We start from the raw sequence: 228,978 nt of genomic DNA, 5'->3' as shown, positions 1-228,978 counted from the left end.
TCGTGATCTGCGCACCGACCGGGGTCGCCGCGCTGAACGTCGGCGGGCAGACGATCCACTCGCTCTTCCGCCTACCCATCGGACTCATCGCCGACGCCGAGCTCCGCCAGGGACCCGAGACCCGCAAGCTCCTCAACACCATCGACACGCTCGTGATCGACGAGGTCTCGATGGTGAACGCCGACCTCCTCGACGCCATGGACCGCTCGCTGCGCAAGGCCCGCGGACGGCAGTTCGAGGCCTTCGGCGGCGTCCAGGTCGTGATGTTCGGTGATCCCTACCAGCTGCCGCCGGTCCCGGGCGACGGGGACGAGCGCGCCTACTTCACCGACCACTACCGGTCGATGTGGTTCTTCGACGCGAAGGTGTGGCTCGAGGCCGAGCTGCACATCGTCGAACTCGCGAAGGTGCACCGGCAGCGTGACGACGCCTTCGCGGCCATGCTCACCGCGGTGCGGCACGGGCGCGTCACCGCCGACGTCGCCGGGCAGCTCAACGCCGCGGGGGCACGGCCGGCACCCGACGACGCGATCACGCTCGCGACCCGGAACGACACCGTGGCCCGGATCAACAAGGCGGCGCTCGACCGGCTCCCCGGCAAGGTCAAGACCGCCAGGGCCGACGTCAACGGCGACTTCGGCGGTCGGAACTTCCCGGCCGACGAAGCGCTCGAGCTCAAGCCCGGCGCGCACGTGATGTTCCTGCGCAACGACCCCGACCAGCGCTGGGTGAACGGCACGCTCGGCGTCGTGACGACCATCCGTGACACCGTGTGGGTCGACGTCGACGGGGAGTCGTTCGAGGTCCAGCCGTCCGTGTGGGAGAAGTTCAAGTACTCCTACGACCCGGACAAGAAGGAACTCAAGAAGGACACCGTGGGGGAGTTCCAGCAGTTCCCGCTCCGCCTGGCCTGGGCGGTGACGATCCACAAGTCGCAGGGCTCGACGTACGACCGCGCCGTGGTGGACCTCGGCAACCGGGTGTTCAGCGCCGGGCAGACCTACGTCGCGCTGTCCCGGCTGACCTCGCTCGAAGGGCTGTACCTGACGCGCCCACTCCGGCCGCAGGACATCATCGTCGACCTGGACGTCCGACGCTTCATGTCCGAGGCTCCCCGGATCGTGGCGACCGAGCTCGAGGCCGCCCGCCAGCCCGACGCCGACGCCTGAGGTCCACCGCGTCCGCCGCTCGTCCGACGCGCCCGCAACCCGACGATCGTCGTCCGCCGAGTGGCCCAGATCTGGCGCGATCGAGCGTCACCGCCGACGGATCGCGCACGCTCGGCGGACGACGCGCGGCGTGTCCTGCCCGCTCGCGCGCCAGCACTCGCCCCCCCCCGACGCGACGACGCCCCGCCCACCGGGGTGGACGGGGCGTCGGGGGAGCGGTCGATCAGACGGTGACGTCCATGCGGCGCGAACCGCGGATGGCGCGGATGTTCTCACGGTCGGCGCCGAACGCCGTCAGCAGCAGCACCACACCGACGATCGCGTGGAACAGGTTGTCCGCGAAGGTCAGGGCGAAGACGTTGGCCGAGGTGTTGCCGAGCGCGAAGCCGTACACCGCCATGACGACGAGCACGATGCCGACGAGCAGGTTGCCGTTCCGCGACCCGATGGTGGTGCCGAGGCCCGTGATGAGCAGCACCACGGCGAGGAGCACCCAGAGCAGCGACATCGCCGGGTTCACGCCGAACGCGTTCCAGAGCATCCCGCCCTGGCGGCTGAAGAAGCCGGGGTCGCCGTCGGCGGCGAGGAAGAAGCCCAGGAAGCCCCAGAGCGCGAGGAGGGCACCTGCCGTCAGGGCCAGGCCGCGGTTCGGCGAGGCGGTGATGCTCGGTTCCTTGATGGCCACTTCGGTCTCCTCCTGGTACAGGGTGGTGGCGGTGGGCCCGCCGGCGTACGGAGCCGGTGCGTCCGCCCGTGTGCCGCGTGCGGTGCGGCCGTCGCTCCCGGAGGGGGTGCTCCCCTCGTTCACAGGCGCAGACCGGCGGACCAACGGTATCGTGACCGGCCCCGACCGTCCGAATCGCACCCGAGGAACCAGGCGCACGAGGAGGCCGATGACCGCCACACCGAGGAGGACCAGTCCGGTGACCCGAACGCCCGACCGCACGGCACCCGAGTCGCGGGGACCGAGCGTCTCGCGACGGCTCCGGTGGGGGCTGCTTGCGGCTCTGGGGTTCGTGATCGTTCCTTCCGTCTACGCGGCCGCCGTGCTGACGTCCGTCGGGCAGCGGGTCGAGGACGCCGCGCTGGGCGGGGTCCGCGAGTCCGACCTGTTCGGTTCGGACACTGCGCTGAACGTCATCTCGGTGCCGGTCATCCTGTTGCTGGTCGTCGTCATCGCGGCCGTGGCGTTCGCCCGACGCCGGCTCGCGGTGGGGCTCGGAGCAGGTGTCGTGGTGCTCGCGTCGGCAGCGACCTCGACGCTCGTGAAGCGTATCGCCGAGCGCCCGGAGATCGCCCAGTCGACGACCCCCAACTCGTTCCCCTCCGGCCACGCCACCATCGCGCTGGCCGCCCTGTTTGCCGTGCTCATGGTGACGCCGAGGCGCTTCCGCGGGGTCGTCACCCTCCTCGGCACCGCGTACGCCGTGTTCGTCGCGAACCAGACCGTGGTCTACGGCTGGCACCGGGTGAGCGACATCGTCGGTGCCTGCGCCATCGCCCTGTTCTGGGTGGGCGTCGTCCGCGCGGTCGGCCCCCGGGTGGACCGCGGTGAGCGCGGGGACCGTGACGGCAGCCGGGGTCCGCGGCGCGTGGTGACCGCGATCCTGCTGATCGGTACCGCTGTCACGTTCCTGGTCGGCGTCGTCGCGCTCGTCGTCGGGCTGGCCGGGGGCTCGCACGACCACGGCGCGATCCTGGTCGCCGGGCGCATGGCGTCGAGCGCGAGCGTGCTCGCCGTGGTCTCCGTGGTGTGGCTCGCGGACCGTCAGCACCACGCGGACCGGACCGACACCGCCGCACTGCCCGCCCAGCGCTGACGCCCGCCCGTCCGAGCCCGTCCGCCCACGCCGCCCACGCGCGCCGACCCTGTCGATGGAGCAGACGACGTCGGGCAGCGGCGCAGGACCCGACATCGTCTGCTCCATCACAAGCCAGCGACGGGCGAGGGCCGGTGTCGGGCGGACGCCGGATCCTCCGGCCAGAGTCGCCCGGAGCCGGGAGATGGCGGGAATGCCGCCGCCTGCGCTACGTTGTACCCATCAAGTCGATGCAAACGCATCGATTGGGCGCTGGCGAACAGACCGGCGCGAGCGAGCAAGCCAGGAGGCGTGCACCATGCAGTTCGGCATCTTCACCGTCAGCGACGTCACGACGGACCCCACCACCGGCCGGACGCCGGACGACACCCAGCGCGTCAAGGACATCCTGACGATCGCCGAGCACGCCGACCAAGCCGGCCTCGACGTCTTCGCCACGGGTGAGCACCACAACCCGCCGTTCGTCGCCTCGAGCCCGACGACGATGCTCGGCTACCTCGCCGGTCGGACGAAGCACATCACCCTGTCGACCAGCACGACGCTGATCACCACGAACGACCCGGTGCGCATCGCCGAGGAGTACGCGATGCTCCAGGTGATCTCCGACGGCCGCATGGACCTCATGATGGGCCGCGGCAACACCGGCCCCGTGTACCCCTGGTTCGGCCAGGACATCCGCCAGGGCGTGAACCTGGCGATCGAGCACTACGCGCTCGTCCGCCAGCTCTGGGAGAACGACGTCGTGGACTGGCAGGGCAAGTTCCGCACCCCGCTGCAGGGCTTCACGTCGACCCCGCGTCCGCTCGACGGCGTCCCGCCGTTCGTCTGGCACGGTTCGATCCGCACGCCCGAGATCGCCGAGCAGGCGGCCTACTACGGCGACGGCTTCCTGCACAACAACATCTTCTGGCCGATCCAGCACACCGAGCAGATGGTCGGTCTGTACCGCCAGCGCTTCGAGCACTACGGGCACGGCACCGCCGACCAGGCGATCGTCGGTCTCGGTGGGCAGTTCTTCGCCCGGAAGAACTCGCAGGACGCGTGGAACGAGTTCCGCCCGTACTTCGACAACGCCCCGGTCTACGGTCACGGCCCCTCGATGGAGGACTTCACCGCCCAGACCCCGCTCACGGTCGGCTCCCCGCAGCAGGTCATCGACCGGTACGCGACGATGAAGGACCACGTCGGGCACTACCAGCGCCAGCTGTTCCTCATCGACCACGCCGGGCTGCCGCTCAAGACGGTGCTCGAGCAGATCGACATCCTGGCCGAGGACATCGTCCCCGAGCTCCGTCGCATCAACGACGCGGACCGTCCGGCGCACGTGCCGTCGGACCCGCCGTCGCACGCGGACCGCGTGGCCGCGGCGCTCGCCGCCGGCACCGTCGGCAGCGACCACGTCGCGGCCGAGGATGCGTGGACGGGCGCGTCCGTCTGACCGCAGACGTGACCACCTGACGGACGGGAGGCACGGTGCCAGCTGGCACCGTGCCTCCCGTCCGTCACGCCGGTGACGTTCCGTCCCATCGCGACCGACCTGGGATGCCGATCCGCGCATCGGAAGCCGGATCTCCGGTCCTCCCATGCGCGGATCGGCCTCCTGTGCGCGGATCAGTCTCCGACGCGCGGATCGGAGTGCGAGGTGCGGGCGGGGGCTGGGCGGGCGGGGGCCGGGCGGGCGGGGACGAGCTTCAGGCCGACGACGCAGCCGACGATCCCGGCGATGAACAGCAGGCGCAGGACCGTGACGGGCTCCACTCCGGTTGCCATGCCCCACAGCACGGTGAGCGCGGCGCCGGTGCCCGTCCACACGGCGTACGCGGTGCTGATCGGGATGTGCCGGAGCACGTAGCCGAACGCCACGAGGCTGACGACGATCGTGACGGCGAAGACGGCCGTCGGACCCGGCTGGCTGAAGCCGTCGCTCGCGCCGAGGGCGGTCGCCCAGACGGTCTCGAGCGCGGCGCTGACGAACAGGACGAGCCACGCCACCTCAGCTCACCACCTTGAGGCCGACCACGCAGGCGACCAGACCGAGCACGAGGGCGACCCGGGCCAGCGACGCGGCCTCCTGACGGCGCAGGATCGCGACGACCACGGTCAGCGAGGCGCCGATCCCGACCCAGACGGCGTAGGCCGTACCGACCGGGATCGCCTGCATCGCGAACGCCAGGCCGACCATGCTCAGCGCCATGCCGGCGACGAACACGATCGTCGGGACCACCTTCTTGAATCCGTTCGACGCACTCAGCGCGGTGGCCCACACCGCTTCGAGCACGCCGGACGCCACCAGGACCAGCCAGGCCATGGGAGGCTCCTCTCCTCGTTCCGGCGTGAGTCGCACGAGTGTGCGACTCTTACCGGACCGACGGTAGCACGACTCGCACGACCGTGCGAGTATGGACGGATGACCACGCGCGAAGACCTCGAGCAGCGCCGCGTCGACGTGTCCGACGCCGCGTGCCGCGTGCTCGCCCGGGACGGCCTCGGCGCGCTGAGCGTCCGGGGCGTCGCGGCCGAGGCCGGGCTGCCGCCGAGCACCGTCCGGTACGTCTTCCCGACCCAGGCCGCGATGCGCGAGCACGCCATCACGCTCGTGTTCGACCGCACGCGGGAGCGCATCGACGCGATCCCCGCCGGGCTGCCGGACGACGAGACCGCGCGGCGGATCCTGGTCGAGCTCCTGCCGCTCGACGACGAACGCATCGTCGAGCTCGACGTCTACCTGGCGCTCGGGAACGCGGCGCTGACGGACGACGCGCTCCGGCCGGCCCTCGACCGGGTGGTCGCCGAGATGCGCGCCTGGTGCGACCGGATCGTCGCGCTGGTCGGGGTGCCCGAGGACGACCGCGTCGACGAGGCCTGTCGGCTGCACGCCCTCGTGGACGGGCTCTGCGTGCACGTCACACGCCTGGCCCCGGGGGAGTCCGGCGAGTGGGCGATCGCGCTGCTCGACCGGCACCTGACGGGCCTGCCCACCGCCTGAGACCCGGCACCGCGCGGCTCGGCGGGAGCGGACGTGCTCCTCGCCTATCCTGTCCCGGTGACGAGCGCCCCCACTCGCCCCACCCCGACCCGCACGCTCACCGGCCCCGGCCTGGTGCTCGGTGCCGTCGTGGTGCTGCTCGCCGTGCGCGTCGTGTCGCCGAGCGTCGGGACGACCGGGCTGCCGGACGTCGTGCAGGACCTCCTGACCCTGGCGATCAGCGTCGTGGTCGAGTCGCTGCCGTTCGTCGTGCTCGGCATCGTGCTGTCGATCGTCGTCGAGGTGTGGGTGCCCGTCGGCGTGCTCGAGAAGCTGCTGCCCGAGCGCCCGCTGCCCCGGCGCGCGGTGATCTCGCTCATCGGCATGCTCTTCCCGGTGTGCGAGTGCGGCAACGTCCCGCTGGCCCGCGGGCTCATGCTGCGCGGCTTCACCCCGGCGGAGGCGGTCACGTTCCTGGTCGCGGCACCGATCCTCAACCCCCTCGTCATCATCAGCACCGCGCAGGCGTTCGGGTGGTCCGGCTGGATCCTGGTCGTGCGCATCGTCGGCGGGTTCGTGCTCGCGAACCTGGTCGGGTGGATCGTCGCCGCGCACCGCCGCCCGGCCGAGCTGCTGCTGCCCGCGTTCGAGGCCCGGTGCCGCGCGGCCGTCGGCGCACCGCGGGCCCGGAACCGCTGGCGGGAGAGCGCGGCGCAGTTCGGCGGCGAGACCGCGACGATGATGCCGGCGCTGTTCGTCGGCGCCGGACTCGCCGCGGCGATCCAGGTCGCGGTGCCCCGGTCCACCCTCGTCGCGATCGGGGCGAACCCGGTGCTGTCCGTCGCGGCGATGATGCTCCTCGCCATGACGGTGTCGCTCTGCTCGAACGTCGACGCGTTCTTCGCCCTGTCCTTCGCCTCGACCTTCCTGCCGGGGTCGATCACGGCGTTCCTGCTCATCGGGCCGATCATCGACGTGAAGATGATCGCCCTGCTCCGGACGACCTTCCGGGCGCGCTTCCTGGTGCTGCTCGCCGTCGTCTGCACCCTGTTCACGGCAGCGGTCGGGTTGGTGATGAATGTCCTCGTCTGACAAGGGCCCCGCGTACCTGGGGCTCGGATCGGTGCTCGCGGTCGCACTGTGCACGCTGTGGCTCGCCGCCGTCGGGCACCTCGACCTGTACATCAACCCGCGGTACGACGTCTTCACGATCGTGCTCGCGGCGGTGGCGGTCCCGGCCGCGGTCGCGGGGCTCGTGGTGGTCGCGCGCGGCCACGGGCACCGGCACGACGTCGGGGCCGACGACGACCACGGCGACCACCACGACGGGCACGGCGGCCACGGCGCGTCCACCGCGCCGACCCGCCGCCGGGTCCTCGGCCGGGTGCTCGGCGGTGCGGCGGCACTCGTCACCGTCGGGGTCACGGTCGCGATGCTCGTGCTGCCGCCGGCGACCCTGTCGGCCCGGACGGCGCAGCAGCGGAGCGTGGACACCCCGACGCTGTCGAACGCCACCGGGACACAGGACGTCGCGCTCCTCGGCAGCGCCGGCGTCGACACCTCGCAGTACGGCGTGAAGGACTGGGCCGCGGTGATCCGCCAGACCACGGACACCTCGTCGCTCGTCGGCAAACCCGTGCGGCTCACCGGGTTCGTGGTCCCCGGCGCCGACGGCACGTTCACCCTCACGCGCTTCGTGATCAGCTGCTGCGCCGTCGATGCCCAGCCCGTCGGACTCGGGGTCGTCACCGACGGCACCATGCCGGACGCCGACCAGTGGGTCCGGGTCGAGGGCAAGCTCGCGGCGAACCCCGACCCGTCGGCCGACGCACGGATCGTCATCCGGGCCGCGAGCGTCACCCGGATCGCCCAGCCGTCGGACCCGTATGAGTACTGACCGCCCCCCGCAGCTGCGCCGCCGGCCGCGGGACCGGTTCCGCCGCCGGCTCGTCGCGTCGCTGACGGTCTTCGTGCTCGTCGGCGCCGTGGCCGCGGTGATCGGCGCGCAGCAGGGCCCGCGGCTGCGCGACGTCACGTACGACCCGAGCGGGCTGGTGTCCCGGCCGGCGCAACGGGTGATCCTGACCGCGAACCAGGCGCTGCAGCGCGTGTCCGCCGGGGACGTGACGGTGACCCCGGCGGCCGCACACACGGTGACGTCGAGCGGCAACACCATCGCCGTCGAGTTCGCCGGACCCCTCGCCTACGACCGGTCGTACGAGATCGCGGTGGCCGGCGTGCGGGCACCCGGACAGCCAGCGACGTCGGAGCTCCGGACGACGATCCGGACGGGCAGCACCGACGTGCTCGCGCTCGTCCCGGCGGCGAGCCGCACGAGCGGCACGAGCGGCACGAGCGGGACGAGCGGGACGAGCGGCACCGCGGGGAGCGCCGGCAAGGACCGGATCGTCCGCCGGTCCCTCGACGCCGGCGGTGCGACGACCGTCTACCAGGCCGCAGACATCACCGAGTACGCCCGGCTCGGCCGCTCCCTGGTGGTCGTGAGCGGCACCGACGGCCGGTCCGCCGTCGACATCGTCTCGCTCGCGGGCGGCGTGCAGGACCCCTCCGCGCCCGTCGAGCACCTCACGCTGCCCACAGCCGAGGGCCGCGTCACCGCCCTGCACGTCGCCGACGACGGCGCGTCCTTCGGGTTCGAGTACGCGGACACCACGACCGGGCAGTCCCGGGACGTCGGCCTGTACGTCGTGGACATGACCGGCACGCACCTGCCGACCGCCGTCGCCGCGGACGGCAAGCCCACCGCCGGCGCCGTCCCGATGACCGTCGCGCAGTGGGCGTACGTCCCGCGGACCGAGCGGGCCCTCGTCCGGACCGGTTCGGACGACCTCGTGCTCGTCGACGTCAGCGGGCAGACCGACCCCGTGCGGCTCGGGAGCGCCACCTACCTGCACGGCTTCGTGGGCACCGGGACGACGGCCGTGGTCGAGACGGGCACCGGGGTCGTCCGCCTCGACCTCACGGACGGGAAGCGCACGCCCCTGGCCGCCCCGCCGGGGAGCACCGACGCCGCCTACCTCGGGCGGATCGCCCAGCTCGACGAGGACACCTACGTGCGGGTGGTGGGCGACGTGCGTCCGGACGGGACCCTCGCCCAGCGGATCCTGCGCGTGGACGCGAGCCGTGCCTCCCGGCTGCCCGTCGTCGTGCCCGCGGACGCGAGCATCACGGCGGTCTGCCCGTCGCCGAACGGGCAGTTCCTCGCCGTCGCGACGAAGTCGGCGACGAGCGACCTGGTGAGCATCGTCGACGCGTCCTCCGGGGCGCTCGAGGCGAGCATCGACGCGGCCTCGGTCGACTGGTGCGGCGCGCTGCCCTCCGGCGACGAGATCAGCTGACACGCGGTGCGCGCAGCACCAGCAGCGCCGCGCAACACCGGCAGCCCGCAGCGCAGCAGCCAGCGCGTCAGCGCCGCAGGGTCTGCTTCGGGTACTCCCCGAACCGCCGCAGGTACTCACCCGAGAACCGGCCCATGTGCGTGAACCCCCACCGCACCGCGACGTCCGCGACCGACACCGTGCCCGGCTCGGACCGCAGCAGGTCGTCGTGGGCGCGGCGCAGCCGGACCTCGCGCAGGTACTCCATCGGCGTGCGCTCGAGCACCCGCTGGAAGGACTCCTGCAGCCCGCGGACGCTCAGGTCCGCCGCCCGTGCGATGTCCGACACCGTGAGCGGCTCGTGCGCGCGGGAGTGGATCGTCTCGACGGCCGCGCGGACACGGACGTTCCGGTGCTCGCCCCAGCCGACCGGGGCCGTCTCGCCGTGGAAGCGGTACAGGTCGAGCAGGGCGCGGACGACGTCGCGCTGCGCCTCGTGCCAGGCGAGCGACTCGGCACCCTCGTCGCGCAGCGCCCGCACCGAACCGCCGACGGCCGTCCGCCAGCGGTCCACCGAGGCGGCGTCCGGCGGGGTGAAGCGGTCGAACGCGAGCGTGCCGTCGACCAGGTACCGCTCCGACGCGACGTCGAGCACCAGGTCGCGGTCCAGGTGCACGAGCCGCTGGTCCCAGTCGCGGTACTCCATGTCGAAGCGCTGCTCGATCGGGAAGAGCGTCGGGACACCCGGCTGCATGCGGACCGCGTTGCGCCCCACGTCGACGGTCGCGGACCCCGAGTCGATCCACTGCACGACGACCTGCCCCTCGACGGCGACGTCGCCGCGCAGGGAGCCGTGCATCTGGGAGCGCCGGATGCTCATCCGGTCGTCGCCGATCGCCACGTAGCGGTACCAGTAGTCGTCGTCGACGTGCGACGAGTGCCAGGACTTGCCGGCGTACATGCCCGCGAGGTCGGCGACCGCCGCGTCGGTGTCCGTGCCGGACACCGAGACCAGGGACCGGGGTCCCTCGTTCGCCGTGGAGGTCATCGGCCCAGCCTCCCCCCGCGTGCCCGGACCGCGCAGCGTGTCGCGTGGGTCGGACTCGTCGGTCGCGTTCCGCGGACAAGGGCCGCGCGCGCCGGACAGGCGGGATGACGAACGGGAGGCGCGGTGCCAGCCGGCACCGCGCCTCCCGTCCGTCGACTGGTCGCGTCGCGGACGCGACCCGTCGTGCTGACTAGGCCAGCGTCGCGGTGTCGATCACGAAGCGGTACCGGACGTCCGAGGAGAGCACGCGCTCGTAGGCCTCGTTGATCTGGTCCGCCGAGATGAGCTCGGTCTCCGGCAGGATGCCGTGCTCGGCGCAGAAGTCGAGCATCTCCTGGGTCTCGCGGATGCCGCCGATGGCCGAGCCCGCCCAGCTGAGGCGACGCGGGATCAGGGCGAAGGCGGGGACCTCGAGCGGCTCGGACGGGGCACCGACGTTGACCATCGTGCCGTCGACCTTGAGCAGGCTCAGGTACGCGCCGACCGGGATCTTCGCCGAGACCGTGTTGATGATGAGGTCGAACGAGCCGCGGAGCTCCTCGAACGTCTTCGGGTCCTTCGTCGCGAAGTGGGCGACCGCGCCGAAGCGGAGCGAGTCCTCCTGCTTCGAGGTGGTCTGCGACAGGACGGTGACCTCGGCGCCGAGGGCCGACGCGATCTTCACGCCCATGTGGCCGAGCCCGCCGAGGCCGACGATCGCGACCTTCTTGCCGGGGCCGGCACCCCAGTGGTGCAGCGGCGAGTACAGGGTGATGCCCGCGCACAGCAGCGGGGCGACGCGCTCGATGTCGAGCGACTCCGGGACGCGGAGGACGAAGTCCTCGTTCACGACGACGGCCTCGGAGTAGCCGCCCTGGGTGATCGATCCGTCGGCGGGGTCGACGCCCGCGTAGGTCTGGATGTTGCCCTTCAGGCAGTACTGCTCCTCGCCGGCGACGCAGTTCTCGCACTCGCCGCAGGAGTTCACCATGCAGCCGACGCCGACACGGTCGCCGACCTGGTGCTTCGTGACGTCGCTGCCGACGGCGGAGACGTGGCCGACGATCTCGTGGCCGACGACCTGCGGGTACTGGATCTCGCCCCACTCGCCGCGGACGGTGTGGATGTCCGAGTGGCAGATGCCGGCGTAGGCGATGTCGATCTCGACATCGTTCGGGCCGAGGTCACGGCGGGTGATGGTGGTCTTGACGAGCGGCTCGGTGGCCGACGGTGCCGCGTACGCGTTGACGGTGCGCATTGGTCTCCTCGTGGTGGTGCTTCGCGGGCCGGGTGCGGCCCGCCGACCAGTGTGGTCCCGCGTCCTGGGGACAGGGGGGTTGCGATGGGGTCCCCCTGCCGGGAGCGGGCGGGCGTGTCCCAGGGGTGCGGGGCGGGCGCCGAGTCGCTCGGCGCTTCGCGCTCAGCGCTCTGCGCTTCGTGCTCAGCCGACGAGCCGCGCGAGCCGCTGGCCCGCCACCGTCGCGAACCGCAGCGGGTCCCGCAGGGCGTCGTCCGGCTCGCCGGTCGTCTGCGTCGCGAGCACCACGAGTGAGGCCGCGGCCGTGAAGGCGTCGAGCGGAGCGTCCACCTCGCCGGCCACGAGCAGCGCCGAGGCGGCGGGAGCGTGCGCGTCCCGGAGCGACAGCACGACCGACGGCACCTTGCCCGCCGCGCTCTGCTCGTCGAAGCGGCCCTCGCCGGTGACCACCACGTCGGCCCCGCCGAGCAGTCCGGGCAACCCGAGCAGGTCTGCGACCGCACGGGCTCCGGGGACGAGCGTCGCACCCCAGGCGAGCAGCCCGAAGCCGACTCCGCCCGCGGCTCCGGCCCCGGGGGTCGTCGGGTCGACCGCGGGGAACCGGGCGGCCCACTCGGCCAGCCGGGCGTCCACCGCGCCGATCCGGTCGACCGCCAGGCCCTTCTGCGGGCCGAAGACGGCGGCGGCGCCGGTGGGTCCGAGCAGCGGTGAGACGACGTCGGTGAGCACGACGACCCCACCAGGGGGCAGCGGCCGGAGGCCGCCGGCGGCGGCGCTCGCCGCGCCGCCCGCGCCGCCCGCGCCGCCCGCGCCGCCCGCGCCGCCCGCGCCGCCCGCGTCCAGCCCCAGCGCCTCGAGCACCGGTCGCCCGCCGTCGGTCGAGGCGCTCCCGCCGATCCCGAGCACGAGCCCCGTCGCACCGGCGTCGAGTGCCGCGGCGATCGCCTCGCCGAAGCCGCGGCTCGTCGCCGTCTCCGGCCGCAGCACGCCGCCGAGGAGCGGCAGTCCGCTCGTCGCCGCGAGCTCGACGACAGCCCGGCCGTCCGGCAGCCGCAGCCAGTGCGTGTCGACCGGCTCGCCGTCCGGCCCGGTCACCCGGACCGGCACCCGTTCGGCGCCCGGGTACGCGACGGGGAACGCGTCGAGCGTGCCCTCGCCCCCGTCGGCCATCGGCACGAGCACCAGGTCGTCGTCGGGACGCTCGGTCAGCCAGCCGTCCCGCACCGCCCCCGCGACGTCGACCGCGGTCGCGGTGCCCTTCAGGGAGTCCGGAGCGATGACGACGCGCACCCGACCACGCTAGCGGGATCCGAGCGCGAAGCGGGGGTGCGGCGCCCCACCGGTCGCCAGGTCCGCCACCAGCTCGCCGAGCAGCGGCGCGAACTTGAACCCGTGCCCGGAGAACCCGGTCGCGACCGTCAGGGGGCCGCGTCGGTCGATCACGAAGTCCTCGTCGGGGGTGGTGTCGTACAGGCAGCTGATGAAGGTCGGCCGGCTCGCGTCGACCCCGGGGACGTACCGCGCCACGTAGGCCTGTAGGCGCGCGGCTTCGTCCGGTCGAGGGGCGAAGTCCCGGTCGTCCGGGTCGACGACCGGTCCCGTCCCGTGGAACCCGACCTTGACGCCCTCGCCCGGGGTGAGCAGGCCGTACACGTCGTCGCCGTCGGCCCAGTGCACGAAGCTCGGCCATGCCTCGTCCGGCAGGTGGCTGGGGAAGTGGGCGGGCTGCTCCTGGGTGACGCGGACGGCCGGGAGGCGCGCCCCACGTCCGGCGAACACCCCACCGACCAGCGTGGGGGCCCACGACCCGGCGGCCGCGACCACGGACTGGGTGCGGACCGTCCGTGGTGCGTGGGAACCCTGTTCGTCGCTGTCCAGGGTCAGGGTGAGCTCGCCGTCGTGGTCCTCGACCTGGGTGACCCGCGTGCCGAACCGGAGCTCGGCGAGGCCGGTCCGCTCGGCGAGCCGCAGGAAGGTCTCGATCGCGACCGCCGACCGGATCCGGCCCGCCGTCGCGTGGGCGAGGACGTGCCCCTCGAACGCGATCCCCGGCCAGCGTGCCGCGGCGTCGGCGGGGGAGAGGCGCTCGTGCGGGATGCCTCCGTCCGCCAGCGCGGCGGCGATCGCGTCGACGACCTCGGGACGCCCGTGGTCGACCGCACCGGTCCGGTCGAGCAGCGTCTCGCCCGACTCCCGCTCCAGCGCGTCCCAGAGCGCGAGCGCCCGGGTCGTCAGCGCGACGTACTCCGGGTCGGCGTAGCCCTGCCGGAAGATCCGGGTCGCCCCGTGCGACGATCCCCGGTCGTGGCCGCGGGCGTGCTGCTCGATGAGCAGGACCCGCTCGCCACGGGCCGTCAGCGCCCACGCCGTCGCGGCGCCGACGACCCCACCGCCGATCACGACGTGCGTGGTGGAGGTCGAGGGCGCGGTGCTCATGCGCCGAGGGTAGCCGTGCTCAGTAGGCGATGCGGCCGTTCCGGTCGTGGAACTCGCCCGTGGGGCCGTCGGGACCGACCGTCGCGAGCGCGACCGTCGCGTCGGTGCCCTCGGTGACGGTCTGGTGGCCGCCGTACCCGTTGAACGCCGTCGCCGTGTACCCGGGGTCGCTCGCGTTCACGCGGAACTCCGGCAGGTTCTTGGCGTACTGCACCGTGAGCGCGATGAGGGCCGCCTTCGACGCCGCGTACGGAACGGCAGCGACCGGGTACTCGTCGTGCCCGGGGGTCGTCAGCCACCGCGTGAACCCGACGCCCGACGCGACGTTGACGATCACCGGGGCGTCCGACCGCCGGAGCAGCGGGAGCGCGGCCTGTGTCACCCGGACGACCTCGGTGACGTTCGTGTCGAGCACCTCGGCCATCGCGGCGGCGTCCAGGTCGTCCACCCCGGACACGGTGCCGAGCACACCGGCGTTGTTCACGAGGACGTCGAGCTCGGGGACCTCGGCGAGTGCCCGGTCGACGCTCGCCTGGTCGGTCACGTCGAGCTGGACGACGTGCGCGCCGAGCGCCCGGACGTCGTCGGCGCGGTCGGGGTCGCGCACCCCGGCGTACACGGTGTGGCCGGCTTCGAGCAGGCGGCGGGTGGTCTCGAGACCGAGGCTGCGGTTCGCCCCGGTGATCAGTGTCGTGGTCATGCCCCGAGCCTGCTCCTCGGTCCTCGCGCGTCCCAGGCCCTGCGCGACGGTGGGACCAGCGGTACCAGGACCACGGTCGGGATCGGCGGCATGATCGTCCCGTGGACGAGTTCGCGAACGTGCTGCGTGCCTGGCGGGACCGGGTCCGACCGGAGGAGGTCGGACTCCCCGCGGGGTCGGGCCGACGGACGCCGGGACTCCGACGCGAGGAGCTCGCGGCGCTCGCCGGGGTGAGCGTCGACTACGTCGTCCGCCTCGAGCAGGGCCGTGCGACGAACCCGTCGCCGCAGCTGCTCGGTGCCCTGGCCACCGCCCTCCGCCTGAGCCGCGAGGAGCGCGATCACCTGCACCGTGTCGCGGGCGCCGCCACACCGTCGCGCGGAGTCGTCCCGCGGCACGTCACCCCCGGGGTGCAGCGGATCGTAGACCGGCTCGGCGACGTGCCGCTCGCGGTCTTCACGGCGGCGCACGACATCGTCCTGTGGAACCCGCTCTGGGCCGCGATCGACGGCGACCCGACCCGGCGGACCGGTCCGGAGCAGAACCTCGTGTGGCGGCACTTCACCCGGGGACACGAGGGCGTGGAGTGGGACGCCGAGCACGAGGAGGCGTTCTCGAGCGATCTCGTCGCCGACCTGCGGCAGGCCCTCGGCCGCTACCCCGCCGACCGCGGTCTCGCCGACCTCGTCGCGGCCCTGCGCCGGACCTCGCCGGAGTTCGAGCGCCGCTGGGACACCGGCCGGGTCGCGCAGCACCGGACGAGCCGCAAGGTGGTGCACACCCCGGTCGGCCCGGTCACCGTGGACTGCGACGTGCTCACCGTGCCGGACAGCGACCTGCGCATCGTCGTGTACACCGCGGTGCCCGGATCGCCGGACGCCGCCGCGCTCGACCTGCTCGCCGTGACCGGGCTCCAGGACTTCCCGGACAGGAACGCCCGCACGGTGTAGGCGAACACACATCTGCGCGACCTACGGTTCCGGGAAGCGCGAACGCGTGTACTCCCGGACCGGTCGAAGGACCGCTCACCTCGAAGAGATCGGTCCGATGACGACGATCCCGCTCGCCCCCGGCTTCACCCGCACCCGTCCCGGGAACGGCGGCCGCTCCGGCACCTCCACCTACTCCGCACTCCTCGCGCAGGTCAAGGACCACGGTCTCCTGCGCCGCCGCACCGGTTTCTACTGGTCGCTGTTCGGCGGCCTCGTCGCCACCCTCGCGCTGGCCTGGGTCGTGTTCTCGTTCCTCGGTGACTCGTGGTTCCAGCTGATCGTCGCGGGGGTGCTCGGTGTGCTGTTCACGCAGTTCGCGTTCCTGTCGCACGAGGCCGCGCACCGCCAGGTGTTCGCGTCGCAGAAGTGGAACGACCATGCCGGCCGCTGGGTCGGCACGTTCCTGGTGGGCTTGAGCTACTCGTGGTGGATGAACAAGCACACCCGCCACCACGGCAACCCGAACACCGTCGGCAAGGACCCGGACATCGCCCCCGACGGCATCCGGTTCCTGCCCGAGGACGCCGCCGCGGCGAAGGGACCGTTCATGCGGACCTTCCTGCGGTTCCAGGGGTGGCTGTTCTTCCCGCTGCTCACGCTCGAGGGCGTGAACCTGCACCGGCACGCGGTGGTCTCCGTGGTCCGTGGTGCCGGTGGCCGTCCGGACACCAAGGGTCGGGTGTTCGAGGGCACGCTGCTGGTGGCGCGCTTCGCGATCTACCTGACGGTGGTGTTCTGGTTCCTGCCGTTCGGGATGGCGTGCGCGTTCCTGGGTGTGCAGCTGGCGGTGTTCGGGGTGATGATGGGCGCCTCGTTCGCGCCGAACCACAAGGGCATGCCCACCATCGCGCACGACGCGAAGGTCGACTTCTTCTCCCGGCAGGTCCGGACCTCCCGCAACATCCGTGGCGGCTGGTGGGTGTCGTTCCTGATGGGTGGTCTGAACTTCCAGGTCGAGCACCACCTGTTCCCCTCGATGCCCCGGCCGGCGCTGAAGCAGGCCCGCCTGCTGGTCCGCGACCACTGCGAGACGCTCGACGTGCCCTACACCGAGACGACGCTGCTGCGCTCGTACGGCATCGTCGTCCGGTACCTCAACCGGGTAGGACTCGCCGCACGCGACCCCTTCGCCTGCCCGATGGTCGCGCAGATGCGGATCCACTGACGTGAGCGGGGAGCGGATCTCACCGTTGCACTGGAGCTCAGATGACACCGAGCTATGGACTGCGACGGACGATGCCGGAGCGGTCGTCGGCTCCGTCATCGCTGCAGGCGACTACACAGCGGTGACCTTCGATGGCTCAGTTCACGGCACACACCACTCGCTCGAAGCCGCACAAGACCAAATCGACGCCTGGCACCGCTGGACCACCAGCACCTGACCGGCAGCCATCCACATCAAGGCGACAACCGGCTCGGACCGGGGGGCGGCAGAGCCGCTACAGCTCTTCGCGGCACCTCTGGTGTGCCTACTCATCTGCGGTGCCGAGCACCGGGACCGGTTGGGGGAAGGGCGCTGATTCTCCATCGCGCATCCGTGAGAAAGTCTTGCGCGGCAAGGTCGCCTGCGTCCTCGAGGGCGTCCTCCGGCGCGGGCTCCAACAGGACCGGGATCGCCGGAGCGAGCATGAGCTGCACCGTCACCGGTAGTCCAGCATCATCAACGGTCGGCACTGTAATGGTGTCAGCGACCGCGGCTTGCGCCAACGAGGCGCTGTAGGCCAGCACCACTTTGCCGACCATGTCGCTGACGAGGATACGGGTATGCCCGTAATGGAGGTACTGCACGATCAACCGCTCTCGCCGCGGGACAAAGCGGATTGAGAAGACGGCGACCGTGAAAATCATCCCCGACGCGCCCAGTCCAACGACGCTCCTGAACCGTACGCGCCGCTCCCGGAGGCACACCCAACGGTGTCCCTCATGCGCGGGTCGAGGAGACGCACCGGTGGCTGGAACGGTCATTGCGGTGCTCAGACGCGCCGGGCGATGTCGGCTCCTCAGCGCGTTGTCGACACGCGAACGCTCAACTCGCAGAAGGTCCTTTGGCCATGACCTCGCAGCGATCGGCCTGAAGCCGCTGGTGACGAGGACAAGCGCGGAGCCGGCCATGCCGATCGTGCTTGACCTCTGTTCAGTCTCGAGTCACGTTCATCGCAGCGGACGATCGGATCAGGGCGTCCGCTGACGGCCTGACGCACCCCAGCTTCACCGCCTGTCGACGGACGCCCGGTCCGGGTTAGCCAGGCGACGCGAAGGAGTGTGCCGGCACACCTCAGATCAGTCAGATCCATCAGACGGATACCTCGACCGCGTCACGGGCGCCTTCACGATCAACACCGTGATCCCGCTTGACCAGCGAGGCGTCCGGTGGTCCATCGGCGATCCGGACCCTGTATCCGCAGAGAGCGGGCTTGAGCCAGATACTGATGTGATGGCATCACCGCTCGTCTCCGATGTTGCTCACTCCGGCCTCAGCGTGGCCGACCTTGATGACGCGTCGGCACTGTGGTGCTCCGGTCTTGGGTTCACGCTCGAGCGCACCTTCACGCTCGACGTGGACGTCACGGCGGCGACCACCGGCGTCCACGAAGCGGTGATCCGCGCAGCGACGGTGACCTTCGGGCCTCACCGGATTGAGTTGCTGCAGTACGACCCAACCCGCACACCTGGGGCCGCTGGTTCGCCCGCATTTCTCGGCACGGTGCACATAGCGCTCACGGTCACGGACCTCGATCGTGCGCTCAAGCTCTGCGTGCGACACGGCTGGCAACCGGTCGGGACACCTCACCGGATGGCTGGTGGCACCCGCGCCGGCACAGCGAAGATGGTCTTGAGCCGTTCCGAGGGTTGAGTGCCGACCGAGAGATCTCGCGACGGGCAGCTGAAGTTGGAGTGGCGCCAGGTGTGGCCGTGCATCAGATGCATCGCAAGCGGTGGCCTCCTTGTGACTCCGGAAACCACTTGTTCGTGGAACTGAGCGGCACGTTCAATGCCTGACGACCCTCAGTAGCCGGTCCTCGACACGCGGCCGTCCACCCAGCGCCGCGTTGCCGCTACCGCCACCAGGCATCCGGGATCGGCTGTCGCACATAGGTGGTCCGCAAGCGATCGCGGTGAAGGGACGCCATCCGGACGGGCATCGCCCCCCCCGAGAGCGCCGCAGGCTTCCTCCTGAGAGGCATCGGCCGAGGGCGACCCGACGAGGCTGGAGCGCGATCGCTCCGATGCCCGATCGTCTCCGGGGCGCCGCCGAGAACAGGCCGCCGACGACCGATGGGCAGAAGTCGCTTCCAGGGGAGAGAAGGAGCGGAGATGCCGGGAGACGCCCGAGAAGCGCCAGATCCCACAGAGAGCGAGTGACGGGAATCGAACCCGCGCTACCAGCTTGGGAAGCTGGAGTTCTACCATTGAACTACACTCGCGCATCCCGCCGAGCGGGACGCAGCAAGCCTAGCGGATTCCAGCCTGGATGCCAGCCGTGCATCCGGCCGCGCGTCGCGCGGCGGACCCGCCCCGTGCCTCCAGGCCGTTCGTTGGGTCTCCCCTGTGAGGTGCCCCACCTGACGGACATGTGTCGTCGCCGTGTGTACCGTCCAGGTGGATCGAGCCCCCGACGCGAGGAGGACCCGGATGGTCAGGCATCCCCTCATCGACGACGTGGTCGGCCCCGCCATCGTGGTCCGGTCCGCCTCGCCGGTGGTCTGGTTGACCGAGTCGCTGGCCGCCCTCCTGCGTCGCGCCGCCGAGTCCGGACGCACGGTCGTGCTCCGCACCGGCCGGGAGGCAGCACTCACTCCCGCCCTGCGGCACGCGCTGGGCGCGCACCACGCCGCGTGGGCCGTGGACGAGGCCGACGGATCGCTGCGGGACGGGCGGACGGGGGTCGCCGCCTCCGGCGTCGAGGCCTTCGCCGAACACGGACCCGAGCTGGTCGGCCCGCCGTCGCCGGCGCACCCCGAGGTCGCGGACTCGGTCCGGCAGATCAGCATCGACCTGACGCTCCGCCACCACGCGGACCGCGCCGTCGACATCGGCACTGCGATCGAGGCGCTCTGCGACACCGTCGGCACGTGTCCGACGCACTGGGGCACGAGCGAACCGCTCACGGTGCCGTGGGACCGATGGGTCGTGACGCAGTACGCCAAGCACGAGGCACCCGGCGTGTCGACGTCGTACGCGGTGGGCAACGGGTTCTCGGCGACGATGACCGCGCACCTGGTGGACGGCGTGGTCGTGGAGACGATGTCGGCGGTGCTGACGATCCCGGAGGACGGCGCGGACCCGGCGCTCGCGTCGAAGCTCCTGGACGCGGTGCACCGGGTTGCGGACGAGGTCGAGCCGGTGTTCGGCGTCGTGATGCAGCGACGCGGGGACGCGGACCACCTGGTCCGGGCGGCCTCGCACGGCGAACCGTCGCCCCTCGCGGTCGTGGTGGGTGCCGAGGCCACGGCGTTCCTGGACCGCGACGGTGTCTGGCCGCCCGCGCGCACGACGACGTCGGTGTTCGGCGGCGGGGGACTGGTCGTGCGGTTCGACGACGGGTGGGAGGCGCTCGAGGCGTTCCTGGACCGGATCGACGAGGACCGTTTCCTGCAGCTCGTCGGCGGTGCGCCGCTCGACCCCGCGCACGACGACGGCGCCCTCGACGGACACGACCGAGGCGAGCACGCCGGGTCGCAGCGCACCGGTGGACAGCGGGGCGGTCAGGGTGCCGCGTGACGTGACGCTCCTCTGCCGCGGGCCGGTGGAGACCCGTGACGTGGCCGAGGCGTTGCTCCTGCACGACGAGACCTGGGGGGTGCGGGCGCTCGACGACGGTCCCGTGCTGCAGGTCTGCCGGGACGCGGCGACGCCGGTGATCACGGTGCTCGGGGTCCGGCGGGTGGACTCCATGGACGAGGTGCGACGGATCCTGCCGGACGCCCCGTCGCTGTCGACGCCGCTGTGGTGGGTCGACACGGTGACGCCGATCGGCGCCGCGGGGGAGCAGGGTGTCGCGGCCGCACTCGAGGCGTCGATGGACCTCGACGCGTTCTGCATCGTCCACGGCGACTAGCGCCGCGCGGCTGCTGCCGGGACGGTTCCGGGCCGGTCAGTCGCGGTCGTGCATGGCGGCGAGCCGCTCGTTGTACGCCTTGAGGTCGGCGTCGCCGTCGCGGTCGGCCTTGCGGTCGAGGCGCTTGGCGTCCCGCTTGTCCGTGCGCACCCAGTTCCGCACGACGAGCAGGGCGACGAACACCATCGGCAGCTCGGAGGCGCCCCACGCGATCCCGCCCCCCGTGTGCTGGTCGGCGAGCAGTGCGGCGTCGTCCGTCTGTCCCAGCGCGTGGAACCAGTCGATCGCGAACACGGACTGCGAGGTCATGACGGCGACGCCGAAGAACGCGTGGAAGGCCAGCGTCGCGAGCAGCGCGATGATGAGGATCGGGTAGGCCGGACGCTTCGGGCCGGGGTCGACGCCGACGAAGACCCAGAAGAACAGGTAGCCGCTGAACACGAAGTGCACGACCATCGCGACGTGCCACTCGTGGGACTGCATGGCGTACTGGTACGCCGGCGTGAAGTAGAACACGACGAGGGACCCGGCGAAGATCACCCCGGCGACGGCGGGCTTCGCGAGGAACTGCATGTACCGCGAGTGCGTGAAGAGCATGAGCCACTCGCGGGCGCCGCGGGAGCCGTCGTTCCGGACCGGGAGCGTGCGGAGGGCGAGCAGCACCGGACCGCCGAGCACGAGCGGCAGCGGCACGAACATCATCAGCAGCATGTGCTGGACCATGTGCGACGAGAAGTGGATCATCCCGTAGACCGCGGGGCCCGCCGAGGTGGTCCAGATGAACAGCGCGCAGCCGAGCAGCCATGCGATGGTCCGGCCGACGGGCCAGGAGTCGCCGCGCTGCTTGAGCTTCCGGACGGCGAGCAGGTACCAGCCGGCCCCGACGACGGCGAGCGCGAGCCACACCCAGTCGATGTGCCACTGCGTCAGGTACGTGTGCAGGGTCTGCGCCGGCGGGTACGGGAACCCGATGAGTCCGGAGCGGGTGTCCTCGCCGGTCTCCGGCGTCTGCGGGATCGGCGGCTGCGAGCGGGAGACGGCGACCGAGACGCCGATGGCGACGGCCATGAAGACGATCTCGGCCAGGGCGAATCGGACGAACAGCCGACGGTCGAGGGGGTCGCGGAGGAGCCCCGGCACGAGCTTCCGGCGCTGCACGACACCGGCGAGCCCGAGCAGCACGAGCACGGTGACCTTCACGGTGATGAGCCAGCCGTACGTCGTCGTGACGAGGTCGAGCGGGCCGGTCAGCCGGAGCGAGGCGTTCACGATGCCCGAGAACGCGACGGCCGCGAACGCCCAGCCCGCGAGTGTGGAGTACCGGGCGACGACGCGTCCGGTGGCGCCCTTGGTCCGGGAGCGCAGGACGACCACGGCGACGAGCCCGCCGGCCCAGACGCACACGGCGACCAGGTGCACCGCGAGCGAGTTCACGGCGTTCGCGTGCTCGAGCGACCCGGCCGCGTGACCGGACAGGGCGAGCGGCAGGAGCGCGAAGAGCCCGAGGACCGTGGCGACGGCGAGCGTCGTGGCCCGGGTCGCGAACGCCGCGACGACCGTGGCGGCCAGGACGGCGACGGCCGACACCACGAGGGCCTGGCCGATCTCGACCTGGAACGCGAACAGCAGGAAGTTCCGCGCGAACACCGGGCTGGTGAGCGGCACGCCGAGGGTGTTCGCACCGGTGAGCACGATCCCGACCACGGCGGCGAGGAACCACACGGCCCCGGCCGACGCCGCCCAGCGCGCGGCGCGGTGCTGCACGCTCGACATCGCGCCGTGGTCCTGCTTCTTGGCGGGGAGCGCGAACGCTGCCACGACGAGCAGACCGATCGTCAGGGCGGCCGTGGTGTCGTGCACCACGCGGGCGACCGGCAGGCCGTACTCGACGAGCTCACCCGCCGAGACGAGCTGCTGCCCGGCGGTGAACGCACCGGTGACGGTCATGCCGAGCACGGCGCACGCGACGGCGAGCGGGATCGCGATGACGAGGACCGTCGCGACGGTGGAGTTCCGGCTGGCGACGGGGGCGGGGTCCGGTGCCGTGTCCCCGGGCTGCGTGGCGGCTGACGTGACGGTCATGACCGTCCAATGGTAGGTCGCCCACCTGACACCCGGCTCCCGTCAGTCCCGCTGCTCCCAGATGCCCTCGCTGCCCACCCCGACAAACCCGACCGCCTCGTTGACGTCGAGCATCGGCCGGTTCTCCTCGGCGTTGAACGTGATGATCGACGGCCGCCCCGGGAAGTCCCGTTCGACGGTCTCGATCCCGACCACCTTGAGGAGCCACCCGAGCCGGTGCCCCCGGTGCTCCCGCAGCACGAGCGTGTCCCACTGCATCACGGCGCGGGAGGCGTCGTGCGGCACCTTCAGCTGGCTGAAACCGGCCAGGGTGGTGCTCGGCACGTGCTCGACGGCCACGGTGAGCATGGTGTGCGGGCCGTCGGCGAGCTGCTCCTCGGACTGCCGAACACGGTCGGCGGTCCACACGTCCTCGGGCTCCGCCATGTCGCCGGACGGGGCGTCGGTGCTCATCCGGGTGTGCAGCAGCGCGACCCCGTCGAGCCAGACGTCCGGCGTGCGGTCGGTCCACGTGTGGACGCGGTACTCCGGCCCGGCGGCCGAGGCTGCGCGTTCGTGCAGGGCCCGGACGACCGACGCGTCGGCCGGCAGCCCGAGCCGGCTGATCCGGTTCACCTGACCGAAGTGCCACCCGCGGCCGGTCAGGAAGCGCACGCCGGCCTCGTCCTCGGGGACCGCGCCGGAGCCGGTCGGCGCCGGGACGAACCCCGGGCCGGTGGCGGGGCCGACCTGCCGCGACACCGCGTAGGTCTTGCGCTGCGTGCGGCCCTCGGCGCGGGCGAGCCCCTCCAGGTGGTCGGCGAGCAGCGTCCCGATCCCGCGGCGCTGCCGGTCCGGCCGGACCCCGACCGCGAGCCAGCAGTTCGTGGTCCCGGGCTCGGTCTTCGTGTCGTACGACCCCGCTCCGACGACCGAGCCGTTCGGGTCCCGCACGACGAACAGGCGGCTCGGCGACCCGGGTTCGTGGCACATCGGCAGGTACTCGGCCGGCTTCCACGACAGCTCGGTGAGTCCGTGCACGGCGACCTCGGCGGCGTCGGAGACCGCCAGCCAGTCGCAGAACGCGCGGACCCGCTCGGGATCGTCGTCCATCGTCGCCGGCACGACGAGTTCCTCGACGGTGTACGTGCTCATGGTCGGTCCCCCACTCGGCCGGTCGGACGGCCGTCGTCCGCCGCCCGGAGGGCAGCCGAGCAGCATACCGACGGCGGACCGCCTGCCGCTAGGCTTCCCACCGTGCTGCTCTCCGACCGCGACATCACCGCCCAGCTCGCCGAGGGCCGGATCGGGCTCGACCCGTACGACGCCTCGCTCGTCCAGCCGTCGAGCATCGACGTCCGGCTCGACAAGTACTTCCGGCTGTTCGACAACCACAAGTACCCGCACATCGACCCGGCCGAGGACCAGCCCGAGCTCACCCGCCTGGTCGAGACCGACCCGGACGAGGCGTTCGTGCTGCACCCGGGGGAGTTCGTCCTCGGCTCGACGTTCGAGGTCGTCACGCTCCCCGACGACATCGCGGCCCGGCTCGAGGGCAAGAGCTCGCTCGGTCGCCTGGGGCTCCTCACGCACTCCACCGCCGGCTTCATCGACCCGGGCTTCTCCGGACACGTGACGCTCGAGCTGTCGAACGTGGCGACCCTGCCGATCAAGCTCTGGCCGGGCATGAAGATCGGCCAGCTCTGCTTCTTCCAGCTGTCCAGCCCCGCCGAGAAGCCCTACGGCTCCGCCGAGTACCAGTCGCGCTACCAGGGGCAGCGTGGCCCGACGCCGTCCCGCTCGGCGCTGAACTTCCACCGCGCGGACGTCTCGCAGCGCGACGCCTGACCCGGATCCCGCGTGCACATCGGCACGCGGGAAATGTTGCATGCTGTGTATCGTGGCGGCATGGTCGCTCCACCCCCAGACGCGGCGCCGCCGGTGGCGGCGTCCGACATCCTCCGTGAGGCCCGGATGCGGGCTGGGCTCACCCAGGTGCAGCTCGCCACCCGCGCGGGCGTCACGCAGAGTGTGATCAGCACGTACGAGAACCGCCGCCGCGAACCGTCGTTGGCCGCCCTGCAGCGGCTCGTCCGTGCCGCCGGGTTCGAGACGGTCCTCGACCTGCGTCCGGTGCCGGACCCGCCGTCGCTGCGCGAGCGGGTCGCCGCGCTCCGCGAGGAGCTGGTCGAGGTCGTCGAGTCCTTCGGGGCCGCGAACCCGCGCCTGTTCGGCAGCGTCGCCCGCGGGGACGACGGGCCACGCAGCGACGTCGACCTGATGGTCGACCTGGAACCGGGCACGGGGCTCTTCAGCCTGCTCCGCATCCAGGACGCCGCCGAGCAACTGCTCGGGGTGCGCGTGGACGTCACCGACGCGGCCGGGATGGGCGAGGACGCCCGCCGCGATGCGGTGCCGCTGTGAACCGCGACCTGCGGCACCGGCTCGACGACCTGGTGCACGCGTGCGGGCTCATCCAGGAGTACGTCGCCGACGACGCTCTGCCCGAGACCCTGGTCTACGACGCCGTGCGCATGCGCCTGGTCGAGATCGGTGAGGCGGTCCGCGCGCTCCCCGTCGCGGTGACCGCGTCCGAACCGGGCATCCCGTGGTCGCGGGTCTCGTTGCTGGGGGAGCGGCTCACCCGCCGGTACTTCGACACGACGCCGTCGGTCGTGTTCGGCACCGCCCGGACCGACGTCCCGACCCTGTGCGCGGCGGTCCGTCGGATGCGCGACACGCACTGCGGTCCGGTCCGGCCTGACGAGTGACCGGCTGACGCGCGATCGGTCGCGACGCGACCGGGAGCCGGACGGGAGGCACGTGGCGGGCCCGCCACGTGCCTCCCGTCCGTCTCGTCCGCACCCTGCGGACGCGGGACGGCCCCGTCTCGCCGGAGCGAGACGGGGCCGTCGGTGCTGGTGCTGCTGTGGTGCTGTTGCGGAAGGGGATCAGCCCTGCTTCGCGAGGTCCTCGAGGGTGCTGTTGCCCTTGTAGGCCTCGACCGCGTTCTCCTTGGTGACCAGGACCGGGGTCAGCTCGACGGCCGGCACGATCTTCTTGCCGTTGTCGTTGTTCTTGTCCTCGGTGGTCTTCGGGGTCTTGCCGTCGGCCAGGTCGGACACCAGGTCGATGGCGGCCTGCGCCTCCTCCGTGGTGTTCTTGTAGATGGTCGAGTACTGCTCGCCCTTCATGATGAGCGGGATCGAGGCGGTCTCGGAGTCCTGACCGGTGACGACCGGGTTCGGCTTGCCGGCGGCCTTGGTGGCCGTCAGGATCGCGCGGGCCAGGGTGTCGTTCGGCGACAGGACGCCGTCGAGCTCGGCGCTCGTGTACGACTTCGTCAGGATGTCGGTCATGCGCGACTGGGCGTTCTGCGCGAGCCAGCCCTGCGTGTTGGTCTGCGAGAACGAGGTCTGACCCGACAGGACCTTGAGGGTGCCGTCGTCGATCTTCGGCTGGAGCACGTCCATGGCGCCGTTGAAGAAGACCTTCGCGTTGGCGTCGTCGGGCGAGCCGGAGAAGAGCTCGATGTTGTAGGGGCCGCTCGACTTCTTGGCCTTGAGGCCGTCGAGCAGGGCCTGCGCCTGCAGCTGGCCGACCTTGAAGTTGTTGAACGCGACGTAGTAGTCGACGTTCTCGGTGTTCAGGATGTTGCGGTCCCAGGCGATGACGACGGCGCCGGACTTCTTGGCGGCGGACACCTGCGTGCCGAGCTGCGAGCCGTCCGCCGCACCGATGATGATGGCCTTCGCACCCTTGGTGACCATCGACTGGATCTGGCCCTGCTGGTCCGGGACCGGGTTGCCGGCGTTCGCGTACTGGATGTCGGCCTTGAAGCCGGCGTCCTCGATCGACTTCTCGAACGCGGCACCTGCGAGGACCCAGTTCTGCGAGGTCTTGGCGGGCAGGGCGACACCGATCAGGTCGCCCTTCTTGATCTGGACGTTCGAGGCGCCGGAGGTCGACGAGCCGGAACCGGTGTCGTTGCCACGGGCCGAGCAGCCGCTGAGGGCGAGGCCCGCGACCAGTGCCAGACCGATGCCGGCGATGAGCTTCTTGCGCATGAGATTGCTTTCTCTTCGTTGAGGAGTGGAGCGGTGTTGGTGAGGGGATCGTGCGGGCGGCCACCGGAGCGGCCGCCCGCCACGCGTTACTGGATGTTGACCTTCTCCGGCTGGTCCTCGATGGACCGCGGCTGCTGGGCGGCCACCGTGTTCTGCTCGGTGTCCTTGCGTTGGAACTGCTTCAACATCCCGCCGATCAGGGACGGACGACCCTGCGACTTCGAGTACACGTCGAAGGCGACGGCGACGAGGAGGACGAGACCGCGGATGATCTGCACCTTGTTGGACTCGAGGCCCACCAGGGAGAGACCGTTCGACAGCAGGGCCATGACGAGACCACCGATGATCGAACCCGAGATCGTGCCGATGCCACCGGCGACCGCGGCGCCACCGACGAACACGGCGGCGATCGCGTCGAGCTCCCAGCCGGTGCCGTCAGCGGGGCCCGAGGCACCGGAGTAGCCGACGAACACCATGCCGGCGACGGCGGCCAGGACCGACATGTTCATCATCACGAAGAAGTTGACCTTGCGGGCGCTCACGCCGGACAGGACCGCGGCGTTCGCGTTGCCACCGACGGCGTAGACCTGACGGCCGAAGATCGTGTTCTTGGTGAGGAAGCCGTACAGGATGGTCAGGACGCCGAGGATGATCGCGACGATCGGGATCGAGGTGCCCGCCGGGCCGTGCCCGAACAGGTACGTGGCGACCAGGGTGACGGCGACCAGGATGCCCGTGCGGACGATCGAGACCCACAGCGGGACGAGCTCGGCCTGCATCTTCTTGCGACGCTGGCGGCCGCGGAACTCGAGGAAGACGAGCACGAGGCAGGTGATGATGCCGAGGATGACCGTGCCGTTCGAGAACCCGAAGTCCGGGCCGAAGTCGTGCAGGAAGCCGTTGCCGATGGTGTTGTAGTCGTTCGGCGTCGGGACCGACGTCGAGTTGCCGATGATCTGGTTCGCACCGCGGAAGATGAGCTGACCGGCCAGCGTCACGATGAAGGCCGGGACCTTCACGAACGCCACCCAGAAGCCCTGCCAGGCACCGACCGCCGCGCCGACCGCCAGGCCGAGCAGGATCGCGGCCCATGCCGGGAAGTGCCACTGCGACATCGACTGCGCCACGATGATGCCCGTGAACGCGGCGACCGAGCCGACCGACAGGTCGATGTGCCCGGCGATGATCACCATGACCATCCCCAGCGCGAGGATGAGGATGTAGGAGTACTGCAGGAACACGTTGATGATGTTCGTCGGCTGGAGGATGAGGCCGTCGGTCCAGATCGAGAAGATGATCAGGATCGCGATGAGGGCGATGATCATGCCGTACTGGCCGATGCTGTTGCCCTTGCCGAAGAGCAGTTTCAGGTTCTTCATGAGACGGTGGCGCCCTTCCGCGCGGAGGTCATGCTGCGCATGAGCGTTTCTGGATCGGCCTGGTCGGCGGGGACGTCAGCCGTGATCTGGCCCTCGAAGATCGTGTAGATCCGGTCGGAGAGGCCGAGGAGTTCGGGGAGCTCGGAGGAGATGAGGATGATGCCCTTCCCCTGCGCCGCGAGCTGCTGGATGATGCCGTAGATCTCGAACTTCGCGCCCACGTCGATGCCGCGGGTCGGCTCGTCGAGGATCAGCAGGTCCGGGTCGGTGAACATCCACTTGGACAGGACGACCTTCTGCTGGTTCCCGCCGGAGAGCTTGCCGACGTTGTCCTCGACCGAGGGCACCTTCGTGCGGAGCATCTTGCGGTACTTCTCGGCGACGTCGTACTCCTGGAGGGAGTCGACGACACCGCCCTTCGAGATCTTCGGCAGGTCGGCCGAGACCGTGGAGCGCTTGACCGTGTCGAGCAGGTTCAGTCCGAGCGCCTTGCGGTCCTCGGAGACGTAGCCCAGGCCGTTCGCGATCGCCTGCTGGACGTTCGCGATCTTGACCTCGTGACCGTCCTTGATGATCTGGCCGTCGACGAAGTTCCCGTACGAGCGCCCGAAGATGCTCATCGCGAGTTCGGTGCGGCCGGCGCCCATCAGGCCCGCGAAGCCGACGATCTCGCCGCGGCGGACGTGGAAGTTCGAGCCCTTGGCGACCAGGCGCGAGGGGTCCTGCGGGTGCTGCACGGTCCAGTTCTTGACCTCGAAGAACACCTCGCCGATCTTCGGCGTGCGGTCCGGGAAGCGGCTCTCGAGCGACCGACCGACCATCCCGCGGATGATGCGGTCCTCGTTGACGCCGTCGCCCTTGACGTTCAGGGTCTCGATCGCCTTGCCGTCACGGATGATCGTGATCTCGTCGGCGATCTGCTCGATCTCGTTCAGCTTGTGGCTGATGATGATGCTCGCGATGCCCTTGCCCTTGAGGCCGACGATCAGGTCGAGCAGGTGCTGCGAGTCGTTCTCGTTGAGCGCGGCGGTCGGCTCGTCGAGGATGAGGAGCTTGACGTCCTTGTGCAGTGCCTTCGCGATCTCGACGAGCTGCTGCTTGCCGACGCCGAGGTTCTTGATCTGCGTGTCGGGGTCCTCGTCGAGGCCGACGCGGGCGAGCAGGTCCTGGGCGCGCAGCTGGGCGCTGGTCCAGTCGATGACGCCGAAGCGGCCGGGCTCGTTGCCGAGGAACAGGTTCTCGGTGATCGACAGCTCGGGGATGAGCGCGAGCTCCTGGTGGATGATGACGATGCCGGCCTGCTCGGACTGCTTGATGTCCTTGAAGCGGACCTCTTCGCCCTCGTAGACGATCTCGCCGCTGTAGGTGCCGTACGGGTAGACGCCCGACAGCACCTTCATGAGCGTGGACTTGCCGGCGCCGTTCTCGCCGCAGATCGCGTGGATCTCGCCGGCGCGGACGCTGAGCGACACGTCCGAGAGCGCCTTCACACCAGGGAACTCCTTGGTGATCGAACGCATCTCGAGGATCGTCTCGGCGCTGGTGACGGACCTGGTGGCCAGGTCCGGTCCCTGTGGGGTTGACGCCACGGTGCATCTCCTTCTGCCGCTGCAGTGCGGCAGTCCTTCGGGTGGTGAAGCTGCGGCAACGGGGGCACAGGAGTCCTGTGTGGACCTCGTTGTCGCGTCCGGTGTCCTCGTCGTGTGACGGTCATGTGACCGTTCACATCGGCGGAACGGAGGTAATTTACGCACAGCCCCGACGCGGCTGTCAATTCGGATTGGTCGCGTTTGTGTAACGGCCCGTGTGATCTGGCGCATCACGGTCGCGCACCACCCCCGAGGTGGGGTGGTGGACCTCCGGTCCGCGCGCGCCGGGTGGGCGCGACGGGCATCTGTGGAGCAGCAACTGTCGGGCCCGGTGGCGGCACCCGACGTCTGCTGCTCCACGGACGGACGGACGGACGGGAGGCGCGGGGCGGGCCCGCCCCGATCCTCCAGGCCGGTGGTGGGTCGCGTCAGCGACGCCGGGGCGCGCCCGTCGAGCCGCGCACGACCAGCTGGGGGACCAGGTCCACCGGGCGGAGCGCCTGCTCCGCGGCGGGCAGCAGCAGTTCCACGCACCGGCGGCCGAGCTCGGGGAAGTCCACCTGCACGGTGGTGAGCGGCGGCCAGAGGTGCTTCGCCTCGGGGATGTCGTCGTAGCCCACCACGGACAGGTCACCCGGCACGTCGAGCCCGTAGGAGCGCGCCGCGTGCATGACCCCGAGCGCCATCGCGTCGTTCGAGCAGAAGATCGCCGTGCAGTCCCGGTACCGCAGGAGCTCCCGACCGGCGTGGTAGCCGAAGTCGGCGGTCCAGTCGCCCAGGATCGGCGGGACGACGGGCATGTCCCGGTCGCTCATCTCGCGCAGGAAACCCTGCATCCGGGCCTCGGCCTCGATCCAGTCCCGCGGCCCCGCGATGTGCCGGACGTACTCGTGACCCAGGTCGAGCAGGTGCGCGGTCGCGAGCCGGGCGCCCTCCATCTGGTCCACGAACAGGGTCGAGGGGCCGTCCCCGACGCTCGTGCGCAGTGCCACGTAGGGCGTCCGCATGCCGAGTTCCTCGATGAGGTCGAACACGCGCTGCTGCGGCGCGATCACGATGATCCCCTCGACGTCCTGGTCGAGCAGGTGCCCGAGGCCGTCGCGCACGGCGGTGTCCGTCGCGTCGGCGATGTTCGACGTCGTGACCGAGTAGCCGCGGGTGACGGCGGCGTCCTCGATCGCCTGCATCGTGGCTGCCGGACCGTAGTGCGACCGCTGCGCCGTGAGGACGCCGATCGTGTGCGTCCGGCTCGTCACCAGCGCCCGCGCGGCCCGGTTCGGCCGGTACTGCAGCTGCTCCATCGCGGCGAGCACCTTGTCGCGGGTCTCGGCACGGATCGCGTCGGAGTTGTTGAGCACCCGCGACACGGTCTGGTGCGAGACGCCGGCGACCCGCGCGACGTCGCGGATGCTGGGCGAGCGCGGTTGCTGTGTCCGCGGTGACGCCATCGTTGCTCTCTCCCGCCCGGGGCCGTGGCACCTCGATGTGCACGTTCACATTCCGAGCCAGATCATTATGCACGTCCGGGGACTGCACGCCAGCCGACTTGTCGAAGTCGCGGGTCGTGCGCTACGGTTCACGGCGTATCCGGTATGTCACCACCGGGTCGCACAACTGCAGATCGGCCGTCCGCCCGAGGACGGCAGTCGCTCCAGACCTCAGAGAACAGCGGCACCCGCAGCACACCACGTGCTGGGGGTGCCGCTTTTTCGTTGCCCGTTCACCCCCCCCGATCCACCACGAAGGAGTGGTCGTGACCCGTGCCCGCACCCTGACGAGCTTCGTCGTCCTGTCGATGACCGGAGGCGTCATCTTCCAGGTCGCCTACATCCGGTTCGTGTTCCTCGCCGACACCGCGCATGCGCTCGGGCTGTCGGTCCAGCGCTACGGCGAGGTGACGTCGGTGTTCGGCGCCGTCGCCGTGGTGATGTACTTCTGCGGCGGCTGGTTCGCCGACCGGTTCCCACCGAAGGTGCTCATCGTCGTGGCACTCGCCGGCATGGGCGCCGTCGACCTGTACCTCGCATCGGTCCCCGGCGAGACCGGGGTCGTGGTCGCGCACGTGCTGATGGCGGTGCTCGGCATGGGGCTCTACTGGTCGTCGCTCGTCAAGCATCGTGTCGATGCTCGGGTCCGCGGACCAGCAGGGCACGCTGTTCGGCTGGCTCGAGGGGGTCCGCGGGATCACGTCGACGATCGTCGGGTTCGTCGGCGCCGGGATCGTCGCCGCCGCGATCGCCGAGACCGTCGGGGTGCTCTGGGTGATGCGGATCTACGGCGTGCTCTGCCTGCTGTCCGCGGTGCTCGTGCTGGTCGTCGTCCGGACCGATCGCAGTGCCCTCGCGCAGGTCGACCGGCAGGCGGTGTCCCTCCGGGAGCTCGCCGCCGCGGTCCGGAACAAGTACACCTGGCTCATCGGCGGCTCGATCATGCTGATGTACTGCTTCTACACGCTGCTCGGATACCTCACACCGCTGCTGCAGGACGGCTTCGCGGTGCCCGTCGTGCTCCTCGGGGCGATCGGGGTCGTCCGGACCTACGTGTTCCAGATCGTCGGGGGACCGGTCGGCGGTGTGCTCGTCGACCGGTGGACGCGGTCCTCGCCCGCGTTCCTCCGATGGGCCTTCGTCGTCGCAGCGGTCAGCGCCGTCGGGTTCCTCGTCCTGCCGCACGACCCGGCGCTCGTCGGGGTCGCCGTCGCGCTCATGGTCGTGATGTGCCTGGCGGTCTTCACCTCGCGCGGCGTCTACTGGGCGCAGGTCGGCGAGGTCGAGGTCCCGCTCGCCCAGCGCGGCGGTGTGATCGGCCTGGCCTCCGGCATCGCGTACCTGCCCGACGCCTTCCTGCCCGCACTCGGTGCCTGGTGGGTCGGCGACCCCGCGAACGGCGTGCCGCAGCAGGGCGGCGGCTACACGGCCATGTTCGCCGTGCTCGTCGTCGCCGCCGTGCTCGGCGTCCTGCTCACCACCGTCACGATGCGCGTCCGCGCGCGTGACCTCCGCAGCCGTCCGGCGGACGACGTCGTCGTCGCCGCCTGAACCCCCACGAAAGGACCCCCATTGGACATCCGCGACTTCTCGCTGGACCTGTTCTCGCTCGCCGGCAAGCGGGCGATCGTCACCGGCGGCAACTCCGGGCTCGGACAGGCGTTCTCGCTCGCGCTCGCCAAGGCCGGCGCCGACGTCTTCGTCCCCAGCGTCGTCGACGACGACGGCACCACGCGCGCCCTGGTCGAGGCCGAGGGCCGTCGCTACGCGTTCCTCGAGGTCGACCTCACCGCCGCAGACGCCCCGGAGCGGATCGTCACCGCGTGCGAGGAACAGCTCGGCGGGATCGACGTGCTCGTCAACTCCGCCGGGATCTGCCTGCTCGACGAGGTCGACGCCTTCGACCGCGAGAAGTGGGACCCGATGGTGGCCGTGAACCTGACCGCACCGTTCGCGCTCGGGCACGCGGTCGGGAAGCGCTTCGTCGCGCAGGGTTCTGGGAAGATCATCAACATCGCGTCGCTCTTCGCGTTCCTCGGCGGGCAGTGGTCCCCGGCGTACGCGGCCACCAAGCACGGGATCGTCGGCTTCACGAAGGCGTACTGCGACGAGCTCGCGCAGCACGGCGTCCAGGTCAACGCGATCGCGCCCGGGTACTTCGCCACGAAGATCACTGAGCGCACGCGGTCGGACCCGGAGACGAACCAGCGCGTGCTCGACCACGTCCCGGCCGGCCGCTGGGGCGACGTCGCCGACCTGATGGGCGCGACCGTCTTCCTCGCCTCCCGCGCATCCGACTACGTCAACGGCCACACGCTCACCGTCGACGGCGGCTACCTCGTCCGCTGATGCGACCACCCGCGTCGCCCATCGACGGGACCAGGCGCGGCCGGGAAGCCTGTGGCGGGCCCGCCCCGCGCCTCCCGTCCGCGCTCCCGACGACCAGACCCACCGCACGCCACCAACGAAAGGTGCACCCCATGATCGACTCGATCGCCACCCTCGACCGCGCTGAGATCCTCGCGCACCTGGCCACCGTCGTCCGGCCCGACCAGCTCGAGACCGACCCGCAGCACCTCGCCGAGGCCAGCGTCGACCGGTTCAAGAAGTACCAGGCGGTGCACGGCATCCACGACGCCCCCACGCCGGTGGCGATCGTCAACGCCGAGTCCACGGCGGACGTCGCCGCAGTCCTGGCCTTCGCCGACGAGCACGTCGTGAACGTCGTCCCCCGCACCGGTCGAACCGGCACCGAGGGCGGCCTCGAGACGAGCGTCGTCGACACGATCGTGCTCGACTGCTCACGGATGGACGCCGTCCTGCGCGTCGACGAGGAGAACATGCAGGTCACGGTGCAGGCGGGCGTTCCGCTGCAGCGCCTCGAGGACGAGCTCCGTGCACGCGGCCTGACCACCGGGCACTCGCCGCAGTCGAAGCCCCTCGCGCAGTACGGCGGGCTCGTCGCCACCCGCTCGATCGGGCAGTTCTCGACCCTCTACGGCGCGATCGAGGACATGGTCGTCGGGCTCGAGGCGGTGTTCCCCGGCGGTGCCGTCCGTCGGATCAAGGCCGTCCCGCGCCGCTCGGCCGGCCCGGACATCCGCCACGTCGTGATCGGCAACGAGGGTGCGCTCTGCGTCATCACCGAGGTCACCGTCAAGGTCTTCCGGTACCAGCCCGAGAACAACGAGTTCCACGGCGCACTCGTCGACGACATGCGGACCGGCATCGCGATCCTCCGCGAGGTCGTCGTGAACGGCTTCCACCCGTCTGTCGTCCGGCTCTACTCGCCCGAGGACGCGAACCAGCACTTCGCGGACTTCTCGCAGGGCAAGTGCGTGGTCGTCTTCGTCGCCGAGGGGCCGAAGGGCATCGTCCGCGCGACGAGCGAGGAGATCCAGCGTGTGCTCGACCAGCACCCGCACACCAAGGTGGACCCGGCCCGGATCGAGCAGTGGTTCGACCAGCTCAACTGGGGGCAGGACAAGATCGACGCCGAGAAGGCCACGATGCTCCGTGACCGGCACCTCGGCTACACGACGGAGATCTCCGCCGACTGGTCCGCCGTCGGCGACGTGTACGACGCCGTCATGCGCCGCATCCGGACCGAGTACCCGCACGCCGACGACCTGACGATGCTCGGCGGGCACTCGTCGCACAGCTACCAGACCGGCACGAACATGTACTTCGTGTACGACTACCGCATCGACTGCTCCCCGGAGGAGGAGATCGAGAAGTACCACATCCCCCTCAACGCGATCATCGTCGAGGAAGCCCTGCGCCACGGCGGCTCGATGGTCCACCACCACGGCGTCGGCAAGTACCGCACGCCGTGGGTCGAGGAGGAGCACGGCTCGGCGTTCGCGATCATGCACGGCCTCAAGGCGCAGTTCGACCCGAAGGGCATCATGAACAAGGGCACGATCTTCCCCGCACCCGGGGCGATCCAGCCGGCAGCCGCCGACCCGGTGACCGACTTCGGGGCGACCCGCGCATGACCCGGTACCTCGTCGGCATCGACAACGGCTCGCAGTCGTCGAAGGTCACGGTCTTCGACGAGCGGGGCGGGGTCGTCGCCGAGGGGCGGGTCCCGCTACGACCGAACCACACCCCGGCGCCCGGGGTGGTCGAGCACCCGGACGACGACCTGTGGGACTCGATCGCGGCCGCGTGCCGGATCGCGATGGCGGCGTTCTCCGGGGACCCCGCCGAGATCGTCGGCGTCGGTCTCTGCACCATCCGGTTCTGCCGTGCCGTGCTCCGCGCCGACGGGTCCCTCGCGCAACCGGTGCAGTCGTGGATGGACGCGCGGGTGTCCGGGCCGTTCGCCGCCGAGCGCGACGACGTCGCCTTCGTCACGTCGTCCTCCGGGTACGTCACGCACCGCCTGACCGGTCGCTTCCGGGACGCCGCGGCGAACCACCAGGGCGTCTGGCCGATCGACACCGACACCTGGCGCTGGTCCGACGACCCGCGGGCGTACACCGCCACCGGGATGCGCCGCGACCAGCTGTTCGAGCTCGTCGATCCCGGCGAGGTCCTCGGGCACGTCACCCCTGCCGCGGCCGCCGCGACCGGGCTCCCCGCGGGACTGCCGGTCGTCGCGACCGCGAACGACAAGGCCGTCGAGGCGCTCGGTTGCGGCCTGCTCGACCCGACCACGCTGCTCGTCTCGCTCGGCACCTACATCGCCGGCATGTCGGTCGGGGCGCGGAACCGCACTGGGACCGACTGCTGGACGAACTTCGGGTCCGAGCCGGGTCGCTACCTGTACGAGTCCGGTGGTATCCGCCGCGGCATGTGGACGGTGAGCTGGTTCCGCGACCTGCTCGGCCCCGAGGCCGCGGCCGCCGCCGAGGCCGCGGGCGAGCGCGTCGAGGAACGCCTGAACCGTGAGGCCGCCGCCGTCCCGGCCGGCTCCGACGGACTCCTGGCGGTGCTCGACTGGCTCGCGCCGTCGGACGCGACGTTCCGGAAGGGGTCGCTGCTCGGCTTCGACGGGCGGCAGGGCCGGGCGCACGTGTACCGGTCGATCCTCGAGGGCATCGCGATGACGATGCGGGAGCGCACCGACGCGATGGCCGCCGAGCTCGACACGACGTACGAGCGCGTGGTCGTGTCCGGCGGCGGGTCGTCGTCCGACCTGATGATGCAGATCACCGCGGACGTGTTCCAGCGGGAGGCGATCCGCATGGTCGGCGACGGTGCGGCCGGTCGGGGTGCGGCGATCTGCGCGGCCGTCGCGACCGGGGTGCACCCCTCGTTCGCCGAGGCGGTGCACGCGATGGTCGTCGAGCGCGACCGCTTCCGGCCCGACCCGGGGAACGCCGCGGTCTACGACGCACTCCGCGCGGTGCACGCGGACGCGGCGGCGCACACCGACCCGCTCTACCGGCGGACGGCCGCGATCGTCGGCTGACGGTCGCCGATGCGACCGGACGGCGGGCGGGAGGATCGTGGCGGGCCCGCCACGATCCTCCCGCCCGCCACCCGCGAGCGGGTCAGAGCCAGTTCCGCTTCCGGAACACCACCCACAGGATGCCGGCGAGCGCGAGCATCGCGACGATGGCGGCGGGGTAGCCGTAGCGCCAGTGCAGCTCGGGCATGTGGTCGAAGTTCATGCCGTAGACGCCGGCGATCAGCCCGGGGGCGAACAGGATGGCCGCCCACGACGAGATCTTCTTGACCTCCTCGCCCTGCTTGTGCGCGGCGCGGGCGAGCTGCCGGCTCTCCTCGCCCTGCGCCAGGCTCGCGCTCGTCATCCGGCGCATGGCCTCGTTCTGCTCCTGGCTGACGAGGGTCGCGTGCAGCGTCAGTGCGTTCTCGAGGAGGGCCCGGAACGAGTCCACGCGCTCCGTGACGCGCAGCGCGTGGTCGAGCACGTTCCGCAGGCGGTGCTGCACCTCGTCGTCGACGCCGTACTTGTCCGCGCCGCGCAGGAGCCCCTGGACCATCGCGGGCACCGGGGTCGTGGCGCGCTGGAAGGCGAGGACCTCGCTGAGCAGCTGGTAGATCCGCTTCGAGACACCCGGGTCGACCTGGCCGGCGAACAGCTGGTCCTCGATGGCGTCGACCTGGTCCTGCAGGACCTCGACGACCGGCGCGTAGCCGTCGACGACCTCGTCGAGCACCGCCGCGGTGACGGCCTCGGAGCCCTTCGCCAGGAACTCCGGGTCGGCCTCGACGCGGCAGCGCAGGGCCGCCAGGTCGGGCTTCGCCGCATGCCGGACGCTGATCACGAAGCGGTCGCCGACGAACAGATGCACCTCCCCGAACTCGACCTCGTTCGTGTCGGTGCGGTGCCAGGCCGGTCGGAGCACCAGGAAGAGCGTGTCGCCGTACCGCTCGAGCTTGGCGCGCTGGTGGCCCTTCCGGGCGTCCTCGACGGCGTTCTCGTGCAGGTCGAACTCACTCGCGACGGCGGCGAGCTCGGCATCGTCCGGACGGAGCAGTCCGATCCAGGCGAGGTCGCCCCGGGTGTCGGGCGACAGGGTCGACGGACTGCCGACGCGACGTCCAGCGACGTAGACGGCGTTGTCGATGAGTGCCATGTCGTGCTCCTCGAGTGTCGGGAGCAGGCCGGCGCGAGACCCGGGCGGGCCGGGACGGGTGTGCACGCGCCCGGGCGTCCCGGGGGAGAGGGGGCGTACGTCAGCGAACGGGCAGGGCGACGACCGCGGCGGTCGTCCGGCCCGATCGAGGATGGTCACCCGACATCGCGCCTCACCTGCCCTTCCGGTTCGTCGTGCTGGTCCGTCCGTGCTGGACGGACCGAGGCCACCCGTCGTGACCGAGGGGCAACGCTACCCCGGTCCGGGCGGGACCACCAGCGCGGGGTGGTCACATGCCCCAGACGTCCCGGTTCGACGAGGCGACCGCGACGGCACCGGCACCGAGGGCCGCGACCACGTCGGCCTTGTCGCACACGAGACCGCCGGCGACGATCGGCACGTCGACGTCGTCGCGCAACCAGGTGAGCACGCGGGGCACGCACCCCGGCAGGATCTCCACCGCGTCCGGCTGCGACTGCGCCACGACCCGGGCGAGCTGGTGGTACGAGAACGAGTCGACGAGGAAGAACCGGTGCACGGCGACCAGCCCGGCCCGCTTCGCCGCCCGCACCAGGTTCGCCTTCGTCGACAGCACCCCGTCGGCGCGGGTGTTCGCCGCGAGCCAGGTGACCACGACCTCCCTGGCGGCGAACCCGTCGAGCAGGTCCACGTCGACGAGCACGGTCTTGCCGGTGGCCTTGCAGCGCTCGACGGTGTCGGCGACGTCGAGCACGCTGCCGTAGAGCAGGAAGACGACGCCGCGGTCCGACGCGAGCACGGCGTCGAGCGAGCCCGGGTCCTTGACACTCGCGACCACCGGGTCGTCGGCGAGCAGGTCGAACAGCACCGCGGCGCTCGTCGGCGTGTGGGCGGTCGTCATGCGCCCATTGTGCGCACATGCTCCTCGACGTCTTCGGGGAGCAGGTCGCAGCAGCCCGTTGCTGGCATCGTCCCGGACCCGGACCCGGACCCGGGCCTCTGTGCCGCGGTCCGCGCTCTCGGCGGACTGTGCAGCAGCGCAGGCGTTCCGGTTCGGTTCGGTTCGGCGACGGTCGTCTCCGTGCCGCTCGTCGGGACGGACGTGCCGGAGATGACGAAGGTCGCGTTCACGACGTCCGCCGGGCAGACGAGCGTCACGGAGATGGTCGCGGCGATGACGTCGATCACGTCGGTGCACTTCGCGCAGTGGCAGGACGGTGCGCTCGTGCAGAACGTTGAACTGCACCGGAGAGAGCAGGGTGCGTCCGCTTCGCCGACCGGGACGCGAGGGCTCGACTGGAACCGGCTGAACACCTGTCTCAACAGCATCGGGGTGAGTTGGGCGGTGATCGCGGTCCTCGGCCTCGCGTGCGGCGCCGCGTGCGCCACCGCCGTGCTGTGTACGCGGTGCCTGGCCGCCGCAGCGGGCTTCACCACCGGGACCATCGCGAAGTGCGTGTCCGTCGCCTGGGCGTAGCGATCCGGTCGGAACGGCGCGCTGCAGGTCGCAGCGCGCCGTTCCGCTGCGGGCGCTGTCCCGCTGCGGGCGCCGGGCTCCGGGCACAGGGGGTGCCGGGCGCGCGCCGGGTCAGCGCGTGACGCGCAGCCCCTGTCGCTCGAGCTCCGTCAACTGCCAGCCGAGCCACGGGCTCCACGCGAAGGGTGCTCCGGCGACGGACTCCCGGAGCGCGTCCTCGGAGACCCATGCCCACTCGGCGACCTCGTCGTCCGCGGGCGCCGGGACGTCGTCGGTCACGGCGCGGAACACCGGGCAGACCTCGTTCTCGACGATGCCCGAGGCGTCCACCGCGCGGTACCGGAAGTCGGGCAGCACGAGCTCGACGTCGCGGACGGTGATGCCCAGCTCGCGCGACGCTCGGCGGGCGACGCCGTCCTCGAACGCCTCGTCCGGGCCGGGGTGGCCGCAGAACGTGTTGGTCCACACCCCGGGCCAGGTCTTCTTCGTGAGCGCACGACGGGTGACGAGGACGTCGCCGTCGGTGTTCCGCACGTGGCACGAGAACGCCAGGTGGAGGGGAGTGTCGGTCGTGTGCACCGCGAACTTGTCCGCCGTGCCGACCGGGGTACGGTCCTCGGCCAGCAGGACGACGGTTTCCGGGAAAGTGTTCATCTGCCCCGATAGGTTAGGCCAATGAGCGAGGAAGCGGCCACCGTGGCGCAGATCGACCTGGGGTTGGTCGACGACTGCATCGAACGCTTCTTCGCCGTGTCCTCGGCCCGGGCCCGTCGCTTCGGCCGCCCGTCGGAGGAACTCTGGCGGGTGCTCCGCAAGGCGAGCATGGGCGGCAAGCGCTTCCGTCCCCGCATGGTCCTCACCGCCTACGGCTTCCTCGGCGGCACCGACCACCACGCGGCCGCGAACGTCGCCGCCGCCTACGAGCTCCTGCACACCGCCCTGGTCGTGCACGACGACGTCATCGATCGCGACTGGTCCCGCCGCGGTGAGCCGAACGTCGCCGGGTCGTTCCGCGACACCGGCACGACGGGCGGCCTCGCACTGCCGACCGCCGAGCACCGTGGCGTGAGCGCGGCCGTCATCGCCGGTGACCTGGCGCTGGTCGCCGCGGCCCGGTTCATCGAGGCCTCGGGCGTCACCGGCGAGCGACGCTCCCGGCTGCTCGAGATCCTCGACGACGCGGTCTTCGCGAGCGCGGCCGGCGAGATGACCGACGTCGACCTGGCGCACGGCGTGATGCCCTCGGTGGACGAGGTCCTCGCGATGGAACGGGCGAAGACGAGCGTCTACTCGTTCGAGGCGCCGCTGCAGTCCGGCGCGGTCCTGGCCGGCGCTCCGGAGTTCGTGGTCGAGGCGCTCGGGGCCTTCGGCCGCGAGATCGGGATCGCCTACCAGATCGTGGACGACCTGCTCGGGGTGTACGGCGACGAGGCCGCGACCGGCAAGTCCGTCCTCGGCGACCTCCGCGAGGGCAAGCGCACCATGCTCGTCGCCTACGCGGCCACCACGGACTGCTGGGACGACATCGCGCCGTACCTCGGCGACCCCGACCTGACCGAGGAGCGTGCCGCCGAACTCCGTGCGACCCTGGAGACCTGCGGCGCCCGCTCGGCTGCCGAGTCCCGGATCGCCGAGCACGCCGCACTCGCCCGAGCCGAGCTCGCGGCGCTGCCGTACGACCTCGCCGACCGACTGGAGGGCCTCGTGACCGAACTGCTGGAGCGCGTGCGGTGACCCAGACCGCACCCCCGCGTCTGCCCCTGTACGACGCGACGGCCGAGGCTGCGTCCGGGGTGGTCATCGAGCGCTACTCGACGTCCTTCGGACTCGCCAGCCGGCTGCTCACGAAGGACACCCGCGAGCACATCCGGAACGTCTACGCCCTGGTCCGCGTCGCCGACGAGGTCGTCGACGGTCCCGCGACCGAGGCCGGGCTCGACCACGACCTCGCCCGCACGGTCCTCGACGAGCTCGAGGCGGACACCGAGCGGGCGATGGCGCTCGGCTTCTCGGTGAACCCCGTCGTGCACGCCTTCGCCCGCACCGCCCGCGTCACCGGGTTCGGCCCGGAGCTCACGAAGCCGTTCTTCGCGTCGATGCGCATGGACCTCGAGCAGACCGAGCACGACCAGGAGTCCTTCGACCGCTACGTGTACGGCTCCGCCGAGGTCGTCGGGCTCATGTGCCTGCGTGCCTTCGTGCACCGCGCGGGCCGGCCGACGTTCGACGACACCGTGCTCGTGGACGGCGCGCGGGCCCTGGGCGCCGCGTTCCAGAAGGTCAACTTCCTCCGCGACCTGCACGCCGACTTCGAGGTCCTCGGCCGCTCGTACTTCCCGGGCGTCGACATCCGCTCGTTCGACGAGACGACGAAACGCCGCCTGGTCGCCGACGTGCAGGCCGACCTCGACCGTGCCGCGCTGACGGTGCCGCTGCTCCCCGCCGACGCGCGCAAGGCCGTCGGACTCGCGCACGCGCTGTTCCAGGAGCTCAACGACCGCATCGCGGCGACCCCGGCGGACCGGCTGGTCACCAGCCGGGTGCGCGTCCCGAACCCGGTCAAGGCCCGGCTCGCCGCGCAGGTGCTCGCCGGTCGCGCGCCGCTCGCGTCCCGGGCCGCGCACCATCGGACGGGAGGCTCGCGGTGACCCCGCCACGCGCCTCCGGTCAGAAGGCGGTCCCGACCACCCCGGGACGCACGGTGCCCGCCCGTCGTGTCGTCGTCGTCGGCGGTGGCATCAGCGGACTCGCGTCCGCCGCACTGCTCGCGCGGGAGGGCTACGCCGTCACGGTGCTCGAGCAGCGCGACCAGCTCGGTGGCCGCGCCGGTTCGTGGGAGCGCGACGGCTTCCGGTTCGACACCGGGCCGTCGTGGTACCTCATGCCCGAGGTGTTCGACCACTTCTTCCAGCTGCTCGGTACCTCCGCGGACGCCGAGATGGAGCTGATCAAGCTCGACCCGGGCTACCGCGTGTACTCCGAGGGGCACGACGAACCGATCGACCTGCTCGCCGACAGAGAGGCCAACATCGCGCTCTTCGAGTCGATCGAGCCCGGTGCCGGCGACCGCATGCGGAAGTACCTCGACTCGGCGGCCGACACGTACGCGATGGCCGTCCGCCGGTTCCTGTACACGACCTTCGAGGACCTCACGAAGCTCGCGGCGCCCGACGTGCTCCGTCGTCTGCCGAAGCTCGCGCGCCTGCTGCTCCAGCCGCTGTCGACCTTCGCGTCGAAGGCCGTCCGGGACCGCCGGCTGTGGCAGGTCCTCGGCTACCCGGCGGTGTTCCTCGGCACGAGCCCGTACGCGGCGCCGAGCATGTACCACCTGATGAGCCACCTCGACCTGGCCGACGGAGTGCTCTACCCGAAGGGCGGCATCACCGAGGTCATCGCCGCCGTCGAGCGCGTGGCCCGGCGCGAGGGCGTCACCATCGCCACCGAGTCGCCGGTCGAGCAGATCCTCGTCGAGGACGGCCACGTCACGGGTGTCGTCCACCGCGACGCGACCGGTGCCCGGCACACCCTGCCGGCCGACCTCGTCGTGAGCGCGTCGGACCTGCACCACACCGAGCTGCACCTGCTGGGCCCCGAGCACCGCACCTACCCCGAGGCGCACTGGCGGAAGCGCGATCCGGGTCCGAGCGCCGTGCTCGCGTACCTCGGCGTCGACGGCCCCGTCCCCGGGCTGCTGCACCACACCCTCGTGTTCACCGAGGACTGGCAGGCGAACTTCGGCGCGATCTTCGGCAAGGACCGGCACGTGCCGGACCCCGCGTCGATCTACGTGTGCGCGCCCTCGCTCACCGACGACTCCGTCGCGCCCGAGGGCACGAGCAACCTGTTCGTCCTCGTACCGCTGCCGGCCGACCTGTCCATCGGCAAGGGCGGCATCGACGGTGCCGGCGACGCCGAGGTCGAGCGGATCGCCGACCGGGCGATCGACGTCATCGCCGAGCGCGCCGGTGTCCCCGACCTGCGGGACCGGATCCGGGTGCGCCGGACGATCGGCCCGCAGGACTTCGCCGACGACTACAACGCCTGGAGCGGCTCGATGCTCGGGCCGGCGCACACGCTGGCGCAGAGCGCGTTCTTCCGCGAGAAGAACGTCTCGGGCAGGGTCCAGGGGCTCTACTACGCGGGCGCCTCGACGACCCCGGGCATCGGGTTGCCGATGTGCCTGATCAGCGCCGAGGTCCTGCTCAAGCGCATCCACGGCGACACGAGCACCGAACCGCTGCCGACCCCGCTGCCCTCGCCCGTGGGTTCGTCGCGGACCGCTGGCTGATGCCGGGGCTGTACCTCGCCGGACTGCTCGTGTCGATCACCGGCGTCGCGGTGCTCGACGCCCGCTACCGCCTGTTCTTCTGGCGGGCACCGTGGCGGGCGGCGACCGTGATGGCCGTCGGCCTCGTGTTCTTCATGGTGTGGGACGTCGCCGGGGTCGCCCTCGGCATCTTCTTCATCGGTCCGCAGGACCTGCTGACGGGCATCCTGCTCGCACCGGACGTCCCGCTCGAGGAGCTCTTCTTCCTGGTGCTGCTCTGCTGGACGACGATGGACCTGGTCGGGTTCGTCCGACCCGTGCTCGAACGCCGGGCATCGGCCGCGGGACGGTCACGGTCGTGAACGCCACCTACGCGCTCCTCGCGCTGCCGTTCTTCGCCGTGGTCGCCGTCGTCGCGGTCGTGGCGGGGGTCGTCGCGCGGCGTCGGGGACGCGGCGGTGCCGCCGCTCGGGGTTCCCGCCGGGTCGCTGTCGCCACCTCGGTCGTCGCGGGCATCGCCCTGCTCGTCATGACGATCGTGTTCGACAACGTGATCGTCGGCACGGGCGTCGTCGCGTACGACGCATCGCTGATCAGCGGGCTGAAGATCGGTGTGATCCCGGTCGAGGACCTGGCGTACTCGATCGCGGCCGTCGTGCTGCTGCCCAGCCTGTGGGTCCTGTTCGACCGCTCCACCCCCGTACCGGAGGAGACCCCGTGAACGCCACCACTGCCTCCAGGCCGTCGACCCTGCGCGCGCTGTTCGTGTCGTCGCGGCCGATCAGCTGGGTGAACACCGCCTACCCGTTCGGGGCGGCCTACCTGCTCGGCAGCGGGGTCGGCGTCGAGGGCGGCGGCGGGTTCTCGCTCGTCGCGTTCCTCGTCGGCGTCGTGTACTTCCTCGTGCCCTACAACCTGGCGATGTACGGGATCAACGACGTCTTCGACTACGAGTCCGACCTGCGGAACCCGCGGAAGGGCGGCGTCGAGGGCGCCCTGCTCGACAAGAGCGTGCACCGCACGACGCTCTGGGCCGTGGTCGTGACGAACGTCCCGTTCCTCGTGGCGCTCGTCGTGCTCGGGGCGCTGTCCGGCAACGGCCCGTGGTCGTGGCTGGTGCTCGCCATCAGCGTGTTCGCGGTGATCGCGTACTCGGCGCCGGGACTGCGCTTCAAGGAGAAGCCGTTCCTCGACTCGCTCACGTCGTCGACGCACTTCGTGTCGCCGGCGGTCTACGGCCTGGCGCTCGCGGGGCCCGTGTGGACCGGGCAGCTCGTCGCGGTGTGCGTGGCGTTCTTCCTGTGGGGCGTGGCCTCGCACGCGTTCGGAGCGGTGCAGGACGTGCTCGCGGACCGGGCGGGCGGGATCGGCTCCGTGGCGACGGTGATCGGCGCGCGGGCGACTGTGCGCCTGGCGTTCGTGGCGTACCTCGTCGCGGGCGTCGCGCTGCTGTTCTCGGACTTCCCGGGGCCGATCGCGGCGATCGTCGTCGTGCCGTACGCGCTCAACGTCCTGCCGTGGTGGAACGTCACGGACGCCGGGGCCGAGTCGGCGAACGCGGGGTGGAAGCGGTTCCTCTGGATCAACTACCTCGCCGGTTTCATCGTCACGATGGCGCTCATCGCCTACGCGTTCACGCACTGACCGGACCGGCCCGCCCGCCGTTCCGCCGCCGGGCGGTCCGTCGTTCCGACCGTCGATGGAGCAGCAGACGTCGAGTCGGCCCGCGGACACCCGACGTCTTCTGCTCCACCGACGAGACGCAGACGATCCCGCCCGCCTGCGCGCCCCCGCCGCAGCCCCTGACAGACTGGACGCACGCGCCGCGGGAGTCGTGGGGCGCCGGTCACGAAGGAGTGCACGCATGACGGTCCGCATCATCCACGTCGGTCTCGGAGGGTGGGGCGGCAACTGGGCCCGCACCGCCATCCCGCAGGTCACCGAAGTGGAGGTGGTCGGGCTCGTCGACCCGAGTGCGGCCACGCTCGAGGCCGTCCGCACCGACCTCGGCATGCCGGAGAGCAGCGCGTTCGCGTCCCTCACCGAGGCCCTCGCCGCGGTCGAGGCCGACGCCGTCGTCATCACCGCTCCGGCCGTCACCCACGTGCCGCTCGCGCTCGAGGCGCTCGAGGCCGGTAAGCACGTGCTCGTCGAGAAGCCGTTCGCGAACTCCACGGACGAGGCGCTGCAGGCCGTCCGCCGGGCCGAGGAGCTCGGCCTCGTGCTGCAGGTCAGCCAGAACTACCGCTGGTACCCGGCGCCCCGCGTCGTGCAGGAGCTGCTCGAGGCGGACGCCGTCGGGGAGCTCTCGGCGATCGACATCGACTTCCGGCAGTGGGACAACGACGAGCCCGTCGAGACCTACCCGCACTACCGGTTCCCGCACCCGATGATCAACGACATGGCGATCCACCACTTCGACCTGCTCCGGATGGTCACCGGTCGCGAGGCCGTCCGGGTGTACGCCCGCGCCTCGTACCCGTCGTACAGCAAGTACCAGGACGAGGCGATCACCTCGATGGTCATCGAGCTCGAGGGCGGCCTCGTCGTGAGCTACCGCGGCAGCTGGCTGAGCCGGGCGCCGCGCACCGCCTGGGCCGGCGAGTGGAGCATCCAGGGCGAGGACGGCGAGCTCTGGTTCACGAGCCGCGACGGCTCGCCGAGCGAGGTCGCCGGTGACCGCGTCACGCTCCGGAAGGACCAGGACGCGGCGGCAGAACCCGTCGAGCTGCCCTCGATGCAGCACGCCGACCGGCAGGGCGGGCTGCAGGCCTTCGCCCGGTCGGTCGAGGGCGGTCCGGCTCCCGAGACGAGCGGCCGCGACAACCTACGGAGCCTCGCGGTCATGGAGGCGGCGGGGCGCTCGGCGGTCTCCGGCGTCCCCGAGGACGTCGTCCTCCCGGACTGACCCGCGCCGCTCGGCGCAGCAGCGCGCGCCGCACCGGACGGGAGGCACGTGGCGGGCCCGCCACGTGCCTCCCGTCCGCTGTCCGGCTGCGCCGGGCGGCTCCGCTGAGACCACGCCGGTCCCGCACTGGTAGGCACGATGCATGGCCAAGGACAGTCTCCCCGAGCTGGAGCTCGCGAACGTACGCACGCGTGAGCGGCTCACCGACAGCGTCGCCGAGATCCGGCGGCGCTCGGACGTGCCTGCGCGCACCCGGCTCGCCGTCGCGAAGGCGCGCCAGCGCTGGCACCGCGACCCCACCCCGCTCGTGGCGATGGGCATCACGGCCGTCACCGGCATCGCGGCGATCGTCCTCGGGGCGCGCATCGGCCGGACCGACGCCGGGCACCTCGACCGACCGCCGGCGTCGACGGCGTTCACCGCCCTGCTGCCGTTCGGCGCCCGCGGCGAGCCGGACCCGGACCAGGCGAAGGGCGGACGCAAGGGGCGGAAGGCCCGTCGGAAGGCGGCCGAGGATTCGCTCGAACGCGACCCGGTGCACCGGAACCGCGTGAAGCAGCGGGCCGGCATCTCGGCCGTGCAGCGTCGGGCGACGGCGAACCGGAAGCAGGCCGCGAAGCGGTCGAAGGCGGCGGCGAAGGCCCTCGCGAAGACGAAGGGCTGAGCCGATGGCGCGCAAGCAGCACGACCTGGACGACCTGCAGCACAAGCCCGCGCCGGACGACCCCCGGAAGCCGGACAGCCCGGCGGACCTCACGAAGCCGTCCTTCACCTACACGCTCAAGAAGACCCTCCGGGAGTTCTCGAGCGACCAGTGCACGGACCTCGCCGCGAGCCTGACCTACTACACGGTGCTCGCGCTCTTCCCGGGCCTGCTGGCCATCGTGTCGATCCTCGGCCTGGTGTCGAACCCGAAGGACACGATCGAGACCCTGCTCGACGTCGTGCGGAACGTCGGCGGCGGACAGGTCGCCGACCTGCTGCAGAGCCCGATCGAGGGGCTCGTCCGTTCGCCCGCGGCCCCGATCACGTTCATCGTCGGTGTGCTCGGCGCGCTCTGGTCGGCGTCCGGGTTCGTCGGGGCGTTCGGCCGCGCGATGAACCGGATCTACAACGTCCGCGAGGGCCGCCCGATCTGGAAGCTCCGCCCGACCATGCTCGGCGTCACGGTCTTCACCGTCGTGCTGCTCGTCGTCGGCCTGCTCGTGCTCGTCTCCGGGCCGCTCGCGCGCACGTTCGGAGACGTCGTCGGCCTCGGTGACGCGGCCGCGCTCGTCGTCTCCATCGTGCAGTGGCCGATCCTGCTCGCGATCATGATCGTGATCGTCGCGGTCCTGTACTACTGGGCGCCGAACATCCGGCAGTCGAAGTTCAAGTGGGTCAGCGGCGGAGCCTTGCTCGCGATCACGATCTGGATCGTGGCGAGCGTCGGGTTCGGCTTCTACGTCGGCAACTTCTCGAACTACAACGCCACGTACGGATCCCTCGGAGGCGTGATCGTCTTCCTGCTGTGGATCTGGATCACGAACAACGCGCTGCTGTTCGGTGCGGAGTTCGACGCCGAGCTCGAGCGCGGCCGGCAGCTGCAGGCGGGCATCCGGGCGGAGGAGGACATCCAGCTCCCGGAGCGGGACACCCGGCAGATCGAGAAGCAGGACGAGCAGCACGCGAAGGACGTGCTCGAGGGCATCCGGATCCGGGAGAGCGCGGGACGCACCAAGGACTGACCGCGTCCGGTCCACGGCCTGGAGGCACGGTGCGGGTCCGCCGCGCACCGTCCGTAGGGTGGTGGGCATGACCGACACCGCACCTGCCGCCACCCGTCCCGTCGCCCTCGTCACGGGCGCGACCCGGGGGATCGGCCGCGCGATCGCGCTCGACCTCGGGCGGACGCACCGCGTCCTCGTCGGTGGACGCACGGCCGCCGCGGTCGACGCCCTGGTCGCGGAGCTGCCGAGCGCGGCGCCGTTCGTCGGGGACCTCGGCGCCGGTGACCTACCCCCGCTGCCCGACCGGCTCGACGTGCTCGTGCACTCCGCCGGGGTCGAGCAGGGCACCCGGATCGCGGACACCCCGCGCGACGTGTGGGAGTCCGTGTTCGCCACGAACGTCTTCGCGGTCGCCGAGCTGACGCGGGCGGCGCTCCCGGCACTCCGGGCGGCGCGGGGCATCGTCGTGCCGGTGAACAGCGGCTCCGGGTTCGTCGCCGGACCGGGCGGGGGCGTGTACGCGGCGTCGAAGTTCGCCCTGCGTGCGTTCGCCGACGCCCTGCGTGAAGAGGAACGGGCGAACGGCGTCCGGGTGTCGAGCGTGCACCCCGGTCGCACGGACTCCGACATGCAGCGGGCGCTGACCGAGAAGCTCGGCGAGGACTACGACACCGCGTACTACCTCGCCCCGGAGGACGTCGCCGCCGCGGTCCGCACCGTGGTCGACCTGCCGGTGCGCGGGACGATCGAGTCGCTCGCGATCCGGCCGACCCGGCGGCGCTGACCAGCCCGGGCAGGCCGCACCGGCCGCGGCCCCGGGGCGGTCGTCCCGCGCTCGCCGCGGCCTACCGCAGCTCGATCCTCGTCGTCAGGTCGAGCCGCTCCAGGAACGTCTCGTCGTGGCTCACCACCACGAGGGCGCCTCGGTAGGCCCGCAGGGCGTCCACGAGCTGGTCGACGCTCGTCAGGTCGAGGTCGTTCGTCGGCTCGTCGAGCACGAGCACCTGCGGCGGCGGGTCCGCGAGCACGAGCGCGGCGAGCGCCACCCGGAAGCGCTCCCCGCCGGACAGGGCCCCGGCCGGGCGGTCGACGGTGTCGCCGCGGACCAGGAACCGGGCCAGGCGGTTCCGGACCTCGGCGACCGGGACGTGCGGGGCGTCCCGCCGGACGTTGTCGAGCACCGAAGCGGTGTCGTCGAGCGTGTCCTTCCGCTGCGGCAGGTACGCCACCCGGTCGACGTGCGGGACGGCCGAGGTCTCCGGCAGCGGGTGCTCCCGCGCGTCCGGCACCCCGACGAGCTGGTCGAGGAGCGTGCTCTTGCCGACCCCGTTGTCCCCGACCACGGCGACCCGCTCGGGCCCCTGCACGATCGTCTCCCGGCCCCGCACCGTCACGGTCGCGATGCGCCGCGACGCCGGGACGTCCGGGTCGGGCAGGGTCACGTGCAGGGACTCGTCGTCGCGCAGGCGGGACTCGGCCTCGTGCTTCGCGGACAGGGCCGCGGCCTCGTCCTCGGCGTACCCGGTGCGGAGCTTCCCCGCGGTCTGCTCGCCGCGCTTCCGCATCTCGTTCGCGAAGATCTTCGGCATGCCCTCGGCGGCCTTCCGGCCCGAACGGGCGCGGCGGGCGATCTTCGTCTCGGCCTCGATGCGCTGTCGCTGTTCGGCGCGGTGCCGCTGCTCGGCGACCCGGACCTCGCGCTCGACAGCCGCCTGCTGCACGGCGACGTGCGCCTCGTACTGCGCGTACGTCCCGCCGTACACGGTCGCCGAGCCCTGCCGCAGCTCGACGGTCTCGTCGACGTGCTCCAGGAGCTCGCGGTCGTGGCTGACGACCACGAGGGTCCCGCGCCAGTCGTCGACCAGGTCGAGCAGCAGGCCGCGGGCACGCCGGTCGAGGTTGTTCGTCGGCTCGTCGAGGAACGCCACCGGTCGGCCGCGCAGCCGGATGCCGGCGACCGCGGCCAGCACGGCCTGCCCGCCGGACAGCGTCGCGACCGGCCGGTCCAGGACGGCGGCACCCGTCCGGATCCCGGCGAGACCGATCGCGCCCAGCCCGATCCCGTCGAGGGCGGCGGCGGCTCGCTCCTCGAGGTCCCAGTCGTCCCCGACGGCCTCGAAGTGCTCCGGGGCCGCGTCCCCGTCGAGGATCGCGCGGAGTGCCGTCAGCGCCGGGCGGATGCCGAGCAGGTCCGCGACCGTGTCCTCGGGGCGCGTGGCGAGCCGCTGCGGCAGCAGGTCCACGGAACCCGACGTGCGGACGGTGCCCGACGTGGGGTTGAGCTGCCCCGTGACGAGCCGGACCAGCGTGGACTTGCCGGCCCCGTTCCTCCCGACCAGGCCGGTGCGGCCGGACCCGAAGGCGGTGAACAGGTGGTCGAGCGCGACGGTGCCGTCGGGCCAGGTGAAGGTGACGTCGTGCAGGACGACGGAGGGTGTTGCGGGCATGGGGGTGCCTCCCGGATCGTGAGCTGGGCGCACGACACCGGACCCGCGGCGACCCGGAGGGGTCGACGGCGCGGACACGCCCGACGGGGCGCGACGATCACGGTGTCAGCGCGAGGACTGCGCGGTACCGGTGATCGACTGCAAGGCGGCTCTTCCGTCGGGGACCCCCGTGTCCGCCACCCGTGCCGCCGGTCGGTCTCCCGCCCCGGCAGCCCCGCGGTGACGACGAGGTGTCACCCACCGTACGGCTGGACCCGGCCCCAGGCAAGAGATGACAGGCAAGAGGTGACAGGCTGGACGCATGCCGGAGAACCTGCTGCCGAACCCGACCGCGAACCCCGCGACCCTGCTGCCCGAGGAGCCGGAGGTGACCGCCGCGCTCGCCGCCGACGCCCCCGTGTCGAGCGTCGTCGTGTCGCACCCGTCCTCGAGCCTGGCGTGGGCGCTCCTCGCCGACGAGGCCTGGGAGCGCGGCGCGACCCTGGAGTCCTACGCCTACGCCCGCGTCGGGTACCACCGCGGCCTCGACGCCCTGCGGAAGGCGGGCTGGCGTGGCGCCGGACCCGTGCCGTGGTCGCACGAGCCGAACCGCGGGGTGCTCCGGGCGCTGTTCGCCCTGCGGCGCGCGGCCGAGGCGATCGAGGAGCCCGGCGAGCCCGAGCGGCTGACGGACTTCCTCGACCAGAGCGACCCGGAGGCGCTCCGCGCGCTCACCGCGGGCCAGTAGCGCCGGGCTTCGCGCCGGGACGCTGCGCGCCGCTGGAGGCCCGCGTCGCGTCCCGCACAACGGAAAGCACTCCGCACCACGCAATCGCGTGGCACGGAGTGCTTTCCCTTGTGCGCAGGTGCACCGCACCACGCAGGTGCACCGCACCACGCAGGTGCACCGCACCACGCAGGTGCACCGCACCACGCAGGTGCACCGCACCACGCAGGTGCCGCCATCGGCGGCCCGGCGCCCTACCCGAGCACCACGCTCCACGAGAACGCCTGCGGCCACAGCTGGTGCTCCGGCAGCACGTCGAGCCCGCACGCCCGCGACCCCAGCCCGTGCTGCGCCGCGTCGAGGTACAGGTACGTGTGGTCCGGCGTCGGCAGCTCGTACGGGTGCATCGCCTTCCCGATCTGCTGCGCGGTCCACGGCGACAGCGTGAAGCCCGCCCGGTGCGCCCCCACCGTCGTCACCGTGAACGGACCCACCGACAGTGCACGCAGCTCCGGCCGGTGCCCCGTCTCCTGCGGCATCGAGTACTCGACACCGAGCGAGTGCACCGGAGCGCTGAACCGTCCGACGCGTGCTGCGTGCGACGAGTCCGCGTAGGACTCCAGCGGCCCCGTCCCGAACCAGTCGGCGGACCCGTCGAGCAGTCCGGCGGGCAGGTCGAACCGGACGCCGATCCGGGGCCACGTGACGTCCCAGGCGCCGAAGGGCACCGCGTCCGTCTGCAGCAGCAGTCCCGCGTCGGTCAGGGTCCAGCGGTGTGTCACGTCGACGCCCCATCCGCTGTTCGCCGCCGCCACGCGCACGCGCTGCTCCAGCCCGTGGTCGGTCCGGGTCACCGCGACGAGCCGGTGCGTCAGCCGGTCGAGCCCGCGGTCCCGCCAGCGCTCTGCCGAAGCCGGGGCGTCCGGGTCACCGACGCCCGCGGTGAGCACCGGGTCGGCCGTCTCGTACCCGCCCTGCGACGACAGGCTGTCGTTGTCGGTCGGTGCGCGCCACAGCTCCAGGCGTGGCCCCGCCACCTCGTGCCCCTTCCAGGACACCAGGTCGCCTCGGGCGCTGAACGTCCCCTCGCCGAGACGGTCGCCCTCCCACCCCGTCCTGGAGGCCCGTGGCACGTCCGTCGGTCGGCTCGCGACGAGCCGCTGGGCGCGTGCCACGACGTGGCCGGTGTCCGCCCACGCGGTCGGGCCCGCCAGCTCTGCGGTGACGTCGAACCACAGCTCCTCGCCCGCGGCCGGTGCGGCCGTCGCGGCGGCGAGCACCTCGTCCGGCACCGGCACCGTGGCGGACTCCCGCGCGGCGACGACGCCGGGGGCGAAGCGTCCGGAGGCCTCGACGACACCGTTCCGGCTCAACGTCCAGCAGAACCGCAGTCCCGCGGTCGAGGCCGAGTGGTACCGGTTCTCGACCAGCACGGTCCGCTCGCCGAGCGAGAACCGGATCGGGGCGACCACGGCGGCGAACTCCGCCAGTCCCGGGGTGGGGCTGTCGTCGGGCAGCACGAGACCGTCCATCACGAAGTTGCCGTCGTGCACGACCTCGCCGAAGTCGCCGCCGTACGCGTAGTAGTCCGTGCCGTCGGCGGTCCGGGCGAGCAGCCCGTGGTCCCGCCACTCCCACACGAAGCCGCCGTGCAGCCGGGGGAAGCGGTCGACCAGGGCCTCGTACTCGGCGATCTGCCCGGGGCCGTTCCCCATCGCGTGTACGTACTCGCAGTGCAGGAACGGCTTCGAGCGCTGCCGTGCCGCCTCGGCCGGACCGCACTCCATGAGCGGCGTCGGGGTCCCTCCGCCGATCGACTCGGTCTCCTGCAGCGTCGGGTACATCCGCGAGTAGACGTCGGTGTACTCACCCGTGTAGTCGCCCTCGTAGTGCACGGGCCGCTCGTCGTCGCGGTCGTGCACCCACTGCGACATCGCGGCGAGGTTCCGTCCGGTGCCGGACTCGTTGCCGAGGGACCACATCACGATCGACGCGTGGTTCTTGTCGCGTTCGACCGTCCGGGCGATGCGGTCCAGGAACGCGTCGCGCCAGGCCGGGTCGTCCGAGGGGTTCCCGACCCAGTCGGTGAACAGGAAGCCGTGCGTCTCGAGGTCGCACTCCAGCACGACCCAGAACCCGAGCTCGTCGGCCAGGTCGAGCACGCGGGGGTGCGGCGGGTAGTGCGAGGTGCGGATCGCGTTGACGTTGTTCCGCTTCATCAGCGCCATGTCGGCGCGGGCGTGCTCCTCGTCGAAGACCCGCCCGCGCACCGGGTGGGTCTCGTGCCGGTTCACACCGTGGAAGACCACGCGCTCGCCGTTCACCAGGAAGCGGTCGCCGACGATCTGCACGGTGCGGAAGCCCAGCCGGAGCGCGACCGTCTCACCGCCAGCACGTCCGCCGGCGGCCGTCCCGGTGGACACCGTCGCGTCGTACAGCCGGGGGAGCTCGGCGCTCCACGGCTCGACACCCTCGACCGTGATCGGTGCGACGTCCTCCGGGGTGCCCCAGGTGACGTCCACGTCGAGCGACGGCACCGTGAACCGGACGGGGAACGCGGCGTCGAGCGTCGGGAACGTGATGGTCCCCGTCCCGGTCGACGGGCGTCCCGAGGCGGCGGTGCCCGCGGTCGCGGCGTCGCCGAGCGTGGCGGTCCAGCCGACTCGGACGAACACGTCGTCGACGGGCGCGGTCGGGCGGGCGAGCAGCGTGACGGAACGGAAGATCCCGGGCAGCCACCACTGGTCCTGGTCCTCGAGGTACGAGCCGGCGCTCCACTGGTGCACGCGGACGAGCAGCTCGTTGTCACCCGCGCGGAGCAGCGGGGTCACGTCGAACTCGGTCGCCAGTCGCGACCCGGTCGACCATCCGACGAGTTCGCCGTTCAGCCACACCCGGAAGTGCGACTCGACGCCGTCGAACCGGAGCAGCACGCGGGCCGCCGCGTCGAACGACGACGGCAGCGAGAACGTGCGTCGGTGGTCGCCGGTGGGGTTCTCCTCCGGCGGGTGCGGCGGGTCGATCGGGAACGGGTACTGCAGGTTCGTGTAGCTCGGCGCACCGTGCCCGTGCAGGACCCAGTGCGACGGGACGGGCAGGCTGCCCCACCCGTCCTCCACCCCCGGGAGCGGGACGTCCGCGACCGGCGACCACCGGAAGTCCCAGTCCCCGTCGAGCGACAGGGAGGGGGCGTCGGTGTGCAACCAGGCCCGCGGCGCGAGCCGGGTGTCCGAGCCCGGTGCCGTCGAGGCGAGCGCGTCGAGTGCGTCGAGCGCATCGGGCGTGGTGCTGGTGGTGATGGAGGACGAGTGAACAGCGTTGGTCAACCCTTGACCGATCCTTCCGTGAGGCCCCCGCGCCAGAAGCGCTGCAGGACGATGATCGCGATCACGAGCGGGATGACCGAGACGAGCACCCCGCCGGTGGTGAGCTGGTAGAACTCTGGCAGACGATCGACCTGCGCACGCCAGTTGTTGAGCCCGAGCGTGATCGGGTACAGCTTCTGGTCCGCCAGCATGATGAGCGGCAGGAAGAAGTTGTTCCAGATGCCGACGACCTGGAACAGGAACACCGTCACGAGCGCCGGCGTCATCTGGCGCAGCACGATCGTGTGGAAGATCCGCAGCTCCCCGGCCCCGTCGATGCGCGCCTGCTCGAGGAGCGCCGTGTCCACCGACGCCGCCGCGTACACCCGGCACAGGAACAGGCCGAACGGCGAGACGAGGCTCGGGATGAGCACGCTCCAGTACGTGTCGGTCAGGCCCATCGTCGAGAACAGCAGGAACAGCGGCAGCGCGGTCGCGGTGCCCGGGACGAGCACGCCGCCGAGGATCGTGCCGAACACGAGCTGTCGGCCGCGGAACTCGTACTTCGCGAGCGCGTACCCACCCGCGGCCGCGAAGTACGTCGCGAGGACCGCACCCACGCCCGAGTACAGGACGCTGTTCGCGATCCAGCGGACGAAGATCCCGCCGTCGTACGAGAACACCTGCTGGATGTTGCTGAACAGGGCGAACTCGCCGCCGAACCAGAACCCGTTCGTCGCGAACAGCGCGCCCGTCGTCTTGGTCGCCGCGATGACGACCCAGTACAGCGGCACCAGGAAGTAGACCGCGACGACGACGAGGATCCCCGTCACGACGATCTGCGACTTCCCGGTCCGGTCCAGCTTGCGACGCTGGTGCGCCGTGATCGACGTGGTGTCGACCGGCTCGGCGGCTCGGTCGGTCACGGGCGCGCTGGAGCTCAGGGCGACGCGCCAGCGGCGCCGCGACGCCAGCGCCGCAGGAGCCTGCGACTGCGGTCCGTCAATGCGTTCACTGGTCATGCTTCCGCCCCCTTGCGGTCAGCCGGGAGGCCCGTGGCGGCTCCGGTGGTCGTGCTGCGGTTCGCGACGCCGGTCGCGGTGCGCGACCCGTCGCCGGTGGTGACACGCGTCTGGAGCGCACGCCGTGCCTCCAGGCCGTCCCGCTTCGCCCGCTTCCGCTGGTCGCGCTCGTGCTTCGGCGGACGGTTCGTCAGCGCCAGGAACGCGAACGACAGGACGAACGCGGCCAACGCGATGATCACGGCCTGCGCGCTCGCGACGCCGTACTCGTTGAACGCGAACGCGTTCGTGTAGGCGGCGTAGTTCGGCGTGTACTCCGTGTCGATCGCCGGGGCGACCGTGGACAGGATCTGCGGCTCCGCGAAGAGCTGCAGCGTGCCGATGATCGAGAAGACCGTCGTCAGGACGAGCGCCGGGGCGATCAGCGGGACCTGGATCCGCCAGGCGACCTGGAAGGGTCCCGCGCCGTCCATCTTCGCGGCCTCGTAGACCTCGCCGGGGATCGACTTCAGCTGCGCCACGATGATGAGCATGTTGTAGCCGGTGTACGTCCACGTGACGATGTTCGCGATCGACCACAGCACGCTGTTCGCACCGAGGAAGTCCGGCTGCAGCCCGACGGACTGCAGCAGGTCGACGATCGGCGACAGGCCCGGGACGTACAGGAACGACCACAGGATCGTCGCGATGACGCCGGGGACGCCGTACGGCATGAAGTAGACCGCGCGGAAGAACGCGGGCCAGCGGGCGCTCGCCGACTCCAGGAGCAGCGCGAGGATCGTGCACGCGATGATCATGATCGGCACCTGCACGATGCCGAACAGGAGCATGCGGCCGATCGACGCGACGAACCCGGAGTCCTGCAGTGCGATCGCGTAGTTGTCGAAGCCGGCGAAGCGGCCGGTGACGCCGTCCTCGCCGAACAGGCCCTCGCGGTCGACGGTCGTGAAGCTCTGGAAGAGGGCGCTGATGATCGGGATGATGAACGTCAGCAGGAACAGGGCGAGGAACGGGGCGAGCAGGATCCACGGGGCACGCTTCTGCGCGCTCGTGGCCTTCGTGCTCGTGCGGTAGCCGGTTCCCGGCTGGGTGGCGGTCATCGGGCGGTCCTCACGCTCAGGCCCTTGTCCTTGAAGGACTGGACGATCTCCCGCTGGGCGAGCTCGACGGCGTCGGTCAGCTTGAGGCCGCCGGTGAGCTTGCGACGGAACTGGTTCTGCAGGCTGGTGAACGCCGACTGGGTCACGGGCGACCACGACCACTCGATGTTCTGCTCCTTCGCCGCGGGGACGAAGACCTCCTCGTTGTAGTTCTGCCCGGAGAACCACTCGCTCGGCTGCTCACGCTGCGCCCCGATGTAGTCGCGGGCGGGCGACCACCCGATGCCGCAGTACTTGATCATCGCGTCGATGCCCTCCTTCGAGGTGGTCATCCACGTGATGAACTCGAGCGCCTCGGCCGGGTGCTTCGCGTTGGCGAGGACCGCGGCGCTCGAGCCGCCGATCGCGCTCGAGCCGAAGCCGGACGCGTCCCACTTCTGCATCGGCGCGACCTTCCACTTGCCCTCGCCGCCCTGGATGGACTCGATGAGGGCGTCGCCCCAGCTCGCGCTCGTGACCGCAGCGATCCGGCCGTTCGCGCACGCTGCGTACCAGCCGGGGGAGTAGGCGCCGGCGGACGTGTCGACGAGTCCGTCGTCGATGCAGCCGTCGAAGAACTCCGCGACCCGCAGCGTGGCGTCGTCGGTCATGTCGACCACCCACTCGTCGCCGTCGGTCGTGAACCAGCGGGCGCCGGCCTGCTGCGCGTACGCCGCGAACGGCGAGGCGTCGGCGACCGGGAAGACCTCGAGGTAGTTCTGCTTGCCGGTCTTCCGGACCTTGTCGGCGAGCACCTTCCACTCGTCCCACGTCGCCGGGGGTTCGCCGCCGGCCTGCTCCAGGATCGCGGTCTGGTAGTAGAAGCCCATCGGGCCGGTGTCCTGCGGGATGCCGTAGACGCCGTCGACGAACTCGACCTGGGCCCATGCGGCCTCGTCGTACTTCGACTGGTACTGCTCGGCGCCGTAGCGTGCGAGGTCGACCAGGCCGTTCGCGAGCATGAACTCGGGGATCTGCCGGAGCTCGACCTGCCCGATGTCCGGACCGCCGCCGGCCGCGAGCGCGGAGTACATCTTCTGGTACCCGCCGCTGTTGCCGCCCGGGATCCAGTTCGCGGTGACCTGGATGCGGGGGTTCTTCGCGTTCCAGACGTCGCAGACCTTCTGCAGGTCCTTCAACCACGCCCAGTACGTGATCTGCACGGTGTCACCGCCGGCCGCGGGGATCACCGCCGCCTTGTTCACGTTCGTCGAGCCCGGGACCGCGCAGCCGGCGAGCAGGCCCGCCGCGGCTGTCCCGAGCCCGAGGCTCAGCAGGTTTCGTCTCGACAGCTGTCGTCCAGATGGTGATGGCGTCATTGCCTGGTCTCCGGTTCGTCGGCGGATCGGGTCCGCTGCAAGTAGAGCACGAAACTGAGCGCTGCTGTGTTTCCACGAAGCCGTTCACGGTTCTTCACGGCTGCTCGTCACCTGACCCGATGGTGCACCGCGGCCGGGGCGGCTGGGTGTCGGCTCCGAGCCGTGGACGCGTCCGGGCCACCGGGGGGATCGTGGGGCGCACACGACACGTCGGGGTTCGTGACGCCCCGGCGCACCGCCGAGAGGAGCTGTCATGACGACGACGAACGCGACGAGTGAGCTGCGCAGGGTCCTGGGGGAGCGGCTCGAGGGCGGGGGCACGTGGGCGTGGGCCTACGCCGACGTGTCCGGCAACGTCGAGGACCCGCGACGGCAGGCCGCGCTGAAGCTCCGCGCCGTCGAGGGGTCCCTCCGCGCCCAGGGCGCGAGCGCCGAGGTCGTCGACACGATCGCCGGCGAGTTCGAGCAGGAGCCGGGGATGCCGTCCCCGGTCGCCCGGTACGTGCTCGTCCACGACGGCGAGCTCGTGCTCAGCGAGGTGCTCCCCGGCCACCTGCACGGTGCCGAGGCGATCGGCGTCGGGGCCGTGCCCGACCTCGTGCCCCTCGTCGCCCACCGTCCGATCGACCTGCCGTTCCTGGTCGTGCAGGTCGGCAAGGACGGCGGCGGCTACCGCGCGTTCCGGCTCGGCCACCCCGCCACGGCCGACGACGAGGAGCGCATCAGCGGCGAGACCTTCGACCAGCACAAGGTCAAGGGCGGCTTCGGTGATTGGAAGCAGCCGCGCTGGCAGCGTCGCACGGAAGAGGTCTGGCGGCAGAACACGGCCGAGGTCGCTGCGGCCGTCGACAGGGCCGTCACCCGACTCGACCCGGCGCTCGTCGTCGTGGCCGGCGACTCGCAGACCCGGCCGATGCTCCTGGAGAAGCTGTCCTCGAAGGCCCGGGGGATCGTCAGCGAGGTGCCCGGGGGCGGCTTCGACGAGACCGTCCTGGGTGGCCACACCCGCGTCGCCCTGGCCCGGGTGCTCGCCACGCACCGGCACGACCTGGAGGACCTGGTCCGGACCCACGTCGGGCGCGGGGACGACCAGGCCGTCACCGGACTCGGGCCCGTCGTCGAGGCCCTGCAGCAGGCACAGGGTGCGACCGTCGCCCTCGACGCCGTGGCGATCGGTGACCGGACGCTGCTCGCACTCGGGGCGGCACCCTGGATCGCGACCACGCCGGATCGGGCGGCCGGGGCGCCCGTGATCGGTCCCGTGCCGGCGGTGTGTGCGCTCGTCCGGGCGGCCGTGCTCACCGAAGCCGAGCTCGTGCTGGTGAACGCGGCTTCCCTGCCGGGTGGGGCACCGGCGGCGGCGCTCCTCCGCTGGCCGGTCGGGCCGTCCGTGCCGGCCTGAGCCGCGCCGGTACGCCGCCACCGCACGGTGGTCGGTCCACCGACGAACGGGTTCCGTCCGGGCAGGTGGTGCCTGCCCGGACGGAACCCGTCGCGTGTCCGGGGCTGGAAGCCCTCAGGGCGTGGTCGTCACCGGTGCTGGGTGACCGGGACGGTCTGCCAGGCGCCACCGAACGGCGCCCTGACGCTGATCGTGGTGAACTTCCCCTTGCGGCTGTCCGAGAACGTCCCGTCCTGAGCGGTCCGGACGATGCTGCCGATCCACCCCGGCCAGCGGATCGACGCCGACGAGTCGGCCACCGTCGTCCCGGTCACGGTGGTGGTGTCGGTCCGGGCGTCGTAGACCGCTCGAGCGTCGCGCACGGTCGGAGCCTGCGGTGCGCCCGGGGCGGTGAAGCCCGGGTCCACCGCGCCCTGACCCGGCTGCGCGACCACGGGTGCGGTGAAACCGGGATCGGTCTGGCCGGGGTTCGGCTCGGCGACCACCGGCGACGTCGGTTCGCCCTCGACGACGGCGACCGGCTGCCACGACTCCGAGACCGTCGACCGAACGGAGACCGTGGCGTCGATGGGCAGCCCGGCCTTGCGGGTGTCGGAGAACGACCCGTCAGAGCCGGTCATCGCGATGAAGTTGGCGCCACTCGCCCACCGGATCAGGACGGCCGAGTCAGCGCGACCGATGCCGGTCACCGTCGTGTCGCCCGTGCTGGCGTCGCGGACGGCGACCAGGTCCTTGACCGTGGGCGCCGGCGATTGCGCGCTCGCCGCGTGCGGACCGTCCAGGGTGAGCGCCGACGCGGGGCCGGCTCCGGTGAGCAGGCAACCGGCTGCGACCGCTGCGGTCAGGAGCGTCGCGCCGGTGGTCTTGATGTGCTTTCGCATGGAACCTCTTTCGTCTGGGGCTCTGGTCGGAGCCGGACGAATCCTGGCGTGATCGGTCGAAGACATCCTGTATGCAATATGTGAATCTGGTTCATCGCTTGAGGGTGACGCGGCACGGCCCGCCCTGCGCATCCCGCCCGCCCTGCGCATTCCGCCCACCCTGTGCATCCCGCCCGCCCTGGGCTACCCCGCCCGACTCGATCCATCTCGGTCGATTTTTGTCACATGCGATATATTGGTCAGATGCGTCGAACAGTCAGAGGGATCAGCTCGGTCGCAGCGCGAGCCTGTGCCGCCGGTACGACCGTGCTCCGCCGCGCCGACGACCGCACCAGGACACGAGCGCTCCGGGCGGGAGAGCGTCGGCGTGCACCGGCGTCGGTGCACGCGTACGACGGACTGACCGACCGCAGTCTCGTCCTCGCTGGCATCTCCGCGGACGGCCCCGGGCGGCAGGTCGTCCTCGTGCTCGAGGAGATCGGCCCCGGCGCGGCGTTCGCGGGTGTGCGGACGGCGCTCGCCGTGGCGGCCGGCCTCGCCGCTCGGACCGGCCGGACGCTCCGGATCGTGACGACGGGCACCTCTCCACGCCGAGCATCGACCCGGACGACCGAGCGGTTCCTCGCACAGCGCTTCGCGTCGGTCGTCCCGTCCGGGCTTCCGGCGGTGCGGGTCGTCCGACGCGAGGACCTGGGCGACGCGACGTTCGCCGCCGACACGGTCTGGATCGCGACCTACTGGCGCACGGCGCACGCGCTGGACGTCGCGGCGCGGGCCGGTGTGCTCCACCGCGACCGAGTGGTCTACCTGGTGCAGGACCACGAGCCCGGCTTCCTGCCGTGGTCCACCGCGTCCGCGGTGGCCTCGGCGACCTACCGCGCAGGCTTCGTGCACTGTGTCAACACGACCCCGGTCGCCGAGGCGCTCGAGCGCCACGAGGGGATCGAGGTCGATCCCCGGTTCGTGTTCGCACCGGAGCTCGATCGTGCCGGGATCGACCGCGCCGATGCTGTGCGCGGCGCGCGAGACCCCGGAGGCGTCACCCGAGTCCTGTTCTACGGTAGGCCCGGCAAGCCGCGGAACATGTTCCCGCTCGGGGTGGCCGCGCTCCGGGTCGCGGCGCGCGAACTCGCGGGCGACCGTGTCGACCTCGAGTTCCTCTCGGCGGGTGAGCCGCACGCGGACGTCGATCTCGGTGACGGGCACCTCCTCCACTCGGTCGGCACCCTGAGTTGGGACGGGTGGTTCGACCTCCTGGGGACTGCGGACGTGGTGCTCTCCCTGCAGCAGAGCCCGCACCCGAGCCATCCGCCGCTCGACGCGGCGCGTTCAGGGGCCGCCGTGGTGACGAACGAACTCGGCGGCCTGCGGTCCGGGCTGCACCCGGCGCTCGCTGCTGTCGACGCGGACCCGGCGGCTCTCGGGGCCGCCGTCGCCGACGCCGTCCGTACTCGGGTGCGGCGCGCTCCGGGGGGAGCGGTCCCGGGCGCATCCCTCGGCCGGTCGCTCGCGACGGTGCTCGACGAGCTGGCGCGGCGCTGCTGACCGCTCGCTCCCCGACGGATCGTCCGCGGCCGGTGTGCTGGACCCTGCCGTCGCCCGCGTTCAGGCCTGCACGCGGCGTCTGCTCGGCAGGCGGAAGGCGAACGCGACCGGCGTGTTCCGGAGCGGCACGAACGCGACGAGACCGAAGGTCGTCCCCAGGATCGTCAGGCCCGCGACAGTGAGGGTCGGGTGTGCGACGAGCAGCGGCATCGCCCCGGACCACAGCGCCGCGGCGAGGGTCACGGCGATGATCGCCGTGTGCGTCAGGTAGGGCACCACGGACCAGCGACCGAGTGCACTGATCGGCGTCGCCCATGCGTACCGTGTCGCGGTCCTGGCGGCGAGCAGGACGGCGACGGTACCGACCATCGTCTGGACGACCCCCACCGCGGGCTGGGCCACGCCGCCGAGGCGTGCGTGCAGCTCGCCGAGGACGGCCCAGAGGACCAGCGCGCACACGGATGTGGTCGGCCCGGTGCGTTCGACACGGGCGACGATCGGGGACGCCGCCCGGGCGCCCACGACCGTGAAGAACAGGTAGAGCGGCAGCCCCTGCAGTCCGGGTCCGAGGACGTGCCACGTGTCGTCACCGAGTGCGGTGCGGCCCCAGCCGATCAGAGCCGCGCACATCACGAAGGTCGGGATGAGGACCGCGGCGGTCGGGAGGCGTCTGGTGGCCCAGATGACGACGAGGTGCAGCGCGAGTGCCCACAGGTACCAGATCTCTCCGTTCGGACGGATCGGTGATGCGGCCACGCGGAGGAGTTCACCGACGAGGTCGACCGACGTCCCCGCCGTCACGTCGCGGAGGACGCGGTACCCGAGGACCACGGGCTGCCACAGCGTGTAGAGGTAGCAGAGCGGGAGCACTCGGGCCGCCAGTGTCCGGACCGTCGCGGCCGGATCGGTGAGGGAGCGACCGGAAACGATCCCGGAGACGAGGAAGAACACGGGGAGGGAAGCGAGGAAGCGCTGCAGGAGCCAGGTCGCCTCGGGCGAGGGCGAGGGGCTCCAGGACGTCGCGTGGATCAGCACGATCCCGGCGATCGCCAGGCCCTTCGCCGTGTCCAACCATCCAACGCGCATGCTGCTGATGTTACATATGTAGGATGTCAGATCGGTGTGAATCTGCTGCAGTCGGCCTCAGTCGTGCGAGCGGTCCGTCCGTGGCACGAGCGGCAGCGCCAGCAGGGGCAGCACCGCCACGAGTCCGAACGACGCCGCGAAGCCGAGCGTCCCGACGAGCGCCCCGACCCCGGGGCCGACGGCGCTCGCCGCGAGGAACTGCCCGGTGTTCTGCGTGCCGAGTGCCCGGCCGGACCAGGACGGTCCCGCGGCCTCGGCCACCGACGTGTACGCCAGCCCGTTGTCCGCGACCGTGACGCTCGTCGCGACGAGGAGGAACACCGCTGCTGCCGCCCAGTGCGACACGTCGACGAGCGCCATCACGCCCATCACCGCCGCGGCCGACACCGCCACCACGCGCAGCGGCCCCACGCGGGACCGGGCACGGTCGCTCCATGCCCCGACGAGGATCCGTCCGACGGCGCCGACGAACTGGGGCACCCCGACGAGCAGGCCGGCGGCCGGGGTCGACCAGCCGAGCCCCTCGAGCCACACCAGTCCGTAGGTCGACAGCGTGAACTGCGGCACCACGAGCAGCACCGACACCGCGTGCACCCGCCACAGGAAGCCGGACGAGCGGTACGGGTTCGCGGCCGTCGTCGAGGCAGCGCCCGGGGCCGGAGCCGTCCGGGCCGGTCGCGGCGGATCGACGATGCCGGCGGCGCACAGCACGGTGAGCACGGCGCACAGGACGAACGGCAGCACCAGGGCGGCGCGGATGCCGGACCCCTCGGCCAGCTGCGGGACCGTGACCGCCGCGAGCGTCACGCCGAGCGGCTGCGACATCTGCCGGATGCCCATCGCCAGGCCGCGCCGCTCCTTCGGGAACCACCCGACCACGACCCGCCCGCTCGCGGCGTTGGTCGACGCGCTCGTCATGCCCGCCGCCAGGAACGCCACGCCGAGCAGCACCGGGTTCCCCGCGGACAGCCACGCCGCGACGACCGTCACCGTGGTGAGCGCCAGCCCGCCCGCGATCACCACGCGCTCGCCGACCCGGTCGGTCACCGCACCCCAGGCGATGAGCGTGAGGACGAGACCGATCGTGGGTGCGGCGGCGAACAACCCGGCCGACGCGAGCGGCATGCCCTGCGCGACCAGGTGCGGGATGAGCAGGGCCGGCGCGGAGACCACCAGGGTGCCGGCGGCTTGGGCGGCGACGCCGAGGGCGAGCATCGTCCACGCGCGGCGGGGTGTGGTCATCGGTGCAGCCTGTCGTTCCGGATCGGTACCAATTGGTATACCATCACGGTATACCAACCGGGGCCGATCCGCACTAGGCTGGTCCGCCGTGACCGGAACGACGACCGACGACGCGACGACCGACGCCGCCCCGGTGTCGCAGACGAGCCAGCTATACAACAACCTGCGCGAGGCGATCCTGACCCTCGACATCGCGCCGGGCGAGCGCATCTCGGAGCGCGGACTCGAGAGTCGCTTCCACGCCTCGCGGACGCCCGTGCGCGCGGCGCTGTCCCGCCTCGAGCGCGAGGGCCTCATCCTGCACGAGGGGCGCTCGTGGACGGTCACGCCCATCGACCTCGACGAGATCGCGTCGCTCGCCGAACTGCGCGGGGTCCTCGAGCCCGCTGCTGCTCGGCTCGCCGTCGGCCGGGCCTCCGTCGAACAGCTCGACGAGGTCCGGGCGCACCTGGACGACCTCCGGGGCGCTCCCGACCGCGAAGCCGGCATCCGGATGGGATCGACCTTCCACCTCGACCTCGCCGCGCTCGGCGGCAACCGGTTCATCACCGACACCGTGGCCGACGCCCTCACCCGGCTCGAGCGCACGCGCTGGATCGAGGTGCGCACCGCCGAGGCGCGCGACGCCGCGTGGGCCGAGCACAGTGCCATCCTTGACGCGGTCCGCGACGGCGACGCCGACCGAGCAGCTGACCTGCTCGCCGCGCACGTCGCGGGGACGAACGACCGGCTGCTCAGCTGGATCGCGCAGGAGCGTCGTCGGCTCCGCGGTGCGGGCGTGACGATCGTCGGCTCGGCGGCCGTCCTCGACGAGACCGAGTACCAGCACGCTGACGTCCAGGCCGACGCGAGCTGACCTCACGCGCCAGCCCGACGTGACCCCACGGCAGACCTGCCCGACGTGTCCACCCGGTGGAGGTGACGGCCGCGGACGACCCGCATCGTGCCTCCTGTCCGGGCGTCGCCGCGGCGAACGTCTCGAGTCGCTGGCCCGAGCCTGCCGGGCCCCGCGTCAGGGACGCGCTGCGTCCTCCGACCCCTCGAGCGGATCGGTGACCGATGAGGCGCCGTGCTCGGTGCGGTCGAGCAGCGCGTCGCGCACCTCGGCCTCGTCGGTGGTGAGTCGGATGGCGTGCTTGCTGCCGGACCGGGTCGACTGTGACATGGCGTTCCTCCTGTGTGCGTGGGCATCGGGTGGTGCAGGCCCCCGGCCTGCGGATGCGCTTCCTCACGGGACGTACTGAGGTCGGATCAGTGTGCCGCCGCCTGTCCGCGGAGCGCAAGCGATTCCGGCAACCTGTGGAGAAGTCGCGTCGTGCGCCGTGCCTAGGATGGTCCGGCCGCGCCGAGCGCGGCACCGACACGGACACCGGACGGGAGGCACGGCGTGGGTCCGCAGCGCACCGCACCCCCCACGGTCTACGACGTCGCGTCCGAGGCCGGCGTCTCCATCGCGACGGTCTCGCGCGTGCTCCGCACGCCCGACGCGGTCCGCGAGGGAACCCGCCACAGGGTGCAGGCGGCGATCCGGAGCCTCGGCTACGTGCCCTCGGGCACCGCGCGCGCACTGGCCGGACGCCGGACCGGCGTGGTCGGGCTCCTGCTGCCCGGGTTCGACGTCGTACCGGACGAGCGTCCCGACCTCGTCACCGACGGCGGCGTCCGGGTGGTCGACGACCGACGGCACGTGACACAGCCGTTCTCGTCGAACCTGTACTTCGACGAGGTCCTGCGCGGCGCCGAGACCGAGGCGTGGCAGCGCGGCCTGGCGCTCATGGTGGCGGCGGGGCGGGGGTCCTCCCGGGACGTGCTCGTCAACGACGTCGCCGGCCGGGTCGACGGGCTCGCGGTCCTCGCCCAGACCGTGCCGGACGACCTGCTCGAGCACGTCGCCCGCCGTGTCCCGGTGGTGGTGCTCGCGGACGACCGGCGGTCGCACGGGTTCGACTCGGTGAGCGTGGACAACGCGGCGGGGATGCGGACCCTCGCGTCGCACGTGATCGGCCGGCTCGGGATCCGGTCGCTCGTGTACCTGGCCGGGCCGATCGACTCCCCGGACGACATGGAGCGCTCGGCGGGGTTCCGGCAGGCGCTCGACGACCACGACGTGCCGGCCCGGTCCGTGCGGGTCGTGCACGGTGACTTCGGCCGGGCCCGAGCGCGGGAGCTCGCGGCGGGGCTGCTCGACGGTGCCGAGGTGCCGCGGGCGATCGTCTGCTCGAACGACCAGTCCGCGCTCGGGGTGCTCGACGCGGCGGGGGCCCGCGGGCTCCGGGTGCCGGACGACCTGGTGGTGACGGGGTTCGACGGCATCGACGCCGGACGGTTCTCGAGCCCGCGGTTGACGACCGTGCACCAGCCGATGGGGGAGCTCGGGCGTGCCGCGGTCCGGGCGATCGTCGACCGGCTCGAGCGGCGGGAGGGGCCGCCGCGGGCGTTGCGCCTGCCGGTCGAGGTGCTGCTGCGCGAGAGCTGCCCGCCCGCGCTGTAGCGGCGGAGTGCCCCGGGCACCCGCCCCCTCCTCTCCGCCGCGACCAGCCCCGGCCCTCGAGGTGCCGAGATCCTGGACTCTCGATGCTCCGGGCGGCATCGAGTGGCACCCCGACGAGCAGCACGCGGCGAGTCGTGGCACCTCGGTGGGGTGTTGATGCGCGTGTCGGGAGATGAGCGCGCCACATCCGGCGCGCTCGACCCTCGCCGCCGACGATCTGTACCCGCGCCGCGAACGTGAGCGGCACGTCGTGCACACTCGGCGGCCGACGATCGATGAGTCGGGTGGTGTGACGAGCGCGCCACATCCGGCGCGCTCGACCCTCTCCGCCGACGATCTGTGCACCCGCCGCGCACGCGAGCGGCACGTCGTGCACACTCGGCGCCATTCGCCGCGCACGCGAGCGGCACGTCGTGCAGGCTCGAGGCCCCGCGTTCGAACGGCGTCCCATCTCGGGAAACAACACGGCCGGTTGCATCCCGTGATGTAAGCGCATACATTGTCCGGGTACCCACTCGACACGGAGGTCGACCGAGCAATGACGCTTCCCCCACAGCGCACGCCGGAGCGCGCCGCGCCGCGCACCCGCTCCCCCGAGCGGCCGCGGCGCCGCGGCCGCCCCGGCCGCCTCGCCGCCGCACTCGCCGGCATCGCCGTCGTGGCCCTCGCCGCCACCGGCTGCAGCATCCAGGTCCGCTCCCAGCCGGACCCGAGCATCGGCAAGGACACGATGCTCATCAACGCGGACCGCGGCAACCCGCTGTTCGACCGCAACTTCAACCCGTACATCTCGAACGCCCGCACCGCGAGCAAGTGGATGTACGAGCCCCTCATCGAGATCAACCCCCTCGACGGCAAGGGCACCCCGTGGCTGGCGAGCTCGTGGAGCCAGCCGGACGCGAAGACCATCGACATGACGATCCGGAAGGGCGTCGAGTGGTCCGACGGCAGGCAGTTCAGTGCGGAGGACGTCGTCTTCACGTTCGACCTGCTCCAGAAGTTCCCCGCGATGGACATCAAGGGCGCCTGGCAGCACATCGACCGCATCGAGCGGGACGGTGACCACGTCGTCTTCCACCTGAAGAGCGACGACGTGCCGAGCCTCAACATCATCGGTGCGACGTACATCCTCCCCGAGCACCACTACGGCAAGATCAAGGACCCCACCACCTGGCGTGACCCGGACCCCGTCGGCACCGGCCCGTTCGTGCTCGGCAACTACTCCGACCAGCAGTACTCGATGGACAAGAACCCGCGGTACTGGCAGGCGGACAAGATCGCCATCGAGCACCTGATCCTGCCGGCGACGAACACGCAGCTCGACACCGTCACGCGCGGCTACGACTGGGCGTACTCGTTCATCTCCGACGTCGAGGGCACCTGGGGTGCGGCGTCCCCCGACAACAAGTGGTGGTTCCCGGCCGGCGGTGTGATCGGCCTCATCCCGAACCTCACGAAGGCGCCGTACAGCGACGTCAACGTCCGCAAGGGCATCTCGTACGCGCTGAACCGCGACGACATCGCCGAGACCGCGTCCGAGGGCAACCTCAGCGCCGCGGGACAGACCGGCCTGATCCTGCCGAACCAGGAGCAGTACCTCGACCCGTCGATCCCCGACAAGGGCATGATCACGCAGGACACCGACCGGGCCCTCGCTGAGTTCGCCAAGTCCGGGTACACCCAGCAGGGCGGCAAGCTCGTCAAGGACGGCAAGCAGCTCGAGATCAGGCTCATGACCGCGAACGGCTACTCGGACTGGCTCCGCGCCGCGCAGCAGGTCCAGCGCGACCTCGGGAAGATCGGCATCAAGGTCGACATCCAGGCGCCGCAGCCCGCGGGGTACCAGCAGAACATCAACAACGGCCAGTTCGACATGGCGATGGGCGGCATGGGGAACGGCGACGTCTTCCAGGCCTACAACTCGCTGCTGTCGAGCGACTTCTACCAGCCGGTCGGCAAGTCGACCGTGAACAACTTCGAGCGGTACCGGAACGCCGACACGCAGCAGCTCCTCGACGCGTACAAGGCGACGACGGACCGGGCCGAGCAGCAGCGGATCCTGAACCAGCTGCAGGGGATCGTGTACGACGACCTGCCCGTGATCGGCATGTACTACGGCGGGCTCTGGGGCCTGTTCAACACCGGCAAGTTCGTCGGCTGGCCGAGCGCGGAGGACCCGTACATGGCACCGCAGAACTACGACTCGGCACCGCTGCTCATCTTCACGAAGCTGCGACTCAGAGACAGTGAAGCGGGCCGGAAGATCATGGAGGAGCAGGCCAAGTGAAGTACATCCTGCAGAAACTCGTCCTCTTCGTCCTCACCCTCTGGGCCGCGGTCACGCTGAACTTCGTGCTCCCGCGCCTCATGCCCGGCAGCCCGTCCGACGCGGCGCTGGCGAAGCTCAGCCAGAACGGCCCCGTCACGGACGCGACCAAGAAGGCCATCGAGGCGCAGCTCGGCGTCCCCTCCGGCAACCTGTGGGACCAGTACGTCAGCTACCTGCACCAGGTCGTCACCCTCGACTTCGGCACGAGCTACACGTTCTACCCGCAGCCCGTCGGTGACCTGGTCGGCCGGGCCTTGCCCTACACGCTCGTGCTCGTCGGCACGGTCACGGTCCTCGCGTTCGTGATCGGCACGCTCATCGGCGTCGCGGCGGCGTGGAAGCGCGGCACCTGGCTCGACTCGCTCCCGACCCTGTCCGGCAGCTTCATGTCGACGTTCCCGTACTTCTGGACGGCGCTCCTGCTGCTGTTCTTCCTCGGCTACGTCCTGCACTGGTTCCCGACCACCGGGGCGTCCTCGGCGACGAGCGTCCCCGGCTGGAACGGCGAGTACGTCGGCGACGTGCTCCTGCACGCGATCCTGCCGGCGGTCACGATCCTCGTGACGAGTCTGGGCGGCTGGATCATCGGCATGCGGAACGCCATGATCAACACCCTCGGCGACGACTACGTCACCTTCGCCGAGGCGAACGGCCTCCGCGGCCGCACGGTCGCCGTCCGGTACGCCGCACGCAACGCGATCCTGCCGAACCTGACCGGCTTCGGCCTGGCCCTCGGCGGTGTCGTCGGCGGCTCGGTCCTGGTCGAGCAGGTGTTCGGCTACCCGGGCATCGGCTACCTGCTGTTCAACGCCGTGATCGGGCAGGACTACCCGCTCATGCAGGCCCTCTTCCTGATGATCACCGTGTCGGTGCTCATCGCCAACTTCATCGTGGACGTCCTCTACGGCGTCCTGGACCCGAGGACGCGCCGATGACGACCAACTCGCGATGGGCGGCGTGCTCTGCCCACAACCACCACCCGAGGACGCGCCGATGACGACCAACTCGCGATGGGCGGCGTGCTCTGCCCACAACCACCACCCGAGGACGCGCCGATGACGAACATCAAGGCACCCGACGCAACCGTCGCAGTACGAACGCAAGACACGCAGCACGACCAGCAGGCCCCCTCCAAGCTCCGGTCAGCAGGACGACAGTTCGGTGTCGTCTGGAGCAACACCAAGGCCCGCGTCGGCATCTGCATCCTCGCGTTCTTCGTCCTCGTGGCGATCGCCGCCCCGCTCCTCGCCCCGTACGGCGCCAGCCAAAACGGCTTCGCGCGGAACGCCGACGCCACCTGGGCGCACTGGATGGGCACCACCGCCGCCGGCGAGGACGTCCTCTCCCAACTGATCTACGGCGCCCGGGTCTCCGTGCTCGTCGGCGCGGTCGCGGGCTTCCTGTCCACGCTCGTCGCCGTCGCGATCGGTCTGAGCTGGGGCTACATCCGCGGCTGGGTCGCCGAGGTCATCGGGTTCATCGTCAACCTGTTCCTCGTCATCCCGGGTCTGCCGCTCATGATCGTCATCGCGGCCTACCTGCAGAACGGCGGCATCGCGGTCATCATCGCCGTGATCGTCGTGACCGGTTGGGCCTGGGGCGCGCGCGTGCTCCGCTCCCAGACGCAGTCCCTCCGGAGCCGCGACTTCGTCACGGCGGCGCAGTTCTCCGGTGACGGTGCGACCCGCATCGTGTTCCGCGAGATCCTGCCGAACATGACGAGCCTCATCGTCGGCAGCTTCTTCGGTGCGGCGACGAGCGCGATCCTCGCCGAGGCGGGCCTGGAGTTCCTGGGGCTCGGCGACTCGTCGATCGTCAGCTGGGGCACGATCCTCTACTGGGCGCAGAACTCGAACGCGCTGCTCACCGGCCAGTGGATCCTGCTGTTCGCCCCCGGTCTCTGCATCGCCCTCCTGGCGATGAGCCTCACCCTCATCAACTTCGGCGTCGACGCCGTGTCCAACCCGCGGCTGCGCGAGGGCGCGCGCCGCAAGAAGGAGGCAGCAGCATGAGCGGCCAGACACCCGACGTGACCAGCGACGGCCTGGAGGCCCGTGGCGGCGCTGCCACGCGCCTCCCGTCCGACGCCACGCACGCGACGCAGGACGTCCTGCTCGACGTCCGCGACCTGTCGGTCGTCTACGAGTCGGCCGGCCAGACGGCCGTCCAGGCCGTCGACCACGTGTCGTTCAGCCTGCGCAAGGGCGAGTTCGTCGGCCTGGTCGGCGAGTCCGGCTCGGGCAAGTCGACCCTCGGCTACGCGCTCACCCGGCTGCAGAAGCCGCCGGCGCGGACCAACGGCGGCAGCATCGTCTTCGCCGGGAGCGACATCCGCGACCTCGACGACGAGGCGCTGCGCCAGCAGCGGCAGGGCGGATTCGCGATGGTGCTGCAGTCCGGCATGAACGCGCTCAACCCGGTGCGGACCGTCCGCAACCACTTCGTCGACGTGTTCAAGGCCCACGGCCACGTGCCGCGCGAGCGCTGGGACGCGCGGATGCGGGAGCTCGTCAGCAAGGTGAAGCTGCCCGAGACGATGCTCGCGCGGTACCCCGGGGAGCTCTCCGGCGGCATGCGCCAGCGCGTCTCGATCGCCCTCGCGCTGTCGCTCGAGCCGCAGCTCATGGTGTTCGACGAGCCGACCACGGCCCTCGACGTGCTCGTGCAGCACGCCGTGATGGACACGATCATCGAGCTGCAGCGCTCCGAGGGCTTCACGGCGATCCTGATCAGCCACGACCTCGGCATCGTGCTCGAAGCGACCGAGCGCGTGCTCGTCATGCACGAGGGGCGGATCGTCGAGGACGGTCGCTCGCTCGAGGTCCTCCGCGACCCGCAGGACGACTACACGAAGATGCTGCTGTCGCACTACGCGGACCCGCGCGCCGCGGTGGTCTCGCTGCCCGGCTTCCCCGACCGGTCGCTCCGTTCGTCCGAGGGGGCGACGCGGCAACAGACGACCTCGTCGTTCAGCACCGTCGGGTCCCGCGAACGCAGCGCCGCCCGCAACCCGATCGTCGTCGACCACCTCGTGAAGACGTACCCGGCGCCCCGCCGCGGCGAACAGCCCGTGCAGGCCGTCCGCGACGTGTCGTTCACGCTCGAGCCCGGGCAGTCGCTCGCCCTCGTCGGCCAGTCCGGCTCGGGCAAGTCGACGATCGCGAAGATGCTCACCGGTGTCGAGCAGCCGACGAGCGGCACGGTGCGCTTCGGCGACACGGACGTGGCTCGTCTGGGCAGGAGGGGCCTGAAGGACCTGCGCTCCGAGGTGCAGATGGTGTTCCAGGACCCCTACGCGGCGCTCAACCCGCTGCACACCGTCGAGTACATCCTGTCCCGGCCGATCGCGAACTACACGAGACTCCGCGGCCGCGATGCCCGTCGCCGGATGCTCGAGATCCTCGAGACCGTGGGCCTGGCGCCCGTCGAGCAGTTCGCGCAGAAGCTCCCGCACCAGCTCTCCGGCGGGCAGCGGCAGCGCGTGGTGATCGCTCGGGCGCTCGCGAGCGACCCGCAGGTGATCATCGCCGACGAGCCCGTCTCGATGCTCGACGTGACGCTGCGCGCGGGCGTGCTCGCGCTGCTCGAGGACCTGCGCGAGCAGTGGGGCGTCTCGCTCCTCTACATCACGCACGACCTGCTCAGCGCGCGGCTCATCACCGACGACATCATGGTGCTGCACGACGGCGCCGTGGTGGAGCGGGGTCGCACGGCCGAGGTGCTGCAGCACCCGCAGGACGACTACACGGTCGCGCTGCTGGACGCGGTGCCGAACCCGCGGCGGACACTGCTCGCATGAGCACCCTCCACGCGTTCCCCGTCGTCGCGCCGTTCGGCCACCTGCCCACCCCCGAGGGAGTCGACACCGTCGGCATCGACCTGCCCGTCGGGCGGCTCACCGCCTACCGCGTGGTCCCGGACGGGCCGTCGAAGGGCGTCGTGCTCGTCGTCCCCGGGTACACCGGCTCGAAGGAGGACTGGCGCACCTTCATGCCGCTCCTGCGCGAGGCCGGCTGGACCGCGGTCGCGATCAGCCGCCGCGGCCAGGCCGACTCCGCGGCGCCGACGAGCCCGTCGGACTACTCGCTCGAGGAAGAAGCGGCCGACGTCATCCGGGTCGCCGCCCTGCTCGACGACGGCGCCCCCGTGCACCTGATCGGCCACTCGCTCGGGGGTGTGATCGCACGCGCCGCGGTCATCGCGTCCCCGCAGTCGTTCCGGAGCGTCGTGCAGTTCTGCTCCGGGCCGTACGGCTGGCCCTACCGCAAGGTCGCCGAGCTGACGATCCTGCACGACACCGGCGGGAACCTCCGTCAGCTGTTCGACTCGACGAACCCGCTGTGGGCCGGGCGTCCGGACGAGGAGCTCCCCGACGACGCCCGGATGGTCCGCGACCGCTTCGACGCGACGAGCCCCCTGAGCGTCGTCGCCGGCGGGCACATCCTCGAGGACCACACCGACTCCTCCGCCGAGCTCCGCGCGACCGGGCTGTCGGTCCTCGTGGCGCACGGCGAGTGGGACGGTGCCTGGCCGATCCCGTGGCAGCGGCAGATGGCGGAGGACACCGGCGCCCGGTACGAGGTCGTCCCCACGAGCTACCACGGCCCCCACGTCGAGAACCCCGGCGCGACCATCGCGCTGTTCGACGACTTCCTGTCGGCGCACTGACGCCGGCGCACTGAAAGGACCCATCATCACCACGCTGCAGTTCCCCGACGGCTTCCTCTGGGGTGCCGCCACCGCCGCCCACCAGATCGAGGGCAACAACGTGAACTCGAACTGGTGGGTGCACGAGCACGAACCGGACACCACCATCGTCGAGCCCTCCGGCGACGCCGCGGACAGCTACCACCGCTACCGCGAGGACATCCGCATCGCCGCCGACCTCGGCCTGAACTCCTACCGGTTCAGCATCGAGTGGGCGCGCATCGAGCCCGAGCGCGGGTTCGTCTCCCGCGCCGAGGTCGACCACTACCGCCGGATGGTCGAGGCCTGCCACGACGCCGGCATCGAACCGATCGTCACCCTCATGCACTTCACCGTGCCGCGCTGGTTCGAGCGCGACGGCTTCTGGCGCGCCGACGACGCCGCGGACCTGTTCGCCCGCTACACCGAGGCCGCGCTGCCCGTCGTGCAGGACGGGGTCCGCTTCGTCTGCACGATCAACGAGCCGAACATCGCCGCGATGCTCGCCGGCGGCGAGGACGCCGCGAACCTCGTCGCGTACGGGCTGCCGAACCCCGACCTGCACGTGGCGGACCAGCTGCTCGCGTCGCACCGGCGCTCCCGCGAGGTCCTGTCGCAGGTCCCCGGCATCCAGTCCGGCTGGACCATCGCCACGCAGGCGTTCCGCGCGAACGGCGAGCCCGGGTCCGAGGAGATGCTCCGCGAGTACGGGTACCCGCGCGACGACTGGTACCTCGAGCAGGCCGCCGGCGACGACTTCCTCGGTGTGCAGGCCTACACCCGCACCTTCATCGGTGCCTCGGGCCCGGTGCCGGTCGCGGACGACGTCGAGACGACCCTGACCGGGTGGGAGTTCTACCCCGAGGCCTCGGCCGACGGACTCCGCAGCGCGTGGGAGCTCTCCGGTCACGTCCCGCTGATGATCACCGAGAACGGGATCGCCACGGCCGACGACTCCCGCCGGGTCGCCTACACGCAGGGCGCCCTCGAGGGCATCCACCGCTGCATCGAGGACGGCATCCAGGTGCTCGGCTACCAGCACTGGTCCCTGCTCGACAACTACGAGTGGGCCTCCGGCTACCGGCCGACCTTCGGGCTCGTGGCGTGGGACCGGGAGACGTTCGCGCGGACGCCGAAGGACTCGGCGCGCTGGTACGGCCGGGTCGCGCAGGCGAACGCGCTCGAGACGCGTCGCTGACGCGGCCCCACGACGGACTGGAGGCGCGGTGCCAGCTGGCACCGCGCCTCCAGCTCATCAGGTGGTCGCGTCCGGAGCGGGCCGGTCGAACCAGGCGAGCAGCGCCTCCTCGGCCTTGCGCGAGCCGCGCTCGCGCGCGATGTCCAGGGCGGTCCGGCCCGCTGCATCCGGCAGCGTGACGTCCGCACCGCGCTCGAGGAGCGCCTCCGTCGTGCCGCGACGGTCGAACCAGGCCGCGGCGTGCAGCGGGGCGAAGCCCCATCGGGTGTCGACCTCGTCGATGTCGGCCGGGTCCGCCCCGAAGCCGTCGAGTTCGAGTGACAGCCCGCCGACGTCTCCGTGGCCCGCAGCCCGCACCGCGGGGGCGGCCCACTCGAGCCAGCCGTCCGGCACCGGGCCGTGCCAGCCGTGGACCGGACGCTCCTCGAGGGCGGCCCACTCGAACTCCGCGACCGGCCGGACCTCGATCACCACGTCGCGGAAGTGCACCGCGAGCTCGCCGGTGGGGGAGAGCAACAGCCGGAGCTCCCACACGTCGGCGTCCACGTGCGCGATCTCGCCTCGGGACACCTGCACGTCCCCCGCGAGGACCGCCAGCGCTGTCGTGTCCGCCGGCTCGAGGACCGCACGGTGGAACTCGAGCGTCACGTGGGCGTGGTTCCACCGGCGCCACAGGCCGTCCGGGGTGTCGAGGACCTCGTCGGTCCGGACCACGACGGCCGCGCGCACGGAGCTCGTGGGGGCCTCGTCGATGCCCGCGGTGTCGCCGCCCGGTGTCTCGGTCACCTGCCATTCGGCGATCCTGGACTCGTTCCAGGAGACCGAGGCGAGTGCGGCGACGGACGGCGGGGCATCGGTGACCAGGCGCGCGAGGTGTTCGGCGTAGCCCTCGACGTCTTCGAGGGACACGTACCCTACCCCGGGCCAGCCCACTCGACTCCATCGCACGGTCTCGACGTTACCGGTCTTCCTGCGGCACCGGGCGTGCGTACTCGCGGACCGGCCGGCCCGACCACGCTGCCACGACCCCGATCCCGCGGAGCAGGGTGCGCAGCGCCGCGGCACCGCGCTGCTGGCGGTTGACCAGCGGCGCAGTGACCAGCCGGCCGGAGCCGACGACGATGCGCGCGAGACCGCCGAGCAGGACCGCGAAGCGCGCCGGGGCGCTGGTCGCGAGCGCGAGTGCCACGAGGGCTTCGGTGTTGCCGCTGCGGACGGCCCGCCGGAGGATCCACCTCGGGCGACAGCGCGCCGCCGGGACGGTCTCGTGGACGACGGCACCCTCGCACCAGACGATCCGTCCGCCCCTGCTGGTGAGCTGCCGGGTCAGCATGATGTCCGACCCGCCGGTCGTCCCCAGGCGGAGGTCGAACCGGAGGTCGCGAGCACGCAACGCGTCGACGGACAGCAGCAGGTTGTTCGTCGCCGCAGTCGGGCACGGAGCGCCGTCGGCGAAGTCCGGACGGATGAAGAAGTTGCCGAGGAGCGCCCACCGTGGCGGGTCCACCGCGAACGAGAACTCGACGGGTCCGGTCACACCGTCGGCGTCGGAGCGCCGCCGCACGTCCGTCAACCGCAGCAACCAGCCCGGATCGACTTCCTCGTCGTCGTCGACGAAGCAGACCCAGCGGTACGTGTCGGCAGCGCGGAGCGCAGCGTTGCGCGCGGCGGCGATGCCCGGCGCGGGTTCCGCGACGAGCCGCACCGGGAAGCCCAGCTCGCCGCGGACACCGTCGACCGCAGGTGTGGCACTGTGCCGCGGGTCGTTGTCCACGACGAGCACGTCGAACGGCGGAGCGTCCACCATCCGCTCGAGCGACCGGAGGAGTGCGACGAGACCGTCCGGCCGCCGGAAGGTCGCGACGGTGACCAGGATCCCGGCGCGCTGCACGGCGGTCACCGGGCGCCCCACTTGGCCGGTGCTGCGACGGCGGCGAACAGCCTCCGGTAGGTCAACGCTCGCGACACGTCGAGTGGGGCGATCGCCCGCAGCCGATGCAGGTCCGCGATGCGACGACCAGCGTTCCCCGGCGCGCGGAGCCAGGCTGCGAGCCGTCGAGCCGCAGCGCCCCGCCCCGCCCCGGTGGCGCCGACGGCCTGGTCGACGTGCAGCCGGTACTCGATCACGGGGCCGTCGTCGAGCACCAGCGCACCCGCCGCCGCGGCACACAGCGAGTACCAGCGGTCGTGCAACCACCCGGTCGGGACGGACGGTGCCGTCCGGACCAGCGCTCCGCTGACCGCCATCGCCGCGCCGGTCGCGACCGGTGTCCGGATCACGGCGTGCAGCTGCGCGTCACGGGTGCGGTCCGCGAAGCGGTCCGGCCGCGGGTAGAGGTCGCTGAGCAATCCGGGCAGCGGGTCGCCGGAACCATCGATGAGTCGCGCGTCCGAGGCCACTGCCAGGGCATCGTTGCGGACGACCTGCGCAACCTGTCGCTCGATGCGGTCAGGGAGCCACACGTCGTCCTGGTCCGCGAAGAGCACGACGTCGGACGCGCCGATCCGTGCGTGCCGAAGGGCTGCGGCGAAGTTCTGTCCGATCCGGGCGAGCAGGGCGTCTCCCGGGACGCCGGGGGTGCTCGCGGCGACGACCCGGACGGGGAGACGGTCCGCGGCGGCCGCGATGACCTGCCGCGTGGCGGCCGAGGAACCGTCGTCGAGGACGACCAGCTCGTCCAGCGACACGGTCTGTTCCGCCATCGACTCGAGCTGACGGCGCAGGAGATCACCACCGTCGCGGGTCGCGAGGACGCACACCACGCGGCGGGTGTCGTGGGAGAGGTCAGCGTGCACGGACGGTCCTCCTGGATCGGTGGCGGACGGGGCGGTCGTCGGCGAGGGCGGCCGGCGCGGTGGCGTCCGGCGCGGTGGGAGCCGTGGTCGTCGGTGCCCCGGGGGTCAGCAGGGAGAGCATCAGGACGAGCGGCACCGTGGCGCGGAACGCGTCGAACGAGCAGAAGACGACGACGACGATGACGCTCAGCGCGCGGACGGTCCGGTCGCCGTTCCGGAACCAGGTCGCCAGGAGTGCGACGAGGGCGACGAGCCCGAGCACACCCTGTGTGGCGAGCGTCGTCACGTACTGGTTGTCGACGGTCTCGAAGCCGTTCTGGTTGAGGTGGCCCAGCTCACGGAGTGCGAGCTCGGAGCCGTACCCCGAACCGAACAGTGACTGGACGACCGGGCGGCCGAGGAGTGCCGGCGCGGAGTCGATCGACTCCGCGCGGTTCGTGTAGGAACCCGAGTCCAGCAGGACGGCGACGGCCTGGGCGATGTCATCGCTGCCGACCGCGGCCACCACCGCGGCGACCACGGCGAGCAGGAGCACCCGTTCGGTGCGGCTGCGCTGGGCCGTCATCGTGAGCCACACCACCGCGGCGCTGAGCGCGAGGACCACGCTCCGCGAACCGGTGACGACCAGGGTGAGGAGCAGGAGCGCCAGGACGAGGGCCTTCGTCCAACCCGAGAGCCGCTCGTCCATCAGCACGAGGACGGCGCCGAACGCGATGAGGAGTCCGAGCAGGAGCGGGTGCACCACCGAGCCGGCGGCGCGCAGGAACTCGCCCCCGAGCAGGAAGTTCGGGGACGGCGTCTCGGCGCCGTACTCCCAGACGCCAGGTCTTCCGAGCACGAACACGAAGAAGAGCGCGAGGACCGACTCGATCACCGCGAACCACACCACTGCACGCCGGACGAACCGGACGTCGCGTGGCGTGCAGCGAGCGGCCGCGAGCACGGTGCTCAGGGCGACGCCGGCGAACTGCGGGATCTCGGCAGCGGCGCTCGGGCGGAGTCCGCCCAGGAAGACGAGCGCCAGGGTGATCGTCACGTGGGCGACCCACAGACCGATCGTCAAGCTCGTCGGGACAGAGGGTCGGAACGACCCGGGGACGAGTGCGGCCGCCGTCGAGAGGACGACCGCAGCTGCGATCACCGGACCGGTGATCTCGACCGGGATGCCGAACCCGCCGGCGGCGAGGACGAGCCCGATCGCAACACTGATCAGGAACCCGCGCACGACCTGCGGCGGGCACAACTGCCGGATGAACACGGCGGCGACCGCTGCGGCGAAGGCTGCGAGGGCGATGGTCATCGGGTTCCTCCACGCGGCCAGCGGCGTGCGCAGCGGGCGAACTGCACGCCGCCCGCCGCCGCTTCGGCCACCACCAGGGCCGCCATGGTGCCGACGGCCCCGGAGGACGGTGTCAGGAACGCGATGCTCGGTAGGGCGACCGCGGCCGCGACCACGGCGGCGATCGCGATCCAGCTGGCCTCTCCCAGTGCGACGAGCGTCAGCCCCCCGCCCCGGTTGCAGCAGACGAGCAGCGCCAGCGCTGCCGCCCACCCGACGACCGCGCTGTCGGCGATGACTTCCCCGCTGAAGAGCACCGGCACCGCCACCGGCATGGCGACGAGCACGGCGGCGGCACTGGCCACCCCGAGCGTGACGTTGACCAGGAGCGCGGAACGGAGACGAGCAGACCGCTGCGACTCCAGCGCAGCACCCACCCAACTCTGCAGCCGCGTCGGCACCGCGGTCGCGACCCCCAGCCCCATGCGCAGGGGGCGGTCGACCGCGGCGTAGACCGGGACCGCGCCCGGGGCGACCAGGCCGAGCAGGATCGTCGGAACGGTCGTGGTGCACACGGTGACGGCGCGACCGGCCACCAGGACGCGCTGGTCGAGGACGACTCGCAGGGATGCGCGGAAGTCGGCACCGCTCGGCCAGTGGGGGAGCCCCGGAACGGTGCCGGCGAGGACGACCGTGGTCACCGCCGCGATGAACAGGCCACAGCCGTAGGCCTCGAGCGGTCCACCACCGGCGACGAGCAGTGCGCCGCCGAGCACGCAGACGGCGCGGGGGAGGCTGTCGACCAACAGGATCAGCTCCGGTCGGTTCACGCCGACGAGGTACCAGCTCGGCGTGAGGGTCGCGAGCACGAGTGCCACCGCGCACAGTGACGCCGCGACGGGCGCAGTCTGCGCGAGCACCGCGGCCGCGAGGGCCGCGAGCGGGGCGATCACGGCCACGGCCACCAGGCGAGACGCCAGCGACCGGCTGTACAGCGTGCGACGACCAGCGGGATCGCCCGCGACGCGTTGCGGACCGATGACGCCCCAGCCGAGCTCTGCGAAGACGGCACCGGTCCCGCCGGCTGCCAGGCCGATCGCGACGTCACTCCACCCCGCGGCACCGTACTGGTCCGCGATCGCGGGGAGCGCCACGAGCGGGGAGACCGCGGACACGACCGGCACGAGGACGAAGCTCGCAGAGCGCGAGATCTCACGGAGAGCAGCGTTCGAAGGCACGACCAAAACCTAGCATGTGAAATACTATTAGGTCAATCTGGCCCAGAACTCGTCGAAGCGCCGCTCGACGTACGCCTCGAGGCGGTCGTCCACGGGGACCTCGTCCGGCGTCGGGTGGACCGTTTCGATGGCCTCGGCCAGTCGTACCGGGTCGCCAGCGGGGACCTCGACGAGGCGGGCACCGACGATGTCGCGGATCTCCGCGAGTGCCGTCGATCGGCGGGTGATCACGACGCGACCGGATGCGAGACCCTGCCACACCTTGTTCGGGATCACGGAAGCGGCCTTCGACGACGTGCCGAAGACACCGAGGACGACGTCGTGCCGCGCGATCTCGGTCGCGAGGAGGTCGGTCGACACCGGGTCGACGAAGCGCACGCGGTCCTGCAGACCAGCGTCGACGACCGCCCGCTCCGTCGCCGGACGGGCGGCACCGGCGCCGACGAAGGTGGCGACGACGTCGCGCCGCGACACGGCCCGCCCCAGGGCGCGGACGATGACCGGGACTCCGTGCAACGGGATGTAGTTGCCGTAGTACAGGACCCGCAACGGCTCGGCGGCGGTCCGCGGTGGCGTGTGCGCAGCCCAGCGCGGTGCGCCGACCGGCAGGGTCGCGACGGTCGTCCGGGGTGCTGTGCGGCGGACCGCCGTGGCTCGGACGTCGGTGTCGACGAGGTAGACGTCGGCGACCCGACGGGCGAAGGCGTCCTGCAGTCGGTACCGCAGCGCGCGCGGCGACCCGGGGGCCGTGACCTGCCAGTCCTCGACGTGGGTCTCGTGCAGACCGATGAAGCCGTCCACCACGAGCCGGGCCCCGCGGATCCGAGCGACGGCTGCGGTCACCGGCGTGAACTTGAGCTGCATCTCGGCGAGCAGCAGGACGTCCCCACGACGCGTTGCCCGCACGAGGCGGACGGCGTCGACGAGCGCCTGTCGCAGGACGCCACCAGTCGTCGACGGCGGGACCACCTCGACGTCTGCTCCGCGCCGACGGAGGTCCGCGATGATCCGCTGCGAACGGGGGTACTGCGGGTCGACCGCTCGGTGCACGACGATGCGCGGCCGGATGCTCCTCGGGCCGTGGGCCGCGTCTCGGCGACGGGTCATGCGGGCGACGGTCCCGATGTCTCCGACCGCGACCGGCGAGCGGTCGGGCGGTTCGGGAGCGGCGCGGCGCTCGCGGTGGTCCCGTAGTACGCGGCGTAGGCGCCGTAGCTGCCGTAGCCCTGCACTTCTTGTGACGGCACGAGGGTCGCCACGAGCCCGAGGACACGGCTCCCGATCGTCTCGAGGAGCTCGATCGCCTCGGCGAACTGAGCGCGCGTGGCCCGCTTCGATCCACTGACGACGATGACGCCTCGGGTCGAGCGACTGATCACGGCGGCGTCGGTCACCGGGAGCAGCGGCGGTGCATCCACGAGGACGACGTCGAAGCGCCCGGTGAGCTCGGCGAGGAGCGCCTGCATGCCGACGGAGCCGAGGAGCTCGCTCGGGTTGGGCGGGATGGCGCCGGCGGGCAGTACCTGGAGTCCGTTGTTCCCCCACGGCTGGAGCAGGTCGTCGAGTTCTGCGGCACCGATGAGGACGTCGGTCAGCCCCGCTGCTCCCTCGATCCCCATGAGTTCCGCGACCCGCGGTCGCCGCAGATCGCCGTCCACGAGCACGACGGACGCGCCGGTCTCGGCGATCGCGACGGCGAGGTTGGCCGCCGTCGTGGACTTGCCCTCGCTGGGGACGGCGCTCGTGATGACGAAGCTCCGCTCGCTCGCGCCGATGTCGACGAACTGCAGGTTCGTGCGGAGCGTCCGGAAGGACTCGGCGATCGGGCCCTTCGGCTTGCTGTGCACGACGAGCGGGTGCCGGTCGATGTCCGGTGCGAGACCGATCGTGCCGATGACCGGCACGTCGGTGATCGCCTCGAGGTCGGCCTTCGAGTGGATCCGCGTGTCGAGCGCGCGTCGAGCGAGCAGCAGGCCGAGCCCCGCCGCGGAGCCGAGCACGACCGAGAGCCCGAGGGTGACCGCGAGCTTCGGGTCCGACGGGGCGGTGGGGACGGTGGCCGGCTCGAGGACGTCGATCGACACGGGGCTCGAGCCCCCCGTGGTCGGGGCCTCGATGCCGTTCGAGATCACCGAGGCGAAGTTCTTCGAGATGGAGTTCGCGATCTGCGCGGCACGGCTCGGATCGGTGTCGGCGACCACGAGGTCGATCAGGACGGTGTTCGTCGGTGTGGATGCCTTGACGTGACCTGCCAGGGCCGCGGGCGAGGTCTTCAGGTCGAGGTCGTCGATCACGGGCGTGAGGACACGCGAACTCGTGATGACCCCGACGTAGGACTTGACCTTGAGTTGCGCGGCGCTGCTGCCCTGCACGACCTCGACCGCGCTGCCCTCGTCGACGGACTTCACGGCGACGAACAACTGCGCCTTCGCCTCGTACACCGGGGTGGTGGTGAGGAAGGCGACTGCCCCGACCGCGACGCCGACGAGGGTCGTCGCGAGGAGCGTGACCCAACCCCGGCGAACGAGGCGGAGGAGTTCGGGGAACTGCATGGTGATCGGTCCTGTCGGTCGGTGGAGCGAGCGCGGTCGGGTCGCGGTGCGGGTCAGCGCGCGGTGTACGTGGTCGTGTCGGATCCGTTGACCTTCTCCGGCGCTGAGCCGCGGAACTCGACGGTGTTGCCGCTGTTGGTGGCGAGGCTCTTGCCGACGGTCTTCGCCCGGATGGTGTTGTCAGCGCCCTCGATGATCAGCATGTCGACGTCGAAGTCGATCGTGACCTGAGCGCCGTTGGTCAGCAGGGCGACGGTGTCGCACGGATCGTCGAGTGTCAGGGCGTTGTCCGTGAGGTCCTCGGCGATCACGGTCAGCTGCCCGTTGTCGCAGACGCCGGTCTTCGGGGGAGCCGATCCCTCGGAGAGCGCCGCGGGCGCTTCGGACTTCGTGGGCGTCGGGCTGGAGCCGTCGGTGTGATCGGCGCCGGAACACCCGGTGAGGGTACCGAGCAGGGCGATTGCAGCGATGGTGGTGATGATGGAACGAGTACGGATCATGGTTTCCTCCTGTACACAGGATATCAGTATTTCATCGCAGTTGCGAGTCGAAATGCCGGAGGGCCCTCGCTGGGAGCGAGGGCCCTCCGGGTGGGGTGGGACGAGCGTCAGGCGGGGTCGGTCGTGAAGTTGTAGTCGGTGACCTCTTCCTTGGTGGGGGTCGTCTGGTAGATCTTGGTCATGTAGGCGTTGCCGGGCGCGAGGTAGGTACCGTCGATCGCGACCTTGCCGAGGTCGTCAGCGGTGCCGGAGCCGATCTTGCGAGCCCAGGTGGCGGTCTTCGGGCCGGTCCAGATCTCGACGGTCGCGCCGGGGGTCGCACGGAGGGTCCAGTCCGTGACGGAGCCGTTCTGGTCGCGTTCGATCTGGTCGACGGCGTGGAAGCTCTCGGTCTGCAGGTCGCCGAGTTCGGTGACGGTGGTCTTGCCGTTCAGGGCGATCTGTTCGGCCTTGAGCTTGTAGGTCGTGTCGGCGGCGAGGGAGCCGGGCTTGGTCTTCCAGTTGCCGAAGCCGTCGGCCTTGGCCGTGGCGACCAGGCGACCTCGGGGGTTGATCCAGGTCCAGATCTCGACGGTCGCGCCGGGGGTGGCGGTCCCGGCGAAGACCACGCCGGGGTCCGTGCCGCCGAGGATCACGTCCTGGGCGGTGGGGCTGGTGATGACGGTGTCCTGGAACGCGACGGTCGAGAAGGCGAACATGCGGATGTCGTCGACGTAGCCGCCGATCGCGGTCTCCTTGCCGGCGAGTTCGTAGTAGCTCGAGGCGAGCTCGCCGGTGGCGGACCAGTTGCCGTTCTCGTCAGCGTAGGTGGTGAACAGGATGCGGCCGATCTCGGGCCAGGTGCGCAGCTGGACGGTGGAGAACGGCGTCGCGGTGCCGGTGAAGGTGACCTTTCCTGCGGTGATCCGGTCGGCCTTCGCGTCGTCCTGGGTGGGGCTGGTGATCACGAGGGGCCGGTTGCTGACATTGATGTCGAGCTCAGCTGCGACGGTGGTCTCCAGGGCACCCTTCGACTGCGCGGTGACCGTGACCCGGTTGGTGTCGGGGCGGAAGTTGCCCTGGATGCTCCAGTTGCCGTCTGCATCGGTGGTGGTCGTGTGGGTCGTGCCGGTGTCGTCCCGCAGGGTGATCGTCGCGCCGGGCTCGCCGCGGCCGGTGACCGTCGCGAGGGTGGAGTCGACGGTGGCGGTGGGGGCGTTGGCGGTGACGGCGGCACCGAAGTCGGCCGTCGCGCTCGTGGTCTGGGTGCCCTCGATGCCGGTCTGCTCGATCGTCAGCTCGTGGGAGCCAGGTCCGATCGGGTCGATCTGGGTGGACCAGGTGCCGTCATCGCCGACCGTCGCGCTGGCGATGGGGTCGGTGCCGTTCTTGATCGTGATCACGGCACCCTTCGCCCCGGTGCCCGAGACGGTGGCCTTCTTCGTCACGTCCTGGTCGAACGTCACGGTCGCCGTCGGAGTCGTGACGGCCGGCGCCTCGATCGTGGTCGCGGTGAACGAGTTCAGCGACACCGGCCCGAGGCTCGTGGAGCCGTTGATGGAGTAGTTCATGGAGCCGTTGCCTGCAGCCGCATCGCTGTCAGCGATCACCTTCGCGATCCAGCGGAGACCCATGCCGGCGTTCTGACCGAACCCGCTGGAGTTCGCGCTGTCGAAGGTTCCCGTCAGGCTCTTCCCATCCGATGACACGCTGACATCGGTCAGGTTCAGGCTCGACGCGCCCTGCCAGTCCTCATCGACGTAGTGGAACTGGCCGGCAACCGTCTGGTCCGCCGCGAAGGTGCTGTGGCTGGGAGCCGCCAGGGTCACCTCGAACTTGGCTGCGCTGTACTGGTTGGTGGACTTCACTGCGAACGGGACGTCGGTCGCAGTGCCTCGCTCGAGTCGGACGCCGCTGGACACATCGCTCACGACGCCGCCACCGGCGAGACCGGGAACGGTCGTCGGGCTCGTGCTGTCGACCGACACGGTGCCAGCAGCGGTGCTGCCGGTGATCTTGTACCCCATCGAGCCTTCGCCGGCGAGGGTGTCGTTCGATGCGATCACCTTCGGCAGCCATCGCATCCCGTAGCCGTCGAACTGCGCGAAGTCGGGCACGTTCTTGAACGTGCCCGTCAACGTCTTGCCATCGGTCGACACGGTCACGTCGGACAACGTCAAGCCGACTGAGTCCAGCCACGTGGTGCTGCCGCTGCGATGGTACTGACCGGGAACCGTCTGATTCGCGTCGAACCTCGTCCCTGCCGGGGCGGTCAGTCGGATGTTGAGGTTGGCTGTGTTGTACCAGGCAACGGACCGGACCGCGAACGGCACCGGTGTCGGCTGGTTGCGCACGAGCGACGTCGTGGGGGAGGAATCGGCTTGGATGCCGCCGTTCGCCGCAGGGGGAACCGGCGACGCCGGATCGATCGGCATGGTGTCGAAGCGGTAGGCGCTCGTGTCCCGGAGCCAGAACTGCGTGCGATGGCCCTGGTCCTCGCGGTCCCAGGACATGTACTTGTTGAACTTCGGGCTGTAGAAGTTGTTGTCCTTGAAGGTCCAGGCGAAGACGCCTGACGGGGAATCGAGGCAGCTGTCACCCTGGCTGCTGTAGAGCGACGGGGTCGGGGCGAGGTTGTTGGCCAGCAGGCAGGTGTTCCCGGCACCGCGAATGGCGAACGTCCCGCTGGCGTACTTGTACGCCGTCCACGTCCCTGCGCCGGACTTGGCGGCCGCTTCGGACGAGAACGACCCGTACTGCCCGTTCTGCTTGACGGCCACCCACTGGCTCGCGCTCATCTTGTGGATGAGCTGGAACGTGGCTCCCGTCTGGGGGGCCGTGGTGGCCGAAGCGGAAGCGGCCCCGAACGAGAGTCCGGAGGCGAGCGTCGCGATGGCGAGCGCCGAGGCGCTGACCGCCCGCCCGACCCGTGACTTCTTGCTGGTCATGCGTCATGCCCTTTCGGTAGTGGTCCCGTGCATGGCACCAGCACGGGACGGAGAGATATAAACATATCAAATGTACAGTGATGGTGGCGAAGTCGGCGGCGCTCGCGTGCCCCGTCGCCCTCGTCGAGCGTCCGGGGTTGCCCTGCTCGCGGTCCCGTCGCGGCCTTCGTGATGTGCGTCCCCGGTGCTCCCTCCTGCTCGGGACATCGCCATGACTGCGAGGGGGACGGGCTCGACGGAAGTGTCGCTGCTCGGCCTTGCGTCCACAGGACTCAGGTGTAGAGTTGAGTCCATCGGACGCAAGTCCGCAGACTTCCGCAACCACGCACCCGACAGAAGGAGCACCACACCATGGGACGTGCAGTAGGCATCGACCTCGGAACCACCAACTCGGTCGTCAGCGTGCTCGAGGGCGGTGAGCCCACGGTCATCGCGAACGCCGAGGGGCTCCGCACCACGCCGTCGATCGTCGCCTTCACCAAGGACGGCGAGGTGCTGGTCGGCGAGACCGCCAAGCGTCAGGCCGTCACGAACGTCGACCGCACCATCGCGAGCGTCAAGCGCCACATCGGTACCGACTGGAAGGTCGACATCGACGGCAAGAGCTACACGCCGCAGGAGATCTCGGCCCGCACGCTCGGCAAGCTCAAGCGCGACGCCGAGCAGTACCTCGGTGAAGACGTCACGGACGCGGTGATCACCGTCCCGGCGTACTTCAACGACGCCGAGCGTCAGGCCACGAAGGACGCCGGTGAGATCGCCGGGCTCAACGTCCTGCGCATCATCAACGAGCCGACCGCGGCCGCGCTGGCCTACGGCCTCGACAAGGGCAAGGAAGACGAGCTCATCCTGGTCTTCGACCTCGGTGGCGGCACGTTCGACGTCTCCCTGCTCGAGGTGGGCAAGGACGACGACTTCTCCACGATCCAGGTCCGCGCGACCTCGGGCGACAACCGCCTGGGCGGTGACGACTGGGACCAGCGCATCGTCGACCACCTGGTCAAGAAGTTCAAGGACGAGCACGGCGTCGACCTGTCCACGGACAAGATCGCCAAGCAGCGTCTGAAGGAAGCCGCCGAGCAGGCGAAGAAGGAACTGTCGTCGCAGATGTCGGCGAACATCCAGCTCCCGTACCTGACGCTGACGGCCGACGGCCCGCTCAACCTCGACGAGACCATCTCGCGCGCCCAGTTCGAGCAGATGACCTCCGACCTGCTCGACCGCACGAAGAAGCCCTTCAACGACGTCATCAAGGAAGCGGGCGTGTCGGTCAACGACATCGCGCACGTGGTGCTGGTCGGCGGCTCGACCCGCATGCCCGCCGTGGCCGAGGTCGTCAAGTCGCTGACCGGTGGCAAGCAGCCGAACCAGGGCGTCAACCCGGACGAGGTGGTCGCCGTCGGCGCCGCACTGCAGGCCGGTGTGCTGAAGGGTGAGCGCAAGGACGTCCTGCTCATCGACGTCACGCCGCTGTCGCTCGGCATCGAGACCAAGGGCGGCCTGATGACGAAGCTCATCGACCGCAACACCGCGATCCCGACCAAGCGCAGCGAGACCTTCACGACCGCTGACGACAACCAGCCCTCCGTCGCGATCCAGGTCTTCCAGGGCGAGCGCGAGTTCACCCGGGACAACAAGCCGCTCGGCACGTTCGAACTGACCGGCATCGCGCCGGCTCCCCGTGGCGTCCCGCAGGTCGAGGTCACGTTCGACATCGACGCCAACGGCATCGTGCACGTGTCCGCGAAGGACAAGGGCACCGGCAAGGAGCAGTCGATGGTCATCTCCGGCGGCTCGTCGCTGCCGAAGGAGGACATCGAGCGCATGGTCCGCGAGGCCGAGGAGCACGCGGCCGAGGACAAGGCCCGCCGTGAGGCCAACGAGCGTCGCAACCAGGCGGAGCAGCTCGTCTACTCGATCGAGAAGCTCATCAAGGAGAACGACGAGAAGCTCCCCGCGGACGTCAAGTCCGAGGTGCAGGCCGACGTCGACGCGCTGAAGTCCGCCCTCGCGGGTGAGGACGACGACGCGGTCAAGACCGCCTACGACAAGCTCAACGAGTCGCAGGGCAAGCTCGGCCAGGCCATCTACAGCCAGCAGGACGCGGGTGCCGCGGCCGGTGGCGAGCAGCCGACCGCCGACGGCCAGGCGCAGCAGGACGACGAGGACATCGTCGACGCCGAGGTCGTGGACGACGAGGACGACAAGGACAAGAAGTAACGATGACGGATCCCAAGGACAACGTGCCCGAGGACGCCGAGCCCCAGGTCGAGGGCGACGCCACCAACGCGCAGGAGCCCGAGGACCTCATCGAGGCGGAGGGGCCGGACGTGGAAGTGCCCACCGACGGCCCCGCCGCTGGCGGCCCCCAGTCGGACCTCTCCCCGGAGGACCAGGCGCTCCTGGACGACGCCGCGCGCGGCATCGAAGAGGACAAGCTCTCCCAGGCGGACCGCGACCTCGTCGCCGACATGCGTGCCGACATGCTCCGCGCACAGGCCGAGCTGGTGAACTTCCGGAAGCGCGTCGAGCGCGACCGCGAGGCGAACCGCGACGCCGTCATCGCCGAGGTCGTCCGCGCCCTGCTCCCGGCCCTGGACGACCTGACCCGTGCCGAGGCGCACGGGGACCTCGCGGACGGTCCGATGCAGGTCATCGGGCAGAAGATCCGCGGCGGTTTCGACAAGTTCGGGCTCGTGCAGATCGGCGAGAAGGGCGAGACCTTCGACCCGAAGGTGCACGAGGCGATCGTGCAGCTGCCCACGCCGGGTGCGACCGACCAGACCGTCGCGGACGTCGTGGAGCCGGGCTACAAGCTCGGCGACCGCGTCCTGCGTGCGGCCAAGGTCGCCGTCGCGGTCCCGGCCTGAGCAGGCTCGTCACGACCAGGAACGGAAGGTAGGGCTCGATGGCCAGTCAGGACTGGTTCGACAAGGACTTCTACAAGGTCCTCGGCGTCGACAAGACGGCGAGCGACGCTGAGCTGAAGAAGACCTACCGCAAGCTCGCCCGGCAGTACCACCCGGACTCCAACCCGGGGGACGCCGCGGCCGAGTCCCGCTTCAAGGAGATCAGCGAGGCGTACTCGGTGCTCTCCGACAAGGAACAGCGCGCCGAGTACGACCAGGTCCGCGCCATGGGCTCGGGCGCCCGCTTCACGGCGGGTGGCCCGGGCGCCCAGGGCGGGTTCGAGGACGTCTTCGGCGGCATGTTCGGCCAACAGGGCGGGCAGCGCGTGCGCTTCGGTCAGGGCGGAGGTCGCGGTGGTGCCGGTGGCTTCGAGGACATCCTCGGTGGGATGTTCGGCGGCGGCGGCGGCGGGGGCTTCGGGCAGTCGTCCGGCGGCTTCCGCGGCTTCGGCGGTCCGACCAAGGGCCGGGACGTCACCGCGTCGACGACGCTCGACTTCACCACTGCGATCGCCGGTGACACCGTCAAGCTCTCGCAGGGCAACGGCAAGCCGGTGAACGTCCGGATCCCCGCCGGCGTCGCCGACGGACAGAAGATCCGCCTGCGCGGCCGCGGCGAGCCGAGTCCGGACGGGGGTGACGACGGCGACCTGGTCGTCAGCGTCTCCGTCCGGAAGCACCCGGTCTTCGAGCGCGACGGGCTCAACCTGCGGGTCGACGTGCCGGTGACGTTCGCCGAGGCGGCGCTCGGCGCGACGATCCAGGTCCCGACGCTCGGCGGCGAGCCCGTCAAGCTCCGCGTCGCGCCCGGCACGCCCTCTGGTCGTGTCCTGCGCGTCAAGGGACGCGGGGTCGCGACGAAGAGCGGGACCGGTGACCTGCTCGCGACCGTGCAGGTCGCGGTGCCGTCGCACCTGTCGGACAAGCAGCGCGAGGCCGTCGAGGCCCTCCGCGCGGCACTACCCGACGAGGACCCTCGCGAGGACCTCCTCGCCAAGGCGCGCAGCTGACGCTGCGCGACCACAGCAACGAACCGGCCGGGGCCCACGCTGCCGGTGCCGGCCCGTCGCGAAGCGGCGGGTCGGCCGTGCCGGTGGGGAGAGGCCCGGTGCGGCTCCGTCAGGAAGCCGCACCGGGCCTCCAGGCTGGTCCTGCACCACGCGGACGACGGAAAGGAAGAGGCCGTGACCGACATGGACGAGAACTCGCCCGTCTTCGCGATCGCGACGGCGGCGGAACTCGCCGAGATGCACCCGCAGACGCTGCGGCAGTACGACCGGCTCGGCCTGGTCGTGCCCGGCCGGACCCGCGGCGGATCGCGCCGCTACTCGATGCGGGACGTCGTGCAGCTGCGGGAGATCGCACGCCTGGGGTCCGAGGGCGTCTCGCTCGAGGGCATCCGCCGCGTGCTCGAGTTGGAGAACGAGAACAAGGCGCTGCGGGAGCGCGTCCGTGAGCTCGAGACGGCCCTCGCGGATCAGCTCATCAACCGCCCGGGCGCGCGCGTGTTCGCCGCGACGACCACGGGGGCCGCGGTGTCACTCCGCGCCGGGGCGCGACCGCAGCGGAACACGCAGATCGTGCTCTGGCGCCCGATGTCGTGATCTTCCGTACGGAGAGTATCAGTGTGAGCGATCTGTTCACGCTGATCGGAACGGAGGCCATCCGCTTGCACGGACGTGGTTCGGTGGTTCGGGAAGGGATCGCGCTCGTCGCGGCATCGATGGTCGTCCTCGGGGTGGGCGGCTGCGCGGTGTCGACTGCTCGGACCGGACCGGTCCTCACGGCACTGGTCGGGACGTGGTCCTACGACGTGAGTGGGACGGGTGGGAAGCGCGTCGGCTCGGTCGACGACGGCGTGGACCCCGCACTGTCCTACTACGGCGGTGACCGGTACCGCATCGAGATCGAACGCGGCGCCTGGAGGCTGAGCGGTGAGCGTCAGGGGACGGCTGTGTCGGCATCTGGACGATGGGGGAAGGAGCCGCTCCTGTGGGCTCCAGCCGGGCAGTCGATCGAGTACCAGTTCACTGCGGACAGCGGCCCGGCGGTGTCCTTCTCGCCCGGCACGCGCCTGGCGCAGCGACCCGAGCGCATCGAGGCGGATGCCTACGGGGACGAGCCGGAGTTCCTGAACCACAGCGCTGACGTGAGGGTGAGCTCGACGACCATCACCGCGACGATCGAGGACGCGGACTTCCCGACGCACACGGCCACCAGCACGCGATGACCCTGGTGCCCATGTCGGTGCAGGCGCTGAGTGCGTGGACATGGCGGTGACGTCCGGCGCGAGCGCGTCCTCACCCAGGCGCGTGGTCGAGATCGGGGCGCAGGGGCATCGACCGGAGCGCTCGCTCCGCAAGTCGACCGTCGCCGCCCTCGACCGCGAGCTGCAGTGCGACGATCCGTTCCCACGGCAGTGCGATCGGCAAGTCCTCGTGGCGGAGTCGGAAGGTCAGGGCGTCGACGGACCCTCGGAGCCGTGAGCAGAGCACGGGGTTCGTGCACGACGCGATGGAACTGCGGTGGACCGGGGCAGCCGCATCGGTCACGGCATCCCACTCCCCGAGCCGGACGGTGTCGAGCAGTGCTCCGACGCGACTCCCGAGCGCGGACCGCACGGTGTCGTCGAGCGGGGTGCCGGGCGCGATCGCGCGGGCGGGGGGCGAGGGCCAGCCGTGGACATCTCAGGTACGAAAGCGTCGGCGTGCCGGTCGCAGGCGTGCTCAGTACGCTGACCGGATGCGCGTGTCTGACTTCGCCGACCAGTTCCGGCGAGACCCCGACGACGGGGCTCCGGACCTGGTGACGATCGACGGCACCGACCGGTTCCTGCTCGACGAGGCGCCGCACGTGCACGGCGACGCGGTCCGGCAGCCCGGCGAGGTCGCCGTCGTGGACGACCGGGCCGGGGTGCTCACCCTCGGGCTGATCACACTGCACGGCGCCTCGGACGTCCGGGTCGTGCAGGACTCCCTCGTCGGGGTCCGGGCGCTCCAGGCCGCCGCCGGCACGTTCGGGCTGCGCGGCTTCCGGCACGCCGAGACCGCCGAGCAGGCCTTCCGTGACGTCCGGCTCGTGCTGCTCCGGCTCTCGAAGTCGAACGACCGACTGGACGAGCTCGCCCGTGCCGTCGCACGCTGGGCCGCCCCGGACGTGGTGCTGCTGTGCGGCGGGGTCACGAAGCACATGACGCTGTCCCAGAACGACGTCCTCCGCCGGTACTTCGGCGAGGTCACCCCGTCACGTGGGCGGGGGAAGTCCCGGCTCCTCGTCGCACAGGATCCCCTGCGCGCCGCCGCCGTGCGGGCGGACACGACGAACCCGTGGCCGCGCGCGGTGCACGTGGACGAGCTCGGCATGACGCTCGTCGCACACGGCGGGGTCTTCGCGGGCACGTCGCTCGACCAGGGCACCCGGGTGCTGCTCGACGTCGCCGACCAGGCGGTCCCGACGGCGCGGACGGTGGTCGACCTGGGCTGCGGCAACGGCGTCATCGCGACCGCGATCGCGCGGCGCCGGCCGCGGGTCCGCGTGGTCGCGACGGACGTCTCGTCGATCGCGGTCGCGTCGACGCGGGCGACGGCGGCGGCGAACGGCGTGGCCGACCGGGTCGCGGTCGTGCGGTCGGATGCGGGCGACGAGCTCGACGAGGGCGCGGCGCAGCTCGTGCTCTGCAACCCGCCCTTCCACGAGGGCACGACGGTGAGCACCGACGCGGCCGAGGCGATGTTCCGGAACGCGGCCACGATCCTCCAGTCCGGCGGTGAACTGTGGTGCGTCTGGAACTCGCACCTGCGGTACCGGCCGCTCCTGGAGCGGTCGGTCGGGCCGACGCGGCAGGTCGTGCGGACCGCCAAGTTCACGGTCACCGCCTCACGGCGGTCCTGACGCGCGACGGGAGGCCCGTGGCTGCGTGCGCCACGGGCCTCCCGTCGTCGTGTGGGTCGCCCTGGGCGACCGGCGGCCGTCAGGCCGGGACGTAGTCGAACGTGTCCGGGTCCGGCCCGGTGCGGTGTCCCTTGTCGAGCGAGGTGATCGCCGTCATGTCGTCGTCGGAGAGCTCGAAGTCGAAGATCGCGAAGTTCTCCTCGACGCGCGAGCGGGTGACCGACTTCGGGAAGACGATGTCACCGCGCTGGATGTGCCAGCGGAGGACGACCTGGGCCGGGGTCTTGCCGGTGTTGCCGGCGATCCGGGTGATGGTCTCGTCGTCGAGCACGAGGCCCTGCGCGATCGGGGACCAGGCCTCGGTCGCGATGCCGTGCTCGCGGCCGTAGGCGCGGAGCTCGTCCTGGACGAGGTACGGGTGCACCTCGATCTGGTTCACGGCCGGGGTGATCGTGGTCTCGGAGGCGAGACGGTTGAGGTGGTGGGTCTGGAAGTTCGAGACACCGATCGAGCGGGCGGTGCCGCCGCGGTAGAGCTCCTCCATCGCCTGCCAGGTCGGCACGAAGTCCGACACCGTGGGCAGCGGCCAGTGGATGAGGAACAGGTCGGTGTAGCCGCCGAGCAGGTCGGCCGACTTCTTGCCGTTCTCGAGCGCCGCATCCGGGTCGTGGAACCCGTTGTTGAGCTTCGAGGTGACGAAGATCTCCGAGCGGTCGATGCCGGATTCGGCGATCGCCTCGCCGACCTCCTTCTCGTTGCCGTACATCTCGGCGGTGTCGATGTGGCGGTAGCCGACCTCGAGGGCGGTGAGGGTGGCTTCCTTGGTGTTCTCCGGCTCGATCTGGAACACCCCGAAGCCGAGCTGGGGGATGGTCTTGCCGTCGTTGAGCGTGATGTTCGGAACGGTCATGACGACATGCAACCAAACGGCCCCCAGCGCGCTTCCCGGGAACGTCCAGCCGGGCGCGTCCCCCGCAGGAACCGGACGGACGGCGCCTGCGCTACGCGAGCGACGCCGTGATGTAGGCGAGCAGCGCCTCCGCGTAGGCCCGTGCCGCGTCCGGAGCGGGGAACTCCCGGTCGGCGCCGTCGATCGTCGCCGTCACCGCGAAGCCCGCGCTGAGCGAGACGAAGGCCGGGCCGAGGAGCTCGCGGAGCTGGTCCTCGCGCGGCAGCCAGAGCGACTCGGACGCCTCGACCGAGTCGAGCGCCCACTCGGTCGTGCCGTTGAAGCCGAGCACGGTGCCGCTCGGGTAGTCGTGCCGCTCGACGGTCATCTCGGACACCGTGTAGACGTCGTCGTCGACGCCCGGCTTGTCGATGACGAAGCGGTCTCCGGTGGTCGGGTGCCAGCGGAGTCCGGCGTCGCGGAGGGACCGGGCGAGCTCGACGGTGATCACCGGTCCACCCTGCCACGGAGCCGGTGTCACGCGCCCGGCGTCGCGGAATCCGTCCCCACCCCTGGGGCGCACCGAGTCGGGCGTACTAGCATCGCGGAGCACCCCTGCGCACGCGGTCGTCACGACGCCCGCGTGCGCAGATGCGACGACGCCTGGGCGACCGGTGTCGTGCCTTCCGTCCGGTCCCACCGGCCACGGGCACGACCGCCGGCCGGTGTCAGGACCACCGTGGCGGCACGAGCCGCGCCCGGTCCCGTCAGCCCCGACCCAGTCCGCCCAGAGAAGGACCCGCATGACCCTCGAGCGCGAGGAACTCCGTGACGACTGGACCGTGGCGATCGCGGGGGACCAGGTGCCGAGCGGGGCACCCGCCGACCTCGTCGGTCGCACGCTCCCGGCGACCGTCCCCGGGCAGGTGCACACCGACCTCGAGCGCGAGGGCGTGATCGCCGACCCGACGTTCGACCGCAACGAGGACGCCTCCGCCTGGGTCGGCCGCGCCGACTGGGCCTACCGGCGGCACGTCGACGTCGACCCGCGTGGGTTCGAGCGCGTCGACCTGGTGTGCGACGGCCTGGACACCGTCGCCGAGCTGAGCCTGGACGGTGTCGTCCTCGGCACCACGCGGAACATGCACCGGCGCTACCGCTTCGACCTCAAGGACGTCCCCGGTCCGACGGGGCGGCGCGAGCTCGAGCTGCTGTTCGAGTCGGCCTACCGCGAGGCCGGCCGCGTCGCCGCGCGCGCCGGTGCGATGCCCGGCCCGTACGACGAGCCGTTCCCGTACGTCCGCAAGCAGGCGTCGAACTTCGGCTGGGACTGGGGGCTCACCGCCGTCACGAGCGGGCCGTGGCGCCCGGTCGCGATCGAGCGGTGGTCGACGGCCCGACTGGCCGAGGTCCAGCCCCTCGTCGACGTCGAGGCGGGGGAGGGGGTCCTCGACGCGCACGTCCGGGTCGAGCGCTCGGGGATGAACGACCTCGACCAGGACGGCGAGGACGACGACCTGGTGCTCGTGGTCACGGTCGCCGGCCCCACGGTCGACGGCGGGACGACCCGACAGCGGTCCCGGGCGCAGCTGACCCCGAAGGACGACGAGACCGTGGTGACCGTGCGGGTGCCGGACGCGCTCCGCTGGTGGCCGAGGGGGTACGGCGCGCAACCGCGGTACGACGTCACCGTCGAGCTGCAGACGGTCGACGGCGAGGTCCTGGACCGGCACACGGCGAAGACCGGCTTCCGTTCGGCGCGCATCGACACCACCGACGACGCCGTGGGCAAGCCGTTCGACGTGGTCGTGAACGGCGCCGTGGTCGACGTCCGCGGCGTGAACTGGATCCCCGACGACGTGATCGTGTCGCGGGTCGACCGTGTCCGGGTGTCCGAGCGGCTGCGCGTCGCGGCGGACCTCGGCGTGAACCTCGTCCGCGTCTGGGGCGGCGGGGTCTACGAGTCCGACGAGTTCTACGACGTGTGCGACGAACTCGGGCTGCTCGTGTGGCAGGACTTCGCGTTCGCCTGCGCGGCGTACCCGGAGATCGAGCCGATCCGCAGCGAGGTCGTCGCCGAGGCACGGGACAACGTCGCGCGGCTCTCCGGTCACCCGTCGCTCGTGCTCTGGAACGGCAACAACGAGAACATCTGGCTGCACGACGTCGACGGCTGGGCCGACGTACTCGGCGACCGCGGCTGGGGGCTCGACTACTACCTCGACCTGCTGCCGACGATCGTCGACGCGGTCGACCCGTCGCGCTTCTACACGGTCGCGTCGCCGTGGTCCGGGTCCGAGAGCCTGTTCGCGAACGACGTCGACCACGAGACCCACCACTCGTGGGACGTCTGGAACCGGCTGTCCGACGAGCACTACCGCGACTCGGTGCCGCGCTTCGTGTCGGAGTTCGGCTGGCAGGCGCCGCCCGCGTGGCGCACCCTGCGGGACGCCGTCACCGACGAGCCGCTCCGCGTCGACGCGCCGGGCGTCGTGCACCACCAGAAGGCCGACGACGGGATGGCGAAGCTCGCCCGCGGGATCGCGCCGCGGTTCGGCTCGGTGGACCCGTCGGAGTTCGACCGCTGGCACTACCTGACGCAGCTGCAACAGGCGCGGGCGGTCGCGACGGGCGTCGAGCACTGGCGCACGCACTGGCCGCGCAACACAGGTGTCGTGCTGTGGCAGCTCAACGACCTGTGGCCGGTGTCGTCGTGGTCGGCGGTCGACTCGGCGGGGCGGCTGAAGCCGCTCGCGCACGAGCTGCGTCGCCTGTACGACGACGTCCTGCTGACGATCCGGCCGGTGACCCGCGGGTCCGCGGCGGCTGGTGCCGCTGCGCCCGGCGACGTCGGGGTCGTGGGCGGGCCCGATCAGGCCGACGGGTCTGATCAGGCCGACGCGTCGGGTCCGACCGACGGGTCACGTCCGGCTCCTGACGACCAGCCTGGAGGCGCGGAACACGACGTCCCGTCGGCTGCCGCCGGTGGGACGGCCGAGTTGGTCACCCTGTCCGACACGCTGTCCCTCGGGGTGTCACCAGGCGCCTTCGGGCAGTCGCCCGTCGAGGTCGCCGTGCGGTCGGCACGCGCCGGCCGGGACAGCGTCGTGCGCGTCCGCCGGGTGACGGTCGCGGGCACGATCCTCGCCGAGGTGACGCTCCCCGTCCGCCTGTCCGAGGCCGGCGTCGCGGTCGTCGCCCTGCCCGAGTCGGTCGGTGTCCTCGACGACCCGACGCGCGAGCTCGTCGTGGCGGACATGGACTGGCGGCGCGCGGTGTGGACGGCCACCCCGGACAAGGACGTGCGCTGGGAGCCGGCGCGGTACCGGACCACGGTGACGCCGGCGGCGGACGGGGACGGCCACGACCTGGTCGTCGAGGCGGACTCCCTCGTGCGGGACCTGCTCGTCCAGCCCGACCGGCTCGCCCCGACCGGCACCGTCGACCGCGGGTTCATGACGCTGCTGCCGGGGGAGCGGGTCGACTTCCGGCTCCGCGGGCTGAGCGACGCCGACGTCCGGCGGCTCGGCGAGCCATTCGTGCTGAGCTCACTCGACGACCACCTCTGAAATACTGCACACTGCTCTGATATACTGATCCCGCGTTCCGTCGGCCGACGGGCGCGGGATCGGCTCCCGACCGGTCCCTCCCCGGAACCGGAAGGCCGTCGATGTCGCTCGCAGTGCGCCAGATCCACTCGACGGAGGCCGCGTCTCCCGCGCCTCGACGCCCTGCGGCCGGCCTCTCGGTCGTGCTCGCGACACTCGACCTCGTCCTGCTCACCGTCGCCTTCACGACGGCGCACCTGCTCCGCTTCCCCTGGGAGGTGCCACCGGTGCACACCGCGCCGGGGTGGACCGAGTTCCTCGTCGCGCCCTGCATCGTCGTGCTCTGGATGACGATGCTGTCGGTCTTCCGCACGCGGCACCCGCGGATCGTCGGGGTCGGCGGTGACGAGTACCGCCGGCTCCTCACGGCGAGCCTGCTCACCGGCGCCGCGGTCGCGATCGTCGCGTACGCCGTCCGACTCGACCTCGCCCGCGGCTACGTCGCGATCGCGTTCCCCCTCGGTCTCGTGCTGCTCGCACTCGGACGGAAGGCCGTCCGCACCGTGCTCGCGGGGCAGCGTGCCCGGGGTCGGCGGCTGCAGGACGTCCTGCTCGTCGGCGACCTGGACGACGTCCGCTACGTCGGGCGACGGATCGTCGTGACGCCGGCAGCCGGGTACCGCGTCGGTGGGGTCGTCACGGACTGCCCGGCCCCGGACGGCCTCGTCGACCTCGACGGGGTCCGGCTGCCCGTGCTCGGCGGGCTCGACCGGGTGCTCGACCTCGCGGCGTCGACCGGCGTCGCGGCCGTGGTCGTCGCGGGTGCCGTGCGGGGTGGTCACGAGCGGCTCCGGCGGCTCGGGTGGGAGCTCGAGGAGCGCGGGGTCGAGCTCGTGGTGTCGTCGCCGCTCGCGGACATCGCCGCCGGCCGGGTGCACGAGCGCCCCGTGGACGGTCTGCCGCTCATGCACGTCGAACTCCCGGACTACCGGCGCCGCGCGGGCAAGCGGGTCCTCGACGTCGTCGCGGCGACGCTCGGACTCGTGCTCCTCGCGCCGGTGTTCGCCGTCGTCGCGGCGGCGATCCGGCTCGACGACGGCGGGCCGGTGCTGTTCCGGCAGGCGCGCGTGGGCCGCGGCGGGCAGGAGTTCCCGATCCTGAAGTTCCGGACGATGTGCGTCGACGCCGAATCGCGCGTCGCCGACCTCGCGCAGTACAACCAGGGCGCAGGTCCCCTGTTCAAGATGCAGGCCGACCCGCGGGTGACCCGCGTCGGCGCGTTCCTCCGCCGGACGTCGCTCGACGAGCTCCCGCAGCTCTGGAACGTCCTGACCGGCACGATGAGCCTGGTGGGGCCACGTCCGGCGCTCCCGCGCGAGGTCGCCGTCTACCGGGACTTCGCGGATCGCCGCCTGCTCGTGACCCCGGGCATCACCGGGCTCTGGCAGGTCAGCGGTCGCTCCGACCTGGACTGGGCCGAGGGCGTCCGGCTCGACCTGCACTACGTCGAGAACTGGTCGTTCCTGCACGACGTCGTCATCCTCGCGCGGACGATCCCGTCCGTGCTGCGTTCCCGCGGCGCCTACTAGCCGCCCACCGACCCCGGCCGTGCCTTGACCCGCGACCGGAACGGCGCACCCCCGGAGAGCAACGGCCTCCGGGGGTGCTGCCGTGCGGCGTCTGCCTGTGCGAACGGTGACGGTTCCGGCGCTCGCCTGTGCTTCCGGGAGCGTGCGGGTTAGCATGGACGCACCACGGACTTCCGCCCGACGTGTCGACGGCGACTCGGAACCAGCGGCGACCAGAACTCGATCCAAGGAGTCACCATGTTGCAAGGCCTCGGCGGGGTGCACCTGCTGATCATCCTCGGCATCATCATCCTGCTGTTCGGTGCGACCAAGCTCCCGGCACTCGCCAAGGGCCTCGGTCAGTCGATCAACATCTTCAAGAAGGAGATGGGTGACGACAAGAAGGGCAAGGACGACACGACGGTCACCACCGTCGCGCCGGACACCACCACGGGCACGGCGCAGTCGGCCGCTCCCGCACAGCCAGTGGTCAACCCCGGCCCCTCGGTGCAGCCGAACTCGGACAGCCGGCAGTAACGCACCGCCGGTTCCCCCACGGATCCAGGACCCAGCCCCGTCCTGTCGGCAGCCCCCGCGACCACCGGTCGCGGGGGCTTCGGCGTTGCCGGGGTCCGTCCGGCTGCGGCGCGGGACAGCTCGCGTCGCGCGCCTTGGAGCCGGTCGGAGCGCCCGCATCGCCGGCGGAGGATGATGGGCCGATGAGCGCCCCGGCCGCCACGGCACCCCTGCGGGACGACCGGCGCACCGTGCTCGTCGTCGCGATCCTCGCCTCGTTCGTGGTGGGTCTCGACACGAGCGTCGTGAACGTGGCGCTCCCCGTGATCCGCCAGGACCTCGGCGGCGGGCTCGTCGTGCAGCAGTGGGTCGTCGACGCCTACTTGGTGACGCTCGGGTCGTTGATCCTCGTCGCGGGGTCGCTCTCCGACGCGTTCGGACGGGTCCGCATCGTCAGGTGGGGACTCGTCGTCTTCGGGGTCGCATCGGTGGTGTGCGCCGTCGCCCCCACCGGGGCGGTGCTCATCGTCGCCCGCGCGCTGCAGGGCGTCGGCGGCGCCCTCGTCACCCCGAGCTCGCTCGCGCTCATCGTCGCGGCGTTCCGGGGGTCGGCGCAGACGAAGGCGATCGGGACGTGGACCGGCTGGTCGAGCGCGGCGATGATCCTCGGTCCGCTGGTCGGCGGGCTCATCGTCGACGGGATCGGCTGGCGGTGGATCTTCGTGCTCACAACGGCGCCGATCGTCGTCACGATCGTGCTCGTGACCCGGATCACCGGCGACGTGCACCCGGCACACCGGCCGCGGATCGACGTCACGGGTGCGGTGCTCGCGGTGCTCGGCGTCGGCGGGGCGGTGCTCGGGCTGATCGAGCAGGAGCGCCTCGGCTGGACCGCCCCCGTGGTCGTCGTGGCCCTGGTGGTCGGTGCCGCGTCCCTGCTGGCGTTCGTCCCGTGGGAGCGACACGTCACCCGGGCCGGTCGGGTGCCGCTCGTGCCGCTCGAACTCTTCCGGGCGCGGAACTTCTCGGTCGGCAACGCGGCGACGCTGTCCGTCTACGGCGCGCTCGGCATGGTCGGCTTCGTCGTGACGCTCTTCGTCCAGGAGGTCTGGGGCTTCCCGGCCTGGCTCGCCGGCCTCGCGACGCTGCCCCCGACCCTGCTGCTCCTGCTGCTGTCCTCCACCGTCGGAGTCCTGGCCGGACGCTACGGCCCGCGGTGGTTCATGGCGGCCGGCCCCGCGGTCGCCGCCGTCGGTGCGCTCCTCATGATCGCCGCCGGTCAGGACCCGCGGGCGTACTGGTGGTCGGTGCTCCCGGGCCTGGTGCTCGTGGGGGTCGGGATCGCCACGATGGTGACGCCCCTGACCAGTGCGGTGCTCGGGTCGGTCCCGGAGTCCGGGGCCGGCGTCGGGTCGGCCGTGAACAACGCCCTCGCGCGGATCGCCAGCCTGGTGACGGTGGCGCTCGCCGGGGTCGTCCTCGGTGGTGGGATGAACACCGCCGGGTTCCACCGCGCCGCGGTCGTGATGGCGTGCCTGCTCGCCGCCGGCGCCGTCGTCAGCGCGGTCGGGATCCGGAATGATCCCGCGCGCACATGAGTTGAGTCGAGTAGGCTCAAGTACAACTCCACGGCACGGAAAGGACGGACCGCATGGCGAACCTCCAGGGCGCTCCCGACTCGCAGGAACGGCAGAAGACCGCCCTCGAGCAGTACGGCGTCGACCTCACCGCGATCGCCCGGAGCGGCAAGCTCGACCCGGTCGTCGGCCGGGACGCCGAGATCCGCCGGGTGTCGCAGGTGCTCACCCGCCGCACGAAGAACAACCCGGTGCTCATCGGTGAGCCCGGTGTCGGCAAGACCGCCGTCGTCGAGGGGCTCGCACAGCGCATCGTCGCCGGGGACGTCGCCGACTCGCTCAAGGACAAGCGCCTCGTCTCGCTCGACATGTCCGCGCTCATCGCCGGTGCCAAGTACCGGGGTGAGTTCGAGGAGCGGCTCAAGGCCGTCCTCAAGGAGATCGACGAGTCGGACGGGCAGGTCATCACCTTCATCGACGAGCTGCACACCCTGATGGGCGCCGGCGGCGGTGAGGGATCGGTCGCGGCGTCGAACATGCTCAAGCCGATGCTCGCGCGCGGTGAGCTCCGGCTCATCGGCGCGACGACGCTCGACGAGTACCGCGAGTACATCGAGAAGGACGCCGCGCTCGAGCGCCGCTTCCAGCAGGTCTTCGTGGGGGAGCCCACGGTCGAGGACACCGTTGCGATCCTGCGCGGACTCAAGGAGCGGTACGAGGCGCACCACAAGGTGACGATCAACGACTCCGCGCTGGTGGCCGCGGCGAGCTTGTCGAACCGGTACATCTCCGGCCGTCAGCTGCCCGACAAGGCCATCGACCTGATCGACGAGGCCGCGAGCCGACTCCGCATGGAGATCGACTCCAGCCCGGTCGAGATCGACGAGCTCAAGCGCACCGTCGACCGGCTGCGCGTCGAGGAGTTCGCGCTGAAGCAGGAGAAGGACGACGCCTCGAAGGCGCGCCTCGAGACGCTGCGCGCCGAGCTCGCCGGACGGCAGACGCTGCTCGACGAGCTCGAGCAGCGCTGGCAGGCCGAGCGGGCCAGCCTGAACCGGATCGGTGAGCTGAAGCAGCAGCTCGACGAGCTGAACATGCGCAGCCAGCGGGCGCAGCGCGAGGCCGACTACGAGACGGTGTCCCGGCTCGAGTACGGCGAGAAGCCGCGCATCGAGGCCGAGCTCGCCGCCGCCGAGCAGGCCGAGAGTGCCGAGCGCATGGTCAACGACAGCGTCACCGACGAGGACATCGCCGCCGTGATCGCGCAGTGGACGGGCATCCCGATGGGGCGTCTGCTGCAGGGCGAGACCGAGAAGCTGCTGCACCTGGAGACCGAGCTCGGCCGCCGGATCATCGGGCAGCGGAGCGCGGTCGGCACCGTGTCCGAGGCCGTCCGGCGGACCCGCGCAGGCATCTCCGACCCGGACCGTCCGACGGGCTCGTTCCTGTTCCTCGGTCCCACCGGTGTCGGCAAGACCGAGCTCGCGAAGGCGCTCGCCGAGTTCCTGTTCGACGACGAGAAGGCCCTCGTCCGGATCGACATGAGCGAGTACGGCGAGAAGCACTCGGTCGCGCGGCTCATCGGCGCCCCGCCCGGGTACGTCGGCTACGAGGCCGGCGGGCAGCTCACCGAGACCGTCCGGCGTCGGCCCTACTCCGTCGTGCTGCTCGACGAGGTCGAGAAGGCGCACCCGGAGGTCTTCGACGTCCTGCTCCAGGTGCTCGACGACGGACGACTGACCGACGGGCAGGGTCGGACGGTCGACTTCCGGAACACGATCCTCATCCTGACGTCGAACCTCGGCTCGCAGTTCATGACGGATCTGTCCCTGTCGGACGCGCAGCGCGAGGAGGCGGTCCGCGAGCTCGTGCAGCAGGCGTTCCGTCCCGAGTTCGTGAACCGGCTCGACGACATCGTCGTGTTCCAGGCGCTCACGAGCGACGACCTCGGTCAGATCGTCTCGCTGTACGTCGACCGGCTCGCCCGCCGCCTGTCCGACCGGCGGCTCGAGCTCGCGGTCACGCCGCAGGCACGTGGCTGGCTCGCCGAGCGCGGGTACGACCCGGTGTACGGGGCGCGCCCGCTCCGCCGGTTGATGCAGCGGCAGATCGACGACCAGCTCGCGCGCGGCATCCTGTCGGGGGCCGTGCGCGACGGCGACACGGTGCGGGTCGACGTCGCCGACGGCGGCGACGCGCTCGTCGTCGAACCGTTCGAACTGGCGGAGATCGTCGAGGAGTGATGCGGCGGGTGCACGGCATCCGGCCTGGAGGCGCGGTGCCGGTCCCTGGGGCCGGCACCGCGCCTCCAGGCCTACCGTGCAACGCATGCCTGAGCTGCGCGTGTTCCGTCGCCTGACCGAGACCATCGAGGGGGCCGGCGTCCTCGACAAGGCCGTCGACCTCGACCGCGCGGTGGTCCGCGCCACGGCGCGTCCCCGAGCCCTGCGGCAGCTGCTGCACGGCGTCCCGTTCGGGCACCCCGTCCACCCGCTGATGGTGCAGGTCCCGCTCGGCGCCTGGATCTCGGCGGCGGTGCTCGACCTGCTGGGCGGTCGTGGCAACGCCCGGGCCGCGAAGACCCTGGTCGGTGTCGGACTGGTCTCCGCGAGCAGCGCGAGCGTCGCCGGGTACATGGACTGGGCGGAGCTCGACCGCGAGCAGCTGCGCACCGGCTGGGTGCACCAGGCCGTCAACTGGATCGGCATCTCGCTGTACGGCCTGTCGTGGGTGCAGCGCCGGGCCGGGAACCACGGGGCCGGCAAGGTGCTCGGGTTCGCGGGGCTGCTCGTCGTGAGCGTCGGCGGCTACCTCGGAGGGCACCTGGCGTACCGCCAGCGTGCCGGTGTGAGCGACCACGGCGAGGTACCGTTCGACCGCTGAGTTCCCAGCCGGTCCACTGGAACATCAGATGTGATCGCTACATGCGCATCCTGGTGGTGGACGACGAGACAGCACTGGCCGACCTGATCGCCAGGGGCCTCGCGCGGCAGGGCATGGTGGCGGACGTCGCGTACCGCGGGGACGACGCTGACGAGCTCCTCGCCGTGAACGACTACGACGTGGTCGTGCTCGACCGTGACGTGCCGGGTCTGCACGGCGACGTGGTGGCCCGCCGACTCGCGGCGCGTGGCGTGCTCACCCGTATCCTGATGCTCACCGCGGCGACGACCCTCGCCGACCGGGTGCACGGCCTGGAACTCGGCGCGGACGACTACCTGGCGAAGCCGTTCGAGTACCCGGAACTGGTGGCCAGGGTTCGGGCGCTCGGCCGACGCAGTGTCGCGCCGGTCGCTCCGGTGCTCGATCGCGCGGGGTTCGTGCTCGACTCGAACCGCCGCACGGTGACCCGGGACGGGCGTCCGCTCGACCTGACGTCGAAGGAGCTCGGCGTCCTCGAGGTGCTGCTGCGGGCGGACGGTCGGTACGTCTCGGCCGAGGAGCTGCTCGAGAAGGTCTGGGACGTGCACACCGACCCGTTCACGTCGGCGGTGCGGGTGACGATGTCGAAGCTGCGCAGGAAGCTCGGCGCCCCCGACCCGATCCGCACGGTGCCGGGTCAGGGGTACGCACTGTGAGCAGGCGACCGCGACCACGTGCCGGATCGCGGTCGCGGTCGCGGTCGCGGTGGCGCTGGCGGTCGCTGAGTCTCCGGGCGCGGACGGCTCTGACGTTCGCGCTGGCGGCGATGGCGCTCGTCGCGGCGTCACTCGCGTTCGTCAACCTGGCGTCCCAGTGGTCCCTCGCAGCCATCGAGGGGGTGGTGTCCACGGAAGCGTCGCAGCGCGGACGGGCTGAGCTCCTGCCGGACGATCGTGGTCCGCAGGGCGCCGACGTGGCCGACGCGGACCGCGAGGTGGCGCTGATCGCGGTCGTCGCCGAGCAGCAGTGGCAGTGGTCCACGTCGGCGGTCGTGGTGGCCGGCGGCCTGGCGGGTGGGATCGGCTGGTTCGTCAGTCGACGGATGCTCTCGCCGATCGACCGGATCACCGCCACCGCGAACCGGATCTCGGCGACGACGCTCGACGAACGGATCGCGCTCGACGGTCCGGACGACGAACTCCGCCGCCTCTCCCGCACCATCGACGCGCTGCTCGACCGGCTCGAGGCCGCGTTCGAGGCCCAGCGCCGGTTCGTGTCGCACGCGGCGCACGAGCTGCGGACGCCGCTGGCCGTCCAGCGTGCGACGCTCCAGATCGGACTGCCGGACGACGCCACACCGCCCGACGTGGTCGCTGCGCGGACGGAGATGCTCGAGCAGAACCGGCGGACCGAGCACCTGGTCGAGTCGCTCCTGGTCCTCGCCGAGGCCGAACGCGGTCTGGAGGGCAGCTCGGTCCTGGTCGACCTCGGATCGTGCGTCGCGGCTGCGGTGGGCGGTGTCCGCGCCGCTGCTGCGGTGACGGGAGTCTCCCTGTCGGTCGAGGGGACCGCGCCCGACGGGGTGGTCGGAGAACCCGTCCTCGTCCAGCAGCTGCTGGGCAACCTGCTCGACAACGCCGTCGAGTACAACGTCCCCGGCGGCGTCGTCCGGGTCGAGCTGCACGCGGGCGGCTTCGTCGTCGAGAACAGCGGACCGGACGTCCCCGCGACGGAGATCGCCGCGCTGTCGCAGCCCTTCCGTCGTGGCGCACAGACCGGCTCGCACCGGCACAGCGGTCTCGGGCTGTCGATCATCACCGCGATCGTCACCGCGCACGGCTGGAGCCTCGTCCTGGCGCCCGGCGAGCGAGGCGGCCTCCGGGTCGCGGTCGGTGTTTCGTCGGTGTGACCCGCCGGGTGACGCTGGCGCAACACGGTACCTGCTGAACTCGGAACATGACACACACGACATGGCAGAAGATGGTCCGCTGCACCGTGGTCGCAGCCCTCATCGTCGCAGCGCCGCTGTCGCTCGCTGCATGCACGTCCTCACCGGCGTCGTCCGACTCCACGTCCTCCGCCAGCGGAGTCGGCGCTCGGTGGGGTGCGTGCATGCGGGACGCCGGACTGGACGTCGAGGACCCGGACGACGAGTCGGTCCGCACCGGTACCTACCCGGCACCGGACGGCGGTGACGGACAGGCGTTCACCCGACAGGCCCAGGAGTGCTCGGAGCAGGTCGGTGTCGAACGCGCCGATGCCGCGCAGCAGCAGCAGTGGGAGCGGCAGTACGCCAAGGTCGCCGACTGCATCCGCGACCGCGGCTTCGACGACCTGCCCGAACAACAGCCGGGCGTCCTCGACTTCAACGACTACCCCCGCGCGGACGAACCCGGGTTCGCCGACGCCGCATCGGCGTGCCTGGCCGAGTTCGCGCCCGACACCCAGGCGGTCGACCGCTGATGCGTCCGTCCACGTCCGCCCCTCACCAGAACCCCACCAGGAAGACCCCCGTGATCACCAGGAAGACCGTCCTCGGCGTCGTCGCCGCCGCACTGCTCGCACCCGCGCTCCTGGCCGGGTGCTCGTCGAGCGGGACCACCACGAAGCCGAGCAGTCAGAGCTCGGCGAACAGCAAGGCTGCCGAGGACGCCGCGTTCGGCGACTGCATCCGATCGAAGGGCTTCGAGTGGGACGACAGCGGGGACACGGGTGACAGCACGACCGCGACCCTGCCGGACGGCGCTTCGCCAGAGGCGTTCGACGAGGCGATCACGGCGTGCTCGAAGCAGGTCAGCCCGGACGGACAGGCAGGCGCCGCCGAACTCCCGCATGACCCGAAGGCGGACCGCGCGCTGGGCGAGTGCGTCCGACGGCAGGGCTTCGAGGACTACCCCGACGACGCCCAGGGACAGGCTGCGTACGAGCCGGAGGACGCCACGGCGTTCGGTCCGGTCGAGAAGGCGTGTCTGGCCGAGGCCTACGACGTCGAGGTGAACTGATGGCGGCATCGCGCGCACGTCACGTCGTGGTGTCGACGTGCTTCGTGGCCGCGGTCCTGGGCGCCGGGGTCGCCGCCTGGAGCGTCGTCACACCGGCGGACTCCGCGCCGGCGTCGGCACGGCAGACCCCCGCACCCGCGACGACGACCATCACCAAGGGCGACCTGACCGACACGAAGGTGTTCTCCGGCAGCCTCGGCTTCGACCGACCGGTGCCGTTGCCGGGGAGCACGACGGGCACGGTCACGTGGTTGCCCGAACCGGGAAAGGTGATCGCCCGGGACCGGCCGCTGTACGCCGTGGACGAGCATCCCGTCCGGGCCATGTACGGCAGTGTCCCGCTCTGGCGCGACCTGACACGCGGCGCGGAGGGCGCCGACGTGCACCAGCTGAACGAGAACCTCGCCGCGCTCGGCTACGGCGTCTCGGTGGACGACGTCTTCGGGCCTCGGACCGAGCGAGCCGTCCGGCAGTGGCAGGAGCACCACGGCCTGACCGTCGACGGCACCCTGGGCGCCGACGACATCGCGTTCGTCCCGGGCGAGGTCCGGGTCGCGTCGCGGACGGCGCAGCTCGGCGCACCGGTCAACGGCGACGTCCTGCAGCTCACGGGGACCACCCCGGTGGCACTCGTCACCGTTCAGCCCGCCGACGAGCAGCGGCTCGCGGTCGGGACGACGGTCAGCATGCGGATCGGTGGTGTCGGCGACCCGGTCGAGGGGACGGTCGTCGACACCCGGCAGGACGAGGACCAGGGTGACGGCACCGTCGAGGTCACGATCGCGTTCGACCCGGGCGACCGGGACGTCCCACAGAGCGGCTCGGTGCAGGTGACGGCGTCCGGGCAGTCCGCACACGACGTGCTCTCCGTCCCGGTCGCGGCCCTCGTCGCCGGCGACGGGAAGGCGTTCGCGCTCGACGTCGTCCGGTCGTCCGGGGCGACCGAGCGGGTCCCGGTGACCGTGTCGTTCGTTGCCGAGGGCCGTGCCGCCATAGACGGCGCCGTGCGCCAGGGCGATCGCGTGGTGGTGCCCTCGTGAGCAGGGACGACGGCGCCCGCACGGCCGAGGGCGGCGCTGCGCCGGTCCTCGCACTCCGGGACGTCAGCAAGGTCTACGGCGACGTCCGCGCGCTCGACCGCGTGTCGTTGGACGTCGCCACCGGCGAACTCGTCGGGGTCGTCGGGCCGTCGGGGTCGGGCAAGTCGACGATGCTCAACATCGTCGGCACGCTCGACCGGCCGACCTCGGGCACCCTGCACATCGCGGGGAACGACGTCGGCGCGATGCGGGACGACGACCTGTCGGCGCTGCGTGCCGAGCACATCGGCTTCGTCTTCCAACACTTCCACCTGCAGTCCGGGGCGACCGCTTGCGAGAACGTCGCGGACGGCCTGCTCTACACCGGCACCCCGCGTCGCGAACGTCTCCGCCGTGCCGTCCGTGCGCTCGGTCAGGTCGGACTGGGACACCGGGTCGACCACCGTCCGAACGAGCTGTCCGGCGGGGAGAAGCAGCGGGTCGCGATCGCCCGTGCGATCGTCGGCTCGCCCACGATCCTGCTCGCGGACGAGCCGACGGGGGCACTCGACAGCGCCTCGGGCAGCGCGATCGTCGAGTTGCTCCGCGAGCTCAACGCGGGCGGCACCACCGTGCTCGTCATCACCCACGACCTGGACCTGGCGGCATCGCTGCCCCGGGCCGTCCGGATGCGTGACGGGCGGGTCCAGGCCGATTCGGGCACCGACGTGTCCGCGGTCCGCGGCATCGCCGACGGCGTCCGGGCGACGGCGGGTGCCGCATGAGCCGCCGAGCTGCGCTGGCCCCCGTCGACCTGCTCCGACTCGGGGTCTTCGGGCTCCGGACACGTCCCGGGCGGGTGGTCCTGTCGGCGCTCGGCATCGCCATCGGCATCGCGGCGATGATCGCCGTCGTCGGGATCTCGTCCTCGAGCAAGGCGGCCCTCGACCAGGTCCTGGACCGGCTCGGCACGAACGTGTTGACCGTGACCGAGGCGCAGGGGTTCGGTGAGACCCCACCGCTGCCGTCCGCGGCGGTCGACTCGATCGCCCGGCAGGACGCGGTCGAGCTCGTCTCGGGTGTCGGGACCGTTCCCGACGCCCGGGTGTACCGCAACAGCCTGGTGCCGGCCGCGCAGTCCAAGGGCCTGGGTGTCATGGCGGCGTGGGGCGACCTGCCGCGGGTGCTGGGCGGCGAGGTGGCCTCGGGACGATGGCTCGACCCCCACGCCGACGCACCCGCCCAGGTGGTGCTCGGATCGTTCGCCGCCGAGGCCCTGGGCATCCAGGAGGTGCGCCCCGACAGCCGCGTCTGGATCGGCGGGCAGTGGGTCCAGGTCGTCGGGGTGCTGGCACCGATGGAGCTCGCACCGGACCTCGACGGTCAGGTCTACGTGCCGCGCGGGTTCGCAGCGGATGCCGGGTTCGACGGGCACCCGACCGCCGTGTACACGCGTGTCGACGGCGAGCGGGTGGCCGAGGTGCGCTCCCGGCTCGCCCGTGCGATCAGTCCGCTGAGCCCGCAGGACGTCGCCGTCACCCGGCCGTCCGACGCGCTCGCCGCGAAGAACGCCACCGACGACTCCTTCACTGGGCTGCTCATCGGCATCGGCGGTGTCGCACTGCTGGTCGGGGGCATCGGTGTCGCGAACACCATGGTGATCACCGTGCTGGAACGCCGTGCCGAGGTCGGTGTGCGACGGGCGCTCGGTGCCCGGCGTCGCACCATCCGCGACCAGTTCCTGGTCGAGTCGTTGCTGCTGTCCTTCATCGGTGGGCTCGCCGGTGTCGTGATCGGACTCGGGGTGACGGTCGTCTTTGCGCTCGTTCAGGGCTGGCCGATCGCGGTACCCCTCTGGGCCGTCGGCGGTGGGCTGGGCGCCACCGTGGTGATCGGCGGCGTCTCCGGGATCTACCCGGCGGCACGAGCAGCGCGGATACCCCCGACTTCGGCGCTCGCAGCGGTCTGAGGGCGGTCGCGTCGGAGCGTCATCGGGTCCGCCCGGTGTCGCTCCGACGCGGGCCGGGACGGGACCCCGCACCCGCGGCGCCGGTACGCCGCACAGGCAGCCGAACCGGGCACATCCACCCGCCTGTTTGTTCTGCGTTGGAACAGTTGCGTTCCTGTGGTTCAGCGTCGTATCGTTCTCGAAACCAACGGGAACGAAGGAGTTCGGACATGTACGCAACGGAGCGCCACGACGCGATCGCCGCGCAGCTGCAGCGTGCCGGCCGGGTCTCCGTCGCCGACCTCGCCGACCACTTCGACGTCACCACCGAGACCGTCCGCCGCGACCTGGACCTGCTCGAGACCGCGGGCGTCCTGCGCCGGGTGCACGGGGGAGCGGTCCCGGTCGGACGCTCCAGTGTGGTCGAGCTCACCGTCGCCGAGCGCGAGGGGCAGCACGGCCCCGCCAAGTCGGCGATCGCCCGCGCCGCGATGCGCCTGGTGCCCGCGACGTTCACCGGCTCGATCGCCCTCGACGCGGGGACGACCTGTGCAGCCGTCGCGTCCGAACTCGCCCGGTGGGAGCCCGCGACCCCCGGCGCCACGCTGACGGTCGTCACGAACTCCGTCCCGATCGCCGCCACCCTGCAGCACAGCCCGCACGTCGAGCTGCACCTGCTCGGCGGCCGGGTCCGCGGGGTCACGAGCGCTGCCGTCGGCACCGCCACCGTCGAGCAGATCGCCGGCCTGCGCCCCGACGTCGCCTTCGTCGGCACGAACGGCCTGTCCGCCGGCTTCGGCCTGAGCACGCCCGACGAGTACGAGGCCGGCGTCAAGGGCGCCTACGTGCTCGCCGCCCGCCGGAGCGTCGTCCTCGCCGACGCCGCCAAGCACGGCGTCGAGGCGCTCATGCGCTTCGCCCGCCTCGACGAGATCGACACGCTCGTCACCGACCAGGAGCCCCCGGCCGACCTCGCCGGTGCGCTCGCCGACGCCGACGTGGAGGTCGTGGTCGCATGAACGGCACCGCCAGCACCCGCATCGTCACCGTGACGCCCAACCCGTCCCTCGACCGGACCATCGAGCTCGCCGGCGAGCTGCACCGCGGCGCCGTCCAGCGCGCCGTGCACACGACGGCCGAGCCCGGCGGCAAGGGCGTCAACGTCTCGCGGGTCGTCGTCGCCAGCGGCGGGGACACCCTGGCCGTCCTGCCCGGCGACGAGCTCGACCCCGTCCTGCTCGGCCTCGCGACCCGCGGCATCCCGACCGCGGCGCTCCCGATCGGCGCCCCGCTGCGCTCGAACGTCACCGTGACCGAGCCGACCGGCACGACGACGAAGCTCAACGAACCCGGCCCCTCGCTCGCCGGCCGCCTGGACGACCTCGCCGCGCTCGTGGCCGACGCCGCCGGACCGACCGCGACCGGGCCCGCCGCTCGCTGGGTCGTGTTCGCCGGCTCCCTGCCGCCCGGGCTGCCCGACGACGCGCTCGCCGTGCTCGTCCGCGCCGTGCGCCAGCGCCACGGGGACACCGTCCGGATCGCCGTCGACTCGTCCGGTCTGCCCTTCACCGCGCTGCTGCAGTCCGGTGAGCGCATCGACCTGGTGAAGCCGAACGCCGAGGAGCTCGCCGAGGTCGTCGGCGGGGAGCCGGACGCGTACGAGCAGGACCCGGACGCCGCCGCGGTGGCCGCCCAGCGCCTGCGCGACAAGCACGTCGACGCCGTCCTGCTCACGCTCGGCAGCGCCGGAGCCGTGCTCGTCTCGGACGAGGGCGCCTTCGCCGCCGCCGCACCGCGCATCGTCGCGCGCTCGACGGTCGGCGCGGGGGACTCCTCGCTCGCCGGCTACCTGCTCGCCGAGGTCGCCGGTGCGACCCCCGCCGAGCGGCTCGCCCAGGCCGTCGCCACGGGGGCTGCCGCCGCGGCGCTCCCCGGCAGCGACGTGCCGGCCCTCGACCACACCGACCCCGGCAGCGTGACCGTCCGGACCCTGCACCCGACGCAGGTCCCGGCACCGATCGCCTGACCGACCCCCACCGCACCACCACTTCGCAGCACCACCCCCGAACAGCAATGCCCGCGCCTCGGCGCCACTGCAAAGGAGCAACCCCATGTCCGCAGACACGACGCAGCGCCTCATCAGCGCGGAGCTCGTCGGCCTCGACGAGGACCTCGGCGGAACGTCCTCCGACGTCATCCGCGTGCTCGCCGACCGCGTCGCCGCCACCGGCCGTGCCGCCGACGGCAGCGCCCTCGCCGAGGACGCGATCAAGCGCGAGGCGAGCGTCGGCACCGGTGTGCCCGGCGGCATCGCGATCCCGCACGCGCGGTCCGCCTCGGTCTCGAGCCCGACGCTCGCGTTCTCCCGCCTGGCGCGGAAGGTGCCGTTCGGTGCGCCGGACGGCGACGCGGACATCGTCTTCATGATCGCGGTGCCCGAGGGTGCGGACAAGGACCACCTGACGGTCCTGTCGACCCTGGCGCGTGCCCTCATCCGCGACGACTTCACCGCGGCGCTCCGCGCGGCCGCGACCCCGCAGGACGTCGTGGACCTGGTGCAGCGCGAGGTCGGCGGCGAGGTCGCCGAGGCCGGTGTCGGCGCCCCGGCGCCCGCTGCCGCCGCCCCGGCCCCCACCACCACGGGCTCGGGTGCCCGCAAGGTCATCGTCGGCGTCACCGCGTGCCCGACCGGCATCGCGCACACCTACATGGCCGCCGACGCCCTGGTCGCCGCCGCCGAGCGCGCCGGTGCCGAGATGCACGTCGAGACGCAGGGCTCCTCGCAGGTCGAGCCGCTCGACCCCGCCCTGATCGCCCGCGCCGACGCCGTCGTGTTCGCGGTCGACGTGGACGTCCGCGACCGCAACCGCTTCGCCGGCAAGCCGCTGGTGTCCGGACCGGTCAAGCGCGGTGTCGACGAGCCGGACAAGATGATCGCCGAGGCCCTCCGCGCCGCGGACGACCCGCACGCCGCACGCGTGCAGGGCGGGGCTGCGACGACCGCCGAGTCGAACAAGGCCGACGAGCACTTCGGGCAGGCGCTCAAGCGCTGGCTGCTCACCGGCGTCAGCTACATGATCCCGTTCGTCGCGGGCGGCGGTCTGCTCATCGCGCTCGGCTTCCTGCTCGCGGGCTACGCCATCGCGCTGCCGCACGGGAACTCCGGGCAGAACAACGCGGTGTACACGCTGACGAACTACACGCTGCTCAACCTGCCGCCGGAGGGCCTCGGCTACTACCTCGGCGCCGCCGCGTTCCAGATCGGCGGGGTGTCCCTCGGGTTCCTCGTCGCCGCACTCGCCGGGTACATCGCCTACGCGATCGCCGACCGCCCCGGCATCGCGCCGGGCTTCGTCGCCGGGTCGATCGCCGTCTTCATGAACGCCGGCTTCCTCGGCGGGCTCGTCGGTGGTCTCATCGCCGGTGCCGCCGCGTACTGGATCGGGCGCATCCCGACTTGGCGCTGGCTCCGCGGCCTGATGCCCGTCGTGATCATCCCGCTCTTCGCGTCGATCATCGCCTCCGGCCTGATGCTCCTCGTGCTCGGCGGCCCGATCGCCTGGCTCATGACGCAGCTGACGAACTGGCTCAACTCGCTCAACGGCGCCTCGGCGATCCTGCTCGGCGTGATCCTCGGCCTGATGATGGCGTTCGACCTCGGTGGCCCGGTCAACAAGGTCGCGTACTCGTTCGCCGTCGCCGGGCTCGGTGCCGGGACCGCCACGAACGTCGTCCCGTTCGAGATCATGGCCGCCGTCATGGCCGCGGGCATGGTCCCGCCGCTGGCCCTGGCGCTCGCCTCGACCGTCCTGTACCGCAAGGGCTTCACGAAGCCGGAGCGCGAGAACGGCAAGGCCGCGTGGCTGCTCGGTGCGTCGTTCATCTCCGAGGGCGCGATCCCGTTCGCCGCAGCCGACCCGCTGCGCGTCATCCCGGCGTCGATGATCGGTGCCGCGGTCACGGGTGCGATCTCGATGGCGGCCGGGGTGACCTCTCGCGCACCCCACGGCGGCATCTTCGTGTTCTTCGCCATCGGGGACGTCGCGATGTTCATCGTCGCGATCGTGGCCGGCACGGTCGTGTCCGCGCTGGTCCTGGTGGGCCTGAAGAAGTGGGTGCGCAAGGCACCCGCCGCCGAGGCGGCGGCCGCCGACCAGGCGGCCGTGGCCGGCGAGACGATCGGCCAGCGCGCGCCCGCCGCGGTCTGACGCAACACCCTGACGGACGGGAGGCACGGTGCCAGCTGGCACCGTGCCTCCCGTCCGTCTGCCGCACCCCCGTTCCCGCCCTGCCCGCCCTGTGCGTCGAGGTGCCGGAATTCCGGTACCTCGCGGTCCGGAGCGGCCGTCCGTCGCACCCGGGCGCCCACGCAGCGGCGAGTCGTGGCACCTCGGCGACACGTCGCCGAGCGCGTCGGCACCACGCCCACTCGGCTCGCGCTCAGGTGGCGTGCTGACTCCTGGCAGGACGCTCAGACAGAGTGGACCCATGACGACCGCCCTCACGCTGCCGCCGACCCTGCCCGCCTCGACCAGGAGTGCGGGTCAGGAGGCGGGCACCGAGGACCTCGGTGGCCTCTCCGGCTTCGTGCTGCAGGTCATCGACGCGCTCGGCGAGTGGGGCGTCGCGATCATGCTCTTCGTCGAGACGGTGTTCCCGCCCATCCCGTCCGAGGTGATCCTGCCGCTCGCGGGGTTCCTGGCGGGAGCCGGGCGGATGAACCTCGTGCTCGTGCTGCTGCTCGCGACGCTCGGGTCGTACCTCGGCGCGCTCGTGCTCTACTGGCTCGGCGCGGTGATCGGGTTCGAACGGACCGTGCGCTGGCTCGGGAAGCTGCCGCTCGTCGACGAGGACGACTTCCGCAAGGCCGCGGACTGGTTCCACCGGCACGGCAGGAGCGCGGTGTTCTTCGGCCGGTTCGTGCCGATCGTGCGGAGCCTGATCTCGCTGCCGGCGGGCGCCGACCGGATGCACCTCGGCACGTTCTCGGTGTTCACGATCATCGCGAGCGGCATCTGGAACAGCGGCCTGGTGCTGCTCGGAGCGGCGTTCGGGACCCAGTACGACAAGGTCGAGCAGTACACCGAGTGGATCGACCGGGTGCTCTACGTCGCGATCGCCGTCGTCGTGGTGACGTTCGTGGTGCGACGGGTCCGGCGTGCCCGGGCGGAACGCGCCGATCGCGGGCGCCGACGTGCGGCACCCGCGAACGACTGAGCGGTCACTTCTTCGTGAGGGCCGACTCCTTGTGCGCGGCCTTGTTGCCGGACTTCTCCGACTCGACGATCCAGTACGGGTCGTCGTCCGTCGGCTTGAAGTCCTGCCCGTCGAACGTGAAGTCCTTCGTCTTCTTCTCGACCAGCTTGCCGGTCGTCTTGCCCTGCGAGGTGTTCCAGTGCACCTCGTCGCCCTTCGACAGCGCCACGATGTCCTCCTTGCGTAGTCCCGGGCTCTCCGGGAACCCGGACGCTACCCCCGCAGTTCCGCGGATCCACGGGGATCTGTCCCCCATCACGATGTCGTAACGGCACCGCGGATCCGAGGTGGGACGCGTACCGTTGACCGTGAGTCACCTTGCCGGCGTCTGCCGCGGAATCCGATGGCTCTCGATGGATCGAAGTGCAGCATGACCCTGGTCGACAGCGCGCGGGCCGACACGGTCCTGGCGGGCCGCTACCGGCTCGTCAAGCTCATCGGCACGGGCGGCATGGGGTCGGTCTACGAAGCTCGCGACGAACACACGTACCGTGCGGTCGCGGTCAAGCTCTTCGCGACGCCGGACTCGATGACGACGGCCGACCGGGTCCGCCAGGAGCGCGAGATCCGGCTGCTGAGCATGCTGTCGCACCCGGGTCTCGTGCCGCTGTACGACGCCGGCACCCACGAGTTCGGGGACGGCCCGCACCGCTTCATCGTGATGGAGCTCATCGCCGACACGACGCTCCTCCGCCGGCTCGCGGGCGGCCCGCTGCACAACTACGAGGTCGCCGACCTCGGGGCGCAGCTCGCCGACGCCCTGGCGTACGTGCACTCGCGCGGCATCGTGCACCGCGACGTGAAGCCGGCGAACATCCTCATCAACGACGAGGGCGCCTCCGGCTTCGCCCGCGCCGTGAAGCTCACCGACTTCGGCGTCGCGCACTTCGTCGACGGCTCCCGGCTGACGAACGACGGCACGATCATCGGCACCGCGGCGTACCTCAGCCCGGAGCAGGTCGCCGGGGAGCCGATCGGCTTCGCGACGGACGTGTACTCGCTCGGCCTGGTGCTCCTCGAGTCGCTGACCGGCAAGCAGGAGTACTCGGGCACCCTGATCGAGGCGGCCCTCGCCCGGCTGCGGCACGACCCCGAGGTCCCGGACTCGGTCGGCCCGGACTGGCACGACCTGCTCGCGAAGATGACCCACCGCGACCCGGCCCGCCGACCGACCGCGGTCGCCGTCGCGAGCGCGCTCCGTGGCGGGTCGACGCAGATCACCGGCCCGGTGCCCCTCGGCCCTGAGCGGACGAAGCACAAGCGCGACCACAAGCTGCACCGCGCCGCCCACCGGCACGCACGGCGCGGCACCTTCGCGGCGGTCCGTCGCTGGCGTCGCCGGAACGTCCTGGTCGGGTCGTTCGCGGCCTTCGGGGTGCTCGCCGCGTGCACCGCGGCGTACATCGCGGGCACCCTGCACTGACCCGGCCTCCGACGGGCCGGGTCCCTGGCAGGATGGATCCATGAGCGACCAGCGCTGGATCAAGATCTGCGGTCTGTCGACGCCCGAGACCGTCGACGCCGCCGTGGACGCGGGTGCCGACGCGGTCGGGTTCGTCTTCGCCGCCGGCAGCCCCCGCACCGTGACGGCGGACCTCGCGAAGGAGCTCGTCGAGCGGGTGCCGGAGGGCATCGACGCCGTCGGGGTGTTCCGTGACCAGCAGATCGACGAGATCGTCGGTATCGCGTCCGAGGTCGGGCTCACCACGCTCCAGCTGCACGGGGGCGAGTCGGCGAGTGACTTCGCGCGTGCGCGGGACGCCGGGTTCTTCACCATCCGTGCCGTCGCCGCCGACGACTTCCTGCGCGAGACGCCCGAGCAGCGCGCGGCCTTCGACCACGACCTGCTGCTGCTCGACGCCGCCGTGCCGGGCAGCGGGCGGCTCGTCGACCCCGCGACGATCGCGGGGAAGGTGGACGAGGCGTGGATCCTCGCCGGGGGGCTCACCCCGGCGAACGTGGTCGCCGCGGTCGAGGCCCTGGACCCCGACGGCGTGGACGTGTCGAGTGGTGTGGAGTCGGAGCGCGGGGTCAAGGACGTCGCGCGGATCCGCTCCTTCGTCGAGGCGGTCCGCAGCATCCCCTGAGCCGACCCGGCCGGGCCGGGCCTGGCCTGGCGTGGTCGGGTCGCGTCGCGGACGTGACCGGACGACGGACGGGAGGCACGTGGCGAGCCCGACACGTGCCTCCCGTCCGTCCGGTGCGCGTCAGCGCTGTCTCAGCGCAGCGTCGGGATCAGCTCCGTCAGGAACGCGTCGGTGTCCTCCCAGCCCTCCACCGCGTGGCAGGGGACGCCGAGTGCCTTGACCGGGTAGTCGTTGCCCTCGGGGTCGAGGCGGTCCCCGACGAACAGCACGTCGTCGAGGGCGATGCCGGTGAGCTCGGCGAGGCGTCGCATGCCGTAGGCCTTGTCGATGCCCTTCCGGGTGATGTCCACGCTCGTCGAGCCGCCGGAGCGGACCTCGAGGTCGGGCAGCTCGGCCTGCACGAGCCGGCGGAGGTGGTCCTTCTTCTCGCCGGTCGGGTCCCACCGCTTCTTCACGTCCACCGGCGCCGACTGGCCGAGGGCCGAGAACGTGATCTGTGACCCGCGGTCCTCGAGGATCGGGCCCCAGGTCTCCGACTCCCAGAGCCCGGCTGCCTTCGCCTGGGCCTCGACCGCGGCGAGGGCGCGGGACTTCTCGTCGTCGGTGAGGTCCTCGGCGTACTGCAGTGCCCAGTCGGACCCGGACCAGCGGTAGTAGGCGGTGCCGCAGGTCGGGAGCAGGTGGAGGTCGTCGAGGACGAGTCCGTCGCGGGCGCTCAGGGGCGTCACGAGCTGCTGCTCGAACTGCTGGAAGTTCCCGCCGGAGATGACCGCGACCGGGACCGTGGCGAGCAGCGACGCGAAGGTCTCGAGCATGCGCGGGTCGAGCGGGGACTTCGACGGCGCGAGGGTGTCGTCGAGGTCGAAGGCGACGAGGCGGGGCGTGGTCATGCCCTCGATCCTGCCAGATCCGTCGTGCTCCGCCGGTGCGGGCGGTCGTCAGGCCCGGTGCGTCGCGGGGACCCGGTCGCGCGCGTAGGTGATGTCGGTGTACCCGTGCGAGGCGGGCTTGCCGTCCTCGCCGATGTTCACGAAGACGACCTCGTCGATGGTGAGGATGCTCCGGTGCGTGAAGAGGTTCCGGGCCTCGGCGCGCATCGTGAGCGAGGTGCGGCCGAACCGGGTCGCGACGAGGCCGATCTCGACGATGTCGCCCTCGCGTGCGGAGGACACGAAGACGATCTCCGACATGTACTTGGTGACGACCTTGCCGTTGCCGAGCTGGATGATCGCGTACACCGCGGCCTCTTCGTCGATCCAGCGCAGCAGGCTGCCGCCGAACAGGGTGCCGTTGGCGTTGAGGTCCTCGGGGCGGACCCACTTGCGGGTGTAGAAGTTCATCTCCGGGGCCGGCCCGGCGGGGTCCTGGCCGGGGTCCGGTGTCGTGTCCTGCGCGGGGTCCGGTGTCGTGTGCTGATCCATGTCCGGACATGGTACGCCCCCGTGGTGCTGGAGCGCTCCACGGGGGCGGGCCGGACCGATGCTCGTCGACTACTCCTTGACGAGCACGACCTCGTCGAGGGGGAGCCGCGTGCGCGGGGCCACCTCGCGCTCAGCGGCCTGGTCGCCGAGCTGCGCGGGGTCCGTCACGGTGCCGATCGCCGTCACGGTGTACGGCCGGAAGCGCTCCGGCAGGTCGAACGCGGCCCGGAGACCCTCGGCGTCGATGCCCGCCATCTGGTGGACGTGCAGGCCCTCGGCGTGCGCCTGGACCGTGAGCGCGGCGAGGGACTGGCCGAGGTCGTACTGCGCGAACGGACGCTCGTCGCCGTCCTCGGTCACGGTCTCGAGGACACCGACGACGAGGGCGCTCGCGCGGAACGCCCACGCGGCGTTGAAGCCGAGCAGGTTGTCGTTGATCTTCCGGAACGTGTCCGTGCCACGGCGGCCGGCGACGAAGCGGCGCGGCTGGTGGTTCATCGCGGACGGGGCCCAGCGGGCGGCCTCGAGCAGCGCGTCGAGCTGCGCGTCGGTGACGGTGGCGGTCTCGTCGTAGGAGCGGGGGCTCCAACGCTCCTCGAGGAGCGACACGAGCGGCTGGCTGGAGTCGGTCGAACGGGTGAGCGTGTCGGGCGTCGAGGTCATGGTGCGTGCAACGGTACCGATGCGTCGCGCATTTCCCGTCCGAGCGCGTCTGTGAGCAGTCACATGGTCGTCCGTCCGGGACCGGGCTGACAGGATGGAGGCGATGGGTGGCGTCTTGACCGGGTTCGCGATCATCGGCGCGATCATCGCCGCCGGGTACGTCGTCGGCCGCGCCGAGCTGCTCGGCCCGCACGCCCAGTTCGTGATGAGCCGGCTGGCCTTCTTCGTCCTGATGCCCTGCCTGCTCTTCCACACCATCGCGACGGCACACATCGAGACGCTGGTGTCGCCGATGCTCTGGGTCTCGCTGATCAGCGCCGTCACCGTGGCGCTCGTCGCCGTGCTGGTCTTCCGCCTGGTGCTGCGGCGCTCGGTCGCGACGACGACGGTGGGGGCGCTGGCCTCCGGCTACGTGAACGCGAACAACATCGGGCTGCCGGTCGCCGTCTACGTCCTGGGCCAGGCCACCGCGGTCGTCCCGGTGATCCTGCTGCAGCTCGTCGTGCTCGCACCCCTGGCGCTCACCGTCCTGGACGCGGCGACGGCCACCGGGGGCACCTGGCGGAGCCGGGTCGCCGGACCCTTCCGCAACCCGATCATCATCGCGTCGCTGCTCGGCCTGGTGTGCTCCGCACTCCGGATCGAGATCCCGACGCCGGTCCTCGAGCCGTTCGCCCTCGTCGGGGCCGCCGCGGTGCCCGTGGTGCTCCTGTCCTTCGGCATGAGCCTGCACGGGGCGACCCCGCTGCGGGACCCCGCGATCCGGGCGGACGTGCTCGTGGCCGCCGGGCTGAAGCTCGTGGTGATGCCGCTCGTGGCGTTCGTGGTCGCCCGGTTCATGTTCCGGCTCGACGAGCAGGACGTGTTCATGCTCACGACGCTCGGGGCCCTGCCGGCGGCGCAGAACGTCTTCAACTACGCGCAGCGGTACCAGGCGGCGGTCCCGGTCGCGCGGGACGTCGTGCTCGTCTCGACGATCGGTGCGGTGCCGGTGCTCGTCGTGGTCGCGGCGGTGCTGCACCCGTAGCGGGCGCGCCCGGGCGGCGGCGCCGAGCGGGCCACATGTGGGCCGCTCGGCGGGCGGTGGCGGCGTGTTGCGCCCGCGGGGCGCGACGCGGGCGGCGTGTCCTGCCCGCTCGCGGTGGCGGGTGGGGACTGTCGGACTGGAGGCGCGGGGCGGGCTGGCACCGTGCCTCCCGTCCGTCGCGAGGCCGCGGGGTCGCGAGTGGGCCACATGTGGGCCGCTCGGCGGCCCGTGGCGGCGTGTTGCGCCCGCGGGGCGCGACGCGGGCGGCGTGTCCTGCCCGCTCGCGGTGGGAGCAGGTGGGCGAGAGGGGACGCGTCAGAAGATCATCGGGCGGTCGTCGTCGAGCGAGGTCTCCAGGTCCAGGTCGACCGACACGGGGACGTGGTCGCTCGGAGCGTCGCCCTTCCGCTCGTCGCGGTGGATGGTCGCGCCGACCGTGACGTCCGCGAAGGCCTGGGACCCGAGCACGAAGTCGATGCGCATGCCCTCGTTGCGGGGGAACCGGAGCGACTTGTAGTCCCAGTACGTGTAGCCCTCGGGGACGATCGGGCGGACGACGTCCTGCAGGCCGCGGGACTCGAACGCGCGGAACGCCGCACGCTCCGGTTCGCTGACGTGCGTCGCGCCCTCGAACACGGCCACGTCCCAGACGTCCCGGTCGAGCGGCGCGACGTTCCAGTCGCCCATCAGCGCGAGGGGTGTCTCCGGCTCGGCCTCGAGCCACTCGGACGTCCGGTCGGCCAGCTGCTCGAGCCAGTCGAGCTTGTACGTGTAGTGCGGGTCGCCGAGCTCGCGGCCGTTCGGGACGTAGAGGCTCCACAGCCGGACGCCGTCGACGGTGACGCCCATCGCGCGGGCCTCGACGGGCAGGTCCGGTCCCTCGTGGCCCTTCAGGAACCCGGGCTGGCCGGGGAAGTCACGGGTGACGTCCTCCATCGGCAGCCGGCTGGCGAACGCGACGCCGTTCCACTGGTTCAGGCCGTGCGCCTCGACCTGGTAGCCGGCGGCCTCGAACGCCTCCACCGGGAACTGCTCGGGCTTGCACTTGATCTCCTGCATGCCGAGGACGTCGACGTCCTCGCGGACCAGCCAGTCGACGATCCGGCCCACTCGGGTGCGGACGGAGTTGACGTTCCAGGTCGCGACGCGCATGGGATCGAACCTACCGGTGCCGCCGGAGCGCGGGCCGATCGACCGCGTGCTCGAAGCCGACGAACCGCGGGCTAGAAGCCGACGCCCCGTGCCGCCATGAACGGCGCGGGGTCGGTCGTGGCGCCGTTGATGTGGACCTCGTAGTGCAGGTGGCACCCGGTCGAGTTGCCGGTCGAGCCGACGAGGGCGATGAGCTGCCCGGCCGAGACCTGCTGGCCAGGCGAGACCCGGAAGCCGCCGTTGACGATGTGCCCGTACGCGGTCTTCACGCCACCGCCGTGGTTGATCCGGACGTAGTTGCCGTACCCGCCGTACCAGCCGACGTAGTCCACGGTGCCGGCCGACGCCGCGACGATCGCCGTCGAGCAGCCGCTCGTCAGGTCGAGCCCGTCGTGCTTGGTGACCCGTCCGGTGATCGGGTGCACGCGGTAGCCGTAGGGGCTGATGACGTAGCCGCCGGCGGGACGGACCCAACCGGTGCCGGAGCCGGAACCCACACTGCCGCCGCCGCCACCGCTCGGCGCGGGCGCACCGCCACCGCCGCCACCGCCGCCGCTGTTCGCGGCAGCTGCCGCGGCTGCTGCTTCGCGCGCGCGGGCCGCTGCTGCCTCGCGCGCGGCCTTCTCGATCGCGGCCTTGCGCTCGGCCTCGCCCTTGGCGAACTCGGCCTCGGTCCGGACCCGCCCCGAGGTCAGCGTCGCGAGCTGGGCGTCGAGCCGGGCCTTGTTGTCCTGCTGCTCGGTGTAGGCCGACTGGACCTTGTCGGCCGCGGCCTGGGCGGCGTCCATCCGCTCCTGCGCGGCGGCGGCGAGCCGGTCGAGCTCCGCCGAGGCCCGGTCGGCCTGCGCAGTGAGGGAGCGGGCGACGGCGGCGTCCGCGGTCGCTGCGGCCTCGACCCGCTCGGACTGCTCGGAGAGCTTGCTCAGCGCACCGAGGTCGTAGAGGAGGTCGCGCGCGGACTCGCCGCCGGACAGCACGGAGGCCGTGACGTCGGCGCCACCGTGTCGGGCCATCTGCGCGGCGAGCTGCCCGGCCTGGGCGGCACTCTGCTCGGCGACCTTCGCGTGCTCCTCGGCGTCGGCACGGAGCTTCTGTTCCTTCTCGGCGGCGTCCTGCGCGTCGCTCTGCGCGGCGTAGAACTCGTCGCCGAGCCGCTGTGCCTCGGCCTCGGCTTCCTGCACCTGGGTCGCGAGGCCGTCGATGATGCCCCGGATCGTGGTGATCTGCTCCTGCTTCGCGGACTCCTGCCCGCGGGCGGCCATCACGTCGTCCCACGAGGGGTACTTCGCGGCACTCGCACTCGGCGCGTCCAGCAGGACCGTCCCGAGCAGGCCGGCGAGCGCCAGTCCGGTCGCGGCGAGGCGGAACCGGAGGGACGTGCGGGGGATGCGGCCGTTGGTGGGACGAGTCACGGAGTCGAGCCTATACATCCGCTCAGGCATCCCGGCCCGACGGCGCGCCGCTGTGGACAAGTCCGATGGGCGAACGACACACGACGGACGGCACGCGCGGCACGGCACGCGCCGCGCGGCACGCGCCGCACGCCGACGCGCGGACGCCAGCCGCCCGCTCAGAACCCCCGCTCGCGCCGGATCACGTCGGCGCTCCCCACCACGTCCCGCCGCAGCACCGCCGCGCCGGCGGTCCCGGCGTAGTCGTACACGTCGTACCCGGTGCAGTGGATGATCGACGCGGGGGAGCCGAGCGAGTCCTCGACCGCGGTGGTCCAGACGTCGTTCGCCCCGATCACGACGAACGTCGGCCGGGCGTCCCGGTAGGCCCCGAGGTCGACGAGCCACGGGTAGGCGTCGAACGTGTCCCGCACCTGCAGGAGCTGCACGTCGGACGCGGCGTAGGCGGCGAGCGGTCGGACGGTCCAGAACTGCCCGACGCCGGTGACCTGCCGACCGTCCGCCCACCGGTCCAGGCACGAGACCGAGCCGTACCGGGCGTGCGCGACGGCCGAGACGGTGCCGGGCGCGGTCGCGACCCCGGCGAGGAGCACCGCGGCGGCCGCGACCGCCAGGGTCAGCCGGAGCCCGCGGCGGGGCCGGTGCACGCGGGTCGTCCGGACGGCGGTGCGGGTGAGCTCGGCGACCGCCACGAGCGCGAGGAGCGGGGCCGTGACGATCGGCTCGAGGTACCGCGGGGTGTCCGACCCGGCGACGACCACCCCGACCGACACCGCGACGACCGTGACGAGCGGCAGCGCGGTCGCGACGAGCACGGTGCGCGACGTCCGGACCCGCCAGGCCCAGACCGTCCCACCCGCGGCGAGCAGCACGCCCGCGAACAGGAGCAGCAGACCCGCGTCCCCGGCGGCCGACCCCGCACGGTCGTCGGTGAGCGCGGCGAAGAACGACAGCGTCCCGCCTGCGTGCTCGGGGTGCACGTACGTCGACGGGTCCAGGGAGACGAACGGCCGGAGCGGGATCCGCAGCAGGTACCCGACCACCGACCCCGCGACGAGCGCCCCGGACAGCCGGGCGACCGGGCGCCACGGCAGCCGTCGTGCAACGGCGAGCAGCACGAGCGTGACGACGACCGGCGCCGCGGACCACGGCACGTACAGCGGGTTCGACGCCGTCGTGCACGCCGCGACGAGCGCGAGGACCACGAGCACGGTCACGGACGCCCGACCGGTCCGGACGGCACGGAGCACGAGCACCGCGGTGCCGAGCATCGCGAGCAGGGCGCCGTAGTAGTAGGTCGTCGTGAGGAGCAGCGACGCGAGCTCGAGCGACGTGGCGGTCGCCGACGACTCGGTGAGCACCAGCAGCGTGACGAACCCGAGCGCCACCGCCGCGGTCGCGATCCGCGCCGAGCGCCGGGCGGACGGCATGAGCTCGTTCGCAGCCGCCCGCACCAGGGCGTACACGGCGAGCAGCACCAGGACCCCGTTGAGCGCCAGGGCCTGCTGCGCCGTCGCCGTCACGAGCGAACAGAGCAGGTAGACCGGCAGCTCCGGGAAGAAGAACAGCGCCGGGGACATCGCCCACTCGAACGCCTGCCCGGAACGGATCGAGCGCTCCACGAGCGGCAGCAGCACGGAGTCCGCGTCGTACCAGAGCAGGGCGACCCGCTCGGTCGCGACGACGTGACGCAACGCGATGACGGACAGGGCCAGCGCGACGACCGCGCCCAGTGCCTCCCGGCCGACCGTCGCCACCCACCGGCGGTGGGCCGCCGAAGCGGGTCCGGACGCGACCGAGGCGCGCGGCTCCGGTGCGTCGTGGGACATGAGGCGGAGCGTACCGAGCCGTCCGGAGCGCCGCCTGCGGGTGGCGGGGAACGGCCGACGGGTGCGATCCCGGGGTGACCGACTACCCTGGTGCGCTGTGACCGACGCGCGCGAACAGCTGATCCAGCACATCTCGGACGAGGCCGTGTTCCACGGCGACTTCACGCTGACCAGCGGGAAGCAGGCCTCGTACTACATCGACCTGCGCAAGGTGAGCCTCGACCACCGCGTCGCACCCCTGATCGGACAGGTCATGACGGACCTGCTGCAGCAGGTCCCGGACGTCGACGCGGTCGGTGGCCTGACCATGGGTGCGGACCCCATCGCGAGCGCCGTGCTGCACCAGTCGGTCGCGCGCGGCCTGACCTACGACGCGTTCGTCGTGCGCAAGGAGCCGAAGGACCACGGTCGCGGCAAGCAGGTCGAGGGCCCCGACGTCCGCGGCAAGCGCGTCGTCGTGCTCGAGGACACCTCCACGACCGGCGGATCGCCGCTCAAGGCGGCGGAGGCGCTCGAACGCGAGGGTGCGATCATCGCGGCCGTCGCCGTCGTCGTCGACCGCGACACCGGCGCGAAGGAGCGCATCGAGGCGGCCGGGTACCCCTACTTCGCTGCGATCGGGCTGGCCGACCTGGGGCTGAGCGCGTGACCGGGGAGCGTCCGGACGACGCGCGCGAGCCCGAGGACACCGCCGGCCCGGCAGACGGGGACGACGGCCTGGAGGCTCAGCGCGCGTCCGCCTCGGACGCTCCGTTCCGCGGGCTCCGCAGCGCCGCGGACATCTTCGGTGCGCCCCGGTCGGCGGACGAGTGGCCCTCGCGGCGCGAGCGCCGCGAGGCGGAGCGGGCCGCCCGGGAGACGGGCGCGCCGCTGCCGGAGCCGTTCACGTCGGACGTGCCGACCGCGCCGGCCTCGGCCGCCGAGTCTGCAGAGCCTGCCGACGGCCGTCCCGCGCCGCTGGCCGAGCGTCCGGTGCCGCCGGCGGTGACGCCTTCGGTGCCGGCCGCGCGCGAGCCGGACGACGCCGGGGCCACGCAGGCCATCCGGATGGACGACGAGCTGCAGGCGCCCTCGGTCAACCCGCAGGCGAGCGCCGAGCACGAGCGGGAGACGCTCGGGGAGCGCATCCCGCCGGCCGCACCGGTGCCGCCGACGAGCACGACGCAGCACCCCTCCTCCATCACGCTGCCGACGGCGCTCACGCACCGGGACGAGCGCGCGGCCGAGAACCGTGCCGTCGACGAGGAACGCCGTCGCACCGACCCGTTCGGCCAGGGGCGCAGCGACGTCGACTGGCTCGGTCGGGCGACCGGTGCGCAGATACCTCCGCCGCCGGTGACCCCGACGGGCCCGGTGGCGCAGCCCCTCGGCGTGCACGGGGTGCTCCCGCCGACGCCGGCTCCCTCGACCGGGGAGCCGCCGAGCTTCACCGAGCTGCTGCGGCTGCAGGGCGTCGGGGACGACGAGCGCGGCGCCACCGAGCGCCCGTTCGACTGGGCGATCCGGGACGACGAGACCGGCGAGGTCCCGACGACCCTGACGACCGACTCGTTCGACACCACGGCGTTCGGCGCCGGCTCGTGGTCGCTCGCGGACGAGGCGGACGACGACGTCGTCTCGGGCGAGGTCGACACCCCCGCGGACGGGACGACGGTGCTGCCGATCGCGCCGCCGCCCGCTGCGCCGGTCGCCTCGGTGGCTGCGCCGGTGTCCGCGCCGGAGCCGTCGTCAGCTGCTGCGTCCTCCGAGCCGCCGACCGGGGCCACCCCGTGGTGGGCTGCGCCCGACGCGACCGCCGCACCCGTCCCGCCCCTGGTCGAGCCGGCACCGCGTCCGGCGTCCGACGCGGCGACGACCCGACTGCCGTTCCCGATCGACGACCGGCAGGACGTCGGCCACGGAGCCGACCGCGACGACGACGTCACGCCGGGCCCCCGCCGGTCGGGCGCCCCCGGGGTCGGGGAAGGCGACGAGATCGACCAGTCCGAGTGGGACGGCCGCGAGACCAGCGACACGAGCGCGATCAAGGACCTGTTCGGCACCGCCGCCGTCGGGCAGCTCGGCGCCACCGGGTACGACCCGCACGAGACCGGCACGCGGATGATGCCCGCGGTCCCCTCGGCCGACCGGGCCGCGGCACCGCGCGCCACGGCCGAGCCCGCGCAGCCCAACCGCGCCGCGGTCCTGCTCGACGAGGGCGTCTCGCGCCTGAAGAACGAGGGCAAGCGCGGGAAGCAGCTGCTCATCGGCGGCGCCGTCGTGCTCATCGTCGTGCTGCTCGTCGCCGTGTTCGCCCTGACCCGCTGGATCCTCGGCGGGTCGATCGAGGAGTCGACGCCGGCACCGAGCTCGACCGCCGCCGCCTCGGCCCCCGCGACGCCCGAGGCCACCCCCGAGTCCGGCACGGCCCAGGGCTCCACCCCGCAGCAGCCGGCCGCGACCCTGCAGTTCGCCACGACGCAGGCCGCCCCCGGTGTGCACCCGTGGACGGACCTGGCGGGCGGGGAGTGCCTGTCGCCGTTCACGAACGCGTGGGACCAGAGCTACACGGTGATCGACTGCTCCTCGCCGCACACTGCGCAGCTCACCGCCCGCGTGCAGGTGTCCGCGAGCCAGTGGCCCGGCCCCGAGGCCCTCGCCGAGCAGGCGTCGAAGACGTGCCAGAGCTCCGAGGCGATCGACACCGCGGCGGCCGCGAAGATCGGCGACGTGCAGGTGCAGGGTTCCTACGCTCCCGACCAGGCCACCTGGGACCAGGGCAACACGTTCATCTCGTGCTTCGCGACCCGCGCGCAGGGGCAGATGCTGACCGGGTCGCTGGCGCCGGACGGCAAGTAGTCCGGCACCAGCGCCCGCGGCTCAGTCCCGTGGATCAGGCCTCGGTCGGCACCGCGGCTGATGCGTCGTCGAGCGTCCGGACCTCGTCCGTGGTGAGCTCGAGCTCGGCGGACGCCAGGAGCGCCGGCAGCTGCTCGGTGTTCCGGGCACTGGCGATCGGCGCGACGACGTCCGGGCGGCCCTGCAGCCACGCGAGCGCCACCGAGGCGATCTCCACGCCGTGCGCCTGTGCGATCGTGTCGAGGGCGTCGACCACCGCGAGTCCCTGGTCCGAGAAGTACCCGGACACCTGGCCCTCGCGGTCCCGCCCGGCGAAGTCGTCCTTCGTCCGGTACTTGCCCGTCAGGAACCCGGCGGCCAGAGCGAAGTACGGCACGACGCCCAGGCCCTCGGCGGCGGCGAGCGGCGCGATCTCCGACTCGTACGGCTCGCGGGTGACCAGGTTGTAGTGCGGCTGGATCGCGACCGGCAGCGCCAGTCCGTCGGCCTTCGCGATGCGGATCCACTCCTCGGCGCGTGCGCGGGAGTAGTTCGAGATCGCCGTGTACCGCACCAGGCCCTCGCGGACGAGCTGGTCGAACGCGCGGACGGTCTCCTCGAGCGGGGTGTCCTGGTCGTCGAAGTGCGCGTAGTACAGGTCGATCCGGTCGGTGCCGAGCCGCTCGAGGCTCGCGCGGGCGGCCGCGGCGACGTTCGACGCCGACAGCCCCGGGAACTGCGGGTGCTGCGACACCTTCGTGGCGATCACCACGTCGTCGCGCTTGCCCGAGGCTCGGAGCCACGAGCCGATGACGCGCTCGGACTCGCCGCCCTCGTTGCCGTCGCCCCAGGCGGAGTAGACGTCCGCCGAGTCGATGAAGTCGCCGCCGGCACCGGTGTAGGCGTCGAGCACCCGGTGCGAGGTCTGCTCGTCGGCGGTCCAGCCGAAGACGTTGCCGCCGAGGGCGAGGGGGAACACGTGGAGGTCGCTGGTTCCGATGCGGGGCATGCGGAGGTCCTTTCCTGGTCGTGCGGATCGGTCGTACGGGTCGCCCGTACGGGTCCGGAGCGTGCCCGGACCGCCCCACGCTATGCCCGTCGTCTGACTCCCCGATCCGCCGGTGGCAGCGCGCTGTCCCGTCGGTGGCAGGGTGTTCCATGAGGGGATGACCACCACCGCCGACGCCCTCACCGACCCCCGCTCCTCCGTGCGCCTGCGCGCCGTGATGGCCCTCGGGACCGCGGCGGACCCGGCCGACCTCGAGTTGCTGCTCGAGCGCTGCGCTGTCGACCCGGACCTGCAGGTGCGCGAGGCGCTGACGTGGTCGCTGGTCCGGTTGCCGGCCGAGCTGACCGTGCCGCGGCTCGTCGAGCAGCTGCACCGACCGGAGGCGCAGGCCCGGTCACAGGCGCTCCACACCCTCTCGAAGATCCGCGATCCCTCGGTGTACCCGGCCGTGGCCGATGCCCTCGGCGACCCGGACCCCGGCGTCGCCCGGACCGCCTGGCGCGCGGCCGCGCTGCTCGCACCGGAGAGCGAGCGCCCGGCGCTGGCCCGTCGGCTCGCCCGGGAGCTCGGCTCCGGCGACCGCGAGCGTCGGCTCGCGTTGAGCCGCGCGCTCGCCTCCCTCGGTCCGGAGGTCGCGGGACCCGTCCTCACCGAGGCGGCCGAGCGTCGCGGGGACGCCGTGCGCGAGCACGTCGCGGACACCGAGCGCCTCCTCGCCGACCCGGACGCCGGGTCGGCGCTCGCCGTCGAGCGCGCACGACGCGAGATGGCGCTGGGACGCGGCAAGCGCGCGTCCGGCTGACCACCTGACGGACGGGAGGCACGGGGCGGGCCCGCCCCGTGCCTCCCGTCCGTCCCTGGGGCCCCTGTGTCGGGCCGCACTCGTCGGGCCGCACTCGTCGGGCCGCGCGTGTCGTGCGGTGCGGGTCGCCGCGACCGGTTCCCGGGGTTCCGGGGCGGGCCGGGGAACACCCGGATTCGGGTCGCCGAACAGGCCCGATCGGCTTGCACGTGCGGATCGGGACGGGCAGGGTGGTGGGCGAAGGGGAGTAGCTCCCAGCGCGTGCGTCGACACACTGGCCATCACGACGATCGGCCCGGTGCACCACCCGTCCGGTCCCACCCGGCGGGCGAGCGAGACCTTCGGCCGTTCTGTCGTGCCGAAGCGCTCCCACCCCTGTGCTCCGGTGCGGCCCGACCAAGGGACCACCCCGTGATCGACACCTCCACGCCCACCGCCACCGAGCGGGCACACGCACCCCGGATGGGCCGCAGCGCCTGGGGCCGCATCGCGATCTGCATCGTGCTCGCCCTGCCCGCTGTCGTCTTCCGTGTGACGGGCTTCGCGCCGAACGCCGTCGTCGACCTGCTCGTCTTCGGCGGGGCGGTCGTCGCTGCCTCGTTCCTGCTCGCCTGGGCCGCCGAGGCCGCGCAGAAGGACATCTCCGGTGCGCTCGCCATCGCGATCCTGGCGCTCATCGCCGTGCTGCCCGAGTACGCCGTCGACCTGTACTACGCGTTCCGCTCCGGGTACGATCCCGCCTACGAGCAGTTCGCCGCCGCGAACATGACCGGCTCGAACCGGTTGCTGCTCGGGTTCGGCTGGCCGCTCGTCGTGATCCTCTCGCTGCTCGTCGCCCGTCGCTCCGTCAAGGCCGGCTCGCTGCCCGCCTCGGCGACGAAGGTGCTGCAGCTCGAGACGTCCTCGCGGCTCGACATCGGCTTCCTGGCGCTCCTGGCGGTCGTCGCGTTCCTCATCCCGCTGATGGGCTCCATCCCGATGTGGTTCGGGTTCGTGCTGCTCGCCGCGTTCGTCGCCTACCTGTGGCGCGCGTCGAAGGTGTCCGACGGGGACGACGAGGACGAGGAGATGGTCGGGATGGCCGGCAACATCGCCTCGATGCCGACGCGGGCCCGTCGCTGGACGATCGTCGCGCTGTTCGTCGTCGCCGCCGCGGTCATCCTGTCGTCGGCGGAGCCCTTCGCCGAGGCCCTGGTCGCCTCGGGCAGCGCGCTCGGCATCGACAGCTACTTCCTGGTGCAGTGGCTCGCGCCGCTCGCCACCGAGGCGCCCGAGTTCATCGTCGCCGCGCTGTTCGCCCTGCGCGGGATGGGTGGCGCCGCGATCGGGACGCTCATCGCGTCGAAGGTCAACCAGTGGTCGCTGCTCGTCGGGTCGCTGCCGATCGCGCACGTGCTCGGCGGTGGGACCACGGGCGGGCTGCCGCTCGACGGCCGGCAGGTCGAGGAGTTCATGCTCACCGCGTCGCAGACCGTGCTCGGGGTCGCGATCATCATCGCGCTGCGCTTCCACCGGTGGTCGGCGATCGCCCTCGTGGCGCTGTTCGCGGTGCAGTTCGTCGTCACGGACACGAGCGGGCGGTGGGTGTTGAGCGTGGTGCACCTCGTCGCGGCCCTCGTGGTGTTCTGGGTGCACCGGTCGTCGATCCTGCCGACGCTCGCGGCGCCGTTCCGGCGGGCGGGGGCCGCGGCGGTCCGCACCTGACGGGTGTTGCTCGGGGCTGCGGGTGCGGCACTTCCCGGCACGAGTGCGCCGCTTCCCGGGGCCGCGAGCGGGCGGAACACGCCGCGTGCGTTCCGTCGAGCGAGCAGAAGTCGTCGGGTTGCTCCGCCGAGCGTGCCAGATGTGGGGCGCTCGGCGGGCAGGGGACCGGGACCGGGGACCGGGGACCGGCCCGAGCGTGAGCGCCGAGGTGCCGAGACTCGCCCTCGGCGGGACGCCGAGGTTCCACGGGCGGCCGCGTGACGCGTCGAGATGCCGGAATCTCGGCACCTCGACGGAGAGTGCGGCGCGTGTCGTCGTCTCCGGCAGCACGAGCGGGCGGGACACGCCGCGTGCGTTCCGTCGAGCCTGCAGAGGTCGTCGGGCCGCGCCGGCGAGGGTGACCGATGTGGGGCACTCGGCGGCGCCCGCGCTGATCAGTGCGGGTCGGGCGTCAGCCAGATGGCGCTCGCCGCGGCCGCCGGCAGGTCGACGAGGGACTCCGCGCCGTCGGCGGACCGACGGGTGACGGCGATCACGCCCGCGTAGTCCCGGACCCGCTCCACGCGCAGGTGCGTCCCGAGCCCGACCCCGAGCTCGTCGAAGTACCGCAGCAGGGACGGGTCGTCGTCGGACACCCGGTCGACGACCCCGCACGAGCCGGGCTCCACGGACCCGAGCAGCGTGCCCGGTGACGCCGGGACGGTGCCGTCCGCGGCAGGGATCGGGTCGCCGTGCGGGTCGTGCGTCGGGTGTCCGAGGTCGGCGTCGACCCGCTCGAGGAACGTCTCCGACACGGCGTGCTCCAGGGCCTCGGCCTCGGTGTGCACCTCGTCCCACGAGTACCCGAGCCGCTGCACCAGGAACGTCTCGATCAGCCGGTGCCGCCGGACCATCGCCACGGCGACCTGCTGCCCGAGCGGGGTGAGCACGACGCCGTAGTAGGGGGTGTGCTCGATCAGACCGTCGCGGTCGAGCTTCCGGAGGTTCCCCGACACCGTCGATGCCGAGACCCCGAGCGACGCGGCGATGTCCCGGGTCGCGAGCCCCTGCCCGCCGCGCTCCCCGGCCTTCCACACGAGTTTCACGTAGTCCTCGGCCATGGTGCTGAGGGAGGGGAGCCGCATGGGTCAATGGTACAAACGGGACGTGACCTCGACCGAGCCCGTGCGCCGTCGCCGTCCGCGCTGGCCGGTCCCGTCGTCGCTCCTGCTCGGGCTGCTGCCGCTCGTCGCGTTCGCCGCGGTCAGTGCCTGGCGGTCCCGACCGAGCGACGACTACGCCACGCTCGGCCAGACGGTCGACAGCGTCGTGCACGCCCTCGTGCTGCCCGAGAGCATCGCGGTGCTCGTGCTCTGCGTGTACGTGACCGCCCTCGGCTGGTGGCCTGGCGCGGCGGTCGACCACGACCGGACCCCGCTGCGGTGGACCTCGGTGACCGTCGTGCTGATCGCCGTGGTGTGCGCCGCGCGGCTGCCGCTCGTCGACTGGTCGGCGCTCCCGGTCCGGTACTTCGTGCTGCTCACCCTCGGCGTGCTGTTCGTCGGGGTGTTCGAGGAGCTGCTCACCCGCGGGGTCCTGCTCGTCGGGCTCCGGCGCCGGCTGCCCGAGTTCGGTGTGTGGATCGCCTCGTGCGTGCTGTTCGGGCTCCTGCACCTGCTCAACGTCCTCGCCGGGGCAGCCGTCGGCGCGACCCTGCTGCAGGTGGGGTTCGCGGCCTCGTTCGGCTCGACGCTGTACCTGGCACGTCGGCTGACGGGGAACCTGCTGCTGCCCGTGCTGCTCCACGCCTTCTGGGACTTCGGGTCGATCGCGGTGTCCGCCACGGTCGACACGACGGACCTCGGCCGACTCCTGCCCGTCGGGATCGTCGGCCTCGTGTCCTTCGGCGTACTCGCCCTCGGGCTCGTCGCCGGCGGGCTGGTCGCATGGCGTGACGACCGGCCGCGCCGCCTGCGGCGCCGGTGGCGGGACGTCCCGCCCGCCGGGGTGGACGCGGGGCGGGGAGCCGAGCCGAGCCTCCAGGCCGGGGTCTGAACCACCGACGGACGGATCGACGGCCCACGTGACGGACCGCCCGGTCGGCCCGCGCGCCGGCCGCCCGACGCTGCGAATGCCCACAGCCTGCGGTCCGGTTCACCCGCTGGAGGGGGATCGTTCCCCCACCGGCAACCACCCCTCCTTAGCGTCGCGGTGTTTCCACACCGGTACATCGAGGAAAGGGGCGTCGCCCGCGGGCGACCACCACACATGCGCAGAACCGCACTCCGCGGGGTGACCGTCGCGACGGTCGCGACCGCCCTCGTGATCGGGTCACCGCTCGTCGCCCAGGCCGCGACGACGTACCCGAGCGACTCCACCCCGCCGAACCTGATCAGCCTGCTGAACGGCTACGACCAGTACTGGACCTCGACGGGGACGAACAACCTCCACGGCACCGTCGACGACGGTGCGACGCTCGCGAAGAACGACGAGCTGACGAGCTGGATCAACCAGCACGCCACGAAGGCGCAGCAGTTCACGGCGCTGCAGGACGCCGAGTACAACAACGCGACGAACACCGCGTACGACCAGTCGTTCACGGTCTCGCAGGGCCTCGGCGACGTGCTCGGCAAGCTGTTCGTCAAGGGCCGCCTGGACGGTTCGCTGCCGCTGACGAACGCCCTCATCAACTCCTCGAACGGCACGAGCGGCGCCTACGTCGGCACCGGAGCGGCCAAGGCGCACTTCAGCTACCCGCGGCCCTACCTGCCGTCCGACCCCGCGGCGACGCTGCCCGCCGGGGACGACCAGGTGAACTGCAACCCGGCGACCGTGAACGCGTCGTCGCTCGCCGCGAACCGCACCGGCAAGGCGTGGGCGGACGCGAAGGGCAACCTCACGATCACGCGCGTGCCCGCCACGACGGACACCACGCACGAGTTCTCGCCGAACGACGTCGTGCTCGACGCCGGCTACGGCCAGAAGGGCATCTGCACCGGCGGTTCGTACCCGTCCGGGCACACCACCACGGCGTACCAGGCCGGCATCACCCTCGCCACGCTCGTCCCCGAGCTCGCGCCGGAGATCCTCGCTCGCACCTCGGAGGCCGGCAACGACCGCATCGTCCTCGGCGTGCACTACCCGCTCGACATCATGGGCGGACGCATCGACGGCGAGGCCGCCCTCGCCACCCGCTGGTCGGACACGCAGTACCGCACGCAGGTCCTCGAGCCCGCCCGTGCCGAGCTCGTCAAGTACCTCGAGGCGCAGTGCGGCGGGACCCTGGCGTCCTGCATCGCCGCCGAGAAGCCCTACACGGACGACCCCTACGGCGGCCAGGCGATGCCCGGCGGCACCGCGCAGGTCGTCACCGACCGTGCATCGGCCGTGTCGGTCTACCACGAGCGCCTCACCTACGGCTTCGCCCGCACGGGCGTCGCGGGCCAGGCCCCATCCGTGCCGGCCGGCGCGTCGAACCTGCTCCTCACGGCGTTCCCGACGCTGACCGACGCGCAGCGCACCGCTGTGCTCGCGCAGACCGAGATCGACTCGGGCTACCCGCTCGACCAGACGGGGTCCGCCAACGGCTCGTGGGAGCGGCTCGACCTCGCCGCGGCGACGAGCGCCACGGTCGCGATCCAGGCCGACGGAAGCGCGAAGGTGCTGTCCACGGGTGGGACGGCGACCGTCGTCTCTGGCGTGCTGACCGCCCCGCAGGGCACCACGGTCCAGGCCGGCAGCGCCATCGCCCTCCGCGGCACCGGCCTGGCCGCCGGCGCCACGCTCCAGGTCGTGCTGCACTCCGACCCGGTCACGGTCGGCACGCTCACGGTCGGCGCCGACGGCACCGCGACCGGCTCCGTCACGATCCCCGCGGGGACCGCAGCGGGATCGCACACGCTCGACCTGGTCGACGCGTCGGGTGCCTCGGTGCTCGTGTCGCCGCTCGGCATCACGGTGACCGCGGCGGCCAGCGGCTCGGGAACGACCGGCGGCTCGGGAACGGCCGGCGCAGCCGGCACCGTCCCGGTCGGCGTGCACCTGCCCGTCGTCAGCGGCTGACGCACACCCCTGACGGACGGGAGGCGCGGTGCCCGCCCGCACCGCACCTCCCGTCCGTCCTCCCCACCACCCCCACACCGGGAGACACCCCGTGCAGCGCACCACCCTCTGGACCACCGTCGGCGGCGTCGCCGCCGCCGTCGCGGCGGCCGCGATCGCCCTCCCGCTCCTGGTCGGCGGCGGACCCGCCCCCGCGGCCGGCACCACCCGCGCGGCCACGGCGTCCGCGACCTCGGCGCCGAGCGTTCCGTCCGTCGACGCCGCGGCGCTCGCCGCCCTGCCCGAGGCGCAGTACTCGGCCGTGATCGGCGGGCTGCTCCCGTGGGACCGGACGACCACCTCGGTCGACGTGTTCCACCTGACCGCCGACGCCCCGCTGTTCGGTGACGCTCGGACCGCCCCCGTGGCGCGGCTCGCGAAGGACGACTTCCTGCAGCAGCCGACCACGGTCGTCGGTGTGCGACGGCAGGGCCCGTGGGAGCTCGTGCTGACGCCCGCGCGGCGGCAGCTGCCCTCGGCCGCCGGAGCCGGCGGTGCCGCGGCGCAGACCGCGGCGTGGGTGCCGACGGCCCTGCTGACGGCGGCACCGTCGCCGACCTCGCGCGTCGTGATCTCGACGAAGGAGCAGTCCGTGTCGATCGTCTCGGCGTCGACCGGAGCGGTGCAGCAGCACTTCGCCGCGGGCGTCGGGACGGCGGACACCCCGACGCCGACCGGGGTCACGGGCTACCTGGAGCAGCGGTACGTCGACCCGTCGCAGGGCACCGGCGACCACCCGATCCAGCTCACCTCGCTGCACTCGAGCGCCGCCGACGAGCCGTACGGCGGGCACGACGGCGGGCTGATCGGGCTGCACTGGAACGCCACGACCTCGGGTGCGGTGTCGCACGGGTGCGTCCGGCTGTCCGCCGAGGCGGTGGCGGCGGTGGACGCCCTGCCGCTCGGCACGCTCGTCACGGTGGAGTGAGGCGCGGGCCGGGCGGCGCCCTCGCTACATCTCGACCTCGACGGGCTCGGGACGGACGAGCTCGTGGACGCCCGTGATGACCTCGCTCGGGCGGAACGGGTAGCGGTCGATCTCGGCCTGGTCGCTGATGCCGGTCAGGACGAGCACCGTGTGCAGCCCCGCCTCGATGCCGGCCTGCACGTCGGTGTCCATCCGGTCGCCGATCATGCCCGTGTTCTCGGAGTGCGCCCCGATCCGGTTCATCGCCGACCGGAACATCATCGGGTTCGGCTTGCCCACGACGTACGGCTGCTTCCCGGTGGCCTTCTCGATCATCGCGGCGATCGCACCCGTGGCCGGCAGGACCCCCTCGGCTGAGGGTCCGGTCGCGTCCGGGTTCGTCACGATGAACCGGGCACCGTCGCGGATGAGCCGGACGGCCTTCGTGATCGCCTCGAACGAGTAGTTCCGCGTCTCGCCGACCACCACGTAGTCCGGCGCGGTCTCGGTCATGATGAACCCGGCCTCGTGCAGGGCGGTGGTCATGCCGGCCTCGCCGATCACGAACGCCGAGCCGCCGGGCATCTGGGAGCGACAGAAGTCGGCCGTCGCCAGGGCGCTCGTCCAGATGCGTTCCTCGGGCACGTGCAGGCCGGAGCTCCGCAGGCGGGCGCTGAGGTCCCGCGGCGTGAAGATCGAGTTGTTCGTCAGGACGAGGAACTCGGTGCCCTCGTCGAGCCACTGCTGGATGAGCTCGGGGGCGCCCGGGAGCGCCTGGTTCTCGTGGACGAGCACGCCGTCCATGTCGGTCAGCCAGCACTCGACGTCGTCGCGGGTCGCCATGCGCCCAGGGTACCGGGAGCGCTCGGCAGCCGGTCGGCCACCGAGCACTGGCCGACCGGACACCGAGCGGCGTTCGGCTTTGCCCTAGGCTTTTCCGTACACGTACCGGATCCAGATCAGGAGGCCCTTCCGTGCTCGTCGACCCTGGCACCCCCAGCGCCGCACCCCGCCCGACCACGGCCAGCCCGGCAACGGAACGCGAGCAGTCAGCGGCGGCGGGTGAGAAGCCCGCCCCGCGCCGCCGCGGCCGGCCGAACGTGCTGAGCCGCGACCAGGTGGTCGACGCCGCGACGGCCATCGCGAACGAGGAGGGCCTCGACCGCCTGTCCTTCCGCGCCCTCGGCGCCCGCCTCGGCGTCGCCCCGATGACCGTGCACCGGACCATCGGCGGCCTGGACGACCTGCACGCCGAGCTCGTCCGCCGCACCGTCGACGAGTTCACCGCGACCTTCGTCTGGCCGGACGACTGGCGCCAGGTGGTCTGCGTGTTCGCCCGGACCTTCCGGCAGCTCATGCACACGCACCCGCTCGTGCTCGAGTCGCACAGCCAGCGCGCCCCGCTGGCCTCGACCGAGTCCGACGCCGTCGTGGCGAAGGTCGTCGGCGCCCTGCGGCAGGCCGGGCTGAGCGAGCGGGACGCCATGTACGCGTTCTTCGTCGTGTACGACTTCGTGGTCGGGCACGCCGGGGTGCAGGTCGGCCGGGGCGACTCCGACGCCGGGCGTCCGGAGCGGCACCGGCTCGTCGGCGAGATCCTCGGCGAGCACTCCTACGACGAGCGGTTCGAGCTCGGCCTGGAGATCCTGCTCAGCGGGATCGAGGCACGCGTGCGCTCGACGAACGCAGCCGCAGCGCCCCAGGCAGACCGGTGAGCACGGTCGACCCGCAGCAGGCCCGCCGCGAACGCGAGGCCCGCTTCCGCCGGACGCCCCTCGCCCTCGCGATGACGGTCCTCGGCGGCCTGCTCGTCGTCGCCGCCGGCGCGGTCGGCGGCGCCGCGATCGGGCAGTTCGTCCTGGTGTTCCGGATGATGAACCTGAACAGCGTGTTCTCGCACAGCCCCGACCCGGACACCGCCCTGTGGGCCGCCCCCGTCGCGGTCGTCGGCACGCTCGTCGCCGCCGCGGTCTACACCCGCTGGAACCACCGCTGGTCCGGTCGCACCAGCGACGTCGCGGGCATCGGCGTGCTGCCGCTCTGGCTCGTCGGGGCCGCGGCGTTCCTGTGGTGGACGACGCAGACGCAGTGGCCCGCCCCGGATCGCGTCGGGACCGAGGTCGACCCGACGTTCGGCCACGACCAGGCCTGGAGTGTCGGCGACTGGGTCTGGTACGCCACCGTCTGGTGGCTCCCCGCGCTCGTGACGGTCTTCGCCGTGCTCGCCTGCGTCGCCGGCGGTGTCACGCGCCTGGGCCGGGGGAGCCGCCGCGCACGCCTGACCGACGTCCTGCAGCAGGGCAGCCGGACCACGGGTGAGGTCACCGCCGTCAGCGGTGCGACCACACCGGACGCGGCGCGGACCCTGCTGCGGTGGACGTTCACGTTCGTGGACCTGCAGGGCGTCCGGCGCTGGGTGGAGCGGACCGAGGGCTTCGCACCCGGCGAGGGCCCGGAGCTCGGACGCGCGGTCACGGTGCTGTACGACCCGGCGCGGCCCGGCGACCGGAAGCGCATCTTCGCGTCGACCGGGAAGGGGCAGGACCCGGAGGAGTTCCTGCGCCCGGGCACGACGTAGGTTGGCACTTCTCAACGAAATCCGCGTCACCCTAGGCTCGTTGGCCGTGTCAGAACAGAAGCCCCAGCCCCAGTACCAGCCGTACGCAGCAGCGCCCGCTGCTCCGCCGCGCACCAACACCCTCGCGATCATCGCCCTCGTGGCGGCGTTCGTCGCGCCGATCGTCGGGTTCGTCCTCGGCTTCGTCGCGATGTCGCAGACCCGGAAGCGCGGCGAGGGCGGCCGCGGCCTCGCGCTCGCGGCCGTCATCGTCGGCGGTGTGATCACCCTGCTGTACGTGGTCCTCGTCATCGCGCTGGTCGCGGTCGCGGCGAGCGCCCCGACGGTCGAGTACCCGACGGGGTACTGACCGCGTCCGGCCGGCGGTGACGCCGGTCGCCGGACGGGAGGCGCGGGGCACGCACCGTACGCTGGTCGCGTGACCGAGCGCCTCCCGTCCGACCCCGTGGTCCCGTCGACGGGACCGGCCCACCGGGGCGACCACGCGCCGGAGCTGCCGCCGACGCACGAGGCGACCACCAACGGCGTCGGACCGCACCCCGAGCCGTGGCCGGACGACCCGCGGCTGGACCCGGAGCTCCTCGCCGCCGGGGACACCCGGAACGTCGTCGACCGGTTCCGCTACTGGTCGATGGACGCGATCGTCGCGGAGCTCGACACCCGTCGGCACGGGTTCGACGTCGCGATCGAGAACTGGCAGCACGACCTGAACATCGGGTCGATCGTGCGGAGCGCGAACGCGTTCCTCGCCGGGACCGTGCACATCGTCGGACGGCGGCGGTGGAACAAGCGCGGGGCGATGGTGACCGACCGGTACCAGCACGTGCGGTACCACCCCGACGTCGAGGCGTTCCTCGCGGCGATGCGCGACGAGGGCCGACCCGTCGTGGCGATCGACAACACCCCGGGGGCCGAGCGCATCGAGACGGCGGCGATCCCGGAGCGGTGCGTGTTCCTGTTCGGGCAGGAGGGACCGGGGCTCACCGAGGCGGCCGTCACGGGGGCGGACGCGCACCTCGAGATCACGCAGTTCGGGTCGACGCGGAGCATCAATGCCTCGGCGGCGGCTGCGATCGTCATGCACGCATGGGTCGTGCAGCACGCGGCGCTGCCGGCCTCCTGACCAGGCGGGCGGCGCGCTGCGGCGAGCGCCGCGGCTAGCGTCGTGCGGTCGTCCGGCGGGCGACCAGGCGGGGCTCGACGAGGGTCTCCTGCGCTGGTGCGGTCGGGTCGGCGATGCGGGCGAGCAACCGCTCCCCGGCGCCGCGGCCGATCTCCACGCTCCGGTCGTCGATGCTCGTCAGCGCCACGTACGCGGTGGCGGCGAGCGGGGTGTCGTCGTATCCCATCACGGACACGTCCTCGGGGACGCGCAGGCCTCGGTCGGCCAGGGCGGACAGCGCACCGAGCGCCATGACGTCGTTCGCGGCGAACACCGCCGTGACGTCGGGGTGTTCGTCCAGCAGGTGCCCGACTGCCTGGGCGCCGGCGGCCTCGGTGGGCTCGCCGCGCATCACGCTCGTGACGACCGTCGGCACCTCTGTCCGCAGACCGGTCAGCCGCTCCGCGGAGGCGGCGGAGCTCGCGCCCACGAAGCCGATGCGCGTGTGCCCGAGCGACAGCAGGTGCTCCGCCGCCATCCGGCCACCGGCGCGGTCGTCGTTCGCGACGGTGTCGGCGCGGGGGAGGGTCGCGCGACCGCCGGCGACCACGACGGGCATGCTCGCCGGGATCGCGAGGTCGGTGTCGGGCTCGCCGGCGATGACGATGCCCTCGACGCGCATGGACAGGAAGCCCTCGACCGGCGAGGCGTCCAGGCCCGTGTTGAGGAACCGGTCCGCGACGACCAGGCGGTGGCCCTGGTCCTGGAGCGACTCGCGCAGGCCGGTCAGCAGGTCGACGAACCACTGGTTCCGGAAGTCGTCGAGCACGACGCCGATCGTGCGGCTCCGGGTGCCGGCGAGCGAGACCGCGGCGGTCGAGGGGCGGTAGTCGAGCTCCTGGATGGCCGTCAGGACCGCCTGTCGGCGCTGGTCGCTCACCCGGGGGGAGCGCTGCAGCACGAGCGAGACGAGGGACTTCGACACCCCGGCACGGGCGGCCACGTCGTAGATGGTGGCGGGCTTGTGCTCCGTCGTCGCTGGCGTGCCGTCTGCGCTGGCGGGCGTGCCGTGTCCCATGATCTCCGTCGACCTCCTGTGGTGTCCCTCGATCGTAGCGGGCGCCGTTCCGCGGTTGTCAGGACATGGGTGCGGGGGTCTTGTCTCACCTGTCTCGGGCCCGGTGGTTCGGCGTGCTCCCGCACAACGGGAAGCACGCCGCGCCACGGACTTCCGCGGCACGGCGTGCTTCTGGTTGTGCGGAGCGGCAGCGCCGCGCGGCACCGCCGGCCCGGCTCCGGCCGCCGGCCCGGGCCCCGCCGCTACCCGATCAGGCTCGGCCGCAGGTCGCGCAGCGTCCGCGTGCGGGTCTGCCGGGCCGTCACCACGAGGGACACCAGCAGTGCGCCGAGCAGCCAGCACGCGAGCACCCCGACGTCGGACCACACCGCGCCCATCGACCCGCCGTACATCGTCTGCCGCAGGGCGTCGACCGAGTACGTCATCGGCAGCGCGAAGTGCAGCGCCGCCAACGGCCCCGGCAGCGTCTGCCACGGGAAGGTCCCACCGGCGGTCACGAGCTGCACGAGCATGAGCACGAGCCCGAGGAACTGACCGACCGAGCCGAGCAGCACGTTGAGCGCCATGATGATCGCCGCGAACGTCGCCGAGGCCAGGACCATCACGCCCACCGTCGACCCGGCGTGCACCACGTCGAGGTCGAGCGCGAACCGCACGATCAGGAACAGCGCCGCCATCTGCACCACCCCGAGGAGCGCCGGCGTCAGCCAGCCGCCGAGCACCACCGACAGGGGCTTCCGCACCGCCGTGATCGCCCGCTTCGAGATCGGCTTGAGGATCAGGAACAGCGCGTACATGCCGATCCAGGCCGCGAGCGAGATGAAGAACGGCGCGAGGCCGGCCCCGTAGTTCGACGCGGCGGCCACGTTGTCGTCACCGACCTTCACGGGGTCCGAGATGACCGATGCCTGCGCGTTCCGCTGGGACGCCGTGGACGCCGGGATCTTCGTGCGCCCCTGGTCGAGCTTCGACGCGAGCTCCTTCGAGCCGCTCTCGAGCTGGTCCACCCCGGATGACAGCGACGACGCACCGGACGCGGCCGACGCGGCACCGGAGGCGAGCGACGACGCACCCGAGGACAGCGTGGGCGCGGCGTCGGCGAGCTTCGACGTACCGGCCGAGACCTGCGACGCGCCGGTCGACAGCTGCGACGCCCCGGACGCGGCGGACGCGATCCCGTTCGACAGCGTCGGTGCGGCGGCGGCGAGCTGCGCGGCCCCGTCCGTCACCTGCTGCGACCCGTCACGGAGCTGGTCGAGCCCCTGCAGCGCCGCCTTCGCGTCGGCGAGCTGCTGCTGCGTCTTCTCGTCCTGTAGCTGGGCCTGCACGGTCGCGGCGACCACGGCCTGCTGCTCCGGCGTCAGGGTGACCCCGCGGTCGGCGGCGGCTTGGGTGATCGCGGCCGTGACGGTGTCCGGCGACGCCGTCTGCAGCGCCTGGAGCGCCGGGTCGGTCTTCTTGGTCAGCAACGTCAGGTTGTCCGACACCTGCTTCGCACCCCCGGCGAGCTGCTGTGTCTGCGCCGGCAGGTCCGCCGTCTGCCGCTGCGCGTCCGCGAGTCCCGATGCCAGCGACGACGCCCCGGACGCGACCTGGCCGGCCCCGTCCGCGAGCTGCCGCGTCTGCGACGGCAGCTCGGCCGTCTCCGCCGCGAGCTGCGACGCCCCCGCCGACAGCTGGTCCGTCCCGGACGCGAGTTGCCGGGCCCCGTCGGCGGCCGAGGTTGCCCCCGAGGCGAGCTGGCCCGCCCCGTCGACGGCGTCGCCGAGGCTGTCCCGCACGTCCGCGAGCCCGACGAGCAGGGTCTTCGCCGCCTGCTTCCCGACCCGCTCCGCCACGGCGGTGCGCATGGTCTTGCCGGCCTGCTCCGCGATGGTGGACGCCAGGTACGAGTTGGTGTCCGCCGTCGTCATGACGAGTTCGGCGCGCTTCGGTTCGTCGCCCTGCGCCGACACGAGCGACTCCGAGAAGTCGTGCGGGATGGTCACGACGAAGTCGTAGGTGCCGTTGCGCACGCCCGAGCGCGCGTCGGCCGCGGAGGTCTGGGTCCACTTGAAGTCGGCGCCGTCCAGTGCCTGCTTCGTGACGTCCTCGCCGTAGTCGACGCGCTCGCCGTCCAGGGTCGCGCCGGCGTCCTGGTCGACGATCGCGGCCGGGACCTGGTCGAGCTTGGCGTACGGGTCGCGGTTGGCCCACAGGTACGCGCCGCCGTAGAGCAGCGGCACGATCATCAGGGCGATGAACGCCAGGCGTGCGAGCGGTGTCGCGGTGAGCCGCGCGAGTTCGGCGCGGATGAGCGAGGGGATGGTCACGCTGTCGCCTCCGTGGGCAGGTGGTCGGTGTCGGCCGGGAGGCTCGTGGGGCCTCCGTCGGTCACGGTCACGTCGTCGGGACCCTCGGTCTGGTGCGGGTCGGACACGGTGTCCGTCCCGATGGTGTCGAGCAGCTGCTCGACGGTCGCCGCGGCCGCCTTGGAGGTCACGACGACGACGGTCACGCCGCGGCGGGCGACGTCGCGCACCACCGCGAACCACTCCGCCACGGCGCCCCCGTGCCGCTCGGGGGTGGTGAGCACGATGCCCGTCACCCCGTCCCGCAGCAGCGCGAGCTCGACCAGCAGCCGCACCCGCACGCCCGTCGGGACCCGCTGCACGGCGGTGTCGGCGTACTCCCGCATCCCGAGCTCGTCGAGCACGGTGTCGACGTGCCGGCGGGAGGGCCGCTGCCCGGCGAACGCGAGCTCCTCGCGCACGACCTGGGTCAGCGTGAGCACCGGGAACGGCTCGGCGACCCCGGGGGTGTCCACGAGCGCGAACGCCGTGCGCACCGCCCCCGCGTCCGGGTGTCCGTCGAGCAGCACCCGTCCGGCCTCGGGCTGCATCCGGCCGCCGGCGACGAGCGACGCGAGCACGGGTGCCTGCTCGGTCTCGACGGCGACGACCCCGGGCCTCCCGGGTCCGGCGACGGCGGACACGACGGGCAGCGCCGCACCGGGCTCCTCGCCGATGCCGACGTGGTCGAGTTCGAGCGTCGTCATGCGCGGGCCTCCGGGGTGGTGGTCGTGGTGGTGGGGGACACGGGAGCGACCGGCTCGGACAGCAGCGCCGTCCGCCAGTCGATCCCGGCGGTGCCGAGGGCCGACAGCACGACCATGCGCCGGCCGGCCTCGTCGGTGGTGCCCGAGCGGGTGGCCTCGTCGAGGACGGTGATGCACGCGCCCTCGACCAGCCGGCCGAGCGTGGCGGGGTCGACGTCGTCGCGCATCGAGCCCTCGGCGATCCCGAGCGCGCACGCCTCGCGCACCTGGGCCCGCAGCGGCGCGAAGACCTCGGCCACGGACTCGGCGAACGGCGAGCGCACGGCGATCCGAGCCATCGAGCGGACGTGCGACACCTCGGACCAGAGCGCGACCGCGATCACGGCCAGGCGCGACGCCGGCGGCAGGACCCCGAGGTCCGAGGTCGTCGGCATGGCGGCGGCGATCCGGGCGGCACCGGCGGTGACGAGCTCGCGGACCAGGTCGTCCCGCGACGGGAAGTGTCCGTAGACCGCACGCCGCGACAACCCGGCGGCGCTCGCGATGGTCTCGAGCGACGCGTCCGGGTCCTGCTGCAGGACGGTCTTCGCGGCCTCGATCAGGGCGGCGCGGTTCTCGGTCGCGTCACGCCGTGGGGCGCGCACGGGCTGGTCTGCGGTGGTCACGGCGACCATCGTACGATCGTGCACAGCAGTGTGCAAGTTCACAGATCGTGTACCCCCGGACGGGGGCCAGTCCCCCGAAGTGCGGACTGCGGTGCCTGTGAGCGACCGCATAACTTCACAGGAATTCCCACCACGGACGGAACCCGAGGAGTGCGCCCTGTGACCAGAGCTACACCGAACCGTGCAACACCAGATCAGACAGACCCCACCGCCCCCATCCGGCACCGCCGGCTCACCCGCGTCCTGACCGCCGGCATCGCCGCCGTGGCCCTGACGTGCGGCGGACTCGCCGTCGGCGGCGCCGCGAACGCCGCCCCGACCGGGCTGTCGTCGGCCGACCTCAAGCTCGCGCAGCCGCTCCGCGACGCGAAGCCCTCGAAGACGATCGCCGCGTTCGTGCGGACGACCGGCGAGGGTGCGCTCGCGGTCGACGCGAAGGCCAAGGGCGGCGACCTGACGAAGTCGAAGACCCAGTCGACGCAGGCGAAGCAGCGCGTGCAGGCGATCGCGTCGACGGTCGACGCGGTCAGTGCCGCTGTCAAGCAGTCGGACGCGAAGGCCACCGAGCTGTACTCGACCGAGTACACGGTCCCCGGCGTCGCGGTCGTCGCCGACGTCGACGCGCTCCGCAGCATCGCCGAGCGCTCCGACGTCGAGAGCATCATCCCGCTCACCCCGAAGAAGATCGTCGACCCGGCACCGGGCGATGCGTCGCAGGCCCCGAGCGGCGTCGACCCCGACCTGGTCAAGCCGGGCGCGGACGGCGTCAGCCCGAAGAACGCGGCGAGCGACGTCTACACGCGGGCCCTCGACGCGTGGCAGCAGACCGGGAAGACGGGCAAGGGCGTGAACATCGCCGTGCTCGACACCGGTCTCGACTACACGCAGGCGGACTTCGGCGGCCCCGGCACCACGGCCGCGTACCAGACCGCCCTCGCGAGCACGAACGCCCCCGACCCGAGCTGGTACGACGGCTCGAAGTACCTCGGCGGCTACGACTTCGCCGGTCCGACCTACAACGCGGACACCTCGAGCGCGGCGTACGACCCGACCCCGAAGCCGGACGCGAACCCGATCGACGGCAAGGGCGGCGACCACGGCACGCACGTGGCGGGCACCGCGGCGGGCTTCGGTCTGACGGCGGACAAGAAGACCTTCCGCGGCGACTACTCGAAGCTCACGAACCAGACCGTGCAGGACATGTGGGTCGGCCCGGGTACCGCGCCCCAGGCCGGGCTGTACGCCCTCAAGGTGTTCGGTGACGACGGCGGCTCGACCGACCTGACCGGTGCCGCGCTCGACTGGGTCGGCAAGGCCCTGACCGAGGGCAAGGACATCAACGTCCTGAACCTGTCGCTCGGCTCCGACTACGGCGCTCCGGACGACCCCGACAACGCCAAGATCGACGCGCTCACCGCCCGCGGTGTCCTGCCGGTCATCGCCTCGGGCAACGCCGACGACTTCACCGACATCGGTGGCTCGCCGGGGAACGCCGAGGGCGCCCTGACCGTGGCCGCGAGCGCCACCGGCCAGTCGCTCTTCGACGGTGTGCAGGCGACCGCCCCCGCGGACGTCGCGAACACCTACCGCGCGCAGTACTCGCAGAACTACCAGGGCACCCTGCCGGTCGAGGGCGACGTCGTCGTCCCGTCGACGAACATCGACGGCTGCCAGGCGTTCAGCGCCGACGAGGCCGCCAAGGTGAAGGGCAAGGTCGTCTGGCTGAAGTGGACCGACGGCGCACTCGAGTGCGGCTCGGGCGTCCGCTTCAACAACGTCCAGGCGGCCGGCGGTGTCGGCGTCCTGCTGGCCGGAACGGTGACGAGCTTCGACTCCGGCATCGCGGGCAACGCGACCATCCCGGGAGCCGAGCTCACGTCGGACAGTGTGGCGAGCCTCCAGGCCGCTGCCCAGGCCGGGACCCTGCACGTGCGCTTCGCACAGGAGCTCAAGGGCTTCCAGCTGGCGACCGACCAGGCGAACGTGAACACGCTCGCACCGTTCACCAGCCGTGGCGTCCACGGATCGTTCGACGACATCGTCAAGCCCGACGTCGCCGGCCCCGGGGTCAACGTGATCTCCGCGGCCAACGGCACCGGTGACGGCCGCATGTCGATGAGCGGGACCTCGATGGCGACCCCGCACGTGGCCGGCATCGTCGCGCTGACGTTCCAGTCGCACCCGTCCTGGACGGCCCCGCAGGTCAAGGCCGCCGTGATGAACACCGCGACGCACGACGTCCGCCAGGGCGACCGCACGGCCACGCTGCTCCGCCAGGGCACCGGCCGCGTCGACGCGCTGCAGGCGGTCACCGCCGGCACCACGGTCCGCAGCATCGAGAACGACCAGCTCGTCACCGCCTCGTACGGTGTCGTCGAGGTCAGCGGTGCCACGACCGAGTCCCGCACGCTGCAGATCGAGAACACCGACGGCCGTCCGCACACCTACGACGTGGCCTACCAGCCGCAGGTGGACCAGCCGGGCGTCGCGTTCACGCTGAGCACGAAGCGGGTCACGGCTCCGGCCCACGGCACCGCGACGGTCAAGCTGACGTTCACGATCGCCGACCCGACGAAGCTCCGTCGCGTCATCGACCCCACGCAGGAGTCGGTGCAGTCCGGCTACCAGCGTGAGTTCGTCGCCGCTGCGTCGGGTGTCGTGGCCTTCACGCCGACCGACTCGTCGCTCAACCCGCTCCGTCTCGGCGCCTACGTGGCCCCGAAGCCGGTCAGTGCGGTGCACGGCAAGGACATCGCGTTCTCGGGCGCGCAGACCACGGCGGACCTCGCGCTCACCGGGCGTGCGGTCGACCAGGGCGACGCCGTGACCGGGTACCACTCGGTCGTCACGCCGTTCGTGCTCGGCGGGACGGACCCGCAGGAGTCGTTCCCGGCCGGTTCGGCGAAGCAGTCGCTCCAGGCCGCGGACATCCGCTCCTACGGTGCGAACTACGACAAGGCGTCCGACACGCTCGCGTTCGGCGTCCAGACCGCCGGTGCCGACGCCAACCCGGGCGCCGTCACCAACGTCGAGGTCATGATCGACACGAACCGCGACGGGAAGCCGGACTACCTGGTGTACGACGCGAAGTCGGCCACGGTCGACGCCACGTTCGCCACCACGGTGGACCTGGCGACGGGCAAGACGGTCGACTCGCAGCCGCTCAACGGCGGGACGGCGGGGCAGGACGTGAACACGTTCGACAGCGCCGTGAAGGTCCTGACGGTGTCGGCCTCGACGATCGGCGCGACCGGTCCGTTCGACTACTCGGTCCTGACCGAGTCGGCGTACGCCCCGGCCCTCGCCACGAGCGGCTCCTACGTCGTCGACGAGACCGACTCGGCCACGTACGACCCGTCGAAGCCGGCGCTGACCTTCGCGCAGGGCACCACCACGGGTGTGCTCTTCGCGGACCAGGGCTCGCTGCAGGTCACGCGTCCCGCGGACGTCACGAACGCCCGCATCCTGCTGCTCCACCTCGGCAACGCGGTGGGAGACCAGGCGGACACGCTCGCGGCGGCGCAGACCGCGCCGACGCTCGCGCTCCGCAAGGGCAGCGCCGTGACGATCTCGGGTGACCCGAAGGTCGGCAAGACGCTCCGCGCGCAGCACGGCTCGTGGGACGGCAAGAAGGTGACGTACTCGTACCAGTGGCTCCGTGACGGCGTGGCCGTGAAGGGTGCGACCGGCGAGCGCTACTCGCTCGGCACGACCGACCAGGGGCACCGCTTCCAGGTGCAGGTCACCGCGAAGGCGACGGGGTACCAGGACGGTTCGGCGACCTCGAAGTCGACCGCCGAGGTGGCTCCGCGCCGCTGACGCACCACCAGGAACGCCCCGTCACCCCTCGGGTGGCGGGGCGTTCCGCACGTCCGGCGCAACCGGAGTGCGGCAACAGGACATGTAGTTAGACAAACTAGGCAATCGGTGGGAAGGTCGTCCCATGCGAACGCAGAGCACCCTGATGCAGCTCCGGGCCAACCCGATGGAGTGGCGCCGCCGTGGGCTCACCCCGCCGGACGCGATCCAGGCCATGGTGGCCGAGCGCCTCGCCGAGCCGGGGCACTCCCAGCCGGTCGGCGATCCGTCGTACCAGGACTTCTTCCGCGCCTGACCGCGCAGCGTCACCCCGGATCCAGCGTCACCACGGACCGGACGGGAGGCACGGTGCCAGCTGGCACCGTGCCTCCCGTCCGTCCGTGGGTCGCGACCACGTCGCGACGCGACCCGGTCCGACCGCGCGAGGTAGCGGGCAGGTGACCGTTCGATAGACTCGGGTGGACCATCGGCCCAGCCCGCCGGTGCGGTCCTCCGCCAACGTGAGGAGAACCTCCATGCCCGCAGCAGTCATCATCGGTGCCCAGTGGGGTGACGAGGGCAAGGGGAAGGCCACCGACCTCCTCGGCTCCCGCATCGACTACGTCGTGAAGTTCAACGGCGGCAACAACGCCGGGCACACGGTCGTCGTCGGTGGCGAGAAGTACGCGCTCCACCTGCTGCCGTCCGGCATCCTGACGCCCGGCGTCACCCCGATCATCGGCAACGGCGTCGTCGTCGACCTCGAGGTCCTGTTCCAGGAGCTCGACGCCCTGCGCGCCCGCGGCGTCGACGTGTCGAAGCTGCTCGTGTCGGCGAACGCGCACGTCATCACGCACTACCACCGCACCATCGACAAGGTGACCGAGCGGTTCCTCGGCAAGCGCCAGATCGGCACCACCGGCCGCGGCATCGGCCCGACCTACGCCGACAAGATCAACCGCGTCGGCATCCGCATCCAGGACATCTTCGACGAGAACATCCTGCGGCAGAAGGTCGAGGCGGCCCTCGACCAGAAGAACCACCTGCTCGTCAAGGTCTTCAACCGCCGCGCGATCGACGCGGACGAGGTCGTCGAGTCGCTGCTGTCCTTCGCGGACCGCCTGCGTCCGATGGTCGCCGACACCGCGCTCGAGATCCACCGGGCGCTCGAGCGGGGCGACACCGTCCTGTTCGAGGCCGGGCAGGCAACGATGCTCGACGTCGACCACGGCACCTACCCGTTCGTGACCTCGTCGTCCGCGACCGCGGGTGGCGCCGCGACCGGTTCGGGCATCGGCCCGGGCAAGCTCGAGCGCATCATCGGCATCGTCAAGGCGTACACGACCCGCGTCGGCGCCGGTCCGTTCCCGACCGAGCTGTTCGACGAGTCGGGGGAGTTCCTCCGCGCGAACGGCTTCGAGTTCGGGACCACCACCGGTCGTCCGCGCCGCTGCGGCTGGTACGACGCCCCGATCGCCCGGTACACCGCCCGCATCAACGGCGTGACCGACTTCGTGCTGACGAAGCTCGACGTCCTGACCGGCCTCGAGACCATCCCCGTGTGCGTCGCCTACGAGGTCGACGGGCAGCGCTTGGACGAGGTCCCCGTCAACCAGTCGGACTTCCACCACGCGAAGCCCATCTACCAGGAGTTCCCCGGCTGGACCGAGGACATCACGGGTGCCCGCTCGTTCGAGGACCTGCCGCAGAACGCCCAGGACTACGTGCTGGCGGTCGAGGCGATGTCCGGCGCCCGGATCTCCGCGATCGGTGTCGGCCCCGGCCGTGACGCCATCGTCGTGCGCCACGACCTGCTCGGCGCGGCGCTCTGAGCATGCGGGTCCTGTTCGTCTGCAGCGGCAACATCTGCCGGTCGCCCCTCGGCGCCCAGGTCCTGACCGCCCGGCTCGGCCCGGACGCGCACGCGTTCACGGTCGAGTCGGCGGGCACGATCGCCGACGACGGTGCAGCGATGGACGGCGCTGCCGCTGCGCAGTCCGCTCGGCTCGGCGGTGACCCGTCGACGCACCGGTCGCGCTACCTGACGGAGCAGATCGCGGCGTCGGCGGACCTCGTGCTGACGGCCGAGCGGTCGCACCGCGCAGCCGTGGTGTCGCTCGCGCCCCGGGCGGCGAAGCGGGCGTTCACGATCAAGCAGTTCGCGCGGGTGCTCGACGGGCTCGAGCCGGAGGACCTGGCGGGGATCGAGACGGCGCAGGACCTGGTCGAGCGGGTCGCCCGGCTCCGGGGGACCGTGCCGCCGCCGGCCGACCCCGCGGACGACGACGTCGACGACCCCTACCGGCGCTCCGACGAGACGCACGAGCGGGTCGCCGACGAGATCGACGCGGCGCTCGCGCCGATCGCGGACGCCCTGCGCGCGCTGCGCTGACGCCGCGCGGCCGCGCTGATCCGAGCGGCCGCGCTACCGCGGCCAGGTCGCGACGACCGCCACCGCGTTGAACAGCACGTGCGCCACGACCGCCGCGCCGATCCGGTTCGTCATCGCGACGAGCGTCCCGGTCAGCAGCCCGAGCACGAACGTCGTCACGAACACCTGGAACCCGCCGAGCGTCGTCGTCGCCGAGCCCAGGAACAGGTGCGACAGGGCGAACAGGAACGCCGTCAGCACCACCGCGAGCCACTGCGTCCGCGGGGTCAGCTCGTCGGCCAGGATGCGCTGGAACAGGCCGCGGAAGAACAGCTCCTCGAGCACGGGGCTGACGAGCACGATGCCGATCGCCGACACGACCAGGAACCCCACGTCGGGAGCCCCGAGCGACGGCGCGGGGGTCAGTCCGGTCGTCCCCGTGAACGAGATCGCCAGGACCACGTCGAGCACCCGCGCCAGGATCACGATACCGAGCGCGAAGACCAGGTCGCCGAGCTCGATCCGGAACCGGGCGAGCGTGCCCCGGCCCGTCCGCGCGAGCACCCACACGGCACCGAGCGCGAGCGGCACCCAAACCGACAGGTCGCCGACGAGCACCTGCAGCACCGGCGTCGGGATCGCCCCGCGGAGCGTCAGGGTGCTGACGATCCGGGCGAGCACGACCGCCACGACGAGGGCGATGAGCAGGGCGACGAGGTCCCGCTGCCGGGCGGTCGATGGCTCGTGGGCGGCCGCTTCCGGCTGGGGCGTCATGGGGCGAGCGTAGAGGACCACCGACGCGGATCGGGGAGAACAGCCGAGTGGGCCTCATCCATGTGGCACTATTTGAATGCCGTCTGCTGGGAAAACCTCTGCAGGCCTGTGTCGGGACCACAGGGACGGCGAGGATCGGGGAAGGACGGCCGCGTGGAACTGCGCGACTACATCACTGTGCTCCGCAAGGGGTGGGTGCTCATCGTGGTGCTCGCCCTGGTGGGGGTGGCGGCCGCGGCCGGCTTCTCGCTGCTGAAGAAGCCGGTGTACTCCGCCTCTGCCCAGGTGTTCGTGTCGACGGAGACGTCGGGCAGCGCGAGTGACCTGGCGCAGGGCAACACCTTCACGCAGCAGCGCGTGTTGACGTACTCGAACCTGGTGGAGACGCCCATCGTGCTCCTGCCGGTGATCTCGTCACTCAAGCTCGACATGAACGCCGACCAGCTCGCGAAGATGGTCTCGGCGACGGCGCCGACGAGCACCACGCTCATCTCCATCACCGTGAACGACACGAACCCGGTGCAGGCCACCGAGATCGCCAACGCGGTGTCGTCCAGCCTGACCAACGTCGTGCAGGACATCGAGGCCACCGACGCGAACGGCACGAGCACCGTCAAGCTCACCCGCGTCAAGCAGGCCGACGTGCCGCTCAGCCCGGTCAGCCCGAACGTTCCCGTGAACATCGCCCTCGGGCTGCTCGTCGGTCTGGCGCTCGGCGTCGGCATCGCCGTGCTGCGCGAGACGCTCGACAACCGCGTCCGCACCGAGACCGACGTCGAGAAGATCAGCGCCAAGCCCGTCGTCGGCGGCATCGCGTTCGACGGCAAGGCCTCCGAGCGGCCGCTCATCGTCCAGGTCGACCCGCGCAGCCCGCGCGCCGAGTCCTTCCGCACGCTCCGCACGAACTTGCAGTTCCTCGACCTGGGCACCGGCGCACGCACCTTCGTGATGACGTCGTCGATGCAGTCCGAGGGCAAGAGCACCACCGTCGCGAACCTGGCGATCGCGCTCGACAGCGCCGGCTTCCGCGTCATCCTGATCGACGCCGACCTGCGCCGCCCGCGCGTGAACGAGTACATGGAGGTCGACGGCTCCGCCGGGCTGACCGACGTGCTCATCGGCCGCGCCTCGCTCGAGGACGTCGCCCAGCCCTGGGGCCGCGGCAACCTGGTCGTGCTGCCCGCCGGTCAGATCCCGCCGAACCCGTCGGAGCTGCTCGGCTCGAAGGCCATGCAGGACCTCATCACCACGCTCGAGGGCCAGTTCGACTACGTGCTGTTCGACGCCCCGCCGCTGCTGCCCGTCACCGACGCGGCGATCCTGTCGAAGAAGGCGTCCGGCGCGATCCTCGCCGTCGCCTCCGGCAAGACCCACAAGGGCCAGCTCGCCGCCGCCGTCGCGTCGCTCGAGAACGTCGGCGCCCCGATCGCGGGCTTCGTCATCACGATGATGCCGGTGCGCGGACCGGGTGCGTACGGCTACGGCCGCTACGGGTACGGCTACGGCTACGGACTGGACGAGGCAGAGCCCACCCAGCCCGACACGAAGGCGCCGAAGCAGGCGCGTGGGAAGCTCGGCACGCTGCGCCGGGCCGACCGCTGAGACCGGGGGACGACATGCGTGCAGGCCGGGGGGCCCGAGGCCTCGGCAGTGATCTGAAACGGAACACCCTGATCGGCGTCGCCGCCGTGGTGGTGCTCCTGGTCGTCGTGGACGTCGTGCTCGTCGCGATGGCGCTGGGGCGGACCGCCCCGGAGGCGGTCGGCTCACCCCGACCGGTCCCCACCTTCGGAGCGTCCTCGGACGCGACGCCGACGCCGTCGGCGTCCGCCACCCCGACACCGGACGCGTCCGCGCAGGGTGCGTCCCAGGGCCCGGCCCGCCGTCTGCTGTCCGCAGTGGACGGACGGGAGGCATGGCGTGCCTCCAGTGCGTCGTGTTCCGTCGCGCAGGTGGTGCTGGAGCACACCGTCGACGGTGGGACCACGTGGACGCCCGTCGCCCTGGGTGACGACGTGCGCGCCGTGTGGGGGATGCGCGCGACCACGGACGGACTCTCGTTGCTGGAGGCCGTCGGTGACGGCTGCGAGGCGACCGAGCGGACCTCCGTCGACGACGGCGTGACCTGGAAGGCGGCGGCAGCCGGCGCCTCGGGCGCCGGCATCACGCCGGACGGCGTGCGCCTCGGCACCACCACCGTCGCGAACCCGTGCCCGGAACCGCTCGACGCGTTCCAGGGCACCCGCACCGCGATCGTCGTCTGCGACGGCCAGGTCGAGTGGCGCACCGGCACCGCCGCGTGGGTGGACGTGCCGCTCGGCGGCGTTCGCGGCGTCGCGGTCGACGGCAACGCGTACACGCTCGCGCGGGTCGGGGCCGCGGCGTGCGAGGGCGTGCAGGTCGCGACCATGACCGCCATCGGGGTCACGCCGTCGACGCCGACCACGCCCGTGGGGTGCAACCCGGCGCAGACCACCGGGCCGATCGCGTTCGACCGGGCGGGGCAGTCCGTGTGGATGTGGGCGGGTGACACGGTCGCGGTGTCCGCGGACGGGGGCAAGACGTGGTGAGCCGGGGCCGACCGTGACGGCGGAGCGGGTCCGGCCGACATCTGCTCCTGCGGCGACGCAGGAGTGGAGCCGCACGTACTCGCGGCGTGTGCTGGTCACGGACCTGCTCGCACTGATCTGGGTCGTGTTCGGCGTGCAGATCGCCTGGCTCGGTCTCAGCTCGAACCTCGCGACGAACACCGCTGACCTGCGGCTCAGCTACTTCGCGATCTCCGTCGTCGTGATCGTCGTGTGGATGACGGCCCTCGCCCTGTACGACACCCGCGGAGCCCGCGTCATCGGCACCGGCAGTGCGGAGTACCGCCTGGTCGCGGACTCGAGCGTGCGGGTGTTCGGACTGCTCGCGATCGCAGCGTTCCTGCTGCACGTCGACCTGGCCCGTGGGTACGTGCTCATCGCGTTCCCGGTCGGGATCCTGGTCCTGCTGCTCTCGCGATGGATGTGGCGGCAGTGGCTCGTCGCCGAGCGCAAGCACGGGGGCTACTCCGCCCGGGTCCTGCTCGTCGGGTCCACCGCGAGCGTGCTCCACATCGGTCGCGAGCTCGCCCGCACACCCGAGGCCGGCTACCGGGTCGTGGGTGCCGCGGTGTCCAACGGGACCCGCGGAGTGCTGGACGGCTCGACGATCGAGAGCTTCGGTGGCATCGACGACGTGGCGTCGGCGCTCCAGCTGACCGGCGCCGACACCGTCGTCATCACCAGCTCGGACGACCTGCCGCCCGAGCGGGTCCGCCGGCTCAGCTGGTCGCTCGAACCCGGCCGGCAGCACCTGGTCGTCGCGCCGAGCCTGACCGACATCGGCGGTCCGCGCATCCACACCCGTCCCGTGCAGGGCCTGCCGCTGATCCACGTCGAGACCCCGACGTACTCCGGTCGGAAGCTCTACACGAAGCGGGCATTCGACCTGGTCGGATCAGCTGCGCTTCTGCTCGTCCTGTCCCCGGTGCTCCTCGTCCTTGCGCTCCTCGTCAAGACGTCGTCTCCTGGACCTGTGTTCTTCCGGCAGGAGCGCGTGGGCCTGAACGGCTCGACCTTCCGGATGATCAAGTTCCGCTCCATGGTCGTCGACGCCGAGGCCCGTCTGCAGGAGCTCAGCACGCTCGACCGAGCCGAGGGCAACGCCGTCCTGTTCAAGATGAAGAACGACCCCCGGGTGACCCGCATCGGTGCGTTCATGCGGCGGTACAGCCTGGACGAGGTGCCGCAGCTGTTCAACGTCCTCGGCGGCGACATGTCCCTCGTGGGTCCGCGTCCGCCGCTCGCCCGCGAGGTCGAGCGGTACGACTCCCACGTGCACCGACGGTTCCTGGTGAAGCCGGGGTTGACGGGCTTGTGGCAGGTGAGCGGACGGTCGGACCTGTCCTGGGAAGACTCAGTGCGGTTGGACCTGTTCTACGTCGAGAATTGGTCCCTTGTTGGTGACTTCGCCATTCTATGGAAAACCGGCCGAGCCGTATTGGAGCAGCGTGGCGCGTACTGAGTACGATCAGGACTGGACCATTGCCGCGCCGTACGCAGAGGGCGCAGCGTTGCAGCTTGCTCGCGGTTTGGACCGCATGCGCAAGCTTGATCGCCTGATTTTGCCTAGCAAACTCGTGAAGAATGCGTTCGTGCGTCCCTCTGGTGCAAATGTCGGAGATCGCAGCGCACAGATTGGGATAGAGCCTTCACGATTGCTTGAAATTGCGCCTTCCCTTGAGGTGATTCGGTTGGGTGCCCGTCTGGGCCTGTTCAGTGGCGGGCGAACTGATCCAATGCGGGCAATCCGGCAGCCGTTTGACCAGGCTGCCGCAAAGATAGTGCGCGATGCAAATATTCTCCTTGGAATGCCGGGTGCGTCCGCCCGGATGTTCGAAACCTGCGGGCGCGCGCATCGAGTTCTCCATCAAGTTGACGCTCATCCCAGAGCGCGCAACACCATCCTCTCTGACGTCTACGGATCGAAGGCGCGAAGGGAGCTTCTGCCTCTCGCGCTGGTGGAACGCATCGAGCGTGAGCTCGCTCTCGCAGAAGTCGTCCTGGTACCATCGCAAGGCGTCGCACAACAAATGAAGACCGCAGGCCTCGATAGTTCGAAGATCTTGACGGTTCCTTACGGCGTTGATCGCGACAGATTCTTTGCCGAATGCACGACAACACGGGAACCGGGCAAGGTTCGACTACTCTACGTAGGACAGATCAGCTATCGCAAAGGTTTACCTTTTCTGCTTGAAGCCGTGAAGGGTCAAAAAGTCACGCTCGATCTTGTCGGCCCACGGGTGGCGAAAGAGTTGATTGATAAATTGCCAGATAATGTCCGCTATCATCCAGTTGTTGCACACCATCAACTGCGAGCGATGTTCAACAAAGCGGACGCTTTCGTTCTTCCCAGTGTTGAGGATGCCTACGGGCTTGTGGTGGGCGAAGCCTTGGCCTCAGGGCTCCCCATCATCACGACGACGGCGACAGGCGCATCCGAAGTACTAGAAGCAGGCGACGGCCATGTAGTCGAACCAGCCGACACTTTGCAGCTGCGGCGAGCCATCAGTGAGACTGAGCCCTTGCCTTCCCTCGAGAGACTTGCTCGGGCCGCGAATGTCTCTGGTCGTGTCAGCGCGGGACGGTTGAACGATTGGGACCGGTTCACAGTGGAAGTTCTTGATGGAGTGTCGGGCGCAGCGAAAAGGAGAGGCGCGTGACGCGCGCACGTGCCATCGGGCGACAAGCTTCCCTCACTAGCGGTTTTGCGGTCAACATGCTGATCCTGGCGGTTGCTGGGTTGATCATAATTCCCGCCCTAATCGTCGCAGTGGGTGCTCGAGAGTGGGCGAACATTGCTGTAGCGCAGGCGATTGGAGGCTTCTGTGGCGTTTTGACGGGATATGGTTGGGGATTAGCCGGGCCTACTTACGTCGCACGAGCCGATTGGCAAACCCGTCGTTTGCGATATCTCGAGTCGCTCGGGGGCAGATCAATGGTGGCACTCGCTGCGATTCCGTTTGGCTTGGTCATCTTGTTCCTTGTCATCGGAAGATTCTCTGCGATTGCATCGTTAGCTCTTGTCGTGACAGCTGCGGTCGCATTCAGCCCCGGCTGGTTCTATGTCGGAATTGGTCAGCCGTGGCGACTGATCGTGATTGATACGATTCCACGGGCCGTTTCGACTATGATCGCGGTGGTTTGGCTTGCGGCTGGACTATCGGCGGCGGCCGCGCTCATGATTCAGCTCGCGGGAATAGCCACTGGAGTATTGATTGCGTCACTCAACATCGGATCGACGCATGGCTCAGAAAATCGTAGCTCGGTGTCTCTCAGGGGAACTCTACGGGTACTGCGTGCACAATCTCACGGCATGGTCGCGGCGGCAACTTCATCTGCCTTTACGGCGATGCCCATTGTATTAGTGGGCATCATCGCGCCAGCTGCGTTGCCAGTGTATGCGGTGTTTGACAAAGTGCAGCGTCAATTTGCCTCAGCGGTTTCCCCCGTGGTGCAGGTATCTCAGGGTTATGTTGCGCGAGCGGAAGGTGCAGGAAGAGCGGACGCTGTGAGGAGAGTGACGGCGATCGTCGTTGCAATTGCAGTCGTGGGATTCTTTATCTTCTTGCTCTTCGGAAGGGCAATCCTTCATCTTCTCGTCGCTCGGTCCTTGACCTTCACTCTCGCTCAGGTCGGAGTGCTCGGTGCCGCTCTGGCGCTCATTCTCGTCGAGCAAGCGTTCGGCCACGCGGTTTTGGCAACGGCGGGTAAGATGCAATCGTTGGCGCGCGCGACCATGACGGGAGCCGTGATCGGATTGGTTCTTGTGGCGGTTGGTGCCTCAGTCGGGGGAGCCGTGCTGGCCTTGATTGGCTTCGAAGTTGGATTAGCGATTGCGATCTTGCTGCAGGTCATTTTCGCCGCGAGGGTGAGCTCAGCTCCTTCGTCAGCAAACAACTACTCACGGAGTTCCTGATGGCTCTGATAAGGACGGTTAACGCGAAGCCACCCTTGAGCGCCACCGCTCCCCGGGGCAGATTGCTCCTCCTCGCATTGGCGTTTGCTGCTCTCACTTCTGGGTGGACTGGTTTTCGCTTGGTGGGCCTCAATCTCGCCGATTTCTTTCTAGTCGCTGCCGCAATTCTATCCGCGGTTAGCCTGGCAGCGGGCCGGGTCACATTGCAGCTGCGGTGGCAGTTCCTGCTGCTGCCCGCCTTGGTCCTGATGCTTATGGCGCGGGATGCGATCGTGTTCGATCGGCTTCCATTTCAACAGCTCACCGCCGCGCTATACACCACAGGTGAGTCGGTCGGAGAAACAGCGGGCGGGTCAGCGGCTTTCCTTGGGCGCATCCTCCTGTGCTGGACAATTATCGGCGTGGCGACGAGTGCGTTCCGCGATCGGAAGGATGCACTCGTCCGACTGGCGGGATTCTGGTCGGTTGGAATTGGGATAAGCGCCGTGTGGACGGTGGTGCAGTATGCAGCCGGACTTCCAGACCTTCCTTTCCTTTATCACGTCGACTCTGCCGTACGATCGGTCGGCCTTTCTAATCACCCTAATTCACTCGCCGAAACTGTTTGCGTTGCGATCCCGCTTTTCTGTCATTACGCTTTTGGGCGAGAAAAAAAGGTCCAACTGCGGATGCTTGCGTTCATCGGTCTGACTGCGGGGGTCTGGAGCCTGTTTCTTTCAGGGTCGCGCGCGGGTTTGGCTATGGGGCTCATTGCGTTCGTCGGTTCGGGAGTAGTCCGGTTGCGACTGAGCGGCCGTGGGATCTGGGGTATCCCTCTTGGGCTCCTAGCCACTGCGGTTGGGATACTGGTCCTTCCGCAGGTGTGGGCGACGACGCGATTCTCGGCTGGATCAGCTCAGCTTTCGAATACTGCTCGTGCACAAGCTCTGCAGGAAGGGTTCGAGATCTTCGTAAGCCACCCTATTCTGGGCGCTGGCCTATCGAGCTGGCTCGGTGAAATGGTGCCCCTCATCTTGCTCGCCGGCGGCGGCTTATTGCTCTTCGCAGTTTTCTACGCCGGAATTGGGTCGGTGTTCGTCCGCGGTCTTCGAGGCTCACGCGACGAACTGACTGCCCAACTCAGCTGGAGCGCATGTATCGTTTTGATGTTTGGGATACTGAACAATGGTATCGTTGAGCGCTACCTTTACTGGCCGTTCATTTTAGCTTTCTTCTTGACGCTCAATCGGGCGAACAACTCATCGACTTCTGAAGCACAGCAGTAGCGGGGCGTGGGTCCTGATGCACTGAGGAGGCCACCGACCTGAAAACGCGGTGACGCCTTGAGTGCGGCGCGCTATTGGTGCAGCCTAGGAGTGATGCTGGGTGAGAACGCCGCGCGCGGATTTGTTCAGGAGAAGGTCGCTGTGCCATGAAGTCAGTTTCTCAAAGATCCCAAGAAACGTTCTCTCTGATAACGCGGGCCGGTTGTCCGGCGACGAGCGCTCGGGCTGGGACGTCTCGCGTCACTATGCTTCCGAGTGCAATCACTGCTCCATCTCCCACCGTTACGCCTTTCAATACGCGTGCCCCTTGGCCGATCCAGACGTGGTTGCCAATGCGCACGGGCTTTCGGCCATAGGCACCGTTCAGGCTGTGCGCGTCGTTGTCCATGATGAGTACATCCCAGGCGATCGCGCAGTCGGTGCCTATCGTAATTGTTTCGGCACAATTGATCTCCACATTGCGGTTGAGATAGGTTCTCGCGCCAATGTAGATCGCCGCGGTAGGCGAAGTGGTCTCTAATCGAACTCGAGGAAAGAGCCGGACGCGTGGCCCGAGCTCCACGGTGCTCCCGCCGAGGAGGCGCATTCGCGGGAAACCGTCAAGTCTCCCGAGGCCTTTGGCTCGTACGCGCGGGGTTCGTGACCAGATGGCGAATCGAAGAACTCCTACTGCTCGCGCGACAGCCTGTCTGTAAGTCAACGTACCCTCATCGCTTCCAGAAAGACGTCTGAGAAGGCTTCTGGTGTGTATTTCAATATCTCCGGAGAGACAATATGGTCGGCAGGCAGCTTGCTGAGTCCGCGCAGAGCCGCTGAGATCGCCTCAAGGGTGGGCGGTACAACTGTGACTCCGGCCATCGACGCCACTGAGCGAGAAACACCCGCGTTCGAGCTCACAACAACGGACAAACCCGCTGCGAGCGCCTCATTCACGACGAGGCCCCAGACTTCCTGCTCGGACGGCAGCACCAGAGTATCGAACGTGGGTAGCAGTGAGGCGAGGGATTCATTTGTGACGTAGTCCATGAATTCCACGCGGTCCTCAAGAGCGAACCTGCGAGTCAATTCGAGGAGATCGCTGCGTAGATCGCCCTGCCCGACAAAGGTGAGGGAATCATCGATGCTCGCTGACTTATGGAAGGCTCGGAGTAGTAGCTCCGGGTTTTTCCGATCGATCAATTGGCCAACAAAAACATAGCGCCTGCCCCCTTGCGGTCGGTCTCGGTGCTGGGCCCAGGCCTGGCGGGCTGCGTCGTTGAACATAGCAACATCGATTGCGTTGAAGCCCCTGTGAATCCGGGTTGGTTGGACGCCGAAGCTAAGAAGTGCCTCCTCGGCGGCTTCGCCAGGTACCACGACCGCGTCGAGTGCTCGGAAAAACGTGCTGCGGGCTGCGGCGATCGGACCCGAACTGTGCGAATTCGACTTGAGTGTGGACTCGTAAAAGCCCACGCTTCGGACGTGTCGAAACTTCGTCTCGAATAGTAATTGGAAATATACTGGGGATTCCCAGCCGCCTAAGAGAGCGACATCCGTGCGTTGAGGGATGAGCCGAAGCTTCCGAGCAAAGTAATATGACTTCTCACCGTGCCGAAACGTGTAGTTAGGCACCTGCTCGAAGTCATCGCTCAGCGTGGGTGCCCAATCGGACGGGCGACGTCCCTCCTTGGCTAGGGAGTCGGGGGTCTCCAGGAGGTGCACTTTGAGTTGATGGTTTTTTCGAACGTGATCCCAGATTGGCATGCGATAGGGCGCCGCTACGTTGGTGAACCAACTGATGTTCATCGGGCTTGTCCTGTTTGATAGTAGTGGCGGGTGATCCCCGCGGCCACTTTAATGACGTCGTAATCTTGAGCGAGAGAGTATGCCTGCTGTCTTGCGTCCTCAAGCCGAGTCGGGTTCTGCAGCAATTCGCGCATCTGCCTGGCGAGATCAACGGCAGTACCTGTGTATACGAATCCGGCTTTTGCCTTCGATACTTCCGGAGCCAGGCTTGAGCTTTCATGCAAAAGCACGGGAGTCCCCTGGGTCAGCGCCTCAAGAATTGTTAGGCCAAATGGTTCGCGCTCGGCGGGTAGGACGTACAGTTTGCTTCCTGCCATCTGTCTGCCGACCTCTTCTGGTGCGACTCCACCGATCATTCTTACGTTGCTCGGTGATCCGGCGCGCTCTATTGCAAGACGGATCGTCGTTCCGTCCCCCTCGTCCGGGCCGGCGACGACGAAGCTAATATCGGGGAATTCCGGAGCGAGCTGTAGAGCGGCTTCGGTAAAACGCAGCCCTCCCTTCCGCGGGTGCAAACGTGCGAGGAAGAGAACCCTGTCTCGCGCCGTGTTTATCGGAGGAGATAAGTGGACGCCATTGGGCTGGATGATGATGCGTTGAGGCGATGCGCCAAGTGATCCGAAGAGCTGTGCTTCGCTTTCTGTCAGCGCGAATATAGTACTCGCGCCGCGGAGGGTGGAACGAAGGATAAGAGTGTCAAACGTGTGCGTCGCGATGCCGCGCTTCGCCTCGATCATTCCGTGGGTTTGTAGCACATAGCGTCGATTTCTGATTCGGAGTAGGACAGCTCCGAACGAAGTGAGTGTGTCACGGGCCAGATGTACGTGCACCACGTCGACGTCGCGACTGAGGCGCCACAAGCTGCGTAGGAGGGCTATTGAGAATAGCGCTCCGTAGCCCCGTCCGACCAGCCGGTGCGCTGGGAACCCGTGAAATCGCGTGCCTCCTATGCGCGCTGGAGGCGTATCGAAGTCTTCGTAAGTGGCAATGATGCGCACGTGGTGGCCAGCTTCGCGTTGCGCTCGCGCAAGGTCCGTCGCTACACGAAGCGGTCCTCCATATCTTCCATCGGGGCTGACATGCGCCACGAAGTGAATGATCCGGATCGGTGTGCCATCACTACTCGCTTTTTTCTCACACATCGAAGCGGGGGCCCTCTACTTTCGCCGGGTTGCCCGACGCTACAACGTTTTCGGGGAGCTCCGAGTTGACCACAGACATAGGCCGCACGAGAGCTGATCTCCCGATCCTTGAACCACCGAGGACCATGCAGCGAGAGGTGATCCAGGCGCCGGCTTCGATGTGGATCGGGCGGGTGAGGAGACCCATGTCGCGCTTGTACGCGTGGCTGCCGGTCGTGAGGAAGGTCTCCTGGGAGATGACGACGTCGTGGCCGACGTAGATGTGGTCTTGATTGTGGAACCAGACGCCTTCGCCGATCCAGCTGTCGTCGTCGATGTGCAACTTCCACGGGAAGCGAACTCGGGTCCTGGGTCGGAAGATCACTCCGGTACCGATCTCCGCACCGAAGGCGCGGAGGACCTTGATTCGCAGGCCGGACGAGATCTGCCAGGGATTCGTCACGAAGAGGAGCTCTGCGATCCCCCAGAGGTAGACGACCGCCCTCGGGCGTCCCCAAGCGGTCCGTTCGCCGGGAGCGTCCTTCAACTTGATGACTCGCGTCACGTCGGTTGTCATGAGTCCCCGATCCCCTCTGCCTGCGAGGAGCGACCTCGTGTGGCTACATCTTAGAGTGACCCGATCTCGTCTTCGCGTCGTCGACGAGCGACTCGAGGGCGCTGGCGTACCGGTCGACCATGTGACTGAGTGCGAACGCGTTGAGCCGCTCGCCGATCGCGGTCGACAGCTGCCCAACTCGCTCGGAGTCGTCGGCGAGCGCGATGAGCGTCGCCGCGAGTTCCGATGCGTTCGGTCCACATTCGATGCTGTCCGTGCCCGGTGTGAGGTACTCGTACTCAGGGCCGTGCCGAGCGCCGGAAGTCGTCACGATCGGCAGCTTCATCGCCATGCTCTCGACCGCGATCAGCCCCACTCGCCCCGGGTTGAGCAGCGCGGTGGCCACGCGTGCGAACTCTGCCTTGGCATCGTTGCCGACGTACCCGACCAACCGGACCTGGCCGCGTGCGACGGCCGCATCGAAGGCGGGCTCGAGTTCGCCTCTTCCGCCGACGAGGAGCTGGATGTCGGGGCGTGACGCCCACAGGGCATCGAGCGCTCCGACGACGAGGTCGATGCGCTTGCTCGCGTCGATACCGCCGATCATGGCGAAGACAGGACCGCTGCCGAGTCCGAGACGCGATCGCACCGTTGACCGATCGACTGCCTTCACCCGCTCGATCGCCTGCGAGAGGGCGGTCACGTCGATCGTGTTGTGCAGTGACGTGACGCGTGCAGCGTCCACGCCCCAGTCCTTTGCCACAGCAGCCCCGGTGTCGGTGTAGGCGAGGACGTGGGTCGCTGCTCGTGTCTGCCATCGACGGAGCGAACGCGTCAGCCGATTGTCCGGCGCGGTGAACGCCTCGACATGACCCCAGACGCCGACTGGTCGCCGACACTGTAGGAGTGCGCCGTAGGTCGCGGTGGCGCCCGCGGCGAGTTCGGCGACGACGACGTCTGCGTCCTTCCAGACTGATCGACCGTTGACGAGTCGGAGCCGAGCGCGACCGAGGCTCATGGTCCTTGCTCGCAGTCGGCGCTGACTGACACCCTCGATGCGGGCCACGTCTCGTCGCTTCGCTTGCGCGCCGGTCGGCTCTCCTGCGGCGATCACCAGCTCGTGACCTTGTTCCGCCAGACGGGCCGCGAGGGCCTCGAAGAACGGCGCGCGGTACGTCGGCACGTACGGTTGCATGATGACGATCCGAGCCACGGCGCTCGCCTCCTGATCCTTGGTTATCGCTCAGGTTAGGGCAGGCGTGCCCCGTTCGGGCGTCATTGCTCGAATCGGCCTTTCGCTCCCGGAGGTGCTCACCAAGCCATAGCGACTGTTATGTTCAGCCGGTGACGAAGCCCATGTCGGTTCTGCTGATCGGCATGAACTACACCCCGGAGACCACTGGGATCGCGCCGTACTCGGCAGGTCTCGCCGAGGAGCTCGCTCGCCGCGGGTTCCGCGTGCGTGTCCTGACCGCGCACCCCCACTATCCGCAATGGCGGTTCGACGGAGAGCCGCCCCGGCGGTCTCGTGAGTCGCGCGCTGGCGTCGTCGTCGAGCGATTCCGTCACCGCCTTCCCTCGAAGCCGGGCGGGCTGTCGCGCGCGATCTCGGAGATCTCGTTCGGTCTCGCATCGACGCTGGCGCGGCTGGGCCGCCCGGATGCCATCGTGCTCGTGTCACCCGCGCTCTTGTCGAGTGCGATCGCCTTCCTGCGGGCTCGGCTCGGCCGCCGGACTCCTGTCGTCGTCTGGGTCCAGGACCTGTACTCCCTCGGACTGCGTGAGCTCGGTGAACGGCCGGGTCGCCTTGCGCGGGCGGTCGCAGCGATGGAGGGGTGGCTGCTCAGGCGCGCGGACGCGGTCGTCGTGATCCACGAGCGATTCCGTGACACGGTCGTCCAGGAGCTCGGCGTCGCTCCGCAGGCCGTGACGGTCGTGCGCAACTGGTCGCACCTCGAGGACGTCGATCCCGTCGACCGTGCCGCAGCACGAACGGAACTCGGCTGGAAGGAGGACGACTTCGTCGTGCTCCACGCCGGCAACATGGGGGTCAAGCAGGGGCTCGAGAACGTCGTCGAGGCGGCAAGGCTCGCTGGCGAACGGGGCAGTCGTGTCCGCTTCGTGCTCCTCGGCGATGGGAATCAGCGGCGGGAACTCGAGCGCGCTGCCGAACAGGTCCCTGCGCTGCAGATGCTCGGCTCGCTCCCTGATGGGGAGTTCCGCCGCGCCCTCGTGGCAGCAGACGCACTGCTCGTCAACGAGAAGCCCGGCGTCGCTGGGATGGCGGTTCCGAGCAAGCTCACGTCCTACTTCAGTACCGGCCTTCCCGTTGTGGCAGCGACGGATCCGGGGAGCGTCACCGAAAGCGAGGTGGTCCTGTCCGGCGGGGGCATTTCCGTTGCGGCGGGCGAGCCGGGGGCGCTGCTCGAGTCTGCTGAGGCGCTCTCGGCCGACCCGGAACGGGCGGCAGAGATGGGGCTCGCCGGGCAGCGCTTCCGTCGGGAGCGCTTGTCCAGCCAGGCCTCTTTCAACACTTATGCTCAACTTCTGCAGGCGCTGACGCGGGGACGTCGGACTGCTACCTCCACGGGATCGGGACACGATTGACGAAGCGCGCACTCATCACGGGCATCACCGGGCAGGACGGGTCGTACCTGGCCGAGCTGCTCCTGCGGAAGGGTTACGAGGTGCACGGCGTCATCCGCCGCGCCTCGACCTTCAACACCTCGCGGATCGACCACCTGTACGTCGACCCGCACAACCCGGATGCGAAGCTCTTCCTGCACTACGGCGACCTTGGTGACGGTGCGCGGCTCGTCAGCCTGCTCGGTGAGCTGAAGCCGGACGAGGTGTACAACCTCGCCGCGCAGTCCCACGTGCGCGTCTCGTTCGACGAGCCGGAGCACACCGGTGACGTCACGGGTGTCGGCTCGATGCGCATGCTCGAAGCCGTCCGGATGTCGGGCATCCACACGCGCTTCTACCAGGCGTCGTCGTCCGAGATGTTCGGCGCGACCCCGCCGCCGCAGAACGAGGAGACGCCGTTCTGGCCGCGTTCCCCGTACGGAGCCGCGAAGGTCTACAGCTACTGGGTGACCCGGAACTACCGCGAGGCGTACGGCATGTTCGCCGTCAACGGCATCCTCTTCAACCACGAGTCCCCGCGCCGCGGCGAGACGTTCGTCACCCGCAAGATCACCCGCGCCGTGGCTCGGATCAAGGCCGGACTCGAGGATCACGTGTACCTCGGCAACCTCGACTCGGTGCGCGACTGGGGCTACGCGGCGGAGTACGTCGAAGGCATGTGGCGGATGCTGCAGGTCGACGAACCGGACGACTTCGTCCTCGCCACCGGGGGCAACTTCACGGTCAAGGACTTCCTGTCGACGGCGTTCTCGCACGCCGGGCTGAACTGGGAGGACCACGTCCGGTTCGACGAGCGGTACCTGCGCCCGAGCGAGGTGGACGCCTTGGTCGGCGACGCATCGAAGGCCAAGGAGAAGCTTGGCTGGGAGGCCACGGTCGACACGGCTGAGCTGGCTCGCATCATGGTCGACGCCGACATCGAGGCGCTCGGCCACGAGGGCCGTCCGTGGATCGACACCGTGAAGCTCGCGAGCTGGGAGTCCTGATGGCCGAGACCTCGTTCACCCCCGGACCGCTCGATCGGTCCGACCGCGTCTACATCGCCGGCCATCGCGGGCTCGTGGGCTCCGCGGTGCAGCGGAAGTTCGAGGCTGAGGGCTTCACCGACCTCGTGAGCCGGACGTCCGCCGAGCTGGACCTCAAGGACCGCACCGCGGTGTTCGACTTCTTCGCACACGAGCGCCCGAAGCACGTCGTGCTCGCGGCCGCGAAGGTCGGCGGGATCCTCGCGAACAACACCTACCCGCACGACTTCCTCAGCGAGAACCTGCAGATCCAGGTGAACGTCATGGACGCTGCGGTCGAGCACGGTGTCGAGCGCCTGGTGTTCCTCGGCTCGTCGTGCATCTACCCGAAGCTCGCAGAGCAGCCGATCCACGAGGACGCCCTGCTGACCGGGCACCTGGAGCCGACGAACGACGCGTACGCGATCGCGAAGATCGCGGGGATCCTGCAGGTGCAGGCCGTGCGCCGTCAGCACGGGCTGCCGTGGATCTCGGCGATGCCGACGAACCTGTACGGGCCCGGCGACAACTTCTCGCCGACGGGGTCCCACGTCCTGCCCGCACTGATCCGTCGCTACGACGAGGCGGTCCGGGACGGCGTGACCCGCGTGGAGAACTGGGGCACCGGGACACCGCGCCGCGAGTTCCTGCACGTCGACGACATGGCCGCCGCGGTGTTCCACCTGATCGAGCACTACGACGGGCCCGACCAGGTCAACGTCGGCACCGGGTCGGACGTGACCATCCGCGAGATCGCCGAGACCATCGCGAAGGTCGTCGGGTTCGAGGGCGAGACCGTGTGGGACACGTCGAAGCCCGATGGCACGCCGCAGAAGCTGCTCGACGTGTCGAAGCTCGCCGAGGCAGGATGGACCGCACAGATCGGGCTCGAGGACGGCCTGCGCAGCACGATCGACTGGTTCCACGAGAACGCCGACTCGATCCGTCAGTGACGGGAGGCGGACATGAGGGACCGTAGGATTGCCCTCATGTCCGACCTGCCCGAGTCGCGACGCACTGCTGTACGCCGGGGGAACAGGGCCCGGATCGTGCTGTGGATCGTCCTGGCCATCGTCCTGCTCGTCATCCTCGCCGTCGCCTGGGTGGGGGTGCGCGGTGTGCTCGCGAAGGGACACCTGGAGAACGCAGTCGCCGACGTCCAGACGCTCCGGACACAGCTGACGAGTGGCGACACCGCGAGCGCGGAGAAGACGGCCGCGCACCTGGAGGACGAGGCCGACGCGGCCCGCTCGTTGACCGGCGACCCGATGTGGCGCGCTTCGGAGCACGTCCCCTTCTTCGGCACCAACCTGCGTGCCGTCCGCCAGATCGCCGGCGTCGTCGACGACGTGTCGCAGGGTGCGGTCAGCCCGGTCGCCGGCGTCGTCGGCAAGCTCGGCACCGACTCGTTCGCGCCGAAGAACGGCAAGGTCGACCTGCAGCCCCTCGTGCAAGCGCAGGCACCGGTCGCAAGGGCGACCGCGACGATCGACAAGGCGGTCACGGACGCCGATGCGATCGACACGGCAAACACGCTTTCTCCGGTGACGTCCGCGGTGAACCAGCTTCGCAACGCCCTGACGTCCGTGCACGGACAGGTCGACACCGCGAGCCGGGTCGTGCAGCTCGCCCCGGCGATGCTCGGCGCCGACGGCGACCGGCAGTACCTGCTGCTCTTCCAGAACAACGCCGAGCTCCGGGCGGGCGGCGGGATCCCCGGCGCCGTGGCGCTGCTCAACGTGAACGACGGCTCCGTCGCCTTCGGTGACCAGCGGTCGGGCTCCTCGTTCGGCCCGTACCCGCAGTCGGTGCTCCCACTCGACGACGGCACGAAGGCGCTCTACGGCGACATCACCGGGCAGTACATGCAGGACGTGACGCTCACCCCCCGTTTCGACGTCTCCGGCAAGCTCGCCCAGGCGATGTGGCAGCGGGAGACCGGCCAGCAGGTGCACGGCGTCATCGCCATCGACCCCGTGACCCTCGGCTACCTCCTCAAGGCGACCGGGCCCGTGCAGCTCGCGACCGGTGACACGCTCACGTCCGACAATGCCGTCAAGCTGCTGCTGAGCGAGGCGTACGCGAAGTATTCCGACCCGAGGGTGCAGGACGCGTTCTTCGCCTCGGCGGCCAGTGCGGTGTTCGAGAAGGTCTCGAGCGGCGGGTTCAACGCGAAGCAGTTCGTCGCCGCGCTGACGCAGTCGGCGGGAGAGGGACGGCTCCGGCTCTGGAGCGCCGACGCGTCCGAGGAACAGCTCATCGACGGTACGGCCGTCTCCGGCGCGCTGCCGACGGCGGACGAGGAGACCCGGCAGTTCGGCGTCTACCTGAACGACGGCACCGGCTCGAAGATGGACTACTACCTGCAGAAGACGGTCTCGGTCGGGTCGTCGGTCTGCCGGAAGGACGGCTTGCCGACCTCCGCGGTCGAGGTCACGATCAAGAACACGGCGCCGGCCGACGCGGCCACGAGCCTTCCCAGGTACGTCACCGGCGGAGGGGACTTCGGCACCGAGCCCGGAAAGATCAAGACGCTCATCGCGGTCTACGCGCCGCAGGACGCGATCTTCCTCGGCGCCTCGCGGGACGGCAAGGGGGTCGGCGTGCAGACGGCGACCGACGACGGTCACCCGGTCGCGCAGCTACGGACCGTCTTGGCACCGGGCGAGAGCGCGACGTTCCGCGTCGCCTTCCTCGGGCAGGCGAAGAACGCGAAAGCCGGCACCGAGGTGCTGTCCACCCCCGGCGTCGAGCAGACCGAGGCCCTGCCGCTGCGCTTCGACTGCGCAGCGCCGGTGCCGCAAGGCTGATCGCGAACCATAGACCCGCGCAGGTCCTAACAACGTGATGAACGGTCGCGTTGCTCCAGGAAACGCGGATCCAGCTACCCCCAGATCGAGGGGAACCGATGCAAGCTGAGCGCCCTCGACGCGTGCTCATCGGGCTCACAGGGGTACAAATATGGGCCTGCGAGTGGCACTGATCTCGGTCATGAACTGGGGTTTTCTCCTCGTGTGAACTCCGTGTTACACGATGCTGACCATCGGGCGAACCGGTGTCTCTGAGGTGACGTGCGGAGAAAGTTACGGATCTGGTGGCAACACGCTGGGTATTCCCGCTAGATTGAGGGAACTTCGCCATAGCAACCGCGTGCACCACGTGGCTTGCGAGCGGTGCACGGGCTCTGGGTGTCAGGGTCTGAAGGATCAGATCACTAGGGGAACCACTTCTATGAAGAAGCTCATCGCCGCTGCCGTCCTCGCGGGCGCAGCCTTCATCGCCATCCCGACCGCGGCCAACGCTGCTGGGTACACGCCGGACTCCGACGTGTCGGTCTCGGGCAGCTACACCGCCGGGGGCACGGCGACCGTCGCCTTCACGCCGGGCGCCTTCCAGGACAACGAGGCTGTCCGCGTCCAGGTCACCGGTGCCGGTGCGGTCACGCTCGGCGCCCTGCCGACCACGACCACGTCCAAGGACTACACGGCGAACGCCGACGGCTCGCTGACCGTGCGCGTCACGTTCCCGGCCGGCGGCTCGGGCACCTACAACCTGACCGCGACGGGCGCGACCTCCGGCGTGACCGGCTTCGCGACCTTCACGATCGCGCCGGCCGGCGCGACCTCGGTCGCCGCCAACGGCAACACCGGCACGCCCGGTCAGCTCGCCTTCACGGGTGGCACCATCTCCACGCTCGGCCTCTGGGCTGCCGGTGGCGCCATCGTCCTCGGTGGTGGCCTGCTGGTCGTCCGCAAGTCGGTCCGGCGCCAGCGCGAGACCGTCTGAGCCTCGCTCGACTGACAGAACCCCCCGGCACCTCGGTGCCGGGGGGGTTCTTCTCGTTGCGGGGCGAATGCGCGCCAGGCGAGTGCTCGTCAGGCGACGACCAACGCGATCGCCACGACGGCGATCACCGCCAACGGCGCGACGATCCACAACCACCACGGGAACATCGAGGGCGGCCGGTAGGGGCGGCGTTCGGGTCGGGCCATGCGCTGACGGTAGGTCACGAATGTTTCCGGCAGGGGCGCGCTCTGTGCTTCTTCAGCCGTCAGTGCCGAACGCGGACAGCATGTCCATTGCAACAACGACTGCTCAGGCCCGCCGAACCCGCCCCAGCACCACGACCCCCAGCAGCACCCCGAGCGCGGCCCCCGAGGTGTTCGCGAGCACGTCGTCCACCGACGCGAACCGCGCCGGCAGGAACAGCGCCTGCGTCGTCTCGATCGCGCAACTCACCAGGAACCCGCCGAGCATCCCCACCCACCACCGCCGGGCCCCGAGCAGGAGCACGGCCAGAAACCCGAACGGCGCGAAGAACACCACGTTCGCCGTGAACTCGACCGCGCTGTACCCGAGCCACGACGGCGCTCCGAGCCGCTGCCCGGCCGCGATGGCCCGCACCAGCCACGGGTGGATCCCGCCGTCGACCGGCGTCCCCCACGTCGCCACGAGCACGACGAGCAGCCCGTAGGCCCCCGCGATCGTCCACGCCACCCGCTTGCTCCGCACCGAGGCGTGCGCCGCCCGCTCCCGCGCGTGCACCGCCGCGTCGAGCAGGCTGCCGAGCAGCACCCCGACCAGTCCGGCGGTCGCGACGTCCCGGAAGCGGTCCCACCGTCCGTCGGTGTGCACCGCCGCGGCCGCGGCGAGCACCAGGACGATCAGGCAGCTCACGACCGCGCGCTGCCGCACCCCGTCCGGCCTGGAGGCACGCCCCACCACCGCGAGCAGCACCGGCACCGGGACGGTCACCACCGTCACGACCATCGCCATCGCGAAGCCCGGGTCGACGTCGAGGGTGCCGTGCCCGACGGCGCGCAGCGCCGCGAGGGCGCGGCCCAGGGCGGACCGCAGCCCGTCCGCGGTACCCGGCACGAGCATCAGGGCGACCAGCAGTCCGACCGCCGCCCACAGCACGATCCGCACGGCGGTCGTCCTGCTCGCGGTGATCACGGGAACCGACCGTACTGTGCCGCGCCTCCCGGCCGCTGGCGACCGTCCGACGGCCGTGACGTCCCCCAGGAAGTCGTTCATCCGCGAAACGAGTACCCCGTTTCGGACCTGTACCCCGTTCCTGCGTCCCCCATCCCCGGATTTCCGGGGGTACCCGATCGATCGCATTGGTGCGACCCGTGAATCGGCGGGCATCGCTGGCGCTGCCGACGGTCGGCCCCGTAGCGTTCTGGTGTCAGCAGATGTACCCCGGATCGCGAAGGAGAGCGACAATGAGCATCACCGTCAACACCGACAGCCGAGCCGAGGTCACGCTCGACACCGAGACCGTCGACGTCATCGCGATCCTCGAAGCGGAAGCCGAGCACGCCGGTCGTGCCGCCCGTGCCAAGACCACCTGGACCCAGGAAGACGACGGCGAGTGGATCGCCAACTACGGCGGCTACTTCGGCGGCACCGTCGACAAGCGCGACGGTCGCTACGTGGCCTCCGACACGTTCGGACTGGTCGTCGGCGACTTCTCGACGCTCGAGGACGCCCAGGCCAAGCTCGCCGACCAGCTGCACGTCATGCTGCCGGCAGTCATCCGGCCGATCGACTAGTGCCCGGCGACCATCCCGGCCCGTCGTCGGACGGGCCCCGCGACACCAGCGCACCGCACAACACCACACTGCACGGTTCCACCAGCACCACCATCACGAGGAGCACCACCATGAGCACGAGCGTCACCAGCAGCCACCAGGCCGAGGTGACCGTGGACACGGCGACCATCGAGGTCATCACCGGCATCGCTGCCGGGGTCGTGTCACCCGATGCGCCGGCCCGGGCGCACGTCGTCTGGTCCGAAGCCGACACGGGGCTCTGGGCGGCGAACTACGGCGGGTACTACGGGGGAGTGGTCGACCAGCAGGGCGCGCACTTCTTCGTCTCGGACACCTACGGGCAGTACGTCGGGGACTTCCGCTCCCTGCACGAAGCCCAGGACCGACTGGCCGAGCGACTGCACCAGCTGCTGCCGGACGTCCGGCGGACGCTCGACTGACCTGGTCTGCTGCTGCAACGACGGAGGGCCGGGACACCATCTGGTGTCCCGGCCCTCCGCCGTTGCTGGTTGCTTCTTGCTGGCTGCTTCTTGGTGGCCGGTGGCCGGTGGCCGGTGGCCGGTGGCCGCCGGTCAGCGCTTCTGTGCGGTGCGACGGCGGTGCAGCAGGACCAGGCCCAGGCCGATCGCCATCAGGACGAACGAGGCACCGAGGCCGGGCCACAGCACGTCGCTGCCCGTGAAGGCCAGGCGGTCGCCGCTCGGGGTGGTGACGATGACGCCGCCGCCCTTCGCCGGGTTCTGCGTGATGCCGGGCACGACCGGGATCGTGACCGAGACCGTCGCGGTGGCGCGGCTGCCGTCCTCGCCGGCGACCGAGTACCGGATCGTCGCGGTGCCGGCGTAGCCGTCGACCGGGGTGAAGGTGACCGTGCCCGAGGGCTGGACCGTGAAGGCGCCCTCGCCGGCGATCGTCACGGTGTCGACGAGTTTGCCCGTCTTCGGGTCGACCAGGCGGACCGACGCGGGGTCGATCGGCGCCGTGCCGGGGCCGTCGTTGCCGAGGACGTCCACGACGGTCGCGGTGCCGGGCTTGCCGTCACGGTGGTCCGCCTTCGCGGTCGGCGGGGTGCCGACGACGACGGTCATGACTGCATCGCTCGTGTGGCCGTCGGTGTCCGTGATCCGGTAGTCCCCCTTCGTCGGACCGGAGAACCCCGGTTCCGGCGTGAAGGTCACGGTCCCGTCCGCGTCGTTCACCGACCAGACACCGTTCCGAGGCACCGCGATGCGGGACACCGAGGCACCGGAGCCGTCGATCAGTCGGACGGTGGACCGGACGATCGGCGTCGCGGCGTTCCCGGCGTCGTCGTTGCTCAGGACCGACATCGTCACTGGAGTGTCCATCGCGGTGCGCGCCCAGTCGTCGTGCGCGGCGGGCGCGACCGAGGTGACCGCGACGGTGATCGTCGCAGCAGCGGTCACCCCGCCCGTGTCGGCGACCCGGTAGGTCACCGGTTCGGCAGCGCCACTGAAGCCCTGCGCCGGAGCGAACGTCACCTTCCCGGTGGTCGAGTCGACGGTGTACGTGCCCTGGCCGGCGACGGTGAGCTGCTTGCCGTCCGTGCTGACCGTGGCGCCGTTCGGCTGGCCCGTCGCCGGGAAGACCACGCTGGCGGGGTCGAGCGGCGTGCCGCCCGCGACGCCCGGGCCGTCGTTGCGCAGGACCGTGATCGACACCGGGGTGTTCTGCTCGGTCGTCGCGGTGTCGTCCTTCGCCGCCGGGCCGACCGGGGTGACCGTGGCGATGATCGTCGCGGTCGTCGTGGTGCCGTCGGTGTCGGCGACCTGGTAGGTCACCGGCGTCGCGGTCCCGCGGAAGGTCGGCTCGGGCGTGAAGGTGACCGTGCCCGACTCCGGGTCGATCACGTACGTGCCCTGGCCCGGGACGGTGAGCTGCTTCGCGCTCTCGGTGCCGACGGCGCCCGCGGGCTGGCCGGCGGCCGGGAAGACGACGCTGGTCGGGTCGAGCGGGGTGGCCGCGTTGCCGCCGTGGTCGTTGCCGAGCACGTCGATCGTCGCGGAGTCGCCCTGCGCGAGGGTGGCGGTGTCCGGCTCGGCGGTCGGGGAGACCGCGGTGACCGTGGTGGTCAGCGTGCCGGTGCCGGTCATGCCGCCGGCGTCGCTCACCTGGTAGGTCACCGGCGTGGTCGTGCCGGAGAACCCGGGCGCCGGGGTGAAGGTGATCTTGCCGGTCTTCGGGTCGACGGCGTACACGCCCGCACCGGGGACGGTGAGCTGCTTGCCGTCGTCCGAGATCGTCGCGCCGGTCGGCTGCCCGTCCTTCGGGAAGACGACGCTCGTCGGGTCGACCGCGGTGCCGTCGGCGACCCCACGCTGCGTGGTGCCGGCGACGTCGAACGTGGTCGGCGTGTTCTGCGAGGTCGTCGCGGTGGTGTCCCGCGCGACCTTCGGGCCGACGCCGTTCGCCGTCACGGTGATCGTCGCGCTGGCCGTCGTGCCGTCGGTGTCCGCGACCTGGTAGGTCACCGGGGTGGCGGTGCCGCGGAAGGTGGCCTCGGGCGTGAAGGTGACCTTCCCGGTGCTCGGGTCGATCGTGTACGTGCCCTCACCGGGGACGGTCAGCTGCTTGCCGTCGGTGCTGGTCGTGCCCGTCTTGGTGCTGGGGAACGTCACGGTGGTGGGGTCGAGCGGGGTCTGGGCGTTGCCGGCGGTGTCGTTCGCCAGGACGTCGACGGTGGTCGCGCTGCCCTGGTCGGTCGTCGCGGTGTCGTCCTTCGCGGACGGGCTGACGGCGCTGACGGTGACGCTGATCGTCGCGGTGTCCGTCGCCTTCCCGGTGTCGGCGACCTGGTACGTCACCGGCGTGGTGGTGCCGGTGAAGCCCTGCGCCGGGGTGACCGTGACCTTGCCGGTGGTCGGGTCGATCGTGTACGTGGCCTCGCCGGGGACGGTGAGCTGCTTGCCGTCCGGGGACACGATCGCACCGTTCGGCTGGCCGGAGGTCGGGAAGACCACGCTGGTCGGGTCGACCGGGGTGCCGTTCGCGACGCCGGGCTGGTCGTTCGCGGTGACGTCGACGACGACCGGGGCGTTCTGCTCGGTCGTCGCGCTGTCGTCCTGCGCCGCGGGGCCGACCGGGGTGACCGTCGCGGTCATCGTCGCCGACGCGGTGTGGCCGTCGACGTCGGCGACCCGGTAGGTCACGGGCGTCGCGGTACCGCGGAAGGTCGGCTCGGGGGTGAAGGTGACCTTGCCGGACTTCGGGTCGATGGCGTACGAGCCCTCGCCCGGGACGGTGAGCTGCTTCGTGCCGTTGCCGGGGAACGTCACGGTGGTGGGGTCGAGCGGGGTCGCTGCGTTGCCCGGGGTGTCGTTGCCCAGGACGTCGACCGTCGCCGTGTCGCCCTGCGCCAGCGTGACGGTGTCGTCCTTCGCGGTCGGGGTGACGGCCGTGACGGTGACGGTCAGCGTGCCGGTGCCGGTCGCGCCGCCGGTGTCACCGACCTGGTACGTGACCGGGGTGGTCGTGCCGGTGGAGCCCTGCGCCGGGGTGAACGTGATCTCCCCGGTGGTCGGGTCAGCGGTGTAGGTGCCCTGACCGGGGACGGTCAGCTGGCGGCCGTCGGTGCTCGTGGTGGCACCGGCGGGCTGGCCCGTGGTCGGGAAGGTGACCGTCGTCGGGTCGACGGGGGTACCGCCCTGCACGCCCGGGGCGGTGTCGCGGACGACGTCGACCGTGGTCGGGGTGTTCTGCTGCGTCGTGGCGGTCTCGTTCTTCGCCGTCGGGCCGACCGCGGCGACCTGCACCGTGATCGTCGCCGTGGACGTCGCGCCGTCGGCGTCGGCGACCTGGTAGGACACGGGCGAGGTGGTGCCGCGGAACGCGGGGTCCGGGGTGAACGTGACCTTGCCGGTGCTCTGGTCGATCGTGTACGTGCCTTCGCCGGGGACCGTGAGCTGCTTGCCGTCGGTGCTCACGGTGGCGCCCTTCGGCTGGCCGGAGGTCGGGAAGACGACGCTCGAGGCGACGGTGCCGCCCTCGTCGTTCGCCAGGACGTCGACCGTCACGGCCGTGCCCTGCGTGGTCTTCGCGGTGTCGGGCTGCGCGTTCCCCTTGTACGTCACGGCGATCTGGCCGGAGGTCTGGTTGCCGCGGGTGTCGTCCACCGTGTACGTGACCGGCGTCGGGTTCTTCGTGGAGCCGCTCTCCGGCGTGAAGGTGACCTCGCCGGACTGCGGGTCGACGGTCCAGGTGCCCTCACCGGGGACGGTGAGCTGCTTGCCGCCGTTCGACACGATCGAGTCCGGCGTGTTCGGGGTCAGCGTGACGGTGGTCGGGTCGATGGAGCCCGTCGAGCCCGCGAGCGGGTCGACGGTCACCGGCTGGCCGGGGGTGTTGCCCGTCGACGAGGTGTTCGTCACGGTCGGCTTGAGCGGGTTCGAGAACACGCACTGCACGTCGCCGCCGCCCGCGGGGACGGTGAACGGCGCCGAGGTGCCCGTGCCCTGTGCGACGACCGAGCCGTCGACCAGGTTGATGCACTTGTACGTCGTGTCGTACGCGTTCGGGTCGGTCGTGGTGTTCCCCGGGGTCTGGTCGACCGTGTAGCTCTGCCCGGGCAGCAGGATGATCGGGCCCACCGTGACGGTGTCCTTGCCGGTCGACGTCGTCGCGCTCACCGGGGTCGGGATGTCACCGCCGCTGATGGTCGTCGTGAGCTGGTCGCTCGGCTTCGCGCGACCGTCGGTGAAGCCGCCCTGCGACTGGCCGGTCGACGGCACTGCGTTCGACGCCATGTCGGTGATCGAGACGCCGACGGTCTTGGTGTCGACGGTCTTGCCGTTCACCGGGTTGACCTTGAGGAACGAGTTCGTCCCGTTGCCCGCGATGTACAGGTAGCCGTCGTCACCGAAGGCCAGCGAGTTCAGGATCGGGGTGTTGCTGATCAGCGGACCGACCGCGGTCGCCGTCGTGTTGCCACCGCCGAGGTCGGATGCGTTGACGCGGTAGAGCTGCGCGGTGTTCGAGTTGTTGTTCGCGCCCGAGCTGGACACGAAGTACAGGTTGCCCTGCCGGTCGAACGCCAGGTCGCCGCTGCCGCCGGGTGCTCCCGCCGCGGAGACGGTGACCGGGGTGGTGGAGATCTTGTTCGTCGCCGGGTCGTACGAGTCGAAGAGGAACTTGCCGTTGGTCTGCCCGCCGAAGAAGAACAGCTGCGTCTTCGGATTGACGCCACCCATGGTGGTTCCGACGGTCGCGCCCGTGGAGCGCTGCGTCGACTCCCAGGTGTTCGTCGACGCGGTGTACTCGCGGACCGTCGCACTGTCGGTCATGTAGAGCTTGTCGCCGTCGGCGGAGATGCCGAGCTGGTTGAAGCTGCCGTTGTTCGCCGGACCGGTGGGGGCGGTCAGGACGGTCGTCGCCGCCCCGGTCGTCCGGTCGATCGTCACGACGTTCGACGACGAGCTCTGGACGGCGTAGAGCTTCGACGCGTCGAAGGCCGGGGCCGCGAACGCGGCGTGCGGCAACAGGAGCGCGGCGCTCCCTGCGACGAGTGTCGTTGCGACGGATCCGGCGACCAGCCGGAGGGTTCGACGGCGCGGTCGAGCGCGGTGCAATGAGGGCACGGGTGTCCTTCGGGAAGAGCGGTCGTGTCGGGTACACGGCCGTTGATCACGATATTGGGGACACCGGTTCCCAGCTGCGACTCAGACGGGGGGTTCTTTGTCCCCAAAGAGGGGGACCGGTTCGTCCGCTCGGTCGGCTCGGCGCACGGGGTCGATGAGCTGCGGGCCCTGGTTCCGCACGTTGTTGACCGCCCGCGAGACCTCGTACTGCTCGAGCCCCGGCGCGACTGCGAGCGACTCGTGGTCGAGCAGTGCGAGCAGGTCGTCCGTGCCCAGGCTGCCGTCGAGCCAGTCGTCGTAGCCGTCCGGGGTCAGGAACGCCGGCATGCGGTCGTGGACCTCGCCCGGAGCGACGTGGGCGTCCCGGGTGATGATCGCCAGGGACAGCCGCCACTTGTCCGGGTCGTCCTCGGGCTTGGTCGGGTCCGGCCAGGCGCTCACCACCCCGGCCATCGCCAGGGCGCCGCCCGGCTCGTGCACGAAGTGCGGCTCCTTGCCGTCCTCGCGCACCACCCACTCGTAGTACCCGAGCGCGGGGACGATGCACCGGTTCGTCGCGAACGCCCGCTTGAACATCCCGCTCGTCGCGACCGTCTCGATCCGGGCGTTGATCGGCTTCGGGCGCTGCTTCTGGAAGTCCTTCGCCCAGCTCGGCACGAAGCCCCAGCTGATCTGCGGGAGCTCGCGCTGCCCGTTCCGCTGCCGGACGGCGTACACGGGGTCCGTCGGGGCGACGTTCCAGCTCGGGGCGAGGCCGGCGTGCACCTCGCCTGTCTCCTGGTCGACGTGCTCGGTGCGCGCGGCGAGCTCACCGACGAGCTCGGGCAGCAGATCGGCCGTGGTGTCGGAGACGACGAACCTTCCACACATGCGCCCAGTGTGCCCGCCCGGACCGACACCCGGCCGGCGGTCACTCCCCGGGCAGGCCCAGCTTCGAGCCGCTCGGGTCCCGACGCCACTGCGGCCGCTGCTCCGGGGCCGCGGGCGGTGTCGCGAGGGCGTCCCGCCGTGCACGTTCGGATCGTCCGAGCCGGACCAGCATCTCGGGCAGGAGGCCGAGGTACACGAACGGCCAGACCAGGAGGAACCCGTTCACCGACCCGAAGCTGAACACCACGGCCACGCCGATCGCCACGGCCAGCAGCAGCGGGGCGAGCCGGGTCAGCTGCCGCACGATGCCGCGCTGCAGCAGGGGCACGTCGTTCAGGATCGCGTCGCGGTGCTCCGGGTGCACCGGGCGCCGGACACGGTCCAGGTAGGGGCGAACCTCCCACCGGACTGCCAACGCCGTGTCCGGCCGGACCTGTCGTCCGTTGATCCGCAGCTCCGGGCCGGCCTCGCGCGCCGTGGGGCAGCAGCCGTACGTGAGCAGGAACGCGCTGATCGTCACGGCCGCGACCACGAGCCCCGGGCGCAGGGCCCCCGTCCCGGCCCAGCCGTTCGCCAGGTGCAGGGCGACGAGCGCGCCGAGCACCACGGCAGCGACGGCACCGGCGATCCACAGGGCGCGGCGGACCCGCGCGGGGTCGACGACCTGGCCGAGGAGCCCCCGCATCACCTGCCACCCGAGCCGCAACACTCCTCACTCTTACCCCCACGCCCTGCGTGCGCGGACGTGCTGCGCCCTCAGAACGCCCTCGCCTCACTCGTGCACCGCCTTCGATGGAGCAGAGGCCGTCGCGTCGGGGCCGGGCACCCGACGTCTTCTGCTCCATCGACCGACGGACGGGCGGACGGGCGCGGGCAGTCAGTGCGAGCGCACCGCTGCTACCGTGCCGGGGTGCTCCCCGACGACCAGCGCTGCCCCTGCCTGAGCGGCAACCCCTACGGCGAGTGCTGCGGCCCCCTGCACGCCGGCGCCGCGGCCCCGACCGCCGAGCGGCTCATGCGCTCCCGGTTCAGCGCGTTCGCCCTCGGCCTGCCGGAGTACCTGCTGCGCAGCTGGCACCCGACCACCCGGCCGGACGAGCTGACGCTCGACCCGGCACAGCGCTGGACCCGGTTGGACATCGTCTCGACCCGGGCCGGAGGCCCGTTCGACTCCCGGGGCACGGTCGCCTTCCGCGCGTGGTGGCGCACCGACGACAGTCGCGGGACGCTCGAGGAGACGAGCGAGTTCGTCCGCGAGCAGGGCCGCTGGTACTACGTCGACGGCGTCGTCGCCTGATCGGTGCGCGGGCTGATCGTCCCCCGCCCCCCGCCCCCCGGCTCAGCCCACGATCGCGTCCGGCAGCCCGACGGAGCGCCGCATCGCCCGGCGCACGGCAGCCTCGTCGGGCAGCAGCGCGTCCTGGTCCCCGGTCAGGAAGAACCGGATCTGCCCGATCGCCTGCTCGGTGAGCATGTCGAGCCCGTTCAGCACGCGCCCGCCCGCGGCCGCCCACCGGCTCGCGGCGACGGTCGGCCACGGCTCGTAGGCCACGTCGAACAGTACGGCGTCCGGCCCCGTCGGCAGCAGCTCGAGCGAGTCCGCCGCACCCCCGGGGAGCGTCGACACGAGGAACCCGTGCCGGGTGCCGGGCAGCGCGGACACGGGCAGGACCTCGAGTGTGACGCCCAGCCGCACCGCCAGGTCGACGAGGGCGCCGGCCTTCGCGGTGTCCCGCAGGAACAGCCGGACGTCGACGGCCCCGAGCCGGACGGCCGCCGTGAGGGCGCTCGCTGCGGTGGCACCGCCGCCGAGGATGCTCGCCTGACCGGGCACGTGCCCGAGGGCCTCGACGGGTCGGACGATCCCCTCGACGTCGGTGTTCGCGCCCGCCAGGACGACCCGGTCGCCCTCCTGCCGGAACGCGACGGTGTTCGCGACGCCGAGCGCGTCGACGAGCGGGGTCGTCCGGTCGAGCATCGGCACGACGTCCCGCTTCAACGGCATGGTCAGGCTCAGCCCACGCCACTCCGGACCCAGCCCCGCGACGAACGCGTCGAGCCCGCCGGACGCGACCTCGTGCCTCCCGTACGTCCAGCCGACCCCGAGCACGTCGTAGGCCGCTGCGTGCAGGGTGGGCGAGAGCGAGTGCGCGATGGGGGAGCCGAGCACGGCGAGGCGGGTGCGGTGGGGGTCCGAGTACTCCACGCACGCGAGCCTATCCACGGCGCGGCGCCCGGTCAGCGCTTAGGGTAGCCTTACCTACGTGATCCGTACCTCCCCCTCCTCGCGTCGCGTCCGGCGCGTGCTCGCGGCTGCCGGCGCCGTCGTCGCCGCGTCCCTCGTCCTCGCCGGCTGCAGCGGCGGCTCCCCGTCCGGCTCGGCCTCCGGCGACGCGTCCGGTTCGTCCGGCGCCTTCCCGGTGTCCATCACCACCGCGCTCGGCACCACCGAGATCCCCTCGCAGCCGAAGCGCGTCGTCGCCCTCGGCTGGGGTGACGCCGAGACGGCGCTCGAGCTCGGTGTGCAGCCCGTCGGCGCCAGCGACTGGCTCGCCTTCGGTGGGGACGGCGTCGGGCCGTGGCTCAAGGACGCCTACACGAAGAAGCCCGAGATCATCCAGACGCTCGAGCCGAGCTACGAGCAGATCCTCAAGCTCAAGCCGGACCTGATCCTCGACACCAAGAGCTCGGGAGACAAGGACCGCTACAGCAAGCTCTCCGCGATCGCCCCGACCGTGGCGATCCCCAAGGGCGGTGCGAACTACCTCACGACCACCGAGCAGCAGGTCGACCTGATCGCGAAGGCGCTCGGCAAGGAGTCCGAGGGCAAGAAGCTGCTCAGCGGCCTCGACGACGCGTACGCCGCCGCGAAGAAGGCGCACCCGGAGTTCCAGGGCAAGACCGCCGTCGTCGGCTCGTACACGTCCGAAGGCTTCGGCGCCTACGCCTCGAGCGACAGCCGCTCCGAGTTCCTCAAGAACCTCGGGTTCACGATCCCGAAGGCCATCGACCAGCAGGCCGGGGACGCCTTCTCGGTCAAGCTGTCGGAGGAGAACCTCGACCTGCTGAACGCCGACCTGACGCTGATCCTGCCGATCTACGTCGACGCGTCCAAGGCCGAGGCCGACCCGCTGTTCCAGAAGGTGCCGTCCGTGCAGGAGGGCCACTCCATCGTCGTCAGCGACGCGAACGTCTCGTCTGCGTTCTCGCTCGGGACGACCGCGGCGATCGAGTGGGCACTCGAGCGGCTGCCGGACGAGATGGCGAAGAAGGTCGGCTGAGTCGACCCCAAGACGGACGGGAGGCGCGGTGCCAGCCGGCACCGCGCCTCCCGTCCGTCTCGGGGTGCGCCCGGCGCTCTTCCGGGCATGGGTGCTCGGGGTGCCGATCCGCGCGTGGGGTGCCGATCCGCGTGTGGGAGGCCGATCCGCTCGAAGGAGACCGTTCCTTCCTGCTCCCGATGCGCGTTCCGTCCTCCGATCGCACGCGCGATGGGACGGAACGACGCCGGCGTTCGGCGAGCCGGGGGTGCGTCGGGCGTGCGTCGGGCTAGGACGCGGGGAAGGTCGAGCCGAGGAACGCGAAGATGAGGGCGATCAGCGGCAGCGAGCCCTGCACGAACGCCGAGTTGAGGTACCGGCGTCCCGTCCCCGCGAGGACCACGGCGGCGCCGAGCATGCTCACGGTCGAGAACACGACGAGCGGCCAGCCCGTGGCGCCGTTGCCGACCGCGACCAGGGCCACGCCGACGATCGCACCGATCGCGAGGAACAGGTTGTAGAAGCCCTGGTTGAACGCGAGGGCGCGGGTGGCCTGCGCCTCGGTCTCGCTCGCGATGCCGAAGACGCGGCGCACGCGGGGGCTGGTCCAGGCGACGGACTCGAGGAAGAAGATGTACACGTGGACGAGGCCCGCGAGGACCGCACACACGCTCGAGATCACGAGCAGGACCGACATGGCCTCCATTCTCGCAGCCCGGGAGTGGTGCTCCGTCCGCTGGGGCGCTCCGACCGCTGGGGACCCGTGGGCCTCGCCGGTAGGCTCGGGACATGAGCGCCGTCGAGCCCGAGTCCGTGCCTGCCGCCGTCGATCCTGCCGCTCCGGATCCCGTCGCCGAGCTGACGAGCATCCGGCAGAGCATCGACAACATCGACGCCGCCGTGATCCACATGCTGGCGGAGCGGTTCAAGTACACGCAGCGCGTCGGGTACCTCAAGGCCTCGGCCGGCATGCCCGCCGCCGACCCGAACCGTGAGCAGGTCCAGGTCGCCCGGCTCCGGCAGCTCGCGGCGGAGTCGCACCTCGACCCGGCGTTCGCGGAGAAGTTCCTGAACTTCATCGTCGCCGAGGTCATCCACCACCACGAGCGCATCGCGGGCGGCGCGAAGTGAGTGGGGCGGGGTCGCTCGACGAGCTGGCTGTGCTCGACGACCTACACGTGCTCGTGGGGTCCTACACGGCGACGGGTGGCGGGTCGGCGACCGGCATCTCGATCGTGCACGGCACCACCGCCCACACCGCGGCCGTGATGGACGATCCGTCGTTCCTCGCCCTCGACGGCGACCGGGTCTACGCCGTGTCCGAGACCGCCGACGGCAGCGTCTCGGCCTTCCGCCACGCCGACGGCGCACTCGAGCACCGCTGGGACGCGAGCGCCGGCGGCGACGCCCCCTGCCACGTCCGGGTCGACCCGTCCGGCGCGCTCGTCGTCACGAACTACGTCTCCGGGACGGTCACGGCGATCGGGCTCGCGGCAGCGGAGGCGCACGCGTCCGCAGTGCTCGACGGCAGCTCCGTCGGTTCCGGCTCCGCCGAGCCGCACGGGCTGGGCGACCGCGTCGTCGTGCCGGACTCCGCGATCGTCACCGGCGTGCTGCCCGACGTCGAGGGTCCCGTCGAGGACCGGCAGGAGGGGCCGCACGCACACCAGTCCATCGGGACGCCCGACGGCACCGTGCTGGTGGCGGACCTCGGCGGTGACGCGCTGCACGAGTTCCGCGTGACGGACGAGCCCGCGATCGACCTGGTCCGCGTGCACCACCTCGGTCCCGGGGTCGGGCCGCGGCACATGGTGTGGCTCGGCGACGACCTGATCGTCGCGGGCGAGCTCGACGGGCGCGTGTACCGACTCCGCCGGGACGACTCCGGGTCGCTCGTGCCCATCGCCTCGGCCGCGACCTTCCAGGGCCCGGTGGGGGAGTCGCTCCTGTCCCACATCGAGGTCGACGACGCCGGGCGGGTGCTCGTCGCCGTCCGTGGCCGGGACCTGATCGTCGTGCTGGACACCACCGGGGACGAGCTGGCCGTGGTCGGCAGCGCATCCTCGGGTGGGGTGTGGCCGCGGCACTTCGCGCAGGTCCCCGGGTTCCTGCTCGTCGCCAACCAGATGTCGGACGCCGTGGCGGTGCTGCCCGTGGGCGAGGACGGCGTGCCCGGCGGACCCGTGGCGCAGATCGCCGTCGGGAGCCCGGCGTGCGTCCTGCCGATCGCACCGTCGGCGAAGGGCTGACCGTGTCCGGGGGAGTGCTCGCCGACGGGCCCCTCGCCGACGGGTACGGGCTCGTCGTGGGTCCGCCCCCGCTCGACGACTACCTGCGGCTCCGGCGGGACTCGGGCCTGTCGCCGAAGGAGCCCGAGCAGGGTGCCGGGGCGATCGCCGGGTCGTGGTCGGCGTGCCACGTCGTGGACCCCGAGGGTGTGCCGGTCGCGATGGGTCGCACCATCGGGGACGGCGGGTGGTACTTCCACATCGCGGACATCGCCACCGATCCCGCGCACCAGCGCCGCGGACTCGGACGTGCGGTCGTCGAGTGGCTCGTGGCTGACGTCCGTGCGCGAGCGCCCCGAGGGGCCTACATCACGCTCGTCGGTGATCCGCCCGGGCAGCGGCTGTACCGGTCGCTCGGGTTCCAGGACGTGGCGCCCAGCCTGGGCATGGCGCTGCCGATCGACTGAGCGGCGGCGCGGCGCGGCCCGAGACTCGGCTCGGCGGACGCTTTCGCGGCCGCCGACCCGCGAAACCGCCCGCGGGGGCGAGTCTCGCGACGGCGCGACGGCGCGACGGCGCGGCGGCGCGGCGCGCCGGCCTCGCCGGTCAGCGGGGGATGACGTTCCGGAAGGGGCTGCCCTCGGCCAGCGCGGTGACCTGCTGCCGCATCAGCTCGAGGGTGCGCGGCACGCTGAGGTCCGTGTTGCCGCCGACGTGCGGCGTGAGCACGGTGTTCGGGGTCGTCCACAGCGGGTGTCCGGCCGGCAGTGGTTCGGGGTCGGTGACGTCGAGCGCCGCGCTCAGACGGCCCGAGGTGAGTTCCGCCACCAGGGCGTCGGTGTCGACGACCTTGCCGCGGGCGACGTTCACCACGAGGGCACCGTCCGGCAGTGCGGCGAGCAGGTCCGCGTCGACGAGCCGTTCGGTCTCGTCGGTCAGCGGGGTGATGAGCACGAGGACGTCCGTGTCGGCGGCGAGGGACGGCAGGTCGCCGAAGGCGTGCACCTGCCGACCGTCCTGCTCCCGAGCCGTCCGTGCGACGACGGTCACCGGGCACCGCATCGCCTCGAACCGGGTCGCGATCGCGGCGCCGATCGCCCCGTAGCCGACCACGGTGACGCGACGGTCCGCGAGGGAGCGGGTCTGCCGTGCATCCCACACCCCGGCGGCACGGTCGGCCTGGAACGCCGCGATCTCCCGCAGCGAGGTCAGCGCGAGCCCGACGGCGAGCTCGGCGGTCTCGTCGTCGTGGATGCCGCGGCCGTTCGCGAGCTCGGCGTGCTCCGGGACGTGCGGCACCGCGTGTTCGTAGCCGGCGCTCGGGAGCTGCAGCAGCCGCAGGTTCGGCAGCTCGTGCACGTACTGCCAGCGGTGCCGTCCGCCGAAGTAGAACGGCAGCAGCGCGAGGGCGACCTCGTCGGGTCGGCTGTACGGGCCCTCGACGTCCCACACGTCGAGCTCGACGCCGTCCGGCACGGGGCCGAAGCGGTCGACGAGCTCGGCGAACGGCAGGGTGACGATCACCGCGCGACCCGGGTGACCGGGCCGGAGGCGACCACCGCCACTGCCGTCCGCCGGATCGACATCAGCTGTCGGCGCGCGGCGAGAACGCGCCGTCGGTGTCGAGCGGGCCGCGGCCGACGTAGCCCTCGGTCACGTCCTCGGTGATGACGTCGCCGAAGCGGGCCGGCAGCGTCGCGGCGTGCGTGCCGCGGAGCTCGTCGAGGGTCGACTCGAACGCGCCCTGGACCTCGAGCGTGCCCGACGTGGCGTCGGTCACGCCGATGCGCAGCACCGGGAAGCCCCGGCCGTCGCACAGGCCCTGGAAGCGCACGTCGTCCTCGCGCCGGACGGTCACGATGACGCGGCCGGTCGACTCGGAGAACAGCGCGGTCGCGGTGTCGACGCCGTCGCGGGCCTCGAGCTCGTCGAGCACCACCCGGGCGCCGAGGCCGAACCGCAGCACCGACTCGGCGAGGGCCTGGCCGAGGCCGCCGTCTGCCAGGTCGTGGGCGCTGGTCAGCAGCTGCTCGCCGGAGGCCGCGTACAGCAGCTCCGCCAGGGCCTTCTCGCGCTCGAGGTCCACCGCCGGCGGGCGTCCGCCGAGGTGCCCGTGCACCGTGCCGGCCCACGCCGACCCGTCGAGCTCCAGGCTCGTCGTGCCGAGCAGGTAGATGTTGTGGCCGTCGTCCTGCCAACCCGAGGGCACCCGCAGCGCGACGTCGTCGATGATGCCGAGCACGCCGACGACGGGGGTCGGGTGGATCGGGGTGGTGCCGGTCTGGTTGTAGAACGACACGTTGCCGCCGGTGACCGGGATGCCGAGCTCCATGCAGCCGTCCGCCAGGCCCTCGACCGCCTCGGAGAACTGCCACATGACCTCGGGGTTCTCGGGGGAGCCGAAGTTCAGGCAGTCGGTGACCGCGGCCGGGACGGCACCGGTGACGGCGACGTTCCGGTACGCCTCGGCCAGGGCCAGCCGTGCGCCCTGCTTCGGGTCGAGCTGGCAGTACCGGCCGTTGGCGTCGGTCGCGATGGCGACGCCGAGTCCGGTCTCCTCGTCGACGCGGATCATGCCGCCGTCGTCGGGGAAGGACAGCGCGGTGTTGCCGAGCACGTAGGTGTCGTACTGGTTGGTGACCCAGTTCTTCGACGCCAGGTTCGGCGAACCGAGCAGCTGCAGGAACTGCGCCTTGAGCGCCGGGCCGTCGGTCGGACGGTCGAGCGAGGCCGCGGTGTCGGCCTGCAGGGCGTCGATCCACGTCGGGTAGGCGACCGGGCGGTCGTAAACGGGCCCGTCGACGGCCACGGTGCGCGGGTCGACGTTGACGATCTCCTGGCCCTGCCAGTCGATGACGAGACGGCCGGTGCCGGTGACCTCGCCCAGGACGCTGGTCTCGACCTCCCACTTGCCGACGACCGCGAGGAACTCGTCGAGCTTCTCGGGACGGACGACGGCCATCATGCGCTCCTGGCTCTCCGACATGAGGATCTCCTCTGCCGTGAGCGTGGGGTCGCGGAGCAGCACGTCGTCGAGCGAGATGTGCATGCCGCCGTCGCCGTTGCTCGCGAGCTCCGACGTGGCGCAGGAGATCCCGGCGGCGCCGAGGTCCTGGATGCCCTCGACCAGCTCCTTCTGGAACAGCTCGAGGCAGCACTCGATGAGCACCTTCTCGGCGAAGGGGTCGCCGACCTGGACCGCCGGACGCTTGGTCGGGCCGCCCTCGGTGAAGGTGTCGGACGCCAGGATCGACGCGCCGCCGATGCCGTCGCCACCCGTGCGGGCACCGAAGAGCACGACCTTGTTGCCCGCGCCGGAGGCGTTCGCCAGGTGCAGGTCCTCGTGCCGCAGGACACCGACCGCGAGGGCGTTCACCAGCGGGTTGCCCTGGTACACCGGGTCGAAGTAGGTCTCGCCGCCGATGTTCGGCAGGCCGAGGCAGTTGCCGTAGAACGAGATGCCGCCCACGACTCCGTGCACGACGCGTGCGGTGTCCTCGTGGTCGATCGCGCCGAAGCGGAGCTGGTCCATCACGGCGACCGGCCGCGCGCCCATCGAGATGATGTCGCGGACGATGCCACCGACACCGGTCGCGGCGCCCTGGTACGGCTCGACGTAGGACGGGTGGTTGTGCGACTCGACCTTGAAGGTCACCGCCCAGCCGTTGCCCACGTCGACGACACCGGCGTTCTCGCCCATGCCGACCATGAGGTTCTTGGTCATCTCCGGCGTGACCTTCTTGCCGAACTGCCGCAGGTAGTTCTTGCTCGACTTGTACGAGCAGTGCTCCGACCACATCACGGAGTACATCGCGAGCTCGCCCGAGGTGGGGCGGCGGCCCAGGATCTCGCGGATCTTCGCGTACTCGTCGGCCTTGAGCCCGAGGGCCTCGTACGGCTGCTCCTTGTCGGGCGTCGCGGCGGCGTCCTGGACGGTGTCGGGCTTCGGGCGAACGTGGGTCGTCACGGTGTTGTCGTTCCCTGTCACTGGAGTCGTGGCCGCGGTCACTTGACCAGCGTCGACTCGATCACGGAGGTGAAGAAGGTGAGGCCGTCCGTGCCGGAGGCCATCGCTGCGGGGGTGTCCGGGCCGAACCCGGGCTCCGTCGCGTGCTCGGGGTGGGGCATCAGCCCGACGACGTTGCCGCGCTCGTTCGAGACGCCCGCGATGTCGTCGATCGACCCGTTCGGGTTCACGCCGACGTAGCGGAACACGACCTGGCCGTTGTCCTCGATGCGCTTGATCTCGTCGGCGTCCGCGACGAAGCGGCCGTCGGCGTTCTTCAGCGGGATGGTGATCTCCTGCTGGGCGTCGAAGCCCGAGGTCCACGCGGTGCCGGCGTTCTCGACGCGGAGCTTCTGGTCGCGCCGGATGAACTGCTGGTGGGCGTTGCGGGTGTGCGCGCCCGGCACCAGTCGTGCCTCGGCCAGCATCTGGAAGCCGTTGCAGATGCCGAGCACGGGCATGCCCTTGCCGGCGGCGTCGATGACCTCGGCCATGATCGGGGCCTTCGCCGCGATCGCACCGGCACGCAGGTAGTCGCCGTACGAGAACCCGCCGGGGAGGATGATCGCCTCGGCCCCCTGCAGGTCGTGGTCGCCGTGCCAGAGCGCGACGGGTTCGCCGCCGGCCAGCCGGACCGCGCGCTGGGCGTCGCGGTCGTCGAGCGAGCCGGGGAAGGTGATGACGCCGATCCGCATGCGGCTCACGCCTGCTCGGCGACGGTGACCGAGACGACGTCCTCGATCACGGCGTTCGAGAAGACGTCGGCCGCGATCTCGCGGACCTCGGCCAGCTTCGCGTCGTCGACGGGGCCGTCGACGGCGATCTCGAAGCGCTTGCCGATGCGGACGTCGGTCAGGTCGGCCTTGCCGAGACGGGCGAGCGCGTTGCCCACCGCCTTGCCCTGGGGATCGAGGATCTCAGCCTTGGGCATGACCTCGACGACGATGGTTGGCACGTGTTCACTCCAGCGCTTGGGTGGGTTGGGTGGGACGCGACCAGTCTACGGTCCGCGCGCGACGCGCCGGGACCGCACCGTGCCTCCTGTGCGGAACTGCACGCGCGGTGCGCGCCTGTGGAGGACGCGCCCGTCTGGTTGCCGATGGCTGCTCCAAGGCGTACATTCCAAGTCGAATGATCGGGACGGAACAATCCGTCATGTCGGACTGGAGGCACGGATGGCGTCGCTCACGCCGCTCGCGTTCGCCGCGCTCGGGCTCCTCGCAGAGGGCCCCACGCACCCGTACGAGATGTTCCAGACGATGACCCACCGGCGCGACGGGCGGAACGTCAAGGTCCGGCCGGGCACCCTCTACCACCAGGTCGGCCGCCTCGTGGAGCTCGGCCTCGCCGAGGTCGTCGGCACCGACCGCGAGGGCAACCGACCGGAACGCACCACCTACGCGATCACCGAGAGCGGGTGGACGGTGCTGCACGACGGCCTGGTCGGCATGCTCGCCGACCCCGCCGACGAGTACCCGGTGTTCCACCTGGCGCTCGCTGAGGTCGAGAACCTGCCCCTCGCCGAGGCCGTCGACGCGCTCGGCCGGCGGGTGCACGCGCTCGAGCGGCAGCGGGACGAGGCCGACGAGATCCTCGACGTCGTCCGCGGCAAGGACCTGCCCGAGCGGTACTGGCTGGACGTGTCGTACGTCCGTGCCATGCTGACCGCCCAGATCGAGTGGCTCCGTGCCACGACGGAACGCCTCCGGAACGGCGCCGTCCCCTGGACCGACCCGGTCCTCCCCGACACCACCACCAGCAGCAAGGAACACACTCGATGACCTCCGCCACCACCACTGGCGCCCCGACCACGCACGAGAAGAAGCCCTGGCCCGCGCTCTGGGCCCTCGTCGTCGGGTTCTTCATGATCCTCGTCGACTCGACCATCGTGTCGGTCGCGACCCCCACCATCGCCTCGGCGCTCGACGCGGACATCAACGCCGTGATCTGGGTGACCAGCGCCTACCTGCTCGCGTACGCGGTGCCGCTGCTCATCACGGGCCGGCTCGGCGACCGCTTCGGCCCGAAGGTGCTGTACCAGGTCGGGCTCGTCGTCTTCACGCTCGCCAGCCTGTGGTGCGGCCTGGCCGGCTCGATCGAGGTGCTCATCATCGCCCGCGTCGTGCAGGGCCTCGGCGCCGCCATGATGACCCCGCAGACGATGGCCGTCATCACCCGCATCTTCCCGCCCCAGAACCGCGGCGCTGCGATGGGCCTGTGGGGCGCCGTCGCCGGTGTCGCCTCGCTCGTCGGCCCGATCGTCGGCGGCCTGCTCGTCGACGGCTTCGGCTGGGAGTGGATCTTCTTCGTGAACGTCCCCGTCGGCATCGTCGCGTTCGTGCTCGCGCAGCGGTTCGTCCCGACCTTCGAGCGCCGCGGGCACCGCTTCGACTACCTCGGCATCGCGCTGTCCGCCGTCGGCATGTTCCTGCTCGTCTTCGGCATCCAGGAGGGCGAGACCTACGACTGGGGCACCATCACCGGGCCGATCTCCGTCTGGTCGCTCATCATCACCGGGATCGTCGTCCTCGCCGCGTTCGTCGTGTGGCAGGGCACGCAGAAGGGCGAGCCGCTGCTGCCCCTCGGGCTGTTCAAGGACCGCAACTTCACGCTCGCGAACATCGCGATCACCGCGGTGGGCGTCGCGATCTCGTCGTTCGCGCTCCCGATCATGCTGTGGGCGCAGGACGTGCTCCGCTTCACCCCGACCCAGGCCGCGCTGCTCCTCGTGCCGCAGGCCGTCATCTCCGCCGGGCTCGCGCCGCTCGTCGGCAAGAACCTGAACAAGTGGAACCCGCGGTGGGTCGGGGCGTTCGGTCTCGCCTGCTTCTCCGGCGCCCTCTTCTGGTTCGGGTCGCTCCTGTGGTCCGGTGCCGACTGGGGCTGGACGCTGCTGCCGAGTGCGCTGCTCGGGCTCGCGAACGCGTGCATGTGGGGGCCGCTCTCGGTCTCCGCGACGCGGAACCTGCCTCCGGCGCTCGCGGGTGCCGGGTCGGGCGTCTACAACACCACCCGGCAGATCGGTGCGGTGCTCGGCTCCGCAGGGATCGCGGCGCTGATCGAGGCCCGGATCACGGCGAACTTCCCGTCAGGCGCCGGGTCGTCGTCGGGCGGCGGCGCCGAGCAGCAGGTCGGTGCGCTGCCGGCGTTCCTGCAGCAGCCGTTCGCCACCGCGATGGGGCAGTCGCTCGTGCTGCCGGCCCTGGTACTCGTCGTGGCGATCGTCGCGGCCCTGTTCCTGGCGAAGCCGAAGCAGACCGTGCAGTGGCAGCAGACCGGGGCGGTGCCGACGCAGCCCGAGGCCGAGCGGGTCGGTGCGGGTGCCGGTGCCGGTGCGGGTTCGGGGGCGCATGCTGCGGCTCCGGCGCCGGCCACCGCGGAAGAGGAGCTGGCGGCCTCCGACCACCACGGTCGCCACGCCGACGCCTGACCCGCGCTGCGTCGATCCCGGCCCCGTACCGTCCCGGACCGGGGGTGGTGCGGGGCCGGTCCCGTGGGGGAGCGGGGCGCGGGGTGTCGTGTCGGGCGTGCGAGCGGGCGGGCGGCAGCGTCATCGCCGCTGTCGTACGACGTCTGCGATGACGCACGAGCCGACGGCGGGCGCCCCGCACACCACCACCGCACCGGGCTCAGCCGCGGCGCTGCAGGTGCTCGCGGGTGAGCGCCTCCATCTCCTCGTCGGAGAGCGCGTCGACGGACCGAGCCTCGCGGCGGTCGGTCCGCTGCCACCGGATGAACAGCATGATGAGGACGGGGACGTCGGCCACCTCGGCGATGAACCACAGCAGGTCGCCGGCGAGGTGCTGGTCCTCGAGGGGGTTCGGGAACCACGGCTGCCCGAGGACGTGCACGAGCGACCCGTCGAGCACGTGGTTCGTCACGCGCAGCACGATGCCGGGGACCGCGTCGAGCAGGAGCTCCACGAAGGCGAGCAGGAACTCGACCGTGACGAACGTCGAGCTCCGCAGCACGCCCGGCTCGGACAGCGGCGCGAGCAACCCGAAGCCGAGCACGGGCACGAGGACGGTGATCGCGACCACCCACGCCGAGGACTCCCGGATGGTCGCCGCGAGCGGGGTCAGCAGCACCGCGAACAGCACGAGTCCGACGACCGGGGCGACGATCGCGTTGCCGAGGACCCGGATCGGGCGGGACCCCATCGCGCGGTCGGCGAGCCGTGCCAGGCGTTGAGGGCCACCGAGCCGCAGCAGCGACACGGGTGCGGCGAGGGCGGCGAACGTCGGGACGGCGAAGAAGAGCAGGGCGAGCCGGAGGGTGAAGGCCCAGCGGAGCAGCTGGTCGTACCGCCCGACCACGCCGAACTGCAGCAGTCCGAACAGCACGAGCGCGAGCGTGAACGACAGCGTGCGCCAGCCGGACCAGCGCGCACCCCGACGGCGTGCTCCGACGATCCACCACCCGTACGCGACGGCGGCGACGGCGAGCAGCACGGCGGCGAGGGGGTCGAACTGCCAGGTGCTCCAGAACTCGGCGGGCTGCGGCGTGGGGAACCTCCGGGGGAGAACAGGGCGTGGTCGGTGCCCCGCCATCCTCTGCCGTCGACGCCTCGGTGTGCCCGCGCACGGGCCCCGGCGCGGTGAGGATCAGTTCAGCCGCACGGTCCGCCCGAGCAGCACGACCCCGAGCGGTACGAGCACCGCGCCGACCACGGCGGTCCCGAGCGACAGGTGCAGCTGCATCACCGCGAAGGCGGGGCCGATCGTGCAGAGTGCCGCGACGGCGAGGACCGGCCAGCCCGGACGGTCCGTGCCGGGCTCCAGGCGGGGGAGCGGCCGGTCGAACCACCGGAGCCCACGGGCGATCCCGATCGCGACGGCGAGCACCACCACGAGCGCCACGGGCCGGGTCGCCCACCACACCGTTGAGCCGGGCTCGGGGAACGGCGCACCGAGGAGCAGGGCGATGCCGTTCAGGGCGATGAACAGCGGCAGGTGCCAGAGGTACACCACCATGCCGTCCCGGCCGACCACGAACACGGCGGCCTGGGCGCCCCGGGTCCGCATGAGTCGCGAGAGCGGACCGTGGGCGAGCTGCACGAGGCACGCCTGCGCGACCGCGAGGAACGCCAGCGGGAGCATCGGCGGGTTGAGGTCCTGCAGCATGTCCGGCGCCCAGAGCCCGACCGAGGTGAGGGGGACGAGCGCCGCGTACCCGGCGACCGCCCCGCCGACGAGCACGAGCCGGGAGCGCCGGGCGAACCAGCCGTCTGCCCACAGGAAGCCGAGCTGCTGCGCGAAGAGCCACACCGGACCGAGGTTGAGCAGCCCGACCTCCGCGACGCCGGTGGCGAACCGGACCGCGTCGACCGCCGCGGCGAGCACGAGCAGTGCACCGAGGGTCCGCCACGGAGCCCGGGCGTGCAGCCGCGCCATGAGCGGGACGCAGCACTGGGTGATGCCGTACGCGGCGAGGAACCAGAGCGGGGAGCCGATGCCGAACGCGACCTCGCCGAGCAGCTCCGGCGGCGTGCCGAGGGCGGTCGCGGTACCGAGGGCGACCGCGAGCACGAGGAACAGCGGGATCGCCGGGCGGAACAGTCGCACGAGCCGGGTCGCGACGAAGTCCCGCGCCCCACCGCCCCGCGCGACTGTGCTCCGCCATCCCACCGCGCTCGCGAACCCGCCGACGACGAAGAACAGCGGCATCACCTGCCCGACCCACGTGGCGGCGACGTACCACGGCGCCTCCTGCAACGGGCTCGTCACCGCGATGCCGTCGGGGCCGACCGCGACGCCGACCATCGTGATGTGGACCACCACGACGAGGACCACGCACGTGGTCCGGACGAGGTCGACGACCAGGTCCCGCTGCGCGATCGCCTGCCGGACGAGTGTTCCCGCTGTTGCCCCCATGGAGGGACCGTACCGGCGCTCCCGCCCGGTCCAGCCGCGTCCCAGCTGATCGCGACCCGATCGTGACGACACGCGCGGACCCGGCCGGTGCTCGCGGCTCGGGGCGGTGGACCGCTACTGTTGTCTTGACCGATGCAAGACAGTGACCGACGAGGGGGCGGGATGGACACCGACGCGGAACTCCTGCGCACCGCCGGCCTGCGGGTGACGACCCCGCGACTGGCCGTCCTGCGCTCCCTCGGCACGATGCCGCACGCGACCGCCGACGACGTCCTCACGGCGCTCGCCGCCGAGCTCCCCACGACGAGCCACCAGGCGGTGTACGGCGTGCTGGGGGCCCTCACCGGCGCCGGGCTCGTGCGGCGGATCGAGCCGGCCGGCAGTCCGGCGCGCTACGAGCGGCGGACGGGCGACAACCACCACCACGTCGTCTGCACGATGTGCGGTGCGGTGCAGGACGTCGACTGCGCGGTCGGTCACGCACCCTGCCTGACCCCGTCCGAGACGCACGGATTCGCCGTCACGACGGCCGAGGTCACCTACTGGGGCATCTGCGAGCGCTGCGCCGCAGCCGAGCAGTCCGCAGCCGCCGACGGCACCGCCACCCCCGTGGCCCACGAGCAACCCGAGCATCCCTGACCGAACCAACGTTCCGAGGAGGAACCGTGTCCGACCAGAACACGACCGGCCAGCCGGCCGGCACCCCCACGACCACCACCAACAGCGGGGCCCCGGTCTCGAGCGACCAGCACTCGATGGGGGTCGGCGCCGACGGCCCCATCGCCCTGCACGACCACTACCTGGTCGAGAAGCTCGCCCAGTTCAACCGCGAGCGCATCCCGGAGCGGGTCGTCCACGCCAAGGGCGGCGGCGCCTTCGGTACCTTCACCGTCACGCACGACGTCAGCCGCTACACCCGCGCCGCGTTCCTGCAGCCGGGCCAGACCACCGAGATGCTCGCCCGCTTCTCGTCCGTCGCCGGCGAGCAGGGCTCCCCGGACACCTGGCGCGACCCCCGCGGCTTCGCGCTGAAGTTCTACACGACCGAGGGCAACTACGACCTCGTCGGCAACAACACGCCCGTGTTCTTCCTGCGCGACGGCATCAAGTTCCCGGACTTCATCCGCTCGCAGAAGCGCCTGCCGGGCTCGCACCTGCGCGACCACGACATGCAGTGGGACTTCTGGACGCTCTCCCCGGAGTCGGCGCACCAGGTCACGTGGCTGATGGGCGACCGCGGTCTGCCGGCGAGCTGGCGCAACATGGACGGCTTTGGCTCGCACACCTACCAGTGGATCAACGCCGAGGGCGAGCGCTTCTGGGTGAAGTACCACTTCGAGACGCAGCAGGGCCACAAGACCCTGACGCAGGAGGACGCCGACCGCATCGCCGGCGAGGACGCGGACTTCCACATCCGCGACCTGCACGAGGCCATCGAGCGCCGTGACTTCCCGAAGTGGACGCTCAAGGTGCAGGTCATGCCGTACGCGGACGCCGAGAGCTACCGCTTCAACCCGTTCGACCTGACGAAGGTGTGGCCGCACGCGGACTACCCGCTCATCGAGGTCGGCACGATGGAGCTCAACCGCAACCCGGAGAACTACTTCGCGCAGATCGAGCAGGCGACCTTCGCGCCGTCGAACTTCGTCCCGGGCATCGCGGCGAGCCCGGACAAGATGCTCCTCGCGCGCATCTTCAGCTACGCGGACGCGCACCGCTACCGCGTCGGCACGAACCACGCCCAGCTGCCGGTGAACGCCCCGAAGAACGAGGTGCACTCGTACTCGAAGGACGGCGCCATGCGCTTCGACTTCCAGAAGTCCGAGGTGCCGGTCTACGCGCCGAACTCGCTCGGCGGGGCACACGCCGACCCGTCCGCGACGGACGACGCTCCCGGCTGGGAGTCCGACGGTGCGCTGCAGCGCTCCGCCGCGACCCTCCACCCCGAGGACGACGACTTCGGCCAGGCGGGCACGCTCTACCGCGAGGTCCTCGACGACGCCGCCCGTGAGCGCCTGGTCGGCAACATCGCCGGCCACGTCTCGAAGGTGACGCGCGACGACCTGCGCGAGCGGGTGTTCGCCTACTGGACGAGCGTCGACGCCGACCTCGGGGCGCGCGTGCGCGCCGCCGTCGCGCCGAGCGCGCCGGGATCGAACGAGGACCCGGCGGAGGTCGCGGTCGAGGCGTAACGACAGAACGGACTGGAGGCGCGGTGCCAGCTGGCACCGCGCCTCCACTCCGTTGATGGGCCGGGACTAGACCTGCTGGCCGTTCAGCAGGATCTCTCCGGTCGGCCAGTCCTCGAGCGCCGCGGTGACGGGCCGGACCATCCAGCCGCCCTGCTCGGTCTCGGTGACCCCGGCCCCGTCGGCCGTGAAGGCCGAGAACGTGCCGACCGCACCCGCGATCTCGTGCCAGCCCATGTGCGCGTAGAAGGGGATGCGGTCCTCACCGGCACCGAGGAAGCCGTACGGGACGCGGAGTCCCTCGAGGACCGCGTGCGTGCGGTCGAGCAGCTCGCGGCCGATGCCGGTGCCCTGGAGTCGGGGCGCGACGGCGACGATGCCGGTGTCGCCGACCAGGACGTCCTGCCCGCCCACGGTGATGAACATGCGGCGGATCCCGACGTGGGCGAGCACCACACCGTCGGCGTCCCGGGCGATCACCCGGCGTTCGGGCTGCATGCCGGCGTAGTCACGGCCGCCCACGTACCAGTGCGACCAGCTCGGGAAGGCCTGCCCGAGCATCGCCGCGATCGCCTCGTGGTCGGGGAGCGACAGCGCGCTCTCCTCGACCACCTCCCACCGGATGTCTTCGCTCACGTGCCCATCCTGCCGGGTGCGGCTGCGGGCCGAGCGCGAGACTCGTCCATGCGGACGCTTCCGCGGCGTCCGACCCGCGGGAGTGTCCGCACAGCCGAGTCTCGCGGCCGCGGCCGCGCGGGGCCGCGCCCGCCCGCGCCGCTCAGCCCCGACCGGGCGCCGTCACCTCGATGCGGTTCGCCCACGGGTCCTCGAACGCGACCGTCCGGCCGTCGTCGGCGGTCTGCACCCCGGTGTCGTGCATCCGGGACACGAGCGCGCCCAGGTCGTCGGCCCCGGGGACCTCGATCCGGACGAGTCCCAGCCCGAGCCCGAGCTGTCGGCGTCCGGCGCCGCGGGAGTTCCACGTGTTCATCGCCATGTGGTGGTGGTAGCCGCCCGCGCTGACGAACAGCGCCTGGTCGCCCATCGCCGCGGTCGTCGCGAAGCCCAGCCGGTCGACGTAGAACGCCTTCGCGGTGGCCACGTCCCCGACGGACAGGTGCACGTGCCCCACGCGTCCGGGGCGGGATGCTGCGGACTCGAGCGCCGAGGGCGTCAGGTGTTCCTGCACGAACGCGTTCGGGTCGACCCAGATCGTGTCCATGTCGACCATGCCGTGCGTCCACGACCACTCCGTGCGGTCGCGGTCCCAGTACAGCTCGACGCCGTTGCCCTCGGGGTCCTGGAAGTAGAACGCGTTGCTCACCAGGTGGTCGGCGCTGCCCGTGAACGTGCGCGGGTACTTCGTCGCGACCGAGTAGAGCGCTGCCGCCAGGTCGGCCTGCGTGTCGAACAGGATCGCGGTGTGGAACAACCCGGCCTCGTGCGGGGCGGCGTGCCGCATCGCCGGCGCGTGCTCGAGCACCACGATCGGGGTCGTCCCGCGGCCGAGCACCGCGACGCCGCCGTCCTGCGTCAGGACGGTGAGTCCGACGCCGTCGCGGTAGTACGCGACCATCGTGTCGAGGTCGGCGACCCGGAGCGTGACGGCGCCCATCCCGGTGTCCGCGGCGAGGAGATCCTGCGTGTGCATGCACCCAGTGTGCGCCGATTTGGTTGACGCGTCAACCAAATCGGCGTCGACCGGATCGGCAGGCGCGACTACCGGGCGCTGAACCCACCGTCCGTCTTGAGCAGCTGCCCGTTCACCCAGCCGCCGTCCGGACCGAGCAGGAACCCGATCAGCGCCGCGGTGTCCGCGGGCGTCGACGGGCGTCCGAGCGGGGTCTGCGCGACCACGGCCTCGCGGACCTCGTCGGTGAACCACCCGGTGTCGTTCGGTCCGGGGTTCACCGCGTTCGCGCTGACGTGCACGTCGCCGAGCTCCTGGGCCGCGCCGACCATCAGCCGGTCGAGCGCACCCTTGCTCGTGCCGTACGGCAGGTTGAAGCCGACGTGGTCGCTCGTCAGGGCCACGACCCGGCGGCGGTCCTCGGGGGCGGGGGCGCCCTCGCGGAGCCGTCGCGCGTACGCCTGCACGATCAGGAAGGGCGCCCGGACGTTCACCGCCAGGTGCCGGTCGAAGGACTCGAGCGTGGTGGTCGCGTAGTCGGAGTCGACCGACTCGCAGTGCGACATGACGACGGCCGTCACGGGGGCGCCCGCCTCCGCCTCGGCACGGCCGACGAGTGCGGCCGCCTGCTCCGGGTCGGCCAGGTCAACCGGGAGGCGCGTCACGCGAGCCCCCGCACGCTCGGCCTGGGCGACGACCGCGTCCACCCCGTCGGGGTCGGCCCCGCCGTGCACGCGGGCGTCGTACGGACCCCACCAGGAGAGGGCGAGGTCCCAGCCGTCGGCGGCGAGCCGAGTGGCGATCGCGGCGCCGATGCCGGCGCGGCGGCCGACCCCGGTCACCAGGGCGAGGGGGCGCTGGGTGAGTGGGCGCTCGTCGAGCTGGCGCTGGTCGAGTGGGCGCTGGGACATGTCTCGTGTCTCCTGTCCGTCGACGCCGCGGTGCGCCGACCCGCCCAGCCTGGCACCTCCGGGGGCCAGGATGGGTCCGTGCCCCGCCGATCCCGACAACGTCGCCACCGCCCCGACCCGTCCACGTTCCCCCTGGAGCGCCTGCGCGACCGGATGTCGTCGTACATCTACGGCAACATCACCGTCCTGGCCGTCGCGATCGCGGTCTCCCCGGAGCAGATCGAGCACGGTGCGGCCGTCCTGACGGTCCTCGCGACGGCCGTCCTGACCTACCTGGCGCACGTGCTCTCCCACGTCGTCGCGCACGCGATCGGTGACACCGGCGACGACGAGGAGCACCGCGAGACCGTCGGGGCGATCCTGCGCGACGCGAACCCGATCGCGACCTCCGGCCTGATCCCGGCCGTGCTCTACGCCGTGGCGTGGGCCGGGTGGCTGCCGGCGCCGTGGGCGCAGACGGCCGCGATCGTCATCCTGGTGGTGCGCATCGGCCTGGTCGGGGTGTTCCTGCAGCGCTTCAGCGGGCGGCGCCCGTCGTTCCTCGGGCTGTGGGGCGGGATCGTGCTCGCGGCCGTGGCGTTCGCGATCGGGCTCGTCAAGGTGCTGCTCACGCACTGACCGGGTCGTCGGCGCCCCGGGGCCGGGTCGTCAGCAGCCCGTGGTGGCGAGCGTCACGGTCGCGACGTGGTCGTCCGTGACGGTGGCCTTCGCCGAGCACAGGTCCGTCGCCCGCACCGTCACCCGGCCGAGCGGGACCCCCGCGAAGTCGGCGGTGCCACCCGGGAACACCCGCTGGTGCTCGGAGAGCTTGCCGGTCGCCGCGTAGACCCGCACCTCGTAGGGGTGCTCGGCCGCGTTCTCCGAGACGGTCACGGCGATCTGCCCGGTCGAGTCGTGCGCACCGCACCCGGTCAGGGACAGCGCGCCGAGCGCGACCACGGCGAGGGCGAGCAGGGGGCGTCGGAGCACCGGTCCAGGTTACGTGCCGATCAGCCAGCCGTTGTCGGCGGCGACCCGCAGCGCCTCGGTCGCGTTCCGGGCCGCCGTCTTGCCGATCGCCGCGGACAGGTGGTTCCGCACCGTCCCCTCGGACAGGTGCAGCACCGCCGCGATCCCCGCGACGGTCGACGCCGTGCGGAACGCGACGAGCACGTCGGTCTCCCGCGGCGTGAGCGGCGACGGGCCGGCGGCCAGGGACTCCGCGGCGAGCACCGGGTCCACCACGCGGAAGCCCCCGGCGACCCGGCGGACCGCGTCGGCCAGCTGCTCGGCGGGGGTGTCCTTCACGACGAAGCCCGCGGCGCCGGCCTCGAGCGCTCGCCGCAGGTACCCGGGGCGGCCGAACGTCGTCACGATGAGGGACCGGCACGCCGGGAGCTCGCGGGCCAGGGTCGCGGCGGCGGTCAGGCCGTCGGTGCCGGGCATCTCGACATCGAGCAGGGCCACGGCGGCCTGCGAGGTCCGGGCGGCCTCGAGCACCTCGTCCCCACGGGCGACCTGCGCCACGACGTCGATGTCCCGCTCGAGCGACAGCAGCGACGCCAGGGCTCCGCGGACGAGCGCCTGGTCGTCGGCGAGCAGGACGCGGATGGGGTCGGTCACCGTGGTCTCCTCTCGACCCGCAGCAGGAAGCCGCCGAGGTCGCTCGTGCCCGTCGTCACCGTGGCCCCGACGGCGTCGGCTCGCTCGTGCAGTCCGCGCAGGCCGTTGCCGCCGACGTCGAACGGTCCGGCGGGCACGGGGGCGTCGACCGCTCCGGTGCCGTCGTCCTCGATCGTCAGGGTGGTCCGGGTCAGCGTCACCCGTGCCCGACTGGCCGCCGCGTGGCGCACCACGTTCGTCACGCCCTCGCGGAGCACCCACGCGAACAGGCTCCGGACGTCCCCGGCCGCCGCGTCCCCGGTCACGGGGAGCTCCGCGACGACCCCGGCCGCGTCCAGCGCCGAGCGCGCGGAGACCAGCTCGGCGTCCAGGTCGGCCTGACGGTACCCGCTGACCGCCTGCCGGAGTCCCTGCAGCGCCTCGCGCGACAGCCGCTCGACGTCCTGCATCTCGGTCTTCGCGCGGGCCGGGTCGACGTCGACCAGCCGCGCCGCGAGCTCGGACTTCATCGTGACGACCGTCAGCGAGTGCCCGAGCACGTCGTGCAGGTCGCGGGAGAACCGTGCGCGCTCCTCGACCACCGCGAGCCGGGTGAGCTCGTCCTGCGCGACCCCGAGCTGGTCCTCGGCCTCGCGCTGGCGACCGAAGAACACCATCGAGGCCCCGATCGACACCGCCACGATCGGGGCGAACAGGATGCCCGTGCTCGACGCCGCGTCCCACCCGACGACCGCGGCGACGACGAGCTCGGCGGCGACGACGACCCCGAGGACGGCGAGGGCCACCCAGAGCCGCACCGCCACGAACCCGGACAGCGCGACGACGAGCAGCCAGGACCACACCGCGGCCGGGCCGACGGGGACGAGCAGGAGTCCCGCGTAGGCGGCGAGCACGGCCAGGACGACCACGCGCCGTCGGAGTCCGTGCCGCCACATGGCCTCCGGGGCGAACAGGTACCCGACGTACAGCACCGCGAGCGCGAGGGTCGCGGAGACGTGCTCGTCGACCGTGCGGCCGTCGGTCCACACCGCGACGAGCAGCAGGGCCTGCCAGAGCAGGCCGAAGGCGGCGCCGCCGTACCAGCGGCGGCGGGCGACGCGGACCTCGGCGTCGTCGGCGCCCGGTGCGGCGGCCCACGGGAAGGCACGGGCGGACGGCCGGGAGGCGCGGGACGCGTCGTCCGCGCCCCGCGCGTCGGTCGGGCTGGTGCTGTCCACCCCCGACACCTCCGACAGGTCCGTCACGTCGGTCAGCGTACGACCGTCGTGACCGGTCACCGGCGCGCCGCGTCGCGGCGGTAGCGCCACACGATGACCGCGGCGAGGACGACCGTCCACCCGACGAGCACCAGGGCCGGCTCGGTCATCCCCGCGGAACCGGTCGCCCCGGCACCCATCTGGCCGATCCGGTTGAGCCAGTACGACGGCAGCAGGTGCGCGATCGACCCCATCCAGGCGGGCATCACCGACAGCGGGACCCACAGTCCGCCGAGGATCGACAGGCCCATGAAGACGACCATGAACAGCGGCTGGGCGTACGCGGGCTTCGCGAACTGCCCGACCAGGATCGCGATGAGCGCGAAGGGCACGACCCCGGCCCAGATGCCGAGCCCGGCGGCGGCCCAGTGCCCGGCGCCGAGCGACGCGTGCATCCCGAGGATCGCGATCGCGAAGGTGACCACGACCGAGACGGCCGAGAAGGCCATCGCCGCGACGAGCTTCGAGACGAGGAACGCCCACCCGGACAGCGGCGTCACGCGGAGCTGGCGGTTCCAGCCGATCGAGCGTTCGGTCACGAGCGAGAACGCCTGGCTGAGCGCGGCCATCATCGCGCCGTACGCCGTCATCTGCAGCGTGGTGACGACCAGGAACGGCAGGTGCGTCACGGGGTCGACCTGGCCGCCGTACGCGGCACCGAAGACCAGGAGCATGACGACCGGGATCGCGAACGTGAAGACCATCGCCTTGACGTTGCGGAGCTGCCGACGCGTCTCGAGCACGACGTACCGGACCGGGAGTCGACCGGCGGTGGTGCGGGACGAGCCGACGGTGGACGGAGCGGTGGACGCGGTGGTGGTCGCGGCCGGGGTGGCGGTGGTGGTGGTCATGCGAGGACCCCTTCGGTCTCGGTGGTGCTCGTGCTCGTGGTCGTGGTGGCGGTGCGGTCGGCGGTGATGGCGAGGAAGGCGTCGTCCATGGTCGAGGCGACCACCTGCAGGTCGTGCGCCTCCGGGAACGCGGTGAGCAGGGCGCGGAGCGTGTCGTCGCTGCGGTCGGTGCGCAGCGTGACGGCGTCGTGCCGCGCCTCCAGTCCGACGACTCCCGGCAGACCGCGCAACGCGACGTGCCGGTCCTCCGCGATGCCCGCGAAGCGGACGGTGCGCGTCGCCGCTGTCGCCTTGACGGCTGCGGGGGTGCCGTCCGCGACGACCCGGCCGTCGCGGAGGATGACGATGCGGTCCGCGAAGGTGTCCGCCTCGTCCAGGTAGTGCGTCGCGAAGACGACCGTGCGGCCGGCGTCCGTGAACTCCCGCATCGACGACCAGAAGACGTGCCGGGCCTCGACGTCCATCGCCGCGGTCGGCTCGTCGAGCACCAGCAGGTCCGGGTCGGAGACGACGGCGACCGCGAAGCGTGCCCGCTGGAGCTGCCCGCCGGACAGCTTCGAGACCCGACGGGTCGCGATGTCCTCGCAGCGTGCCCGGCGCAGGGCCTCGGCGACGGGCATCGGGCGGCGGTGCGCCGCGGCGACGAGGGCGACCGCCTCGCGGACCGTCACGTCGGGCAGGAGCGCCCCGCCCTGCAGCATCGCGCCGACACGGCCGTCGACGACCGCGGAGCGGGGGTCGGTGCCGAACAGGCGTGCGTCGCCCTCGGTGGGGGTCGCCAGGCCGAGCAGCAGGTCCACCGTGGTGGTCTTGCCGGCGCCGTTCGGACCGAGGAGGGCGACGACCTCGCCCGGACGGATCGTCAGGTCGACGCCGTCGACCGCGGTGACGGCGCCGAAGCGCTTGCGGAGCCCGCGGAGCTGGATGACCGGTGTCTCGTTCATGGCTCCACGATCCCGTCGGGCGGGGCGGCACCCGGGTGCCGGTCGTCACGACTTCGGCGTGACATCTGTCAGGGGTCGGTGTCGCGGTGCCTCGGGTGCCGTCGTTCGGAGTCCGGCCCTCGGGACGCGGGTCTGAGGGGTCCTCCGTTCGGGGGACGCGGCACGGGTCGCCCGGAGGGATACCGTGGGGGGCATGCACCAGGGGACCTCACCAACCTCCGTCGGATCATCACCAGCTGCACTCCGTCGCGCCGCCCTCATCGCCGCGCTCGACGTCGTCGACGGCGGACCCGAGGAGCGCTTCGAGCGCATCACCCGGATCGCCCGGGACGCGTTCGGGGTCACCGGTTCCTTCCTCAACCTCGCGGGCACGGAGGTCGTCACGATCAAGTCGCAGTCGAGCGACACCGTCTTCGGTCCCACGATCCCGCTCCAGGACACGTTCTGCGGTCGGACCCTGGCGGAGTCCGGGCCCGTCGTGGTGCCGGACGCCCGGGCCGACGCCCGCTACTCGGACATGCCGATGGTGGTCGACGACCCGAACGTGCGGTTCTACGCCGGGGTCCCGCTGCGCGTCGGCGACGACGCCGTCAAGGTCGGCACGCTCTGCCTGATCGACCCGACGCCCCGCGCGCTCGACCCTGACGACCTCGCGCTGCTCGAGGAACTCGGGTTGTGGGCGGAGCGCGAACTCGCCGCGGGCGCCGACGAGGACCGGCTCCGCGACGTGCTGGCCGGGCTGCAGCCGACGCCCGTGGCGGTCCCCGGCTACCGGATCGGCGGGATGAGCGTCCCGCACGGCGTCGTCTCGGGCGACCTGCACGACTGGCACCTGACCGGGACGGACCTGCACCTCACCGTCGCCGACGTGATGGGCAAGGGGATGTCGGCCGGCCTCCTCGCGGCGACGATCCGCGGGGCGCTGCTCGCCCGTCCGGACGCCCACCCCCGGGACGTCGTCGCCGCGCTCGACGACCAGGTCGCACCCGAGCTCGGCCGGGCGTCGTCGTTCTCGACGATGTTCCACGGGCGGCTCACCCCGGCGACCGGGCGGTTGGACTTCGTCGACGCCGGGCACGGCCTCGTGCTGCAGATGCGCGCCGACGGCGCCGAGCGCACCCTGCTGTCGAGCGACCTGCCGATCGGGCTGCACCCGGCTGGGCTCGGGCGGACCCCGGGGGCGGTCGACCTCGCGCCTGGTGACGTCCTGATCATCGTGAGCGACGGCGCGCTCGAGCTCTGGGACTCGACGCTCGCCGCGTTGTCCCGGCTCGGGGCGCTCTGGCGCGAGGAGCCCGACGTCGAGGCGTTCCTCGCGCGGGTCCGGGCGCGGGCGCTCGAGCACGACCCGGGCGACGACCTGACCGTGGTGGTGCTGGCGCGCGACTGAGGCGCGGTGCGTCAGGCGCCGAGGCGCTCGATGAGCTCCCGGTAGCGCGCGGCCGTCCGCTCGACGATCGCGTCGGGGAGCACCGGCGGCGTGCCTTGGCGGTCCCAGTGCGCGCTGAGCCAGTCACGGACGATCTGCTTGTCGAACGAGTCCGTGCGGTTGCCCGAGCGGGCGTCCCAGTAGCGGCTCGAGTCGCTCGTCAGGACCTCGTCCGCGATCCGGACCACGCCGTCGGCGTCGCGACCGAACTCGAACTTGGTGTCGGCGATCACGACGTCGTGCTCGAGCGCGACCGCCGCCGCGGCACCGTAGACCCGCAGCGACAGGTCACGGAGGGTCGCCGCGTCCTCGGCCCCGACGAGCTCGACGGTCTGCTCGTACGAGATGTTCTCGTCGTGCTCGCCCTGCGGTGCCTTGTACGCAGGCGTGTAGATCGGCTCGGGCAGGCGGTCGCCCTCGGACAGGCCGTCGGGGAGCGGCACGCCGCACACGCTGCCCGACTCCCGGTACTCGGCCCAGCCGCTGCCGACGAGGTACCCGCGCACGACGCACTCGACCGGGAACATGTCGAGCGGGAGCACGTGCATCGACCGCGCGGCGACGGACTCGGGGACGGGCGTCCCGCCGGAGCCGTCCGGGATCAGGTGGTTCGGGACGTCCGCGAGCCGGTCGAACCAGTGGCGGGACAGCCGCGTCAGCAGTTCGCCCTTGCCCGGGATCGGTGGCTCGAGCGCGAAGTCGTACGCGCTGACCCGGTCGGACGCGACGAGCAGCAGCTCGGTCGCGTCGGCGACGTCGGCCGTGCCCTCGGGGACGTAGAGCTCGCGGACCTTGCCCGACGAGACGTGCCGCCAGCCGGGCAGGACGGGTGCGGCGGTCACCGGGCGACCTTCGCGGCGATGTCGGTGCGGTACTGCGCGCCCTCGAGCGCGATGTCGCCGAGGCCGGCGTACGCGCGCTCCCGCGCCTGGGCGAAGTCGGTGCCGACCGCGACGACGCTGAGCACCCGGCCGCCGGTGGCGACGAGCTCGTCGTCGAGCACGGCGGTCGCGGCGTGGGCGACGGAGACGCCGTCCCGGGCGTTCGCGGCGTCGATGCCCGTGATCACCCGACCGGTGCGGGGGTTCTCCGGGTAGCCCTCGCTCGCGAGGACGACCGTCACGGCGACCTCCGGCCGGAACTCCGGACGCGGCGCCGATGCGAGCTGTCCGGTCGCCGCCGCGGCCATCAGTCCGCTCAGCGGCGTGGCGAGGCGGGGGAGCACGACCTGGGTCTCCGGGTCGCCGAACCGCGCGTTGAACTCGATCACCCGGACGCCCTGCTCGGTGACGATCAGCCCGCAGTAGAGCAGCCCGACGAACGGCGTGCCCTCGTGCTCGAGCCGGCGGACCGTGGGCAGCGCCACCAGGTCGGTGACCTCGTCGACGAAGGCCTGCTCCGAGGCCCAGCGCTCGTCGAGCCAGGGCAGCGGGGAGTAGGCGCCCATGCCGCCGGTGTTCGGGCCGGCGTCGCCGTCGCCCAGGCGCTTGTAGTCCTGCGCGGGGCTGAGCGGGCGGACGTCGTGCCCGTCGCTCAGGAAGAACAGCGAGACCTCTTCGCCGTCGAGGAACTCCTCGACCACCACCGGGCCGTGCTGCAGCCAGTACGTCGCGTGGTCGATCGCGGCCTGACGGTCCTCGGTCACCAGGACGCCCTTGCCGGCGGCCAGCCCGTCGGCCTTGACGACGTGCGGCGCCCCGAGCTGGTCGAACGCGGCCACGGCCTGCTCGACACTGCCGGCGGACACCGGGCGTCCGGTCGGCACCCCGGCCTCGGCCATGATCCGCTTCGCGAACGCCTTGGAGCCCTCGAGCTGTGCGGCGGCCTTGCTCGGGCCGAACACCGGGATGCCCCGGGTCCGGAGCGGGTCCGCGACACCGGCGATCAGCGGTGCCTCCGGTCCGACGACGACGAGCTCGACGCCGTTCTCGATCGCGTACTCGGCGACGAGCGCGCCGTTCGTGGGGTCGAGCGACACCGTCTCGACGTCGGCCGCGATGCCGGCGTTGCCGGGGGCCACCGTGATGACGTGCCCTGCGCGTTCAGCGAGGAGGGCCGTGATGATCGCGTGCTCGCGGGCACCGGAACCGAGGACGAGGATTCGCACCCGATCACCCTACCGAGCGCGACACGCCGCCCGCGATGCGACGGCTAGCCTGTGGACATGCCGCCGAAGAGGATCGAGGACGCCGTCGGCCGTGTTGCGCTCACCGCGGTGCTCGGGGGCTCCACGGTCCGGACGGACGTCGCGACCGCGGTCCGGTGGACCCTGCAGCGACTCGCCGACGACGTCCCGGGCAACAGCGTCGAGGTCCGCGTCCCGCCGTTCGCTGCCGTCCAGGCGGTGCCCGGTCCACGGCACACCCGGGGGACCCCGCCGAACGTGGTGGAGACGGACGCTGCGACCTGGATCGCACTGGCGACCGGGTCCCTGCGGTGGAGCGAGGCCGTCGCCGCCGCGCGGGTGAGCGCCTCGGGCTCGCGCGCGGACATCACGGCGTTCCTGCCGGTCCGCACCGCCACCTGAACGACGACGTCACGGAACGTCACCGCCGGGAGCAGCCGGCTCGACCGACGAGTTGTTCGACGAGGCTCACGGGATTAGGTAGGTCCTACCGATGTGCCCTGCGTGGCCGTCCCCGTAGCGTGGAAGTCGCCGGGATTCGGACCCGACCCGAACGGGTCCGAACCCGGCGACGGACTCCAAGGTACGCGACTTGCGGGTTGCGTTGTCAACCATCGCGGCGCGTCGTGCTGCAATCCACAACGAACCCTGGGTTTCGTTGTTGACGATTTCGTGACGGGGCGACACGAGAACCGTCAGCGCGGCCCGAGCATCTCCGCGAGCTCCGACCGCGCGTGCAGGTCCCACTTCGCGAAGACCCGCGACAGGTGGGCGTCGATCGTCCGGACGGACAGGCCGAGCGACTCCGCGATCCGCCGGTTGCTCAGCCCGCGTGCCGCGAGCTCCGCCACCTCGTACTCCCGGTGGGTCAGTGGGGGTTTCAGTCGGCCGGCCGTGACCGCCATGCCGTGCGTCGCGAGGACCGCAGCTGCCTCGGCGATCCGCGACCGGTCCTCGGCGCGCAGGGCGTCGGCGTACTCGACGACCGCGTTCGCGAGCGGCCCGTCCACCCGGGCCGCGGCGGCTCGCATGCGCTCCCGCGAGACCGTGGCGTCGTGCCCGCGCATGACGTCGTTGGCGAAGTGCAGCGTCTCGGCGTACATCACGTGCAGCCACGCGCCGCTCGCCGTCGCCCGCGCGGTGATCTCGTCCGCGTGCCGGAGCCCGGCCGGGTTGCCGAGCACGGCCTCGGTCCACGCGATCGACATCGCGACCTGCTCGCCGGTGATCCGCATCGCCCGCAGCGGGGTGCTCCGTGCCCGGTCGAGTGCGGCAGCGGCCTGCTCGGCGTGCCCGGCGTAGGCGTTCGCCATCGCGAGCCGGGCCCACGGGTAGGCCGCGAACCCGCCGTGGTCGGCCACGTCGTACCGCTCGCACGCGGCCGAGAGCGCAGCGATCGCGTCGTCCCAGCGCCGCTGGCCGATCGCCTGGTTGCCGACGCCGATCAGCTCGAGGGTGAAGTCGTACTTCAGGAACGGGCTCGCCCGGCGGACCGGGATCTCGGTGAGCATCGTGGCGACGTCCCCGCGCCAGACCTGGAGCTGGTGCGTCACGGAGACCACCTCGCCGACGGCCCACGGGGCCTCCTCGACGTGCTCGACCGCGGTCGCCAGCGCCCGTCGTGCCAGCCCGGCGGCGTCGTCGAGCCGTCCGGCGGTGGCGAGGGCCATCACGGCGCAGGGGGCGAGCGCGAGGAACGCGACGGACACCGTGGGCTGCTGCAGGACCCCGGAGCGCTCGACCTCGGCGCGGACCTCCTCGAACCGGCCGCCCCACCCGAGGTGCGCCAGGCGCAGGATCCGCAGGCGTTCGGCCGTCTCCGGACCGACGAGGCCGGCCGCCGCCTCGGCCAGGGCCACCGCGGCGTCGACGTCGTCGTCGTGGAACTGCCGGACGTTCGCGAGCGTCTCGCAGGCCTCGACGACCATCGCGTCGCCGACCTCGGCCGGACGGGAGCGCGCGAGGGACCAGGCGGCCTCGGCGTCGACGCGGCCGGCCTCGCGCCCGCTGCTGTACGAGTGCGCGATCGACCGCAGGCAGCGCGCCGTCACCCGCTCGCGCGCGGTCAGGGCGGTGCGGAGTGCGGCGGACGCCAGGGCGATCGCGCTCTCGTGCTCCTGCAGCCGGACGGCGACCTGGGTCGCGTCGAGCAGCTGCCCGACGGGTGGCAGCACGCCGCAGTCGAGCGCCCAGAGCGCGGCACGGAGTCGAGCGGCGGGCGGGGCGCCCTCGGGGCTGTCGGTCCGGAAGGCGTTGGCGCGCGCGAACAGGGCCGCACGCCGGGCGACCGGCACGAGCGCCCGGACGACCTCGCCGACGAGCGGGTGCGACGGACGGACGACCCGGGCGCAGTCGTCCGCCGTGTCGATCGTGACGAGGCCGAGCGCGACCACCCGGTCGACGTCCCCGCCCGACACCAGCCGCAGCAGCCGCTCGAGGGGGATCGGGTCGGCGAGCGCCACGATGTCGACGACGTCCCGCAGGTCCTCCGGCAGGGCACCGAGCTCCGAGCGGTACATGTCGGCCAGGCTGTTCGACGCCGTCACCCGCCCGCGCCAGTACCAGCCGGACGTGGTCTGCTCGAGCGCGCCGGACGTCAGCGCGGCACGGACGACCTCGCGCAGGTACAGCGGGTTGCCCGCGGTCGCCCGGTGCACGCGCTCGGTGGACGCCGTCTCGAGCTGGGCGCCCAGCGCCGCGGCCACGACCTCGCCGGTCTCGCGCAGGTCGAGCGGGGCCAGGTCGATCCGTTCGAGCAGGTCGTCCTGCCACAGGGCGCGCAGCGGGTCGGGCAGTGCGGTGAAGTCCCGGCAGGTCAGGACGAGCCGAGCGCCCTGGTCGCGGACGAGCCACGCGACGTACCGGGCGGAGATCGCGTCGAGGTGGTCGGCGTCGTCGACGCGGAGCAGCACGTCCCGGTCGGCGAGGTCGGTCGTCTCGCGCAGGCGCTGGGCGGCGACGGCGTCGTCGACGAGCTCGGCCAGGGCGACCGGCAGCTCCCCGAAGCGGTCCGCGACGGCGCCGAACGGCATCGAGCGTCCGGCGGCGACGGCCGTGATCGGGACGACGAGGGTCCGGCCGGTCGCGTCGCGTCGGGCGACCCGGTCCGTCACGCGCGCCGCCGTCGAGGTCTTGCCGAGGCCGGGGGCGCCGACGATCGCGACGCTCCAGCGGTGCTCGGCGACGACGGCGACCGCGCGGTCCTCCTCGCGCCGCGGCACGATCGGCCACGGCACCCTCGCCGGGGTCCGTGGGCGACGACGGTCGTCGACGGGTCGGTCTCGCACCCCACCACCTCCCGCTCCTCGTCTGGACCATCTTGCCCCGGCCGCGGGGGACAGGACAGACCGGACCACCTCCCACAGTGGGGGACAATGGAGGGGTGAGCGACTCCGCCCGACCCGAACCCCGACCCGACGACGGTCCCGCCGACCGCACGCCCGAGCCCGCGGCGCCGGCCCCGAACGCCGTCTCCACCCCGGACGAGGTCACCATCCGCCGGGCACCGAAGTTCGGCGTGTTCATCCTGGGCGGTGCGGTCCTCGGCTTCCTCGCGACCCTCGTCGTCGTGTCGGTCACCATGGACATCGACCGCGGCGACCAGCAGGACGCCAGCTTCGGCACCCTGGTCGGCTACTTCTCGCTCTGGGGGGTCACCATCGGTGCCGCCGTAGGCGCGGTCGTCGCCGTCGTGCTCGACCGCGTCCTCGCGAAGCGGGCCGCCCGCCTCACGGCGGAGCGCGTCGAGGTCGAGCCCGTCCCGGACACGGTCGACGGCGAGATCGAGCACCCGGACGGCGACCGTCCCTGAAAGACAGGAGACGGACAGGCGGACGGCGCCACCGACGGTGGTGACCGGATGACGGACGGGAGGCACGGTGCCAGCTGGCACCGTGCCTCCCGTCCGTCTCCTGGTCGCGTCGCGACCGGACCTAGCTGAGCTGGTTCGCCTCGACCCAGGCGAGGTACTCGGGCGTGACCGAGCCGGTCACGTACTCGCCGGTGAAGCAGCTCATCTCGAGGTCGGTGACCTCCGAGCCCTCGATGATCGCGTCACGCATGTCGGCGACCTCCTGGTAGATGAGGTGGTCGCTGCCGAGCACGCGGTTGATCTCCGGGATCTTCCGGTCGTGTGCGATGAGCTCCGCGCGGGTCGGCATGTTGATGCCGTAGACGTGCGGGAACCGGACCGGGGGAGCGGCGCTCGTGAAGGTGACCTCGTTCGCACCGGCGGCCCGCGCCATCTCGACGATCTCGCGGCTCGTCGTGCCGCGCACGATCGAGTCGTCGACGATCAGGATGTTCTTGCCCTTGAACTCCGACGACATCGCGTTGAGCTTCTGCCGGACCGAGCGCTTGCGCTCCGCCTGCCCGGGCATGATGAACGTGCGGCCGACGTAGCGGTTCTTGAAGAAGCCCTCGCGGTAGTCGATGCCGAGCTTCTGCGCGACCTGCATCGCGGCCGGACGCGACGAGTCCGGGATCGGCATCACGACGTCGATGTCGCCGGTCGGCGCGTACTGCGCGATGGTGTCCGCGAGCCGGTTGCCGAGCCGCAGTCGGGCGTCGTAGACCGAGATGCCGTTCATCACCGAGTCGGGACGGGCCAGGTAGACGTACTCGAACGAGCACGGCACCAGGCGGGGGTCCTTCGCGCACTGGCGCGCGTGCATCTGGCCGTTCATCTCGATGAAGACCGCTTCGCCCGGGGCGATGTCGCGGACGATCTCGTAGCCGCCGGACTCGAGCACGAGCGACTCGCTCGCGACGACCCACTCCGGCTGGCCGGCCTCGTCGAACTTGTGGCCCAGGATGAGCGGCCGGATGCCGTACGGGTCGCGGAACGCGAGCAGCCCGTGCCCGGCGATGGTCGCGATCGTGGCGTAGGAGCCCTCGACGCGCTCGTGCACGCGCTCGACGGCGTCGAACACCTGGCCGGGGTCGAGTTCGCTGCCGCGGACCTGGCCCTGCAGCTCGTGCGCCAGGACGTTCACCAGGAGCTCGGTGTCGGAGCTCGTGTTGAGGTGCCGGCGGTCGATGTCGAACAGCTCGCGGGTGAGCTCCCGCGTGTTCGTGAGGTTGCCGTTGTGCACCAGGACGATGCCGTACGGGGCGTTCACGTAGAAGGGCTGGGCTTCTTCCTCGTTGCTCGCGGCGCCCTTCGTGGCGTAGCGCACGTGGCCGAGGCCCATCGTGCCGAGCAGCGCCCGCATGTCACGGGTGCGGAAGCCCTCGCGGACGTGGCCGCGTGTCTTGTGCATGTGGTGCACGCGACCCTCGACCGTGGCGATGCCCGTCGAGTCCTGGCCCCGGTGCTGCAGGAGCAGCAGGGCGTCGTAGATGGATTGGTTGACGGGCCCCTGCGCAACGAGGCCGACGATGCCGCACATTCGCGGAGTGCTCCAGACCGTAGGATCGGGTGGTACCGAACAAGTCTGCCATGCCCCGCGGAGGACAACGCATGCCGAACCCGTACGCAGCCGCCGGCGTCGACACCGCCGCCGGTGACCTGGCCGTCGAGCTCATGAAGTCCGCCGTCTCGGCGACGCACAACGCCTCGGTGCTGAGCGGAGTGGGCGGGTTCGCGGGCCTGTACGACGTCTCGTTCCTGAAGGACTTCGAACGGCCGCTGCTCGCGACCTCGACCGACGGGGTCGGCACGAAGGTCGCCATCGCGCAGGCGATCGACAAGCACGACACCATCGGCCAGGACCTCGTCGGCATGGTCGTCGACGACATCGTGGTGGTCGGGGCGAAGCCGCTGTTCATGACGGACTACATCGCCTGCGGCCGGGTCGTCCCGAACCGCATCGCGGACATCGTCGCCGGCATCGCCCGCGGCTGCTCGGCGACCGGCACCGCGCTGGTCGGCGGCGAGACCGCGGAGCACCCGGGGCTGCTCGGCCCGGACGACTACGACGTCGCCGGTGCCGCGACGGGCGTCGTCGAGGCCGACCGCCAGCTCGGCGCGCACCTGGTCGAGGACGGGGACGTCGTCGTCGCGATCGAGTCCTCCGGCCTGCACTCGAACGGCTACTCGCTCGTCCGGCACATCCTGTCGACGAAGGGTGTCGGCTACACCGACCAGCTGCCGGAGTTCGGCGCCGGGGTGTCCGTCGGCGAAGCGCTGCTCGAGCCCACCCGCCTGTACACCGCACCGCTGCTCGACCTGCTCGAGGCCCAGCCCGGCGCCGTGCACTCCCTGTCGCACGTGACCGGCGGTGGCATCGCCGCGAACCTGGCGCGCGTGCTGCCGGTCGGCACCTGGGTCGAGGTCGACCGGGCCACCTGGACGCCCCCGTCGGTGTTCCGGGTGCTCGCGGACATGGCCGGCACCCCGGTCGAGGACACCGAGGGCACGTGGAACCTCGGCATCGGGATGTTCGCGGTCGTCGCGGCGTCGGCTTCCGATTCGGTCGTCGCGGCGCTCGGTGCCGCTGGGCTGCCGGCGTGGACCGTCGGGACGATCTCGACATCGGCGCGCGGCCTGGACGGCTTCGAGCAGGGCGCGAAGGGCGTCGACGGCGGCGCCGTCCGGCTCGTCGGGAGCTACGCGGGCTGAGGCCGCGTGGCGCGGGGGTCTCGCGCCGGGTTGCCCTGGTCGGTGGCGGTGCTCGGGGGCCGGCGGCGGTCGAGCGGGCAGGACACGCCGCGTGCGTGACGCCGAGCGTGCAAAAGACGTCGGCGGGACGGCCCGAGTGTGCCAGATCTGGCCCGCCCGTTGAGCGCCCTCGACGAGGGACGCTGGGCCGGTGCGCTGCGTCCCCTCGGCCGGAAGGCGTGTCGAGCGTGCGCGGAACGCCGCGCGCGTGTTGCCCGGCGGGCATGATGTGTCGCGTCGGCGCCACGAGCGCGCCAGATCTGGCCCGTTCGTGCGGAGCCCGGCGCGTGGGACGGTTGCGAGCCCGAGCCCGAGCCCGAGCCCGAGCCCGCGCACGCGGAAACGCCGCGCGACCCCGGAGGGTGCGCGGCGTCGACGGTGAGGTCAGGCGGACTTGTTCTGGTCCTGCTGGGTCTCGAGATCGTCGTCCTCCTCGTCGCCGTACTGGTCTGCCCAGCGGTCGACGTAGGAGTTCTCGTCCGAGTGTTGCCCGGCGGAGAGCTCGCGTTCGAGTGCACCGTAGTTCGTCTCCGGGCTGAAGTACTTCAGCTCCCGGGCGACCTTGGTGTGCTTTGCCTTCTGACGGCCGCGCCCCATGCGTGACCCCCTCGTGTTCGGCTCTGGTCCGGTCCTGGCGGGTGGGGGATGCCACCCGGGGAACCAGACGGTTCGTGGTTTGAAATCTGCCGATCACTCTACCATGTACCCCGATCCCGACACCCCGCACGGCGTCTCCCGGACCGCGGCCCCGGCGTCAGGCCGGCAGGGGTTCCGCGACGCCCCGCTTCCGGCGCGAGGAACGCAGGACGAGGGCGTCGACCGAGAACCGACCGGGGCCGATCAGCGCGACGGCGAGCGAGGCGACGGCCAGGACGAGCACGTACTCGAACCCGCCGTCCTGGGCGAAGAAGCCGGCCGTGGCGTGGGCGAGCAGGCCGGCCACGACCATGTCGACCGCGAGCAGGAGCCCCACGACCCGGGTGGCGACACCGGCGACGAGGAGCACGCCGCCGGTCAGCTCGAGGCCGGCGACCACGGGGGCCGCGACCTCGGCGAGCGGGACGCCCATGCCGGCGAAGCCCTGGGTCACGTTCGGGATGCCCTGGGCGAACTTCTGGGCACCGTGGGCGATGAACACCACGCCGAGCACGATGCGGAGCGCGGTCAGGCCGATGGATGTCGATGTCGTTCGCATGGCGACGACGGTATCCAGTGACGTGTCATCGATCCCCCTCGTCCGGGGGACTTGCCGGACTTCGCCAGGGGTCCCCCAGACAACGGTCCGCCGAACCGCGGACACGCCTTCAGTGTCGGGAGCGTCAGGAGTCGGCGCCGCGCCCGGTCTGCTGCTGCAGGCGGTCGATGTGCTCGGACGCCTCGGCCTTGGTGAGGTCGGCGGGCAGTTCCTCGCCCGCCTCGCGCGCGAGGGTGTCCAGGTAGCTGCGCTGTGGACCGGTCATCGGCTCGTCGCCGGTCACCCAGTCCTCGGGGTCCTTGCTCGCGGTCGTCGAGGGGTCGGGTCGCTCGCCGCCCAGCGTCTCGCCGGTGTGGGCGTCGTCGGGGGTCTGATCTGCTGCGTCGGTCATGGCGCCGACCGTACGCGCGGGACCGTCCGGCCAGCGCAGCACGTCGTCCCCCGACAGCGCGAGCGGGACAGAAGGAACTCCACGGCGCGAGCGGCGCGCTCAGGTGGGGACGACCGTGTACCGCACCAGGTCGGCGCCCACGGCACTCGACGCGACGGGGACCTCCGCGTCGCCCTGCCGCAGCCAGATCGTCGCGGCGCGCTCGTCGATGCGCACCACATGGTGGAGGGACCCGTCCAGCAGCACGGCGGCACGGACCTCGACGGTCCCCGAGGACGGGCGCGGCGGGAGTCCGACCACGTCGTCGTCGTACGCCCGGTGCTGCCCTGGTGACAGGAACGGTGAGACCGGCGTCGTGACGACCTCGAACCCCTCGTCGACCTCGCGGACCGCGACCAGGCGGACCGCCTGGTCCGTGGGGAGTCGGACGTCGACGACCGGGGCGTCCGCCGGGCCGGCCAGTGCGCGGAAGGCGGGCCGACCGTCGGGGGCGAGCAGTGCCTCCAGGCCGTCGATCCGGACGCGACCGCGTCCGCGCGAATCGGCGTACAGGCCGGGCTCGAGCCCGGAGTGGCGCGCCTCGAGCCGGGACACCACGACGCGGTCCGGGCGGTACCAGTCGCGGAGCGTGGCGGGGTCGACCCAGCCGATGCTCGCGACCCCGCGGGCGAGGTCGGCGCCGTCGTCGGCCGGACGCTCGTCGACTACGCCGAGGGGGTGCTCGCCGCGCACCGCGACGAGGCCGGCGTACGGGCCGGCCGGGGAGGGTTCGTGGTCGAGCACCTCGACGCGCTTCGACACCTTGCCGCCGTGGCCGTCGAACGTCGCGAAGGTGCGCAGGTCGGAGATCGTCATGTCGAGGACTGATGCTACGACCGACCGCCGCCGGTGTCCGCGGGATCCGACGCCGGTCGCCTGCTGACATGATCACATGTAGTATTGCAATACGGACCATCGACATCAGGGGAGCCAGTGGACGCCGCACGACCGAAGAACTTCCGCGAGGACATCGCCGGCCTCCGCGGGATCGCCGTCCTGCTCGTGGTCGCCTACCACGCGTTCGCGTTCCCGAGCGGTGGCTACGTGGGCGTGGACGTGTTCTTCGTGCTGTCCGGGTTCCTGATCACCGGCATCCTGCTGCGGGACCTGCAGGACAACGCGCAGCTGTCGATCGCCCGCTTCTACGTGCGTCGTGCCCGCCGTGTCCTGCCCGCCGCGCTCGTCGTGCTCGGCGTGACCTGCGTCGCTGCGGCCCTCGTCTGGTTCGCTCCCCGCGCCGTCGCGACGTGGTGGGACGCGGTCGCGTCGCTCTCCTTCGTCGAGAACGTCAGGCTGATCCGGACCGGGGCGGACTACCTGCAGTCCGGTGCTGCCTCGTCCCCGCTCCAGCACTTCTGGTCGCTCGCGGTCGAGGAACAGTTCTACGCGGTGTGGCCACTCCTGCTGCTGATGGCGGTACCGATCCTCCGGCGATGGCTCCCGCCGAGGGGGAGCGTCGCGGTGTGCGCAGGGTTGATGATCGCTGGATCGATCGCGTGGGCCGTCGTCTCAGCCACGACCAGGCCGGACGCGTCCTACTTCGACCCGGTGGTCCGTGCGTGGGAGCTCGGCGCGGGGGCGTTGCTCGCGACCGCCGCACCCGTCGTCGGTCGCCTTCCGCGGTGGCTGCGCGAGTCGGCCTTCGTGCTCGGCCTCGTCGCGATCGTCCTCGCGGCGTGCGTCCTCGACGACGGCGCCGCCTTCCCGTGGCCCGGGGCCGCGCTCCCCGTCGTCGGGACCGTGCTGGTCCTCGGGACCGGGGCTTCGGTCGTCGCCGCGCTCCCGCTGCGGTGGCGAGGGCTCCGCTACCTCGGGCGCACGTCGTACTCGCTCTACCTCTGGCACCTCCCGGTCCTGGTCGTCGCTGCATCGCTCGCCGGACCGTCACCGCTGGTCGCCCTCCTGGCCGTCGGCATCTCGTTCCTCTTCGCTGTCCTGACCGAACGGTACGTCGAACGGCCGTTCCTCCGGCCGTCAGCCCGCCGGTCCTCGCCTGTTCGCGGCCCCGGCTCGCTCGCGTTGGGGGGACTCGTGACGACGGTGCTCGTGCTGGCTGCCGGGGTGCAGTGGATGGAACCATCCCTCAGCGGCACCACGACACCCGCCAGGGCTGCGATCGCGGACCGTCATGACCGTTCGTCCGCGATCGACCCGGCAGACCTCAGCACGTTCGTCGCACGGGGATTGACGGAACCACCGGATCCCGTGGACGTCGAGCCTGGCATCGACCTTCCTGCTCGAGCGACCGTTGCCCCAGCCCTCGTTGATGGTGGCTGCAAGAACGATCTCCTGCCGGACGAACTGGACGATCCGTCCGTCTGCTCCTGGGGCGACGACGATGCTCCCCGTACGGCCGTCGTCGTGGGTGATTCCATCGCCCTGTCCTGGACTCCGGCGATCGTCGACGCGCTCGGTGCCGGTTGGCGGATCGAAGCGATGGGGTTCGCCTCGTGCTCGATGGTGTGGACGCCTGGTCAGACCAGTAGAGCAGTCGACCACACTGCGCGCTGTGCAACAGCACGCGACGTCATGCGCCACTGGGTCGATGATCGACGGCCCGACCTCGTCTTCACCTCGACGTCCGAGGGATCCTTCCGCAGCACCGAGGATGCGACGTCCGTGGAAGAGCGGTGGTACACGGGGGCAGTCGATGGCTACCGGCAGCTGGCCGGGCCGGGTCGTACGGTCGTCGCGCTCGGGGCGCCACCGGAAGGTGCTCCGGTCGACGCCTGTGCGACGCGGTTCACCGGAGTGAGCGCGTGTTCCGGCGCACTGCCGACCGCCGCGATCAAGAAGGATCGGGCTGAGGCATCCGCCGTGGCCACGCTGGTCGCATCCGGACAAGATGCCCGTCACGTCGCGGTGCTCGACTGGTTCTGCACCGTGGACGGAGCATGTCCCGCGACGATCGACAGGACCCTCGTCCGGAGCGACTCCGGGCACATGACGGGTCTCATGAGCGGACGCCTCGCGTTGGTGCTGCGCGACGCGCTCGGGTCTCTCGCCAGGTCTTGACGACGAACGAGGCCGGACGGGAGGCGCGTGGTGCGCCTGCCCGCCCGACCGGCCCGGTCCGTCGTCGCGCGCGGTCAGAGCGATCGGCGCAGCGCCTCGAGACCGTCGCGCAGGCGCGTCACGGTGTCGTCCGAGAGGGAACCGCGCGTCGCGTGGCGACGCAGGTCGGCGCGGACCTGCTGCCGGAACGACGACAGGACCATCTCGACCTCGCGGAGCGCCCGCGCCCCCTCGGACGGCACGTCCTGAGGCTCGTCCGCGGTCTGCCCGCGGGGTGCCTGCGCGCTCGCGGCGAGGTCGGCGCGGAGGGACCGCATGGCCTGGCCCACCGAGGCGCGGACGCCGTCGGCGAGGGACTTCACGGAGTCGGCGACGCCGTTCTGCACCGCGGCGATCTCGTCGGCGCGGGCGTCGAGCTCGGCGCGACCGGCCTCGGTGATCGCGTAGACGGTCTTGCGGCCGTCGACGGTCTTGGTGACGAGCCCCTCCGCCTCGAGCTTCGCCAGACGCGGGTACACCGTGCCGGCACTCGGGACGTAGGTGCCGCCGAAGCGGTCGCCGAGGGCCTGGATGACCTCGTACCCGTGCATCGGGTGGTCGGCCAGCAGGACGAGCAGGTACAGCCGCAGGTGGCCGTGGGCGAAGACCGGGCTCATGCGGGCGCCTCGCTCTCGTCGGTGACGGTCGTGGAGGCGGCGGGAGCCTGGGCGGCGGGCGCGGCCGGTGCGTGCAGCACCGCGATGTCGCCGGACACCGAGTTCACCTTGAGGTCGAGCCACTGTCCGGAGAGCTCGCCACCCTGCTTGACGTAGGAGCCGCGCACGCCGCGGATCTCGGAGTCGTCGAACTGCAGCTTGCCCGAGGCGGTGCTCACGGTGCAGCGGTAGGGGACGCCGTCCTCGAGCCGGACGCTCACCGACCCGGAGACCGTGTTGACCCGGGCGGTGTCGGGGGTGCCCTGCAGGTCGAGGACCACGTCGGCGTTGACCCCGTCGGCGGTGAAGCGCGGGATGGCGCCGGTCGCGACGACGTCGCCCGAGACCGTGCGGACCGTCAGGGCGCCGTCGAGCTCGCGGACCGTGGTGGTGCCGGACACCGCGTGCACGGCGAGGTCGCCCGTGAGGCCGTCGACGACGACGTCGCCGGACACCGTGTTGACCGAGGCGCCGCGGTTCGTGCCGGACAGCAGAACGCCGGCGGAGACGACGCCGATCGTGACGCGCGCGTCGCGGGGGACGAGCACGCTGACGTCGGCGGCGGCACGGCCGCGGAAGGACTTGAGGAAGCCGAGCGGGTCGTCCCAGCCGATCTGTGGGTGGTCGACGGTCAGGGTGTCGCCGTCGAGCTCGATCTTGAGGGGCTTGCCCGAGACGCTGTGCACCTCGATGCGGGCGGTCGGCTCGTCGTGTGCGACGACGTCGACCTGTCCACCGGCGAGCCCGACGCGCAGTGCGCGGACGATCCCGGTGTCGATCACCTTCGGCTCCTCGACGAGCCACTTCTCCTGGGCCATGTTGCCTCCTGAAACTCGCGATGTATCGCGTTGGTGGAAGTCACGATACATCGCGAGACCGAGGTTGTCACGGGGTGTGCACGACGGCCCCGCACCCTGGTGGGTGCGGGGCCGTCGTGGTTCGGCGGGGCGGTTACTTCGACGCGGAGTCGAGCGCCGCCTGTGCCTTCTCGGCCGCGGCGTCGAGCGCGTCCTTCGGGCTGGTCTTCAGCAGCATCGCGGACTGCAGCTGCGTGGACAGCGCCGCGCTCACCTCGCCGTAGGCAGTGATGGACGGACGGGCCTTCGCGTACTCGAGCTCGTCGGCGAAGGCCTTCAGGCGTGGGTTGTCGTCGAGGTACTTCTTCCAGGTCTCGTTGTCCGACGTGGCCTTGTTCGCGGGGAGCAGGCCGGTCGCGATGTCCCACTTCGCCTCGGTCTCGGGGCTGAGCCACCACTGCATGAACTTCCAGGACGCGTCCTGCTTCGCCTTGGTCGTCTTGATCAGGTACGAGTTGTTCGTGCCGAGGTTCATCGCCGGCTTCTCGATGCCGGGGAGCGCGAAGACGCCGACGTTGTCCTTGCCGAGCGTGCTGTCGATCGTGGACAGGTCGTACGCGCCGGTGATCGCCATCGCCGCCTTCTTCGACGTCAGGGCCGGGACGGCGCCGTTCGTCGAGGTGGTGAGGAGCGACTGCGGGTACGCGGTGCCGTCCTTGAGCATGTCGGTCCAGGCGGTGAGGGCCTTCACGCCCGCGTCGCTGTTGAACTCGACCTTGGTGTTGTCCTCGTTGAGGAAGTCACCGCCGGCGCCCCACAGCATCGACTGCCAGGTGAAGACCGGCCACTCGCCGGTGCCGATCGGCAGGTACGCGCCGTACTGGGTCGTGCCCTTCGTGAGCTTCTTCGCGTCGTCGGCGAGCTCGGCCCAGGTGGTCGGGGTGTCGGTGATCCCGGCCTCCTTGAACATCTCCTTGTTGTAGACGACGGCGTAGTCGCCGATGTCGGTCGGCAGCGTGTACTGCTTGCCGTCGAACTCGCCCGTCGAGAGCATGCCCTCGGTGAAGCTGTCCTTCGTGATGTCGCCGCTGGACAGGTAGTCCTCGAGCGGCAGGACCTTGCCGGTCTGGATGACCTCGCCGGTCTGCTGCGGCGTGCTGTCGCCGAGGACCATGTCGGGGCCGGTGTCGTTCTTCAACGCGTTGATGAGCTTCGCGTCGAACTGGTCGGACGAGGCGGCGTACTGGGGCTGGACCTCGATCTTGTCCTGCGAGGCGTTGTACTCGTCGATGAGCTTCTTCACCTCGGTGGCCTGCGGTCCCGTGTAGTTGTGCCACACGGTGATCGTCGTCTTGCCGCCGCTGCCGCCGGAGTTGCCGGTGACGGACCCACCGGAACACCCGGACAGGGCCAGAGCGGCGCCGACGGCGAGGGCCGTGACACCGAGCAGTCGCTTGCGCATGAGATCGTCCTTTCTCGGACTTCTGGGTGGTGCGAGGAATGGTGCAGGGAGTGGTGCTGAGGGGGTGGAGCGGGGGGGGGTGGTCGGGATCAGCGGAGCCCGCCGGCCATGGCCGACACGATCTGCTTCTGGAAGATGATGAAGACGATGAACACCGGCAGGATCGCCAGCGTCGAACCGGCCATGAGCAGGTTGAAGCTCTGGCTCGCGTTCGCGGACTGCAGCTGCGTGAGGCCGACGGACACCGTGAAGAACTCGGTGCGGGACGCCACGAGGAACTGGAAGAAGAAGTTGTTCCAGTTGTAGACGAAGGACAGCACGGCGAAGGAGCCGATCATCGGCGTCGCCATCGGCGTCACGACGGACCACATCCGCCGCCAGACGCCGGCGCCGTCCACTCGGCTGGCGTCCTCGATCTCGCTCGGGAACGAGGTGAAGAACTGCCGGAACAGGAACGTGCCGAGGATCGACGGGATGTTCGGGACGATGAGCCCCTGGTAGCTGTTCAGCCAGTGCAGCGAGGACAGCAGGGTGATCAGCGGCGTGAACACGACCTCGAACGGCACGAGGAGCGCGGCGAGCAGGACGACGAACACGATGTTCTTGCCCTTGAACTTCAGCCGCGAGAACGCGAACCCGGCCGCCAGGCTCGTCACGATCTGCCCGGCGGTCGTCGCGATCGCCACGACGGTGGAGTTGAAGAAGTACAGGCCGAACGGCGCGACGGTGAAGATGTCGGTGTAGTTCGACAGCTCCCACTGCTTCGGCAGGAACGTCGGCGGGAAGGCCAGCGCCTCTTCCGAGGACTTGAAGCTCGTGAGCAGCATCCAGAGGAACGGGCCGAAGAACAGGACGACGGCGACGATCAGGATGACGTGGCGCAGGACGGCCGGCGAGTGCTTGCGGAACAGCACGCCGAAGGGTCGGCTGCGGTGCGGACGGGAGGCGCGGTGCGCGTCCGACGGGAGGGCGCGGGATGCGATCTGGGTCACGGTGCGGTCCTAGTTCAGCTCGATGGGGTCGCGGCGGTTGATGACCCGCAGCTGGACGACCGCGACGAGGATGCCGACGATGAGCAGGATCACGGCGGCGGCGCTGGCCGAGCCGCCGTGGAAGAACACGAAGCCCTGGTTGTAGATGTAGTAGAGGATCGTCTCGCTCGAGTTGATCGGGCCGCCCTGGGTCAGGACGTAGACCTGCGTGAACACCTGCAGGGCACCGATCACGCCGGTGATGGCGAGGAAGCCCGTGGTCGGTGCGACCAGGGGGAGCGAGATCCGGAAGAAACGGCGGATCGGTCCGGCGCCGTCGAGCGTCGCGGCCTCCATGTAGGACGCCGGGATGTTCGTGAGCGCGGCCGAGTAGATGATCATCGTGTAGCCGACGCCCTGCCAGATCGAGAACACGATCACCGAGACGAGCGCCCAGGGCTCCGAGGTCAGGAAGCCGATCGGGGGAGCGCCGAGCGCCGTGACGACGCCGTTCACCAGGCCGCCGAGCGGCGACAGGATGAAGCTGAAGATCAGGGCGCTGCCGACGATCGGGGCGATGTACGGCACGAAGAGCAGGGCGCGGTAGACGCCACGGCCGCGGAACGGCTGGGCGAGCAGCGCCGCGAAGAACAGTCCGAGCGCCATCGTGACGGGGACGACCACGACCACGTAGAGCGCGGTGTTGCCGGCGGCGCGCAGGAACTCGCCGTCGCGGAACAGGCCGGTGAAGTTCGACAGCCCGACGAAGCCGTTCGTCTCGCCCGACGCCGGGTTCCAGTTCGTGAACGAGTAGAAGACCGTCTGCGCCAATGGGTACAGGTAGAACAGCGCCAGCAGCACCGTCGTGGGGGCGATCAGCACGTAGCCCGCCCGGCCTTCCCGTCGTTCCATCCGGCTGGCGTCCGCGGTGGACGACCGTCGACCGGGAACGGTCACCCTGGTCGGGTTCTGAACCGCACTCGTCATGCGGACCTCCTCTTGGCTCGTCGTTGAACGCTAGGAAACGGCTGTTTCGAGCAGATTACCGTTCGATCACCAAAAGTAAATAGTCGATTCTGCACCGACTTCGTTCGATCATCGATCGATCAGCCGCTACAGTGACGACATGCACGAGCAGCACTTCCAGGACATGGCGCGGAGCCCGGGGTCCGTCGGGGACGTCCTCCGACTCATCCGCGTATCCGACACGACCTCGCGCTCGAGCATCGCCCGGAGCACCGGACTCGCGCCGTCCACGGCGTCCGCCCGGGTCGACGCGCTGACGTCCCTCGGGCTCGTCCGCGAGAGCGGTGCCGAGGGGTCCCGAGGCGGACGCCGGGCCCGACGGCTCGAACTCGTCGCGGACGCCGGGTTCGTCGCCGCGGCCGACCTCGGTGCGCACCACGTGCGCATCGTCCTCACCGACCTGGCCGGGACCGTCCTGGCGGACACCGACGCCCTCGAGCACGGCGCCGGCACGGTCCCGGTCGCCGCCGGGCCCCGGGCGTCCGTCGCGGCGCTCTGGCAGCGGTTCGTCGAGCTCGCGCGGGACAGCGGTCTCGACATGGACCGGTTCCGCGGGGCCGCCATCAGCATCCCCGCGCCGGTGTCATACCCGGGCGGCAGCATCGCGACCCCGTCGTTCGAACCGTCCTGGCACGGGGCCGTGCTGCCCGAGCTCTTCGCGGAGTACACCGACGTCCCCGTGCTCGTCGAGAACGACGCCAACCTCATCGCCCTGGCCGAGCACCCCGAGCCGGACCGGTCGGGCACCCTCGTCGCGGTCAAGCTCGGCACCCGCATCGGTGCCGGCGTCCTGCTCGACGGTCGGCTGCACCGCGGCGTGAGCGGTGCCGCGGGCGAGATCAGCCACACCCCCGTCGACGGCGAGGCCGCGATCGGCTGCACGTGCGGCGTGCCGGACTGCCTGGAGTCGGTGGCCTCCGGCGGCGCCGTCGTCGCACGGCTCCGGGCCACTGGGCGCGAGGTCGGCAGCACGGGCGACGTCCTCGCCCTCGCCGCCCAGGGCGACCCGGTGGTCCTCGACGAGCTGCGCCGGGCCGGGGAGCACATCGGCCGGGTCCTGTCCGGGATCGTGAACTTCTGCAACCCGAGCGAGGTCGTGCTCGCGGGCGCGATGTCCGCGTCCTCGGTGCTCGTCGCCACCATCCGCGGCGAGCTCTACCGCTCGTGCCTGCCGATGGTCGCCGACGCGCTCGACGTCCGCGCGAGCCGGGAGCCCCGTGACGCCGGGATCCGCGGTGCGACGGTGCTCGCCGTGGACGAGGTCCTCGCCCCCACCCGCATCGACGAGATGGTCCGGACCGCGGCGGAGCGCACCGCATGAGCACCGCGGTCCGCGACCTCGAGCAGTCCGGCGCGGTCGTGGCGGTCGACGTCGGCGGCACGACGGTCAAGGGCATGCTGCGCATCGGCGACGTCGTGCTCGACCGGGCCGTCGTCCCGACCTTCGGGACCGTCGGACCCGCGGACGGGACGGTCTCCGGCACGGCGACGGCCGGCACTGCGACGGCCGGCACGGCGACGGCCGGCGCGGCGATGGCCGATGGGCCGTCGACCGGGGGCACGGCGGTCGGCGACCTGGCAGCCGGTGGGCCGGCGCTCGCCGCGGTCGTCGCCGTGGTCGACCGGCTCGCGGCCGCCGCCACGGGCGCCGGCCACCCGCTGGCCGCCATCGGCCTGTGCACCCCGGGGGTCGTCGACTCCGCGGCCGGCACGGTCGTCGTGGCGGTCAACCTCGACTGGCACGACCTGCCGATCGCCGACCTGCTGCGCGAGCGCTACGGCGTCCCCGTCGCCGTTGCGCACGATGCGCGTGCCGCGGCCACGGCCGAGATCGCCGCCCGCACCGCCGCCGGTCGGGACGTCACCGAGATGGTCTTCATCCCGATCGGCACGGGCATCTCCGCGAGCCTGGTCGTCGACGGCCGCCTGGTGGTCGGCGCCGCCGGGGGTGCCGGCGAGGTCGGGCACGTCTGCGTCCGACCCGACGGGGAGCCCTGCACGTGCGGGCAGCGCGGGTGCGTCGAGGCCTACGCCTCGGCCCGGAACATCCGTCGGCGCTACCGTGCGGCCGGCGGCACCATCGACGGGGCCACCGACGAGATCGTCGCGGCGGTCGACACCGACCCGGTCGCGGCCGCGGTGTGGGCGGACGCGGTCGACGCGCTCGCCGCCGGGGTCGCGATCCTGTCCGCCGTGCTCGACCCCGCGGTCGTCGTCATCGGCGGCGGGCTCGGCGAGTCCGGGGAGCGCCTGCTCGCCCCGCTCCGCACGGCCGTCGACGCCCGACTCGGCTGGCGGCCGTCGCCCCGCATCGAGCAGTCGCTCGCGGGGGCCGGCGCCGGACTGGCGGGTGCCGCGCTCCTCGCCCGCACCGCCGCCGCGACCAGCACCACCGGCGCGACGAGCGCGACCCGCGCGCCCACGTCCAGCGCGCCCACGACCAGCACACCCGCGCCCGCCGCGGACCCAGCACCACACGGAACCAGGAGGACCCCATGACCGAACAGCGACTCCGGATCGGCCTCGTCGGCGCGGGGGTGATCGCCCACGCACACCTGCCGAACCTGCTCCGCCTCGGCGACGTCGTCGTCTTCTCCGAGGTCGGCGCCGAGGAGCTCGTGGCCACGCACGGCGGCGAGGTGGTGGGCTCGCTCGACGAGCTCCTCGCCCGCGTGGACGTGGTCGACGTCGTCGTCCCCACGTACGCGCACGCCGAGGTCGTGCGGGCAGCGCTCGCCGCCGGCAAGGACGTCATCAGCGAGAAGCCGCTCGCCCGCACCGACGCGGACGCCGACGACCTCGTCCGACGCGCCCACGAGGCCGGCCGACAGCTCTACCCGGCGCACGTCGTCCGGTACTTCCCCGAGTACGTCCGGCTGAAGGCCGCGGTCGAGGCCGGGCAGCTCGGCGAGCTCGCCGTCCTGCGCTTCGTCCGCTCCGGCGGCTTCCCGACGCGCTCCGCCTGGTTCGCCGACCCGGAGCTGTCCGGCGGCATCATCATGGACCAGATGATCCACGACCTGGACATCGCCCGGTGGATCGCCGGCGACGTCGTCCGGGTCAGCGCGGTGCACGTCCGGAAGGGCACCGTGGACCACCCGGTCGAGGCGGCGCACGTGCTGCTCACCCACGCGTCCGGTGCGATCAGCCACGTCGCGGGCATCTGGGGTCCGGCGCACCTGCCGTTCGTCACCGAGTTCTCGGCCACCGGCACGCTCGGCACCCTGTCGCACGACTCCCGCGCGGAGCGGAACTACACGGCCGAGCTCCTCGACGAGGCGGCCGTCGGCGGCGACCTGCCGGAGCTCGACCCGACCGAGGACCCCTACTTCCTCGAGATCCGCGAGTACCTCGGTGCGTTCCGGGGCGGTGCCGTCCCGCGCGTCTCCGCCGAGGACGGCGCGACCGCGGTCCGCATCGTCAACGCGGCGCTCCGGTCGGTCGAGACCGGGCAGCCCGTCGACCTGGAGCCCGCCCCCGCGGCCGGGACGCACGAGGGGGCGACGGCATGACCGCCCTGCGCATCGGCGTCCTGTCCTTCGCGCACACGCACGCGCTGTCGTACCTGACGGCGCTGCAGGCGATGCCCGACGTCGAGGTCGTCGGCACCGACCCGGACGGCACCTCCACGGGCACGGAGCTGACCGACCTGCGCGGTCGGGAGCTCGCCGACGCCCTCGGGGTCGCGTACGTCGACTCGGTCGAGGAGCTCCTCGCACAGGGCGTCGACGCCGTCGTGGTGACGAGCGAGAACGCCAGGCACCGCGCGCTCGTCGAGCAGGCCGCCGCCGCGGGTGTCCACGTGCTGTGCGAGAAGCCGCTCGCGACGACGTGGGAGGACGGCCTGGCGATGCGGGCCGCCGCCGAGGCCGCGGGCGTGCTGCTCATGGTCGCCTTCCCGGTGCGGTTCGCCGGGACCTTCGCCCGGCTCGCGGCGACGAAGCGGGCCGGCCGGCTCGGCGAGGTCTTCTCGGTCCGCGGTGCGAACAACGGCATGCTCCCGCTGACCCGCTCGTGGTTCACCGAGCCCGAGCTGTCCGGCGGCGGCGCGATCGTCGACCACGTGGTGCACATCGCGGACCTGCTCGACGAGCTCCTCGACGGCACGCCGGCCGTGACGGTGACGGCCGTCACGAACCGGGTGCTGCACGCCGCCCGCGCGCAGGCCGAGACCGCCGGGCTCGTGACGATCACCTACGCGGACGGCACGATCGCGGCCATCGACTGCTCGTGGAGCCGCCCGGACACCTCGCCGACGTGGGGTGGGCTCGCGCTCACCGTGGTCGGGTCGGAGGGATCCGTGGACGTCGACTTCTTCCGCCCGAGCGTGCGCGGGCTCGACGCCGCGACCGGCCGGTCGGTGGTGCTGCCGTACGGGCCGGACTTCGACCAGGCGATGCTCGAGACGTTCGTCACCGCGGTCCGGAGCGGCGAGCAGCCGCAGCCCGACGCCGCGGTCGGCCTCCGCACGCTGGCGGTCGTGCTGGCGGCGCAGGAGTCTGCGGCGAGCGGCGAGACGGTGCGGGTGCGGTCCGTCTGAGCGCACCGCACTGACGGACGGGAGGCGCGGTGCCGGCTGGCACCGCGCCTCCCGTCCGTCGCGGCACCGTCTCAGGAGCCGCCGGCCGCTGCCCACAGATTGCGGGCGTTCGCGAGTCCGCGCTCGACCGCGTCGACGTCGTCCTCGAGCCCCTCGAACTCGATCGAGAGGGGGCCGTCGAACCCGCTCGCGACGATCCGCTCCACGATCCGGCCCAGGGGCAGGTCACCGTGCCCGACGACCGTGCCGAGCACCGCGCGACCCGCCAGGGTCGTGAGCCAGCCGTCCGCGGCAGGCGGGGTCTCGCGCACCAGGAAGTCCTTCAGGTGCACCACGGCCGCGACCGGCAGGGTCCGCTGCACCGCGCGGAGCGGGTCGTCGTCCAGGCAGACGAAGTTGCCGACGTCGAGCAGGATGCGGAAGGCGGGGTGGCCGACCTCGTGGACGAGCCGCAGGATCCGCTCGCTGTCGTTGAAGGCGAAGCCGTGGTTCTCGACCATCGTCGTGATCCCGAGCGTGGCGGCGTGCTCGGCGACCGCGCGGCAGACCGGCACGACCTGCGCGAGCACCCGCTCGAACTCGGCGTGGTCGGCGTCCCGCCAGGCCCACGGCACGACGTCGTGCCGGAACCGGGTGATGCCGAGCCGGTGCGCGACGTCGAGGTGCTCGTGGACCCGCGCGACCTCGGCGTCGACGGTGGCGGGGTCGGAGAAGTCCGCGCCGATGACGTAGTTGGCGAGCCCGATGCCGCGCGCCGCGGCGTGACCCCGCAGCTGCTCGACCAGCTCGGGCTGCCGGGGCAGGTCGTCGCCGAAGCCACCCGCCGCGACCTCGAGGTGGTCGCCCCCGGCCGCGGCGACGCGGTCGACCACGTCGAAGATCGTCAGCGCACCGCGCTGGAGGGAGCGGGCGTAGCTGTAGGAGGACACTCCGAGTCGCATGGCGCGACCCTAGCCGCTCCGGTCTCGTCGCCACCAGGGGTGTGGACGGGCTCCGCGTCGCCCGTGCGGGTGGGGGACCACGGCAGGCGGCGGAAGAGCGGCATGAGCGGCTGCACCATCGGCCCGATCGCGAACGCGGCGACCACCGTGCCGACCCCCACGTCACCGCCGAGCAGCCAGCCGACCAGGACGACGGTGACCTCGATGACGGTGCGGGCGAGCCAGAGCGGCCAGCCGAAGCGCTCGTGCACGCCGACCATCAGCCCGTCCCGGGCGCCGGTCCCGAGCCCGGCGCCGATGTAGCAGGCCGTCGCGACCGCGAGGAGCGCCAGGCCCGCCGTGAACAGCAGCACACGGGGGACGAGTCCGTCCGGCTCCGGCACGAGCCAGAGCACCAGGTCGGCGGACGGGCCGATCGCCAGGACGTTGCACAGCGTGCCGATCCCGGGCTTCTGGCGGAGCGGGATCCACAGCA

General features: G+C 71.5%; 207 protein-coding genes, 1 tRNA gene and 2 pseudogenes (2 of these 210 only partly in view). 115 read left to right on the top strand and 95 right to left on the bottom strand.

Going from position 1 to position 228,978, the window contains the following annotated elements; genetic code table 11:
• On the top strand, nt 1-1,169 hold the 3' portion of the coding sequence (locus DEU32_RS09930) for an ATP-dependent RecD-like DNA helicase (RefSeq protein ID WP_373286861.1). 142 nt of this gene lie to the left of the window's left edge; 1,169 of the gene's 1,311 nt are visible here — the last part of the coding sequence; its start codon lies beyond the left edge, outside the window; its stop codon occupies nt 1,167-1,169.
• 223 nt (nt 1,170-1,392) lie between these two features.
• Here the strand turns inward: DEU32_RS09930 and DEU32_RS17170 are convergent, their stop codons facing one another.
• Nucleotides 1,393-1,854: a DUF4383 domain-containing protein gene (locus tag DEU32_RS17170; RefSeq protein ID WP_167509977.1), complete on the bottom strand. Its 462-nt coding sequence runs from the start codon at nt 1,852-1,854 to the stop codon at nt 1,393-1,395.
• 331 nt (nt 1,855-2,185) lie between these two features.
• Here DEU32_RS17170 and DEU32_RS09920 point away from each other — a divergent pair, with 331 nt between their 5' ends.
• Nucleotides 2,186-2,989, top strand: a complete 804-nt coding sequence (locus DEU32_RS09920; RefSeq protein ID WP_147281443.1) for a phosphatase PAP2 family protein — start codon at nt 2,186-2,188, stop codon at nt 2,987-2,989.
• Nucleotides 2,990-3,287: 298 nt separating this feature from the next.
• Entirely contained in the window at nt 3,288-4,427 is a 1,140-nt protein-coding gene (locus tag DEU32_RS09915) for an LLM class flavin-dependent oxidoreductase (RefSeq protein WP_058741896.1), read from the top strand.
• A gap of 173 nt (nt 4,428-4,600) precedes the next feature.
• Here the strand turns inward: DEU32_RS09915 and DEU32_RS09910 are convergent, their stop codons facing one another.
• Both DEU32_RS09910 and DEU32_RS09905 read right to left on the bottom strand, forming a co-directional pair.
• A complete protein-coding gene (locus DEU32_RS09910; protein ID WP_114850367.1) occupies nt 4,601-4,981 on the bottom strand; it encodes a multidrug efflux SMR transporter in 381 nt (126 codons plus the stop codon).
• Nucleotide 4,982: 1 nt separating this feature from the next.
• Nucleotides 4,983-5,297 carry a multidrug efflux SMR transporter gene (locus DEU32_RS09905; protein WP_114850366.1) on the bottom strand — a complete coding sequence of 105 codons (315 nt, stop codon included), beginning with the start codon at nt 5,295-5,297 and terminating at the stop codon, nt 4,983-4,985.
• A 99-nt stretch (nt 5,298-5,396) separates the two neighbouring features.
• Here DEU32_RS09905 and DEU32_RS09900 point away from each other — a divergent pair, with 99 nt between their 5' ends.
• The 4 genes from DEU32_RS09900 to DEU32_RS09885 are packed head-to-tail and all read left to right on the top strand — an operon-like array spanning nt 5,397 to nt 9,313.
• Nucleotides 5,397-5,975 carry a TetR/AcrR family transcriptional regulator gene (locus DEU32_RS09900; protein WP_114850365.1) on the top strand — a complete coding sequence of 193 codons (579 nt, stop codon included), beginning with the start codon at nt 5,397-5,399 and terminating at the stop codon, nt 5,973-5,975.
• A 57-nt stretch (nt 5,976-6,032) separates the two neighbouring features.
• Entirely contained in the window at nt 6,033-7,046 is a 1,014-nt protein-coding gene (locus tag DEU32_RS09895; protein WP_114850364.1) for a permease, read from the top strand.
• Nucleotides 7,033-7,851, top strand: coding sequence for a TIGR03943 family putative permease subunit (locus tag DEU32_RS09890; RefSeq protein ID WP_114850363.1), 819 nt, complete (start codon nt 7,033-7,035; stop codon nt 7,849-7,851). Before DEU32_RS09895 ends, DEU32_RS09890 begins: the two co-directional genes overlap by 14 nt.
• Nucleotides 7,841-9,313, top strand: coding sequence for a hypothetical protein (locus DEU32_RS09885; RefSeq protein WP_114850362.1), 1,473 nt, complete (start codon nt 7,841-7,843; stop codon nt 9,311-9,313). Before DEU32_RS09890 ends, DEU32_RS09885 begins: the two co-directional genes overlap by 11 nt.
• 67 nt (nt 9,314-9,380) lie before the next feature.
• Here DEU32_RS09885 and DEU32_RS09880 read toward each other — a convergent pair whose 3' ends face one another.
• The 5 genes from DEU32_RS09880 to DEU32_RS09860 all read right to left on the bottom strand — a co-directional run bounded on the left by DEU32_RS09880 (nt 9,381) and on the right by DEU32_RS09860 (nt 14,713).
• On the bottom strand, nt 9,381-10,340 hold the full coding sequence (locus tag DEU32_RS09880; RefSeq protein WP_114850361.1) for a helix-turn-helix domain-containing protein: 960 nt from the start codon (nt 10,338-10,340) through the stop codon (nt 9,381-9,383).
• Nucleotides 10,341-10,530: 190 nt separating this feature from the next.
• The gene (locus DEU32_RS09875) at nt 10,531-11,577 is read right to left on the bottom strand and encodes an NAD(P)-dependent alcohol dehydrogenase (RefSeq protein ID WP_058743303.1); all 1,047 of its coding nucleotides are present in this window, start codon (nt 11,575-11,577) and stop codon (nt 10,531-10,533) included.
• Nucleotides 11,578-11,760: 183 nt separating this feature from the next.
• On the bottom strand, nt 11,761-12,867 hold the full coding sequence (locus DEU32_RS09870; protein WP_114850360.1) for a glycerate kinase: 1,107 nt from the start codon (nt 12,865-12,867) through the stop codon (nt 11,761-11,763).
• 9 nt (nt 12,868-12,876) lie between these two features.
• Complete coding sequence (locus tag DEU32_RS09865) at nt 12,877-14,013, bottom strand: FAD-dependent oxidoreductase (RefSeq protein ID WP_114850359.1); 1,137 nt, start codon at nt 14,011-14,013, stop codon at nt 12,877-12,879.
• A 19-nt stretch (nt 14,014-14,032) separates the two neighbouring features.
• Nucleotides 14,033-14,713 carry an SDR family NAD(P)-dependent oxidoreductase gene (locus DEU32_RS09860; protein WP_114850358.1) on the bottom strand — a complete coding sequence of 227 codons (681 nt, stop codon included), beginning with the start codon at nt 14,711-14,713 and terminating at the stop codon, nt 14,033-14,035.
• 101 nt (nt 14,714-14,814) lie between these two features.
• On the opposite strand from DEU32_RS09860, the gene DEU32_RS09855 reads away from it, so the two are divergent.
• Both DEU32_RS09855 and DEU32_RS09850 read left to right on the top strand, forming a co-directional pair.
• The gene (locus DEU32_RS09855) at nt 14,815-15,663 is read left to right on the top strand and encodes a helix-turn-helix transcriptional regulator (RefSeq protein WP_114850357.1); all 849 of its coding nucleotides are present in this window, start codon (nt 14,815-14,817) and stop codon (nt 15,661-15,663) included.
• Between the two features lie 97 nt (nt 15,664-15,760).
• Entirely contained in the window at nt 15,761-16,870 is a 1,110-nt protein-coding gene (locus tag DEU32_RS09850; protein ID WP_114850356.1) for an acyl-CoA desaturase, read from the top strand.
• A gap of 308 nt (nt 16,871-17,178) precedes the next feature.
• On the opposite strand, the gene DEU32_RS09840 is transcribed toward DEU32_RS09850, so the two are convergent.
• On the bottom strand, nt 17,179-17,553 hold the full coding sequence (locus DEU32_RS09840) for a hypothetical protein (RefSeq protein ID WP_114850354.1): 375 nt from the start codon (nt 17,551-17,553) through the stop codon (nt 17,179-17,181).
• Between the two features lie 586 nt (nt 17,554-18,139).
• On the opposite strand from DEU32_RS09840, the gene DEU32_RS09835 reads away from it, so the two are divergent.
• Complete coding sequence (locus tag DEU32_RS09835) at nt 18,140-18,559, top strand: VOC family protein (RefSeq protein ID WP_141860087.1); 420 nt, start codon at nt 18,140-18,142, stop codon at nt 18,557-18,559.
• 500 nt (nt 18,560-19,059) lie between these two features.
• Here the strand turns inward: DEU32_RS09835 and DEU32_RS09830 are convergent.
• Nucleotides 19,060-19,130: transfer RNA gene (locus DEU32_RS09830), tRNA-Gly, on the bottom strand.
• 208 nt (nt 19,131-19,338) lie between these two features.
• Here DEU32_RS09830 and DEU32_RS09825 point away from each other — a divergent pair.
• Entirely contained in the window at nt 19,339-20,427 is a 1,089-nt protein-coding gene (locus DEU32_RS09825; RefSeq protein ID WP_114850352.1) for a DUF6177 family protein, read from the top strand.
• 1 nt (nt 20,428) lies between these two features.
• Nucleotides 20,429-20,764, top strand: a complete 336-nt coding sequence (locus DEU32_RS09820; protein ID WP_141860092.1) for a hypothetical protein — start codon at nt 20,429-20,431, stop codon at nt 20,762-20,764.
• A gap of 36 nt (nt 20,765-20,800) precedes the next feature.
• Here the strand turns inward: DEU32_RS09820 and DEU32_RS09815 are convergent, their stop codons facing one another.
• Together DEU32_RS09815 and DEU32_RS09810 are read right to left on the bottom strand one after the other, a co-directional pair.
• A complete protein-coding gene (locus DEU32_RS09815) occupies nt 20,801-22,846 on the bottom strand; it encodes a cytochrome c oxidase assembly protein (protein ID WP_114850350.1) in 2,046 nt (681 codons plus the stop codon).
• A gap of 42 nt (nt 22,847-22,888) precedes the next feature.
• Nucleotides 22,889-23,980, bottom strand: a complete 1,092-nt coding sequence (locus DEU32_RS09810) for a GNAT family N-acetyltransferase (protein ID WP_180225750.1) — start codon at nt 23,978-23,980, stop codon at nt 22,889-22,891.
• A gap of 102 nt (nt 23,981-24,082) precedes the next feature.
• On the opposite strand from DEU32_RS09810, the gene dcd reads away from it, so the two are divergent.
• Genes dcd through DEU32_RS09795 form a run of 3 tightly spaced genes read left to right on the top strand, consistent with a single transcriptional unit; the run spans nt 24,083 to nt 25,596 of the window.
• A complete protein-coding gene (dcd, locus tag DEU32_RS09805) occupies nt 24,083-24,673 on the top strand; it encodes a dCTP deaminase (protein ID WP_058743010.1) in 591 nt (196 codons plus the stop codon).
• Between the two features lie 60 nt (nt 24,674-24,733).
• Nucleotides 24,734-25,249, top strand: coding sequence for a helix-turn-helix domain-containing protein (locus tag DEU32_RS09800; protein WP_181819255.1), 516 nt, complete (start codon nt 24,734-24,736; stop codon nt 25,247-25,249).
• Complete coding sequence (locus DEU32_RS09795) at nt 25,246-25,596, top strand: DUF86 domain-containing protein (RefSeq protein WP_114850347.1); 351 nt, start codon at nt 25,246-25,248, stop codon at nt 25,594-25,596. The genes DEU32_RS09800 and DEU32_RS09795 overlap by 4 nt, the downstream gene beginning before the upstream one ends.
• Nucleotides 25,597-25,776: 180 nt before the next feature.
• Here DEU32_RS09795 and DEU32_RS09790 read toward each other — a convergent pair whose 3' ends face one another.
• From DEU32_RS09790 to DEU32_RS09775, 4 genes are all read right to left on the bottom strand, one after another.
• Entirely contained in the window at nt 25,777-26,892 is a 1,116-nt protein-coding gene (locus tag DEU32_RS09790; protein ID WP_114850346.1) for a sugar-binding protein, read from the bottom strand.
• 86 nt (nt 26,893-26,978) lie between these two features.
• Nucleotides 26,979-28,271 carry a multiple monosaccharide ABC transporter permease gene (mmsB, locus tag DEU32_RS09785; protein WP_114850345.1) on the bottom strand — a complete coding sequence of 431 codons (1,293 nt, stop codon included), beginning with the start codon at nt 28,269-28,271 and terminating at the stop codon, nt 26,979-26,981.
• Complete coding sequence (gene mmsA, locus DEU32_RS09780; protein ID WP_114850344.1) at nt 28,268-29,791, bottom strand: multiple monosaccharide ABC transporter ATP-binding protein; 1,524 nt, start codon at nt 29,789-29,791, stop codon at nt 28,268-28,270. Before mmsA ends, mmsB begins: the two co-directional genes overlap by 4 nt.
• A 497-nt stretch (nt 29,792-30,288) precedes the next feature.
• The gene (locus tag DEU32_RS09775) at nt 30,289-31,308 is read right to left on the bottom strand and encodes a LacI family DNA-binding transcriptional regulator (RefSeq protein WP_114850343.1); all 1,020 of its coding nucleotides are present in this window, start codon (nt 31,306-31,308) and stop codon (nt 30,289-30,291) included.
• A 35-nt stretch (nt 31,309-31,343) separates the two neighbouring features.
• Here DEU32_RS09775 and DEU32_RS17680 point away from each other — a divergent pair.
• The 5 genes and pseudogenes from DEU32_RS17680 to DEU32_RS09750 all read left to right on the top strand — a co-directional run.
• Nucleotides 31,344-31,904, top strand: a pseudogene (locus DEU32_RS17680) (hypothetical protein); the annotation flags it as partial.
• Nucleotides 31,905-31,983: 79 nt separating this feature from the next.
• Nucleotides 31,984-32,898 carry an MFS transporter gene (locus DEU32_RS09765; protein ID WP_147281441.1) on the top strand — a complete coding sequence of 305 codons (915 nt, stop codon included), beginning with the start codon at nt 31,984-31,986 and terminating at the stop codon, nt 32,896-32,898.
• 21 nt (nt 32,899-32,919) lie between these two features.
• A complete protein-coding gene (locus tag DEU32_RS09760) occupies nt 32,920-33,696 on the top strand; it encodes an SDR family oxidoreductase (protein WP_114850340.1) in 777 nt (258 codons plus the stop codon).
• A 131-nt stretch (nt 33,697-33,827) separates the two neighbouring features.
• On the top strand, nt 33,828-35,345 hold the full coding sequence (locus DEU32_RS09755; RefSeq protein ID WP_114850339.1) for an FAD-binding oxidoreductase: 1,518 nt from the start codon (nt 33,828-33,830) through the stop codon (nt 35,343-35,345).
• Nucleotides 35,342-36,766: an FGGY-family carbohydrate kinase gene (locus tag DEU32_RS09750; RefSeq protein ID WP_114850338.1), complete on the top strand. Its 1,425-nt coding sequence runs from the start codon at nt 35,342-35,344 to the stop codon at nt 36,764-36,766. Before DEU32_RS09755 ends, DEU32_RS09750 begins: the two co-directional genes overlap by 4 nt.
• Nucleotides 36,767-36,848: 82 nt before the next feature.
• Here DEU32_RS09750 and DEU32_RS09745 read toward each other — a convergent pair whose 3' ends face one another.
• Entirely contained in the window at nt 36,849-37,898 is a 1,050-nt protein-coding gene (locus DEU32_RS09745; protein ID WP_114850440.1) for a magnesium and cobalt transport protein CorA, read from the bottom strand.
• A gap of 289 nt (nt 37,899-38,187) precedes the next feature.
• Nucleotides 38,188-38,778, bottom strand: coding sequence for a glycerol-3-phosphate responsive antiterminator (locus DEU32_RS09740; protein WP_114850337.1), 591 nt, complete (start codon nt 38,776-38,778; stop codon nt 38,188-38,190).
• 180 nt (nt 38,779-38,958) lie between these two features.
• Between DEU32_RS09740 and DEU32_RS09735 the strand changes: the two genes are divergently transcribed.
• Nucleotides 38,959-39,354, top strand: a complete 396-nt coding sequence (locus DEU32_RS09735) for a hypothetical protein (protein WP_114850336.1) — start codon at nt 38,959-38,961, stop codon at nt 39,352-39,354.
• 111 nt (nt 39,355-39,465) lie between these two features.
• Here DEU32_RS09735 and idi read toward each other — a convergent pair whose 3' ends face one another.
• Nucleotides 39,466-40,008 (bottom strand): isopentenyl-diphosphate Delta-isomerase, encoded by a 543-nt coding sequence (gene idi / locus DEU32_RS09730; protein ID WP_114850335.1) that lies wholly within the window; start codon nt 40,006-40,008, stop codon nt 39,466-39,468.
• A gap of 21 nt (nt 40,009-40,029) precedes the next feature.
• On the opposite strand from idi, the gene DEU32_RS09725 reads away from it, so the two are divergent.
• The 10 genes from DEU32_RS09725 (at nt 40,030) to DEU32_RS09680 (ending at nt 49,022) form a co-directional block, all read left to right on the top strand.
• A complete protein-coding gene (locus tag DEU32_RS09725; RefSeq protein ID WP_114850334.1) occupies nt 40,030-41,088 on the top strand; it encodes a polyprenyl synthetase family protein in 1,059 nt (352 codons plus the stop codon).
• Nucleotides 41,085-42,002, top strand: coding sequence for a phytoene/squalene synthase family protein (locus tag DEU32_RS09720; protein WP_114850333.1), 918 nt, complete (start codon nt 41,085-41,087; stop codon nt 42,000-42,002). The genes DEU32_RS09725 and DEU32_RS09720 overlap by 4 nt, the downstream gene beginning before the upstream one ends.
• Nucleotides 41,999-43,642, top strand: a complete 1,644-nt coding sequence (gene crtI, locus DEU32_RS09715) for a phytoene desaturase family protein (RefSeq protein ID WP_114850332.1) — start codon at nt 41,999-42,001, stop codon at nt 43,640-43,642. Before DEU32_RS09720 ends, crtI begins: the two co-directional genes overlap by 4 nt.
• Nucleotides 43,642-43,983: a lycopene cyclase domain-containing protein gene (locus DEU32_RS09710; protein ID WP_114850331.1), complete on the top strand. Its 342-nt coding sequence runs from the start codon at nt 43,642-43,644 to the stop codon at nt 43,981-43,983. The genes crtI and DEU32_RS09710 overlap by 1 nt, the downstream gene beginning before the upstream one ends.
• A complete protein-coding gene (locus DEU32_RS09705) occupies nt 43,980-44,342 on the top strand; it encodes a lycopene cyclase domain-containing protein (protein WP_114850330.1) in 363 nt (120 codons plus the stop codon). The genes DEU32_RS09710 and DEU32_RS09705 overlap by 4 nt, the downstream gene beginning before the upstream one ends.
• Nucleotides 44,339-45,265, top strand: a complete 927-nt coding sequence (locus tag DEU32_RS09700; protein WP_114850329.1) for a prenyltransferase — start codon at nt 44,339-44,341, stop codon at nt 45,263-45,265. The genes DEU32_RS09705 and DEU32_RS09700 overlap by 4 nt, the downstream gene beginning before the upstream one ends.
• A gap of 220 nt (nt 45,266-45,485) precedes the next feature.
• On the top strand, nt 45,486-46,529 hold the full coding sequence (locus DEU32_RS09695; protein ID WP_114850328.1) for a Gfo/Idh/MocA family protein: 1,044 nt from the start codon (nt 45,486-45,488) through the stop codon (nt 46,527-46,529).
• 142 nt (nt 46,530-46,671) lie between these two features.
• Entirely contained in the window at nt 46,672-47,193 is a 522-nt protein-coding gene (locus DEU32_RS09690) for a hypothetical protein (protein WP_114850327.1), read from the top strand.
• Between the two features lie 4 nt (nt 47,194-47,197).
• Nucleotides 47,198-48,256 (top strand): YihY/virulence factor BrkB family protein, encoded by a 1,059-nt coding sequence (locus tag DEU32_RS09685; RefSeq protein WP_258554831.1) that lies wholly within the window; start codon nt 47,198-47,200, stop codon nt 48,254-48,256.
• A 67-nt stretch (nt 48,257-48,323) separates the two neighbouring features.
• A complete protein-coding gene (locus tag DEU32_RS09680) occupies nt 48,324-49,022 on the top strand; it encodes an SDR family oxidoreductase (RefSeq protein WP_114850438.1) in 699 nt (232 codons plus the stop codon).
• Between the two features lie 61 nt (nt 49,023-49,083).
• Here DEU32_RS09680 and DEU32_RS09675 read toward each other — a convergent pair whose 3' ends face one another.
• On the bottom strand, nt 49,084-50,685 hold the full coding sequence (locus tag DEU32_RS09675; protein WP_114850326.1) for an ABC-F family ATP-binding cassette domain-containing protein: 1,602 nt from the start codon (nt 50,683-50,685) through the stop codon (nt 49,084-49,086).
• Between the two features lie 301 nt (nt 50,686-50,986).
• On the opposite strand from DEU32_RS09675, the gene DEU32_RS09670 reads away from it, so the two are divergent.
• On the top strand, nt 50,987-51,412 hold the full coding sequence (locus tag DEU32_RS09670; RefSeq protein ID WP_114850325.1) for a DUF3151 domain-containing protein: 426 nt from the start codon (nt 50,987-50,989) through the stop codon (nt 51,410-51,412).
• 233 nt (nt 51,413-51,645) lie between these two features.
• On the opposite strand, the gene DEU32_RS09665 is transcribed toward DEU32_RS09670, so the two are convergent.
• From DEU32_RS09665 to DEU32_RS09650, 4 genes and pseudogenes are all read right to left on the bottom strand, one after another.
• Nucleotides 51,646-54,690 (bottom strand): glycoside hydrolase family 2 TIM barrel-domain containing protein, encoded by a 3,045-nt coding sequence (locus DEU32_RS09665; protein ID WP_114850437.1) that lies wholly within the window; start codon nt 54,688-54,690, stop codon nt 51,646-51,648.
• Between the two features lie 23 nt (nt 54,691-54,713).
• The gene (locus tag DEU32_RS09660; RefSeq protein ID WP_373286864.1) at nt 54,714-55,718 is read right to left on the bottom strand and encodes a carbohydrate ABC transporter permease; all 1,005 of its coding nucleotides are present in this window, start codon (nt 55,716-55,718) and stop codon (nt 54,714-54,716) included.
• A gap of 182 nt (nt 55,719-55,900) precedes the next feature.
• A pseudogene (locus tag DEU32_RS09655) lies at nt 55,901-56,818 on the bottom strand (carbohydrate ABC transporter permease); the annotation flags it as partial.
• The gene (locus tag DEU32_RS09650) at nt 56,815-58,176 is read right to left on the bottom strand and encodes an extracellular solute-binding protein (RefSeq protein ID WP_114850323.1); all 1,362 of its coding nucleotides are present in this window, start codon (nt 58,174-58,176) and stop codon (nt 56,815-56,817) included. The gene DEU32_RS09650 and the pseudogene DEU32_RS09655, both read right to left, overlap by 4 nt.
• Nucleotides 58,177-58,429: 253 nt before the next feature.
• On the opposite strand from DEU32_RS09650, the gene DEU32_RS09645 reads away from it, so the two are divergent.
• Nucleotides 58,430-59,578: a Vms1/Ankzf1 family peptidyl-tRNA hydrolase gene (locus DEU32_RS09645; RefSeq protein ID WP_114850322.1), complete on the top strand. Its 1,149-nt coding sequence runs from the start codon at nt 58,430-58,432 to the stop codon at nt 59,576-59,578.
• Between the two features lie 128 nt (nt 59,579-59,706).
• Here the strand turns inward: DEU32_RS09645 and DEU32_RS09640 are convergent, their stop codons facing one another.
• Nucleotides 59,707-60,459 (bottom strand): hypothetical protein, encoded by a 753-nt coding sequence (locus DEU32_RS09640; protein ID WP_114850321.1) that lies wholly within the window; start codon nt 60,457-60,459, stop codon nt 59,707-59,709.
• Nucleotides 60,460-60,840: 381 nt separating this feature from the next.
• On the opposite strand from DEU32_RS09640, the gene DEU32_RS09635 reads away from it, so the two are divergent.
• Nucleotides 60,841-62,004 carry a hypothetical protein gene (locus DEU32_RS09635; RefSeq protein WP_147281440.1) on the top strand — a complete coding sequence of 388 codons (1,164 nt, stop codon included), beginning with the start codon at nt 60,841-60,843 and terminating at the stop codon, nt 62,002-62,004.
• 60 nt (nt 62,005-62,064) lie between these two features.
• Here DEU32_RS09635 and DEU32_RS09630 read toward each other — a convergent pair whose 3' ends face one another.
• Together DEU32_RS09630 and DEU32_RS09625 are read right to left on the bottom strand one after the other, a co-directional pair.
• Nucleotides 62,065-63,090 carry an acyltransferase gene (locus DEU32_RS09630; protein ID WP_114850319.1) on the bottom strand — a complete coding sequence of 342 codons (1,026 nt, stop codon included), beginning with the start codon at nt 63,088-63,090 and terminating at the stop codon, nt 62,065-62,067.
• Nucleotides 63,091-63,147: 57 nt separating this feature from the next.
• On the bottom strand, nt 63,148-64,332 hold the full coding sequence (locus DEU32_RS09625) for an MFS transporter (protein WP_114850318.1): 1,185 nt from the start codon (nt 64,330-64,332) through the stop codon (nt 63,148-63,150).
• 88 nt (nt 64,333-64,420) lie between these two features.
• Here DEU32_RS09625 and DEU32_RS09620 point away from each other — a divergent pair, with 88 nt between their 5' ends.
• Nucleotides 64,421-65,188, top strand: coding sequence for a GntR family transcriptional regulator (locus DEU32_RS09620; protein ID WP_220152776.1), 768 nt, complete (start codon nt 64,421-64,423; stop codon nt 65,186-65,188).
• Nucleotides 65,189-65,344: 156 nt separating this feature from the next.
• On the opposite strand, the gene DEU32_RS17165 is transcribed toward DEU32_RS09620, so the two are convergent.
• Nucleotides 65,345-65,497, bottom strand: coding sequence for a hypothetical protein (locus DEU32_RS17165; RefSeq protein WP_167509982.1), 153 nt, complete (start codon nt 65,495-65,497; stop codon nt 65,345-65,347).
• Nucleotides 65,498-65,719: 222 nt separating this feature from the next.
• Here DEU32_RS17165 and DEU32_RS09615 point away from each other — a divergent pair, with 222 nt between their 5' ends.
• The 7 genes from DEU32_RS09615 (at nt 65,720) to DEU32_RS09585 (ending at nt 75,036) form a co-directional block, all read left to right on the top strand.
• Nucleotides 65,720-66,823, top strand: a complete 1,104-nt coding sequence (locus DEU32_RS09615; RefSeq protein WP_114850317.1) for a LacI family DNA-binding transcriptional regulator — start codon at nt 65,720-65,722, stop codon at nt 66,821-66,823.
• 538 nt (nt 66,824-67,361) lie between these two features.
• Complete coding sequence (locus DEU32_RS09610) at nt 67,362-69,110, top strand: ABC transporter substrate-binding protein (RefSeq protein WP_181819254.1); 1,749 nt, start codon at nt 67,362-67,364, stop codon at nt 69,108-69,110.
• Nucleotides 69,107-70,087 (top strand): ABC transporter permease, encoded by a 981-nt coding sequence (locus tag DEU32_RS09605; RefSeq protein WP_114850316.1) that lies wholly within the window; start codon nt 69,107-69,109, stop codon nt 70,085-70,087. The genes DEU32_RS09610 and DEU32_RS09605 overlap by 4 nt, the downstream gene beginning before the upstream one ends.
• Nucleotides 70,088-70,207: 120 nt before the next feature.
• Nucleotides 70,208-71,164 (top strand): ABC transporter permease, encoded by a 957-nt coding sequence (locus DEU32_RS09600; protein ID WP_114850315.1) that lies wholly within the window; start codon nt 70,208-70,210, stop codon nt 71,162-71,164.
• Nucleotides 71,161-72,951, top strand: a complete 1,791-nt coding sequence (locus DEU32_RS09595; protein ID WP_114850314.1) for an ABC transporter ATP-binding protein — start codon at nt 71,161-71,163, stop codon at nt 72,949-72,951. Before DEU32_RS09600 ends, DEU32_RS09595 begins: the two co-directional genes overlap by 4 nt.
• A complete protein-coding gene (locus DEU32_RS09590) occupies nt 72,948-73,820 on the top strand; it encodes an alpha/beta fold hydrolase (protein WP_114850313.1) in 873 nt (290 codons plus the stop codon). The genes DEU32_RS09595 and DEU32_RS09590 overlap by 4 nt, the downstream gene beginning before the upstream one ends.
• 22 nt (nt 73,821-73,842) lie before the next feature.
• Entirely contained in the window at nt 73,843-75,036 is a 1,194-nt protein-coding gene (locus tag DEU32_RS09585) for a family 1 glycosylhydrolase (RefSeq protein WP_114850434.1), read from the top strand.
• A 57-nt stretch (nt 75,037-75,093) separates the two neighbouring features.
• Here the strand turns inward: DEU32_RS09585 and DEU32_RS09580 are convergent, their stop codons facing one another.
• The 9 genes from DEU32_RS09580 to DEU32_RS09540 form a co-directional block, all read right to left on the bottom strand.
• Nucleotides 75,094-75,945 (bottom strand): ankyrin repeat domain-containing protein, encoded by an 852-nt coding sequence (locus DEU32_RS09580; protein WP_114850312.1) that lies wholly within the window; start codon nt 75,943-75,945, stop codon nt 75,094-75,096.
• Between the two features lie 49 nt (nt 75,946-75,994).
• Entirely contained in the window at nt 75,995-76,936 is a 942-nt protein-coding gene (locus DEU32_RS09575) for a glycosyltransferase family 2 protein (protein ID WP_181819253.1), read from the bottom strand.
• Entirely contained in the window at nt 76,933-77,832 is a 900-nt protein-coding gene (locus DEU32_RS09570) for a glycosyltransferase (protein WP_114850310.1), read from the bottom strand. Before DEU32_RS09570 ends, DEU32_RS09575 begins: the two co-directional genes overlap by 4 nt.
• Nucleotides 77,822-79,132 (bottom strand): O-antigen ligase family protein, encoded by a 1,311-nt coding sequence (locus tag DEU32_RS09565; RefSeq protein WP_114850309.1) that lies wholly within the window; start codon nt 79,130-79,132, stop codon nt 77,822-77,824. Before DEU32_RS09565 ends, DEU32_RS09570 begins: the two co-directional genes overlap by 11 nt.
• Nucleotides 79,129-80,349, bottom strand: a complete 1,221-nt coding sequence (locus DEU32_RS09560; protein WP_180225738.1) for an oligosaccharide flippase family protein — start codon at nt 80,347-80,349, stop codon at nt 79,129-79,131. Before DEU32_RS09560 ends, DEU32_RS09565 begins: the two co-directional genes overlap by 4 nt.
• A 27-nt stretch (nt 80,350-80,376) precedes the next feature.
• Nucleotides 80,377-81,456 (bottom strand): glycosyltransferase, encoded by a 1,080-nt coding sequence (locus tag DEU32_RS09555; RefSeq protein ID WP_114850307.1) that lies wholly within the window; start codon nt 81,454-81,456, stop codon nt 80,377-80,379.
• Nucleotides 81,453-82,901, bottom strand: a complete 1,449-nt coding sequence (locus DEU32_RS09550) for a polysaccharide biosynthesis tyrosine autokinase (RefSeq protein WP_114850306.1) — start codon at nt 82,899-82,901, stop codon at nt 81,453-81,455. The genes DEU32_RS09555 and DEU32_RS09550 overlap by 4 nt, the downstream gene beginning before the upstream one ends.
• Before the next feature lie 53 nt (nt 82,902-82,954).
• Nucleotides 82,955-83,401 (bottom strand): hypothetical protein, encoded by a 447-nt coding sequence (locus tag DEU32_RS09545; RefSeq protein ID WP_114850305.1) that lies wholly within the window; start codon nt 83,399-83,401, stop codon nt 82,955-82,957.
• Nucleotides 83,402-83,508: 107 nt separating this feature from the next.
• A complete protein-coding gene (locus tag DEU32_RS09540) occupies nt 83,509-86,328 on the bottom strand; it encodes a hypothetical protein (protein WP_114850304.1) in 2,820 nt (939 codons plus the stop codon).
• Nucleotides 86,329-86,679: 351 nt separating this feature from the next.
• Between DEU32_RS09540 and dnaK the strand changes: the two genes are divergently transcribed.
• The 5 genes from dnaK (at nt 86,680) to DEU32_RS09515 (ending at nt 91,467) form a co-directional block, all read left to right on the top strand.
• The gene (gene dnaK / locus DEU32_RS09535) at nt 86,680-88,548 is read left to right on the top strand and encodes a molecular chaperone DnaK (RefSeq protein ID WP_114850303.1); all 1,869 of its coding nucleotides are present in this window, start codon (nt 86,680-86,682) and stop codon (nt 88,546-88,548) included.
• A gap of 2 nt (nt 88,549-88,550) precedes the next feature.
• Nucleotides 88,551-89,198 carry a nucleotide exchange factor GrpE gene (locus DEU32_RS09530; protein WP_114850302.1) on the top strand — a complete coding sequence of 216 codons (648 nt, stop codon included), beginning with the start codon at nt 88,551-88,553 and terminating at the stop codon, nt 89,196-89,198.
• 38 nt (nt 89,199-89,236) lie between these two features.
• Nucleotides 89,237-90,247 carry a DnaJ C-terminal domain-containing protein gene (locus DEU32_RS09525; protein ID WP_114850301.1) on the top strand — a complete coding sequence of 337 codons (1,011 nt, stop codon included), beginning with the start codon at nt 89,237-89,239 and terminating at the stop codon, nt 90,245-90,247.
• Nucleotides 90,248-90,430: 183 nt separating this feature from the next.
• Entirely contained in the window at nt 90,431-90,841 is a 411-nt protein-coding gene (locus DEU32_RS09520; protein WP_114850433.1) for a heat shock protein transcriptional repressor HspR, read from the top strand.
• Nucleotides 90,842-90,924: 83 nt separating this feature from the next.
• Complete coding sequence (locus DEU32_RS09515) at nt 90,925-91,467, top strand: hypothetical protein (protein WP_141860162.1); 543 nt, start codon at nt 90,925-90,927, stop codon at nt 91,465-91,467.
• Between the two features lie 70 nt (nt 91,468-91,537).
• Here DEU32_RS09515 and DEU32_RS09510 read toward each other — a convergent pair whose 3' ends face one another.
• Nucleotides 91,538-91,789 (bottom strand): hypothetical protein, encoded by a 252-nt coding sequence (locus DEU32_RS09510; protein ID WP_141860164.1) that lies wholly within the window; start codon nt 91,787-91,789, stop codon nt 91,538-91,540.
• 190 nt (nt 91,790-91,979) lie between these two features.
• Here DEU32_RS09510 and DEU32_RS09505 point away from each other — a divergent pair, with 190 nt between their 5' ends.
• Nucleotides 91,980-93,128: a class I SAM-dependent methyltransferase gene (locus tag DEU32_RS09505; RefSeq protein ID WP_114850298.1), complete on the top strand. Its 1,149-nt coding sequence runs from the start codon at nt 91,980-91,982 to the stop codon at nt 93,126-93,128.
• A gap of 79 nt (nt 93,129-93,207) precedes the next feature.
• Here the strand turns inward: DEU32_RS09505 and DEU32_RS09500 are convergent, their stop codons facing one another.
• Together DEU32_RS09500 and DEU32_RS09495 are read right to left on the bottom strand one after the other, a co-directional pair.
• The gene (locus tag DEU32_RS09500; protein ID WP_114850297.1) at nt 93,208-94,038 is read right to left on the bottom strand and encodes an aldo/keto reductase; all 831 of its coding nucleotides are present in this window, start codon (nt 94,036-94,038) and stop codon (nt 93,208-93,210) included.
• 91 nt (nt 94,039-94,129) lie between these two features.
• A complete protein-coding gene (locus DEU32_RS09495; RefSeq protein WP_114850296.1) occupies nt 94,130-94,528 on the bottom strand; it encodes a pilus assembly protein CpaE in 399 nt (132 codons plus the stop codon).
• 292 nt (nt 94,529-94,820) lie between these two features.
• Here DEU32_RS09495 and DEU32_RS09490 point away from each other — a divergent pair, with 292 nt between their 5' ends.
• From DEU32_RS09490 to DEU32_RS09410, 17 genes are all read left to right on the top strand, one after another.
• Nucleotides 94,821-97,586, top strand: coding sequence for a glycoside hydrolase family 2 protein (locus DEU32_RS09490; RefSeq protein WP_220152775.1), 2,766 nt, complete (start codon nt 94,821-94,823; stop codon nt 97,584-97,586).
• A 182-nt stretch (nt 97,587-97,768) separates the two neighbouring features.
• A complete protein-coding gene (locus tag DEU32_RS09485; protein WP_167509986.1) occupies nt 97,769-99,154 on the top strand; it encodes a sugar transferase in 1,386 nt (461 codons plus the stop codon).
• A 237-nt stretch (nt 99,155-99,391) separates the two neighbouring features.
• Nucleotides 99,392-99,670 (top strand): twin-arginine translocase TatA/TatE family subunit, encoded by a 279-nt coding sequence (gene tatA / locus DEU32_RS09480; RefSeq protein WP_058740778.1) that lies wholly within the window; start codon nt 99,392-99,394, stop codon nt 99,668-99,670.
• A gap of 182 nt (nt 99,671-99,852) precedes the next feature.
• Nucleotides 99,853-101,247: an MFS transporter gene (locus DEU32_RS09475; RefSeq protein WP_114850294.1), complete on the top strand. Its 1,395-nt coding sequence runs from the start codon at nt 99,853-99,855 to the stop codon at nt 101,245-101,247.
• Between the two features lie 53 nt (nt 101,248-101,300).
• Nucleotides 101,301-103,469 (top strand): ATP-dependent Clp protease ATP-binding subunit, encoded by a 2,169-nt coding sequence (locus DEU32_RS09470; protein WP_114850293.1) that lies wholly within the window; start codon nt 101,301-101,303, stop codon nt 103,467-103,469.
• Between the two features lie 85 nt (nt 103,470-103,554).
• Nucleotides 103,555-104,109 (top strand): DUF2231 domain-containing protein, encoded by a 555-nt coding sequence (locus DEU32_RS09465; protein WP_114850292.1) that lies wholly within the window; start codon nt 103,555-103,557, stop codon nt 104,107-104,109.
• Nucleotides 104,110-104,150: 41 nt separating this feature from the next.
• On the top strand, nt 104,151-104,804 hold the full coding sequence (locus DEU32_RS09460; protein ID WP_114850291.1) for a response regulator transcription factor: 654 nt from the start codon (nt 104,151-104,153) through the stop codon (nt 104,802-104,804).
• A gap of 110 nt (nt 104,805-104,914) precedes the next feature.
• Nucleotides 104,915-105,997 (top strand): HAMP domain-containing sensor histidine kinase, encoded by a 1,083-nt coding sequence (locus tag DEU32_RS09455; RefSeq protein ID WP_114850290.1) that lies wholly within the window; start codon nt 104,915-104,917, stop codon nt 105,995-105,997.
• 47 nt (nt 105,998-106,044) lie between these two features.
• Nucleotides 106,045-106,551, top strand: a complete 507-nt coding sequence (locus tag DEU32_RS09450; RefSeq protein WP_141860178.1) for a hypothetical protein — start codon at nt 106,045-106,047, stop codon at nt 106,549-106,551.
• Between the two features lie 50 nt (nt 106,552-106,601).
• Complete coding sequence (locus tag DEU32_RS09445) at nt 106,602-107,090, top strand: hypothetical protein (RefSeq protein WP_114850288.1); 489 nt, start codon at nt 106,602-106,604, stop codon at nt 107,088-107,090.
• Nucleotides 107,090-108,130 carry a peptidoglycan-binding protein gene (locus DEU32_RS09440; RefSeq protein WP_114850287.1) on the top strand — a complete coding sequence of 347 codons (1,041 nt, stop codon included), beginning with the start codon at nt 107,090-107,092 and terminating at the stop codon, nt 108,128-108,130. Before DEU32_RS09445 ends, DEU32_RS09440 begins: the two co-directional genes overlap by 1 nt.
• Entirely contained in the window at nt 108,127-108,894 is a 768-nt protein-coding gene (locus DEU32_RS09435; protein WP_114850286.1) for an ABC transporter ATP-binding protein, read from the top strand. Before DEU32_RS09440 ends, DEU32_RS09435 begins: the two co-directional genes overlap by 4 nt.
• Complete coding sequence (locus DEU32_RS09430) at nt 108,891-110,078, top strand: ABC transporter permease (protein ID WP_114850285.1); 1,188 nt, start codon at nt 108,891-108,893, stop codon at nt 110,076-110,078. Before DEU32_RS09435 ends, DEU32_RS09430 begins: the two co-directional genes overlap by 4 nt.
• Before the next feature lie 209 nt (nt 110,079-110,287).
• A complete protein-coding gene (locus tag DEU32_RS09425) occupies nt 110,288-111,076 on the top strand; it encodes a DeoR/GlpR family DNA-binding transcription regulator (protein WP_114850284.1) in 789 nt (262 codons plus the stop codon).
• The gene (locus DEU32_RS09420) at nt 111,073-112,083 is read left to right on the top strand and encodes a 1-phosphofructokinase family hexose kinase (RefSeq protein ID WP_114850283.1); all 1,011 of its coding nucleotides are present in this window, start codon (nt 111,073-111,075) and stop codon (nt 112,081-112,083) included. The genes DEU32_RS09425 and DEU32_RS09420 overlap by 4 nt, the downstream gene beginning before the upstream one ends.
• Before the next feature lie 85 nt (nt 112,084-112,168).
• Nucleotides 112,169-114,265, top strand: coding sequence for a fructose-specific PTS transporter subunit EIIC (locus tag DEU32_RS09415; RefSeq protein WP_114850282.1), 2,097 nt, complete (start codon nt 112,169-112,171; stop codon nt 114,263-114,265).
• Nucleotides 114,266-114,545: 280 nt separating this feature from the next.
• Nucleotides 114,546-115,274: a DedA family protein gene (locus tag DEU32_RS09410; protein WP_231050024.1), complete on the top strand. Its 729-nt coding sequence runs from the start codon at nt 114,546-114,548 to the stop codon at nt 115,272-115,274.
• A 4-nt stretch (nt 115,275-115,278) separates the two neighbouring features.
• Here DEU32_RS09410 and DEU32_RS09405 read toward each other — a convergent pair whose 3' ends face one another.
• Nucleotides 115,279-115,482, bottom strand: a complete 204-nt coding sequence (locus tag DEU32_RS09405) for a DUF2945 domain-containing protein (protein ID WP_058741762.1) — start codon at nt 115,480-115,482, stop codon at nt 115,279-115,281.
• A 201-nt stretch (nt 115,483-115,683) separates the two neighbouring features.
• Between DEU32_RS09405 and DEU32_RS09400 the strand changes: the two genes are divergently transcribed.
• Nucleotides 115,684-116,736, top strand: a complete 1,053-nt coding sequence (locus tag DEU32_RS09400) for a serine/threonine-protein kinase (protein ID WP_181819252.1) — start codon at nt 115,684-115,686, stop codon at nt 116,734-116,736.
• A gap of 40 nt (nt 116,737-116,776) precedes the next feature.
• Complete coding sequence (locus DEU32_RS09395; RefSeq protein ID WP_058741764.1) at nt 116,777-117,400, top strand: phosphoribosylanthranilate isomerase; 624 nt, start codon at nt 116,777-116,779, stop codon at nt 117,398-117,400.
• 131 nt (nt 117,401-117,531) lie between these two features.
• On the opposite strand, the gene DEU32_RS09390 is transcribed toward DEU32_RS09395, so the two are convergent.
• The 3 genes from DEU32_RS09390 to DEU32_RS09380 form a co-directional block, all read right to left on the bottom strand.
• Nucleotides 117,532-118,290, bottom strand: coding sequence for an HAD-IIB family hydrolase (locus DEU32_RS09390; RefSeq protein WP_114850280.1), 759 nt, complete (start codon nt 118,288-118,290; stop codon nt 117,532-117,534).
• Between the two features lie 48 nt (nt 118,291-118,338).
• Complete coding sequence (locus DEU32_RS09385; RefSeq protein WP_114850431.1) at nt 118,339-118,740, bottom strand: acyl-CoA thioesterase; 402 nt, start codon at nt 118,738-118,740, stop codon at nt 118,339-118,341.
• A 150-nt stretch (nt 118,741-118,890) separates the two neighbouring features.
• Complete coding sequence (locus tag DEU32_RS09380; protein ID WP_114850279.1) at nt 118,891-119,484, bottom strand: nitroreductase family protein; 594 nt, start codon at nt 119,482-119,484, stop codon at nt 118,891-118,893.
• Between the two features lie 103 nt (nt 119,485-119,587).
• On the opposite strand from DEU32_RS09380, the gene DEU32_RS09375 reads away from it, so the two are divergent.
• Nucleotides 119,588-120,511 carry an AEC family transporter gene (locus DEU32_RS09375; RefSeq protein ID WP_114850430.1) on the top strand — a complete coding sequence of 308 codons (924 nt, stop codon included), beginning with the start codon at nt 119,588-119,590 and terminating at the stop codon, nt 120,509-120,511.
• Between the two features lie 315 nt (nt 120,512-120,826).
• Here the strand turns inward: DEU32_RS09375 and DEU32_RS09370 are convergent, their stop codons facing one another.
• The 3 genes from DEU32_RS09370 to DEU32_RS09360 all read right to left on the bottom strand — a co-directional run bounded on the left by DEU32_RS09370 (nt 120,827) and on the right by DEU32_RS09360 (nt 124,904).
• The gene (locus DEU32_RS09370) at nt 120,827-121,663 is read right to left on the bottom strand and encodes an exodeoxyribonuclease III (protein WP_114850278.1); all 837 of its coding nucleotides are present in this window, start codon (nt 121,661-121,663) and stop codon (nt 120,827-120,829) included.
• A 71-nt stretch (nt 121,664-121,734) separates the two neighbouring features.
• On the bottom strand, nt 121,735-123,075 hold the full coding sequence (locus DEU32_RS17650; protein WP_114850277.1) for a M23 family metallopeptidase: 1,341 nt from the start codon (nt 123,073-123,075) through the stop codon (nt 121,735-121,737).
• Between the two features lie 158 nt (nt 123,076-123,233).
• Nucleotides 123,234-124,904, bottom strand: a complete 1,671-nt coding sequence (locus tag DEU32_RS09360) for a hypothetical protein (protein ID WP_114850276.1) — start codon at nt 124,902-124,904, stop codon at nt 123,234-123,236.
• A 97-nt stretch (nt 124,905-125,001) separates the two neighbouring features.
• On the opposite strand from DEU32_RS09360, the gene pyrE reads away from it, so the two are divergent.
• Both pyrE and DEU32_RS17160 read left to right on the top strand, forming a co-directional pair.
• Entirely contained in the window at nt 125,002-125,553 is a 552-nt protein-coding gene (gene pyrE, locus DEU32_RS09355; RefSeq protein ID WP_114850275.1) for an orotate phosphoribosyltransferase, read from the top strand.
• On the top strand, nt 125,550-127,742 hold the full coding sequence (locus tag DEU32_RS17160) for a hypothetical protein (RefSeq protein ID WP_181819251.1): 2,193 nt from the start codon (nt 125,550-125,552) through the stop codon (nt 127,740-127,742). The genes pyrE and DEU32_RS17160 overlap by 4 nt, the downstream gene beginning before the upstream one ends.
• A gap of 34 nt (nt 127,743-127,776) precedes the next feature.
• Here the strand turns inward: DEU32_RS17160 and DEU32_RS09345 are convergent, their stop codons facing one another.
• Nucleotides 127,777-128,730 (bottom strand): aldo/keto reductase, encoded by a 954-nt coding sequence (locus tag DEU32_RS09345; protein ID WP_114850274.1) that lies wholly within the window; start codon nt 128,728-128,730, stop codon nt 127,777-127,779.
• 157 nt (nt 128,731-128,887) lie between these two features.
• On the opposite strand from DEU32_RS09345, the gene DEU32_RS09340 reads away from it, so the two are divergent.
• Nucleotides 128,888-129,532 carry a HEAT repeat domain-containing protein gene (locus tag DEU32_RS09340; protein WP_114850273.1) on the top strand — a complete coding sequence of 215 codons (645 nt, stop codon included), beginning with the start codon at nt 128,888-128,890 and terminating at the stop codon, nt 129,530-129,532.
• 411 nt (nt 129,533-129,943) lie between these two features.
• On the top strand, nt 129,944-131,236 hold the full coding sequence (locus DEU32_RS09335) for a sodium:proton exchanger (RefSeq protein ID WP_208738887.1): 1,293 nt from the start codon (nt 129,944-129,946) through the stop codon (nt 131,234-131,236).
• Between the two features lie 434 nt (nt 131,237-131,670).
• Here DEU32_RS09335 and DEU32_RS09330 read toward each other — a convergent pair whose 3' ends face one another.
• Nucleotides 131,671-132,360 carry a metal-dependent transcriptional regulator gene (locus tag DEU32_RS09330; protein WP_114850272.1) on the bottom strand — a complete coding sequence of 230 codons (690 nt, stop codon included), beginning with the start codon at nt 132,358-132,360 and terminating at the stop codon, nt 131,671-131,673.
• Nucleotides 132,361-132,382: 22 nt separating this feature from the next.
• On the opposite strand from DEU32_RS09330, the gene DEU32_RS09325 reads away from it, so the two are divergent.
• From DEU32_RS09325 to DEU32_RS09315, 3 genes are all read left to right on the top strand, one after another.
• Nucleotides 132,383-133,270 (top strand): CPBP family intramembrane glutamic endopeptidase, encoded by an 888-nt coding sequence (locus DEU32_RS09325; protein ID WP_167509989.1) that lies wholly within the window; start codon nt 132,383-132,385, stop codon nt 133,268-133,270.
• A gap of 213 nt (nt 133,271-133,483) precedes the next feature.
• Nucleotides 133,484-135,277 carry a phosphatase PAP2 family protein gene (locus tag DEU32_RS09320; protein WP_114850270.1) on the top strand — a complete coding sequence of 598 codons (1,794 nt, stop codon included), beginning with the start codon at nt 133,484-133,486 and terminating at the stop codon, nt 135,275-135,277.
• 91 nt (nt 135,278-135,368) lie between these two features.
• Nucleotides 135,369-136,244 (top strand): L,D-transpeptidase, encoded by an 876-nt coding sequence (locus DEU32_RS09315; protein ID WP_114850269.1) that lies wholly within the window; start codon nt 135,369-135,371, stop codon nt 136,242-136,244.
• Between the two features lie 24 nt (nt 136,245-136,268).
• Here the strand turns inward: DEU32_RS09315 and DEU32_RS09310 are convergent, their stop codons facing one another.
• On the bottom strand, nt 136,269-137,066 hold the full coding sequence (locus tag DEU32_RS09310) for an HAD-IIA family hydrolase (RefSeq protein WP_058743328.1): 798 nt from the start codon (nt 137,064-137,066) through the stop codon (nt 136,269-136,271).
• Between the two features lie 131 nt (nt 137,067-137,197).
• Between DEU32_RS09310 and DEU32_RS09305 the strand changes: the two genes are divergently transcribed.
• The 4 genes from DEU32_RS09305 to DEU32_RS09290 all read left to right on the top strand — a co-directional run bounded on the left by DEU32_RS09305 (nt 137,198) and on the right by DEU32_RS09290 (nt 139,924).
• The gene (locus DEU32_RS09305) at nt 137,198-137,938 is read left to right on the top strand and encodes a TetR/AcrR family transcriptional regulator C-terminal domain-containing protein (RefSeq protein ID WP_141860213.1); all 741 of its coding nucleotides are present in this window, start codon (nt 137,198-137,200) and stop codon (nt 137,936-137,938) included.
• A complete protein-coding gene (locus tag DEU32_RS09300; RefSeq protein ID WP_114850267.1) occupies nt 137,935-138,801 on the top strand; it encodes a DUF3592 domain-containing protein in 867 nt (288 codons plus the stop codon). Before DEU32_RS09305 ends, DEU32_RS09300 begins: the two co-directional genes overlap by 4 nt.
• A 46-nt stretch (nt 138,802-138,847) precedes the next feature.
• Nucleotides 138,848-139,150 (top strand): DUF4190 domain-containing protein, encoded by a 303-nt coding sequence (locus DEU32_RS09295; RefSeq protein WP_114850266.1) that lies wholly within the window; start codon nt 138,848-138,850, stop codon nt 139,148-139,150.
• 96 nt (nt 139,151-139,246) lie between these two features.
• On the top strand, nt 139,247-139,924 hold the full coding sequence (locus DEU32_RS09290) for a TrmH family RNA methyltransferase (RefSeq protein WP_395858326.1): 678 nt from the start codon (nt 139,247-139,249) through the stop codon (nt 139,922-139,924).
• 34 nt (nt 139,925-139,958) lie between these two features.
• Here DEU32_RS09290 and DEU32_RS09285 read toward each other — a convergent pair whose 3' ends face one another.
• The 4 genes from DEU32_RS09285 to DEU32_RS09270 form a co-directional block, all read right to left on the bottom strand.
• Entirely contained in the window at nt 139,959-140,981 is a 1,023-nt protein-coding gene (locus tag DEU32_RS09285; RefSeq protein ID WP_114850265.1) for a LacI family DNA-binding transcriptional regulator, read from the bottom strand.
• Nucleotides 140,982-141,223: 242 nt separating this feature from the next.
• On the bottom strand, nt 141,224-143,293 hold the full coding sequence (locus tag DEU32_RS09280; RefSeq protein WP_114850264.1) for a YhgE/Pip domain-containing protein: 2,070 nt from the start codon (nt 143,291-143,293) through the stop codon (nt 141,224-141,226).
• On the bottom strand, nt 143,290-144,018 hold the full coding sequence (locus tag DEU32_RS09275) for a hypothetical protein (RefSeq protein ID WP_114850263.1): 729 nt from the start codon (nt 144,016-144,018) through the stop codon (nt 143,290-143,292). The genes DEU32_RS09280 and DEU32_RS09275 overlap by 4 nt, the downstream gene beginning before the upstream one ends.
• On the bottom strand, nt 144,015-144,683 hold the full coding sequence (locus DEU32_RS09270) for a TetR/AcrR family transcriptional regulator (RefSeq protein ID WP_114850427.1): 669 nt from the start codon (nt 144,681-144,683) through the stop codon (nt 144,015-144,017). The genes DEU32_RS09275 and DEU32_RS09270 overlap by 4 nt, the downstream gene beginning before the upstream one ends.
• 159 nt (nt 144,684-144,842) lie before the next feature.
• Here DEU32_RS09270 and DEU32_RS09265 point away from each other — a divergent pair, with 159 nt between their 5' ends.
• The 4 genes from DEU32_RS09265 (at nt 144,843) to DEU32_RS09255 (ending at nt 150,873) form a co-directional block, all read left to right on the top strand.
• The gene (locus DEU32_RS09265; RefSeq protein WP_181819250.1) at nt 144,843-148,502 is read left to right on the top strand and encodes a S8 family serine peptidase; all 3,660 of its coding nucleotides are present in this window, start codon (nt 144,843-144,845) and stop codon (nt 148,500-148,502) included.
• A 124-nt stretch (nt 148,503-148,626) separates the two neighbouring features.
• Nucleotides 148,627-148,797, top strand: a complete 171-nt coding sequence (locus tag DEU32_RS17155; protein WP_167509991.1) for a hypothetical protein — start codon at nt 148,627-148,629, stop codon at nt 148,795-148,797.
• Nucleotides 148,798-149,017: 220 nt separating this feature from the next.
• A complete protein-coding gene (locus DEU32_RS09260; protein ID WP_114850261.1) occupies nt 149,018-150,313 on the top strand; it encodes an adenylosuccinate synthase in 1,296 nt (431 codons plus the stop codon).
• Nucleotides 150,314-150,315: 2 nt separating this feature from the next.
• Nucleotides 150,316-150,873 (top strand): low molecular weight phosphatase family protein, encoded by a 558-nt coding sequence (locus DEU32_RS09255; protein ID WP_114850260.1) that lies wholly within the window; start codon nt 150,316-150,318, stop codon nt 150,871-150,873.
• A 33-nt stretch (nt 150,874-150,906) separates the two neighbouring features.
• Here the strand turns inward: DEU32_RS09255 and DEU32_RS09250 are convergent, their stop codons facing one another.
• On the bottom strand, nt 150,907-151,626 hold the full coding sequence (locus tag DEU32_RS09250; protein ID WP_114850259.1) for a CPBP family intramembrane glutamic endopeptidase: 720 nt from the start codon (nt 151,624-151,626) through the stop codon (nt 150,907-150,909).
• Between the two features lie 153 nt (nt 151,627-151,779).
• Here DEU32_RS09250 and DEU32_RS09245 point away from each other — a divergent pair, with 153 nt between their 5' ends.
• The 6 genes from DEU32_RS09245 (at nt 151,780) to DEU32_RS16915 (ending at nt 159,395) form a co-directional block, all read left to right on the top strand.
• On the top strand, nt 151,780-153,228 hold the full coding sequence (locus DEU32_RS09245) for a polysaccharide biosynthesis tyrosine autokinase (protein ID WP_114850258.1): 1,449 nt from the start codon (nt 151,780-151,782) through the stop codon (nt 153,226-153,228).
• 14 nt (nt 153,229-153,242) lie between these two features.
• Nucleotides 153,243-154,196: a hypothetical protein gene (locus DEU32_RS17150; RefSeq protein ID WP_181819249.1), complete on the top strand. Its 954-nt coding sequence runs from the start codon at nt 153,243-153,245 to the stop codon at nt 154,194-154,196.
• A gap of 13 nt (nt 154,197-154,209) precedes the next feature.
• Entirely contained in the window at nt 154,210-155,676 is a 1,467-nt protein-coding gene (locus tag DEU32_RS09230) for a sugar transferase (protein WP_181819248.1), read from the top strand.
• Complete coding sequence (locus DEU32_RS09225) at nt 155,663-156,874, top strand: glycosyltransferase family 4 protein (protein WP_114850255.1); 1,212 nt, start codon at nt 155,663-155,665, stop codon at nt 156,872-156,874. Before DEU32_RS09230 ends, DEU32_RS09225 begins: the two co-directional genes overlap by 14 nt.
• Nucleotides 156,871-158,130, top strand: a complete 1,260-nt coding sequence (locus tag DEU32_RS16920) for a hypothetical protein (RefSeq protein ID WP_147281438.1) — start codon at nt 156,871-156,873, stop codon at nt 158,128-158,130. The genes DEU32_RS09225 and DEU32_RS16920 overlap by 4 nt, the downstream gene beginning before the upstream one ends.
• Before the next feature lie 122 nt (nt 158,131-158,252).
• Nucleotides 158,253-159,395: an O-antigen ligase gene (locus tag DEU32_RS16915; protein ID WP_147281437.1), complete on the top strand. Its 1,143-nt coding sequence runs from the start codon at nt 158,253-158,255 to the stop codon at nt 159,393-159,395.
• A 160-nt stretch (nt 159,396-159,555) separates the two neighbouring features.
• On the opposite strand, the gene DEU32_RS17515 is transcribed toward DEU32_RS16915, so the two are convergent.
• The 5 genes from DEU32_RS17515 to DEU32_RS09195 all read right to left on the bottom strand — a co-directional run bounded on the left by DEU32_RS17515 (nt 159,556) and on the right by DEU32_RS09195 (nt 164,070).
• Nucleotides 159,556-159,783, bottom strand: a complete 228-nt coding sequence (locus tag DEU32_RS17515) for a DapH/DapD/GlmU-related protein (protein WP_309473787.1) — start codon at nt 159,781-159,783, stop codon at nt 159,556-159,558.
• A gap of 308 nt (nt 159,784-160,091) precedes the next feature.
• Nucleotides 160,092-161,180 (bottom strand): glycosyltransferase family 4 protein, encoded by a 1,089-nt coding sequence (locus tag DEU32_RS09210; protein ID WP_114850252.1) that lies wholly within the window; start codon nt 161,178-161,180, stop codon nt 160,092-160,094.
• Entirely contained in the window at nt 161,177-162,322 is a 1,146-nt protein-coding gene (locus DEU32_RS09205) for a glycosyltransferase (protein ID WP_114850251.1), read from the bottom strand. Before DEU32_RS09205 ends, DEU32_RS09210 begins: the two co-directional genes overlap by 4 nt.
• Entirely contained in the window at nt 162,315-162,878 is a 564-nt protein-coding gene (locus DEU32_RS09200; protein WP_114850250.1) for an acetyltransferase, read from the bottom strand. The genes DEU32_RS09205 and DEU32_RS09200 overlap by 8 nt, the downstream gene beginning before the upstream one ends.
• Nucleotides 162,879-162,921: 43 nt before the next feature.
• Nucleotides 162,922-164,070 carry a glycosyltransferase family 4 protein gene (locus tag DEU32_RS09195; RefSeq protein WP_114850249.1) on the bottom strand — a complete coding sequence of 383 codons (1,149 nt, stop codon included), beginning with the start codon at nt 164,068-164,070 and terminating at the stop codon, nt 162,922-162,924.
• 131 nt (nt 164,071-164,201) lie between these two features.
• On the opposite strand from DEU32_RS09195, the gene DEU32_RS09190 reads away from it, so the two are divergent.
• The 5 genes from DEU32_RS09190 to DEU32_RS09170 all read left to right on the top strand — a co-directional run bounded on the left by DEU32_RS09190 (nt 164,202) and on the right by DEU32_RS09170 (nt 170,293).
• The gene (locus tag DEU32_RS09190; RefSeq protein ID WP_147281435.1) at nt 164,202-165,464 is read left to right on the top strand and encodes a glycosyltransferase family 4 protein; all 1,263 of its coding nucleotides are present in this window, start codon (nt 164,202-164,204) and stop codon (nt 165,462-165,464) included.
• A complete protein-coding gene (gmd, locus tag DEU32_RS09185) occupies nt 165,461-166,489 on the top strand; it encodes a GDP-mannose 4,6-dehydratase (protein ID WP_114850247.1) in 1,029 nt (342 codons plus the stop codon). Before DEU32_RS09190 ends, gmd begins: the two co-directional genes overlap by 4 nt.
• Nucleotides 166,489-167,460, top strand: coding sequence for a GDP-L-fucose synthase (locus tag DEU32_RS09180; RefSeq protein ID WP_114850246.1), 972 nt, complete (start codon nt 166,489-166,491; stop codon nt 167,458-167,460). Before gmd ends, DEU32_RS09180 begins: the two co-directional genes overlap by 1 nt.
• A 36-nt stretch (nt 167,461-167,496) precedes the next feature.
• A complete protein-coding gene (locus DEU32_RS09175; protein ID WP_181819246.1) occupies nt 167,497-169,317 on the top strand; it encodes a DUF4012 domain-containing protein in 1,821 nt (606 codons plus the stop codon).
• Between the two features lie 421 nt (nt 169,318-169,738).
• Nucleotides 169,739-170,293 carry a sortase gene (locus DEU32_RS09170; RefSeq protein ID WP_114850244.1) on the top strand — a complete coding sequence of 185 codons (555 nt, stop codon included), beginning with the start codon at nt 169,739-169,741 and terminating at the stop codon, nt 170,291-170,293.
• Nucleotides 170,294-170,602: 309 nt separating this feature from the next.
• On the opposite strand, the gene DEU32_RS09165 is transcribed toward DEU32_RS09170, so the two are convergent.
• Entirely contained in the window at nt 170,603-171,463 is an 861-nt protein-coding gene (locus DEU32_RS09165) for a VanZ family protein (protein ID WP_181819245.1), read from the bottom strand.
• Between the two features lie 272 nt (nt 171,464-171,735).
• Here DEU32_RS09165 and DEU32_RS09160 point away from each other — a divergent pair, with 272 nt between their 5' ends.
• Nucleotides 171,736-172,065 (top strand): hypothetical protein, encoded by a 330-nt coding sequence (locus tag DEU32_RS09160; protein ID WP_114850242.1) that lies wholly within the window; start codon nt 171,736-171,738, stop codon nt 172,063-172,065.
• Nucleotides 172,066-172,175: 110 nt separating this feature from the next.
• Nucleotides 172,176-172,505: a hypothetical protein gene (locus DEU32_RS09155; RefSeq protein ID WP_147281434.1), complete on the top strand. Its 330-nt coding sequence runs from the start codon at nt 172,176-172,178 to the stop codon at nt 172,503-172,505.
• A 132-nt stretch (nt 172,506-172,637) separates the two neighbouring features.
• On the opposite strand, the gene DEU32_RS09150 is transcribed toward DEU32_RS09155, so the two are convergent.
• The 3 genes from DEU32_RS09150 to DEU32_RS09140 all read right to left on the bottom strand — a co-directional run bounded on the left by DEU32_RS09150 (nt 172,638) and on the right by DEU32_RS09140 (nt 179,235).
• A complete protein-coding gene (locus DEU32_RS09150) occupies nt 172,638-177,557 on the bottom strand; it encodes an Ig-like domain-containing protein (protein WP_114850240.1) in 4,920 nt (1,639 codons plus the stop codon).
• Between the two features lie 180 nt (nt 177,558-177,737).
• A complete protein-coding gene (locus DEU32_RS09145; RefSeq protein ID WP_258554828.1) occupies nt 177,738-178,526 on the bottom strand; it encodes an SOS response-associated peptidase in 789 nt (262 codons plus the stop codon).
• 40 nt (nt 178,527-178,566) lie between these two features.
• Nucleotides 178,567-179,235, bottom strand: coding sequence for a hypothetical protein (locus tag DEU32_RS09140; protein WP_114850239.1), 669 nt, complete (start codon nt 179,233-179,235; stop codon nt 178,567-178,569).
• Nucleotides 179,236-179,436: 201 nt separating this feature from the next.
• Between DEU32_RS09140 and DEU32_RS09135 the strand changes: the two genes are divergently transcribed.
• Nucleotides 179,437-179,823, top strand: coding sequence for a YchJ family protein (locus tag DEU32_RS09135; RefSeq protein ID WP_114850426.1), 387 nt, complete (start codon nt 179,437-179,439; stop codon nt 179,821-179,823).
• A gap of 42 nt (nt 179,824-179,865) precedes the next feature.
• Here DEU32_RS09135 and DEU32_RS09130 read toward each other — a convergent pair whose 3' ends face one another.
• On the bottom strand, nt 179,866-180,732 hold the full coding sequence (locus DEU32_RS09130) for a shikimate dehydrogenase (protein WP_181819244.1): 867 nt from the start codon (nt 180,730-180,732) through the stop codon (nt 179,866-179,868).
• Nucleotides 180,733-180,790: 58 nt separating this feature from the next.
• Here DEU32_RS09130 and DEU32_RS09125 point away from each other — a divergent pair, with 58 nt between their 5' ends.
• On the top strand, nt 180,791-181,807 hold the full coding sequence (locus DEU32_RS09125) for an iron-siderophore ABC transporter substrate-binding protein (protein ID WP_258554827.1): 1,017 nt from the start codon (nt 180,791-180,793) through the stop codon (nt 181,805-181,807).
• 268 nt (nt 181,808-182,075) lie between these two features.
• Here DEU32_RS09125 and DEU32_RS09120 read toward each other — a convergent pair whose 3' ends face one another.
• Nucleotides 182,076-182,483, bottom strand: coding sequence for a DUF1304 domain-containing protein (locus DEU32_RS09120; RefSeq protein ID WP_174778929.1), 408 nt, complete (start codon nt 182,481-182,483; stop codon nt 182,076-182,078).
• Between the two features lie 92 nt (nt 182,484-182,575).
• Here DEU32_RS09120 and DEU32_RS09115 point away from each other — a divergent pair, with 92 nt between their 5' ends.
• From DEU32_RS09115 to DEU32_RS09105, 3 genes are read left to right on the top strand one after another with little or no spacing between them, the layout of a single operon-like run.
• Nucleotides 182,576-182,917 carry a chorismate mutase gene (locus tag DEU32_RS09115; RefSeq protein ID WP_114850236.1) on the top strand — a complete coding sequence of 114 codons (342 nt, stop codon included), beginning with the start codon at nt 182,576-182,578 and terminating at the stop codon, nt 182,915-182,917.
• 29 nt (nt 182,918-182,946) lie between these two features.
• Nucleotides 182,947-184,035, top strand: coding sequence for a beta-propeller fold lactonase family protein (locus DEU32_RS09110; RefSeq protein ID WP_167510000.1), 1,089 nt, complete (start codon nt 182,947-182,949; stop codon nt 184,033-184,035).
• Complete coding sequence (locus DEU32_RS09105; protein ID WP_309473786.1) at nt 183,999-184,481, top strand: GNAT family N-acetyltransferase; 483 nt, start codon at nt 183,999-184,001, stop codon at nt 184,479-184,481. The genes DEU32_RS09110 and DEU32_RS09105 overlap by 37 nt, the downstream gene beginning before the upstream one ends.
• Nucleotides 184,482-184,620: 139 nt before the next feature.
• On the opposite strand, the gene DEU32_RS09100 is transcribed toward DEU32_RS09105, so the two are convergent.
• The 4 genes from DEU32_RS09100 to purS form a co-directional block, all read right to left on the bottom strand.
• A complete protein-coding gene (locus tag DEU32_RS09100) occupies nt 184,621-185,538 on the bottom strand; it encodes a 2-hydroxyacid dehydrogenase (protein WP_114850234.1) in 918 nt (305 codons plus the stop codon).
• Nucleotides 185,539-185,599: 61 nt separating this feature from the next.
• Nucleotides 185,600-187,981 carry a phosphoribosylformylglycinamidine synthase subunit PurL gene (gene purL, locus DEU32_RS09095; RefSeq protein ID WP_258554826.1) on the bottom strand — a complete coding sequence of 794 codons (2,382 nt, stop codon included), beginning with the start codon at nt 187,979-187,981 and terminating at the stop codon, nt 185,600-185,602.
• A 38-nt stretch (nt 187,982-188,019) separates the two neighbouring features.
• Nucleotides 188,020-188,715, bottom strand: a complete 696-nt coding sequence (gene purQ, locus DEU32_RS09090; RefSeq protein WP_114850232.1) for a phosphoribosylformylglycinamidine synthase subunit PurQ — start codon at nt 188,713-188,715, stop codon at nt 188,020-188,022.
• A 5-nt stretch (nt 188,716-188,720) separates the two neighbouring features.
• Complete coding sequence (purS, locus tag DEU32_RS09085; RefSeq protein ID WP_114850231.1) at nt 188,721-188,975, bottom strand: phosphoribosylformylglycinamidine synthase subunit PurS; 255 nt, start codon at nt 188,973-188,975, stop codon at nt 188,721-188,723.
• Nucleotides 188,976-189,195: 220 nt separating this feature from the next.
• Between purS and DEU32_RS09080 the strand changes: the two genes are divergently transcribed.
• A complete protein-coding gene (locus DEU32_RS09080) occupies nt 189,196-189,801 on the top strand; it encodes a PadR family transcriptional regulator (RefSeq protein ID WP_114850230.1) in 606 nt (201 codons plus the stop codon).
• Nucleotides 189,798-191,450, top strand: coding sequence for a DHA2 family efflux MFS transporter permease subunit (locus tag DEU32_RS09075; protein ID WP_114850229.1), 1,653 nt, complete (start codon nt 189,798-189,800; stop codon nt 191,448-191,450). The genes DEU32_RS09080 and DEU32_RS09075 overlap by 4 nt, the downstream gene beginning before the upstream one ends.
• A 199-nt stretch (nt 191,451-191,649) precedes the next feature.
• Here the strand turns inward: DEU32_RS09075 and DEU32_RS09070 are convergent, their stop codons facing one another.
• Together DEU32_RS09070 and DEU32_RS09065 are read right to left on the bottom strand one after the other, a co-directional pair.
• Nucleotides 191,650-192,471: a cytochrome c oxidase assembly protein gene (locus DEU32_RS09070; protein ID WP_181819243.1), complete on the bottom strand. Its 822-nt coding sequence runs from the start codon at nt 192,469-192,471 to the stop codon at nt 191,650-191,652.
• A 153-nt stretch (nt 192,472-192,624) separates the two neighbouring features.
• Complete coding sequence (locus DEU32_RS09065) at nt 192,625-193,893, bottom strand: acyltransferase (protein WP_114850227.1); 1,269 nt, start codon at nt 193,891-193,893, stop codon at nt 192,625-192,627.
• 162 nt (nt 193,894-194,055) lie between these two features.
• On the opposite strand from DEU32_RS09065, the gene DEU32_RS09060 reads away from it, so the two are divergent.
• A complete protein-coding gene (locus tag DEU32_RS09060) occupies nt 194,056-194,532 on the top strand; it encodes a Fur family transcriptional regulator (RefSeq protein WP_114850226.1) in 477 nt (158 codons plus the stop codon).
• A 26-nt stretch (nt 194,533-194,558) separates the two neighbouring features.
• A complete protein-coding gene (locus tag DEU32_RS09055) occupies nt 194,559-196,085 on the top strand; it encodes a catalase (RefSeq protein ID WP_114850225.1) in 1,527 nt (508 codons plus the stop codon).
• A 66-nt stretch (nt 196,086-196,151) separates the two neighbouring features.
• Here DEU32_RS09055 and DEU32_RS09050 read toward each other — a convergent pair whose 3' ends face one another.
• From DEU32_RS09050 to DEU32_RS09040, 3 genes are all read right to left on the bottom strand, one after another.
• Nucleotides 196,152-196,718, bottom strand: a complete 567-nt coding sequence (locus DEU32_RS09050) for a GNAT family N-acetyltransferase (RefSeq protein WP_058741537.1) — start codon at nt 196,716-196,718, stop codon at nt 196,152-196,154.
• A 142-nt stretch (nt 196,719-196,860) separates the two neighbouring features.
• Nucleotides 196,861-197,733 (bottom strand): VOC family protein, encoded by an 873-nt coding sequence (locus tag DEU32_RS09045; protein ID WP_114850224.1) that lies wholly within the window; start codon nt 197,731-197,733, stop codon nt 196,861-196,863.
• A 68-nt stretch (nt 197,734-197,801) separates the two neighbouring features.
• A complete protein-coding gene (locus tag DEU32_RS09040) occupies nt 197,802-198,623 on the bottom strand; it encodes an SDR family oxidoreductase (protein WP_114850223.1) in 822 nt (273 codons plus the stop codon).
• Nucleotides 198,624-198,701: 78 nt separating this feature from the next.
• Here DEU32_RS09040 and DEU32_RS09035 point away from each other — a divergent pair, with 78 nt between their 5' ends.
• Nucleotides 198,702-199,241 (top strand): hypothetical protein, encoded by a 540-nt coding sequence (locus DEU32_RS09035; RefSeq protein ID WP_141860287.1) that lies wholly within the window; start codon nt 198,702-198,704, stop codon nt 199,239-199,241.
• 30 nt (nt 199,242-199,271) lie between these two features.
• Here the strand turns inward: DEU32_RS09035 and DEU32_RS09030 are convergent, their stop codons facing one another.
• The 5 genes from DEU32_RS09030 to DEU32_RS09010 are packed head-to-tail and all read right to left on the bottom strand — an operon-like array spanning nt 199,272 to nt 203,276.
• Nucleotides 199,272-199,592, bottom strand: a complete 321-nt coding sequence (locus DEU32_RS09030; protein ID WP_114850221.1) for a hypothetical protein — start codon at nt 199,590-199,592, stop codon at nt 199,272-199,274.
• Between the two features lie 9 nt (nt 199,593-199,601).
• Nucleotides 199,602-200,225 (bottom strand): DNA-binding response regulator, encoded by a 624-nt coding sequence (locus tag DEU32_RS09025; protein WP_114850220.1) that lies wholly within the window; start codon nt 200,223-200,225, stop codon nt 199,602-199,604.
• Nucleotides 200,222-201,469, bottom strand: a complete 1,248-nt coding sequence (locus DEU32_RS09020; protein WP_141860291.1) for a sensor histidine kinase — start codon at nt 201,467-201,469, stop codon at nt 200,222-200,224. Before DEU32_RS09020 ends, DEU32_RS09025 begins: the two co-directional genes overlap by 4 nt.
• A gap of 29 nt (nt 201,470-201,498) precedes the next feature.
• Nucleotides 201,499-202,332: an ABC transporter permease gene (locus DEU32_RS09015; RefSeq protein ID WP_114850218.1), complete on the bottom strand. Its 834-nt coding sequence runs from the start codon at nt 202,330-202,332 to the stop codon at nt 201,499-201,501.
• Complete coding sequence (locus tag DEU32_RS09010; protein ID WP_114850217.1) at nt 202,329-203,276, bottom strand: ABC transporter ATP-binding protein; 948 nt, start codon at nt 203,274-203,276, stop codon at nt 202,329-202,331. Before DEU32_RS09010 ends, DEU32_RS09015 begins: the two co-directional genes overlap by 4 nt.
• Before the next feature lie 193 nt (nt 203,277-203,469).
• On the opposite strand from DEU32_RS09010, the gene DEU32_RS09005 reads away from it, so the two are divergent.
• Nucleotides 203,470-204,666, top strand: a complete 1,197-nt coding sequence (locus tag DEU32_RS09005) for a PP2C family protein-serine/threonine phosphatase (RefSeq protein ID WP_114850216.1) — start codon at nt 203,470-203,472, stop codon at nt 204,664-204,666.
• An 11-nt stretch (nt 204,667-204,677) separates the two neighbouring features.
• Here DEU32_RS09005 and DEU32_RS09000 read toward each other — a convergent pair whose 3' ends face one another.
• Both DEU32_RS09000 and purD read right to left on the bottom strand, forming a co-directional pair.
• A complete protein-coding gene (locus DEU32_RS09000) occupies nt 204,678-205,547 on the bottom strand; it encodes a phosphoribosylaminoimidazolesuccinocarboxamide synthase (RefSeq protein WP_114850215.1) in 870 nt (289 codons plus the stop codon).
• Nucleotides 205,544-206,812, bottom strand: coding sequence for a phosphoribosylamine--glycine ligase (gene purD / locus DEU32_RS08995; RefSeq protein WP_114850214.1), 1,269 nt, complete (start codon nt 206,810-206,812; stop codon nt 205,544-205,546). Before purD ends, DEU32_RS09000 begins: the two co-directional genes overlap by 4 nt.
• 57 nt (nt 206,813-206,869) lie before the next feature.
• Here purD and DEU32_RS08990 point away from each other — a divergent pair, with 57 nt between their 5' ends.
• Nucleotides 206,870-207,232 carry a sterol carrier family protein gene (locus tag DEU32_RS08990; protein ID WP_114850424.1) on the top strand — a complete coding sequence of 121 codons (363 nt, stop codon included), beginning with the start codon at nt 206,870-206,872 and terminating at the stop codon, nt 207,230-207,232.
• Nucleotides 207,233-207,525: 293 nt separating this feature from the next.
• On the opposite strand, the gene DEU32_RS08985 is transcribed toward DEU32_RS08990, so the two are convergent.
• Nucleotides 207,526-210,117, bottom strand: a complete 2,592-nt coding sequence (locus DEU32_RS08985; RefSeq protein WP_147281433.1) for a LuxR C-terminal-related transcriptional regulator — start codon at nt 210,115-210,117, stop codon at nt 207,526-207,528.
• Between the two features lie 95 nt (nt 210,118-210,212).
• Here DEU32_RS08985 and DEU32_RS08980 point away from each other — a divergent pair, with 95 nt between their 5' ends.
• Nucleotides 210,213-210,641, top strand: coding sequence for a hypothetical protein (locus tag DEU32_RS08980; protein ID WP_058741526.1), 429 nt, complete (start codon nt 210,213-210,215; stop codon nt 210,639-210,641).
• A 121-nt stretch (nt 210,642-210,762) separates the two neighbouring features.
• Here DEU32_RS08980 and purF read toward each other — a convergent pair whose 3' ends face one another.
• Nucleotides 210,763-212,220 (bottom strand): amidophosphoribosyltransferase, encoded by a 1,458-nt coding sequence (gene purF, locus DEU32_RS08975; protein WP_114850212.1) that lies wholly within the window; start codon nt 212,218-212,220, stop codon nt 210,763-210,765.
• A 71-nt stretch (nt 212,221-212,291) separates the two neighbouring features.
• Here purF and purM point away from each other — a divergent pair, with 71 nt between their 5' ends.
• A complete protein-coding gene (gene purM, locus DEU32_RS08970; protein ID WP_114850211.1) occupies nt 212,292-213,392 on the top strand; it encodes a phosphoribosylformylglycinamidine cyclo-ligase in 1,101 nt (366 codons plus the stop codon).
• 423 nt (nt 213,393-213,815) lie between these two features.
• Here purM and DEU32_RS08965 read toward each other — a convergent pair whose 3' ends face one another.
• From DEU32_RS08965 to DEU32_RS08950, 4 genes are all read right to left on the bottom strand, one after another.
• Nucleotides 213,816-214,028, bottom strand: coding sequence for a DUF3073 domain-containing protein (locus DEU32_RS08965; protein WP_114850210.1), 213 nt, complete (start codon nt 214,026-214,028; stop codon nt 213,816-213,818).
• Between the two features lie 157 nt (nt 214,029-214,185).
• Nucleotides 214,186-214,626, bottom strand: a complete 441-nt coding sequence (locus DEU32_RS08960) for a DoxX family protein (RefSeq protein ID WP_114850209.1) — start codon at nt 214,624-214,626, stop codon at nt 214,186-214,188.
• A 124-nt stretch (nt 214,627-214,750) separates the two neighbouring features.
• Nucleotides 214,751-215,017 (bottom strand): DUF3072 domain-containing protein, encoded by a 267-nt coding sequence (locus tag DEU32_RS08955; protein ID WP_114850423.1) that lies wholly within the window; start codon nt 215,015-215,017, stop codon nt 214,751-214,753.
• Between the two features lie 99 nt (nt 215,018-215,116).
• On the bottom strand, nt 215,117-215,872 hold the full coding sequence (locus tag DEU32_RS08950) for a hypothetical protein (protein WP_114850208.1): 756 nt from the start codon (nt 215,870-215,872) through the stop codon (nt 215,117-215,119).
• A gap of 117 nt (nt 215,873-215,989) precedes the next feature.
• Here DEU32_RS08950 and DEU32_RS08945 point away from each other — a divergent pair, with 117 nt between their 5' ends.
• Nucleotides 215,990-218,071, top strand: a complete 2,082-nt coding sequence (locus DEU32_RS08945) for an acyltransferase family protein (protein WP_180225685.1) — start codon at nt 215,990-215,992, stop codon at nt 218,069-218,071.
• 74 nt (nt 218,072-218,145) lie between these two features.
• Here the strand turns inward: DEU32_RS08945 and DEU32_RS08940 are convergent, their stop codons facing one another.
• The 5 genes from DEU32_RS08940 to DEU32_RS08920 form a co-directional block, all read right to left on the bottom strand.
• On the bottom strand, nt 218,146-218,727 hold the full coding sequence (locus DEU32_RS08940) for a PadR family transcriptional regulator (protein ID WP_114850206.1): 582 nt from the start codon (nt 218,725-218,727) through the stop codon (nt 218,146-218,148).
• Nucleotides 218,724-219,584 carry a DUF4097 family beta strand repeat-containing protein gene (locus DEU32_RS08935; protein ID WP_114850205.1) on the bottom strand — a complete coding sequence of 287 codons (861 nt, stop codon included), beginning with the start codon at nt 219,582-219,584 and terminating at the stop codon, nt 218,724-218,726. The genes DEU32_RS08940 and DEU32_RS08935 overlap by 4 nt, the downstream gene beginning before the upstream one ends.
• A 133-nt stretch (nt 219,585-219,717) precedes the next feature.
• Nucleotides 219,718-221,025: an ABC transporter substrate-binding protein gene (locus DEU32_RS08930; protein WP_058743232.1), complete on the bottom strand. Its 1,308-nt coding sequence runs from the start codon at nt 221,023-221,025 to the stop codon at nt 219,718-219,720.
• Nucleotides 221,026-221,114: 89 nt separating this feature from the next.
• Nucleotides 221,115-222,017 (bottom strand): carbohydrate ABC transporter permease, encoded by a 903-nt coding sequence (locus tag DEU32_RS08925; protein WP_058743231.1) that lies wholly within the window; start codon nt 222,015-222,017, stop codon nt 221,115-221,117.
• 9 nt (nt 222,018-222,026) lie between these two features.
• Nucleotides 222,027-222,983 carry a carbohydrate ABC transporter permease gene (locus tag DEU32_RS08920; protein WP_083520143.1) on the bottom strand — a complete coding sequence of 319 codons (957 nt, stop codon included), beginning with the start codon at nt 222,981-222,983 and terminating at the stop codon, nt 222,027-222,029.
• 139 nt (nt 222,984-223,122) lie between these two features.
• Here DEU32_RS08920 and DEU32_RS08915 point away from each other — a divergent pair, with 139 nt between their 5' ends.
• The 4 genes from DEU32_RS08915 to DEU32_RS08900 are packed head-to-tail and all read left to right on the top strand — an operon-like array spanning nt 223,123 to nt 227,562.
• A complete protein-coding gene (locus DEU32_RS08915) occupies nt 223,123-224,343 on the top strand; it encodes an ROK family transcriptional regulator (protein ID WP_114850204.1) in 1,221 nt (406 codons plus the stop codon).
• Nucleotides 224,340-225,521 carry an ROK family protein gene (locus DEU32_RS08910; RefSeq protein ID WP_114850203.1) on the top strand — a complete coding sequence of 394 codons (1,182 nt, stop codon included), beginning with the start codon at nt 224,340-224,342 and terminating at the stop codon, nt 225,519-225,521. Before DEU32_RS08915 ends, DEU32_RS08910 begins: the two co-directional genes overlap by 4 nt.
• Nucleotides 225,518-226,534: a Gfo/Idh/MocA family protein gene (locus tag DEU32_RS08905; RefSeq protein WP_114850202.1), complete on the top strand. Its 1,017-nt coding sequence runs from the start codon at nt 225,518-225,520 to the stop codon at nt 226,532-226,534. The genes DEU32_RS08910 and DEU32_RS08905 overlap by 4 nt, the downstream gene beginning before the upstream one ends.
• On the top strand, nt 226,531-227,562 hold the full coding sequence (locus DEU32_RS08900) for a Gfo/Idh/MocA family protein (protein ID WP_114850201.1): 1,032 nt from the start codon (nt 226,531-226,533) through the stop codon (nt 227,560-227,562). Before DEU32_RS08905 ends, DEU32_RS08900 begins: the two co-directional genes overlap by 4 nt.
• A gap of 71 nt (nt 227,563-227,633) precedes the next feature.
• Here DEU32_RS08900 and DEU32_RS08895 read toward each other — a convergent pair whose 3' ends face one another.
• The gene (locus tag DEU32_RS08895; RefSeq protein WP_114850200.1) at nt 227,634-228,503 is read right to left on the bottom strand and encodes a sugar phosphate isomerase/epimerase; all 870 of its coding nucleotides are present in this window, start codon (nt 228,501-228,503) and stop codon (nt 227,634-227,636) included.
• Nucleotides 228,446-228,978: the 3' portion of a YitT family protein gene (locus tag DEU32_RS08890; protein WP_217488593.1), read on the bottom strand. It continues 196 nt past the right edge of the window; only the last 533 of its 729 coding nucleotides appear in the window; its start codon lies off the right edge, out of view — the gene reads right to left on this strand; its stop codon occupies nt 228,446-228,448. Before DEU32_RS08890 ends, DEU32_RS08895 begins: the two co-directional genes overlap by 58 nt.

It is taken from the genome of Curtobacterium sp. AG1037, assembly GCF_003349855.1.
Lineage (GTDB): Bacteria > Actinomycetota > Actinomycetes > Actinomycetales > Microbacteriaceae > Curtobacterium > Curtobacterium citreum.
This window is presented reverse-complemented; position numbering and strand designations above follow the sequence as displayed.

What these genes read in the sequence shown, in the direction of transcription:
- DEU32_RS09500 (WP_114850297.1), bottom strand. Translation starts at nt 94,038, where the DNA reads ATGACCGTTCCGAACATCACGCTCAACGACGGCAAGACCATCCCCCAG.
- DEU32_RS09645 (WP_114850322.1), top strand. Translation starts at nt 58,430, where the DNA reads ATGACGACGACGAACGCGACGAGTGAGCTGCGCAGGGTCCTGGGGGAG.
- DEU32_RS09900 (WP_114850365.1), top strand. Translation starts at nt 5,397, where the DNA reads ATGACCACGCGCGAAGACCTCGAGCAGCGCCGCGTCGACGTGTCCGAC.
- DEU32_RS09385 (WP_114850431.1), bottom strand. Translation starts at nt 118,740, where the DNA reads ATGAACTTCTACACCCGCAAGTGGGTCCGCCCCGAGGACCTCAACGCC.
- DEU32_RS09765 (WP_147281441.1), top strand. Translation starts at nt 31,984, where the DNA reads ATGCTCGGGTCCGCGGACCAGCAGGGCACGCTGTTCGGCTGGCTCGAG.
- DEU32_RS09755 (WP_114850339.1), top strand. Translation starts at nt 33,828, where the DNA reads ATGATCGACTCGATCGCCACCCTCGACCGCGCTGAGATCCTCGCGCAC.
- DEU32_RS17515 (WP_309473787.1), bottom strand. Translation starts at nt 159,783, where the DNA reads ATGGACAACGACGCGCACAGCCTGAACGGTGCCTATGGCCGAAAGCCC.
- DEU32_RS08935 (WP_114850205.1), bottom strand. Translation starts at nt 219,584, where the DNA reads ATGGCCCAGGAGAAGTGGCTCGTCGAGGAGCCGAAGGTGATCGACACC.
- DEU32_RS09370 (WP_114850278.1), bottom strand. Translation starts at nt 121,663, where the DNA reads ATGCGCGTCGCGACCTGGAACGTCAACTCCGTCCGCACCCGAGTGGGC.
- DEU32_RS09430 (WP_114850285.1), top strand. Translation starts at nt 108,891, where the DNA reads ATGAGCCGCCGAGCTGCGCTGGCCCCCGTCGACCTGCTCCGACTCGGG.
- DEU32_RS09810 (WP_180225750.1), bottom strand. Translation starts at nt 23,980, where the DNA reads ATGAGCACGTACACCGTCGAGGAACTCGTCGTGCCGGCGACGATGGAC.
- DEU32_RS08950 (WP_114850208.1), bottom strand. Translation starts at nt 215,872, where the DNA reads ATGACGATCTCCGACCTGCGCACCTTCGCGACGTTCGACGGCCACGGC.
- DEU32_RS08940 (WP_114850206.1), bottom strand. Translation starts at nt 218,727, where the DNA reads ATGAGCCCGGTCTTCGCCCACGGCCACCTGCGGCTGTACCTGCTCGTC.
- DEU32_RS09905 (WP_114850366.1), bottom strand. Translation starts at nt 5,297, where the DNA reads ATGGCCTGGCTGGTCCTGGTGGCGTCCGGCGTGCTCGAAGCGGTGTGG.
- DEU32_RS09200 (WP_114850250.1), bottom strand. Translation starts at nt 162,878, where the DNA reads ATGACAACCGACGTGACGCGAGTCATCAAGTTGAAGGACGCTCCCGGC.
- DEU32_RS09860 (WP_114850358.1), bottom strand. Translation starts at nt 14,713, where the DNA reads ATGACCACGACACTGATCACCGGGGCGAACCGCAGCCTCGGTCTCGAG.
- DEU32_RS08920 (WP_083520143.1), bottom strand. Translation starts at nt 222,983, where the DNA reads ATGACGAGTGCGGTTCAGAACCCGACCAGGGTGACCGTTCCCGGTCGA.
- DEU32_RS09625 (WP_114850318.1), bottom strand. Translation starts at nt 64,332, where the DNA reads ATGACCACACCCCGCCGCGCGTGGACGATGCTCGCCCTCGGCGTCGCC.
- DEU32_RS09600 (WP_114850315.1), top strand. Translation starts at nt 70,208, where the DNA reads ATGACGAACATCAAGGCACCCGACGCAACCGTCGCAGTACGAACGCAA.
- DEU32_RS17150 (WP_181819249.1), top strand. Translation starts at nt 153,243, where the DNA reads ATGCGTGCAGGCCGGGGGGCCCGAGGCCTCGGCAGTGATCTGAAACGG.
- purF (WP_114850212.1), bottom strand. Translation starts at nt 212,220, where the DNA reads ATGTGCGGCATCGTCGGCCTCGTTGCGCAGGGGCCCGTCAACCAATCC.
- DEU32_RS09745 (WP_114850440.1), bottom strand. Translation starts at nt 37,898, where the DNA reads ATGGCACTCATCGACAACGCCGTCTACGTCGCTGGACGTCGCGTCGGC.
- DEU32_RS09455 (WP_114850290.1), top strand. Translation starts at nt 104,915, where the DNA reads ATGGCGCTCGTCGCGGCGTCACTCGCGTTCGTCAACCTGGCGTCCCAG.
- DEU32_RS09640 (WP_114850321.1), bottom strand. Translation starts at nt 60,459, where the DNA reads ATGCGAAAGCACATCAAGACCACCGGCGCGACGCTCCTGACCGCAGCG.
- mmsA (WP_114850344.1), bottom strand. Translation starts at nt 29,791, where the DNA reads ATGCGTTCGATCACCAAGGAGTTCCCTGGTGTGAAGGCGCTCTCGGAC.
- DEU32_RS09555 (WP_114850307.1), bottom strand. Translation starts at nt 81,456, where the DNA reads ATGACCCGTCGCCGAGACGCGGCCCACGGCCCGAGGAGCATCCGGCCG.
- DEU32_RS09670 (WP_114850325.1), top strand. Translation starts at nt 50,987, where the DNA reads ATGCCGGAGAACCTGCTGCCGAACCCGACCGCGAACCCCGCGACCCTG.
- DEU32_RS09075 (WP_114850229.1), top strand. Translation starts at nt 189,798, where the DNA reads ATGACCTCCGCCACCACCACTGGCGCCCCGACCACGCACGAGAAGAAG.
- DEU32_RS17155 (WP_167509991.1), top strand. Translation starts at nt 148,627, where the DNA reads ATGCGAACGCAGAGCACCCTGATGCAGCTCCGGGCCAACCCGATGGAG.
- DEU32_RS09010 (WP_114850217.1), bottom strand. Translation starts at nt 203,276, where the DNA reads ATGAACGAGACACCGGTCATCCAGCTCCGCGGGCTCCGCAAGCGCTTC.
- DEU32_RS09800 (WP_181819255.1), top strand. Translation starts at nt 24,734, where the DNA reads ATGGTCGCTCCACCCCCAGACGCGGCGCCGCCGGTGGCGGCGTCCGAC.
- DEU32_RS09040 (WP_114850223.1), bottom strand. Translation starts at nt 198,623, where the DNA reads ATGTCCCAGCGCCCACTCGACCAGCGCCAGCTCGACGAGCGCCCACTC.
- DEU32_RS09460 (WP_114850291.1), top strand. Translation starts at nt 104,151, where the DNA reads ATGCGCATCCTGGTGGTGGACGACGAGACAGCACTGGCCGACCTGATC.
- DEU32_RS09775 (WP_114850343.1), bottom strand. Translation starts at nt 31,308, where the DNA reads ATGGCGTCACCGCGGACACAGCAACCGCGCTCGCCCAGCATCCGCGAC.
- idi (WP_114850335.1), bottom strand. Translation starts at nt 40,008, where the DNA reads ATGAACACTTTCCCGGAAACCGTCGTCCTGCTGGCCGAGGACCGTACC.
- DEU32_RS09310 (WP_058743328.1), bottom strand. Translation starts at nt 137,066, where the DNA reads ATGGCGACCCGCGACGACGTCGAGTGCTGGCTGACCGACATGGACGGC.
- DEU32_RS09005 (WP_114850216.1), top strand. Translation starts at nt 203,470, where the DNA reads ATGCACCAGGGGACCTCACCAACCTCCGTCGGATCATCACCAGCTGCA.
- DEU32_RS09595 (WP_114850314.1), top strand. Translation starts at nt 71,161, where the DNA reads ATGAGCGGCCAGACACCCGACGTGACCAGCGACGGCCTGGAGGCCCGT.
- DEU32_RS09390 (WP_114850280.1), bottom strand. Translation starts at nt 118,290, where the DNA reads ATGACCACGCCCCGCCTCGTCGCCTTCGACCTCGACGACACCCTCGCG.
- DEU32_RS09530 (WP_114850302.1), top strand. Translation starts at nt 88,551, where the DNA reads ATGACGGATCCCAAGGACAACGTGCCCGAGGACGCCGAGCCCCAGGTC.
- dnaK (WP_114850303.1), top strand. Translation starts at nt 86,680, where the DNA reads ATGGGACGTGCAGTAGGCATCGACCTCGGAACCACCAACTCGGTCGTC.
- DEU32_RS09380 (WP_114850279.1), bottom strand. Translation starts at nt 119,484, where the DNA reads ATGACCTCGACGCCCGACACGCTCACCCGTTCGACCGACTCCAGCCAG.
- DEU32_RS09330 (WP_114850272.1), bottom strand. Translation starts at nt 132,360, where the DNA reads ATGCGGCTCCCCTCCCTCAGCACCATGGCCGAGGACTACGTGAAACTC.
- DEU32_RS09840 (WP_114850354.1), bottom strand. Translation starts at nt 17,553, where the DNA reads ATGATTTTCACGGTCGCCGTCTTCTCAATCCGCTTTGTCCCGCGGCGA.
- DEU32_RS09490 (WP_220152775.1), top strand. Translation starts at nt 94,821, where the DNA reads ATGACCCTCGAGCGCGAGGAACTCCGTGACGACTGGACCGTGGCGATC.
- DEU32_RS09045 (WP_114850224.1), bottom strand. Translation starts at nt 197,733, where the DNA reads ATGCACACGCAGGATCTCCTCGCCGCGGACACCGGGATGGGCGCCGTC.
- DEU32_RS09360 (WP_114850276.1), bottom strand. Translation starts at nt 124,904, where the DNA reads ATGTCCCACGACGCACCGGAGCCGCGCGCCTCGGTCGCGTCCGGACCC.
- DEU32_RS09425 (WP_114850284.1), top strand. Translation starts at nt 110,288, where the DNA reads ATGTACGCAACGGAGCGCCACGACGCGATCGCCGCGCAGCTGCAGCGT.
- DEU32_RS09475 (WP_114850294.1), top strand. Translation starts at nt 99,853, where the DNA reads ATGAGCGCCCCGGCCGCCACGGCACCCCTGCGGGACGACCGGCGCACC.
- DEU32_RS09465 (WP_114850292.1), top strand. Translation starts at nt 103,555, where the DNA reads ATGCCTGAGCTGCGCGTGTTCCGTCGCCTGACCGAGACCATCGAGGGG.
- DEU32_RS09865 (WP_114850359.1), bottom strand. Translation starts at nt 14,013, where the DNA reads ATGAGCACCGCGCCCTCGACCTCCACCACGCACGTCGTGATCGGCGGT.
- DEU32_RS08955 (WP_114850423.1), bottom strand. Translation starts at nt 215,017, where the DNA reads ATGACCGACGCAGCAGATCAGACCCCCGACGACGCCCACACCGGCGAG.
- DEU32_RS09520 (WP_114850433.1), top strand. Translation starts at nt 90,431, where the DNA reads ATGGACGAGAACTCGCCCGTCTTCGCGATCGCGACGGCGGCGGAACTC.
- DEU32_RS09630 (WP_114850319.1), bottom strand. Translation starts at nt 63,090, where the DNA reads ATGCGCGTTGGATGGTTGGACACGGCGAAGGGCCTGGCGATCGCCGGG.
- DEU32_RS09410 (WP_231050024.1), top strand. Translation starts at nt 114,546, where the DNA reads ATGACGACCGCCCTCACGCTGCCGCCGACCCTGCCCGCCTCGACCAGG.
- DEU32_RS09590 (WP_114850313.1), top strand. Translation starts at nt 72,948, where the DNA reads ATGAGCACCCTCCACGCGTTCCCCGTCGTCGCGCCGTTCGGCCACCTG.
- DEU32_RS09420 (WP_114850283.1), top strand. Translation starts at nt 111,073, where the DNA reads ATGAACGGCACCGCCAGCACCCGCATCGTCACCGTGACGCCCAACCCG.
- DEU32_RS09680 (WP_114850438.1), top strand. Translation starts at nt 48,324, where the DNA reads ATGACCGACACCGCACCTGCCGCCACCCGTCCCGTCGCCCTCGTCACG.
- DEU32_RS08930 (WP_058743232.1), bottom strand. Translation starts at nt 221,025, where the DNA reads ATGCGCAAGCGACTGCTCGGTGTCACGGCCCTCGCCGTCGGCGCCGCT.
- tatA (WP_058740778.1), top strand. Translation starts at nt 99,392, where the DNA reads ATGTTGCAAGGCCTCGGCGGGGTGCACCTGCTGATCATCCTCGGCATC.
- DEU32_RS09550 (WP_114850306.1), bottom strand. Translation starts at nt 82,901, where the DNA reads ATGCAGTTCCCCGAACTCCTCCGCCTCGTTCGCCGGGGTTGGGTCACG.
- DEU32_RS09340 (WP_114850273.1), top strand. Translation starts at nt 128,888, where the DNA reads ATGACCACCACCGCCGACGCCCTCACCGACCCCCGCTCCTCCGTGCGC.
- DEU32_RS08905 (WP_114850202.1), top strand. Translation starts at nt 225,518, where the DNA reads ATGACCGAACAGCGACTCCGGATCGGCCTCGTCGGCGCGGGGGTGATC.
- DEU32_RS08915 (WP_114850204.1), top strand. Translation starts at nt 223,123, where the DNA reads ATGCACGAGCAGCACTTCCAGGACATGGCGCGGAGCCCGGGGTCCGTC.
- DEU32_RS09815 (WP_114850350.1), bottom strand. Translation starts at nt 22,846, where the DNA reads ATGACCGTCACGTCAGCCGCCACGCAGCCCGGGGACACGGCACCGGAC.
- DEU32_RS09880 (WP_114850361.1), bottom strand. Translation starts at nt 10,340, where the DNA reads ATGACCTCCACGGCGAACGAGGGACCCCGGTCCCTGGTCTCGGTGTCC.
- DEU32_RS09400 (WP_181819252.1), top strand. Translation starts at nt 115,684, where the DNA reads ATGACCCTGGTCGACAGCGCGCGGGCCGACACGGTCCTGGCGGGCCGC.
- DEU32_RS09160 (WP_114850242.1), top strand. Translation starts at nt 171,736, where the DNA reads ATGAGCATCACCGTCAACACCGACAGCCGAGCCGAGGTCACGCTCGAC.
- DEU32_RS09685 (WP_258554831.1), top strand. Translation starts at nt 47,198, where the DNA reads ATGGCGCGCAAGCAGCACGACCTGGACGACCTGCAGCACAAGCCCGCG.
- DEU32_RS09915 (WP_058741896.1), top strand. Translation starts at nt 3,288, where the DNA reads ATGCAGTTCGGCATCTTCACCGTCAGCGACGTCACGACGGACCCCACC.
- DEU32_RS09260 (WP_114850261.1), top strand. Translation starts at nt 149,018, where the DNA reads ATGCCCGCAGCAGTCATCATCGGTGCCCAGTGGGGTGACGAGGGCAAG.
- DEU32_RS09255 (WP_114850260.1), top strand. Translation starts at nt 150,316, where the DNA reads ATGCGGGTCCTGTTCGTCTGCAGCGGCAACATCTGCCGGTCGCCCCTC.
- DEU32_RS08895 (WP_114850200.1), bottom strand. Translation starts at nt 228,503, where the DNA reads ATGCGACTCGGAGTGTCCTCCTACAGCTACGCCCGCTCCCTCCAGCGC.
- DEU32_RS08960 (WP_114850209.1), bottom strand. Translation starts at nt 214,626, where the DNA reads ATGCGAACGACATCGACATCCATCGGCCTGACCGCGCTCCGCATCGTG.
- DEU32_RS08965 (WP_114850210.1), bottom strand. Translation starts at nt 214,028, where the DNA reads ATGGGGCGCGGCCGTCAGAAGGCAAAGCACACCAAGGTCGCCCGGGAG.
- DEU32_RS09525 (WP_114850301.1), top strand. Translation starts at nt 89,237, where the DNA reads ATGGCCAGTCAGGACTGGTTCGACAAGGACTTCTACAAGGTCCTCGGC.
- DEU32_RS09285 (WP_114850265.1), bottom strand. Translation starts at nt 140,981, where the DNA reads ATGGGACACGGCACGCCCGCCAGCGCAGACGGCACGCCAGCGACGACG.
- DEU32_RS09345 (WP_114850274.1), bottom strand. Translation starts at nt 128,730, where the DNA reads ATGCCCCGCATCGGAACCAGCGACCTCCACGTGTTCCCCCTCGCCCTC.
- DEU32_RS09080 (WP_114850230.1), top strand. Translation starts at nt 189,196, where the DNA reads ATGGCGTCGCTCACGCCGCTCGCGTTCGCCGCGCTCGGGCTCCTCGCA.
- DEU32_RS09065 (WP_114850227.1), bottom strand. Translation starts at nt 193,893, where the DNA reads ATGGGGGCAACAGCGGGAACACTCGTCCGGCAGGCGATCGCGCAGCGG.
- purQ (WP_114850232.1), bottom strand. Translation starts at nt 188,715, where the DNA reads ATGCGGATCGGCGTCATCACCTTCCCCGGCTCGCTCGACGACCGCGAC.
- DEU32_RS09725 (WP_114850334.1), top strand. Translation starts at nt 40,030, where the DNA reads ATGAGCGAGGAAGCGGCCACCGTGGCGCAGATCGACCTGGGGTTGGTC.
- DEU32_RS09695 (WP_114850328.1), top strand. Translation starts at nt 45,486, where the DNA reads ATGACGGTCCGCATCATCCACGTCGGTCTCGGAGGGTGGGGCGGCAAC.
- DEU32_RS09440 (WP_114850287.1), top strand. Translation starts at nt 107,090, where the DNA reads ATGGCGGCATCGCGCGCACGTCACGTCGTGGTGTCGACGTGCTTCGTG.
- DEU32_RS08990 (WP_114850424.1), top strand. Translation starts at nt 206,870, where the DNA reads ATGCCGCCGAAGAGGATCGAGGACGCCGTCGGCCGTGTTGCGCTCACC.
- DEU32_RS09170 (WP_114850244.1), top strand. Translation starts at nt 169,739, where the DNA reads ATGAAGAAGCTCATCGCCGCTGCCGTCCTCGCGGGCGCAGCCTTCATC.
- DEU32_RS09545 (WP_114850305.1), bottom strand. Translation starts at nt 83,401, where the DNA reads ATGATCCGTACTCGTTCCATCATCACCACCATCGCTGCAATCGCCCTG.
- DEU32_RS09890 (WP_114850363.1), top strand. Translation starts at nt 7,033, where the DNA reads ATGTCCTCGTCTGACAAGGGCCCCGCGTACCTGGGGCTCGGATCGGTG.
- DEU32_RS09690 (WP_114850327.1), top strand. Translation starts at nt 46,672, where the DNA reads ATGGCCAAGGACAGTCTCCCCGAGCTGGAGCTCGCGAACGTACGCACG.
- DEU32_RS09250 (WP_114850259.1), bottom strand. Translation starts at nt 151,626, where the DNA reads ATGACGCCCCAGCCGGAAGCGGCCGCCCACGAGCCATCGACCGCCCGG.
- DEU32_RS09540 (WP_114850304.1), bottom strand. Translation starts at nt 86,328, where the DNA reads ATGACCAGCAAGAAGTCACGGGTCGGGCGGGCGGTCAGCGCCTCGGCG.
- DEU32_RS09650 (WP_114850323.1), bottom strand. Translation starts at nt 58,176, where the DNA reads ATGACGCCATCACCATCTGGACGACAGCTGTCGAGACGAAACCTGCTG.
- DEU32_RS09175 (WP_181819246.1), top strand. Translation starts at nt 167,497, where the DNA reads ATGTCCGACCTGCCCGAGTCGCGACGCACTGCTGTACGCCGGGGGAAC.
- DEU32_RS09275 (WP_114850263.1), bottom strand. Translation starts at nt 144,018, where the DNA reads ATGACGACGCTCGAACTCGACCACGTCGGCATCGGCGAGGAGCCCGGT.
- DEU32_RS09710 (WP_114850331.1), top strand. Translation starts at nt 43,642, where the DNA reads ATGCCGGGGCTGTACCTCGCCGGACTGCTCGTGTCGATCACCGGCGTC.
- DEU32_RS08910 (WP_114850203.1), top strand. Translation starts at nt 224,340, where the DNA reads ATGAGCACCGCGGTCCGCGACCTCGAGCAGTCCGGCGCGGTCGTGGCG.
- DEU32_RS09470 (WP_114850293.1), top strand. Translation starts at nt 101,301, where the DNA reads ATGGCGAACCTCCAGGGCGCTCCCGACTCGCAGGAACGGCAGAAGACC.
- DEU32_RS09835 (WP_141860087.1), top strand. Translation starts at nt 18,140, where the DNA reads ATGGCATCACCGCTCGTCTCCGATGTTGCTCACTCCGGCCTCAGCGTG.
- DEU32_RS09660 (WP_373286864.1), bottom strand. Translation starts at nt 55,718, where the DNA reads ATGACCAGTGAACGCATTGACGGACCGCAGTCGCAGGCTCCTGCGGCG.
- DEU32_RS09120 (WP_174778929.1), bottom strand. Translation starts at nt 182,483, where the DNA reads ATGTCGGTCCTGCTCGTGATCTCGAGCGTGTGTGCGGTCCTCGCGGGC.
- DEU32_RS09415 (WP_114850282.1), top strand. Translation starts at nt 112,169, where the DNA reads ATGTCCGCAGACACGACGCAGCGCCTCATCAGCGCGGAGCTCGTCGGC.
- DEU32_RS09610 (WP_181819254.1), top strand. Translation starts at nt 67,362, where the DNA reads ATGACGCTTCCCCCACAGCGCACGCCGGAGCGCGCCGCGCCGCGCACC.
- DEU32_RS09450 (WP_141860178.1), top strand. Translation starts at nt 106,045, where the DNA reads ATGACACACACGACATGGCAGAAGATGGTCCGCTGCACCGTGGTCGCA.
- DEU32_RS09740 (WP_114850337.1), bottom strand. Translation starts at nt 38,778, where the DNA reads ATGACGACCGCCCACACGCCGACGAGCGCCGCGGTGCTGTTCGACCTG.
- DEU32_RS09875 (WP_058743303.1), bottom strand. Translation starts at nt 11,577, where the DNA reads ATGCGCACCGTCAACGCGTACGCGGCACCGTCGGCCACCGAGCCGCTC.
- DEU32_RS09115 (WP_114850236.1), top strand. Translation starts at nt 182,576, where the DNA reads ATGAGCGCCGTCGAGCCCGAGTCCGTGCCTGCCGCCGTCGATCCTGCC.
- DEU32_RS09750 (WP_114850338.1), top strand. Translation starts at nt 35,342, where the DNA reads ATGACCCGGTACCTCGTCGGCATCGACAACGGCTCGCAGTCGTCGAAG.
- DEU32_RS09155 (WP_147281434.1), top strand. Translation starts at nt 172,176, where the DNA reads ATGAGCACGAGCGTCACCAGCAGCCACCAGGCCGAGGTGACCGTGGAC.
- DEU32_RS09180 (WP_114850246.1), top strand. Translation starts at nt 166,489, where the DNA reads ATGGCCGAGACCTCGTTCACCCCCGGACCGCTCGATCGGTCCGACCGC.
- DEU32_RS09675 (WP_114850326.1), bottom strand. Translation starts at nt 50,685, where the DNA reads ATGCCCGCAACACCCTCCGTCGTCCTGCACGACGTCACCTTCACCTGG.
- DEU32_RS17165 (WP_167509982.1), bottom strand. Translation starts at nt 65,497, where the DNA reads ATGTCACAGTCGACCCGGTCCGGCAGCAAGCACGCCATCCGACTCACC.
- DEU32_RS09850 (WP_114850356.1), top strand. Translation starts at nt 15,761, where the DNA reads ATGACGACGATCCCGCTCGCCCCCGGCTTCACCCGCACCCGTCCCGGG.
- DEU32_RS09395 (WP_058741764.1), top strand. Translation starts at nt 116,777, where the DNA reads ATGAGCGACCAGCGCTGGATCAAGATCTGCGGTCTGTCGACGCCCGAG.
- DEU32_RS09505 (WP_114850298.1), top strand. Translation starts at nt 91,980, where the DNA reads ATGCGCGTGTCTGACTTCGCCGACCAGTTCCGGCGAGACCCCGACGAC.
- mmsB (WP_114850345.1), bottom strand. Translation starts at nt 28,271, where the DNA reads ATGAAGAACCTGAAACTGCTCTTCGGCAAGGGCAACAGCATCGGCCAG.
- DEU32_RS09210 (WP_114850252.1), bottom strand. Translation starts at nt 161,180, where the DNA reads ATGAACATCAGTTGGTTCACCAACGTAGCGGCGCCCTATCGCATGCCA.
- DEU32_RS09060 (WP_114850226.1), top strand. Translation starts at nt 194,056, where the DNA reads ATGGACACCGACGCGGAACTCCTGCGCACCGCCGGCCTGCGGGTGACG.
- DEU32_RS09015 (WP_114850218.1), bottom strand. Translation starts at nt 202,332, where the DNA reads ATGACCACCACCACCGCCACCCCGGCCGCGACCACCACCGCGTCCACC.
- purM (WP_114850211.1), top strand. Translation starts at nt 212,292, where the DNA reads ATGCCGAACCCGTACGCAGCCGCCGGCGTCGACACCGCCGCCGGTGAC.
- DEU32_RS09205 (WP_114850251.1), bottom strand. Translation starts at nt 162,322, where the DNA reads ATGTGTGAGAAAAAAGCGAGTAGTGATGGCACACCGATCCGGATCATT.
- DEU32_RS09790 (WP_114850346.1), bottom strand. Translation starts at nt 26,892, where the DNA reads ATGCGCAAGAAGCTCATCGCCGGCATCGGTCTGGCACTGGTCGCGGGC.
- DEU32_RS09145 (WP_258554828.1), bottom strand. Translation starts at nt 178,526, where the DNA reads ATGTGTGGAAGGTTCGTCGTCTCCGACACCACGGCCGATCTGCTGCCC.
- DEU32_RS09375 (WP_114850430.1), top strand. Translation starts at nt 119,588, where the DNA reads ATGGGTGGCGTCTTGACCGGGTTCGCGATCATCGGCGCGATCATCGCC.
- DEU32_RS09565 (WP_114850309.1), bottom strand. Translation starts at nt 79,132, where the DNA reads ATGACCATCGCCCTCGCAGCCTTCGCCGCAGCGGTCGCCGCCGTGTTC.
- DEU32_RS09320 (WP_114850270.1), top strand. Translation starts at nt 133,484, where the DNA reads ATGCGCAGAACCGCACTCCGCGGGGTGACCGTCGCGACGGTCGCGACC.
- DEU32_RS09885 (WP_114850362.1), top strand. Translation starts at nt 7,841, where the DNA reads ATGAGTACTGACCGCCCCCCGCAGCTGCGCCGCCGGCCGCGGGACCGG.
- DEU32_RS08900 (WP_114850201.1), top strand. Translation starts at nt 226,531, where the DNA reads ATGACCGCCCTGCGCATCGGCGTCCTGTCCTTCGCGCACACGCACGCG.
- DEU32_RS09825 (WP_114850352.1), top strand. Translation starts at nt 19,339, where the DNA reads ATGGTCAGGCATCCCCTCATCGACGACGTGGTCGGCCCCGCCATCGTG.